212 protein-coding genes, 2 tRNA genes, 1 rRNA gene and 1 pseudogene (1 of these 216 cut by a window edge) are annotated in these 230,686 nt (G+C 49.2%); 168 read left to right on the top strand and 48 right to left on the bottom strand.

The annotated features are described in order from the left end of the window. The 4 genes from HW447_RS04030 to HW447_RS04045 form a co-directional block, all read left to right on the top strand. Positions 1 to 113 (top strand): 23S ribosomal RNA (locus tag HW447_RS04030); the annotation flags it as partial. Positions 114 to 190: 77 nt separating this feature from the next. Beyond that, positions 191 to 265, top strand: a tRNA-Pro gene (locus tag HW447_RS04035). 24 nt (positions 266 to 289) lie between these two features. Then, positions 290 to 361 (top strand) — tRNA-Gly (locus HW447_RS04040). A gap of 298 nt (positions 362 to 659) precedes the next feature. After that, entirely contained in the window at positions 660 to 3,965 is a 3,306-nt protein-coding gene (locus HW447_RS04045; protein ID WP_176254060.1) for a UvrD-helicase domain-containing protein, read from the top strand. 130 nt (positions 3,966 to 4,095) lie between these two features. On the opposite strand, the gene HW447_RS04050 is transcribed toward HW447_RS04045, so the two are convergent. The 6 genes from HW447_RS04050 to HW447_RS04075 form a co-directional block, all read right to left on the bottom strand. Further along, positions 4,096 to 4,764, bottom strand: coding sequence for a hypothetical protein (locus HW447_RS04050; RefSeq protein WP_176254061.1), 669 nt, complete (start codon positions 4,762 to 4,764; stop codon positions 4,096 to 4,098). After that, on the bottom strand, positions 4,757 to 5,440 hold the full coding sequence (locus HW447_RS04055; RefSeq protein ID WP_243176197.1) for an RNA polymerase sigma factor: 684 nt from the start codon (positions 5,438 to 5,440) through the stop codon (positions 4,757 to 4,759). Before HW447_RS04055 ends, HW447_RS04050 begins: the two co-directional genes overlap by 8 nt. Before the next feature lie 42 nt (positions 5,441 to 5,482). Further along, on the bottom strand, positions 5,483 to 6,076 hold the full coding sequence (locus tag HW447_RS04060; protein ID WP_176254062.1) for a hypothetical protein: 594 nt from the start codon (positions 6,074 to 6,076) through the stop codon (positions 5,483 to 5,485). A gap of 122 nt (positions 6,077 to 6,198) precedes the next feature. Then, entirely contained in the window at positions 6,199 to 6,843 is a 645-nt protein-coding gene (pcp, locus tag HW447_RS04065; RefSeq protein ID WP_176254063.1) for a pyroglutamyl-peptidase I, read from the bottom strand. 143 nt (positions 6,844 to 6,986) lie between these two features. Next, positions 6,987 to 7,919 (bottom strand): DUF979 domain-containing protein, encoded by a 933-nt coding sequence (locus HW447_RS04070; RefSeq protein WP_176254064.1) that lies wholly within the window; start codon positions 7,917 to 7,919, stop codon positions 6,987 to 6,989. A gap of 1 nt (position 7,920) precedes the next feature. After that, positions 7,921 to 8,616 carry a DUF969 domain-containing protein gene (locus HW447_RS04075; protein WP_176254065.1) on the bottom strand — a complete coding sequence of 232 codons (696 nt, stop codon included), beginning with the start codon at positions 8,614 to 8,616 and terminating at the stop codon, positions 7,921 to 7,923. Positions 8,617 to 8,852: 236 nt separating this feature from the next. Between HW447_RS04075 and HW447_RS04080 the strand changes: the two genes are divergently transcribed. The 16 genes from HW447_RS04080 to HW447_RS04155 all read left to right on the top strand — a co-directional run bounded on the left by HW447_RS04080 (position 8,853) and on the right by HW447_RS04155 (position 23,517). Then, positions 8,853 to 10,523 carry an ABC transporter substrate-binding protein gene (locus HW447_RS04080; protein WP_176254066.1) on the top strand — a complete coding sequence of 557 codons (1,671 nt, stop codon included), beginning with the start codon at positions 8,853 to 8,855 and terminating at the stop codon, positions 10,521 to 10,523. Between the two features lie 79 nt (positions 10,524 to 10,602). Next, positions 10,603 to 11,607 (top strand): ABC transporter ATP-binding protein, encoded by a 1,005-nt coding sequence (locus tag HW447_RS04085; protein WP_176254067.1) that lies wholly within the window; start codon positions 10,603 to 10,605, stop codon positions 11,605 to 11,607. A 1-nt stretch (position 11,608) separates the two neighbouring features. Next, on the top strand, positions 11,609 to 12,652 hold the full coding sequence (locus HW447_RS04090; RefSeq protein ID WP_176254315.1) for an ABC transporter ATP-binding protein: 1,044 nt from the start codon (positions 11,609 to 11,611) through the stop codon (positions 12,650 to 12,652). Further along, positions 12,649 to 13,596 carry an ABC transporter permease gene (locus tag HW447_RS04095; protein WP_176254068.1) on the top strand — a complete coding sequence of 316 codons (948 nt, stop codon included), beginning with the start codon at positions 12,649 to 12,651 and terminating at the stop codon, positions 13,594 to 13,596. Before HW447_RS04090 ends, HW447_RS04095 begins: the two co-directional genes overlap by 4 nt. 26 nt (positions 13,597 to 13,622) lie before the next feature. Beyond that, positions 13,623 to 14,525 carry an ABC transporter permease gene (locus HW447_RS04100; RefSeq protein ID WP_176254316.1) on the top strand — a complete coding sequence of 301 codons (903 nt, stop codon included), beginning with the start codon at positions 13,623 to 13,625 and terminating at the stop codon, positions 14,523 to 14,525. A 347-nt stretch (positions 14,526 to 14,872) separates the two neighbouring features. Further along, a complete protein-coding gene (locus HW447_RS04105; protein ID WP_176254069.1) occupies positions 14,873 to 15,136 on the top strand; it encodes an AtpZ/AtpI family protein in 264 nt (87 codons plus the stop codon). Positions 15,137 to 15,256: 120 nt separating this feature from the next. Then, a complete protein-coding gene (locus HW447_RS04110) occupies positions 15,257 to 15,679 on the top strand; it encodes an ATP synthase subunit I (RefSeq protein WP_176254070.1) in 423 nt (140 codons plus the stop codon). Positions 15,680 to 15,700: 21 nt separating this feature from the next. Continuing rightward, positions 15,701 to 16,462 (top strand): F0F1 ATP synthase subunit A, encoded by a 762-nt coding sequence (locus HW447_RS04115; RefSeq protein ID WP_176254071.1) that lies wholly within the window; start codon positions 15,701 to 15,703, stop codon positions 16,460 to 16,462. Positions 16,463 to 16,510: 48 nt separating this feature from the next. Then, on the top strand, positions 16,511 to 16,792 hold the full coding sequence (atpE, locus tag HW447_RS04120) for an ATP synthase F0 subunit C (protein ID WP_066545669.1): 282 nt from the start codon (positions 16,511 to 16,513) through the stop codon (positions 16,790 to 16,792). Positions 16,793 to 16,834: 42 nt separating this feature from the next. Then, on the top strand, positions 16,835 to 17,341 hold the full coding sequence (gene atpF, locus HW447_RS04125; RefSeq protein WP_176254072.1) for a F0F1 ATP synthase subunit B: 507 nt from the start codon (positions 16,835 to 16,837) through the stop codon (positions 17,339 to 17,341). Further along, positions 17,338 to 17,877 carry an ATP synthase F1 subunit delta gene (gene atpH, locus HW447_RS04130; protein ID WP_176254073.1) on the top strand — a complete coding sequence of 180 codons (540 nt, stop codon included), beginning with the start codon at positions 17,338 to 17,340 and terminating at the stop codon, positions 17,875 to 17,877. Before atpF ends, atpH begins: the two co-directional genes overlap by 4 nt. Before the next feature lie 14 nt (positions 17,878 to 17,891). Continuing rightward, positions 17,892 to 19,412, top strand: coding sequence for a F0F1 ATP synthase subunit alpha (gene atpA / locus HW447_RS04135; protein ID WP_176254074.1), 1,521 nt, complete (start codon positions 17,892 to 17,894; stop codon positions 19,410 to 19,412). A gap of 21 nt (positions 19,413 to 19,433) precedes the next feature. Further along, on the top strand, positions 19,434 to 20,291 hold the full coding sequence (atpG, locus tag HW447_RS04140; protein ID WP_176254075.1) for an ATP synthase F1 subunit gamma: 858 nt from the start codon (positions 19,434 to 19,436) through the stop codon (positions 20,289 to 20,291). 97 nt (positions 20,292 to 20,388) lie between these two features. Beyond that, positions 20,389 to 21,786, top strand: a complete 1,398-nt coding sequence (gene atpD, locus HW447_RS04145; RefSeq protein ID WP_176254076.1) for a F0F1 ATP synthase subunit beta — start codon at positions 20,389 to 20,391, stop codon at positions 21,784 to 21,786. Positions 21,787 to 21,804: 18 nt separating this feature from the next. Continuing rightward, positions 21,805 to 22,215 carry an ATP synthase F1 subunit epsilon gene (gene atpC, locus HW447_RS04150; RefSeq protein WP_176254077.1) on the top strand — a complete coding sequence of 137 codons (411 nt, stop codon included), beginning with the start codon at positions 21,805 to 21,807 and terminating at the stop codon, positions 22,213 to 22,215. Positions 22,216 to 22,425: 210 nt separating this feature from the next. Then, complete coding sequence (locus tag HW447_RS04155; RefSeq protein WP_176254078.1) at positions 22,426 to 23,517, top strand: L-threonylcarbamoyladenylate synthase; 1,092 nt, start codon at positions 22,426 to 22,428, stop codon at positions 23,515 to 23,517. A gap of 156 nt (positions 23,518 to 23,673) precedes the next feature. On the opposite strand, the gene HW447_RS04160 is transcribed toward HW447_RS04155, so the two are convergent. Beyond that, complete coding sequence (locus HW447_RS04160; RefSeq protein ID WP_176254079.1) at positions 23,674 to 27,600, bottom strand: glycosyl hydrolase family 28 protein; 3,927 nt, start codon at positions 27,598 to 27,600, stop codon at positions 23,674 to 23,676. A 276-nt stretch (positions 27,601 to 27,876) separates the two neighbouring features. On the opposite strand from HW447_RS04160, the gene HW447_RS04165 reads away from it, so the two are divergent. Next, the gene (locus tag HW447_RS04165) at positions 27,877 to 28,416 is read left to right on the top strand and encodes a flavodoxin family protein (protein ID WP_176254080.1); all 540 of its coding nucleotides are present in this window, start codon (positions 27,877 to 27,879) and stop codon (positions 28,414 to 28,416) included. 288 nt (positions 28,417 to 28,704) lie between these two features. Here the strand turns inward: HW447_RS04165 and add are convergent, their stop codons facing one another. Then, complete coding sequence (gene add, locus HW447_RS04170; protein WP_176254081.1) at positions 28,705 to 29,715, bottom strand: adenosine deaminase; 1,011 nt, start codon at positions 29,713 to 29,715, stop codon at positions 28,705 to 28,707. Positions 29,716 to 30,039: 324 nt separating this feature from the next. On the opposite strand from add, the gene HW447_RS04175 reads away from it, so the two are divergent. The 8 genes from HW447_RS04175 (at position 30,040) to HW447_RS04210 (ending at position 40,765) form a co-directional block, all read left to right on the top strand. After that, a complete protein-coding gene (locus HW447_RS04175; RefSeq protein WP_176254082.1) occupies positions 30,040 to 30,534 on the top strand; it encodes a deoxycytidylate deaminase in 495 nt (164 codons plus the stop codon). Positions 30,535 to 30,539: 5 nt separating this feature from the next. Then, entirely contained in the window at positions 30,540 to 32,483 is a 1,944-nt protein-coding gene (locus HW447_RS04180; protein ID WP_176254083.1) for a B12-binding domain-containing radical SAM protein, read from the top strand. Further along, positions 32,462 to 34,696, top strand: a complete 2,235-nt coding sequence (locus HW447_RS04185) for an extracellular solute-binding protein (protein WP_176254084.1) — start codon at positions 32,462 to 32,464, stop codon at positions 34,694 to 34,696. Before HW447_RS04180 ends, HW447_RS04185 begins: the two co-directional genes overlap by 22 nt. Before the next feature lie 589 nt (positions 34,697 to 35,285). Then, on the top strand, positions 35,286 to 36,116 hold the full coding sequence (locus HW447_RS04190) for a glycerophosphodiester phosphodiesterase family protein (protein WP_176254085.1): 831 nt from the start codon (positions 35,286 to 35,288) through the stop codon (positions 36,114 to 36,116). Positions 36,117 to 36,157: 41 nt separating this feature from the next. Then, positions 36,158 to 37,264 (top strand): extracellular solute-binding protein, encoded by a 1,107-nt coding sequence (locus HW447_RS04195; RefSeq protein WP_176254086.1) that lies wholly within the window; start codon positions 36,158 to 36,160, stop codon positions 37,262 to 37,264. A gap of 26 nt (positions 37,265 to 37,290) precedes the next feature. Next, positions 37,291 to 38,295: an ABC transporter ATP-binding protein gene (locus HW447_RS04200; RefSeq protein ID WP_176254087.1), complete on the top strand. Its 1,005-nt coding sequence runs from the start codon at positions 37,291 to 37,293 to the stop codon at positions 38,293 to 38,295. Between the two features lie 15 nt (positions 38,296 to 38,310). Next, a complete protein-coding gene (locus HW447_RS04205) occupies positions 38,311 to 40,068 on the top strand; it encodes an ABC transporter permease (protein ID WP_176254088.1) in 1,758 nt (585 codons plus the stop codon). A 4-nt stretch (positions 40,069 to 40,072) separates the two neighbouring features. After that, positions 40,073 to 40,765: an MgtC/SapB family protein gene (locus HW447_RS04210; protein ID WP_243176199.1), complete on the top strand. Its 693-nt coding sequence runs from the start codon at positions 40,073 to 40,075 to the stop codon at positions 40,763 to 40,765. A gap of 48 nt (positions 40,766 to 40,813) precedes the next feature. On the opposite strand, the gene HW447_RS04215 is transcribed toward HW447_RS04210, so the two are convergent. Continuing rightward, complete coding sequence (locus HW447_RS04215; RefSeq protein WP_176254089.1) at positions 40,814 to 41,653, bottom strand: aldo/keto reductase; 840 nt, start codon at positions 41,651 to 41,653, stop codon at positions 40,814 to 40,816. A 179-nt stretch (positions 41,654 to 41,832) separates the two neighbouring features. On the opposite strand from HW447_RS04215, the gene HW447_RS04220 reads away from it, so the two are divergent. The 27 genes from HW447_RS04220 to HW447_RS04350 all read left to right on the top strand — a co-directional run bounded on the left by HW447_RS04220 (position 41,833) and on the right by HW447_RS04350 (position 65,989). After that, positions 41,833 to 42,711: a LysR family transcriptional regulator gene (locus tag HW447_RS04220; RefSeq protein WP_176254090.1), complete on the top strand. Its 879-nt coding sequence runs from the start codon at positions 41,833 to 41,835 to the stop codon at positions 42,709 to 42,711. Next, the gene (locus HW447_RS04225) at positions 42,708 to 44,324 is read left to right on the top strand and encodes a response regulator transcription factor (protein WP_176254091.1); all 1,617 of its coding nucleotides are present in this window, start codon (positions 42,708 to 42,710) and stop codon (positions 44,322 to 44,324) included. Before HW447_RS04220 ends, HW447_RS04225 begins: the two co-directional genes overlap by 4 nt. Before the next feature lie 181 nt (positions 44,325 to 44,505). Beyond that, positions 44,506 to 45,390: an HAD-IIB family hydrolase gene (locus tag HW447_RS04230; RefSeq protein ID WP_176254092.1), complete on the top strand. Its 885-nt coding sequence runs from the start codon at positions 44,506 to 44,508 to the stop codon at positions 45,388 to 45,390. Positions 45,391 to 45,393: 3 nt separating this feature from the next. Next, positions 45,394 to 46,272 carry a carbohydrate ABC transporter permease gene (locus HW447_RS04235; RefSeq protein WP_243176200.1) on the top strand — a complete coding sequence of 293 codons (879 nt, stop codon included), beginning with the start codon at positions 45,394 to 45,396 and terminating at the stop codon, positions 46,270 to 46,272. Next, positions 46,269 to 47,096: a carbohydrate ABC transporter permease gene (locus HW447_RS04240; RefSeq protein ID WP_176254093.1), complete on the top strand. Its 828-nt coding sequence runs from the start codon at positions 46,269 to 46,271 to the stop codon at positions 47,094 to 47,096. Before HW447_RS04235 ends, HW447_RS04240 begins: the two co-directional genes overlap by 4 nt. 25 nt (positions 47,097 to 47,121) lie before the next feature. Next, the gene (locus tag HW447_RS04245; RefSeq protein WP_176254094.1) at positions 47,122 to 48,492 is read left to right on the top strand and encodes an extracellular solute-binding protein; all 1,371 of its coding nucleotides are present in this window, start codon (positions 47,122 to 47,124) and stop codon (positions 48,490 to 48,492) included. A 38-nt stretch (positions 48,493 to 48,530) separates the two neighbouring features. Continuing rightward, on the top strand, positions 48,531 to 49,460 hold the full coding sequence (locus tag HW447_RS04250) for a nucleoside hydrolase (RefSeq protein WP_176254095.1): 930 nt from the start codon (positions 48,531 to 48,533) through the stop codon (positions 49,458 to 49,460). Then, entirely contained in the window at positions 49,457 to 50,341 is an 885-nt protein-coding gene (locus HW447_RS04255) for a sugar phosphate isomerase/epimerase family protein (RefSeq protein WP_176254096.1), read from the top strand. The genes HW447_RS04250 and HW447_RS04255 overlap by 4 nt, the downstream gene beginning before the upstream one ends. Before the next feature lie 314 nt (positions 50,342 to 50,655). Then, positions 50,656 to 51,438 carry an endonuclease III gene (nth, locus tag HW447_RS04260; protein WP_243176201.1) on the top strand — a complete coding sequence of 261 codons (783 nt, stop codon included), beginning with the start codon at positions 50,656 to 50,658 and terminating at the stop codon, positions 51,436 to 51,438. Then, positions 51,435 to 52,148 (top strand): 3'-5' exonuclease, encoded by a 714-nt coding sequence (locus HW447_RS04265; protein ID WP_176254097.1) that lies wholly within the window; start codon positions 51,435 to 51,437, stop codon positions 52,146 to 52,148. Before nth ends, HW447_RS04265 begins: the two co-directional genes overlap by 4 nt. Before the next feature lie 228 nt (positions 52,149 to 52,376). Next, complete coding sequence (locus tag HW447_RS04270; protein ID WP_176254098.1) at positions 52,377 to 54,077, top strand: VanW family protein; 1,701 nt, start codon at positions 52,377 to 52,379, stop codon at positions 54,075 to 54,077. Then, entirely contained in the window at positions 54,074 to 54,670 is a 597-nt protein-coding gene (locus tag HW447_RS04275) for an AIR synthase-related protein (protein ID WP_176254099.1), read from the top strand. The genes HW447_RS04270 and HW447_RS04275 overlap by 4 nt, the downstream gene beginning before the upstream one ends. 38 nt (positions 54,671 to 54,708) lie before the next feature. After that, positions 54,709 to 55,191: an Lrp/AsnC family transcriptional regulator gene (locus HW447_RS04280; RefSeq protein ID WP_176254100.1), complete on the top strand. Its 483-nt coding sequence runs from the start codon at positions 54,709 to 54,711 to the stop codon at positions 55,189 to 55,191. Further along, complete coding sequence (locus tag HW447_RS04285) at positions 55,188 to 56,357, top strand: aminotransferase class I/II-fold pyridoxal phosphate-dependent enzyme (protein WP_176254101.1); 1,170 nt, start codon at positions 55,188 to 55,190, stop codon at positions 56,355 to 56,357. Before HW447_RS04280 ends, HW447_RS04285 begins: the two co-directional genes overlap by 4 nt. A 5-nt stretch (positions 56,358 to 56,362) precedes the next feature. Then, positions 56,363 to 56,872, top strand: coding sequence for a tRNA (uridine(34)/cytosine(34)/5-carboxymethylaminomethyluridine(34)-2'-O)-methyltransferase TrmL (gene trmL / locus HW447_RS04290; protein WP_176254102.1), 510 nt, complete (start codon positions 56,363 to 56,365; stop codon positions 56,870 to 56,872). A gap of 277 nt (positions 56,873 to 57,149) precedes the next feature. Then, the gene (locus HW447_RS04295) at positions 57,150 to 58,244 is read left to right on the top strand and encodes a protein kinase family protein (protein WP_176254103.1); all 1,095 of its coding nucleotides are present in this window, start codon (positions 57,150 to 57,152) and stop codon (positions 58,242 to 58,244) included. Between the two features lie 255 nt (positions 58,245 to 58,499). Then, on the top strand, positions 58,500 to 58,706 hold the full coding sequence (rpmE, locus tag HW447_RS04300; protein WP_176254104.1) for a 50S ribosomal protein L31: 207 nt from the start codon (positions 58,500 to 58,502) through the stop codon (positions 58,704 to 58,706). 146 nt (positions 58,707 to 58,852) lie between these two features. Beyond that, positions 58,853 to 59,800 (top strand): DUF1385 domain-containing protein, encoded by a 948-nt coding sequence (locus tag HW447_RS04305; RefSeq protein WP_176254105.1) that lies wholly within the window; start codon positions 58,853 to 58,855, stop codon positions 59,798 to 59,800. A gap of 20 nt (positions 59,801 to 59,820) precedes the next feature. Continuing rightward, positions 59,821 to 60,750 (top strand): peptide chain release factor N(5)-glutamine methyltransferase, encoded by a 930-nt coding sequence (prmC, locus tag HW447_RS04310; protein ID WP_176254320.1) that lies wholly within the window; start codon positions 59,821 to 59,823, stop codon positions 60,748 to 60,750. A gap of 32 nt (positions 60,751 to 60,782) precedes the next feature. Further along, on the top strand, positions 60,783 to 61,856 hold the full coding sequence (prfA, locus tag HW447_RS04315) for a peptide chain release factor 1 (RefSeq protein ID WP_176254106.1): 1,074 nt from the start codon (positions 60,783 to 60,785) through the stop codon (positions 61,854 to 61,856). Between the two features lie 223 nt (positions 61,857 to 62,079). Further along, positions 62,080 to 62,343, top strand: a complete 264-nt coding sequence (locus HW447_RS04320; RefSeq protein ID WP_176254107.1) for a Fur family transcriptional regulator — start codon at positions 62,080 to 62,082, stop codon at positions 62,341 to 62,343. 82 nt (positions 62,344 to 62,425) lie between these two features. Continuing rightward, entirely contained in the window at positions 62,426 to 62,635 is a 210-nt protein-coding gene (locus HW447_RS04325) for a FeoA family protein (RefSeq protein ID WP_176254108.1), read from the top strand. Between the two features lie 77 nt (positions 62,636 to 62,712). After that, positions 62,713 to 62,931, top strand: a complete 219-nt coding sequence (locus HW447_RS04330) for a FeoA family protein (RefSeq protein ID WP_021869367.1) — start codon at positions 62,713 to 62,715, stop codon at positions 62,929 to 62,931. Positions 62,932 to 62,970: 39 nt separating this feature from the next. Beyond that, positions 62,971 to 65,154 carry a ferrous iron transport protein B gene (feoB, locus tag HW447_RS04335; RefSeq protein ID WP_176254109.1) on the top strand — a complete coding sequence of 728 codons (2,184 nt, stop codon included), beginning with the start codon at positions 62,971 to 62,973 and terminating at the stop codon, positions 65,152 to 65,154. A 129-nt stretch (positions 65,155 to 65,283) separates the two neighbouring features. Continuing rightward, positions 65,284 to 65,472, top strand: coding sequence for a FeoB-associated Cys-rich membrane protein (locus tag HW447_RS04340; RefSeq protein WP_176254110.1), 189 nt, complete (start codon positions 65,284 to 65,286; stop codon positions 65,470 to 65,472). Then, positions 65,469 to 65,627 (top strand): hypothetical protein, encoded by a 159-nt coding sequence (locus HW447_RS04345; protein ID WP_176254111.1) that lies wholly within the window; start codon positions 65,469 to 65,471, stop codon positions 65,625 to 65,627. The genes HW447_RS04340 and HW447_RS04345 overlap by 4 nt, the downstream gene beginning before the upstream one ends. After that, on the top strand, positions 65,624 to 65,989 hold the full coding sequence (locus HW447_RS04350) for a heavy-metal-associated domain-containing protein (RefSeq protein WP_176254112.1): 366 nt from the start codon (positions 65,624 to 65,626) through the stop codon (positions 65,987 to 65,989). The genes HW447_RS04345 and HW447_RS04350 overlap by 4 nt, the downstream gene beginning before the upstream one ends. A 232-nt stretch (positions 65,990 to 66,221) precedes the next feature. Here the strand turns inward: HW447_RS04350 and HW447_RS04355 are convergent, their stop codons facing one another. After that, positions 66,222 to 66,995 (bottom strand): IclR family transcriptional regulator, encoded by a 774-nt coding sequence (locus HW447_RS04355; RefSeq protein WP_176254113.1) that lies wholly within the window; start codon positions 66,993 to 66,995, stop codon positions 66,222 to 66,224. Positions 66,996 to 67,243: 248 nt separating this feature from the next. On the opposite strand from HW447_RS04355, the gene HW447_RS04360 reads away from it, so the two are divergent. The 5 genes from HW447_RS04360 to HW447_RS04380 are packed head-to-tail and all read left to right on the top strand — an operon-like array spanning position 67,244 to position 71,592. Beyond that, on the top strand, positions 67,244 to 68,206 hold the full coding sequence (locus HW447_RS04360) for a 2-keto-3-deoxygluconate permease (RefSeq protein WP_176254114.1): 963 nt from the start codon (positions 67,244 to 67,246) through the stop codon (positions 68,204 to 68,206). 15 nt (positions 68,207 to 68,221) lie between these two features. Then, positions 68,222 to 68,515, top strand: coding sequence for a UxaA family hydrolase (locus tag HW447_RS04365; RefSeq protein ID WP_176254115.1), 294 nt, complete (start codon positions 68,222 to 68,224; stop codon positions 68,513 to 68,515). Between the two features lie 15 nt (positions 68,516 to 68,530). Next, positions 68,531 to 69,712 (top strand): UxaA family hydrolase, encoded by a 1,182-nt coding sequence (locus HW447_RS04370; RefSeq protein WP_176254116.1) that lies wholly within the window; start codon positions 68,531 to 68,533, stop codon positions 69,710 to 69,712. Positions 69,713 to 69,763: 51 nt separating this feature from the next. Further along, complete coding sequence (locus HW447_RS04375; RefSeq protein ID WP_176254117.1) at positions 69,764 to 70,654, top strand: fumarylacetoacetate hydrolase family protein; 891 nt, start codon at positions 69,764 to 69,766, stop codon at positions 70,652 to 70,654. A 23-nt stretch (positions 70,655 to 70,677) separates the two neighbouring features. Next, positions 70,678 to 71,592 (top strand): dihydrodipicolinate synthase family protein, encoded by a 915-nt coding sequence (locus HW447_RS04380; RefSeq protein ID WP_176254118.1) that lies wholly within the window; start codon positions 70,678 to 70,680, stop codon positions 71,590 to 71,592. A 109-nt stretch (positions 71,593 to 71,701) separates the two neighbouring features. On the opposite strand, the gene HW447_RS04385 is transcribed toward HW447_RS04380, so the two are convergent. Genes HW447_RS04385 through HW447_RS04395 form a run of 3 tightly spaced genes read right to left on the bottom strand, consistent with a single transcriptional unit; the run spans position 71,702 to position 74,554 of the window. Further along, positions 71,702 to 73,003 (bottom strand): TRAP transporter large permease, encoded by a 1,302-nt coding sequence (locus HW447_RS04385; RefSeq protein WP_176254119.1) that lies wholly within the window; start codon positions 73,001 to 73,003, stop codon positions 71,702 to 71,704. 4 nt (positions 73,004 to 73,007) lie between these two features. Further along, entirely contained in the window at positions 73,008 to 73,505 is a 498-nt protein-coding gene (locus HW447_RS04390) for a TRAP transporter small permease (protein ID WP_176254120.1), read from the bottom strand. 14 nt (positions 73,506 to 73,519) lie between these two features. Next, entirely contained in the window at positions 73,520 to 74,554 is a 1,035-nt protein-coding gene (locus HW447_RS04395; protein ID WP_176254121.1) for a TRAP transporter substrate-binding protein, read from the bottom strand. 270 nt (positions 74,555 to 74,824) lie between these two features. Between HW447_RS04395 and HW447_RS04400 the strand changes: the two genes are divergently transcribed. From HW447_RS04400 to glf, 20 genes are all read left to right on the top strand, one after another. Further along, on the top strand, positions 74,825 to 76,732 hold the full coding sequence (locus HW447_RS04400; protein WP_176254122.1) for a BglG family transcription antiterminator: 1,908 nt from the start codon (positions 74,825 to 74,827) through the stop codon (positions 76,730 to 76,732). A 71-nt stretch (positions 76,733 to 76,803) separates the two neighbouring features. Then, complete coding sequence (locus HW447_RS04405; RefSeq protein ID WP_243176202.1) at positions 76,804 to 77,367, top strand: RDD family protein; 564 nt, start codon at positions 76,804 to 76,806, stop codon at positions 77,365 to 77,367. Positions 77,368 to 77,472: 105 nt separating this feature from the next. Continuing rightward, positions 77,473 to 77,796: a PTS lactose/cellobiose transporter subunit IIA gene (locus tag HW447_RS04410; protein WP_176254124.1), complete on the top strand. Its 324-nt coding sequence runs from the start codon at positions 77,473 to 77,475 to the stop codon at positions 77,794 to 77,796. A 35-nt stretch (positions 77,797 to 77,831) separates the two neighbouring features. After that, positions 77,832 to 78,152: a PTS sugar transporter subunit IIB gene (locus HW447_RS04415; RefSeq protein WP_176254125.1), complete on the top strand. Its 321-nt coding sequence runs from the start codon at positions 77,832 to 77,834 to the stop codon at positions 78,150 to 78,152. Between the two features lie 15 nt (positions 78,153 to 78,167). Then, positions 78,168 to 79,535, top strand: a complete 1,368-nt coding sequence (locus HW447_RS04420; protein ID WP_176254126.1) for a PTS sugar transporter subunit IIC — start codon at positions 78,168 to 78,170, stop codon at positions 79,533 to 79,535. Between the two features lie 14 nt (positions 79,536 to 79,549). After that, positions 79,550 to 80,071, top strand: a complete 522-nt coding sequence (locus HW447_RS04425) for a GrdB-related putative oxidoreductase (RefSeq protein WP_176254127.1) — start codon at positions 79,550 to 79,552, stop codon at positions 80,069 to 80,071. A 169-nt stretch (positions 80,072 to 80,240) separates the two neighbouring features. Beyond that, positions 80,241 to 81,197, top strand: coding sequence for a N(4)-(beta-N-acetylglucosaminyl)-L-asparaginase (locus HW447_RS04430; RefSeq protein WP_176254128.1), 957 nt, complete (start codon positions 80,241 to 80,243; stop codon positions 81,195 to 81,197). Between the two features lie 14 nt (positions 81,198 to 81,211). Beyond that, positions 81,212 to 82,333, top strand: a complete 1,122-nt coding sequence (locus HW447_RS04435) for a Sapep family Mn(2+)-dependent dipeptidase (protein ID WP_207714792.1) — start codon at positions 81,212 to 81,214, stop codon at positions 82,331 to 82,333. Further along, a complete protein-coding gene (locus HW447_RS04440; protein ID WP_176254129.1) occupies positions 82,330 to 83,061 on the top strand; it encodes a copper homeostasis protein CutC in 732 nt (243 codons plus the stop codon). The genes HW447_RS04435 and HW447_RS04440 overlap by 4 nt, the downstream gene beginning before the upstream one ends. Continuing rightward, positions 83,061 to 83,924, top strand: coding sequence for a YitT family protein (locus HW447_RS04445; RefSeq protein WP_176254130.1), 864 nt, complete (start codon positions 83,061 to 83,063; stop codon positions 83,922 to 83,924). The genes HW447_RS04440 and HW447_RS04445 overlap by 1 nt, the downstream gene beginning before the upstream one ends. A 41-nt stretch (positions 83,925 to 83,965) precedes the next feature. Beyond that, positions 83,966 to 85,057 carry a DUF871 domain-containing protein gene (locus tag HW447_RS04450; RefSeq protein ID WP_176254131.1) on the top strand — a complete coding sequence of 364 codons (1,092 nt, stop codon included), beginning with the start codon at positions 83,966 to 83,968 and terminating at the stop codon, positions 85,055 to 85,057. 360 nt (positions 85,058 to 85,417) lie between these two features. Next, entirely contained in the window at positions 85,418 to 86,311 is an 894-nt protein-coding gene (rfbA, locus tag HW447_RS04455; RefSeq protein ID WP_176254132.1) for a glucose-1-phosphate thymidylyltransferase RfbA, read from the top strand. Positions 86,312 to 86,333: 22 nt separating this feature from the next. Further along, the gene (rfbB, locus tag HW447_RS04460; protein WP_176254133.1) at positions 86,334 to 87,356 is read left to right on the top strand and encodes a dTDP-glucose 4,6-dehydratase; all 1,023 of its coding nucleotides are present in this window, start codon (positions 86,334 to 86,336) and stop codon (positions 87,354 to 87,356) included. Positions 87,357 to 87,516: 160 nt separating this feature from the next. After that, complete coding sequence (rfbD, locus tag HW447_RS04465) at positions 87,517 to 88,368, top strand: dTDP-4-dehydrorhamnose reductase (protein WP_176254134.1); 852 nt, start codon at positions 87,517 to 87,519, stop codon at positions 88,366 to 88,368. 77 nt (positions 88,369 to 88,445) lie between these two features. Continuing rightward, on the top strand, positions 88,446 to 89,798 hold the full coding sequence (gene glmM, locus HW447_RS04470; protein ID WP_176254135.1) for a phosphoglucosamine mutase: 1,353 nt from the start codon (positions 88,446 to 88,448) through the stop codon (positions 89,796 to 89,798). A 102-nt stretch (positions 89,799 to 89,900) separates the two neighbouring features. Then, on the top strand, positions 89,901 to 91,898 hold the full coding sequence (locus tag HW447_RS04475) for a GGDEF domain-containing protein (protein ID WP_176254136.1): 1,998 nt from the start codon (positions 89,901 to 89,903) through the stop codon (positions 91,896 to 91,898). 138 nt (positions 91,899 to 92,036) lie between these two features. Beyond that, positions 92,037 to 93,704 (top strand): 2-isopropylmalate synthase, encoded by a 1,668-nt coding sequence (gene leuA / locus HW447_RS04480; RefSeq protein ID WP_176254137.1) that lies wholly within the window; start codon positions 92,037 to 92,039, stop codon positions 93,702 to 93,704. A gap of 319 nt (positions 93,705 to 94,023) precedes the next feature. Next, a complete protein-coding gene (locus HW447_RS04485; RefSeq protein ID WP_176254138.1) occupies positions 94,024 to 94,608 on the top strand; it encodes a biotin transporter BioY in 585 nt (194 codons plus the stop codon). Continuing rightward, complete coding sequence (locus HW447_RS04490) at positions 94,605 to 95,399, top strand: TraX family protein (RefSeq protein WP_176254139.1); 795 nt, start codon at positions 94,605 to 94,607, stop codon at positions 95,397 to 95,399. Before HW447_RS04485 ends, HW447_RS04490 begins: the two co-directional genes overlap by 4 nt. Positions 95,400 to 95,441: 42 nt before the next feature. After that, the gene (gene glf, locus HW447_RS04495; protein ID WP_176254140.1) at positions 95,442 to 96,563 is read left to right on the top strand and encodes a UDP-galactopyranose mutase; all 1,122 of its coding nucleotides are present in this window, start codon (positions 95,442 to 95,444) and stop codon (positions 96,561 to 96,563) included. 65 nt (positions 96,564 to 96,628) lie between these two features. On the opposite strand, the gene HW447_RS04500 is transcribed toward glf, so the two are convergent. Together HW447_RS04500 and HW447_RS04505 are read right to left on the bottom strand one after the other, a co-directional pair. After that, positions 96,629 to 98,458 carry an aminotransferase class I/II-fold pyridoxal phosphate-dependent enzyme gene (locus tag HW447_RS04500; RefSeq protein WP_176254141.1) on the bottom strand — a complete coding sequence of 610 codons (1,830 nt, stop codon included), beginning with the start codon at positions 98,456 to 98,458 and terminating at the stop codon, positions 96,629 to 96,631. A gap of 121 nt (positions 98,459 to 98,579) precedes the next feature. Continuing rightward, positions 98,580 to 99,536, bottom strand: coding sequence for a glycosyltransferase (locus HW447_RS04505; protein ID WP_176254142.1), 957 nt, complete (start codon positions 99,534 to 99,536; stop codon positions 98,580 to 98,582). 195 nt (positions 99,537 to 99,731) lie between these two features. Between HW447_RS04505 and HW447_RS04510 the strand changes: the two genes are divergently transcribed. Both HW447_RS04510 and HW447_RS04515 read left to right on the top strand, forming a co-directional pair. Continuing rightward, entirely contained in the window at positions 99,732 to 101,228 is a 1,497-nt protein-coding gene (locus tag HW447_RS04510) for an oligosaccharide flippase family protein (protein WP_176254143.1), read from the top strand. A gap of 44 nt (positions 101,229 to 101,272) precedes the next feature. Then, positions 101,273 to 102,229: a LicD family protein gene (locus HW447_RS04515; RefSeq protein ID WP_176254144.1), complete on the top strand. Its 957-nt coding sequence runs from the start codon at positions 101,273 to 101,275 to the stop codon at positions 102,227 to 102,229. Between the two features lie 13 nt (positions 102,230 to 102,242). Here the strand turns inward: HW447_RS04515 and HW447_RS04520 are convergent, their stop codons facing one another. Continuing rightward, positions 102,243 to 103,733: a L,D-transpeptidase gene (locus tag HW447_RS04520; RefSeq protein ID WP_176254145.1), complete on the bottom strand. Its 1,491-nt coding sequence runs from the start codon at positions 103,731 to 103,733 to the stop codon at positions 102,243 to 102,245. A 186-nt stretch (positions 103,734 to 103,919) separates the two neighbouring features. Here HW447_RS04520 and HW447_RS04525 point away from each other — a divergent pair, with 186 nt between their 5' ends. The 10 genes from HW447_RS04525 (at position 103,920) to HW447_RS04570 (ending at position 113,333) form a co-directional block, all read left to right on the top strand. Continuing rightward, on the top strand, positions 103,920 to 104,930 hold the full coding sequence (locus tag HW447_RS04525; protein WP_176254146.1) for a glycosyltransferase family 8 protein: 1,011 nt from the start codon (positions 103,920 to 103,922) through the stop codon (positions 104,928 to 104,930). Between the two features lie 7 nt (positions 104,931 to 104,937). Then, a complete protein-coding gene (locus HW447_RS04530; RefSeq protein WP_176254147.1) occupies positions 104,938 to 105,912 on the top strand; it encodes a glycosyltransferase family 2 protein in 975 nt (324 codons plus the stop codon). A gap of 5 nt (positions 105,913 to 105,917) precedes the next feature. Continuing rightward, positions 105,918 to 106,607, top strand: coding sequence for a glycosyltransferase family 2 protein (locus HW447_RS04535; RefSeq protein WP_176254148.1), 690 nt, complete (start codon positions 105,918 to 105,920; stop codon positions 106,605 to 106,607). Between the two features lie 25 nt (positions 106,608 to 106,632). Then, the gene (locus HW447_RS04540; RefSeq protein ID WP_176254149.1) at positions 106,633 to 107,928 is read left to right on the top strand and encodes a lipopolysaccharide biosynthesis protein; all 1,296 of its coding nucleotides are present in this window, start codon (positions 106,633 to 106,635) and stop codon (positions 107,926 to 107,928) included. A gap of 38 nt (positions 107,929 to 107,966) precedes the next feature. Beyond that, entirely contained in the window at positions 107,967 to 108,947 is a 981-nt protein-coding gene (locus HW447_RS04545) for a glycosyltransferase family 2 protein (protein ID WP_176254150.1), read from the top strand. Between the two features lie 26 nt (positions 108,948 to 108,973). Then, positions 108,974 to 109,423, top strand: a complete 450-nt coding sequence (locus tag HW447_RS04550) for a DUF2304 domain-containing protein (protein ID WP_176254151.1) — start codon at positions 108,974 to 108,976, stop codon at positions 109,421 to 109,423. Beyond that, positions 109,416 to 111,161: a DUF2142 domain-containing protein gene (locus tag HW447_RS04555; RefSeq protein ID WP_243176203.1), complete on the top strand. Its 1,746-nt coding sequence runs from the start codon at positions 109,416 to 109,418 to the stop codon at positions 111,159 to 111,161. The genes HW447_RS04550 and HW447_RS04555 overlap by 8 nt, the downstream gene beginning before the upstream one ends. Before the next feature lie 174 nt (positions 111,162 to 111,335). Further along, the gene (rfbC, locus tag HW447_RS04560; RefSeq protein ID WP_176254152.1) at positions 111,336 to 111,890 is read left to right on the top strand and encodes a dTDP-4-dehydrorhamnose 3,5-epimerase; all 555 of its coding nucleotides are present in this window, start codon (positions 111,336 to 111,338) and stop codon (positions 111,888 to 111,890) included. A 19-nt stretch (positions 111,891 to 111,909) separates the two neighbouring features. Continuing rightward, positions 111,910 to 112,722, top strand: coding sequence for an ABC transporter permease (locus HW447_RS04565; protein WP_176254153.1), 813 nt, complete (start codon positions 111,910 to 111,912; stop codon positions 112,720 to 112,722). Positions 112,723 to 112,733: 11 nt separating this feature from the next. After that, positions 112,734 to 113,333 carry a M48 family metallopeptidase gene (locus HW447_RS04570; protein WP_176254154.1) on the top strand — a complete coding sequence of 200 codons (600 nt, stop codon included), beginning with the start codon at positions 112,734 to 112,736 and terminating at the stop codon, positions 113,331 to 113,333. A 65-nt stretch (positions 113,334 to 113,398) separates the two neighbouring features. Here HW447_RS04570 and trxA read toward each other — a convergent pair whose 3' ends face one another. The 3 genes from trxA to HW447_RS04585 form a co-directional block, all read right to left on the bottom strand. Next, positions 113,399 to 113,716, bottom strand: a complete 318-nt coding sequence (gene trxA / locus HW447_RS04575) for a thioredoxin (protein WP_176254155.1) — start codon at positions 113,714 to 113,716, stop codon at positions 113,399 to 113,401. Between the two features lie 142 nt (positions 113,717 to 113,858). Continuing rightward, on the bottom strand, positions 113,859 to 114,443 hold the full coding sequence (locus HW447_RS04580; RefSeq protein WP_176254156.1) for a chromate transporter: 585 nt from the start codon (positions 114,441 to 114,443) through the stop codon (positions 113,859 to 113,861). Then, positions 114,440 to 115,033 (bottom strand): chromate transporter, encoded by a 594-nt coding sequence (locus tag HW447_RS04585; RefSeq protein ID WP_243176204.1) that lies wholly within the window; start codon positions 115,031 to 115,033, stop codon positions 114,440 to 114,442. The genes HW447_RS04580 and HW447_RS04585 overlap by 4 nt, the downstream gene beginning before the upstream one ends. A 292-nt stretch (positions 115,034 to 115,325) precedes the next feature. Here HW447_RS04585 and HW447_RS04590 point away from each other — a divergent pair, with 292 nt between their 5' ends. The 16 genes from HW447_RS04590 (at position 115,326) to HW447_RS04665 (ending at position 137,208) form a co-directional block, all read left to right on the top strand. Further along, complete coding sequence (locus HW447_RS04590) at positions 115,326 to 116,240, top strand: LysR family transcriptional regulator (protein WP_176254158.1); 915 nt, start codon at positions 115,326 to 115,328, stop codon at positions 116,238 to 116,240. A 264-nt stretch (positions 116,241 to 116,504) separates the two neighbouring features. Continuing rightward, positions 116,505 to 117,956 (top strand): ABC transporter ATP-binding protein, encoded by a 1,452-nt coding sequence (locus HW447_RS04595; RefSeq protein WP_176254159.1) that lies wholly within the window; start codon positions 116,505 to 116,507, stop codon positions 117,954 to 117,956. Beyond that, positions 117,949 to 121,932, top strand: a complete 3,984-nt coding sequence (locus HW447_RS04600) for a glycosyltransferase (RefSeq protein WP_176254160.1) — start codon at positions 117,949 to 117,951, stop codon at positions 121,930 to 121,932. The genes HW447_RS04595 and HW447_RS04600 overlap by 8 nt, the downstream gene beginning before the upstream one ends. A gap of 297 nt (positions 121,933 to 122,229) precedes the next feature. Further along, positions 122,230 to 122,937: a nucleotidyltransferase family protein gene (locus HW447_RS04605; protein ID WP_176254161.1), complete on the top strand. Its 708-nt coding sequence runs from the start codon at positions 122,230 to 122,232 to the stop codon at positions 122,935 to 122,937. A gap of 47 nt (positions 122,938 to 122,984) precedes the next feature. Continuing rightward, on the top strand, positions 122,985 to 124,055 hold the full coding sequence (locus tag HW447_RS04610; RefSeq protein WP_176254162.1) for a GHMP family kinase ATP-binding protein: 1,071 nt from the start codon (positions 122,985 to 122,987) through the stop codon (positions 124,053 to 124,055). A gap of 12 nt (positions 124,056 to 124,067) precedes the next feature. Then, positions 124,068 to 124,733 carry a D-glycero-alpha-D-manno-heptose-1,7-bisphosphate 7-phosphatase gene (locus tag HW447_RS04615; protein WP_176254163.1) on the top strand — a complete coding sequence of 222 codons (666 nt, stop codon included), beginning with the start codon at positions 124,068 to 124,070 and terminating at the stop codon, positions 124,731 to 124,733. A gap of 4 nt (positions 124,734 to 124,737) precedes the next feature. Then, entirely contained in the window at positions 124,738 to 125,388 is a 651-nt protein-coding gene (locus HW447_RS04620; protein ID WP_176254164.1) for a D-sedoheptulose-7-phosphate isomerase, read from the top strand. Beyond that, positions 125,378 to 126,163 (top strand): glycosyltransferase family A protein, encoded by a 786-nt coding sequence (locus HW447_RS04625; protein ID WP_176254165.1) that lies wholly within the window; start codon positions 125,378 to 125,380, stop codon positions 126,161 to 126,163. The genes HW447_RS04620 and HW447_RS04625 overlap by 11 nt, the downstream gene beginning before the upstream one ends. Before the next feature lie 16 nt (positions 126,164 to 126,179). Continuing rightward, positions 126,180 to 128,594 (top strand): hypothetical protein, encoded by a 2,415-nt coding sequence (locus tag HW447_RS04630; protein ID WP_176254166.1) that lies wholly within the window; start codon positions 126,180 to 126,182, stop codon positions 128,592 to 128,594. Between the two features lie 13 nt (positions 128,595 to 128,607). Further along, positions 128,608 to 130,470, top strand: a complete 1,863-nt coding sequence (locus HW447_RS04635) for a hypothetical protein (protein ID WP_176254167.1) — start codon at positions 128,608 to 128,610, stop codon at positions 130,468 to 130,470. Positions 130,471 to 130,505: 35 nt separating this feature from the next. Then, positions 130,506 to 131,939: a hypothetical protein gene (locus HW447_RS04640; protein ID WP_243176205.1), complete on the top strand. Its 1,434-nt coding sequence runs from the start codon at positions 130,506 to 130,508 to the stop codon at positions 131,937 to 131,939. 80 nt (positions 131,940 to 132,019) lie between these two features. Further along, the gene (rfbF, locus tag HW447_RS04645; protein WP_176254168.1) at positions 132,020 to 132,796 is read left to right on the top strand and encodes a glucose-1-phosphate cytidylyltransferase; all 777 of its coding nucleotides are present in this window, start codon (positions 132,020 to 132,022) and stop codon (positions 132,794 to 132,796) included. Between the two features lie 22 nt (positions 132,797 to 132,818). Further along, on the top strand, positions 132,819 to 133,877 hold the full coding sequence (gene rfbG, locus HW447_RS04650) for a CDP-glucose 4,6-dehydratase (protein WP_176254169.1): 1,059 nt from the start codon (positions 132,819 to 132,821) through the stop codon (positions 133,875 to 133,877). 30 nt (positions 133,878 to 133,907) lie between these two features. Further along, complete coding sequence (rfbH, locus tag HW447_RS04655; protein ID WP_176254170.1) at positions 133,908 to 135,257, top strand: lipopolysaccharide biosynthesis protein RfbH; 1,350 nt, start codon at positions 133,908 to 133,910, stop codon at positions 135,255 to 135,257. Between the two features lie 15 nt (positions 135,258 to 135,272). Beyond that, positions 135,273 to 136,118: a LicD family protein gene (locus tag HW447_RS04660; protein ID WP_176254171.1), complete on the top strand. Its 846-nt coding sequence runs from the start codon at positions 135,273 to 135,275 to the stop codon at positions 136,116 to 136,118. Between the two features lie 109 nt (positions 136,119 to 136,227). Continuing rightward, on the top strand, positions 136,228 to 137,208 hold the full coding sequence (locus tag HW447_RS04665) for a glycosyltransferase family 2 protein (RefSeq protein WP_176254324.1): 981 nt from the start codon (positions 136,228 to 136,230) through the stop codon (positions 137,206 to 137,208). A 105-nt stretch (positions 137,209 to 137,313) separates the two neighbouring features. On the opposite strand, the gene HW447_RS04670 is transcribed toward HW447_RS04665, so the two are convergent. Beyond that, positions 137,314 to 137,808 (bottom strand): hypothetical protein, encoded by a 495-nt coding sequence (locus HW447_RS04670; protein ID WP_243176206.1) that lies wholly within the window; start codon positions 137,806 to 137,808, stop codon positions 137,314 to 137,316. Positions 137,809 to 137,810: 2 nt separating this feature from the next. After that, positions 137,811 to 138,014, bottom strand: coding sequence for a helix-turn-helix transcriptional regulator (locus HW447_RS04675; RefSeq protein WP_176254172.1), 204 nt, complete (start codon positions 138,012 to 138,014; stop codon positions 137,811 to 137,813). 298 nt (positions 138,015 to 138,312) lie between these two features. On the opposite strand from HW447_RS04675, the gene HW447_RS04680 reads away from it, so the two are divergent. From HW447_RS04680 to HW447_RS04695, 4 genes are all read left to right on the top strand, one after another. Further along, complete coding sequence (locus tag HW447_RS04680; protein ID WP_176254173.1) at positions 138,313 to 138,945, top strand: TetR/AcrR family transcriptional regulator; 633 nt, start codon at positions 138,313 to 138,315, stop codon at positions 138,943 to 138,945. Positions 138,946 to 139,009: 64 nt separating this feature from the next. Then, positions 139,010 to 140,230, top strand: a complete 1,221-nt coding sequence (locus HW447_RS04685) for a TolC family protein (RefSeq protein ID WP_176254174.1) — start codon at positions 139,010 to 139,012, stop codon at positions 140,228 to 140,230. Between the two features lie 59 nt (positions 140,231 to 140,289). Further along, positions 140,290 to 141,510, top strand: a complete 1,221-nt coding sequence (locus HW447_RS04690; RefSeq protein ID WP_176254175.1) for a TolC family protein — start codon at positions 140,290 to 140,292, stop codon at positions 141,508 to 141,510. A 304-nt stretch (positions 141,511 to 141,814) separates the two neighbouring features. After that, entirely contained in the window at positions 141,815 to 142,054 is a 240-nt protein-coding gene (locus tag HW447_RS04695; protein WP_243176207.1) for an HPr family phosphocarrier protein, read from the top strand. Between the two features lie 79 nt (positions 142,055 to 142,133). On the opposite strand, the gene HW447_RS04700 is transcribed toward HW447_RS04695, so the two are convergent. Then, a complete protein-coding gene (locus HW447_RS04700) occupies positions 142,134 to 143,648 on the bottom strand; it encodes a BCCT family transporter (RefSeq protein WP_176254326.1) in 1,515 nt (504 codons plus the stop codon). A 248-nt stretch (positions 143,649 to 143,896) separates the two neighbouring features. Between HW447_RS04700 and HW447_RS04705 the strand changes: the two genes are divergently transcribed. Further along, entirely contained in the window at positions 143,897 to 144,448 is a 552-nt protein-coding gene (locus HW447_RS04705; protein WP_176254177.1) for a hypothetical protein, read from the top strand. Between the two features lie 13 nt (positions 144,449 to 144,461). Beyond that, a complete protein-coding gene (locus HW447_RS04710) occupies positions 144,462 to 145,520 on the top strand; it encodes a ComEC/Rec2 family competence protein (protein WP_176254178.1) in 1,059 nt (352 codons plus the stop codon). Between the two features lie 279 nt (positions 145,521 to 145,799). On the opposite strand, the gene HW447_RS04715 is transcribed toward HW447_RS04710, so the two are convergent. Beyond that, positions 145,800 to 147,206: an alanine/glycine:cation symporter family protein gene (locus HW447_RS04715; protein WP_176254179.1), complete on the bottom strand. Its 1,407-nt coding sequence runs from the start codon at positions 147,204 to 147,206 to the stop codon at positions 145,800 to 145,802. A 219-nt stretch (positions 147,207 to 147,425) separates the two neighbouring features. On the opposite strand from HW447_RS04715, the gene HW447_RS04720 reads away from it, so the two are divergent. The 4 genes from HW447_RS04720 (at position 147,426) to HW447_RS04735 (ending at position 151,565) form a co-directional block, all read left to right on the top strand. Then, positions 147,426 to 148,406, top strand: coding sequence for a zinc dependent phospholipase C family protein (locus HW447_RS04720; RefSeq protein ID WP_176254180.1), 981 nt, complete (start codon positions 147,426 to 147,428; stop codon positions 148,404 to 148,406). Positions 148,407 to 148,559: 153 nt separating this feature from the next. After that, positions 148,560 to 149,147: a biotin transporter BioY gene (locus HW447_RS04725; protein WP_243176208.1), complete on the top strand. Its 588-nt coding sequence runs from the start codon at positions 148,560 to 148,562 to the stop codon at positions 149,145 to 149,147. Positions 149,148 to 149,165: 18 nt separating this feature from the next. Further along, a complete protein-coding gene (locus HW447_RS04730; protein ID WP_176254181.1) occupies positions 149,166 to 150,086 on the top strand; it encodes a LysR family transcriptional regulator in 921 nt (306 codons plus the stop codon). A gap of 165 nt (positions 150,087 to 150,251) precedes the next feature. Next, positions 150,252 to 151,565, top strand: a complete 1,314-nt coding sequence (locus HW447_RS04735) for an O-acetylhomoserine aminocarboxypropyltransferase/cysteine synthase family protein (RefSeq protein WP_390469299.1) — start codon at positions 150,252 to 150,254, stop codon at positions 151,563 to 151,565. 4 nt (positions 151,566 to 151,569) lie between these two features. Here HW447_RS04735 and HW447_RS04740 read toward each other — a convergent pair whose 3' ends face one another. Genes HW447_RS04740 through HW447_RS04750 form a run of 3 tightly spaced genes read right to left on the bottom strand, consistent with a single transcriptional unit; the run spans position 151,570 to position 154,006 of the window. Next, positions 151,570 to 152,127 carry a nucleoside-triphosphatase gene (locus tag HW447_RS04740; protein ID WP_176254183.1) on the bottom strand — a complete coding sequence of 186 codons (558 nt, stop codon included), beginning with the start codon at positions 152,125 to 152,127 and terminating at the stop codon, positions 151,570 to 151,572. 24 nt (positions 152,128 to 152,151) lie between these two features. Further along, a complete protein-coding gene (locus HW447_RS04745; protein WP_176254184.1) occupies positions 152,152 to 152,961 on the bottom strand; it encodes an ABC transporter ATP-binding protein in 810 nt (269 codons plus the stop codon). Positions 152,962 to 152,968: 7 nt separating this feature from the next. Continuing rightward, positions 152,969 to 154,006, bottom strand: coding sequence for a FecCD family ABC transporter permease (locus HW447_RS04750; RefSeq protein ID WP_176254185.1), 1,038 nt, complete (start codon positions 154,004 to 154,006; stop codon positions 152,969 to 152,971). A 222-nt stretch (positions 154,007 to 154,228) separates the two neighbouring features. Between HW447_RS04750 and HW447_RS04755 the strand changes: the two genes are divergently transcribed. Then, positions 154,229 to 155,392 carry an ABC transporter substrate-binding protein gene (locus HW447_RS04755; protein WP_243176209.1) on the top strand — a complete coding sequence of 388 codons (1,164 nt, stop codon included), beginning with the start codon at positions 154,229 to 154,231 and terminating at the stop codon, positions 155,390 to 155,392. 68 nt (positions 155,393 to 155,460) lie between these two features. Here HW447_RS04755 and HW447_RS04760 read toward each other — a convergent pair whose 3' ends face one another. Beyond that, complete coding sequence (locus HW447_RS04760) at positions 155,461 to 156,411, bottom strand: AraC family transcriptional regulator (RefSeq protein WP_176254186.1); 951 nt, start codon at positions 156,409 to 156,411, stop codon at positions 155,461 to 155,463. 215 nt (positions 156,412 to 156,626) lie between these two features. On the opposite strand from HW447_RS04760, the gene HW447_RS04765 reads away from it, so the two are divergent. The 6 genes from HW447_RS04765 to HW447_RS04790 all read left to right on the top strand — a co-directional run bounded on the left by HW447_RS04765 (position 156,627) and on the right by HW447_RS04790 (position 164,583). Further along, positions 156,627 to 158,009 (top strand): MFS transporter, encoded by a 1,383-nt coding sequence (locus HW447_RS04765; RefSeq protein WP_176254187.1) that lies wholly within the window; start codon positions 156,627 to 156,629, stop codon positions 158,007 to 158,009. 32 nt (positions 158,010 to 158,041) lie between these two features. After that, on the top strand, positions 158,042 to 158,911 hold the full coding sequence (locus tag HW447_RS04770) for an amidohydrolase family protein (protein ID WP_176254188.1): 870 nt from the start codon (positions 158,042 to 158,044) through the stop codon (positions 158,909 to 158,911). An 82-nt stretch (positions 158,912 to 158,993) separates the two neighbouring features. After that, on the top strand, positions 158,994 to 159,821 hold the full coding sequence (locus HW447_RS04775; protein WP_176254329.1) for a creatininase family protein: 828 nt from the start codon (positions 158,994 to 158,996) through the stop codon (positions 159,819 to 159,821). 197 nt (positions 159,822 to 160,018) lie between these two features. Next, positions 160,019 to 161,764 (top strand): ABC transporter ATP-binding protein, encoded by a 1,746-nt coding sequence (locus HW447_RS04780; protein WP_176254189.1) that lies wholly within the window; start codon positions 160,019 to 160,021, stop codon positions 161,762 to 161,764. Next, positions 161,754 to 163,661 carry an ABC transporter ATP-binding protein gene (locus tag HW447_RS04785; RefSeq protein ID WP_176254190.1) on the top strand — a complete coding sequence of 636 codons (1,908 nt, stop codon included), beginning with the start codon at positions 161,754 to 161,756 and terminating at the stop codon, positions 163,659 to 163,661. The genes HW447_RS04780 and HW447_RS04785 overlap by 11 nt, the downstream gene beginning before the upstream one ends. Positions 163,662 to 163,740: 79 nt before the next feature. Next, positions 163,741 to 164,583 (top strand): GTP pyrophosphokinase, encoded by an 843-nt coding sequence (locus tag HW447_RS04790; protein ID WP_176254191.1) that lies wholly within the window; start codon positions 163,741 to 163,743, stop codon positions 164,581 to 164,583. A 137-nt stretch (positions 164,584 to 164,720) separates the two neighbouring features. On the opposite strand, the gene HW447_RS04795 is transcribed toward HW447_RS04790, so the two are convergent. From HW447_RS04795 to HW447_RS04860, 14 genes and pseudogenes are all read right to left on the bottom strand, one after another. Then, entirely contained in the window at positions 164,721 to 165,770 is a 1,050-nt protein-coding gene (locus HW447_RS04795; RefSeq protein ID WP_176254192.1) for a CFI-box-CTERM domain-containing protein, read from the bottom strand. A gap of 83 nt (positions 165,771 to 165,853) precedes the next feature. Then, positions 165,854 to 166,270, bottom strand: coding sequence for a YjdF family protein (locus HW447_RS04800; RefSeq protein ID WP_176254193.1), 417 nt, complete (start codon positions 166,268 to 166,270; stop codon positions 165,854 to 165,856). A 581-nt stretch (positions 166,271 to 166,851) separates the two neighbouring features. Beyond that, on the bottom strand, positions 166,852 to 167,100 hold the full coding sequence (locus HW447_RS04805; RefSeq protein ID WP_176254194.1) for a DUF3781 domain-containing protein: 249 nt from the start codon (positions 167,098 to 167,100) through the stop codon (positions 166,852 to 166,854). 596 nt (positions 167,101 to 167,696) lie between these two features. Further along, positions 167,697 to 167,945 (bottom strand): hypothetical protein, encoded by a 249-nt coding sequence (locus HW447_RS04810; RefSeq protein WP_176254195.1) that lies wholly within the window; start codon positions 167,943 to 167,945, stop codon positions 167,697 to 167,699. Further along, a complete protein-coding gene (locus HW447_RS04815) occupies positions 167,938 to 169,743 on the bottom strand; it encodes a DEAD/DEAH box helicase (protein ID WP_176254196.1) in 1,806 nt (601 codons plus the stop codon). The genes HW447_RS04810 and HW447_RS04815 overlap by 8 nt, the downstream gene beginning before the upstream one ends. A gap of 37 nt (positions 169,744 to 169,780) precedes the next feature. Next, positions 169,781 to 170,698, bottom strand: coding sequence for a BsuBI/PstI family type II restriction endonuclease (locus tag HW447_RS04820; RefSeq protein WP_176254197.1), 918 nt, complete (start codon positions 170,696 to 170,698; stop codon positions 169,781 to 169,783). Next, a complete protein-coding gene (locus HW447_RS04825) occupies positions 170,691 to 172,178 on the bottom strand; it encodes an Eco57I restriction-modification methylase domain-containing protein (RefSeq protein WP_243176210.1) in 1,488 nt (495 codons plus the stop codon). The genes HW447_RS04820 and HW447_RS04825 overlap by 8 nt, the downstream gene beginning before the upstream one ends. A 226-nt stretch (positions 172,179 to 172,404) precedes the next feature. Next, positions 172,405 to 173,718, bottom strand: a complete 1,314-nt coding sequence (locus HW447_RS04830) for a plasmid recombination protein (RefSeq protein WP_330589026.1) — start codon at positions 173,716 to 173,718, stop codon at positions 172,405 to 172,407. 149 nt (positions 173,719 to 173,867) lie between these two features. Then, on the bottom strand, positions 173,868 to 174,104 hold the full coding sequence (locus HW447_RS04835; protein ID WP_176254198.1) for a hypothetical protein: 237 nt from the start codon (positions 174,102 to 174,104) through the stop codon (positions 173,868 to 173,870). A gap of 72 nt (positions 174,105 to 174,176) precedes the next feature. After that, positions 174,177 to 174,409, bottom strand: a pseudogene (locus tag HW447_RS04840) (complexin-2). A gap of 101 nt (positions 174,410 to 174,510) precedes the next feature. Next, positions 174,511 to 175,641, bottom strand: coding sequence for an AAA family ATPase (locus tag HW447_RS04845; protein ID WP_176254199.1), 1,131 nt, complete (start codon positions 175,639 to 175,641; stop codon positions 174,511 to 174,513). Then, a complete protein-coding gene (locus HW447_RS04850) occupies positions 175,638 to 175,961 on the bottom strand; it encodes a plasmid mobilization protein (RefSeq protein ID WP_176254200.1) in 324 nt (107 codons plus the stop codon). Before HW447_RS04850 ends, HW447_RS04845 begins: the two co-directional genes overlap by 4 nt. Further along, on the bottom strand, positions 175,945 to 177,045 hold the full coding sequence (locus tag HW447_RS04855; protein ID WP_176254201.1) for a site-specific integrase: 1,101 nt from the start codon (positions 177,043 to 177,045) through the stop codon (positions 175,945 to 175,947). The genes HW447_RS04850 and HW447_RS04855 overlap by 17 nt, the downstream gene beginning before the upstream one ends. Positions 177,046 to 177,064: 19 nt before the next feature. After that, complete coding sequence (locus tag HW447_RS04860; protein WP_176254202.1) at positions 177,065 to 177,244, bottom strand: MerR family transcriptional regulator; 180 nt, start codon at positions 177,242 to 177,244, stop codon at positions 177,065 to 177,067. Positions 177,245 to 177,567: 323 nt separating this feature from the next. Here HW447_RS04860 and HW447_RS04865 point away from each other — a divergent pair, with 323 nt between their 5' ends. After that, positions 177,568 to 178,095 carry a helix-turn-helix domain-containing protein gene (locus tag HW447_RS04865; protein ID WP_176254203.1) on the top strand — a complete coding sequence of 176 codons (528 nt, stop codon included), beginning with the start codon at positions 177,568 to 177,570 and terminating at the stop codon, positions 178,093 to 178,095. A 182-nt stretch (positions 178,096 to 178,277) separates the two neighbouring features. Here the strand turns inward: HW447_RS04865 and guaA are convergent, their stop codons facing one another. Continuing rightward, a complete protein-coding gene (gene guaA / locus HW447_RS04870) occupies positions 178,278 to 179,819 on the bottom strand; it encodes a glutamine-hydrolyzing GMP synthase (RefSeq protein WP_176254204.1) in 1,542 nt (513 codons plus the stop codon). A 600-nt stretch (positions 179,820 to 180,419) separates the two neighbouring features. On the opposite strand from guaA, the gene HW447_RS04875 reads away from it, so the two are divergent. The 8 genes from HW447_RS04875 to HW447_RS04905 all read left to right on the top strand — a co-directional run bounded on the left by HW447_RS04875 (position 180,420) and on the right by HW447_RS04905 (position 186,570). Beyond that, positions 180,420 to 181,730, top strand: a complete 1,311-nt coding sequence (locus HW447_RS04875; RefSeq protein WP_176254205.1) for a putative bifunctional diguanylate cyclase/phosphodiesterase — start codon at positions 180,420 to 180,422, stop codon at positions 181,728 to 181,730. Positions 181,731 to 181,904: 174 nt separating this feature from the next. Beyond that, entirely contained in the window at positions 181,905 to 182,471 is a 567-nt protein-coding gene (locus HW447_RS04880) for an SDR family NAD(P)-dependent oxidoreductase (RefSeq protein WP_330589029.1), read from the top strand. Then, a complete protein-coding gene (locus HW447_RS18230; RefSeq protein ID WP_330589045.1) occupies positions 182,426 to 182,746 on the top strand; it encodes an SDR family oxidoreductase in 321 nt (106 codons plus the stop codon). The genes HW447_RS04880 and HW447_RS18230 overlap by 46 nt, the downstream gene beginning before the upstream one ends. A gap of 102 nt (positions 182,747 to 182,848) precedes the next feature. Next, positions 182,849 to 183,103 (top strand): hypothetical protein, encoded by a 255-nt coding sequence (locus HW447_RS17930; protein WP_243176211.1) that lies wholly within the window; start codon positions 182,849 to 182,851, stop codon positions 183,101 to 183,103. Between the two features lie 166 nt (positions 183,104 to 183,269). Next, a complete protein-coding gene (locus tag HW447_RS04890) occupies positions 183,270 to 184,034 on the top strand; it encodes a carboxymuconolactone decarboxylase family protein (RefSeq protein WP_176254206.1) in 765 nt (254 codons plus the stop codon). 4 nt (positions 184,035 to 184,038) lie between these two features. Continuing rightward, positions 184,039 to 184,563 (top strand): flavodoxin, encoded by a 525-nt coding sequence (locus HW447_RS04895; protein ID WP_176254207.1) that lies wholly within the window; start codon positions 184,039 to 184,041, stop codon positions 184,561 to 184,563. Between the two features lie 80 nt (positions 184,564 to 184,643). Continuing rightward, positions 184,644 to 185,570, top strand: a complete 927-nt coding sequence (locus HW447_RS04900) for a LysR family transcriptional regulator (protein ID WP_176254208.1) — start codon at positions 184,644 to 184,646, stop codon at positions 185,568 to 185,570. Between the two features lie 25 nt (positions 185,571 to 185,595). Continuing rightward, positions 185,596 to 186,570 carry an aldo/keto reductase gene (locus HW447_RS04905; protein ID WP_176254209.1) on the top strand — a complete coding sequence of 325 codons (975 nt, stop codon included), beginning with the start codon at positions 185,596 to 185,598 and terminating at the stop codon, positions 186,568 to 186,570. Positions 186,571 to 186,694: 124 nt separating this feature from the next. On the opposite strand, the gene HW447_RS04910 is transcribed toward HW447_RS04905, so the two are convergent. After that, on the bottom strand, positions 186,695 to 188,347 hold the full coding sequence (locus HW447_RS04910) for a recombinase family protein (RefSeq protein WP_176254210.1): 1,653 nt from the start codon (positions 188,345 to 188,347) through the stop codon (positions 186,695 to 186,697). A gap of 2 nt (positions 188,348 to 188,349) precedes the next feature. Next, positions 188,350 to 188,874, bottom strand: coding sequence for a hypothetical protein (locus tag HW447_RS17935; RefSeq protein ID WP_243176212.1), 525 nt, complete (start codon positions 188,872 to 188,874; stop codon positions 188,350 to 188,352). An 87-nt stretch (positions 188,875 to 188,961) separates the two neighbouring features. Here HW447_RS17935 and HW447_RS04920 point away from each other — a divergent pair, with 87 nt between their 5' ends. The 11 genes from HW447_RS04920 to rsmH all read left to right on the top strand — a co-directional run bounded on the left by HW447_RS04920 (position 188,962) and on the right by rsmH (position 200,086). Further along, positions 188,962 to 189,582, top strand: a complete 621-nt coding sequence (locus tag HW447_RS04920) for a TetR/AcrR family transcriptional regulator (protein ID WP_176254211.1) — start codon at positions 188,962 to 188,964, stop codon at positions 189,580 to 189,582. Further along, positions 189,579 to 190,340, top strand: a complete 762-nt coding sequence (locus HW447_RS04925; protein ID WP_176254212.1) for an EFR1 family ferrodoxin — start codon at positions 189,579 to 189,581, stop codon at positions 190,338 to 190,340. The genes HW447_RS04920 and HW447_RS04925 overlap by 4 nt, the downstream gene beginning before the upstream one ends. A 30-nt stretch (positions 190,341 to 190,370) precedes the next feature. Beyond that, complete coding sequence (locus tag HW447_RS04930) at positions 190,371 to 190,559, top strand: cysteine-rich KTR domain-containing protein (RefSeq protein ID WP_176254213.1); 189 nt, start codon at positions 190,371 to 190,373, stop codon at positions 190,557 to 190,559. A 345-nt stretch (positions 190,560 to 190,904) separates the two neighbouring features. Beyond that, positions 190,905 to 191,351, top strand: a complete 447-nt coding sequence (locus tag HW447_RS04935) for an RNA polymerase sigma factor (RefSeq protein WP_176254214.1) — start codon at positions 190,905 to 190,907, stop codon at positions 191,349 to 191,351. Next, the gene (locus tag HW447_RS04940; RefSeq protein WP_006876091.1) at positions 191,341 to 191,544 is read left to right on the top strand and encodes a helix-turn-helix domain-containing protein; all 204 of its coding nucleotides are present in this window, start codon (positions 191,341 to 191,343) and stop codon (positions 191,542 to 191,544) included. Before HW447_RS04935 ends, HW447_RS04940 begins: the two co-directional genes overlap by 11 nt. A gap of 844 nt (positions 191,545 to 192,388) precedes the next feature. Then, complete coding sequence (locus HW447_RS04945) at positions 192,389 to 193,099, top strand: LytR/AlgR family response regulator transcription factor (protein ID WP_176254215.1); 711 nt, start codon at positions 192,389 to 192,391, stop codon at positions 193,097 to 193,099. Then, on the top strand, positions 193,096 to 194,409 hold the full coding sequence (locus HW447_RS04950) for an ATP-binding protein (protein ID WP_176254216.1): 1,314 nt from the start codon (positions 193,096 to 193,098) through the stop codon (positions 194,407 to 194,409). Before HW447_RS04945 ends, HW447_RS04950 begins: the two co-directional genes overlap by 4 nt. Positions 194,410 to 194,519: 110 nt before the next feature. Then, the gene (locus tag HW447_RS04955; protein WP_176254217.1) at positions 194,520 to 195,680 is read left to right on the top strand and encodes an iron-containing alcohol dehydrogenase; all 1,161 of its coding nucleotides are present in this window, start codon (positions 194,520 to 194,522) and stop codon (positions 195,678 to 195,680) included. A gap of 288 nt (positions 195,681 to 195,968) precedes the next feature. Continuing rightward, a complete protein-coding gene (locus tag HW447_RS04960) occupies positions 195,969 to 197,042 on the top strand; it encodes a transglutaminase domain-containing protein (protein WP_176254218.1) in 1,074 nt (357 codons plus the stop codon). Further along, the gene (gene recQ / locus HW447_RS04965; RefSeq protein WP_176254219.1) at positions 197,029 to 198,897 is read left to right on the top strand and encodes a DNA helicase RecQ; all 1,869 of its coding nucleotides are present in this window, start codon (positions 197,029 to 197,031) and stop codon (positions 198,895 to 198,897) included. The genes HW447_RS04960 and recQ overlap by 14 nt, the downstream gene beginning before the upstream one ends. Before the next feature lie 79 nt (positions 198,898 to 198,976). Further along, entirely contained in the window at positions 198,977 to 200,086 is a 1,110-nt protein-coding gene (gene rsmH, locus HW447_RS04970) for a 16S rRNA (cytosine(1402)-N(4))-methyltransferase RsmH (RefSeq protein ID WP_176254220.1), read from the top strand. A 39-nt stretch (positions 200,087 to 200,125) separates the two neighbouring features. Here rsmH and HW447_RS04975 read toward each other — a convergent pair whose 3' ends face one another. The 3 genes from HW447_RS04975 to HW447_RS04985 form a co-directional block, all read right to left on the bottom strand. After that, a complete protein-coding gene (locus HW447_RS04975; RefSeq protein WP_330589033.1) occupies positions 200,126 to 200,566 on the bottom strand; it encodes a MarR family winged helix-turn-helix transcriptional regulator in 441 nt (146 codons plus the stop codon). A gap of 87 nt (positions 200,567 to 200,653) precedes the next feature. Then, positions 200,654 to 202,546: an ABC transporter ATP-binding protein gene (locus HW447_RS04980; RefSeq protein ID WP_176254221.1), complete on the bottom strand. Its 1,893-nt coding sequence runs from the start codon at positions 202,544 to 202,546 to the stop codon at positions 200,654 to 200,656. Then, positions 202,546 to 204,270, bottom strand: a complete 1,725-nt coding sequence (locus tag HW447_RS04985) for an ABC transporter ATP-binding protein (protein ID WP_176254222.1) — start codon at positions 204,268 to 204,270, stop codon at positions 202,546 to 202,548. Before HW447_RS04985 ends, HW447_RS04980 begins: the two co-directional genes overlap by 1 nt. 570 nt (positions 204,271 to 204,840) lie before the next feature. Between HW447_RS04985 and HW447_RS04990 the strand changes: the two genes are divergently transcribed. From HW447_RS04990 to thiI, 5 genes are all read left to right on the top strand, one after another. Then, positions 204,841 to 205,596 carry a sulfite exporter TauE/SafE family protein gene (locus HW447_RS04990; protein WP_176254223.1) on the top strand — a complete coding sequence of 252 codons (756 nt, stop codon included), beginning with the start codon at positions 204,841 to 204,843 and terminating at the stop codon, positions 205,594 to 205,596. A gap of 129 nt (positions 205,597 to 205,725) precedes the next feature. Next, complete coding sequence (gene prmA, locus HW447_RS04995; RefSeq protein WP_176254224.1) at positions 205,726 to 206,682, top strand: 50S ribosomal protein L11 methyltransferase; 957 nt, start codon at positions 205,726 to 205,728, stop codon at positions 206,680 to 206,682. Between the two features lie 4 nt (positions 206,683 to 206,686). Next, positions 206,687 to 207,436, top strand: a complete 750-nt coding sequence (locus HW447_RS05000; protein ID WP_176254225.1) for a 16S rRNA (uracil(1498)-N(3))-methyltransferase — start codon at positions 206,687 to 206,689, stop codon at positions 207,434 to 207,436. A gap of 13 nt (positions 207,437 to 207,449) precedes the next feature. Then, entirely contained in the window at positions 207,450 to 208,604 is a 1,155-nt protein-coding gene (locus HW447_RS05005) for a cysteine desulfurase family protein (RefSeq protein ID WP_176254226.1), read from the top strand. An 89-nt stretch (positions 208,605 to 208,693) separates the two neighbouring features. Next, the gene (gene thiI, locus HW447_RS05010; protein WP_176254227.1) at positions 208,694 to 209,875 is read left to right on the top strand and encodes a tRNA uracil 4-sulfurtransferase ThiI; all 1,182 of its coding nucleotides are present in this window, start codon (positions 208,694 to 208,696) and stop codon (positions 209,873 to 209,875) included. A gap of 52 nt (positions 209,876 to 209,927) precedes the next feature. Here thiI and HW447_RS05015 read toward each other — a convergent pair whose 3' ends face one another. Next, positions 209,928 to 210,161, bottom strand: a complete 234-nt coding sequence (locus HW447_RS05015) for an HPr family phosphocarrier protein (RefSeq protein WP_176254228.1) — start codon at positions 210,159 to 210,161, stop codon at positions 209,928 to 209,930. A 168-nt stretch (positions 210,162 to 210,329) separates the two neighbouring features. Here HW447_RS05015 and mtaB point away from each other — a divergent pair, with 168 nt between their 5' ends. The 17 genes from mtaB to ppdK all read left to right on the top strand — a co-directional run. After that, positions 210,330 to 211,691 carry a tRNA (N(6)-L-threonylcarbamoyladenosine(37)-C(2))-methylthiotransferase MtaB gene (gene mtaB / locus HW447_RS05020; RefSeq protein WP_176254229.1) on the top strand — a complete coding sequence of 454 codons (1,362 nt, stop codon included), beginning with the start codon at positions 210,330 to 210,332 and terminating at the stop codon, positions 211,689 to 211,691. A 109-nt stretch (positions 211,692 to 211,800) separates the two neighbouring features. Further along, the gene (locus HW447_RS05025; RefSeq protein ID WP_176254230.1) at positions 211,801 to 212,061 is read left to right on the top strand and encodes an IreB family regulatory phosphoprotein; all 261 of its coding nucleotides are present in this window, start codon (positions 211,801 to 211,803) and stop codon (positions 212,059 to 212,061) included. Positions 212,062 to 212,335: 274 nt separating this feature from the next. Continuing rightward, positions 212,336 to 212,806, top strand: coding sequence for a Holliday junction resolvase RuvX (gene ruvX, locus HW447_RS05030; RefSeq protein WP_176254231.1), 471 nt, complete (start codon positions 212,336 to 212,338; stop codon positions 212,804 to 212,806). Position 212,807: 1 nt separating this feature from the next. After that, positions 212,808 to 213,086: a DUF1292 domain-containing protein gene (locus HW447_RS05035; protein WP_176254232.1), complete on the top strand. Its 279-nt coding sequence runs from the start codon at positions 212,808 to 212,810 to the stop codon at positions 213,084 to 213,086. A gap of 16 nt (positions 213,087 to 213,102) precedes the next feature. Then, positions 213,103 to 215,178 (top strand): ribonuclease J, encoded by a 2,076-nt coding sequence (locus HW447_RS05040; RefSeq protein WP_243176213.1) that lies wholly within the window; start codon positions 213,103 to 213,105, stop codon positions 215,176 to 215,178. A gap of 48 nt (positions 215,179 to 215,226) precedes the next feature. Further along, positions 215,227 to 215,862: an endolytic transglycosylase MltG gene (locus tag HW447_RS05045; protein WP_176254233.1), complete on the top strand. Its 636-nt coding sequence runs from the start codon at positions 215,227 to 215,229 to the stop codon at positions 215,860 to 215,862. Positions 215,863 to 215,864: 2 nt separating this feature from the next. After that, positions 215,865 to 216,518: an O-methyltransferase gene (locus HW447_RS05050; protein WP_176254234.1), complete on the top strand. Its 654-nt coding sequence runs from the start codon at positions 215,865 to 215,867 to the stop codon at positions 216,516 to 216,518. 9 nt (positions 216,519 to 216,527) lie between these two features. Further along, on the top strand, positions 216,528 to 217,754 hold the full coding sequence (locus HW447_RS05055; protein ID WP_176254235.1) for a peptidase U32 family protein: 1,227 nt from the start codon (positions 216,528 to 216,530) through the stop codon (positions 217,752 to 217,754). 31 nt (positions 217,755 to 217,785) lie between these two features. After that, positions 217,786 to 218,640: a YdcF family protein gene (locus tag HW447_RS05060; RefSeq protein ID WP_176254236.1), complete on the top strand. Its 855-nt coding sequence runs from the start codon at positions 217,786 to 217,788 to the stop codon at positions 218,638 to 218,640. Between the two features lie 95 nt (positions 218,641 to 218,735). Then, entirely contained in the window at positions 218,736 to 221,684 is a 2,949-nt protein-coding gene (locus HW447_RS05065) for an insulinase family protein (RefSeq protein WP_243176214.1), read from the top strand. A 29-nt stretch (positions 221,685 to 221,713) separates the two neighbouring features. After that, a complete protein-coding gene (gene era, locus HW447_RS05070) occupies positions 221,714 to 222,625 on the top strand; it encodes a GTPase Era (protein WP_176254237.1) in 912 nt (303 codons plus the stop codon). 15 nt (positions 222,626 to 222,640) lie between these two features. Further along, complete coding sequence (gene recO / locus HW447_RS05075) at positions 222,641 to 223,291, top strand: DNA repair protein RecO (protein WP_176254238.1); 651 nt, start codon at positions 222,641 to 222,643, stop codon at positions 223,289 to 223,291. A 122-nt stretch (positions 223,292 to 223,413) separates the two neighbouring features. Continuing rightward, positions 223,414 to 224,070, top strand: a complete 657-nt coding sequence (locus HW447_RS05080) for a hypothetical protein (RefSeq protein WP_176254239.1) — start codon at positions 223,414 to 223,416, stop codon at positions 224,068 to 224,070. Between the two features lie 207 nt (positions 224,071 to 224,277). Further along, entirely contained in the window at positions 224,278 to 225,666 is a 1,389-nt protein-coding gene (locus HW447_RS05085; protein WP_176254240.1) for a glycine--tRNA ligase, read from the top strand. Positions 225,667 to 225,918: 252 nt separating this feature from the next. Further along, positions 225,919 to 227,424 (top strand): sensor histidine kinase, encoded by a 1,506-nt coding sequence (locus tag HW447_RS05090; RefSeq protein WP_176254241.1) that lies wholly within the window; start codon positions 225,919 to 225,921, stop codon positions 227,422 to 227,424. Next, positions 227,421 to 228,110 carry a response regulator transcription factor gene (locus HW447_RS05095; RefSeq protein WP_176254242.1) on the top strand — a complete coding sequence of 230 codons (690 nt, stop codon included), beginning with the start codon at positions 227,421 to 227,423 and terminating at the stop codon, positions 228,108 to 228,110. Before HW447_RS05090 ends, HW447_RS05095 begins: the two co-directional genes overlap by 4 nt. Positions 228,111 to 228,513: 403 nt before the next feature. Further along, positions 228,514 to 230,686, top strand: partial view of a pyruvate, phosphate dikinase gene (gene ppdK, locus HW447_RS05100; RefSeq protein ID WP_176254243.1) — the 5' portion only. Its footprint extends 455 nt past the window's final position; only the first 2,173 of its 2,628 coding nucleotides appear in the window; it begins with the start codon at positions 228,514 to 228,516; its stop codon lies off the right edge, out of view.

A 230,686-nucleotide genomic window follows, 5' to 3' on the forward strand; every position in this document is an offset into this window, starting at 1 on the left:
ATATCCCATCGCAAGAGTAAGACCCCTTGAAGACGACGAGGTAGATAGGTCAGAGGTGGAAGTGCAGCAATGTACGGAGCTGACTGATACTAATCGGTCGAGGGCTTAACCAGACGGTATAGGAGCAGGAGAGAGTTGTTGTGGCTTGGCAGTTCAATATGTGGTTTTGAAGGTATGTGTGAAATAGACTCGGGGTGTGGCTCAGCTTGGCTAGAGCGCCTGGTTTGGGACCAGGAGGTCGCAGGTTCGAATCCTGTCACCCCGATTGAATTGAATATTGATTTTATATGCGCGAGTGGCTCAGTGGTGGAGCACCACCTTGCCAAGGTGGGGGCCGCGGGTTCGAATCCCGTCTCGCGCTTTTTTATTTGCCCGGTTTTACCGGGCTTTTTTGTGTCATGTTGCTTTTTTCTCCGAAAACCACGTTTTAACCAGTTCGCGTAAATATGTTGGAAACGGTAAGATATGGTAGATTTCAGCTGTTTCAATTTGTTTTATGGCTGTAGTCGCACAGCCACCAGCAAAATAGATCGTTAGTGTATAATTATTATTGGCAGATAGAACAATTTGACAAATGAATATTTGCGAAATAGAATATAATTGTTTTTACGGAAAGACTGTACGGGAAGGTTTTATGCAGAACAGATAAGGAGAGCATTATGTATATCGCAGATCTTCACATTCATTCCAGGTATTCACGGGCTACCAGCAGGGAACTGACGCCGGAGCAGCTGGATCTGCAGGCGAGAAGAAAGGGAATCCAGCTTCTGGGAACAGGGGATTTTACCCATCCGGCCTGGAGAGAGGAGCTTTTTGAAAAGCTGATTCCAGCGGAGGAGGGACTGTATCAGCTGCGGGAGGGGTGCGTGCTTGAGCCGGAGAGCGACGCTGCACGGACTCGCTTTGTGATTTCCGGGGAGATCAGTTCCATTTATAAACAGGATGGAAAGGTGCGGAAAGTTCATAGCCTGATTCTGCTTCCAGGGTTGGAGGATGCAGTAAAGCTGTCAGCAAAATTAGAAAGTATTGGGAACATTCATTCGGATGGACGGCCTATTTTAGGATTGTCCTGCCATGACCTTTTAGAGATTATGCTGGAAGTTTGCCCAAAGGGAATGTTTATTCCGGCCCACATCTGGACGCCTCACTTCTCCATGTTCGGCGCGTTTTCTGGTTTTGACCGGGTGGAAGACTGCTTCGGGGAACTGACGCCCTACATTCATGCGGTTGAAACGGGGCTTTCCTCGGATCCGCCTATGAACTGGAGACTTTCAGCACTGGATCGTTTTCAGCTTATTTCCAATTCGGACGCCCACTCTCTGGCAAAACTGGGACGGGAGGCAAATCTGCTTAGCAGTGATCTTTCTTATGAGGGACTAAAAATGGCCGTTGAGACGGGAACTGGCCTGGAGGGAACGATCGAGTTCTTCCCGGAGGAAGGGAAATATCATTTTGATGGACACCGAAAGTGTCATATTTGTCTGAATCCCGCTGAGGCAGAGCGTTGTGGCGGAATCTGTCCGGTCTGCAAAAAGAAAATAACCATGGGTGTTTCTCATCGAATTGATCAGCTGGCGGATCGTCCAGAGGGATTTTTGCCGTGCAGCAGAAAAACATTTGAAAGTTTGGTGCCTCTGGCAGAAGTGATTGCAGCGTCCACCGGGCGTTGTGTATCATCTAAGAAGGTGCAGGCGGAGTATGAGAAAATGGTAAGGGAACTGGGGACGGAATTTACCGTTTTAAGGGAACTTCCCATAGAGGATATTAAGCGCCACTCTGGTCATCTCATTGCCGAGGGAATTAGACGGCTGCGTGAGGGCAAAGTGACCCGGCTGCCGGGCTTTGATGGGGAATATGGCGTTATTAAGCTTTTTGAATCCAATGAAATCGCCAATCCAGATGGTCAGATGAGTTTTGCTGAGCTGTTCAGTGAGAACTTAAAGAATGGGACAGAAAAACCTGCTGATACGGGAGATGGTGAGAGCAAAGCCCGCCGGAGAGAAATGATGCTGTCTGGGGAAAAGAATGGCAGTGAAGATAAAAGGGCGGGAAATCAGGCGGCCGGTATAAAAAATGAAACGATTTCAGCCGCTTTGCCAGCCGCTGTGACTGGGGATTTTTTAGACTGCTTAAATGAAGAACAGAGGCGGGCAGCAGATGTTTGGGCCCGCTGTATGGCTGTAATCGCAGGTCCTGGAACGGGAAAGACGGGGACGCTGACAGCGAGAATTCGCTGTTTGATGGAGAAGAGACGGGTGAAAGGCTCGGAAATCACGGCAGTGACCTTTTCTAACCAGGCAGCGGGAGAACTGCGGGAACGGCTTCAAAGAGAAATGCCGCATCGGAGAGCAGTCAGCCAGATCCAGGCGGGAACCTTTCATTCGATCTGCCTTGCGTTTCTTGGAGCAGCGGGGATGGAACGCAGAATAGCGGACAGACAGGAGCTTTTGGATCTGGCGGCTGATGTGATAGAGGGGCGGAAACTGGATATTCGTCCGGCAGAGTTTATAGAGTATGTGTCAAGGGAGAAGAACCGGTGCGGACTGGAACCGGCAGAGGACTGCCATACAAAGAAAACGGAGGAGTTAGAAGAGCCTCTTAAAAATGCCGTTTGCATTTATGAGGAGCGCATGAAGGAAGAAAAGCTGTTTGATTTTGATGATCTTCTGATAGAGACCCTTCGGCTGCTACTTTGGGAAAATGAGCAGGTCCGGCAGTTATGCACCCATTTTAAATATTTGCTGGTGGACGAGTTTCAGGATATCAGTCCCCTTCAATACCGTTTGATTCAGGAATGGAACCGGGATGGAAAGGAACTGTTTGTGATTGGAGACCCGGATCAGTCGATCTATGGTTTTAGAGGATCGGATCCTGGCTGCTTTGAACGGCTTCTTAAGGAGATGCCGGAGACAGAGGTGGTTCGGCTGCATAAAAATTACCGCTCTACGACCCAGATAACAAGGGCTTCCTGCGGACTGATCTCCCACAATCCAGGAAATGAGAGGGTCTTTGAGGCTGTATGCGGGAACGGCCTTCCGTTGCGTATTGTCCGAGTCGGCGGAAGACGTTCTGAGGGGCTTTTTGCAGCCAGGGAGATCAGCCGCATGATCGGCGGCATCGATATGCTGGATGCTCAGGAACGGGAGATGATGGAGCAAAGACAGGTGAGAAGCTTTGCTGATATTGCAGTTTTGTGCAGAACCAACCGGCAGACCGAAGCGATGGAGGAGTATTTAAGAACAGAGGGGATTCCTTATATTGTGAGGGGAAGAGGCTCTTTTTTACAGGAAAAAACAGTTTTGGAGGCGCTTGCATTTTTTCGGATGCTCTGCAGGGAAATTAAACAGCAGCAGGAGGAAGATGCGGATGTAAGGGAGCGGCTTGAACTGGAGAAAGGAATGGGAGCAGAGCTGCTTTATTTCCTTCAGGAGAAATACAGGACACGATGGAAGAAAAAGCCGGAGGAACTGATGAAAAGCTGGATGGCTGACCGGAAACTTATGGAGGATGAACCGCTGTCAAAGTTGTTGTCCATGGCCGTATTTTACAAAAATATAGAGGAGCTTTTAGATGCCCTTGCCAGAGGCGTGGAAAGTGATTTGAAACGGTGCGGCGGAAAGCATTATACGGCGGATGCGGTTTCACTGATGACACTTCACGCGTCTAAGGGACTGGAGTTTCCGGCAGTGATTATTATGGGAGTGAGAAAGTATTCGATTCCTTTGGAATACAGCGGGGAAAAAGGACAGGCTGCCCAAACTGCGGACTTGAGTTTTGCGCTACAGGAGGAACGCCGCCTTCTCTATGTGGGAATGACGCGTGCCAGGGAAGAACTGATTCTGGTGACTTCTGGAGAGCCGTCGGCCTTCCTTAAGGAGATACCGGCAGATGTAGCTCTTTGTAAACAGGCGCCAGGGACAGAACGTCCTGAGGTAAAGCAGCTGAGTCTTTTTGATTTTATGTAAAGCCTGAAACTGACGCAGTACAGCAATACCGTATCTTGCTGTGAGAGAAAATTGGAAAAGATTGAACGAAACCCATGGTGCGTCGGAGTGATTGTGCCATGGGTTTCGTTTTGGAAGAAAATTGGAGATATCAGTTCATATTTTCGGAAATTATTTCCATAAACATCTCTTCTGTCATCCCTTTGTGGGAAGAAAGAGAATATGAGTATCCGTCCGCCTGCCATACGGCCAGGAAATAGCGCGTTCCATCTCCTTTTAAGGTGACTGTACTGCCGTTTATATCGATCTGAAGGGTTACATCATAGAGGCTATAATCGCCGGAATTACCGCCGTTTTCCTGAGACTTGCGGAAGGTGAGAGATTCTTCGGAAGCTGCCTCATAGGTAATCTGAGCCATGCCATAGGAGTAGGCATCATAAGACACGGTTTCCGGCTCAAAGGGAAGTCCATGGAGATCGCTGACAGGAAATCCCAGTTTTTGTGAGAGCTCTGCGGCAGAGGCACATTCTGTAATACCACTGCCCACGGCTCCTAACAGTTCATCCGACGGCCCGGACTGTTTTGGAGCCATAATCTGGGGAAGGAAAATCGCGCTGAGGATAAAAAGAAGAAAACAGGCGGCCGCGGGAAGGGCTCTTCTGGTGCGGAGCAGCCAAAACTTTTCTAAACCGGGCTTTGACAAGGGGGAGTTTTTTGAGCCGGAACTGTTTTCGTTTGATTTTATTTTTCCAAGGATGCGCGTGCGCATTTCCTCTGTGACCTCCACGCGTTCCATGATCTCATGATAGGATCTACTCAAAATCGTATTCCTCCTTTAAAATAAGCTTTAGGCGTTCCCTGCCCCGGCGCAGGTCGGAACGGACGCTGCTTTCCCTGCGCCCCAGAATCTGAGCGATCTGAGCAGTGGGGTAGCCCTCCTGATAGAAAAGATGGATGGCGCTTCGATATTGAGGCGGCAGCGCTTTTACCGCTTCCCAGACAAAGGACAGATCCTCCCGTTCCTCAGCGGCCAGTGTTTCGTCCAGTTCATCCGTATGGCGGATATGGTTGTAATCCAGCCGGTTTTTGCTTAGATTGGCGGCTACTTTTAACAGCCAGGCTTTCTCATGGGCGTCAGATGCAAAGGACGGTACTGTTTCCAGAAAACGAATCAGCGTTTCCTGGAGGATATCTTCAGCATCGCTCATATTGTGAATATAGGAATAGGCAAGACGCAGGATAGAATTACCGTATGTATCCAGCAGATGTTCAGCCAGATCGGAAACTGGGGAGTTGTTTTCTGCTGCGGATTCGCGGCCACTGAAGGATTGATGGTGGGCCTGCGGGCTGGAAGATCCTGCCGCAGGAGCAAAATCCTGGGGCAGGGAAAAATACGTTAAAAGGAGACGGCAAAGACATCCTTTTATGATCCAGAGCTGACGGCCAAACCCGGACAGGACCATTTTAGGAAAATAGTGCTTGGTACAGATAAACATGAAGATACCTCGACGTTTTGTAATATGACAGCGTATTTTCTATTACTTTACAGCAGAGATCCACTGGGACATTTCGTCAGCAGAGGAATTTGCTCCGCCGATACAGTAGGTATAGCCGCCGTCGGTCCATACTGCAAGGCGGATCTGGCCATTTTCTCCCCTCATGGTGACAGAACGGTTTCCTACAGCCAGGGTTGTCTCTTCGGGATAGTGGTTATAGTCTCCGCTGATATCTTCTGTGCCAACGGCTTTGCGGATATAAAGCCGTTGGTCACCTTTCTGATAATCGGCCTGTATCAGCTGTTCATCCTTTATAACGGAAAGCTCCGGTGCATCATATCCGGTGATAGAATCAGGCAGTGTAACAGAAAAGCCCACCAACTGTTCGGCGTCTTTCATGCTTTCACAGGGGGTGAAGGGATCTGGCATACCAACCATAGGCTCGGTCTGAGATGCTGCGGCAGATGAGCTTTCAGTTTTATCTGGCTGCCCGCTCTGAACAGTGGTTTCAGCTGACGCTGTTTCATGAGCAGTGCCGGAAATGCCGCATCCGGCCATGGAGATGGCCATAAGCGTCCAGAGAGAAAGACCTGCGGCCATTTTTAACATAGAGGTTCTTTTAATGTGTTTTTTCATAGTATGAATTTTCCTTTCTGTCATGTATCTGTTTCGTGTGAGAAAGGGGATTATAATTCCCTCTCTGCTTTATATACAGACAGGAAAGGCAAAATGTTGCACGGATGGGAAAAAATTATTTCCTAATGGGTGGCGCCCTCCGCTGTGCGGATATCAGCGTCATTTTCACCGATGGCCTTAACGGCAGCCTCGATTCCTCTGGCAATATCCTCAATGCTCATGGAAGGAGCGGGAGCCGGACGATTGACCACCTGGCTGTGGATAAAGGGTACGTGCATGAAACCGCCCCGCACGCCGGGATATTTCTTTGCCAGTGTGTAGAGCACGCCATACATCAGATGGTTGCATACAAAGGTACCGGCGGTATTGGAAACGCTGGCAGGAAATCCGGCTTCGCGGATCGCCTGTACCATTGCTTTGATCGGGAGAGTGGTAAAGTAAGCCGGAGCGCCATCCTCAAAAATAGCTGTATCAATGGGCTGATTACCTTCGTTATCCTTAATGCGGGCATCATCCATATTGATAGCTACCCGCTCCGGCGTCAGACCGTAACGGCCTCCGGCCTGTCCGATACATAAAACGGCATCCGGCTGTTCCTTCTCAATGGCCCTGGCTACGGTTTCAATGGATGTTCCGAATACGGTAGGGACTTCCAGCTTGATAATGGAGACATTTTCCACACGGTCCTGTACCTTTTTAACAGCCTCAAGAGCCGGGTTTACCGGCTCGCCTCCAAAGGGATCAAATGCAGTAAGAAGAAGTTTCATAAATAAATCATTCCTTTCCTGAAAAATTATATTATCGGCGTTCCATGAAAAGCGGCATAAAAATGTATAACGCGGTCCTTTGCGCCTGGATATGCATGAGTTTTATGGGCTGCATAAGTCTCCTGCATCCGCGGACGGCAGCTTTACTTAAATGCCAGAAAATACATCAGCACGATATGCACAGCAAGCATAAACAGCGCCATGGGAAGCTGTGACAGAATAACTGTGTATTTGTTCTTTGTCTCCAGCAGCGCGGCAGGCAGGATATTAAAGTTGGCTGCCATAGGGGTCATAAGAGTTCCGCAGTAGCCGGCGGTGAGTCCCAGCGCGCCAACGACCACAGGATCCGCACCCTGGGCTACCAGGAAGGGAATACCGATGCCTACGGTGATTACAGAGAAGGCGGCAAAGCCATTTCCCATGATCATGGTAAAAAGGGCCATGGCGATACAGTAGACGGCAGTGGCTGCAAAAAGATTTCCCTGAGGGATCACTGCGTTTACTCCCGCTGCAATCACATCGCCTACGCCGGCGGCTGTAAATACAGCGCCCAGAGCAGCCAGAACCTGCGGCAGGATACCAGTTACGCCAACATTATCCGTCAGACGGGTACAATCTTTTACCGCATAGACCGGCTTTGGACGGAAGATGAAAAATGCGGCGATCAGGGCGATGATACCTGAGATGCCGATGGCATTATTGGCACCAAGGGATTTTAAGAAGGTAGCTACCAGCACAGCGCTGAGGGCCAGAAACAGAGGCGGGATAAATACAGAGTAGCCCAGCCGGTCGGCTGCGGCGCGGGTCTCCTTTGCATCAGGAATATCGCTTTTGCTGGGGGCTACACGGTTAAATGCGGTGAGAAGGGCCATAAGCACAACGCACAGGCCGGTGATCCATCTGGGAAAATAGGGGCCTGCGATAAATGTGGCAGCCAGGATAAACCAGAAGGCGGCGGTGGTGACGCGTTTGCTGCAGGTGTTATCCTTTAAAGCCTTAAAGCCTGTGCCGATAAAAATAAGACCGATGATGCAGTAAAAGATTTCAGCGATCACGGTGCTGAGCGTCCATGTCATATTAGTTTGCCTCCTTTTTCTTACGTTTATCTGCGTATCTGCGTTTTAAGATCTGGTCGAAGATCAGGGCGTAGACTACTCCCGCTACCAGGGAGATCACAGCGATGGGAACGGACTGACCGGCGATCTGCAGGGCATCTACGGGATATCCCTGTTCGCTTAAGGTGGATACGATCAGCAGGGTACCAGAGGAACCCATAAAGCAGTTCTGAGCAAAGAAGTTGCCGTAATTCTCACTTCCGGCGCACATACCCTTGATCTGATCCTCTGTTTTTTCATCCAGTTCTTCATACTGTACCACAGCCGCCGCCTGGGCCATGGGATTGATCAGCGGGCGGATAAACTGGGGGTGTCCGCCGATACGGAGTGAAAATGCAGATGCCACAGTACGGATGGCCTGCCAGATGGCGATGAGCCGGCCGGTTGTGGCATTTTTTAAGGACTTGATAAAGTCGACTGCCTTGTCTTTCAGGCCATTTCGCTCGCAGAGTCCGATGACAGGAAGCGTCAGGATAAAAAGGGTGGCAGTGCGGTTGGTGATGAAGGCAGTACCCAGAGTATTCAGGATCTCCATGGGGGTCATGCCGGCTACCAGACCAGTAGCAAGGCCTGCGGTAACGACCACAGCCAGGGTGTCCAGCTTTAAGATAAAGCCTATAACTACGATCAGGACACCGATCAGTTTGATTATTTCCATACAAATAATCCTCCTTCATGAAAGCGTAAGGCACGCTTTTTATTTTTGGGCGGGGAGGTTTCCTTCGCCCGGATTGCTAAAATTGTAGCACATTTGCTATCCGGTAACAACTGGAAAATGTGTCCGGCAGCCTGCGGTATTGACATTTTTCCTTCATAATGCTATAAATAAAGCCATACCATAACCATACTAAATTACTATGAATAGTGTGCAAACATGAGACCCAGGAGGATATTATGAAAAAATATAGGAAAACAGCAGGAAAATGTCTTGCAGCAATCCTGTCTGCCGCCATGGCCCTGTCTCTTACAGCCTGTGCAGGGGGAGTAAAAGGAGGCGAGAGCGGTTCAGCAGCCAGCAGTTTAGGAAGCAGTGAAAGCGCCCTGGAAGGAACGACGGGAGAGAAGATTGTCAATATCGGCGTTACCAGCACGGTCAATACCTTAAATCCGCTGCTGATGGACGGCGTGGAGGTAAATAAATACGCTACGGGCCTGATGTTCCTTCCTCTAATGGAATTAAATGCGGATATGGAGTTTGAGGGGATGCTGGCGGATTCCATTACCGCTGAGGATGAAAACCATTTTCTGGTACACATTGACGATAAGGCGATGTGGTCTGACGGTCAGCCGGTAACGGCGGATGATGTGGTATACACGGCCCTGCGCCTTTGCAGCCCGGCCATTGCCAATACGGCTATGATGTACTATGTATTTGAAGGCGTAGGCGATGACGGCTTTGTGGAGCCGGGAGCGGATCATATTGACGGAATTACAAAGGTAGATGACAAGACCGTCCGCTTTGCAACCAAGGAGCCTATGTCGCTGATCACCTTCCAGAATTCTTACGTCCGGTATCTGATGCCTCTTCCAAAGCATATCATCGGAGATATCCCGGAGGATCAGCTGGCTTCCAATCAGTGGTTTTCACACCCCGATGTGGTAAGCGGCCCCTACCGCATGACTTCCTATGATAAGGATCATTATGTATCCTATGAGGCAAATGAGGCATACTGGAAGGGAGCGCCGAAGATTCCGAAGCTGAATATCCGCATTGTGGGGGGCAGTCAGCTTTACGCAGGCCTTCAGTCCGACGAGATCGACATTACCCACAATACCATGAGCGCCATTCCTCTGGAGGATTATGAAAGCATACAGGCTCTGGATACGGTAGAGACGAGCTTCGGAGATCCCATCACCAATCAGTCTGTATTTATCAATACAAAAAATGTACCGGATTCCAAGCTGCGTCAGGCTCTTTTATATGCCATTGACCGGAATCAGATCTTAGAGCAGCTTTTAAAAGGCAACGGCGAGATCGTGGACGGCTTTTTATCAAGTGCAGGTCCTTACTATGACCCTTCTGTCATTCCGGTTTCTTATGACCTGGAAAAGGCAAAGGCTCTGCTTGCTGAGAGCAGCTGGGATCCTTCCAGGACACTGCGTTTTTATGTTGACTCCGGTGACAGCACCTTTGTAAACGCAGCTTCCGTGATAGCGGCTCAGTGGTCTGCTCTGGGAGTCAGGACGGAGATCCGCACCATGGATATCAATACTCTTATGAGCACCGCAGGAAGCGGCGACTTCGATATCATGGCAGTGCAGTACACCTATCCGCCGGTAGATCCCTATGTGGATATAGCCTGGCTTTTAGGCGGGGACGGCAGCTGGACCGGCTATGAAAATGATGAGGTAAATGAGGCCCTCTCAAAGATCGCCACCTTAAGTGATACGGAAGAATTAAAGAAGCAGTACGGTATTATTGACCGCCGGATGCAGGAGGATGTTCCCATGTTTTCTGCCTATGTGATCCGCACCATGGCGGCTAAGAATAAGCGTCTTACAGGAGCAGTACCCAGTGTTTACGGATTTTTGAATCATGTGCAGGACTGGGATATCACAGGCTGAAACATACATTGTTACCCGTTCCCCGGCAAATGATCTGTTTGCCGGGGAATTGCAGTTTACAGGAAAAAAGGAGATATAAATGTCATATATTTTGGAAGTGCGCGGCCTGCAGGTGGCCTTTACAGGAGAACGGGGAGAGACCGTTGGCACGGATCATGTCGATTTTCATGTGGATTCGGGAGAGACGGTCTGTCTGGTAGGCGAGTCTGGCTGCGGAAAAAGTGTTACTTCCCTGGCGGTCATGGGCCTTTTGGGCCGCGGCGGCTATGCAGCGGAGGGAGAGATCCTTTTTAAAGGAAGAGATCTTCTGAAAATGAAACGGAAGGAGCTTGACGCCATCCGGGGAAAGGAACTGGCAATGATCTTTCAGGATCCTTTAAGTTCTTTAAATCCTGTCCTTACCATTGGACTGCAGCTGATGGAGGGGATAAAGTCACATATGGACCTGGATAAAGAGAGCCGCAGGCAGAGGGCCGCAGCTCTCTTAAAAAAGGCCGGTATCCGGGATGCAGAGGCGGTGATGAAGAAATATCCCCATCAGATTTCCGGCGGAATGCGCCAAAGGGTAATGATTGCCATGGCCTTATCCTGTGAGCCGGCCCTTCTGATTGCGGATGAGCCTACTACGGCCCTGGACGTGACCATTCAGGCCCAGATCATGAGCCTGCTGAAGGAACTGAAAAAAGATCTGAATATGGCGCTGCTTTTGATTACCCATGACATGGGACTGGTGGCCCAGATGGCGGATCGGGTAATGGTGATGTACGCGGGCCAGATCATAGAGGAGGGGACGGTATTTGAAATTTTCGATCATCCCTCTCATCCTTATACAAAGGCCCTGCTGGCTGCGGTGCCTTCCCTGAAACAGGATCCGGATCGGGTTTTGCCTGCTATCGAGGGAACGGTTCCTGAGGAGTACGGCCGTATCACTGGCTGCCGTTTTGCAGATCGGTGTCCTTACAGGCAAAAACTGTGCGGTCAGGCCCAGGTTTTAAATAACATCTTGACGGCAGACGATAATAAGACTTCCCATCGGGTACGCTGCCGCCGTGCAGAGGAGGTAGAGCAGGATGGCAGAGTATAGCATGGAAAAACGCGTCAGTCCGGCAGAGGCTGGTAAGAGCGATCGTAAGCTTCCGCTGCTGCGCATTGAGAACCTGAAAAAATATTATCCTCAGAACACCCCCATTTTTGGCCGTCCCACATCCTTTGTCCGGGCGGTAGACGACGTTTCGCTGGAACTGTATCCGGGGGAGACTCTGGGCCTGGTAGGCGAGTCGGGCTGTGGGAAATCCACGCTGGGCCGCCAGATCGCGGGCCTGGAGCAGCCGGATTCCGGCCGGATCTGGTATAGGGGAGAGGAACTGACTGCAAAAAGGGGGAAAGCCTTTGCTTCCGTCCGGACAGAAATCCAGATGGTATTTCAGGACTCCTATTCCTCCTTAAATCCAAGAAAGCAGATTTTCCAGATCCTATCCGAGCCTATGCTTTATCATAACCTGGCGGATCGGGGGAATGTTCACAAAAAGGCAGATAGGCTGATGGAACTGGTGGGGCTGCCTGTGAATGCCCTGGATCGCTACCCCCATGAGTTCTCCGGCGGGCAGCGCCAGAGGATCGGCATTGCCAGAGCCCTATCCCTGGATCCAAAGCTTCTTATCTGTGACGAACCGGTCAGCGCTTTGGATGTGTCCATTCAGGCCCAGATCCTGAATCTGCTGAAACGTCTGCAAAAGGATCTGGATCTTACCTGCATTTTCATAGGACACGGTTTGGGCGCCGTGAATTATGTCAGCCAGCGTATTGCTGTGATGTATATGGGAAAACTGGTAGAGACGGCGGAGCGAAAAGAACTGTTTGAGCATCCGGTTCACCCTTATACGAGAACCCTGCTCCAGGCAGTACCTGAGCCGGATCCGAGAAAACGGGATGACTCCTGGGGGAACCTTGGGGAGGGAGAGGCCCATGAAAACACAACGGCAAACTGTGCCTGTCCCTTCTTTGACCGCTGCTTAAAGAGAGAAGAAGAGTGTGGGAAGAGGAACTATCCCCTGCTTCCCGTCCGCCCTGGAAGCACCCATCTGGCCGCCTGCGGCCCCGCTGTTTTGGAGGTGGAAAAGAACAAATGAAAAAATATATTATAAAAAGGCTTCTGATTGCCATACCGACCCTGATCGGGATTACCCTGATCGACTATGCCATCATGTGTTTTGCAGGAAATCCGCTGGAGATGCTTCAGGGCGCCCGTATTTCCCAGGAGGCCGTGGCCGCCAGAGAGGCTGCTCTTGGTCTGGATCAGCCCTTTTACATTCAGTATTTTATGTGGCTGGGACAGCTTCTGCATGGAAACCTGGGGATCTCCATCAAAACATATGAACCTGTCAGCCAGATGATTGCAAGCCGTTTAGGGCCAACGCTGCTTTTAATGGGGGTATCGCTGCTTGTTAGCCTGCTTATCAGCATCCCTGCGGGCATCTACAGCGCTGTGCGTCAGTATTCAAAAGGCGATTATGCAGTGGTGACGGCTTCTTTTGTCAGCAGCAGTATTCCGGGATTTTTCCTTTCACTGATTTTGGTGTATATCTTTAACATTCGCTTAAAGCTGCTTCCGTCCAGCGGTATGACGACCCTTGGCGGCCAGGGCGGAATCGGTGATCTGGCGGCCCATATGGTACTGCCGGTCACGGTTCTGGCTGTTTCCATGGCAGGAACCAACATCCGCTATATCCGCAGTTCCATGTTGGAGATCCTACAGCAGGACTATCTGCGCACGGCCAGGGCGAAGGGAATTGGAGAGCGCCTGGTGGTAGGCCGCCATGCCTTAAGAAACGGGCTTATTCCCATTATAACTGTAATCGGTATGCAGATCCCCCTGCTTTTTGGCGGCGCAGTGATTGTGGAACAGCTGTTTTCCTGGCCCGGCCTGGGCCTTATGACTATGAGCGCCATATTATCCAGGGATTATCCGGTGATCATGGGCGTTTGCCTGCTGGCGGCTGTGGTAGTTCTGGCTGCCAATCTGGTGACGGACATCCTGTACGCGCTGGCAGATCCCTCCATTCAGTATGACTAGCAAAGGAAAGTAAAATGACAAAGCAAATGAAAAAGGATCCTTTAGATAAGAAAGAACCCGAAAATACCCTTTTGGTCCACGAGACCTACGGCAAAGCCGTCTGGCGAAGGTTCTGCCGCCATCGCCTGGCTCTTATAAGCCTTGCGGCACTGGGAATCATCTGCGGGGCAGCGGTTTTTGCCCCTGTGATCGCTCCCTATGATCCCGAAGCCATCGCAGGGCCTTTTGGGGCGGCTCCCAGCCGGGAGTTTCTGTTAGGGACGGATCAGATTGGCCGGGATATGGCAAGCCGCCTTCTTTATGCTACCCGCACCTCGCTTATGGCGGGGGTTCTGGCTACTCTGATTGCTACGGCTATAGGCGTATTTCTGGGGCTGGCGGCCGGATATTTTGGGGGAGTGACGGACATTCTCATTATGCGTTTTACGGACATGGTCATGTCCTTCCCCTATATTCTTTTAGTGCTGGTAGCGGCGGCCATCTTTAAGCCGGGGTTGTGGAGCATTATCCTGATCCTGGGATTTTTAGACTGGCCCGGCATTGCAAGGCTGGTGCGGGGAAATGTTTTGAGCCTGAGGGAGACGAACTTTGTGAAGAGCAGTATGGCTGCGGGTATGCCTGCCCGCCATATCCTTTTCTCTGAGATCCTGCCTAATACAATGGCTCCGGTTTTAGTTTATGCTACTTCGGTTATGGCCCTTACCATGTTGGATGAGGCGGCTTTGAGCTTTCTGGGAATGGGTGTTCAGCCTCCGGCGGCCAGCCTGGGAAATATGCTCAACAGCGCCCAGTCCATTACGGTTCTCACAAAACAGCCCTGGCTGTGGATCCCGCCGGGGCTTGTGATCATTTTGGTGGTCACAGCGGTAAATTTTGTAGGAGACGCCTTAAGAGACGCCTTTGACCCTCTGTCTGTAATTAAAATGTGACAGAGGGGGGACGAGATCAGGGAAAAGTCTAAAAAAATTTGTATAAGATTCAAAACAGAAAGTGTTAAAAAATTGACAAATTAAAAAAATGTAAAGGCAAAACAGACAAAAACAGACGGGATTGTCACTGGTAAAAATAAGAAAATTCCTAAATGCCATTGATAAATATACCTGTATGGGTTATAATTCACTCATATTGTACAAATTCCGGGAGTACGAGGGCAAAAAAACTGTGTCCGATATGGAAAAAACAACCAGCAGAATTTGTGCAAAATGACAGGCGGTGTACAAATATGGAATCTGCGGCTAAAAACAGAAGCGGCAGGTCTCACAGGAGGATCACGGTTATGAAAGGATGGGCACACACATTAGGCTCCCTGTCTATGTTCACCCAGCTGGGGCTGTCTTTAGCGGCGCCTCTTCTGCTTTGCGTTCTTCTATGCAGCTGGCTTATCAGCCGTTTTGCCCTGGGGACATGGGTCTATATACCTGGCTTTTTCTTTGGCCTGGGCGGCTCAGGGGCTACGGCCTGGAGGGTTTACCAGGATATTATGAAAAAGCAGACAAAGAGGAAAAAGACCAGCGGCCGGGCGTTTAATGAGCATTTTTAAAAACTGAAATAAAAAGTCCCTGTCTGTACCTGAAAACATGGGAGAAAGGAATGCTCCCGGAGATTTTGCGCGCAGTGGTGCGGGCGCTTGCGTATACACAGGGTAAAAGGAGGAAAAATAATGGCAGAAATTCAGCCGGCTGTCAAAAAGGAGACAGTTCATGTAGCAGGGATCACTCTGGCAGGAAGCTGTGTGATGTTTTTTTGCTTCTGGCTTCTTCACCGGTTCTATCCCGGGTCGGTTCCCTTTGATATGCGCGTCATTGTCAGCGGCCTTTTAGGAAGCGCAGTGGCGGTATCTAACTTCTTTTTTATGGGACTGACCGTTCAGAAGATCGTGTCCGGCGGGAGCGAGGATCAGGCGATGAAGCATATGAAAGCCAGTTACCGGTTCCGCACGCTTACCCAGCTTCTGTGGGTGGTGCTTGCGGTAGCTCTTCCATTTCTGAATGGTGCGGCAGGGATTATACCCCTGTTTTTCCCAAGCTTTGGCATTAAACTGCTGGGGATGCTGGGAATGATAAATGCTAAACCAAATTCATAGAAAGGAGATGAAAGTGCAAGTATGAACTTTGATATTTCAGGTGCGGCCATATATGTAAGGATACCTACAGGGATTCCCATTCTCGGCGATTTTATGATCACCGAGACCATGGTTATCAGCTGGCTGGTCATGATCCTGATTACGGGTTTTTGTATCTGGCTGACCAGAGATCTGAAGGTGGAAAATATTTCCAGGCGTCAGGCGGTAGCAGAGATGCTGGTGGAGCAGGCCACCAATCTGGTTCGCAACAATACCGGCGGTAAGAAGTTCGACTACCTGATCCCCTTTGTGGCAGCTTTTTTTACCACCAGCGCAGTATCCAACCTGATCAGCCTGACGGGTCTTAGAAGCCCCACGGCGGATCTTTCTACTGAGGCGGCCTGGGCGGTGGTAGTCTTTATTATGATCACAGCCAACAAGATTAAGGCAAGCGGCCTTCTGGGATATATGAAGGGCTTTACCACGCCCATCCCGGTAATGACGCCGTTTAATATCCTGTCTGAGATCGCAACACCGATCAGCATGGCGTGCCGTCACTTTGGAAACATTCTTTCCGGCGTTGTTATCAACGGCCTGCTCTATGCGGCTCTGGCTGTGGCAAGTTCTGCCCTGCTTGGGTGGCTTCCCGGCGCGCTGGGAGAGATTCTGGGGAACATCCCTATTCTGGATGTAGGTATTCCCGCCATTCTGTCTGTATACTTTGACTGGTTTTCCGGCTTTATGCAGGCATTCATATTCAGTATGCTGACCATTATGTACATTGCAAACGCGGCAGAAGGTTAAGCAGCCCCCGATTTACAGAGAATATTTATTTTGAGGAGGAAAATTATCATGACAGATTTTCAGGTTTTAGCAAAAGGTATCGCTTTAGCAGGATGCGCCATCGGCGCCGGCTGTGCTTTGATCGCAGGTATCGGTCCTGGTATCGGTGAAGGCAACGCAGTTGCAAAGGCTCTGGAGGCCATCGGCCGTCAGCCGGAGTGCAAGTCCGACGTAACAAGCACCATGCTCCTTGGCTGTGCCATTGCAGAGACCACAGGTATCTATGGTTTCGTTACAGGTCTGCTTTTAATCTTCGTTGCTCCTGGCACATTTATGAATTTCCTGTCTTAATGGAAAAGGGAACACCGGATTCCGCAGACAGGAGGTAGGAAAATGAGAGAAGTACAGGAACTTGTAACCATTATGCCCTGGACCTTCATTGCCACGATCTGCAACTTATTTCTCCAGTGCTGGCTGATCAAAAAGTTTTTATTTAAGCCGGTTCGGGAGATTATTGAAAAGCGCAGGGCTCTGGCAGACGCCCAGATCCAGGACGCCAAGAAGGCAAAGGAAGAGGCTGAGGCCATGAAGGCAGGATATGAGGCCGAGATGGCGAAGGCGAAGGAGACAGCCAGTGCCATCCTTCAGGATGCGCAGAAGGACGCTGCCGCCCGCAGCGAGGCTATGGTGCAGGAGGCTAAGGCTCAGGCAGCCGGTATCAAGGCCAGAGCAGAAGCCGATATCCTTCAGGAGAAGAAGAAGGCGGTCAACGAGATCAAGAATGAGATCGGAGGCATTGCCATGGATATCGCAGGAAAGGTGATCGAGCGCGAGATCAGCGAGGACGATCACAGGAAGCTGATAGACGAGTTTATTGAGAATGTAGGTGAGGCGTCATGACGAAAACTGCCAGACTCTATGGAGGCAGCCTTTATGACCTTGCTTCAGAAGAAAAGCTGACAGAGGGAATACTTGAGCAGATGGAAATGGTTTGTTCCCTGTTTAGGGAAGAACCGTCCTATCTGCGGCTTCTGGCAGAGCCGTCCATCCCCAAGACAGAGCGCGTGGGACTTCTTGATGCCGCTTTTGAGGGAAAGATAGAGACCTATCTGCTGAATTTCCTGAAGCTTTTATGTGAAAATGGTATGCTCCGGGAGTTTTCGGGCTGCTGCCAGGAATTCAGGTCCAGATACAATGAGGATCACGGAATCGCCGAGGCGGCAGTCACCAGTGCAGTGCCTCTCACAGAGAAGCAGAAAGAGGCACTGAAAGCAAGACTGGAAAAGATTAGCAATAAGACCATTCAGCTGACCCTTAAGGTGGATCCCAGGGTTGTGGGAGGCATTAAGGCAGAGCTGGAGGGAAAGCAGCTTGACGGCACCCTGCAGGAGCGTCTGTCAGGACTGAGAAAGAAAGTTACGGAAATCATCGTATAAAGGATGTGAATGGAATGCAATTAAAACCGGAAGAGATATCCAAGGTCATCCGCAGCCAGATCAAATATTATCAGAATGCCATTGAGCAGAGCGAGACGGGAACCGTCCTGATGGTCGGAGACGGTATCGCCAGAGTCAGCGGGCTTACAAACTGTATGTCCGGCGAGCTTCTGGAGTTTGAGGACGGCACCTTCGGAATGGCCCAGAACCTGGAAGAGACAAACGTTTCTGTCGTGTTATTCGGATCCGACCAGGGGATCAGTGAAGGACAGACTGTAAAACGCACCGGAAAAGTCGTGTCCGTGCCAGTGGGCGAGGCCATGATCGGCCGCGTAGTAAACGCCATCGGCCAGCCGATTGACGGCGCAGGCCCCATTGAAACAAGTGAATTCAGACCTGTGGAGTCTCCGGCTCCCGGCATCTGCGACAGACAGCCCGTAAAGGAACCGCTTCAGACGGGAATCAAGGCCATTGACTCCATGATCCCCATTGGAAGAGGCCAGCGAGAGCTGATCATCGGAGACCGTCAGACCGGTAAGACTACTATTGCTACCGATACCATTTTAAATCAGAAGGGCAAGGACGTGATCTGTATTTATGTGGCGATCGGACAGAAGCGCTCCACCGTTGCCAATCTGGTGGCAGAGCTTCAGGCAGGCGGCGCTATGGATTATACCATCGTTGTTACGGCCACGGCTTCTGAGACAAGCCCCTTACAGTATATTGCTCCCTATTCAGGCTGCGCCATGGGTGAGTATTTTATGAATAAAGGAAAGCACGTTCTGATCATCTATGACGATCTGAGCAAGCACGCAGTAGCATACAGAGCGCTTTCTCTGCTGATCCGCCGTCCGCCGGGGCGCGAGGCTTATCCTGGAGACGTATTCTACCTGCACTCCAGACTGTTGGAGCGCGCGGCAAAGCTTTCCGAGGAAAAGGGCGGAGGTTCCTTAACAGCTCTTCCCATCATTGAGACGCAGGCAGGTGACGTATCTGCCTATATCCCTACCAATGTTATCTCTATTACGGACGGACAGATCTTTTTGGAGACCGAGCTGTTCCACTCCGGCATCATGCCTGCTGTAAACCCCGGCATCTCTGTTTCACGAGTAGGTGGAAACGCGCAGATCAAGGCGATGAAGAAGGTAGCGGGTACCTTGAAGCTGATTTACTCCCAGTACAGAGAGCTGCAGAGCTTTGCGCAGTTCGGTTCCGACCTGGATGCGGATACCAAGGCCCGTCTGGCGCAGGGCGCCCGTATCGTTGAGGTACTGAAGCAGGGGAGAAGTACACCGGTTCCTGTTGAGAAGCAGGTGGCGATCCTGTACGCCGTTGTAAACGGTATCCTGACAGAGGTTGAGGTGGAAGCTATCCAGATCTATGAGGAAGGTCTTTACAGTTTCCTAGACAGCGATGCAGCAGGCGTATCCGCCATGGAAACCATCCGCACTACAGGCAAGCTGGAGGGCGAGACGGAGGAGAAGTTAAAGACGGCTCTTAAGGACTATACAGACCGTTTTTTAAAGGCCAGATAATCAGATAAAAGGAGGAAAACCATGGCTGCAAACATGAAAGCCGTGAAGCTCCGTATGAAGAGCATACAGAGCACCATGCAGATCACCAAGGCAATGGAACTGGTGGCATCCTCCAAGCTTCGCAGGGCCAAGGAACGGGCAGATGCCAGCCGTCCTTATTTTCAGACCTTAAAGGATACGCTGGCAGAGATTGCGGCAGGCAACACGGATGTTTCATCGGTCTATACCAGATCCGGGAAAAATGACCGCTGGTGCTATGTGGTGATTGCCGGAGACCGCGGTCTGGCCGGAGGCTACAATGCCAATCTGTTCAAGGAAATGGAAGCTCAGATGGCCGGCAGGGACTGTGCTGTCCTTCCTATTGGAAAGAAGGCGGTGGAGTATTACAAACGCCGCAGGGTGGAGATTCTGACAGAGGAGTTTGCCGAGGTGGGCGAGCTGTCGGTATCCGACTGCTTTACCATTGCAAAACTCTTATGCCGTACCTTTAAGTCTGGAGACTTCGGCCATGTGGCGCTGGGCTATACCAACTTTATTTCCATGCTCTCTCAGAGACCGGGGGTGTCCGGTATGCTGCCGCTGGCTGACCTTTCAGAAGATGAGAAGGACGTTAAAAAAATCCGTTCTTTGATCCTGTATGAGCCGGATGCGGAGACTGTATTTGATTCCATCGTTCCGGAGTATCTGGCGGGGTTGATCTATGGAGCCATATGCGAGTCTGTGGCCAGCGAGCTGGCTGCCCGAAGGACCGCTATGGATGCCGCCACCAAGAATGCCGGCGAGATGATCGAGCAGCTGAGTCTCTACTACAATCGCGCCCGTCAGGCAAGCATTACCCAGGAGATTACAGAAATCGTGGCGGGTGCGGAAGAACCCTGATCTGCGGGACAGAGGGCCCCGGCTGTGTTGATGCGGGGATGACACGCATCACTTTGCGGTGTGAGAGCCGCAGGGTGGATAACAAGGAGATTTATATATGACTGAGAAACATATTGGCAAGGTAGTGCAGGTAACGGGTCCTGTCCTGGATATCCGTTTCAGGGAGGGAGAACTGCCTGCATTGCTTAATGCGATTGAGATTGATGTAAATGGTCATCGCCTGGTGGCAGAGGTTGCCCAGCAGGTGGGTGACGATGTAGTGCGATGCATTGCCATGAGCTCTACAGACGGACTGGTGCGCGGCGTGGACGCGGTGGATACAGGCAGCCCCATCACCGTACCAGTAGGCGATGAGTGCCTGGGCCGTGTATTTAATCTGCTGGGTGATCCGGTAGATGAGAAACCGGCTCCTGAGACAAAGGAGCGCTGGGCGATCCATCGTCCGGCTCCCTCTTATGAGGAGCAGACCCCGGCGACGGAGATCCTGGAGACGGGAATTAAGGTCGTTGACCTGATCTGCCCTTACGCAAAGGGCGGAAAGATCGGTCTGTTTGGCGGTGCCGGCGTAGGAAAGACCGTTCTTATTATGGAGCTGATCCACAATGTAGCTACAGCTCACGGCGGCCTGTCCGTGTTTACAGGCGTTGGCGAGCGTACCCGTGAGGGAAATGACCTTTACGGCGAAATGAAGGAAAGCGGCGTTATTGACAAGACTGCGTTAGTATATGGGCAGATGAACGAACCACCGGGGGCACGTATGAGAGTGGGCCTTTCCGGCCTGACCATGGCAGAGTATTTCCGTGATGTAAAGAATCAGGATGTACTTCTGTTTATTGACAATATTTTCCGTTTTACACAGGCGGGTTCCGAGGTATCGGCTCTGCTTGGACGTATGCCTTCTGCGGTAGGTTATCAGCCTACCCTTGCTACGGAGATGGGCGCGCTTCAGGAGCGTATCACTTCAACCAAGAAGGGCTCCATTACTTCTGTTCAGGCTGTTTATGTGCCTGCGGATGATCTGACAGATCCGGCTCCGGCTACCACATTCACCCATCTGGACGCTACCACTGTACTTTCCAGAGAGATTGCCAGCCAGGGTATCTATCCGGCTGTAGATCCGCTTGATTCCAGCAGCCGTATCCTCACTCCGGAGGTAGTAGGTGAGGAGCATTATCAGGTGGCAAGATCCGTACAGAGAGTGCTTCAGAGATATAAGGAACTGCAGGATATCATCGCCATCATGGGTATGGATGAACTGTCAGAGGAGGATAAGCTGACTGTATCCAGAGCCAGAAAGGTACAGCGTTTCCTGTCCCAGAGTTTCTCCGTTGCGGAGCAGTTTACCGGTATGGCAGGGCAGTATGTGCCTCTTAAGGAAACCATCCGCGGATTTAAGAAAATCCTGGATGGTGAGTGTGACGAGATCCCGGAGAGCTGTTTCCTGTTTGCGGGAACCATTGACGATGTGTTTGAGAAAGCGAAAAAAACACAGTAGAAGGGAGGGTGAGGCTTTATGGCAGCCTTCCATTTGCAGATCGTGACCATGGACGGAATGATCTTTGACGGACAGGTGCAGAGCGTATCCTGTCGGACGGTCCATGGAGACCTGGCGATCCTGGCGCGTCATATGAACTACTGTACAGCCATCGGTATGGGCACAGCCCATGTTGTGATGGACGATGGGACGCAGCGCAGCGCAGCCTGTATCGGCGGTATGCTTACCGTGATGAACGGTCAGTGCCGTCTGATCCCCACTACCTGGGAGTGGAGCGATGAGATCGACGTAGAGCGTGCCAGACAGGCGAAGGCGCGGGCGGAAGAGAAGATGAATCAGTCCGGCCTTTCCGAGATGGAACACCAGATGGCCGAGGCAAAGCTCCACAGAGCCCTGGTTCGGATCGGAGCTGTGGGGAAAAACGAATAGGTTTTTGAAATTGGAAAATGGTCGCTGCGAGCGGCCATTTTTCGCATTGTCGGGGAGGTTTTGCACCAGCTGCCGCGCCAAGGCTTAATGCTGCGGGAACCTGGCCTAAACGGATTGTCTTTCCATGCGCTCCGTGGTAGAATGGGGAGGAAATCAGCGGGAAGAAGCTGGCAGAGAAAAACGGTCAGAGAAAACAGAGGTATAGATGTGATGGAGACAAAGAGAGTTTATATAAAAGATACAGAGAATGTAAGGGATGAGGAGCTTAAAGAGGCGGCCTTGGTTATCCGGAGGGGCGGACTGGTTGCATTTCCAACAGAAACCGTATACGGCCTTGGAGGAAATGCCCTGGATGAGGATGCGGCCGGAAAGATCTATGCGGCCAAGGGGCGGCCATCTGATAATCCGCTGATTGCTCATGTGTCCTGTGCCGCAGAGGTGGAACCGCTGGTAAAATATATGCCGGAGTCAGGACGGAAGCTGATGGAGAAATTCTGGCCGGGGCCTTTGACCCTGATCTTTCCCAAGAGCAGCCGCGTTCCCTATGGAACTACAGGCGGACTGGATACCGTGGCGGTGCGGATGCCTTCAGATCCCATTGCTAACCGCCTGATTGCCCTGGCAGGAGTGCCGATCGCAGCTCCCAGCGCCAACACTTCCGGGCGTCCAAGCCCTACCACGGCGGATCATGTATGGCAGGATATGAACGGAAGGATCGACATGGTCATTGACGGAGGTGCGGTTGGAATCGGGGTGGAATCTACGATTGTGGACGTGTCGGGAGAGACACCGGCTGTTTTGCGTCCCGGCGCTGTTACCATGGAAATGCTGCGGGAGGTGCTGGGCGAGGTAACCATTGACCCGGCTATTCTGGGGCCTGTGGCAGAGGGCGTTCATCCCAAGGCACCGGGAATGAAGTATAAGCATTATGCTCCAAAGGCAGAGCTGACTCTGGTGGAGCCTGAGATGGGTGATAAGAAAGCAGGGATGACAAAGGCGCAGATAGACCGCATGGTGGATATGGTGAAAATGCTGGCAAAGGAACAGATACAGGCGGGCCAGCGGGTAGGAATCATCTGCACGGATGAGTCCAGAGACGCCTACCATGAGGGAATCATTCGCAGCATCGGAGCCAGACAGAGTCAGGAGTCCGTGGCCCACAACCTCTATGCGGTGCTCCGCGAATTTGATGATCTGGGGGCAGAGGTGATTTTTTCGGAAAGTTTTGGCGAGGATCATCTGGGCCAGGCGATCATGAACCGGCTGTCCAAGGCAGCGGGGTATAGGATTGTGCGGGTGTAGGGGAGGAAAAAGAAAGGCGAAAGGTTATGCAGGAGATTGCAGTTGGCAGAAAAATAACTGCGTTGTGATGGCTCTGTCGCAGAGGATGACAAAAAGCGTGTGCTCTCTTTAAGAGATAAGACAGCACACGCTTTTTACTGCAGGTTAATTTAGAGCCTAATGAAAATATTTCCCGTTTTCATCTACCAGAAAACCATCGGGAGTAGAAGTGGATACATACATTTTTCCCTTAGAACCGTCAGAAACCGGGCTAAAGTAGTACCAGTCGTTTTCAATCTGCTGCCATCCGGTTTTCATACCAGAATTGATATCAATATAAAACCATCCATTTTGATCAGGATCAAAGAGGAAGCCGGATTTGGCAAAGCCATCGGCGCCAAAGGCGTACCATGCACCATTAACCATTTCCCATGAAGGCTGTTCATAAGAATTACCATCAGGAGAAAGTTTCATAGTGCCTGCGGCAAAGGTTCCATCTGCATATTCAAGTTTCCACAGGGAAGGATTTTCCGCTGAGGGTATCCAATGGCTATAATGTTCACCATTTCCCGTAATGACACCAGATACGGTATTTACATATCCTTTTTTTGTGTCGTATACCATATGTTCAGATGGAGAGGGGGCAGGACTGCTGGTGTAACTGTCAGAATCATCTGAATCGGAGGGAATAACAGGTGTGCTTTTGGAAACAACCATAATGACAGATGAAGCTGTTTTATCTCCGGCGGATACTGTGATTACTGCCTGTCCTGGACGCAGACCGGTCACCAGCCCCCTTTCGTCGACAGACACAGTATGCGGCTTGGAACTGCTCCAGATCAGAGGGGTGTCATATGGTGTGATTTCAGCATTTAACTGCAGTGTGTCCCCTACTGCGATCTGCGTATTTGCGGGAGATAATGCAAGAGACACTCCATCTTTGCTCCATACTGTCTCAGGTCCGCTGCGGGTCCAGTGAAAAGGCCCGGTGCCATTAAGGGCTTTCCACCAGCTATCAGCCGCTTCAACCTTAAAGGTATGGGGGATATTCAGATCCGCTCCGCATATGGTGTAGCTGGTTTTAGCAGTGGTGCAGCAGTTGTTTACATGATTAAAGTAATCATTCTCATTTGCATAGACAGGCTTTCCATCCATATAAACTCGATAGCCATAGATTCCCGACTCATCCCAGGGTTCATCCCAGCTTAGGATAAGATTTCCGTTTTCTTCCTGAACTCTTAAGGTGCTGTTCCATTCAGGAGCTTTAAAATCATACTTATGGGAAAGAGTTACAGTTTCTGTCTCATAATCAAAGGTTTTCCCATTATCTGCAAAGGCAGTGATCACAACTTCATTTTTCTCTTCCAGCAGCCGTCCAATGGTGAGTGTGATCTTATCGTCATCAGCCTTGCTTCCAAGTTCATAGTTGTAAATAGTCTTTACCAATGCACCATCGGCATAGACATGGTAACCACGTATTCTGGAATCTGCTTTGTGGCTATTGGCGAAAGTGGCAGAGGCCCAGGTATAGCCTTCGCCGGAGTAGCTTACCTTTCGGTTTGAAGGAGGATTTAGCGGCTGGTCAGAATCGGAATCAATTTTCAAAGAAACAGATGGCCCTTCTGTTTTATTTCCGGTTTTATCAATGGCATAAACAGTAAACGTATAATCTACATTGCAGCAAAGTCCCTCAGCAGTAAACTTTGTATTCTCTACAGGTGCAGAGATATCAATCAGCTGCCCATCTGCAGCAGTCTCCACAATGTATCCTTCAATCTTGTCAAAATCGGTTGCGCCTGTCCATTCCAGTTCGGCAGCTGTCTGCGAGGATGCGTGGGAAGCATTGGAGGGGGATGCTGTCAGCACGGTATCTTCGGGCCATTCAGGCGCATCCATGGCATTTGCCGCACTATCTGACATTGTGGTGTTTCCTTCAAACTGCAGTCCTCTTGATACAGAGATTGTATTCCATGCATCTGTGTTTTCTTCCTCACCGTTAAATGATACATTATAAAAAACAGAGTTTTCTATACCCTTTAGTTCCTGTTCCATCGCGCTGTTCGTGAATGTGATATCCTGGAAATAAAGGTCATGATGCGTGTGCCAGGGCTTTTGAAGATTGCTGTAATCGATATCAGCTGTAAGGCTGAATGGATTTTTCTTCACATGGTCTACCGTAATATTGTATGCGCTGATATTGGAAAATTCAGCCGGTTTGTCAGCCGGTTCAACGGATACAGCCTGGTTAACATCGCTATAGGTGGTACTCATAACAAAAGCCTGATTGCATTCACCTACTGCACAGTCGCGGATCAGTACATCCCATACACCCCCTCCGTTAGCGGGAGCAGATTTAAAGCGGAATGGCATATCGCTGTGGTTTAAAACATTGTCTTCTACCAGCATATCACAGATCCCTGCTCCGGTATGGCTTCCGGCGGCTATGGCCCCGCCGTGTCCTTCGCGAAGGAAGTTGTTAAAGGTCCAAATGTTCTGAGAAGGTCTTTGTTCGCAGTCCTGAACCCCTTTTCCCATGCCGGTTGCAAAATTGATTGAGTCATCGCCAGTATCAAAGAAGTTATTAAATACTACAGCGTTCTGTGTATTTCCGAGTTCGATGCCATCAGCATTGTTGGAATCATACGTGGTGTATTTTACATTGTTAGATGTTACATTTTTACTGTCAAGAACGGCAACGGTGTGGAAGGCAGGATTACGGACGGTGATATCACCAATATAAACATTTTCTGTTCCACGGATTACAATTAGGTTTGGACGATTATTGTAAGCTACTTTTTCACTCATGCCATTTTCTTTTGCTTTTAAAGTTGCATCTGCAGCCAGAATGCCCAGAGAACTTTCAAGAGGAGTGTTGTAAAGCTTTGAAGAACTTCCGGATACCCATTGAGGAAGGCGATAGTTATTATCTTTGGGATCTCCGTCCTGGCGGGACTGATAGAAAATAGAGTAACCATCTCCTTCAATATTACCGCTTTTGCCATATTTCCATCCATTACCGTCAATGATTCCATCGCCGGTGATGCGGATATTTTCCAGCATACCGTTTTCATCACTGCTGTAGGCATTGATCAGAGCCCAGGAGCGTGTATCGGTGGAATACGGATAAAGTAAGTAGTTGCTGTCATAGTGATCTGCGTTTGGGGAGCCAAAGAGAACCGCACCTTTTTCAAGTTCCAGTGTCATATTGCTTTTTAAATACAGGGCTCCAGACATGAATATGCCCGATGGAATCACTACTTTTCCACCCTCAGAGCAGGCATCTATGGCTGCTTGTATGGACATGGTATTTTTCAGAATGAATTGATTTTTTTCAGCATCATAGGTATGGTAGGGTTCATCTACGGATCTGGCTCCAAAGTCTGTTACATTGAACACTTCGGGTGATGGAGCTGTGGAGGCGGAGATAGAAGCCGGAGTTCCAATGGCATTTCCATAAGCGTCAAGAGCTACAACTGAAAATTCATAGGATGTATCAGGTTCAAGCTGGTTTGCGGTATAGGAATGGATATCAACATTGACCATGTCGATATCTTTTTTTGCATAGTAATCGTAAAATGCATCCATATAGGTACTGGCCCAGTCTGCGTGCTCTGCAAAGTTTTCACGGGCAGTTCCGATCTGTGTGCCGTCTTGATACACGGCATAGTCAGCTACTTCATCGTATTTTTCCGGTTTATCCCATACCAGTGTGATAGAAGTATCATCATATGCCAGAGTGGGTACCTGAAGGTTTGTTACATCCTCGCTTCCCTCTGTTTTATCAAAACGTGGTTCAGACAATGGAGGTGTCTTACGCTTTGCTGTATTTGGAACTGCATTGGAAGATGTGGCAGCTGCGTCAGAGGGTGAGGCATTGGATGGTGTTGCAGCCGTCTCGTTTGTATCATCATGGCGATCTGCATCGGAGGAAGATGCAGTCCTTATGCCAGTATCATTTTGACTGGAGGATGGGAATACATCGGCAATCTGTGAACTTGCAAACGTTTGCAAACCGGGTTGAAAAAAGATAGCTCCAGCGGTTATGGATCCGGCAATGACTATTGATGTGCAGCGATATAAAATAGGTGATATGCGGATTTTCATAGCATCAGACATTCCTTTCAGGTTATTTTGGACGCGTTCCCAGAAATTGTATACGCGTACAGTGTATCAAAGGATTTTTGGTTTGTATACTGTGAAAACTGCCAGACTGAGAAAAGGAATTTTGTGAAAAATATAAAATAAATATCTTAAATATTGTGGAAAAACAATATAAAATTTTGTAATATATGCCAACTTGACTTAAAGTTTACTCTAAGCCTTATACTTCTCATAGCACTTGAAAATAGTTTGCCAAAGAAAAGAAAGAGAGGAATCATTATGAGCAAGAAAGTATTGATTTTATCAGGAAGTCCCCGAAGAAACGGAAATTCAGACCTTTTATGTGATGAATTTTTAAGAGGGGCCAGAGAGAGCGGCAATCAGGCAGAGAAAATCTTCCTTCGCAGTAAAAAGGTAGCACCCTGTAATGCCTGTTATTACTGCAGCAGCAACGGCGGTAAGTGTGCGATACATGACGATATGGAGGAGATTTTGGACAAGATGCAGGAGGCGGATGTGATTGTTATGGCAAGTCCTGTTTATTTTTATTCGATCGATGCCCAGATGAAGGCTGTTATCGACCGTACATTGGCTCGATGGACCAATATTCCGAATAAAGAGTTCTATTACATTATGACAGCGGCGGAAAACAGCAGCCATGTAATGGACTGTACACTGGAATGCTTCAGAGGTTTTGCAGCCTGTCTCAAAGGGGCAAGGGAGATGGGAGTTATCTATGGAAAGGGCGTGTATGAGCCCGGTGACATCAGAGAGATGCCAGCTATGAAGGAAGCATATGAGATGGGGCTCCGTGTGTAGGAAAACGCTTTGTCAGAGCGGCCTGTACATGAATTTTGCAGTTTGATATTGGAATATATGATTCCAGCAGAATCCCCCGCGATGAAATCTGGGTGCCCCCAAAGCTGGGGCCTACATCTCATCACGGGGGGCATATCCAGGAGGGAACCATTGTTTTCCCGAAATTAACGAATCTGCAGCATATATGGGAAAATCTGGGTATTTTCAGCCCTGCTCTGGACGATGCTGCGATACAGAAGATTAAGGTAAATGATAGGATTTCAGGCCGGTTACAGGAAACGCAAACGCTTATTCAATTTCATCCCTCCAGCTTCGGATCTCCTGCAGGATCTTCTCCTTCACGGAAGGTTCCGCAAAGGCAGTTTCCATGGCATATTCCATAAGTGTTCCGGCCTCTGTTTCCCTCATGCCGCAGTGCTGATAAAGAATTTCAAGTTCCTGGGTCACAGTGGTATTGGTTACGGTTCGGTTGTCTGTATTCACGGACACAAGAACACCTTTGTCAAAGAAGGTGCGGAAGGGGTATTCTTCCCAAGAGGATACGGCTTTTGTCTGGATATTACTGCTGGGGCAGAGTTCCACTCCGATCTGTCTGCGGGCCAGTTCGTCCATCAGGGCCGGATCCTCTTTCATGGCGATACCGTGGCCGATGCGGCGGGCTCCTGCCCTGGCGGCCAGAGCAATGTTTTCCCGGCGGCCGCATTCTCCCGCATGAATGGTAAGGGGAAGATTACGTTTAAGAGCCTCTTTAAAATAGGGCATAAAGCGCTCATTTGGAAAGGCTGCCTCGTCCCCGGCGATATCAAGGCCGCAGACGCCTTTTCCCAGATACCGGTCGGCCAGCTCCAGCGTGGTCAGATTCTGTTTCTCTGTAAAATGGCGCATTCCGCAGAGCAGGAGACCTCCCTCAATACCGGTCTCCTTTTTTGCATCCGCCAGTCCCGCAGCGGCAGCCTCTATAATAGCTTCTGCCGGGAAATCGTCTCTTACGGACAGAAGGGGAGCAAAACGCAGCTCCAGATACCGGATCCCTTCGGCGGCGGCATCTCTGGCCGTTTCCTTTGCCGCCTGAAAGAAAGCATCCTCTGTCACAAGGGAAGCCAGAGGAAGGTCGAAGGCTTTCAGGTATTCTGCCAGGCTTTGGCAGTCCCGCGCCGCCTGGATCTTCCGAAGAAAATCGGCCTCCTCTTTGGGTAATTCTACCCCTGCTTTTTCACAGAGCCTCTGCAGCAGCACCGGCGGCAGGGAGCCGTCCAGATGACAATGGAGCTCTGCTTTTGGCAGCGACACAAATCGCATAGTAAATTCCTTCCTTTCTGCTGTTGTGTTGCCTCATGGCAGGCGGTATTCTCCATGCCATGAAACACATTTCATTCCGATTTTTATTTGATTTTACACTATGAACATTCAGAGGGTCAAGAGTGTATTTTTAAAGGAGTCTCTCTGTTTGGGCCTTCTGTTGTTTTCAGGAGAGCAGAGGGGATCTTCGGTTCTTGCATTTTCCCTCAATCTATTATATAGTGAAAGGCAGAAAAACGAAGGAAGGGCGCGTCCGGTGCAGACAGGCTGTTTGCAGTGTGTCAGGAGAATGTGGAGGATGCCCGGAACAGGAGGACAGAGCGAATGTCAGAAAAACGTGAGGATTATATTACATGGGACGAATATTTTATGGGCGTAGCCAGCCTGTCGGGAAAGCGCTCCAAGGATCCCAGCACGCAGGTGGGAGCCTGTATTGTAAGTCAGGATAACAAAATCCTTTCCATGGGCTACAATGGCTTTCCCAAGGGCTGCTCAGATGATGAATTTCCCTGGGGAAAGGAGCATGAGACAGACGATCCCTATAATGCAAAATACTTTTATTCCACCCATAGTGAGCTTAACGCCATTTTAAACTACAGGGGCGGAAGCCTGGAGGGAAGCAAGCTCTATGTGACCCTTTTCCCCTGCAATGAGTGCGCAAAGGCGATTATCCAGGCGGGAATCCGAACTATCGTGTATGGCGAGGATAAATACGCCCATACGTCTGCGGTACGTGCCTCCAAGCGGATGCTCAACGCGGCCGGAGTGCGGTATTATCAGTATCAGCCCACCGGACGCAGGATTGTGATTGAGGTCTAGGGAAAATGAAGATACTTCTGGCGGCGGTCAACGCCAAATATATTCATTCTAATCTGGGGATCTACAGTCTGAAAGCATATGGGGAGAAGATGCTGGCTCAGTGGGGATATGGAAAGGAAAATGTCCAGATCGGCCTGGCAGAGTATACGATCAATCACCAGCTGGAGCGGATTCTTCAGGATATCTATCTAAGACAGCCGGATGTGATCGGGTTTTCCTGCTATATCTGGAATATTTCTTATATAAAAGCCCTGGTGGCGGACTTAAAAAAGGTTCTGCCACAGGTGAAAATCTGGCTTGGAGGGCCGGAGGTGTCCTACTGTGCTGAGGATATCTTACGGGAAGAGCCTGGGGCGGATCTGGTTATGAAGGGGGAAGGTGAGGAGACTTTTGCACAGTTTCTGCGTTTTCTGATGGAAAATGAGACCGAAAAACCAGCGTATGGTGGATTAGAGCAAAAACCAGAGGCAGCTGAAAAAAACAGGTGGACAAAAGGGCTGGAACATATACCTGGGCTGGTATTCCGGCGTCAGAAATCCCAAAGCATGGAGGGTGAAACGCCAGATCTGCCGCGTGTCCTGTTATCGGCTGCTGCATCAAAGGCGCTGCTCCACGACACGATCGATACCGGTGTCCGCCCGGTGATGGATATGAACTGCATCCCGTTCCCCTATGCTTTTTTGGATATGGAACAACTGGCGCACCGGATTATTTACTATGAAAGCAGCCGGGGCTGTCCTTTTTCCTGTGCGTATTGTCTGTCGTCCATTGATAAGAGCGTCCGTTTGCGCAGTCTGGAACTGGTAAAAGAGGAACTGTCCTTCTTTCTGAAGGCAAAGGTGCCGCAGGTGAAATTTGTGGACCGAACCTTTAACTGCCAAAAGTCCCACGCCATGGCTATCTGGCAGTTTATCCGGGAAAATGACAACGGCGTCACCAACTTCCATTTTGAGATTGCGGCAGATCTGTTGGATTGTGAGGAGCTGAAGCTGCTGTCAACCATGCGTCCGGGACTGATCCAGCTGGAGATTGGCGTTCAATCCACGAATCCATCCACTCTTGCGGCAATCCGCCGAAAGACGGATATAGAGAAAATCAGAGCTGTTACTCAGGAGATTAACAGCTGGAATAACATTCATCAGCATTTGGATTTGATTGCGGGGCTGCCAAAGGAAGATCTGGAATCCTTTAAAAACTCTTTTAATGAAGTATATTCCATGAAACCGGAACAGCTTCAGCTGGGCTTCTTGAAGGTTCTTTCCGGTTCCTATATGGAAGAAATGGTTCCTTCCTGCGGCTTGCTCTATGCATCCGCCCCGCCCTATGAGGTTTTTTCTACCCGCTGGCTCTCTTACCGGGATATTCTGGAATTGAAGGAAATCGAGGAAATGGTAGAAATCTACTATAACAGCCGTCAGTTTACCACCGTTTTGGCGATGCTGGAGCGAGAGTTTTCATCCTCCTATGAAATGTTTCTGGCTCTGGCCGCGTTTTACCGGAAAAAGGGGTATTTTGGGATGAACCATAGCCGTCTGGCCCGGTATGAGATTCTGTGGGAGATGGCGGCGGAGGAACTTTTTTTGGAAACGGATTCCTCAGCAGCAGAGTACAGGAGGGATCGGTTTAGGGATTGTCTGATGACAGATCTGTATCTTCGCGAAAATATTAAGAGCCGCCCCTCATTTGCCAGAGACTTAAATCGATACAGGGATGAAATCAGAAGCTTTTTTAAGGGGGAGGAAACCACGGGGCGGTATCTGCCCGATCATCAAGGCTACGATTCCCGCCAGCTGGCGAAAATGGCCCATTTAGAACCTATGGGAGATGGAACCTTTCTTCTGTTTGACTATAAGAACCGCGATCCGCTGACCTATAATGCAAGGGCAGTGGAGATCGGAGATATTTGCAAGGAGCATCGGTATAAAAAATGCCAACGATCAAAGATATAGCAGTCCGTGCCGGGGTATCCCATGGCACAGTTTCCAATGTATTAAATAAAAGAGGAAATGTCAGCGCAGAAAAAATCCAGCTGGTAGAGCAGGCGGCCAGAGAACTTGGGTATAAGATTAACGCCCAGGCACAGCAGCTAAGAGCCGGGGCCACAAGGAAGGTGTGCGTGATCCTTCCTGGAATTGGAATCTGCCGCTACAGCGATTTTTATACAGGACTGGAGGAGACGCTGCGTTCCCATGGCTTTGAACTTGAACTGACCTGTACAGACCATTTGGTTCACAATGAAAAGTATGCGGTAAAAAAAGCCCTTTCCCGAAATCCCGCAGCGCTGGTTATCATCAGTTCCATGGTGAGAAACAAGGGCTTTTATACAGAGGGAAACCATCTGGTCTTTGTGGAGCAAAAACCAAAGAATCTTCCGAAGGATGCTGTGGTTGCGGCCTTTGATTATGAGAAGGCAGGACGGGATATGGCTGCCCGGTGTGTTAGGCAAGGATATAAAAATATTGCCATTTTATGTGGGAACAGCAATGATTCCAACCGTAAAACCTTTGTGAATGGGGCAGTATCTGTGCTGGATGATTCTGACTGCGAGTACCGCTGCTTTGCCTGTGATGATGAAATGTCTTTGCTGGAATCATTTTGCATTTTAAATGAAAAGGCTGGCTTTGATGGAGTGATTGCTGCAGGAGAGGAAGATGTGCGGTTTTTAAAAAAAGCCTTCGATTACTGCCCTGGCCGTTCCATGCCTGACGTATACGCTCTGTGCAGCAAAAATATGGCTCCGGCAGAGGGGATTATCCGCTACAGCTTAAATTACCGTCAGCTTGGCAGGCGCACCGCAGAATACATTATGAGAGATTATCAGGGACGGGAGGAAGAGAAGGCAGCCGGCAGTCTGGAACTGGACGGCAGCCAAATACAGCCGGCCATGATCCGGATGGAAAATGAAGGATTTTTAGCAGAGCCCCTTCCGTCCATGGCTGTGTCGGCGTCCCATGCGGATACGATCCATTTTCTTACGATCCAAAACAGCACCAGCCAGGCAATTCGTTTTCTTCTGCCAAAATTCAGTCAGGAGACAGGAATCCGTGTAAACATGATTTCCGTGGCTTATGATGAACTTCACACCATGGCAGAGGCCTGCTGTCAGAACAGTTCTTATGATTTGATCAGGATTGATATGGCATGGCTGTCAGAACTGGGAAAACGGCTTTATCAGCCGTTGGATGAAAATGCAGAGGCGGTAAAGCGGCTGAAAACACGGATTCTTCCAAATCTGTTTAAGAATTATTCCAGAATCGGGGAAGGCTTTTATGCGTTTCCTCTTGATGCCTGTGTGCAGATGTTTTTTTACAGGAAGGATCTGTTTGAAAATGAACTGATTAAGCGGGAGTATTTTGAGACCTATAAGAAAAAGCTTCAGATACCGAAGGATTTCGCGGCTTATAATGAGATAGCCCGTTTTTTCAGCCGGAAATACAATCCAGATTCTCCTACACGATTTGGGACAGCTGTGACTTTTGGAAGAACTTTTCTGGCAGGCTGTGATTTTCTGCCCAGATACAGGGCCGGTGGAAAAAGTATTTTTGATCCAAACGGACGTGTGAATATTTTGACAGGAGAAATGCGGGAGGCATTTGAAAGCTATCTGGAAACCTGCTCTTGTTCAAACGGGGAAATGTATCAGTGGTGGCAGGAATCCACTCGACAGTTCTCGGAAGGCGACACGGCTATGCATATTGTATTTTCAAACTATGCCTCATCCATGATCCGTGATTTGGGCTCCCGCATCATGGGAAAAGTGGGGTATGCCAATGTTCCCGGCGGACAGCCGCTGCTGGGGGGAGGTGCGGTAGGGCTCAGCGTCAGCAGCAGCCGGCGTGAGCAGAGCCTGCGCTTTTTAGAATGGCTGTACCGGAGAGATATTGCGGAAATGATCTGCTATATGGGCGGATATATTGGCAGCCGGGAGATTGCGGATAATCTGGAAATTCAGAAACGATATCCATGGATGGAGCATATGGAACAGGCGTTTTCCAGCGGATGGCGCCATTACCATACAGACGGCAATCCGAACTTCCGCGAATTTGCTTTCGAGGATATTCTTGGGAAAGCGGTTCGGAGCGCAGCATCCGGTACCCAGGATGCAGAGACTGCCCTGCGCAGGGCCCAGCAGGAATGTGATCGGCTGTTTGTACGGGAATGAATGGGCTGTGCTGTATGAGCAGAAAGGTTCTGGGCATTTTGAAACGTATTTTACATATACACGGCTGCATATGTAGTAACAGATATTTTAACCACTAGGCGTATATGGGTGCTGAAATTTTGAAACCACAGGATTGTGCGTGATTGATTTTGGCACTTAGCCGATTGGTTTTGCTTTTTTTGCTCTAATAAGTACCGCGTTCAAATTAAAACATCTATAATACTGACGTCTACTCATAATATTTCATTGAAGTTCTTACCATATTCCGTTTTATTCCCCTGTTTGCTGTCCTGGCATTTTTTATTTAGATAACCACTTTTATCGACTTTCTGAGGAAACCTCAAATGGTATCCTCCTCTTATCCTGCTCCAGACGGAGAGGATAGGAAAGGGTAAATTTTCATATTTAAAATATGAACGTTTCAAAATAAAAAACCAAATTATTACGAGAAAATAAGAGTAAAATGCACAATAAAATGTAAAAAAATTGTATAAAATAGATAAAAATGACGTCAAATAAAATAAATGATATTGACACGTTCCAAAAAATGAGCTATAAAGAAGGTAGTTCAATAAGGAGGGACGCAAATATGTATACAAAGAATGATCCAATCCGAAAGCTGATAGAAAAGAATGGAGTGCTCATTGCAGCTCATCGGGGAACCTGTGGGGGAAACGTGGTGCAGAACACCAGTCTTTCTTATAAAAATGCTCTGCTTCATGGGGCCGATATGATCGAGGTGGATGCGGCCATGACTACGGATGGAGTGTTCTATGCTTTCCACAACGGGGAAGAGAAAATTGAGTACGGCATCCAAAAGGATATCCGCACCATGTCCTCACAGGAGGTCGATTCCCTGTATGCCTTAAACAGTCTGGGACAGAGGACGAAGCAGAAGGCAGAACGCCTTGAGGAGGTACTGGAGCGGTTCAGAGGACAATGCCTTATCAATATCGACCGTTCCTGGTTTTACTGGAAGGAGATCATTGCCTTCTTAAACAGTAAGGGGATGCAGGATCAGATCCTGTTAAAATCCGGCGTGGAGGAAAGCCTGTTAGAGGAGGTGGAGTCCATGGGAGACGGGATCATGTATATGCCAATTATGAAGAAGATGGAGGATTGGCAGCTTGTAAAGTCATATAATATCAATGTAGCCGCAGCTGAACTTATTTTTACAGACCTGTCCAGTCCTTTCATCCAGCCCGGATTTATGAAGGAACTTCACGAACTGAAAATTGCGCCCTGGGTCAACGCGATTACTCTGGATGACGATATTATCCTGTCCGGCGGTCTGGATGATAACCATGCCATACGGGATGGTTTTGAGGAGAACTGGGGACGGCTTATGGATATGGGCTTTGAAATCCTGCAGACGGATTGGCCGGCTCTTTTAAAGGGATTTGTTACAAAACGTTTCTAAATACATCAGAATGAGAAGAAAAACAAAAGGAGAAGAAGATTATGAGAATGTGTAAGAAATGGATGGCACTTGGTTTGGCGGCAATGATGGCCCTTTCACTCACAGCCTGCAAAGGTTCTGGTTCACAGGGATCAAAGGCGTCTGATGAGAGCGCGGCTGCGAAGGCAGAGGGCGGAGAGATGGCGGCTGCCGGTGGGACAGATAAGAGCGAAAAACTGGTGATTTACACCAACTCTGGTTCAAACGGAAGGGACGCCTGGTTAAAGGATTATGCGAAGCAGGCCGGCTATAATGTAGAGGTAGTACAGATTCAGGGCGGTGATCTGGCAAACAGAATTATTTCGGAGAAAAACAATCCTCAGGCAGATCTCGTATTTGGCTTAAACGCAATGGAGTATGAGAAACTAAAGGCAGAATCGGTTCTGGATCCCTGGGAGCCAAGCTGGAAGGGAGATGTGGATATGACCCTGGGGGATGCGGACGGCTATTATTATCCCATCGTGATCCAGCCTCTCGTGAACATTATGAATGCAGATCTGAAAAATCCGCCAAAGGATGTTACAGATCTTTTAAGCGATGAATGGACTGGAAAATACACCATTCTTAATTTTGGCGGCGGCACAGGAAAGACGCTTCTGGCATCTCTCTTAGTCCGTTATCAGGATGAAAACGGCGAAGCCGGCATCTCTGAGGAAGGCTGGGAGACGGCAAAGAGGTGGATCCAGAACGGCCATATGGAGCAGCAGGGCGAGGACTATGTGGGGAATGTAATTTCCGGAGAGATCCCGATCTGCGAGATGTGGGGCAGCGGTGTTCTTCAGAATCAGACCGAGCGCGATTACAAGTTCCAGATCATGGTTCCTGAAACAGGAGTTCCGTATGTAACAGAACAGATTGCCATGATCACAGGCTCTAAAAGGAGGGATCTGGCTGTAGATTTTGCTAACTGGTTCGGTTCCGCACAGGTACAGGCTGAGTGGATGAAGCAGTTTGGAACCATTCCATGTCAGCCGGATGCTTTAAACGAGGCTTCTGATGATATTAAAGAGTTTGTCAATTCCGTACATCCCCAGACTATGGACTGGGAATTTGTGGCATACCATATTGACCAGTGGGTAGAGAAATGTGAGCTGGAATTCATGCAGTAGAGACGTGATCCTGTCAGGAGAAGAAAATGATAGAATTTAAAAATATTGAAATTAAATACGGAGATTTTACCGCAATCCGTAACTTAAATCTTACCATAGAGGATGGGGAATTCTTTACCTTCTTAGGGCCGTCTGGCTGCGGAAAGACAACGACGCTACGTTCGCTTGTGGGCTTTTTACAGCCTGCAGGCGGGCAGATCCTGGTAGACGGTCAGGACATCACACATATGCCGGTAGAGAAACGCAACATTGGAATGGTATTTCAGAGTTATGCCCTGTTCCCTACTATGACTGTGTATGAAAATCTGGCTTTTGGGCTTAAGGTAAAGAAACTCCCGGCTGCGAAGATCGATAGAAAGGTTCGTGAGGTGGCAAAGATCATTGAGATCAGGGATGAGCAGCTGGTGAGAAATGTTTCTGAATTGTCCGGCGGTCAGCAGCAGAGGGTAGCCCTGGCAAGAGCCATTGTACTGGAGCCAAAGATTCTCTGTCTGGATGAACCTTTATCTAATCTGGATGCCAAGCTGAGAGTAGGGCTTAGAAGCGAACTGAAACGTCTCCAGAAGAATCTGGGAATTACAACACTTTATGTGACGCACGACCAGGAAGAGGCTCTGACCCTTTCTGACAGGATCGCCGTATTCAATAACGGTTTTGTAGAACAGGTGGATAAACCGTTTAACATCTACAATCATTCCAAATCAGAATTTGTCTGTGACTTTATCGGTGAGATCAATCATTTATCAGGAAATATGGCGGCAGAGATGAATCGCCAGCTTTCATGCAGCCTGGATGAGAACAAAAAGAGCTATATACGACTGGAACGCATTGGATTTTCCCCTGTGCCTGGTGCGGCTGAATTTGCAGGTGTGATCAGAGATTATGATTACAACGGCGTTCTTACCAGGTATCGGATTGACGCCGGGGGCTGTGAGGTGCGGGCAGTCCATGTCAATGATGGCCAGCCCTTTATGGCGGAAGGGGATTCGGTGAAGCTTTACATTCATCCGTCGGATGTTATGCAGTTTTAAGCCAGGAGGGATAGCATGAAAGGAAAACAATCAAAAAAACCCCTGAATATCCAGAGCCTGATCCTGAAACTGGCGGTAGCCTGGGCCCTTATTGCCTTTGTGGTATATCCGAATGTGAACCTGCTGCTTGGAATCTTTTTTCAGGACGGCACCTTTTCCTCTGATGCAGTGGAAAAGGTGTTTAAGTCTGCCAGAGCAATAAAGAGCCTAAAAAACAGCTTTGTTCTGGCGGTGACGCTGGCAGTTACGGTGAATGTTGTGGGGACGTTAAGCGTGCTCTTTACGGAATACTGGGAGATCAAAGGGGCAAAAATATTAAAGCTTGCCTATATGAGTTCCCTGATTTACGGAGGCGTTGTGCTGGTGTCAGGCTACAAGTATGTTTATGGTGCCAATGGACTGATCACGAAACTGCTTCTGCAGATATTTCCAGATATGAATCCCGGCTGGTTTACGGGATATGGAGCAGTTGTCTTTGTGATGACATTTTCCTGTACCCAGAATCATATGATGTTCCTGAAAAATGCCCTCCACGGCATTGATTATTATACCGTAGAGGCAGCAAAGAATATGGGGGCTTCGGGGAAGGACATTTTCTTTAAGATCGTATTTCCCGTGTTAAAGCCTACCTTTTTTGCTATTACGATCCTGACATTCCTGACCGGTCTTGGGGCTATGTCGGCTCCGCTGATTGTAGGCGGGGAAAATTTTCAGACCATCAATCCCATGATTATCACTTTTTCACGTTCGTCTTCATCCAGGGATGTAGCAGCGCTGTTAGCCATTCTCTTAGGACTGGCCACCATCCTGCTTTTGGCTATATTCAGCCGGATTGAGAAGAACGGAAATTATGTGTCTGTGTCCAAAACTAAGGCAAAATTGAAGAAACAGAAGATCAGCCAGCCGGTGCTTAATCTTCTGGCTCATGTAACTGCCTGGGCGATGTTTGCTGTCTATGTGATCCCCATGGTTCTGGTGGTGGTGTACTCCTTCTGCGATTCTCTCACCATAAAGACCGGCGATCTGAGCCTTCAGTCCTTTACGCTGGAGAACTACCGAAAACTCTTTACCAGCCTGGAAGCTATTAAGCCTTATCTGGTAAGTATCGTGTACTCTATGCTGGCTTCTGTGACCGCAGTGGCTATGGCTGTGATTTGTGCCAGATTTGTGAGAAAGGCAGCTCATAAGTTTGATAAGGCCTTTGAATGGGGGATGCTGATTCCGTGGCTGCTGCCGTCTACCCTCATCGCTCTCGGCTTAAGCACTACATATGGTGAGCGCCATCTGATCCTGTTTAATCAGGTTTTGGTGGGAACCATTGTGCTGATGCTGGCAGGCTATATTGTAGTAAAGCTTCCGTTTTCCTATCGTATGGTAAAGGCGGCCTTTTTCAGTATTGACGATGATCTGGAAGAAGCGGCAAAATGTATGGGAGCGGGCACATTTTATACAATGATAAAAGTAGTTCTTCCGGTGATGATGCCGGCGCTGATGTCCGTTGTGATTTTAAGCTTTAACGGTATGCTCTCAGATTATGACCTGTCTGTATTCCTGTACCATCCGTTGTATCAGCCTCTGGGGATTGTGATTAAGGCAGCTTCAGATGAATCGGCCTCCATTGATGCCAGAGCGATGAGCTTTGTATACACCGTGGTACTGATGGCGCTGTCTTCCATCACGCTTTATTTCGGACAGGGAAATGGAATGGAAAAAATAAAGCGTTGGAAGCAGAAACGTCTGGAAAAGAAGGTGATCCGCCAGCTGCAGGGCTGATTGTATGGAAATGCTTGAGATGGGGATTGGGTATCTGAAAGAACTGAACGGGCTCTCTATTACCCTGCGGGTACTGTTAGCAGTTGTCTGCGGAGGTGTTATTGGCCTGGAACGCGGCCGGGCACATCAGCCGGCAGGTATGAGGACATATATGCTGGTATGCATGGGCGCGGCGGTGGTAATGGCGACAGGCCACTATATGTATGATGTATTTCAGACCGGTGATCCAGCCAGACTGGGTGCTCAGGTCATCAGCGGTATCGGCTTTCTGGGGGCAGGCAGCATCATCACCTCCGGACAGACAAAAGTCAGGGGGCTGACTACGGCGGCCGGTCTGTGGACGGCGGCCTGTATCGGCCTGGCGATAGGAATTGGATTTTACAGTGCAGGGATTCTGGCTACTCTGGCGGTGTATCTGATTATGGCCAGATTTAAGAAACTGGAATACAAATTTCTGCTGGAGGATGTGTACTGCGGCGTTTATGTAGAATTTGACGGCACAGTGACCATCTCCGATATCGCCCAGCATATGGCAGGTTTTGGTCTGGAGATCGAAGAGGTTCAGATGGGAAAGCAGGGAAAAGAGTTCCGTAAAGCCATGATTACACTGAAAAATAAAAAGGAAGAGAGCAGGGATACAGTAATCCGCCAAATGGAGCAGATCCATGGAGTGCGGTACGCGAAATACATTTTTTAGAGAAAAGGGCGCTGTCTGGTTTTAAATGGAACCGGCAGCGCCTTTTTGTTACACAATACTCATAAACCACTCTACGGTGTCAGGATCATGATGGGAGAAGAACAGACTCTTTCCTCCATCCAGTTCCTCGATCCGTTTCAATTCCTCATCGGTAAGAGTAAAATCAAACACCTGGAAGTTTTCTTCCATCCGTTCCCTGTGGACAGATTTTGGAATAACGATTACATCCTTTTGCAGAAGGAACCGCAGGGCGGTCTGGGCTGCGGTCTTTTTGTGGGCCGCGCCGATCTCATTTAAGACGGGATTTTTTAAAAAGTCGTTTTTTCCCTCTGCAAAAGGTCCCCAGGACATGAGCTGTGTCCCATGTTTCTGCATATATGTGCGGGCGTTTTTCTGCTGGAAAAATACATGGGTTTCCATCTGGTTCACAGCGGGTGTTACCTGAGAAAAATGAACAAGGTCAAGATAACGGTCGGGATAAAAATTGGAAACGCCGATGGCTCGCGCGGTTTTTGCCTTATAGGCCTCCTCCATGGCCCGATAGGTGCCATAGTAATCGCCAAAGGGCTGATGGATCAGCAGCAGATCCACATAATCCGTCCGCAGCTTTTTAAGAGACGTTTCGATAGAAGCTTTTGCCTTCTCAAAGCCGGCGTTTGAAATCCAGATTTTTGTGGTGATAAACAGTTCCTCCCGCGGCAGGCCGCATTCTGCCAGCGCATTTCCAACGCCTTCCTCGTTGCCGTATGCCTGGGCGGTGTCGATGCTGCGGTATCCGGTTTCGATTGCCTCAAGTACACAGCGTCTGGTATCCTCAGGGGGAGTCTGGAAAACTCCATAGCCAAGCTTGGGCATTTTAACCCCATTGTTGAGTGTTACATATTCCATATCGCATACCTCCTGATATTCATTGGTGTTTCCTGGCCGCCGCCATGCTTGCGGTAGCGGCCAGAAAGCACCTGGATTTGATTTTCTATGATTCACAGTTTACAAGTCTTTTTGAAAAAAGTACAATAGAAATACAGGAAGATACATTTCACAGGATGAATAGTAAAGGGAGGCAGACCATGCTGGATTTACTGGAACTGGAGCAGCTGGCAGCCTTTGCAGAGTATGGGACACTCTCGAAGGCGGCGCAGGAGCTGCATATCTCGCAGCCTACGCTTACCCGCACCATGAAGCGGCTGGAGGAAGAGTTTGGAGTGCCGCTGTTTGTGCGGGGGAAAAATAAAATCGAACTGAATGAGACCGGGGCAGAGGCGGCAGCCTGCGCAAAGCGTATGCTTGCACTGGCGGAGCATACGCTGCAGCAGGTTCGAGCGTATCATGCGAGGCTTCACACCATTGCAGTAGAGTCATGTGCGCCTGCGCCCCTTTGGGCGTTTCTGCCGCTTTTGTCCGCCGGCTTTCCGGGGCAGACCGTCTCGTCCTGTCTGGCAGATGAGAAAATAATCCTAGAAGACGTAAAGGCAGGCGCCTGTGATATCGGGATACTGCCTGCAATGGTAAAAGATAAGGGACTGGAGTGTATTCCCATCCAGAGGGAGAAGCTGTCCGTCTGTGTGCCGCCGGATCATGAACTGGCGGGCCGAAAAAGTGTGGTTTTCGCGGACCTGGACGGCTATAACTGCCTGCTCCGATCCCAAATCGGTTTTTGGACGGAAATGTGCCGCCGGAAGATGCCGGCCTCCCGGTTTCTGATTCAGACTGACGACTTTGCCTTAAGGGAACTGATACGCACATCTACGCTTTTATGCTTTACTACCAATCTCGCAGGCGACATGGCGGATATTCTTACGAAACGTGTCATCATACCTGTCGCGGATGCAGAAGCGGATGTGACCTATTATATGGTATGCCAGAAGCAGAAGAAGGCGTACGAAAAAGCCGCGAGGGAACTGGAAAAACGGTTTGTGAAAAAGAAAGGGAACGGAGAGGCACAATGAAGATACTGCTGATTGATTCAGAAGCAGAAGAGATAAGAAAATTAAAGAATCAAATTGACTGGGAGTCATACGGTATTGAAAGCGCGGCGACTGCTTACAGTGAAAAAACAGCGAAGGAAACCGCAAAAAACCAGCAGCCGGAACTGGTATTTTGCAGTACACAGATCGCAGAGGATGGGGGATTTTCCCTGCTTGCGAAAATCAAATCTCTCGTGCCGGGGGTGGGAATCGTTCTTATGGGACGCGGCTTTTCCGAGGAAATCTTTCGCAGGCTTTTATATCTTGAGGCGGTGGACTATCTGAAAAAACCGGTTTCGGAGGAGGAATTTTCTCAGGCGGTAGAACGTTTTAAAAAACGCCGTTTAAAGCAGCAGGAGGAAAGGGAAGAAAAACGCTATGGGCGCTACTGGAAGAATAACCAGCGTATGATCCAGGAGATGTTCTGGAAAAAACTCTGTTTAAACCGGATTCCAGGCGGGCCGGAGGAGATTGAGGCGGCGGCAGAGGAAGTGGACGCGAACCTGGACAAGGACTGCAGATACCGGATGGTGCTGATTACCTTTGCCAATGAGGATGAAATGCGCAGCGCCTGGGGGGAGGATCTGTGTCAGGCGGCAGTACAGAACCTGGCGCGGGCCTTTGTCAAAAAAACAGGCGACAGCAGTAAGGTGATTGTTATCTATACGCGGGTAGTGATTCTTCTGGATGAGGAGGAGTTTGATACGGCTCAGGAACGGTGCCGCATCCTGGCAGACCGGTGCCGCAGTGAGTTTAAGGCAGAGCTTTTGTGCTATCTTAGCGAACCGGTCTTCTGTGAACAGATCGCAGATACTTACAGCTGCCTTCTCACCTACAGCAAGGATGATGTGCTGCAGCAGAACCGCATTATCTGTGTGGGCAAACAGAGCGGGGGAGAAAAACGGGAGATTGTGCTTCCGGAGACCTGGGGAGAGCTGCTTTATACGAAGGAACCTCAGCGCCTGGTGCGGGAGGTGGAAAAATTTCTTGTCCCTCTGGCAAGACAGGGACATCTGAGCGAACAGAATTTCCGTATTTTCCAGCAGGATATGCTGCAGCTGTTCTTTACGTATATGGAAAAGAAGGAGATGCGGGCTCATGAGCTCTATGATAATCATGAGATATACCGTCTCTACAAAATAGCGATCCTGTCCATTGACGGAATGTGCCGCTGGGTGTCCAAATGTACGGAATACATCACAGGCCAGAACCGTCCCAGAGAGGCGGCCCAGGGCGCGGAGGTGGTTCGCAAGGTAAAAGAATATATCCGTTCCAATCTTAAAAATGACATAACCATGGAACAGATTGCGGGAGTGACACACTTAAACCCGGACTATACCACCAGAATCTTCCGCAGCAAAACCGGCATGACCGTCCGGGGATATCTGATCAAAAAGCGGATGGAACGGGCCAAGACCCTTTTGCAGACTACGGGGCTTTCTGTCAGTGAGATCGCCATGGAATCGGGATATGACAATTTCTCTTATTTTATCCGCGTATTCCGCCAGTATTTCGGCGTGACGCCCAGACAGTTCCGCAAGGGGGCAGAACAGAGGCGTATAACAGAAACGGAAAAAGATAATTCGGAAAAATGATATTATTCATAGGAAAAGTGCTGTTTTTTACTTTGAGAAAGAAAAAACAGCACTTTTTTTACGGGAGATTTACAGATGGGGTCGTAAAAGTGATAAAATGTGTCGCAAGAATGAAAGCCAGAAACACAGGCCCTTATATATAATACCAGATGGAAATAAAAATTTATTTTGGAGATGGGAAATGAAAGTCAGTCTGATCGTAAGCGATATTGATGGAACTATATTACCGGCAGGCTGCGGGCAGGATGGAAAACGCAGCGATGGCCCTGGGGTTTCCGATGGCATCGAGCGTCTTGGCAGGCTGATCCGGGAATGGGGGCTGCCGTTTACGCTGGCAAGCGGACGGCCGTTGGATATGATGGATACGCTGGGGGACCTGCTGGGGGTAACGCTTCCCATGGTAGCCTGCAACGGGGCTGCGGCGGGAAAACGAAACCGTCTGCTTTGGAATGAACGTCTGCTGACTGCTCAGGTGAGGGCCGCCATTGAATATGCGGATCATCTGGGAATGGCGGTGATCGCCACAGACGGCTCTGATGAGATTGTGTACCGGCAGAATGAGTATACCAAAAGTCACAGTGAAAACGGATCCTGGGTCAAAACATGGCGTCCTGCTACAGAGGAGGACTGGGGAGGATGGAACATACAGAAGCTTCTGATTATTGATCCCGATTCTCCTGGAAGGGTGGATGAGATCATTGAGAAGCTGGAGCGGGGGCAGGAATACGGAGCTGCCATGTCCATTCTGCGTTATGACGACCGGGGGATTGAGGTCATGCCGGGAGGCTGCACCAAGGGGATGGGAGTTAAAAGGCTGGCGGATAACCTTGGTATTCCCATGGATGAAGTTATGGTGCTGGGAGACAATAAAAATGATATAGATATGTTCCGGGAAGCCGGGCTTTGCGCGGCTGTTTTTAACGCGGTCCCGGTTTTAAAGGAAGAGGCGGATTACATCAGCTGTTCCCAGTGGGTCTACGGTGTAATTGAAGCGCTGGAAACCCTGGTCATACCGCAGCTGTATTCCGAACATCTGGCACAGCGGCAAACAAACAGAAAGAGGTAAGGGATGATGAAACAAAAGCGAAAGTCACTGAAAAAGACATTGGAACCCTACTGCTGGCTGCTGCCGGCATTTCTGCTGTTTATCCCCTTTACATTTATGCCGTTTCTCCAGACGATTTACAAGAGCTTTTTTATTGTAGATTCCATGGGAACGCTGAAACGTTTTGTGGGATTTGAAAATTATCTTTATATTTTAAAGGATGAAACTTTTGTTAAGGCGGTGGTCAATACGCTGGTCTATGTGGTGCTGACGGTTCCGGTCTCCAAGATACTGGGAATGCTTCTTGCTCTTTTGGCAAACAGGCGCAGAAAGACCTCTTTTATCTATGAAACCTCCTTTGCACTGCCTATGGCTATGGCAGTATCGGTGACTGCCATGATTTTTCAGCTGCTTTATGTGCCGTCTCTGGGATTCATCAACGGAATCACAGGGTTAAAAATCAACTGGCTGACGGATCCAAAGTACGCCATGATCGCCATTGCGGTCATTCAGATCTGGCTTTCCACCGGATATGCGTTTATTTTTATGCTGGCGGCCGTTCGGAGTGTGCCCAGAGATATCATTGAAAGTGCGTCCATTGACGGCGCGGGACCAGTGCGGCAGCTGCTTCAGATCTATCTGCCGCTGACAACTCCCACCATGTTTTATCTTATTATCACAGATCTCTCCTACAGTATGATGATGATGAGTCTGGTGAGTGTGCTCACGGACGGAGGGCCAAAGAATTCTACTATTACAATCATGTATTATATCTTTAAGCAGATTGCCGCAGCGGGCAATTATACTAATGCCAATCCGGCTGCGATTATTGCCTTTATTATGACCTTAACGGCTACGCTGCTTGGATTTTTATGGGAAAAGAAAGGGGTGCATTATTCATGACGGCAAAACGTGACAAATGGGGAGTCCTCATGCAGCTTTTGTGCCTTTTGCTGGCCTTTTTCATGCTGTTCCCCATCCTGTATGCCTGTTCTGTTTCGCTTATGGAGCAGAAAGCGGTGCTGGCTTCTCCGCCTCATTTCCTGCCTCCTGAGGTGACATTTGAAAACTATGTGACTGCATTTACAAGAACCACTCTGCCAAGATACATGGTAAATTCCTTTGTGGTTGCCGTTATATGCAGCGTCAGCCGTGTACTGGTGGCGTGTATGTCAGCCTTTGCATTTTCCTTTATGGAATTTAAGGGAAAAAAGATTCTGTTCTTTTTAACCCTCAGCACGATGATGATTCCGCCGGATGTACTGATCGTGGCTAATTTTACCACTATCAGCCAGATGAAACTGGTAAATACCTACATGGGTATTTGTTCGGTTTATCTTGTATCTGCGGCCAATATTTTTATGCTGCGGCAGCATTTTCTGGGATTTTCCAAAAGCCTGAAGGAGGCGGCGGCTATTGACGGGTGCGGAAACCTGCGGTTTTTCTTTCGTATCCTGATGCCTACCAGCCGCCCGGTGGTTACTACTGTGTTCCTCTCGTCCTTTGTTAATGTCTGGAATCAGTATGTGTGGCCCATGCTTGTTACCAACAAAAACGAACTAAGAACCATACAGGTGGGAATTACCATGCTCAAAGACCGGGAATCTGCTGTATTCGGGCCAGTTATGGCCGGTGTTGTGGTAGCTCTTATTCCTACGGTGCTGCTCTTTGTCGTATTTCAGAAACAGATCGTGGCGGGCATGATGTCCGGTGCGGTGAAAGAATAATTAAAAAGGGAAAGGAAATGAAAAAATGAAGAAGAACGTTTTGATGCCTTTTGCGGCAGCAGCTGTGGTTATGATGGGCCTTACGGCCTGCCAGAATGGTTCTCATGGGGAGAACGCGCCGGCCTCTCAGGAAAAGGGGAGCAATTCAGGGATGACCGAGATTACATTTTGGCATTCCATGGACAGTGTGTTTGGAGAGATCACTCAGAAGCAGGTGGATCAGTTTAATGACACTATCGGAAAAGAGAAGAATATTCATGTGACGCCGGTCTTTCAGAACTGGCCCGGTACAGACGCCCTCTCTGCCGCCATGCCTACAGACGATATTAAAAATATGCCGGACGTGATCCAGCTTTACAGCGAAAGTGTTAATCTGCTGCGCGACTATAAGCGTACCGTCTGGGCTGAGGACAGGTTCACAGAGGATGGAAGCCTTAAAAAAGAGGATCTGATGCCGGGAGCGGCCAAAGAGTATTCCATTAACGGTAAGATGATCGGTGTGCCGTGGACGGCATCAGCCCTTTTGCTGTATTACAATCAGGATTATCTGGATCAGGCCGGTGTTTCCGTTCCAAAGACTATTGGGGAAATGGCAGAGGCACTTCCTGTTCTGGCGGAAAAGACAGACGCAGAGTACGGATTAAATGTGCGTGTGAATCAGTATGAACTGGAAAACTGGATCGAGACCCAGGGGGCGTCAGGCAGTGAATTTGGAAACAATGACAATGGTCATGACGGCTATGTCACAGAGCTTGCCTGTGCATCAAACGGCACATTGGATCGGTTTCTGACGGAATGGGAAAAGGTGGTAAAGAGCGGTGCCTACAAGCCGTCAAAGGATTCTGTAAATGAAGAATTTGCTGCTGGTATGCACGCTATGGTTATCATGACCAGCTCCCGGATTCCTACGGTCAGTGAATTGGTAGGAGACAGCTTTAACTGGGGCGTTGCGGCAATTCCTACGGTATCTGCAGATGATATCGGAGGAGCCTATCCAAGCGGTTCCGGGCTGTTTATGCTGGATCGAGACGACGAGGCAAAGAAGGCGGCAGCCTGGGAATTTGTGCAGTATATGGCTTCTGATAAGGCACAGGCAATGTGGGTTGAGGGAACCGGATATACGCCGGTGAACGTAAAGGCACAGGAAGTGGATACCTACAAGCAGGCAGTGGAGGCAGAGCCGAAGCTTCAGGTTCCCTACGATGTGCTGATGCAGTCAGGAACCTCTGTGATTCCCGCCTTTATTCCCAACAACAGCACCATTGATACGGTAATCAAGGATGCAATGCTGTCCTTTGGTGACGGAACCGCTGACAGAGAGGAAACCTTTGAAGCGATAAAGGATGGCGTTTCCAAGGCTCTGGAGGATTATTACAGGGCGAATCCCATCGAATAAGGGAAAAAGAGTAAGAGAAACAGGAAAGGAATTTGTGTGTGAAACGAGTAATCATTGACTGTGATCCCAGTGCGGACGATGCGCTGGCTCTGATGCTTGCGGCGGCTTCGCCGGAACTTTCTCTGGAGGCGGTAACAGCGGTTTGCGGTGTCTGTGACGTGCGCCAGAGCGCGAATAACGCACTGAAGATTCTGGAACTGTGCGGCTGCTCCGAGATTCCGGTGGCTGCGGGGGCCTCGCAGCCTTTAAAGAGAAAACTGGAATTTGACGGAAAATACTGCGGCTGCGATGGGCTTTCGGAGACGGAGCTTAAGCCCGCCTCCTCCTGCCTGTCAGAGCTGCCGGCATCAGAGCTGCTCCATCAGCGCCTGGAAGCCCATCCGGGGGAAATCTATATCATATCTATTGCACCCATGACAAATCTGGCGGAACTTCTGATGAAATATCCTCAGAGCAGGTCGCAGATTGCAGGGATCTACACCATAAACGGCTCCTATGGCGTAGCTTCGGATAAGAGCTGCTGGAATCCGCGCCCCAGCTGGAATGTGCGTACGGACCCGGAGGCGGCAAAGCTGGTGATCGAATCAGGGATCCCAATCACAGCCGCCGGACTGGATGTGACCATGCAGCTTAAAAACCATATGACAGAACGTATTCTCACAGAGGGGAATAAGGAAAGCTGGGCTTACCGTTTTCTGGAAAAATCTATAGATTTTAATCGGAGACGGGGGCTTGAGCCATACAGTCTTCTTGTGGACGCCATGGCTGCTGCGGCGGCAGTCAGGCCTGAAATCGCCCGGTATATCCAGGGGAAGGCGGCAGTATCCGATCAGGACGGCCTTATGTGCGGCCAGACTCTGTTTGGTGTGAAAGGATACGCAGATGCCTGGAATTCGGATGTGAGGGCCGCCTGCAGCTTTGACTTTGATACATACATTGATCTGTTCCTAGAAAGGGTTTTTTCATGAAATTATCCACTTCCAGCAATATTGTATTTGACCGGCCGGACGGCTCCGCTGTGTCAATGGAACGCATGATGCGCTATGCAAAGGAGGCGGGCTTTGACACGCTGGATATCAGCTTTTACGACTGGTCTCTCCCAGGATCTCCGTTTCTTGAGGATGGATGGAGAGCCTGGATTGATCAGGTAGCGGAGGAAAAGGAACGTCTTGGAATGAAATTTGGCCAGTGCCATGCCTATACGTATAATTTCCTTGATCCCTCCCTGACAGCAGAGGAGCGCGGCCGCCATGAAGAGCTGGTGCTGCGTTCTATTGAATGCTGTTATATCGTTGGTTCCAGGCTCTGTGTGACCCACCCGGACACGGATTATAATGCCTCCCGCCTGATGGCGGTTTCAGAGGAGAAAAATGCAGCTTATTTCCGACAGCTGCTGGAAAAGACGGCCTCTTTTGAAATGTCTCTTGCCGTTGAAAATATGTGCGATATCACGATTGCCCCCAGAAGGAAATATGGCGCGTATCCTGAGGAGCTGGTAAGCCTTGCGGAGAAAATCAACGACAGCCGGTTTGGGATCTGCTGGGATTTTGAACACGCAGATATCATGCAGCAGAATCAGAGAGAGTCTCTTCGTCTAATTGGAAAATACCTGTACGCCACCCATGTGTCAGACACCCACAGCGCCACTGACCCCGATCTTATGCACGTCCTTCCTCTCACCGGAACCATTCGCTGGGAAGAAGTTATGAAAGCTTTAAAGGAGATTGGCTATCAGGGGTATTTCAGCTTTGAAGTCAATAATTACGGCAGATATTTTCCGGAGTGCCTTCTTCCGGAAGCCCTCAGGCTGATGTACCATGTAGGGGAATATCTGATGAAGCTGGCATAAAATAAATATCGTTCAGCCACAGCTGCCCTATCTGCGGACAGCAGAACTGTTAAAAGGGGGCCGGTGCTTTTGCGTTTTCAAACCGTAAAAGCGTCGGCCCTCTTTTGCTGTCCTTTCATAAAGCGGAAATACCCAGATACATTCCGTCTGGAAATGACGGTCTGCTCAGCAAAAGGCGTTTTTCCGGGAAATGGAACTTGAAACACAGATTTTTATGGATTATACTGGGACATATCCGGGCAGCGTCAAAATTGTCCGGCCGTACAGCTGTTTTTGCTGGATACAGAACAATTACAAACGAGGAGCGTTTTCAAATGCCCAGAATGAAAAAAGAGACAAAAGCCGCCCGGTCAAGGCGGGTGGAGCAGATTTTGGAGGCTTTGGATCGGGAATACGGAACAGAGCTTGTCTGCTATTTAAACCACGAGACACCCTGGCAGCTGCTGATTGCCGTGATTTTAAGCGCGCAGTGCACAGACGCCAGAGTGAATATCGTGACAGCAGATCTGTTTCAGAAATATCCGACCCTTGAGGACTTTGCGGCGGCGGATGTAAAGGAAATGGAGCAGGACATCCGATCCATCGGATTTTTCCACAATAAGGCTAAAAATATTATTCTCTGCGCGAAGGCTCTGGTGGAGCGGTTCGCGGGCCAGGTGCCCAGTTCCTTAGAGGATCTCACATCTCTGGCCGGAGTGGGAAGAAAAACGGCTAATGTGATCCGGGGAAACATTTACCATGAGCCAAGTATTGTGGTAGATACCCATGTAAAACGAATCTCCAGAAAGCTGGGGCTGACAGCAGAAGAGGATCCTGAAAAGGTGGAATATGACCTGATGAAGGTTCTGCCCAAGGAGCGCTGGATTTTGTGGAATATCCATATCATCACATTGGGACGCACCATCTGTACAGCCAGGAACCCCAGATGCGGGGATTGCTTTTTAAAGGAATACTGTCCAGCCTGTGAGGAGCCGGCGCTGTTTGCCGGAAAACGTACCGTTTCCGCTGAAAATAAGATAAACGGGAAGCAGATGCTTTCCCGGAATAAGAAATGTGACGGTCAGGATGGGCTGAAGAATGGAGGAAAAGAGCGATGACATCTTCCTATATTGCCCTTGATTTAGAAACTACCGGGCTGGAATCACGGACAGAAAAGATTACGGAGGCGGCGGCTTTAAAGGTCATAGACGGAGAGATACATGGGCGTTTTGTAACGCTTATTAATCCCGGACGGGCCATTACAAAGAAGATTACAGAACTGACAGGGATCACTGATGAGATGGTAAAGGATGCCCCGGCCATGGAGGAGGTGATCGGGGAACTTTTGAAGTTTTCTGAGGGCCTGCCTCTCCTGGGCCATAATATCTCCTTTGATTACCGTTTTTTAAAGCAGGCGGCGGTAAACAGCCATTTGGAATGTGAGAGGGACGCTGTGGATACGCTGCTGCTGTGCCGCAGCCTGATGCCTGCGGATGAAAAGAAGAATTTAAGCGCTGCCTGCGCCTTCTACCATATCCCGCAGTCCACAGCCCACCGGGCAGAGGCGGATGCAGAATCGGCCCATCTTCTGTACCGGAAGCTTTGTTCGCTTTACGGGAAGGAACGAGAGGAACTCTTTCGTCCCCATCCCCTGATCCACAAGGCAAAACGGGAGCAGCCGGCTACAAAAAGGCAAAAAGAATACTTGCAGGAATTGATAAAATGTCATAGAATAGACATAACTCTGCAGATGGATTGTTTAAGCCGCAGCGAAGCGTCGCGGCTCATTGACACGATCATTCTGCAGCGGGGAAGGCTGAGAGAGTAGACAGCCTGATTTCCCGCAGGAGTAATGGTTTCATTTATTAAAGAGGTGAAAGAAATGATGAATATGAGAGACCCTAAGATGAAAAAGATCATTTCAACGGTCATCGTTGTGATCCTGGTGCTGGCTATGATCGTGCCTATGGCACTGAGCGCGCTGATGTATTAACAGGAATTGAAATCCGGTCGGCAGAGGGGAACCGGAGCCAGATTAGGAAAAGGAAATGTGAGAATGAAAAATAAAATGTGGAGAAATGCCCTGACTGTCATGGCGGCAGCCGGGGCGCTGTGGGCCTTCCCTGGGACGGCTAAGGCGGCTCCCGTGCTTCCGGAGGGGATCCGTGTGCAGGGACAGGACCTGGCCGGGAAAACCTGTGGGGAGGCCCGTGATGCAATAGAGGCTTATGTCAATGAACTTGGCGGCCGGAAGGTGGTGCTGACCGTTGATGGAGAGGACGAAGAGACCACGGCCGGAGCGCTGGGACTGTACTGGAGCAATGAAAACAGCATACAGGAGGAATTGGAAAAGTATGCAGGCGGCAGTCTGATCCGTCAGTATATGGTGGAAAAGGATCTGAAGGAGACTCCGTTGGAGCTTTCGCTTGAGACATCCGTGGATGAGGAGAAGGTAAACGCCTTTGTGGAGGAGCAGAGCAGGGATGTGCTGACTCCGCCTCAGAACGCCTCCATTCGCCGGGAAAACGGCGCCTTTGTGATAACAGAGGCGGTGGAGGGACGGACGGTGGATACGGCAGCCACAGCTGCAGCGCTAAATGCCTCCCTGGCAGACGGGCAGGAGGGCGCTGTGGTGACGGAGGCGGTGATCACCAAAAAGCAGCCGGACATCACCTCTGAGGATCTGGCTTCCATCCAGGATGTGCTGGGAACCTGCACCACAGATTTTTCCAGCAGCGGGGCGTCCCGCTCTACCAATGTTTCGGTAGGTGCGGCCAAGATAAACGGCCGTGTGCTGATGCCGGGAGAGGTACTCTCCGGTTATCAGTGCCTTCAGCCTTTTACCACGGCAAACGGCTACAAGACGGCGGCTGCCTATGAGAACGGCAAGGTTGTGGACAGTATCGGCGGAGGCGTGTGCCAGATCGCCACGACTCTTTACGGCGCTTCTCTCCAGGCGGAGGTGGAGATTGTGCAGCGGCAGAATCATTCCATGATCGTTACCTACGTCAAGCCGTCCATGGATGCGGCAATCGCAGGAACCTATAAGGACATCAAGATAAAAAATAATTACAGCACTCCCATTTATGTAGAAGGATATACATCAGGAAAACAACTGACATTTACAATATATGGAAAAGAGACACGTCCCTCAGGCCGGAAGGTGGAGTATGTATCAGAGACCCTGGGAACTACGAACCCCGGAGAGCCTCAGATAATTGTAGACAACACCCTGGCTCCGGGAGCAAAGGTGCGTGTTCAGTCCTCCCACACGGGTCTCAGATCCAGGCTCTGGAAGGTAGTGACCGTAGACGGCGTTGAGCAGGAGCGGACCCTGTTGAATCAGGACACCTACAATGCATCCAAGGCCATATACCGGGTAGGACCATCGGCTCCGGTGAGTGCACCGGCCGAGACGGCTCCTTCAGGAGGGACGAACACACCTCCAGCTGCGGAGACAGAAGGCGGGCAGACGGCTGAAAACCCGGGAACAGATGAAGGAACCTCCGGCGGCGGGGCAGATACAGGCGGTTCTCCGTCTGCCGGCCCTGGTGAGACTGTATCCGGCGGGCCGGGAGCGGCAGAAAACAAAACCTCATCCAGCGGAGCTGGTACAGCAGAGGGAGGAGCGTCCTCCGGCGGACCGGGAGCGGCAGAAAGCGCCAATGGGCCGGGCGGATCAGGGGCGGCAGATCCTGCCGCCTTAAGCGGCCCCGGTGCGGCGGTTTCTTCTGGATCCGGGGAGGTGGCCCAGTGAGGACGGCAGGACAGAAAACAGGCGGTTTTGAGAAGCGGGATGGTCAGATGAAACCAGGGCAGGAACTGGTTTTAGCCGGATCGGTGGGACTGGCGGGAGCCAGGATCATCGGACAGCATAAAAAAGGAATACTGGAGCAGTATTTTTCACCGTCATTTCTGAGGGAACTGTACCAGAAGGACACATATTCCGTAAAGGACTGGATGGAGAACGCATCGGCAAATAAAACGGCTGCGGCAACTGCCTGGGAATACGCGGGAGAGGGCGGCATCCTTGCAGCACTCTGGGAGCTTTCCGGCGTCTACTGCACCGGGATCGACATTGACCTGCGTATGCTCCCCATTCATCAGGTTACAGTAGAGGTATGCGAGCGGTTTGAGTTAAACCCATACAGGCTGTTTTGTGCAAACTGTGTGATCCTTGCGGCGGATCAGGGAGGACAGCTGGTGAGACAGCTGCGCCAGGCCCATATTCCCGCTGCAGTGATCGGAAGCGTTGAGACAGGCATCACCAGACGGATTCGTCACGGAGAGGAGACAGCCGGCTATCTGGAACGCCCCCAGCCTGATGAGCTTAGAAGGCTCGGACTGTAAGGAGACGGGCAATATAGAATGGAGGAAGGTAAAAGGTTATGAGAGAAAAAATTCTGGCAGTGATTGAGAAAAACAGCAGGATCGATATAAAGGATTTGGCGGTCTTACTGGGAGAGAGCGAGATCGCAGTGGCAAATGAGATTGCAGAGATGGAAAAAGAGCATATCATCTGCGGCTACCATACTCTGATTAACTGGGACAATACCAGCGAAGAAAAGGTAGTGGCTCTGATTGAGGTAAAGGTAACGCCTCAGCGGGGCATGGGATTTGATAAGATTGCGGAGCGTATTTATCAGTACAGTGAGGTAAATGCCGTATATCTGATGAGCGGATCCTTTGACTTTACTGTATTTATTGAAGGCAAGACCATGCGTCAGGTGGCCCAGTTCGTATCTGATAAGCTGGCTCCCATGGAGGCGGTTTTAAGCACAGCAACTCATTTTGTACTGAAAAAATATAAGGATCACGGCACCATTATCAGCGAGCCGGTCCAGGATGAAAGGATGCTGATCACACCATGAGAAACCCCTTGTCAGATAAAATCGTAAGTATCCCCCCTTCCGGGATCAGGAAGTTTTTCGATATTGTAAATGAAATGGAAGACGCTATTTCCCTGGGTGTAGGCGAGCCGGATTTTGACACGCCATGGCATATCAGAGAGGAAGGAATCTATTCTCTGGAAAAGGGGCGTACCTTCTATACCTCCAACGCAGGCCTTAAGGATCTGAAGGATGAGATCTCCCGCTATTTAAGCCGCCGTTTCGATGTGAATTATGATCCGGATCAGGAGGTTATGGTTACAGTAGGCGGAAGCGAGGCGATCGACGCGGCCATGCGCGCCATGTTAAACCCAGGAGACGAGGTGCTGATCCCCCAGCCAAGCTACGTCTCCTATGTTCCCTGCGCCGTGCTGGCGGACGGGGTTCCGGTGGTCATTGAGCTGGAGGAAAAGGATCATTTTAAACTGACTCCTGAAAAGCTGTTAGAGAAGATCACGGATAAGACAAAGATTCTGGTGCTTCCATTTCCAAATAATCCCACCGGTGCTATCATGGAGCGCCATGAACTGGAAGAAATCGCCAGGATCGCAGTGGAAAAGGATATTTTTGTTATTTCCGATGAAATCTATTCTGAACTGACCTATACGGACAACCATGTTACCATTGCTTCACTTCCGGGCATGAAGGAGCGCACTGTGCTGATCAATGGCTTTTCCAAGTCCTATGCCATGACAGGCTGGCGTCTGGGATATGCAGCGGCTCCTGAGGTGATCCTGAAACAGATGTTAAAGATCCACCAGTACGCCATCATGTGCGCGCCTACTACCAGCCAGTATGCAGCCGTAGCGGCTCTGCGGGACGGAGATAAGGATGTGGAAATGATGCGGGAATCCTACAATCAGCGCCGCCGCTATCTGTTAAACGCCTTTAGGGAGATGGGGATCGACTGCTTTGAGCCTCTGGGGGCATTTTACACCTTCCCCAATATCAGCCGTTTTGGTATGTCTTCAGAGGAGTTTGCCACAACGCTTTTGAAGGAAGAAAAGGTGGCAGTTGTGCCGGGAACCGCCTTTGGAGACTGTGGCGAGGGCTTTGTGCGTATTTCTTACGCCTATTCTTTGAAGAATCTGAAAGAGGCACTGAGCCGGATCGGGCGTTTTGTAAAGCGCCATGACGGAAAGGCGTGATACATATGATGAACATTGTGCTTTTAGAGCCGGAGATGCCTTCCAATACAGGCAATATCGGCCGTACCTGTGCGGCTACGAATACAAGACTCCATCTGATCGAACCCCTGGGCTTTAAGCTGAATGAAAAGGCTCTGAAACGGGCGGGGCTGGACTACTGGGATAAGCTGGATGTGCAGGTGTACAGCGATTATCAGGATTTTCTGGATAAAAATCCTGATGCTGCCGGCAATATGTATTTTGCAACCACCAAGGCCCACAAAGTCTATTCTGAGGTAAAGTATTCCTCAGACTGTTATCTGATGTTCGGAAAGGAAAGCGCCGGTATTCCAGAAGAGATCCTGGTGCAACATGAGGATCACTGTGTCAGGATCCCCATGTGGGGAGATATACGCTCCTTAAACCTTTCCAACTCTGCAGCCATTGTGCTCTATGAGGCATTGCGGCAGAATGGGTTTGAGAAAATGGAACGGAATGGGCGGCTGCATCATTTGCAGTGGAAAGACGAAGCGTAATAAACGGAACTGTATTGAAAGAATGTCATATCCTTCTATATTTTGACATACCTTAGAGTGTGCCTGAGACGTAAAACTCTCTCGGACAGAGAATTTTACGTTCCAGACGCACTCTTTTTTGCAGTGCCGGGCAGAACGGTACAGGCTGAACAGACAAAAATACACATAAATCTCAGTATGTACTAAATATCATTCGGCTCAGGCAGAGCAGGCTGTTCGCGTGACGGTGGACGCTTAGGTATGAAATGGTCTGACGGAAAAATAATGGAGGGGTAAGATGAATGACAGGTATTTGGAAGCGCTGGAGCAGTATGAGATGGAAGTGACAACCGTTCGTAAGGGCCGTGGAGCCTGGATCTGTGAAACGGACCGGGGAATGAGACTTCTTAAGGAATATCGGGGAACGGTGCGCAGGCTGGAATTTGAGGATCAGGTTCTGGGGATGCTGGATACCCGTACAAGCCTGCGGACAGACCAATATGAGCGCAATAAAGAGGGCGAACTTTTAACCATGGCCGGGGACGGAACCAGATACATATTAAAGGAATGGTACGGGGACAGAGAGTGCAATATCCGGGATGGCTGCGAGGTTCGCCAGGCCATCGCCCGTCTTGCCATGCTCCATGGGCAGCTGCGCCGCATCCCGTTTAAAGAGGAGTGGAATATGGGATCTATCTGCAAAGAGTCCCCGGATCGTGAGATGGACCGCCACATCCGCGAGATGCAGAAAGCCAGAAACTTTATACGGGGAAAACGTGGAAAGACAGAATTTGAACTTTCTATCATGGGGAGCTATGATTATTTTTATGAGCAGGCCAGGGCGGCCAGAGATGAGATGAAACATCTTCTGGAAACACAGGAAAATGAGACCGGGTCATATACCCAAACCGTTTCCATAGGGGGAGGAGAGCGGCTGATGGCTGCGGAACTTTTCGATCAGAGGGCGGCTGCAGACAGTCCGGCTGTCCCGTCAGGCTTTGGGCTTTGTCACGGTGATTTGGATCAGCACCATGTACTTATGGGCCGCGGTTACACGGCAATTGTAGAATATAATCGTATGCATCTGGGGCTTCAGGTCTGCGATTTGTACCGCCTGATGAGAAAGGCCCTGGAAAAGCATGGCTGGGATACGGAACTTGGCCTTTCCATGGTAGATTCCTACCAGCGGGTGCGGCCCATGGACAAACGGGAGAGAAAGAGTCTGACCTGTATGTTCCTTTTTCCGGAAAAATACTGGAAGCAGCTGAACTTTTATTACAATACAAATAAAGCATGGATTCCTGCCAAAAGTACGGATAAGGTAAGGAACCTGGAATCACAGGAGGCGGCCCGCAGACAATTTATCCGCTGTCTGACGGAGGAATGCGGCTAAAAAACCTTCGTTCCCTCTTGCAATCCCAAAACTTCTATGCTATACTGATTAAGCTGTCCAGAGCATGAACTCTGGATCGGCAGTTTTAGCGTCTGCGCGAGTCAGGAACTTGCGGGAAGGGCGTGTATAACTTAGAAGATGCTGATATCTGTGCGTTCTGGTGACGGTATGTACCGGCTGCCTGCAGTGTACAGAGGCAGATTGGCATACAAAGGCCGCGGTCGGAAACCGCAAATAATCAGAGAGGTGAATGAAATGAGAGAAGGAATCCATCCAAATTACTACCAGGCAAAGGTAGTTTGCAACTGTGGCAACGAGTTCGTAACAGGCTCCACCAAGCAGGACATCCACGTTGAGGTTTGCTCCAAGTGCCATTCTTTCTATACTGGCCAGCAGAAGGCTGCTGCTGCCCGTGGACGTATTGATAAGTTCAATCGCAAGTATGGCATCAATGCTCAGTAATAAGTGAGAAAGAATCAAGGGGTTGGGCCTGAGAGATCAGGCTCAGCCCTTTTGTGTTCTGTGACAGTAAGTCCGTTTGATGGGGACGCTTACTGTGCAGGTGAAATAGGGCCGCCGACAGACGGCCAAAGAGAGGTAATCATATAATGAAATATTCTGGAATAGGCGGCCAGGCAGTGATCGAAGGCATTATGATGCAGAATGGCGACGATTATGCCATTGCCGTCCGTAAGCCTGACGGGGAGATCGAGATAAAAAAGGATCGCTATGTCAGCCTGACGGAGCGATACCCCGTGTTAGGACTTCCCTTTATCCGGGGCGTATTCAAATTTGCAGACTCTATGGTGGTCGGCATGAAGGCCCTTACCTGGTCCTGCAGCTTTTTTGAGGATGACGAAGATGCGGAGCCTGGAAAATTTGAAGCGTGGCTGGACAGGGTATTTGGAGAGAAACTGGAGAGTATTCTTATGACTGTGGTTATGATATTTTCCTTTATCATGGCTATTGGCATTTTTATGCTCCTGCCCCTGCTGATTGCAAGGCTGTGCCGTCCCTTTATCCCCTCCGAAACACTGATGGCTGTTTTAGAAGGCTTTATCCGCATTGCAATCTTTATTATCTATATAAAAATGGTATCCCGTATGGAGGATATACGCAGAACCTTTATGTACCATGGTTCCGAGCATAAGTGCATCAACTGCATTGAGCATGGGCTGGCTTTAAATGTTGCCAATGTTCGGGCCAGCTCCAAAGAACACAAACGCTGCGGCACCAGCTTTATCATGATTGTTATGATAATCAGTATTTTATTTTTCATGGTCATCCGCACAGATACGGTGTGGCTGCGGTTTTTAAGCCGGATTGTGCTGATCCCGGTGATCGCAGGCGTGTCCTACGAGTTCCTGCGGTTTGCGGGAAGAAATGACAGCAGGCTGGTGAATTTCTTAAGCCGTCCCGGTATGTGGATGCAGGGGCTGACCACTACAGAGCCGGACGACTCCATGATCGAGGTGGCCATTGCGGCGGTGGAAGAGGTGTTTGACTGGAGAGCCTATCTGAATGAGAACTTTCCGGGCTGGAAGGAAGAGCCATGAGGAGCGTTTTGCATGAGGAAATGACCCTTGGAAGGCTGTTAGATGAGGGACGGAAAAAACTGGAGGACAGTCAGGTGGCGGACGGGGCGCTGGATGCCAGACTGCTTCTTCTGGAAATATTTGATCTGGGCTTTGCTGCTTTTCTTACAAAGAGGGAGCTGCCCTTTTCCGGCTGGACAAAAGAAAGAGAGGGAAAGACGCCGGAGGAGCTTTTACGCGCCGTATCCCGGTATAAAGAGGCCATAGAGTCCAGGGCCGCACGGATCCCCCTGCAGCACCTTACAGGAAGGCAGGGCTTTATGGGGCTGGAATTTAAGGTGAATGAACACGTTCTGATTCCAAGACAGGATACGGAAACTCTGGTGGAACGGGTGCTGAAGGAGCAGAAGGACAGGGACATTTCTCTCCTGGATATATGCACCGGTTCCGGCTGTATCGCCGTCAGCCTGGCAGCGCTTGGGGGGTATCAGTCCGTTACGGCGGTTGATATTTCAAAAGAGGCCCTTAAGGTGGCAGAGGAAAACAGAGACCGGATTCTGGGGGAGGAAAAAGGGCGTCTGCGGCTCATTGAGAGCGATATGTTTGCAGCTCTGAACCAGGACGAGCCCTTTGATGTGATCGTTTCCAATCCGCCCTATATCCCTGCTCAGGTAATCGATGGCCTGGAGCCGGAGGTAAGAGACCATGAACCCAGACTGGCCTTGGACGGAGATCAGGATGGTCTTAAATTTTACCGGATCCTGGCAGCAGAATGTATGGCCCGCTTAAAACCCGGAGGAGCCGTCTATATGGAGATCGGCTATGACCAGGGGGAAGAGGTGACAAAGCTATTTGACAAAGCAGGTTTTAAGGACCTGGAAGTGATAAGGGATATGGCCGGCCTGGACCGTGTGGTGCGGGCGATCCGGCCGCCGCAGCAGGAAAATGGGGCCGAAAACGGCAGGCGATAACGAGTTTCAGAGAGAAAACAGGAGAGAAGATTATGTTTGATAAATTGGATGATATGCTGATCCATTATGAAGAACTGATGCTGATGCTGGGGGATCCGGATGTAACTCAGGATACAAGGCGTTTTACAAAACTGATGAAGGAGCAGGCGGATCTGGCTCCCATCGTAGAGGCGTATAAGCAGTATAAGCAGGCGAAACAGGATGTGGAGGACAGCCTGGCCATGCTGGAGGAGGAGAGCGACGAGGAACTGCGGGAGATGGCCAAGGAGGAGCTTTCCGACGGCAAGAAGCGGATCGAGGAGCTGGAGCACGAATTAAAGATCCTTCTTCTGCCAAAGGATCCCAATGATGACAAGAACATTATCCTGGAGATCCGCGCCGGAGCCGGCGGAGACGAGGCCGCTCTGTTTGCTGCAGAGCTGTACCGGATGTATTCCAACTACGCTGACAGCCAGCGCTGGAAGGTAGAGATCATCAGTTTAAATGAGAATGGAATCGGCGGCTTTAAGGAAGTGGTAGCCATGGTTACAGGAAAGGGCGCATACTCCAGGCTAAAATATGAGAGCGGCGTGCACCGTGTACAGCGTGTGCCTGAGACAGAGTCCGGCGGCCGGATCCATACCTCTACCGCTACGGTGGCTGTGATGCCGGAGGCAGAAGAGGTAGACGTACAGATTGACATGAATGACTGCCGCATTGACGTAATGCGTGCTTCCGGAAACGGCGGTCAGTGCGTCAACACCACAGACTCCGCCGTTCGTCTGACCCATATGCCTACCGGCATTGTGATCTACAGCCAGACGGAGAAGTCTCAGCTGCAGAACAAGGAAAAGGCCTTCCGTCTTCTTCGTTCCAAGCTGTATGACATCGAGATGGAGAAGAAGCAGAATGCTGAGGCGGCCGAGCGCCGCAGCCAGATCGGAACCGGAGACCGGTCAGAGAAGATCCGCACCTACAACTTCCCGCAGGGCCGTGTGACGGATCACCGGATCAACCTGACCCTGTATAAGCTGGATAAGATATTAAACGGCGATATCCAGGAGATTCTGGACGCCTGCATTGCAGCTGATCAGGCGGCCAAGCTGGCAAAGATGAATGAAGGCTGATAAATCGTAATTAAGACTCTGTAAAGGGCCGAAGCAAAATGAATGTTTCGTACATTTTTCATTTTGCTTCGGCCCTTCTCTATTTTGTATTCCATGTATTTTTGAAAATAATGGAGAAAAAGTTGAGAAAAATAATTGACAAATGGGTTAGTGAGTGCTAATGTATAGACTATTCAAAGAGTTAGTAGCATCTAACAATAGATACAGAAAGGAAGGAACAGCCATGACAGACCAGAAAGAGCAGATCATCGGTGAATTTCAGAAAAACGGAAAGCGTATCACAGGCCAGAGAAAGATCCTGTTAGACGTGATCCTGGAAGGAAAATGGTCCAGCTGTAAGGAGATCTATTACATGGCAGCCAAGCGGGATCCTTCCATAGGACTGGCTACCGTCTACCGTATGGTAGCAGCCTTGGAAGAGCTTGGCTTTTTGAGCCGCGGCTATCATTACTCTGGTCTTTCAGAGGGAAACAAGCAGAATTTCTAATTTGTTATTGACAACTAACTATCATTAGCGTATACTAACGTCGATAGGAAAGACTAACTACATAAAGATCGAGGTGAATCATATGCCGCTGACAATGGCTGCGATCGGCGAGGAAAATATCATCCGCAGAGTAGGCGGAAACGAGGAGACAAGGCGTTTTCTTGAAAACCTGGGATTTGTTGCAGGAGCAGGGATCACCGTAATCTCTGCCATCGGAGGAAATGTAATTGTAAATGTCAAAGACTCCAGGGTGGCGATCAATCAGGATATGGCAAGGCACATAATGGTTTAAGAAACCAATGGCAAGACCCTGTTGTACCATACACATAAAACGGTCGGAACATGGACCATGGAAAGGAGACCTGTATAATGACATTAGGTGATGCTGCGGTAGGAAGCACGGTAGTCGTTACAAAGATTACAGGAGACGGCGCTTACAAACGCCGCATTATGGATATGGGGATCACAAAAGGTAGCGAACTCTATATCAGAAAGGTAGCCCCCCTGGGAGATCCGGTTGAGATCACGGTAAGAGGCTACGAGCTCTCTGTAAGAAAGAATGACGCCCAGTGCGTGGAGGTAAAGTAATACATTTCCACTGAGCTAAAGCGAATGGAGGAAAAGAAAATGGCAATTAAACTTGCACTTGCGGGCAATCCGAACTGTGGTAAGACGACCATGTTCAATGCCCTGACCGGAGCAAATCAGTATGTTGGCAACTGGCCCGGAGTAACCGTTGAGAAAAAAGAAGGCAGATTAAAGAAAAAGGGAAGCAAGGAGGATATTATCGTCACCGACCTTCCGGGTATCTATTCCCTTTCCCCTTATACACTGGAGGAAGTAGTCAGCCGTGATTACCTTTTAAAGGATGATCCGGATGTGATCGTGAACCTGGTTGACGCTACAAACATTGAGCGAAACCTGTATCTGACCACGCAGCTGATGGAAACCGGCATCCCTGTGGTGATCGCCTTAAATATGTCCGACCTTCTGAAAAAGAGGGGCATTCAGATCGACATCGAGCGTCTGTCCATGGTTCTTAACTGCCCTATCGTAGAGACCTCTGCATTAAAGCAGACGGGCCTTGACCACCTGATCGACAAGGCAGTAAGCGTTGCAAAGAAGAAGGAGACAGACCTTCCAAAGGAAATTTTTTCTAAGGAAATGGAAAACGCGGTTGCCGAGGTGGAAAGTGTGCTTCCTGCCGATATTTCTGAGAACCAGAGAAGATGGTACGCAGTTAAGCTTCTGGAAAATGACAGCAAGGTGGCAGAGAGCCTGTCGTTATCTGTTTCCGGCAAAGCTGTGGTGGAAAAAGAGCGCAGAACGCTGGAAGAGCTGCATGACGACGATATGGAAAGTATTGTTACCGATGAGCGTTACAAATTTATTCAGAAGATTGTTTCCACTTCTGTGAAAAAGACAGGAGCAAAGCTGACGACCTCAGATAAGATCGACCAGATCGTTACCAACCGTATTCTGGGTATTCCGATCTTTATGGCGATCATGTGGGTGGTATATTACATATCCGTAACCACCATCGGAACACTGGTCACCGACTGGACTAACGATACCTTTGTAGTGGCAATTCAGGATGCAGTAGGAAACTTCCTTTCCAATGCGGGCGCAAGCGACTTTATCTTAAGCCTTGTAGTAGACGGTATTATCGGAGGCCTGGGGGCTGTGCTGGGCTTCGTTCCTCAGATGGCGATTCTGTTCTTATTCCTGTCCATCCTTGAGGACTGCGGCTACATGGTACGTATTGCATTCGTAATGGATCGTGTATTCCGTCATTTCGGATTGTCCGGAAAAAGCTTTATTCCGCTTTTGATCTCCTCCGGCTGCGGTATCCCCGGCATCATGGCGTCTAAGACCATTGAGCAGGACAATGACCGCCGTCTGACCATTATGACTGCTACCTTTGTTCCCTGCGGCGCAAAGCTTCCTGTAATCGCTCTGATGGGCGGCGTGATGGCAGGCTATGTTACCGGCTGGGACATTGCAGGCATGATGGCTCCGATCATGTATTTTGTAGGTATCGTGGCAGTGCTGGTAGCGGCAATCATATTAAAAAAGACAAAGCCGTTTTCAGGCAAACCTGCTCCTTTTGTAATGGAGCTTCCTCAGTATCATATTCCTTCCGCAAGAACCGTTCTGCTTCATGTGTGGGAGCGCCTTAAGGGCTTCATCGTAAAAGCTGGTACTATTTTGTTCTTAGCCTGCGTGGTAATGTGGCTTTTGGCTACATTTGGCATCGCAGACGGCCATTTCGGTATGGTAGAGGATTCTGCAGACAGCCTGATGGCAATCCTTGGCGGAGCCATTGCCCCTGTATTTGCTCCTCTTGGCTGGGGCGAGTGGCAGCCTGTAGCTGCAGCTATTTCCGGTTTCAGCGCAAAAGAGGGTATTGTAAGCACCATGGGCGTACTTGCAAATGTTGCCGGCGATACCGAGGATGCAGCCAATGTAGCGACAGGCGTGGGTATGTGGTTCCCTACAGCACTTTCAGGATTCAGCTTCCTGATGTTTAATCTGCTGGATTCCCCGTGCCTGGCAGCAATTTCCACTATGGCACAGCAGCTTCAGAGCAGAAAGTGGTTCTGGTTTGCGATTCTGTTCCAGAATATCTTTGCATACATGGTAACACTGTGCGTATACCAGATCGGCTCCCTGATCCTTTACGGAACCTTTGGCGCAGCAACAGTTGTGGCCTTTATTGTACTGGCCTTTCTGCTGTTTATGCTCTTCCGTCCGGATCCTTATAAAGATAAGAAAATGTACACAAGAAGTTCCGTGCAGGCGGCATCATAAAGATACGATATAAGACGAGACAAGATCTGCTCTGCGGGTTTTGTCTCGTTGAACTATAAGACTCGCTGCAGGCGGCATGGGCCCTGGCAGGGTCAGCCTGCACCTGATACTGGAAAGGAGAATGTTCATATGGCAGATTACATTGTTTTGTTTCTGATATTTAGTTACTGCGGCCTGGTGCTTTACTGGAAGCATAAAGGCGCCCTGGGAGGATGCAGCGGCTGTAAAAGCAGCAAAGGCTGTTCCGGCAGCTGCAGCAGCTGTTCCGGACATTGTTCTGCCTGCGCTTCGGCAAAGAGAAAGGAGCCGGTAAAATGAGCCATTCAACTGATTCCATGTTATATATGATCCTGGTTCTTTCGGTGATCTATATAGCAGGCATGAGCCTGTATACAGGCATCCAGAAATTTAAAAAATGGCGGGATGAGAGAAAAGCCGGCCATTGGAAACCGCAGGGGAGGAAGAACAAATGATCAATTCCATTATACTGGCAGCGGTAGTCCTGATCCTCATCGCAGCTGTAAAGGGTTCTATCAGACATATGAAGGGAGAAGGCGGCTGCTGCGGAGGCGGAAACGGTGAACTGCCGGAAAGGGAGAAAAAACTGGAAGGTGCTGTAGTAGAAAAGAAGATTCTTCACATTGAAGGAATGACCTGCGCCCACTGTGTAAACCGCGTGATGGCCGCTGTTAATAAAATCGACGGTGCTTCTGCCAAGGTAAACTTAAGAAAAAAACTGGCAGTGGTAAGCTGCGACCGCAAGGTGGATGAAAACGCCCTTAAACAGGCGGTGGAAAAGGCGGGGTATCAGGTGAAATCGGTGGAAACGCAGTGAATGAGAATGGTGAAGGGGAAACAGCCCCATCTGTGAACTGTGAATTGAAATGACAGTAAAATTCACCGGGTGCTCCCATTATAGAGATAGAGCGTCAGAGTTTATCTGGTGTCGGAGGTAAATTTAGATTATACCATGGACTTGCTTATAGCTCGCCCTAAGCTGATTTACAGTTGGCTTAGGGCTTTTTTGTGTTTAAAAATTCGGTTGCAGTTGTGAGGTTTTGCCTTTTTTAACTCACCAGATCAGCGTCATTATTATTAAAATATGCTTCAATCCTGCATTTGGCATCCATGAGCATATGGACAATTTCTTCAAGCTTTGTATCGGAAAATCGAAAGGTAGGAACAGATACACTTAGGGCCGCACTGCTGATGCCTTTATTTTTAAGCGATACACCTACACAATTCACCATGGGTGCGGTTTCTTCTTTTTCAAGTGCATATCTGCGTATCCGTGTACGTTCTAATTCTTCAAATAACATACTCCAGTCAGTGATGGTATGTTCTGTAAAAGAAATCAATCCATTGGGGTAGAGCTGCCGCACTTCCTCATCTGTTTTTTCTGCCAGAATAGCCCGTCCAAGAGCAGAGCAGTACAGTGGAAGCTGTTTGCCTACATAGGAAATGAGTCGTAAAGGTTCTGTAGAATCTTCCTTAGCAATATAAAGAATCTGGTTGCGGTTTTGTATACCTAATTGGCAGGTTTCATTGATTGTTGAGGTTATCATTTTCATCTCGGATTGTATAAACTGCAGGGCGTTCTGATGACTTGCATAGGAGGCACCTACAGAATAGGCAACAACTCCGATAAAGTACTTGGATGATTCCTTTTGCATATAGATAAATTTTCTTGCAGTCATAGTATGCACCAGAGGCATGATACTGCTTTTGGGTGCATCCAGAGCTCTGGAAAGCTCGCTTAAAGTCATACCATTTGCGTTGGTAGATAAGAGTTCCAATATATCAAGTACCCGTTCCGTGGGACGATGTTCATTTGACGGCATAATATCTGATCCCCCTGTTAAAAGCGTGATAATAAAATTATAGCAGAGTGGGGAGGAATTTGCATTACAGTTTCTATTTAAAATCTGTAAAAAGTGTAAAATAAAATTATGAAAAATATACAAAAAATATCATTTTATCATTTATATATTGACAATAACATACAGTAGTGCTATTTTATGGTCAAGAAGGTACGTTATAACATACTAAGTACGTAATTACGTACACAAAAAGAAGGAGGTATTTCAAAATGATAATGAGTTTCTTAAAGAGGGTGCCAGCTGGAATGATGATCGTTCCACTGCTGCTTGGAGCTGTGTTAAACACATTTTGGCCCCACATTCTGCAGATTGGATCCCTGACCACAGCAACATTTTCAAATGCAGGCGCAGCCACGGCTATGGGGATTCAGTTGGTATGTCTGGGAACGACCCTCCAGTTTTCAGACATTGGAAAGGTACTAAAGAGAGGTGGAATTCTCTTGGCAGCTAAGTTTGCTGTCGGCGCAGCAATTGGAATTATTGTTGGAAAAGTATTTGGCCATGCGGGAGTCCTGGGGTTGTCAGCGTTAGCTATTATCTGTGCGGTAACAAACAGCAATGGTTCTGTATATCTGGCATTAATGCAGAGTTATGGAGATGAGGTGGACGCAGGAGCAATGGCGTTACTTTCATTAAATGACGGCCCGTTTTTTACCATGGTAGCTATGGGGGCGTCTGGCCTGGCCAATATTCCGTTGCTTGCGATTTTAGCAGCGATTACACCGATTCTGGTTGGCATGATTCTGGGAAATCTGGATAAGAAGTTTTCTGAATTTCTGGCACCTGCCGGTCCAATTATGATTCCGTTTGTCGGTCTGACCCTTGGTGCAGGAATTGATCTGACTGCTGTTTTAAAGGGTGGCGCCTCCGGTATTTTTCTGGGCTTCATTACCCTATTTGTAGGAGGTTCTTTTATCGTATTCTGTGATCGTGTATTTGGAAAACGGCCGGGATATGCGGGGTGGGCGGTTGCGACCACAGCAGGAAATGCGGTTGCGGTTCCGGCAGTGGTTGCTTTGGCAGATCCTACACTTGCGGCGTATGTTCCGGCTGCCACAGCTCAGGTAGCAGCATCCGTTGTTATTACTGCAATTTTAGCACCTATTATGACGAACTGGTGGGCAAATAAGTACGGCTGCCCTCAGATTCCGCTGCAGAAGGCAAATTTATAAAAGGAGAGAAGAAAAATGAATACAGAAACAATTAACGCAATGATCATTGATCCCAAAGATACCGTAGCCGTGGTGATTGAACCGGTAAAGGCAGGTGAGAATATCACATGGCGAAAAAAGGATGGGGGGTTTGAGACTATTATAGCCAGGACCGATGTGCCAATTTATCATAAGGTAGCTATTGCAGATATGGAAAATGGTAGCGAGGTGGTAAAGTATGGTGAACATATTGGGTTGGCAGGCAAAGATATTTTGCAGGGAGAGCACGTCCACGTACATAATGTAGAAAACCACAGAGAAAAACTCTGACAGGAGGAAATGAAGATGGGAAATCAGAAAAAATACACTTTTTCAGGATATAGAAGACCCGATGGACGGGTGGGGATTCGCAATAAAATTTTAATTTTACCGGCAAGCGTGTGCGCATCTGATACAACAAGGATTATCGCTTCTCAGGTAGAATCTGCTGTGACGTTTAATAACCAGAATGGATGTTCACAGGTTCCTTCCGATCAGCAGCTCACGATGGATGTAATGGCTGGCTTTGCTGCCAATCCCAATGTATATGGGACGATTGTTATTTCTCTGGGATGTGAAAATTGCCAGATGGATCTTGTGCTGGAAGCCATTCAGGAGAGAACTAACAAACCGCTGGAACATTTTGTGATTCAGGAAAACGGAGGAACCATCAGTACCATAGAAAAGGCAGTACGCGCAGCCCAAAAGATGGCTCAGGCCGCATCTTTGGCTGTAAAGGAAGAATTTGATTTTTCTGAATTGATTATTGGAACCGAATGTGGTGGCTCCGATCCCACCTCAGGGCTGGCTGCCAATGTGCTGATTGGTGAAATGAGTGACCGTATTACCGCATTAAACGGAACCTCTATTCTTTCGGAAACCACAGAGTTTATCGGTGCGGAACACATTCTTGCCAGACGAGGAAGAGATAAGGAAATCAGCGATCGTATCTATCAGATTGTACACGATTATGAAAAGGCTATTAAACGTGTGGGGCATGATGTGCGGGAAGGAAACCCATCTCCAGGTAATATGGAGGGTGGTTTGACTACTTTGGAGGAAAAATCTCTTGGATGTATTCATAAAGGTGGACATGGGCAGGTCAATGAGGTGTATGACTATGCAAAGCAGGTAGAAGCTCACAAGGGATTGGTAATTATGGATACTCCAGGCAACGATCCTTCTTCTGTTGCCGCAATGGCGGCAGGAGGCTGCCAGCTGGTGGTATTTTCCACCGGAAGAGGAACTCCTACGAGCAATCCCATTGTTCCTGTTATCAAAATTACCGGAAATAAAGAAACCTTTGCAAATATGTCAGATAACATCGATATAGACGCAAGTCCCTATATCTATGGAACAAAGACGCTGGAGGAGTTGGGAGATGATCTTATGGATGAGATCTGGCAGGTTTCAAAGGGCAAATTGACAAAGGCTGAGGCATTGGGATATATGGAGATGGCAATTGCAAGAGTCTGCAATTATATGTAGCATTTATTTTATAGAAGAAACGGCAGCTGCGCCAGAGGGGAGCGGTATCCAATGAAATACATCAGATGCCAATTGGAAAATGGGGAAATACACCTAGGAGCAATGGTTTCCAGAAATACAGTAGTTTTTCTGGATCGGATATTTCCAGAATTAAAAGGAATGGATTTTGTGGATTTTCTGTACATGGTAGACGGAGATCCTATCAAAGCGCAGGAAGCGATAAGAGCATATGGAGGTTCGTTTTATGATATAAGCAAAGCCCGAATTCTTGCGCCTATACAGCGGCCAGTGCATGATATCATCTGCGTAGGCGTTAATTATGCGGATCATTTAAAGGAAACCAGGGAGCACCTGGCAGGAGGAATAGGTGAAACAGCTTTAGAAACCGTATATTTTTCGAAAAGAGCCAGCTGTATTTTGGGCCCCAATGAGCGGGTAGTAGCGCGGTTTGATCTGGATGACAGTGTAGACTATGAGGTGGAATTGGCAGTTATAATCGGCAAAGGAGGAAAAGGAATACCAGCAGAAGAGGCAGAAGAGCATATTTTTGGATATTCCATTTTCAATGATTTTTCCTCTCGCAGGCTTCAGACACTCCATGGTCAGTGGATGTTTGGAAAAAGTCTGGATACATATGCGGCCATGGGGCCCTTAATAGCAGACCGTCAGGAATCGCCACTGCCAAACCATGCAGATATTCAATCTTATGTGAATGGGGAATTAAGACAGAGTTCCAACACAGCCCTTTTAATTAAAGATGTATTTCAACTGATTCATGAATTGTCTTCCGGTATTACACTGGAAACGGGAGATATTATTGCCACGGGGACACCGGCTGGTGTGGGAATGGGGTATATGCCTCCGAGGTTTTTGAAACGTGGAGATAGGGTTGCCTGTGAAATAGAAGGAATCGGCAGCCTGATAAATGAAATTGATGGATGATAATGAGCAAAAGGAGAAAAGATATGTGCAGGATTGTTACGCCGGTAGTAACGGCATTTGATAAGAATGAAAAACCAGATTATGAGGCTAACAAAAAAATTATTGATTTTTTAATAGAAGGCGGCGTAGACGGCATCCTTGTATTGGGATCTTCCGGTGAGTTTACGGGGATGAGCAAGGAGGAAAAATATAATTTTTTCCGTTTTTATGCGGATTACACAGCAGGACGGACGAAACTCTACGCGGGAACGGGAAGTATGAACTTTGGTGAGACAAAGGAGCTTTCCAATGCTGCTATAGAAATGGGATATGCAGGAGCAATGGTAATTGGGCCGTATTATTATGGACTGGATCAGGAAAAGATTTTTTCATATTATGACACATTGGCAAAGGCTGTAAAAGGGGATCTTTTTATTTATAACTTTCCGGCCAGAAGTGGTCATTCTATTGAACCAGCTACAGTGAAAAAACTGCTGGAGAACAATGAAAATATCAGGGGATTGAAGGATTCCGTTTCGGAACCAGGTCACACAAACCGTATCTGTCAGGCGGCAAAAGGATATAAATTTGAAGTATACTCCGGCTTTGATGATCAGTATTTATCAAATCTGTCATCTGGAGGGGTTGGATGTATCGGAGCTTTGTCCAATCTGGCTCCTGAACTTTGGAGCGAACTGGTGCGGGCTACCAGAGAAAGGAATTTTGAAAAAACTGCGGAGCTGTCAAAACTGATCCATGATCTGATGCCTCTTTATGACGTAGATTCCAATTTCGCTTATCTGTTTAAAAGATTAATGAAACACAGAGGACTGGAGATACCGGACCGCGCTATTTTCCCATTTGATCAGATGGAAAAGGAAGCATACAAAAAAGCAGAAGCTCTGTTTGACCAGGTGATGGACGAATATAAGGCTATGTCCGCGGTAACTATGAGATAAAGTAAGACTATTTGTAATGTTGTAAAAAGAGAACATCCCCATAAGAAATATAATTTTTGTATTGATTGGTTTCTATGGGGATGTTCTTTCGCAGCTAATAGACTTGCCGTCAGATCAACCCAGCCGCCCCCGGAAGCCCCAGGCTTACCGCCGGGATATACGTTACCAGAAGAAGTCCTATGAGAATGGCCACATAGTACCACAGCATATAGGGCATGACTTTGGAAAGAGAGCTTCGCCCCACCTTAATTGCTACAAACAGAGTGTTACCCACGGGCGGGGTGATATTTCCGATGCAGAGGTTATATACCAGGATCAGTCCGAACTGAACCGGATTCATTCCAAAGGTTTTCACAACCGGGAGAAACAGAGGGGTAAAGATCAGAATCGCCGGTGTAACATCCATAAAGGTTCCTGCAATCAACAGGATCACATTCATGATCAGCAGAATGATAATGGGGTTGCTTGTAAGGCCAAGCAGGGCGTCGGAAATGGCCTGAGGAATCTGGGTAAAAGCCATAACCCAGCCAAGAATGTTGGAAACTCCGATCAGGAATACTACCATACCGCTCATCTTGGCGCTTTCCACCGTTATTCGCCAGAAGGATTTTAACGTGATATTTTTATAAATGATCCCCAGTACAAGGGCGTATACAACGGCAATCGCAGATCCCTCCGTAGCCGTAAACACACCGCCGATGATGCCGCCGATCACTACGATAATCAGCGAAAGCGCCGGAAGGGCGCGCAGTGTGCAGATTCCTAAGTTTTTCCAGTCATATTTTCCTGGAATACCCTTATATCCCTTCTTTTTTGCAATGATAACAGCTACAATCATACAGGCAACCGCCCAGATGATGCCTGGAATATAGCCTGCCATAAACAGGGCTGCCACAGAGGTGCCGCCCGCTGCCAGTGAGTAGGTAATAAGCGCGTTAGAGGGGGGGATCAGAAGGCCGGAGGGAGCGGAAGCACCGTTGGTAGCCGCACAGAGCGCCTTATCATAGCCCTGCTCTTCCTCGCCTTTTTCTACCATGCTTCCCACCGCTGCGGCTGCTGCGGAGGCAGAACCGGAGATGGCCCCAAAAAGCGCGTTTGCCCCTACGTTTGTAACAAGAAGAGCGCCTGGAAGCTTGCCAAGGATCGCCATAACAAAGTCCACCAGCCGTTTTGCGATGCCTCCCTGATTCATCAGGTTTCCAGCCAGAATGAAAAAGGGGATGGCGGTCAGGCTGAACTTGCTCATACCCACAAAGATACGCTGCGCTCCGGTTACCACAGATACCTCCAGAGGCACGGTCTGTAAAATGGCAATCAGGGCGGAAATGCCGATGGAATAGGAAATAGGTACGCCGACGATCAGAAGGACAGCCAGCACAATGAGAATAATAAGCAGAGATTGGATTGCCATAAGTCTAGTCCTCCTTTTCTTCTGATGCCGTAAGAACACCGTTCTTTGAAATATCCGAAATGTTAAGAACCGTATAGATCATATTTAAAATACCGCACAGAGGCATGACTACATAGAATACGCCTACTGCTGTTCCAAGGGCTGAGGTCATCTGTCCCATGGCCAGGCTGGTGATCTTTACGCCCCCGTAGACCAGGATAATCAGGGAGAAGGCAAAGGCGGTCAGCTCACTGAAAATGGCAAGGAGTTTCTGGATGCCGGGGCTGAAGCGTTCTGCCACAATGGGGATGTTCATATGGCCCCGTTCGCCGGTGATGATGGAAGCTCCCAGGAGACTGGCCCATGCAAAGAGATAGGCTACCAGCTCCTCCGACCAGGGGGACGGGTTCTGAAGGACATAGCGGGTGAACACCTGCCAGCAGGTAAGGGCAACCATGGCAATCAGGCTGACGCCTGCCAGCACGTTTAAAAGGGCTGTAAGTACATTTCTCAGCTGCTTCATAGACTGATACCTCCTTAGGATTCCGCTGACGGATACTGCTGATTGTAAGCCTGGATCGCGTCATAGATGGGCTGAAAATCAGGATGCTGCCGGAGCATGGCCTCATGCATGGGGGATACCGCGTCCTTAAACGGCTTTGTATCCGGGTAGAGGAAATTCACCTTCTGAACCTCCAGAGCCCGTTTTTTGGCGGCGTCTACGGCAATGGTCCATTGTTCGCGCTGAACCTTATTTATAAGGTCAAAGCCCTCGTCAAAGACGGCTCTCTCCTCAGGACTCAGGCTGTCCAGAAAAGCAATATTTCCGATGAGGATATCCGGTATCATCTGATGCATATCGTAGGAATAATATTTGCACACATCTCCATGTCCGTTGTCCGTCAGGGCCAGTTCGTTATTTTCCGCGCCGTCAATGATCCTGGATTGAAGGGCCGTATATACGTCGCCGAACCCCATAGGAGTCGCCGAACCGCCTAAAAGGCTCATCATCTGTACATTGGTGGGGGACTGCTGCACACGGATCTTAAGGCCCTTCAGATCGGACGGAGCGCTGACCGGCCTGTCCACGGTGTAGAAATTTCGTGTGCCCGCGTCCAGCCAGGTGACAGCCTCAAAGCCGGCCTGTGCGGTAGATTTAAAAATAGGGCCGGTGATGGCCTCATCGTCCATGGAAGCGTGGTATGCTTCGCCGGAGGCAAAAAGGTAGGGAAGATTAAATAGAGTATAATTTTGACTGAAGGTTTCCAGAAGAGAGTTAGACGCCACGCAGAAATTGATAGCGCCAGTCTGGGTCAGCTGTACCATTTCATTCTGAGAACCTAAAAGTTCACTGGGAAACACTTCCACATCATACTTGTCTCCTAGCCTGCTCTCGATAAATTCCTCAAAAGCCGCCAGAGCGATGTGGGTCGGGTGGTTGGTTGACTGATTGTGTCCGATCCGGATGATCATCTTTTCGCCGCTTTCTGAGGCGCTGCCGCAGCCTGCAAGGATACCGGCTGGAAGGGCAGCTGCCAGAGCCAGCGCTGCCGCGCGAAATCTCTTCCTCATAAAAATCTTCCTTTCTGTTGTGTATTTGGGAATCTTCTCCCTGACCTCATTATATCAATTATAGACAAAAGTTTCCAGAAACATACAGGTAAAAACAGGGTAAATATAACAATAATGTGTGGATTTGTAAAATTTCCTAACACTTAGGAAAAAACCAATTCCACACCGCTCTCAAAAGATGGTACAATAAATCAAAAATCATCAATGCAGCAGGTAGCGCCGTTCAAATATGGAAGGCGCAGACCAAAGGGAAAGAAAGGATGTTTGCCTATGCTTACAAAACGCCAGAACCACATCATCGACATCTTAAACAGTGAACGCCGCCCGGTGACGGGAAAGGAGCTGGGAAAGCTTTTAGGAGTGTCGGACCGGACCATTCGTACGGATGTGGAAGGGATCAACAGCGAATACGGCTGCAGGCTGATCCTGGCCAACCGCAGGAGCGGCTACCATGTGGACTATGAGCTGATGAAGAAGCATAACATCCGGCGCAAGGCGGCTATCCCCCAAACAGCCCTCCAGCGCAGGGCATACCTGATCAAGGAACTTTTGTTTCATAAGCGGGAGATCAACCTTCTGGAGCTTCAGGAGCGGATTTTTGTCAGTGAATATTCCATTGACAATGATATAAAGAAGCTTCGGGAGCTGATTGCCAAGTATCCCGGCCTTAAGCTGGAGCGTTCTAAGAATCATCTGCGCCTTTCAGGCGATGAGGGGGATAAACGCCGCCTGTACAAGGAACTGCTGATGGAAGAGCTGAAGGACAATTTCGCGAATCTAAGTGCTATCGCCGGTATATGGAAGGACTTCGACCTTCTGGAGCTGGGAGAGGAATTTATGCGCATCTGCAAAAAGCACAGCTACCGGATCTCCGAGCTGGAGTATCCCTTTATCATGCTCCATGCCGGCGTATCCATGGAGAGGATGCTGAATCAGGACTATATCAACACCGCCTCAGAGGAAGAGGAGGTGGAGGCGGGGGAGCGGGAATATGCCATTGCGGACGAACTTTTTTCCCACATTTCCTGCATTTGCCATGTAAAGAGGACAGAGGAGGAGGTGCGCCGCTTTGCCGGCTTCTTAAAGGGCTGCGGCACACGGGAAAATGAAACCGGCTCCCAGGAAGCGCAGGATCAGGCGCTGATGGAACAGATCTACGAGGTGCTTCAGAGCGAATTTGACCTGGATCTGTCCCAGGATGAGGAATTTCGCCAGGGCTTTCTCTCTCATATCCGCCGCTTATCCAGAAGGCAGGAAAGCTCAGAGGAGATCGAGGATTGGTATCTGCAGGAACTGAGGGGAAAATACCCTCTGTTTTTTGAAATGGCCATCCGGGTGTCTGAACGGGTTCGGGAGGTCTGCGGCCTGGAACTGGAGGAGGCGCAGCTTTCCTTCCTGGCTCTTTATCTGGGGTCCGCCTGCCAGCGCCTTAACATGACGGTCAAATACCAGGTGGCTGTGATTATTCCCAACAGTCATCTGATCTCAAAGTCCTGTGTAGATAAGCTGCTTTTGCGCTTTGGGGAACGGATTACAGTAGCCGGGGTATTCAGCTTCTTTGAGGAGCGACAGATCCGCGCCCTGGCCCCGGATGTGATTCTGTCCACTATGCCGTTAAAGCATCAGTTAGACATCCCAACCCTTCAGATTTCTCTGTTTCTGAACAGTGAGGATGAAAGCCGCGTATTCCAGCTGCTCAACCGGCTGGACAAGATCAAATATCATCGGAATTTTGTTGCCATGATGGAGCGTCTGATGCGAAAAGAACTTTTTCACATCAGTGATTCTCTAAAGACAAGAGAGGAGATCATTGATTATCTCTGCCGGGATCTGTATGAAAAGGGCTTAAGCGAGGAAAACTTCCGGGAGAATGTTCTGCGCAGAGAAGCCACTTCATCTACCTCCTTTGTCCATGGGTTTGCGGTGCCCCATGCCACGGAGGTTTCAGAAGGCCAGTCCTGTATTTCCATCCTCCTTTTAAGGGAGCCGGTAAAATGGGGGAACTTCAATGTGAGGCTGGTGGTGCTTCTGGCTGTCCGGGAGACGGACAATCAGCTTTTAAGAGTGTTCTTTGACTGGCTGTGCAACCTGGTAACGGACAGCGGCACCTTTGAAAAACTGGTACAGGCAAAGAATTATGAGGAATTTAAAAAGCTTTGCGCCATACAGCAGATTTAGGGCGTGAAAAAGACGGCTTCGGGCCTGCGGCCTGGCAGTCAGCCATAAAACAGGAAAGGAAAATGGTGAAAATGAATACACAAAAGAGTCAGAATCTCACAAATCAAAGGCCGGCTTCATTGGGCCGCCGGTTCGGAGCCTATCTCATAGACTGGTATCTGGGAGGGCTTGCAACGGCGCTTCCGATTTCAATGGTTTCCATGAAGCTGTTCCAGACGGTACAGAATCAGAATATTTTGTCCTTTCCTGCTTCCTACGGGATTGCAGCGGGGACGGCAGGTCTGGCAGCGGCCCTTTTCTACTATGTTTTTATTCCTGCATTTATATGGAAAGGGCAGACACCGGGAAAACGGCTGGTGAAGATCAGGATCGTTTCTGCGGATGGGAATGAGGTGACTCTGCCAAAGCTTATGATCCGCCAGATTCTGGGAATCATGGTTGTAGAAGGCGGGCTTGTGACAGCCAGCGCCCTGTGGCATCAGCTGGCAACCATACTGACCGGAATCGATTTTGTAAAGCCCTTGATGTACATTGGGATGGGGATCAGTATTCTCTCATCCATTATCACACTTTTAGGGGATCACCGGGCCATCCACGACCGGATAGGAAGGACTCAGGTGGTATCAGATAAGTGATTTCCTAATGGTTAGGAAGGACCATATACAAAATACCGGAAAACCGCATGATATAATCTGAAATATAGAAAGTATTAACAAACAACAAGCAAAGGTGGTAGAAAAATGGAAGGATTAGAACAGATCTGTTTTCGCATTATTTCCGCAGTGGGAATGGCGAAATCCAGCTATGTAGAAGCCATGCGTGCAGCAGCCGGAGGCGACTATGAACTCAGCGGGCAGAAGATGAAGGAGGGCGATGAGTTTTATGCTCAGGGCCACGATGTCCATATGGATCTTCTTTCCAAAGAAGCCGGCGGCGAGAAGATCGAGGTAGGAATCATTCTCATGCACTCTGAGGATCAGATGATGGCGGCCGAGACAGTACGTCTTATGGCAGAGGAAAATATCAAGATGAGCAAACGGATCCATGAACTGGAAAACAAATAGATATCCTGGATCTGAAATATAAGGAGGGTCACACCATGAAAAAGATTTATCTGTTCTGCAGCGCAGGAATGTCCACCAGTATGCTGGCAAGCAAAATGCAGTCCGTAGCCGACCAGCATAATATTCCTGTAAAGGTTGCAGCATTTCCCCACAATAAGATCGGCGACATTATCGCCAGCGACCGCCCCGACTGTATTCTCCTGGGCCCCCAGGTGAAATATATGTACGAGGAGACCGTTTCCAAGTATGGCCACGAGAATATCCCCATCGAGGTGATTGACGCAGGCGCCTATGGAATGATGGACGGAGAAAAAGTGTTAAAGACAGCAATTAAGCTGATCAAAGCCAACAAATAAGGGGGAAAACAAACCATGTTAAACAAACTGGAAAAATGGCTGATGCCTTTAGCTGAGGCCATTGGCAGAAATAAATATCTGATGTCCGTCCGTGACGGTTTTCTGATTTCAACACCGCTTCTGATTGCAGGATCTATTTTCCTGGTAATCGCGAATTTCCCCATTCCTGCGTGGATGGACTGGTTAAGCAGTGTGATAGTCAACAAAGAGACAGGGGAGACGCTGGCCGCCTTCCTGGCAAAGCCTTCTGACGCAACCTTTACCATCATGGCGATCTTCGCTGTTATGGGAATTGGGTATTCATTTGCGAAAAACATGAATACGAATCCGCTGTTCGGAGCCGCGGTGGCCCTTATGTCCTGGTTTCTTCTGATGCCTTACGTTGTTTCCGGCAGCGTAGAAGTGGGAGGGACTGCTCAGGCTGTTTCTCTTACAGGCCTTTCACTTGGATGGCTGGGAGCAAAAGGTATTTTCGTAGGCATCATATGTGCCTTCACCTCGGTACACATTTATGCCTGGGTAGAGCGTAAGGGCTGGGTAATCAAGATGCCGGCGGGTGTTCCTCCTACGGTTGTGGAGTCCTTCTCCGCTTTGATTCCTGCCACTGTAGTAATGACAGTGTTCTTTATTGTGAATCTGATTTTCGGAGCCATGGGAAGCAACGCGTTCCAGATTATTTTTGAGTTCCTTCAGACTCCTCTGTTAAACCTGGGCGATACTCTGGGAGCAATGGTAATCGCATACATTTTCCTGCACTTCTTCTGGTTCTTCGGCGTAAACGGCGGTTCCGTAGTAGGTGCGGTATTTAACCCCATTCTCCAGACACTGTCTCTGGAAAACATGGAATTTTTCAGAACCGGCGCAGGCCAGGGCCATATCATCTGCCAGCAGTTCCAGGATCTGTTCGCTACCTTCGGCGGTGCAGGCTCCACACTGTCTTTAGCGATTGCCATGATCTTATTCTGTAAGTCAAAGCGTATTACAGAGCTTGGAAAGCTCTCCCTGATCCCCGGCATCTTCAACATTAACGAACCGATCATCTTCGGCCTTCCCATCGTGCTGAACCCGACCATGCTCATTCCGTTTATGCTGGTGCCTACACTGAACATTATTATTTCTTACTTTGCAATGTCTCTGGGCTTTGTGCCGATCTGCTCCGGCGTCAATATCCCATGGACCTGTCCTCTGGGCATTTCCGGTTTCTTTGCCACCAACTGGGTGGGCGGCGTGCTGCAGATCCTGCTTCTGATCATGGGTATTATTATCTATATGCCTTTTATTAAGATCATGGATAAGCAGTATCTGAATGATGAGGCAGAGGCTGCAAAAAAGGAAGAAGAAGACGATATTTCTCTCGATGACCTTTCCTTTGACGATCTGTAAGGAGGAGATATACTATGAAGATCATCATGATCTACGATCAGATTCAGTCCGGCGCAGGCATTAAGGATGACCATATGCTGCCTTTGGGCGCTACCAAGGACACCGTAGGCCCTGCTGTGATGATGGAACCTTATTTAAAGAAAACAGACGGGCGGATCATCGCCAGCCTGTACTGCGGGGATGGTTTCTTTGAGGCGGATCCCGACGAGGTGAGCCGCAAGCTCTGCGCCATGGTAAACAAGTTAAAGCCCGACGTAGTGATGTGTGGTCCGGCCTTAAATTACCTGGGCTACGGGAAAATGGCTGCCCGCGTAGCGGATGATGTGATAAAAACAACAGGCATCCCGGCCCTGGCCGCCATGTCTAAGGAAAATGAAGAGACCATTGCCGCCTACAAGGATAAGATTCATATTGTGGTAACGCCGAAAAAAGGCGGAACCGGTTTAAATGAGGCCTTGGAGGGAATGTGTGTCCTGGCAAAGGCCATGGTAGAAAAAAGCGGTGAAGCAGAAGCGGCAGCCCGGTATTGTTTCTAACCGGCACAGCGCCGGCGTGCGTAAGAAACAGCGCCCTGCCTGTCAATGTATGCAGGGCGGATAACAGAGGGGTGCGGCGCAAAAGCCGCGCCCCTTCATACAATCTGTGTACTGCCATGGGAGCCGATGGCTCCTTTGGGAAAAAGGTGAAAGAAAGGAGAACTGCCAGATGTGGGGTATTATTGCAACCTGGAGAATGGCGTTAGAGGGAATTGAGAAAGCGGAAGGAATGTTAAAGGAGGGCGGCGATGCCGGAGACGCCATTGAGGCAGCGGTTCGTGAAGTAGAGGATTTCCCATTTTACAAATCCGTCGGTTACGGCGGCCTTCCCAATGAGGAGATGGAAGTGGAGTTAGACGCGGCCTATATGGACGGAGATACGTTAGACATTGGAGCAGTAGCCGCCATTAAGGACTTCGCAAATCCTGTTTCCATTGCCAGACGTCTTTCAAAGGAGCAGGCGAACAACCTGTTAGTGGGAGAGGGCGCAGAGAAATTTGCTCACAAGGAGGGGTTTGAGCGCAAAAATATGCTCACGGACCGGGCCAGGATCCACTATCGCAACCGTAAAAAAGAGATGGTGCAGAGCGAGCTTAAGCCATACTCCGGCCACGATACCGTAGGTATGGTATGCCTGGATTCCAAGGGGAAGATGACCTGCGCAACCTCCACCAGCGGACTTTTCATGAAGAAAAAGGGCCGTGTGGGGGATTCGCCTATTTCCGGCTCCGGCTTCTATGTGGACAGCAAGGTAGGCGGTGCCAGTGCTACCGGACTGGGAGAAGATGTGATGAAGGGCTGCGTTTCTTATGAGATCGTCCGCCTGATGGCAGAGGGACTTCATCCTCAGGAAGCCTGCGAGAAGGCGGTGGCTCATTTTGACAGAGAGTTAAAGGAACGCCGCGGAAAGGCCGGCGATATGTCTCTGATCGCCATGAATAATAAGGGCGAATGGGGCGTGGCTACCAATATTGAGGGATTTTCCTTCGCCGTGGCCGTGGAGGGCCAGAAACCGGCTGTATACCTGACAAAGCAGGAAAATGGCAAATGTGTCCATGAGCTGGCTACAAAAGAGTGGATGGAAAACTATATGAAGACTCGTACCGCGCCGTTAAAGGAGCTATAAAAGGAGCAGACGCAATGACAGAGGAACAGATCTTACAGAAAGTGGAAGAAGTTTCCGCAGCTATGATCGAAAGTATCAGACAAATGGTTCAGATCGACAGTACAGAGGCCCCGGCAGAGCCGGGAGCGCCCTTTGGCCCCGGTGTGAGAAAGGCTCTGGACGCAGCGCTTGCATTGTCGGATAAGCTGGGATTTGAAACCGTGGATGTGGATCACTATATGGGGTATGCGGCGTATGGTCGGGGAGATGACTATATAGCGGCCGTAGGCCACCTGGATGTGGTTCCGGCAGGAACGGGCTGGAAGCAGCCGCCGTTTAGCGGCTATGAGAAGGACGGCGTAATCTACAGCCGTGGGGTTCTGGACAATAAGGGGCCGGTCTTTTCCTGCCTTTATGCCCTTTATGCATTAAAGGAACTGGGCTTTGAACCGGAGCATCCCATCCGTATCCTCTTTGGCTGTGACGAGGAGACTGGCTTTAAGGATCTGGAGTATTATCTGACAAAGGAAAAGCCTCCCATCATGGGCTTTACCCCGGACTGCAAGTATCCGGTGGTCTATGCCGAGAGAGGACGGGCGCTGGTGGAGATCCGCCCGGCGTCCATGGAGCAGTTCCTGACATTGATGAATGACTACGTGCTGAATGCAAGGAACACAGGAGAGCGATTCCACATTGATTATAAGGATGAGGAGTTCGGACAGCTGGAGATAAGAAACTACAAGGTGCTAAAAGGGGAGATACCGGCGCTGCAGTTTGCAGTCAGTTATCCAGCGGGGATAAATGCTTCACAACTGGCGGAAACTATTCAAAAGGAGCTTCCCGATATGGAGGTACGTCTGGCGGACAATATGGATCCGGTGCGGTTTGAAAAGGACTGCTTTTTGGTAGATACCTTAAAATACGCTTACGAACGTGTTACGGGAATGGATGGAACGCCGGTCACCACCACCGGCGGCACCTACGCGAAACGGATGCCCAATATCGTTCCTTTCGGCCCCTCCTTTCCGGGCCAGAAGGGGATCGGCCATCAGCCGGATGAGTGGATGAAGGTTGAGGACATTATTACAAACGCCAAAATATACGCTTTAAGTTTGTATCGGCTGGCGGGAGAGAAGAAAGAAGGAGGAGAGGCATGATCGAGATATGCTGCGGAAGCTATGAAGATGCTTTGGCTGCCTGGAACGGCGGGGCAGGGCGGATCGAATTAAACAGCGCCCTGTATCTTGGAGGACTTACCCCTTCCATCGGCAGTCTGCGCCTGATTAAGGCCAATACTGGCCTGAAGGTGATCTCTATGGTACGGCCCAGGGGAGCGGGCTTTTGCTATACAGAGGCGGAGACGGAGCAGATGTTTGCAGATGCCCGTATCTTGATGGAAAACGGCAGCGACGGCCTGGCCTTTGGATTTCTCACTTTGGATGGAAAGCTTGACAGCGAAAAGACAGGCAGAATGATCGAACTGATCCATGAATTTCATGGGGAAGCGGTGATTCACCGGGCCTTTGACTGTGTAGAAGATCCTTACGAGGCCATAGAAGAGCTGATCCGCCTGGGAGCCGACCGGATCCTTACCAGCGGTCTGAAAGAGAAGGCTCATCAGGGAGCGCCTCTTTTAAAGGAGCTTCAGAAAAAATATGGAAACCAGATCCAGCTGTTGGCCGGAAGCGGCGTAAACGGGGATAATGCCAGGACGCTGATGGAGGAAACCGGGCTGACCCAGGTTCACTCCTCCTGCAGAGACTGGAAGGGGGATGCAACGACCTCTGGCCGATGGGTTAATTACTGTTTTGCCCCGGCGCCCCATGAAAATGACTACGATGCCGTGAGCGAAGCGCTGGTAAGAAAACTGGTCGGGAGTGTGTGATGAAAAAGAACAGTAAAGCAGTACGGTATGCGGTGACTGCCATAGCCGTAACGGTTTCCGCGCTTTTGCAGGCCTTTGCCATGGATGCCTTTTTAACGCCGGCCCAGATCCTCCCCAGCGGGTTCACGGGGGTGGCCCGCCTGGTGGAAAAGATTACCGGCCTTTTTGGGATCCATTTTTCCACCTCTCTTGGAATGATCGCTCTGAATCTTCCCGTGGCGGTCTTCTGCTACCGCCAGATCGGAAAGAAATTCGTGATCTTTTCCATGATTCAGGTATTTCTGGCCAGTTTCTTTTTGCGGCTGTCCCTGTTTCACCCGCTGTTTGAGGATGATCTTTTAAACATCTGTTTCGGCGGATTTATCTATGGTCTTGCCATTGTGGTGGCATTAAAGGGAAATGCCTCCACGGCAGGGACGGACTTCATCGCCCTTTATGTTTCAAACCGGCTGGGGAAGGCCATCTGGCAGTATGTATTTGCCTTTAATGCAGGAATGCTCTGTATATTCGGCTACCTGTTCGGCTGGGAATATGCTGGATATTCCATTATGTTCCAGTTTATTTCCACGAAAACCATCGACAGCTTTTACCATCGCTACAAACGGGTGACGCTCCAGGTAACTACGGAGGACCCTGACGAGGTAGTAAAGGCGTATGTAAGCCAGTACCGCCACGGGATCTCCGTTCTGGACGGACACGGAGGCTACAGCGGCAAGAAGATGAGCCTGCTGCATACGGTAGTCTCCTCCTATGAGGTTCAGGACATTGTTCATCTGATGCGTCATGTCGATCCCCATGTGATCGTGAACGTGCTGCCTACGGAGACCTTTTTTGGCGGTTTTTACCAAAAACCCATTGAATAATCAGTTTGCGGACAAATATAATAGCAGGGAGGTATTTTATTATGCATAAACTTGGAATTTCTGTTTACCCGGAGCATTCTACACCAGAGAAGGATCTTGCTTATATGAAAATGGCTGCAAAGTACGGTTTTTCCCGTATCTTTACCTGTCTGTTATCAGCCAGCCATGATCCTGAAGTCATTAAAAAGGAATTTGGCGCCTTCGTAAAAAATGCCCATGAGCTGGGCTTTGAGGTAGCCGCCGACACAAATCCTCAGGTTTTTGAGGCTCTGGGGGCCGGACCGGAGGATCTGGCTATTTTTCATGAGCTGGGACTTGATATTATCCGTCTGGATGGCCATTTTGATGAGCGTCAGGATGTGCTTATCACCCGCAATCCCTATGGCATCCGCATCGAGTTTAACGGAAGCTCTGACGCAGACTTAGAGCGTCTGGTGCGCCACGGGGCAGACAGACGCAACATGATCATCTGCCACAATTTCTACCCGGAGCGATACTCCGGCTTAAGCCAGGCTGTATTTGACCGTTTTAATGAAAAATGGAGCAGTCTCGGTATGACAACCGCGGCTTTTGTATCCAGCCAGCAGAAGGAAACCTTCGGCCCCTGGCAGGTATTTCAGGGTCTTCCTACTCTGGAGGCAGACCGCACCCTCCCCATTGACGCCCAGGTACGCCATATGGTAGCCTGCGAGGTAATCGACGATATCCTGATTGGAAACGCCTATGCTTCTGAGGAGGAGCTTAAGGCTATGGCCTCTGTAAAGCTTACCAATACCACCATTAAGATGGAGCCGGAAGAAGGGATTGGAGAAAGTGAGAAAAAGGCGGTTTACGGGTATTCGCACACCGGCCGCACCGATGCCAGCGAATACTATATCCGTTCCAGTTTCCCAAGGATGGACTACAGACAGACCTCCATTCCTGCCAGAGCCTGTGATAAACCGGTGTTTACCAGAGGCGATGTGCTGGTGGTAAATGACAATCTGGCCCACTATCGGGGAGAGGTAGAGATCGTGCTGACACAGATTGAGAATGACGGACAGAGAAATCTGGCCGGCCATATTGCAGAAACGGACCTGCGGATCCTGGATGAGATGGAAAAGCGGCCGGATCATGTGTTTGAGATTATTTAATTCCATCAGGAGTATTTTTACCGGTATGCCGCTATCATTATGGCTGCCGGCTGGCCCCGGCGGGATCGTACGGGAAAATCAGGTGAAAGAGACTGGTTTTTCTCATACAATCCCGTCGGGGCCTTTTCATATTCCAGTGCTGCCGCAGAAGAGATAAAAATTCAATTTGTTTAAAGAAGAAGCTTTATCAGGGGGAGGAAGACAGCGTTGATTTTGGAGCAAATGATTGTATGGCTCCATTTATGAAACGACAAATGGAAAAACGCTTAATATATTTGAAAAATCGGGGATATTATGGTATAGTGGGGAAAGAAATAAAGGTCAGACCCATTCTTTTTGGGATCTGCAAGGAGGAACTATATGAAAGGGATCATACTTGCCGGAGGAAGCGGCACCAGACTTTACCCGCTGACAAAGGTTACATCCAAGCAGCTTTTGCCCATATACGATAAACCCATGATCTACTATCCCCTGTCGGTTCTTATGAATGCGGGGATCCGCGATATACTGATCATTTCCACACCGGAGGACACGCCCCGGTTTGAGGCGCTTTTAGGGGATGGACATCCCTTCGGCATCAACTTAAGCTACGCCGTTCAGCCAAGTCCCGACGGCCTGGCTCAGGCGTTTATTATTGGAGAGGAATTTATCGGCGGCGATTCCGTCGCCATGGTTCTGGGCGACAATATTTTCCACGGACAGGGCCTTACCAGGCGGTTAAAGGCCGCGGCTGCCAGAGAAACGGGAGCTACCGTGTTCGGCTACTATGTGGATGACCCGGAGCGTTTCGGCATCGTGGAGTTTGATGATAAGGGAAAAGCCATTTCCATCGAGGAAAAGCCGGAGAAACCAAAGTCCAACTACTGTGTTACCGGACTGTATTTTTACGATAACCGGGTGGTGGAGTACGCAAAGAGCTTAAAGCCTTCCGCCAGAGGGGAGCTTGAGATTACGGACTTAAACCGCATCTATCTGGAAAAGGGCGAGCTGGATGTGATCCTTTTAGGCCAGGGCTTTACCTGGCTGGATACGGGAACCCATGAGTCCCTGGTTGAGGCGACCAACTTTGTAAAGACCGTGGAAACCCATCAGCACAGAAAGATTGCCTGCCTGGAGGAGATCGCCTATTTAAACGGCTGGATCACCAGGGAGCAGGTGCTTGAAACCTACGAAGTGCTTAAGAAAAACCAGTACGGAAAGTATTTAAAGGATGTTCTGGACGGCAGATACGTAGATAAACTGAGGGAAGAATAGCGTTTGGAGGAATAAAAAAAACATGAAGATCATCGTTACCGGCGGAGCCGGATTTATCGGAAGCAATTTTGTACACCATATGGTAAATAAGTACCCGGATTATGAGATCATCAATCTGGATCTGCTTACCTATGCGGGCAATCTGGAGAACTTAAAGCCCGTTGAGAACAGGCCAAATTACAGATTTGTAAAGGGCGATATCGCAGATCGGACGTTCATTTTCGACCTGTTTGAGAAGGAAAAACCGGATATGGTGGTAAACTTTGCGGCTGAGAGCCACGTAGACCGTTCGATTACGGATCCTGAGGCCTTTGTGCGCACCAATGTAATGGGAACCACCACGCTGCTTGACGCCTGCCGTACCTACGGCATCAAGCGGTATCATCAGGTATCCACCGATGAGGTGTACGGCGATCTGCCTTTAGACCGCCCAGATCTCTTTTTTACGGAGACCACCCCTCTTCATACTTCCAGCCCCTATTCTTCTTCCAAGGCAGGCGCAGATCTTTTCGTTCTGGCTTACCACAGAACCTACGGGCTGCCTGTGACCGTATCCCGCTGCTCCAACAACTACGGCCCCTACCATTTTCCAGAGAAGCTGATCCCTCTGATCATCAGCCGCGCCCTGGCAGATGAGGAGCTTCCCGTATACGGAACCGGTGAAAATGTCCGCGACTGGCTCCATGTATCCGACCACTGTGAGGCCATTGATCTGGTGATCCACAAGGGCCGCGAGGGAGAGGTATACAATATCGGCGGACACAACGAGCGCACCAACCTGGAAGTGGTAAAGACCATTTTAAAGGCTCTGGACAAGCCGGAGAGCCTGATCCGCTTTGTTACAGACCGTCCCGGCCACGATATGCGCTATGCCATCGATCCTACAAAGATCGAGACAGAACTTGGCTGGAAACCGAAGTATAACTTTGACACAGGCATCCGGCAGACCATCCAGTGGTATCTGGACAACCAGGACTGGTGGAAGAATATTTTAAGCGGCGAGTACAGCGGCTATTTTGACAAGATGTACGGAAACCGCCTGTAAACGCAACACAGGAAACGGATATGGCTGACGGCGGCAAAAAAGCTTAAAGGAGTGTATTTGCCGCTGCCAGCCTTTGTGCGTAAAGGCAGTTCGGCGAGCAGAGCCAGACAGGAACCTTGCTCTCGGCTGCGATGATTGGAAGAATGAGGTGTTTGAGATTATGAGAATTCTGGTAACGGGCGTAAAAGGACAGCTGGGCCATGATGTGATGGATGAGCTGGCGGCAAAGGGAATCGAAGGAATTGGTGTGGACGTGGAGGAAATGGATATCACCGACGCAGAGGCCTGCGGGCGCGTGATCAAAGAGGCAAAGCCTGACGCAGTGATCCACTGTGCCGCATATACTGCAGTAGATGCTGCGGAGGATAACGTGGAGCTGTGCCGCAGAGTCAATGCCGAAGGCACGAGGAATATCGCAAAGGTCTGCAAAGCGCTGGATATCAAGATGATGTATATCAGCACAGATTATGTGTTCAACGGTCAGGGTGAGCGCCCATGGGAGCCGGATGATCACAGAGAACCCTTAAATGTCTATGGCCTGACAAAGTATGAGGGCGAGATTGCGGTGGAGCAGAATACAGCCAAGTTCTTTATTGTCCGGATTGCCTGGGTATTTGGCATAAACGGAAAGAACTTTATAAAGACCATGCTTCGTCTGGGGAAAGAGCGCGGGGCAGTCAGCGTAGTGGACGATCAGATCGGCTCTCCTACCTATACCTATGATCTGGCAAAGCTGCTGGTGGAAATGATTCAGACCGACCGCTACGGCCGCTACCATGCCACCAACGAGGGCCTTTGCAGCTGGTATGAATTTGCCTGCGAGATCTTCCGTCAGGCGGGGATGGATGTGAAGGTGACTCCTGTGGATTCCTCAAGCTTTCCGGCCAAGGCAAAACGTCCCTTTAACAGCCGTATGAGCAAGGAAAAGCTTACAGAGAACGGCTTTAGCCGCCTTCCCTCCTGGCAGGATGCTCTGGGACGGTATCTGAAGGAACTGAAAAACGCACAGTAGGAACGGAGAAGGGTACGCTGGGGAGCGCGTATGCGTATGGTGCAGGGAAAATCTGAGACAGAGAGGACATGAAAGCAATGGGAAAATATTTTGGAACAGACGGCTTCCGCGGAGAGGCCAACGTGGATCTGACAGTGGAGCACGCATATAAGGTAGGCCGCTTTTTAGGCTGGTATTACGGACAGAAAACGCCGGGAGAGCGCTGCCGGGTGGTAATCGGAAAGGACACTCGAAGAAGCAGCTATATGTTTGAATATTCTCTGGTATCCGGCCTTACAGCCTCAGGGGCGGATGTATTTCTCCTTCATGTGACCACGACGCCCAGCGTTTCCTATGTGGTCCGCACCGAGGGCTTTCACTGCGGCATCATGATTTCCGCCAGCCATAACCCATATTATGACAATGGCATCAAGGTTATCAATGAACGGGGCGAGAAGCTGGAAGAATCGGTGATCACAAAGATCGAGCAATACCTGGACGGAGAGATGGAAGAGATTCCCCTGGCAAAGCGGGACGCCATCGGCCGCACCGTGGACTTTGCCGCGGGCAGAAACCGCTATATCGGCTATCTGATCTCCATTGCTACCCGCTCATTTAAAAATATGAAGGTGGCCCTGGACTGCGCCAACGGAAGTGCCTCAGCCATTGCAAAGAATGTATTTGACGCTCTGGGCGCTCAGACCTTTGTGATGAACAATGAGCCCAATGGCCTGAATATCAATACAGACTGCGGTTCTACCCATATTGAGTATTTACAGAAATTTGTAGTGGAACAGGGCTGCGACGCAGGTTTTGCCTATGACGGAGACGCGGATCGCTGCATTGCCGTAGACAGCGAGGGAAATGTGGTAGACGGCGACCGCATCCTGTATATCTGCGGAAAATATATGAAGGAGCAGGGCAGCCTGTTCAGCAATACCGTTGTCACTACCATTATGTCTAACTTCGGTCTTTACAAGGCTTTTGACCGGGAGGGCATTTCCTATGAAAAGACGGCGGTAGGAGATAAATATGTCTATGAAAATATGGCTGCCACCGGAAACTGCCTGGGCGGCGAGCAGTCCGGCCATATTATTTTCAGCAAGCACGCCACAACAGGAGACGGTATCCTGACTTCCTTAAAGGTGATGGAGGTTGTTCTGGAAAAGAAACAGTCCCTGGCAAAGCTGGCCTCCGAGGTGGAGATTTATCCTCAGGTGCTTAAAAATGTAAGTGTAAAGGATAAGAACGCGGCCCAGGAGGACGAAAAAGTCCAGGAAGAAGTAAGAAGGGTGACAGAGGCGTTGGGAACAGACGGACGCATACTGCTGCGTTCCTCAGGCACAGAGCCTGTGGTTCGGGTGATGGTGGAAGCGGCGGATATGGAAACCTGTGAGAAATACGTGGATCAGGTCATTGCTGTGATGAAGGATCAGGGATTTTGCCTTTAATACAAAACGTCTGATTGTGATGTACATGAAAAACTGCTGCCGGGGAGCGATCTGCTTCCCGGTTATTTCGGTTATACAGGAACCAGGGAAAGGAGAGATGGATTGAGAAATGGAGTATTCGCGGGCTGGCTGAATCAGAAAAGAGCTGCTGCCGCAGGGGTGATTCTGCTTTTGGGGCTGACAGCTGTCTTAGCGGTGGGAAATACCATGAGAGAGACGCAGCCTGATGGGATCAGCTGCCTTGAAACGGCTCTGAACACAGGAGAGTTAAACTGGGAAATGCGCAGCTATCTGGAAAGCCGCGCCGGTTCCCAGGGAGAGGAGGGATATTTTGTAAAGGGGGTTCTGGCCTGGCTGGACGGGAATGTGGACGGAACGGTAGAGCTGCTTTCGCAGATTGGGGAGGCAGAAACAGAAAACGCAGAGATGATCCGTATTTACACGCCGATCCTTTTAAACGAAGCAGCGGCCGAGCTGGGAGATACAGAGGGACTTGTTGAGAACAGCCGCCGTGCTCTGGAGGCCATCGGAGCATCAAAGAAATACCGCAACAATATAAAGCTGTGCTGGCGCGCAGTGGAACCAGTGGTGCAGAGCGAAGGAAAGATCCAGGAGGCGGCAAAGCTGCTGATCTGGTATCTGGAAAATGTCCGCGGGCTGAATGATGAAACCAGGATAGCGTTAAAAGGAAACATCGGCCAGATATTCAGCCTGACAGAAAACTATATGGATGCCATGTTTTACTATATGGATGCCCTTCACAATATAGAGAAGGCAAGGGGGGTGGAACACCAGAATTATTACAAAATGAAGCTTCTGGCCTGTGTAGGGGACGTTTACTATGGGCTTCAGGAATATAATCGTGCGCTGGAGTTTTATGAACAGGTCATAGGGGAAGAGGGCAAAGACAGCAAAGAGAGAACCGTCCAGGCTATGGCTGTGATCAATGGAACGGATGCTTATGTTATGCAGGAAGAATATGACCAGGCAGAGGAAATGCTGGAGCATCTGGAGGCCATGATTCCGGGACTGGACCCGGATATGGCGGATGATATGGAAATATTGAGGGCCAGTGAGCGGGCGCAGATCGCAATGGGGAGGGGACAGCTTGACGAGGCATTGAGACAGCTTGAGCTGGCCGGACAATGGCTGAAGGAGGACAAGAAAGAGGTCGCCTATTATAAAAGTATTTATGTAAGGTATACATATGCACTGTACTGCCAGTATTCCGGCCAGGAAGAAGAGGCTCTTAAGCAGTTTGCCGAGGTGGCGGAGGAATCATCCGTTTTTGGGCTGTCTTTGGAGGAAACGGTCTACTATCACATGGCTCAGATTTATAAGGACAGAGGAGACCTTGAAAATTTCAGCCAGTATCGGGAGCGCTACAGCGGTCAGATCCAGAAGAAGGCCGCTTTGTTGAGATCCGGCTATGTGGCAAGAGCAGAGCAGCTTTACCGTTATGGACTGTTACAGCAGAAACAGCAGAAAAATGAGCTGGCTCTCATTGCCAGCGCCTTCGGCATTGCCGGCCTTCTGGCGATGATCGTATGGGCCTTCCGCCATATCGGCATCTGGAGAAAAAGAAGCTGGACGGATCCTCTTACAGGGCTTTATAACCGTCACTATCTGGAATACTATCTTAAAAAGAATGGCAAAAAGCTTCAGGGACAGCAGATATCCCTTGTTATGATCGATGTGGATCATTTTAAATCCTATAATGACAACTACGGTCATATTGAGGGCGACCGGGCCTTAAAAGAAGTGGCGGCTGTGTTAAAATACAATATAAGGGCTGCGGATATGGCAGTCCGATTCGGCGGGGAAGAGATGCTGCTTTTCATTCCCGGCATCCGCCTGGAACAGACGGTTCAGATCATGGAGCGGATCTGCAGGGATCTTAAGGAGCGGAGCATTGAGCATAAATACTCTCTGGTATCCCCGGTTCTGACCATCAGCGCAGGGATCTTCAGCACCGTCTACAGGGGGCAGGACATTGCGGATTTGAGCCGTCAGGCAGATCAGGTGCTGTACAGCGCAAAGGAAGCGGGGCGGGATCGGTATGAGGCCAGAGAGGATCCGAAAGAACCAGCCGGCTTATAATAAAGCGAAGGAATAGGATCTATAACTAATACGAATGGTAAAAAGACGTACCTTGCTTGTGCGTTATATCATCCTATGGTATAATAGAGTAACATTTTACAGCGCTAAAGGAAACTGCGGGAAGGAGGAAATGGAAGTATGCTGAATTACAAGAGATATAAGAGAGTGCCGGTGGTAGATTTTCCGGAGCGCACCTGGCCTGAGAAGGAGATTAAGAAAGCGCCGGTATGGTGCAGCGTAGATCTGCGGGACGGCAATCAGGCTTTAGTAGAACCCATGGTAGTAGAAGAAAAGGTGGAAATGTTCAACCTGCTGGTAAAGCTGGGCTTTAAGGAGATCGAGGTTGGCTTTCCGGCTGCTTCCCAGATTGAATATGATTTCCTCCGTACTCTGGTAGAGCGCAGGCTGATCCCGGATGACGTAGAGGTACAGGTTCTGGTACAGTGCAGAGAGCATTTGATCCGCCGTACCTTTGAGGCGCTCCAGGGGGTAAAGAAGGCTATTGTCCATATTTACAACTCCACCTCCACCTTACAGAGGGATGTAGTATTCCACAAGGAGATGGATGAGATAAAGGATATTGCCATTGTGGGCACCAAGATGGTACAGCGCTATGCCGCCCAAAGCGATACCAAGATCCGTCTGGAGTATTCACCTGAGAGCTTTACGGGCACAGAGCTTCCCTTTGCCCTTGATATCTGCACTGCGGTTCAGGAGATCTGGGGAGCCACAAAGGAAAACCCCATCATCATCAACCTGCCGTCCACGGTGGAGATGACGACGCCTAACGTATATGCTGATCAGATTGAGTGGATGAATACGCATTTTAAAGACAGAGAGAGCATCATTTTAAGCGTTCATCCTCACAATGACCGGGGAGAGGGCGTGGCTTCTACGGAACTGGCCCTGCTTGCAGGGGCGGATCGTGTCGAGGGAACGCTGTTTGGAAACGGCGAGCGCACCGGAAACGTGGATATACTGACGGTTGCCTACAATATGTTCTCTCAGGGGATCAATCCCGAATTAGATATTGAAAATGTCCGTGAGATCGCAGAAGTTTATGAGCGGTGCACAAAGATGGATATCCCTCCCAGACACCCCTACGCCGGGAAGCTTGTATTTACCGCCTTTTCCGGCTCTCATCAGGATGCTATCAACAAGGGGATGCAGGCCCTGCATGAGAGGAAAAGCCGGTACTGGGAGGTTCCCTATCTCCCCATCGATCCTTCCGATATAGGAAGAGAATACGAGCCTATTGTCCGCATCAACAGCCAGTCCGGGAAAGGCGGCGTAGCATTTGTAATGGATACCTTCTACGGATTCAAGCTGCCAAAGGGTATGCACAAGGAGTTTGCGGATGTGATCCAGAAGATCTCGGAGAGGCAGGGTGAAGTGGCTCCTGAGCAGATCATGGATGAGTTTAAGAAGGAGTATCTGGAGCGCAAGGAGCCTCTCCATTTCCGCAAGTGCCGGATCACGGATACGGAAACGGCAGACGGCGAGTTTGCCACCCTTGTTAAGGTCACCTATACGGATCACAGCATGGAAAAACAGTTCGAGGGCATTGGAAACGGCCCCATCGACGCTGTGCAGAGAGGGCTTGAGGATGCTCTTGGCATCCAGATTAAGGTGCTGGATTACACTGAGCACGCAATGGCCTCTGGCTCCGGGGCGGAGGCAGCCTCCTATATCCATCTGGTAGACCAGGCCACGGGGAAGGCTACTTACGGTGTAGGCGTCAGCTCCAATATCACCAGAGCCTCCATCCGCGGCATCTTCAGCGCGGTGAACCGGCTGTTTTATTAAAATGACATAACGGCTGCCAAAGGCCTGTTTTCGTTTGGGCTGCTGCAAAATGGAAAAAACTTACAGAACTCGGATCCTGTAGGGAAATCCTTTTTGCAGCGGTCTTTTTTACGCCTGCTTTTTTGCTCTCGGGGCGGGGAATGGGATTTTCTGAAAAATCCTCTTTTCACAATAGAGTATTATTGTTAGAATAGGAGAGGAGCCGTTAAAAAAAGATGGCCGGGACGCGCCCCGGGTGACAGGGCGGCTTCTGATACGGAAAAGAAAAAGCGACGGACAGGCCCAGGGGCCTGACCTGTCTGAGAATTGGAGGAATGATATGCAGGAAGCAAAGCTTATAAGAGGACAGAGAACAACGGCTCATGAGATTGCCTTTACCGGCCTGTTTGCAGCCCTTATCGCTGTGGGAGCTTTTATAAAGATCAATATACCGGTGCAGCCTTTTCCCATGCACTTTACGCTGCAGTTCTTTTTTGTGCTTTTAGCTGGATATGTGATGGGAGCCAGACGGGGAGCAGCCTGTGTGTGCGTGTACCTGGCAGTGGGACTGGCTGGGATACCCGTATTTGCGGCAGGAGGAGGGCCGGCTTATCTGATCCGGCCGACCTTCGGTTTTCTGATCGGTTTTGTGGCAGCGGCCTGGATCACAGGGAAACTTACAGCCCTGCGTCCGGGAGCGGGAATGGCCTGGAGGCTGTTTGCCGCGTTTTGGGGTATGATGGCGTATTATGTGTGCGGCATGGTCTACTTTTATGGAATCAGTAACTTTGTGATACATATGCCGATTAGTTGGAAACTGGTGGTGATCAACTGCTTCCTGATCACAGTGGCGGAGGACTTTGTTCTCTGCGTTCTGGCGGCGGCAGTGGCAAAGAGGCTGATGCCCTTTGGGGAATGCCTGTGAACGGATCAGCGCTCCAGCAGGAAAAGGGCCTGGACGGGGCCGCATTAAAATGGATTGCCATATGCTCAATGCTCATTGACCACATCGGGGCGGTGGTGCTGGAGTATGGGCTGTATTATGAAGGAGGGGCAAAAGGGCTTCGCCGGCTGGCGGAAGGCCCCTGGGGAAATGAAATTGAGATCGGGGCCTGGTTTCTGCGCGTTCTGGGCCGGCCGGCCTTTATGATCTACTGTTTCCTTCTGGTGGAGGGGTTTATACATACCCGTAACCGGATGAAGTATGGAAAAAATCTTCTGATTTTCAGCCTGATATCAGAGATCCCCTTTGATCTGGCAGTAGGAAACGGCCTGTTTGTACCGGAATATCAGAACGTGTTTTTTGAACTTTTTATCGGCTTTGGGGTGCTTTCGGCTCTGGAACGGGTAAAGCTTAGGGAGTGCGGGAGCGGAATTGCCCAAACGCCCCGGAGATGTCTGTATATCGGGATCGGCTGTGCTGTGGCAGAACTTTTGCGGGCAGACTATGGGGCTTCAGGAATCCTGATCATAGCGGCATTTTATCTGCTTTCCCAAAACCGGAAAAAGCAGACCGCTGCTGCAGCTGTCCTGGGATTTTTAGAGTCCTTTGGGATAACCCTTGGGGCCGGAGGTCTGGCGGCGATTCCCATTGGAGTGTATAATGGAAAGAGGGGAAAACAGAGGTACAAGTACCTGTTTTACTGGTTCTATCCGGTGCATCTGCTGCTTTTGTACGCAGTGAGATGGTATTTTCTGGGAATCAGACCCGCATAGGGGAGTTTGGGAAATGATGATGAAAAAAGGAGCATAAACGATATGAAGAAATACGATTATATACTGGTTGGAAGCGGCCTGTATGCAGGGGTGTTTGCATGGTATGCCAGACAGAAGGGGAAATCCTGTCTGGTTCTGGAAAAACGGGATCATATCGGTGGAAATATCTGCTGTGAGGATGTGGAAGGTATTCATGTGCATCGGTATGGGGCGCATATTTTCCATACCAGCAATAAAAAGGTATGGGAGTTTGTGAATTCTTTGGCAGAGTTTAACCGCTACACGAACAGTCCGGTAGCAAACTACAAGGGCGAGATGTACAATATGCCTTTCAATATGAACACCTTTAGTAAGATGTGGAACATTTCTTCCCCTAAAGAGGCGAAAGCCATCATCGAGGAGCAGAAAAAAGAGATCCAGGGCGAGCCGAAAAATCTGGAGGAGCAGGCGATCCGCCTGGTCGGCCGTGAAATTTATGAAAAGCTGGTAAAAGGGTATACGGAGAAGCAGTGGGGAAGAGACTGTAAGGAGCTTCCGGCCTTTATCATCCGCCGTCTGCCGGTGCGCTATACCTATGACAACAATTATTTCAACGATTTGTATCAGGGAATCCCCATAGGCGGTTATAACGTGATTATCCAAAGGCTGTTTGAGGGCTGCGATATAAAGATGGGGGAGGATTATCTGGAGAATAAGGAATATTATGACAGTCTTGGGGAAACGGTAGTCTATACGGGAACCATTGACGCTTACTACAATTACTGCTTTGGCAGACTTGAATACCGCAGCCTGCGGTTTGAATCCGAGATACGGGGGGAAGAAAATTACCAGGGCGTGGCTGTGGTAAATTATACAGACCGGGAGACACCGTTTACAAGGATTATCGAGCATAAGCATTTTGAGTTCGGCACACAGTCCAAAACAGTGATTACCAGGGAATACCCTGTGACCTGGCAGGAGGGTATGGAGCCGTATTATCCGGTTAATGATGAGAAAAATCAGGGATTATATCAGAAATACGCCGATCTTGCCGCAAAGGAGGAGCGTGTGATCTTCGGCGGCCGTCTGGGAGAATACAAGTATTACGATATGGATAAGGTAATTGAATCTGCCATGAAAAAGGCAGAGGAAGTATTTGGAATAAACAGCTCCTCTGCCTGCTGATGTTTTAATACTGCCCATGCTGTGCGGGGCCGATAAAAACGGTTCCGTCTGGCATGGGCAGTTTTTTAGCTGTGTATGGGCGCACTCAAAAGCTCTTTTAATGCCTCTGCCAGGATATCGTCGTCCTCCTGGCTGCGCACAGCGATCCGCAGAAACTGCCGGTTTTTAAGCTTTACCTTGGAGGACAGATCCTTTACAAGGCAGTTATACCGCAGCAGCAGCTGCTGAGTCACTGCGCCGGCCGTATGTCCTCCGGTCAGCTCGATCATCAGATAGTCCGCCTGGGAGGGAATTACCCGTATACCGTCAACAGCGGAGAGCAGGGCTGAAAACCGGTTTCGCTCCGCCTTTACTTTTACCAGGGCGTCGGTGTAATCTTTCCTGTATTTTTCCTCAATCTGCATATAGAATTCGCCCAGAGAGTTGATATTCCAGATGGAGACGCTCTTTTTTAATTCCTGAATCCGGGCTGTATCTGCGCTGGCTGCAATGCCCAGCCGCAGTCCCGGTATGCCGTAAGACTTGGAAATGCTCTTTACCACCGTCAGATGGGGATTTTCATCCAGAAGCTCCTCATCCAGAAGAGAGGCGTTTTCCTCGTCTGCAAAGTCCACAAAGGATTCATCGGCAATGAAATGGATCCCTCTTTCCCCGGTCCACTGTACCAGCCGCAGCATATCCGCCTTTGGGATATAATTGCCGGAAGGATTGTCCGGGTTTACCAGCGCCAGACAACGGATGTCCTTATCTTCAAAGAAGGCGGTAAGCTCATCTGCGGTATAGGAAAAGTTATCATTGTCCGGATAATAAGCCTCGGTTTTGTCCGGGTCATACCGGTTGGAATATTCCTCAAAGGTAGGCCGAACTACACCCAGCCGTCCTTGGGTCTGCTCGATCAGGGCTTTGATCAGCTCTGCGGCCCCGTTGCCCACCAGAATCTGATCCTGGCGGAGAGCGAAATTCCTGGCCGCCAGAAGGGAATTTACATACATTCCTGAGGGATACTGGCGCACCAGCGCGTCAAAATTGGAACGAATCTCATCCATCATCTTTTTTGGCGGATAGTAGCTGTTGACCAGATAGCAGAAATCCAGCATTCCCGGATATCTCCAGTAACCGCCGTACCGCCTCTGGATCAGGGCCGTCCGCTCATTTTCCGGGGCGAACATGGATTCAGCGATATCCAGATCCTGAATATCATCGATTTCGTACCACTTCTGATCCGGACTTAAGCGCTTCGCCTTGATGCCGGGATCATCCAGAGCCACCAGAACCTTTAAAACCTGCTCGTAATATTCGTTGTTTCCCAGGGCTTTTGTGTAAGCCTCCAGAAAAGGAACGTAGTGGGTGCGGGAAAATTCCCGGCTGAACTTGTAAAGGTTTACCGTCTTGTAGTAATCCTCAATTTCCGAAAAACGGAACTGCTTTTTTGAGATCATGTCAATGATATCATCCTGCTCGGACAGGCGAACGCAGGTGCCGTCCATCCAGGCTTCATATTTTGCCACAAGCGCCAGGCTGTCCCTGGGATCCTCCATCAGGCAGTCAAGAACCGAATCCTGGAAAATAACATCGGATTCCAGAAGAAGGGTATCCTCCTTGAGAAGATAATCCTTTGCAAGGAAAAGGGAATAGATGTTGTTTGTCTTGTTGTAAATGGGATTTTCTACAAATACCACAGGGGTTTTTACATCCAGGGTACGGATGTGGCCGGTCAGCTTCTCTCCCTCGTAGCCCACCACGATTACGATCCGGGACAGGGATAAACGATCCAGCTGAGACAGGGTGCGGTTGATCATGGGAATGCCGTTTACCTTTACCATACATTTTGTGTTGTTCTGCGTCAGCTGCTTTAAGCGTTTCCCCATACCGGCAGCAAGAATGATTGCCTGCATAAAATATTCTCCTTAAAATGTAATTATAAGAGCGGTTTCAGGCAGATGGAAGGCATCTGCCAAAAGCCGCAGGTTCAGTCAAACAGATAAAAGCCGCATATCCGGCTTAAAAAGGTCTGCATTAACGGGAAGGCTGTCCGGGGCCGCTTCCGGGCAGATAACGGAAAGAAGGCCCGTCCGGGGCCTTATGGCGTCCCCTGAGTACATCTCTGTAGACCTGGATGCGGTAGCCGCGCAGCTCCCTCTGATTTCCTGCAAGAGACAAAAGAGTGTCGACGGCGATATGGGCCCAGTGATTGGCGGTGATATAGGCCATATACAGAGGCGGACATTTGGAATAGGTGCGGCCAATGTCGATGGCATTGCGGAATCCGTAGTAATTCTTCCAGCCAATAAGCGGAGCCTGGCCTGGTACGGCTGTCTTGTGGTTTAAGACGGCCGTATTGACATTTAAGATCCGGGAGCGCCGGTGAAAGCGCATACAGTATTCCGTGTCGTCAAACCAGATAAAATATTCCGTTTTCGGAAGGCCGATTTCCCGAACCAGAGAAGTCTTTACCAAAAGGCCGCAGAAGGTGCTGATATCGTATTCAAAAAAGGGTGTCCCGTAGGCCGTCTCCGGGACAGGTTCATAAAACATCAGATAAGGGTTCTTAAGAAAACGCCGATGGCTGGTGTCGATGGCTCCGGCTGTGGTCACTGTGCCGGAATAGGCAAGATAATCCGTGTGAAGAACCGCCTTCTGCAGCTCCGCTATATAGTCTGGTGCGATCATGGCGTCATCATCTATGATCAGGAGCCAGTCGCAGTCTGTGTTGGCCAGCCGATTCATTCCATAGGCAAACCCGCCGGCTCCGCCCAGGTTCTGCTCCAGGCGGCAGATGTCAAGAGCCGGGCTGTCCGGCCTGTTCTCTGCCGCGTCCGTAAGCCCCTCCAGATACGCGCCGGTGCCGTCGCTGCTGTGATTGTCCACAATACACACCCTGGAAAACGGCACCGTCTGGCCGAGGACGCAGTTTATACATTCCTTAAGCAGTTCCAGCCGGTTGTAGGTTACGATAATGACTCCAAATTTCAAAGGGGCCTCCTTCCATGATCCGAGGATCCTGTTATGGTTCTGATTATAAGTCATTTGGGAAGGGATGTCAAACTTTGTAAGGCCGCATTGCGCCCGGGCCGGGAATATGCTACAATCATCAGAAAGCATTGGCGGCAGCGGCCCGAAGCACCGGTGACGGCAGCCATTTTTTACAGAAAACGGAGCAGATTCAATATGAGTAAAAATAAGGAGGGCAGAAGCAAAAGTATGCCCAGTATCCGCAAAAACTATACCTACAACCTGATCTACCAGATCATGACGCTTCTCACGCCCTTTATCACTACGCCCTATCTGTCCAGGGTGCTGGGGCCGGATGGTACTGGCATCCAAAGCTACACCAATTCTGTGGTCCAGTATTTCGCCATTGCGGCGGCTCTTGGAACCGCTTCCTACGGACAGAGGGAGATTGCCCGCAGCCGGGATGACAAAGAGGCCCTTGGATGCCTGTTCTGGGAGATAGAGCTGCTTTGCGCAGGCACTACGGCCCTGTGCCTGATCTGCTGGATGGGCGTGATCGGCTTTTCAAAGGAGTACGCCCCCTATTACGGAGCGCTGTCCATGACCCTGATTGCCGTGGCTTTTGATATCTCTTGGTTTTTCGGGGGCCTGGAGCAGTACGGCCTGATTGTTGTGAGAAATATGGCGGTAAAATGCGTCGGTATTGCCATGCTCTTTCTCTTTATCCGCACAAAAAACGACCTCCTTTTATATGTATCCCTTACGGCTGTCACCGGACTATTGGGAAATATTTCCATGTGGGGATATCTAAGGCAGTTTGTGGGGAAACCGGACATCAGCCAGCTCCGCCCTTTCAGGCATCTGAAGGAGACGTTTGTGTATTTCATCCCTACCATTGCCACATCCGTCTATACGATTCTTGACAAGACCATGCTTGGATGGTTTACAGGACAGGATAAGTCCCAGAACGGCTACTATGAGTATGCCACCGGTTTTGTCAATATGTCAAAGATTCTGATTATGTCTTTTAACGCCGTTATGTCTGCCCGTATGTCCTATCTGTTCGGGGCCGGGAGGATAGCAGAGATACAAGAGAGGATCCAGGGTTCCATGGATTTTGTGCTTTTTCTGGCGGTTCCCATCACCCTGGGCCTGGCAGGAATCGCAGGGGACTTTGTGCCATGGTTTTTAGGAGCCGAGTATCGGCCTGTGATCTCTCTTATGTACGTCTGCGCGCCCCTGGTATTCGTTGTGGGCCTGAGTGACTGCGTGGGAAGCCAGATCCTTACTCCCGGCGGTATGCGGGCCCAGAGCAGCAGGGTCATTGTAGCAGGTGCGGGAGTTAATTTTCTTTTGAATTTAGTTCTGATCCCACGATTTTTGGCCTCTGGAGCAGCAGCGGCTTCTGTTATTGCTGAATGCTTCATTACCATTTTCTATCTATGGCTTGGACGGGGCTTTGTAAAACCTTCCATGATATGGAAATATGGCTGGAGACGCCTGCTTGCGGGCCTGGCCATGCTGGGTGCTGTCCTGGGGCTGGGAAATGCTCTTGAAACGGCAGCAGGAACCGGTCCGGCAGTGACCTTTGCACAGATTATCGGCGGGGCGGTGGTCTATGGGCTGAGTCTTCTCCTTCTTAAAGACCCGTTTATATGGAAATGGGCGCAAATGATCCTGTGCCGTCTTTCGGGACGGCAGCGGGGGGAGTAAGACCTCTTTCGAGCCGTATTCGGATGATAGGGTGATACGTTTGTATGAAAATCAGTGAAAACAGGAGCGACCGATTCATGGAAGAAGAGATATTTTATAAAGAAGAAATGCGCTGCGGCTGGAAGGTAGATCAAAAGACAAAGAGAGTCTGGGCCGTGCAGCTGGAAATGCTGGATGAGGTAGAACGCATCTGTAAAAAACATGGCTTAAAATACTTTGCCGACAGCGGCACCCTGATCGGTGCAGTCCGCCATCAGGGCTATATCCCCTGGGATGATGACATTGACCTGGTGATGCTGCGGGAAGATTACGAGGCATTTATCCGCATTGCCCCAGGGGAGCTGCGAAAGCCGCTGGCGCTGCAGACCCCCTATGCAGAGAAGAATTATCTGCGCGCCCATGCGCAGATTCGCAACAGCCAGACCACCGGATGCAGCAAGGAGGACCGAAAGGCCGGATATAACTGCGGTATCTTTATTGATATTTTCCCGCTGGACGCCATGCCTGAGGGAAAACTTGCCTCCCGACTTTGGGCGTATTCCGTCCAGACCCTGTGGACGATCCTGTATACCTGGTATCGTTTTGATTACTATGACAATGCGACTGTATTTGGAAGGCTGCTGCACCAGCTGGGAAATCTGCTTCACATCCCCATGGAGCGTTCTTTTGCAGTGTATGAAAGGCTTTGCCGCTGTTTTAACGGGAAAAATACCAGCCGCGTCTGCGATACGGTCTTTATCCGCCAGCTGGAAAAAAATACATGGAACCGCCAGTGGTTTGAGAAAATGGTCTATCTTCCATTTGAAAACCGCATGATTCCTGCTCCCGCCGGCTATGACGGACGGCTGAGACAGGAGTACGGCGATTATATGAAACCGGCCCAGGCTCCCACCATGCACGGAACGCTTCTCCTGGACCCGGATATCCCCTATGAGGAATACCGCAGAAGGGGATGGAAGAAAAAAGAGCAGGGCTGCCGGGAAAGCAGCTCTGCCCTTTGAGCAGGATTTATGTTTATTGTCCGTTTTCCGGCACATTTACATCTGTAGGATCGTAGGTCTGTGTCTCCGGTATCATCTTCTGGATAGCGGGACGGTCGAAGGGGCCTGGAACATCGGAGTTGTATACGTTGACAGTGGTTCCAAGGGCGCAGTGGTCAAAAATCCATTTTGCATCCTCGGTGGTGTAGCGGATACAGCCGTGGGACGGGGTAGCTCCCAGGTAATTGTAGGTTGACGGTTTCAGGGTGTAGGGATTCGGCTTCTCGTAGATAACAGAGTGGAGCAGAATCGGGATTCCCTTATCAAGACGGGTGCAGTACTGGCAGTATTCATCCGTGTTCATCAGCCGCCAGCGGTATTTCTCAGGGGTTTTGTGATCTCCCAGAGGCGTGTCGTCGCCGGTGGAGCAGAGGAAGGTCTTGTAGGGGATGATAAAGCCGTTTGCACCGTCCTGGATATAAACGGTGGTGCAGTTCATCTGCTTGTTGATCCTGATCAGGAAGGGACCCTGGGAATTTAAGTAAGGCTCTAAGTCCTGCACCAGCTTTCCGTTCCCTTCAAAGTAATACTTATAGCCGTCTATGTACTGCCAGCCTGTGACGATGGCGTTGTCCACCACATAGTAGCGGTCTCTGTCATTCCATACCCAGCCAGTAAAAAGATCTCCGGTTCCGTTGCTGAATACGGGTGTGCCGTTTACAAACTGGATGCCGTCGGGCGCGGCGGATACAAGAGGCGCGTCCATTTTGTATACGGCGCCTTCGGTGCCTTTTCCCCAGAGAGAGAACCGCAGCCCCGTGATATAGCGTCCGCGGGCCATGGCGCCATTGGTGCCGCCGTTTTTAGACCAGTCGCAGGCTGTTCCGTCGGAGAGGGTAGCACAGTAGTATACGTCAAAGCTGTTTCCGAATACGCCGTTTAAACGGATCTGCACAGCCTCGATGGGACAGTCGGCCGCCCAGGTGGTGTGACCGCCGTTCATGGCCCAGTTGCTCCAGCCGCGGTTAGCGCTGTAGGTGCGGTAGAGCACGTCTCCCGGCAGGTTATTGGCGTAGATGGACATACTGATAAAGCCGCCCTCTCCGGGAAGGATAGTGGTGTCATCCCGGATGGGATCGGTCCAGGTCATATCCGGCCGGAGAAGCTGTACCTGCAAAAAGGCCTGATTGGCAGAAACCTGAGAGGACTCCTGTGTCTGGCTCTCCTGGGCCTGCCCGTTGGTCTCGCTGCCTGTCTGTGTCTGGCCGGACTGATCATCGCCGGAAGCCTGGGACTCTCCCTGTCCGTCCCCCTGGCTGTCTGCTCCTGTATCCGGCGTTACGATCACACCGGGACCGGCATTGGTGGTATCGCCGGACACTCCGGGAGCTTCCTGGGAAACCTCCGCAGGCTTTGTGACGCCGGGGCCGCCGGATTCCTGGTCTGCCAGAGCCGCCAAGGAGCTGCCGGCAATCAGGGAAGCCGTCAGGATTCCAAAAGCCATATATCGAAAGGATCGCTGCATGATAAAAACCTCCTGAATAGGTAATAGAGCGCTTTCACAGCGCAGTGCAGCGGATAAACGCGAGGCTGCACTCCAAAATAATTTAACATATTTAAAGGAAAAATTCCATATATGATTTACTTTTTTAAGCTCTTATTGTAAAATCGTAAATAAAATGACCGGAGAATGTAAGAAACAGGTGATAATATGTCAGGGAAAGAACGCGGGATCAACATCATATATGCCTCTAACGACGGATATGCAGGCCATCTGGCCGCTTCCCTCTGTTCCCTTTTAGACAACAACCGCCAGGCAGAGTCCATTGATATCTACCTTCTGTCTGTGGGAATGTGCGGGGAATATCAGGAGCGTTTAAAGGATCTGGCCGCCTCCTTCGGCCGCCGCCTGTTTTCGGTGGAACTGGGAGATCTGAAGGCTCGTTTTCCCTACAAGATAGACACAAGGGGATTTGACATCAGCGCCATGGGACGCCTGTTTGCACCGCAGGTCCTTCCGGTTTCAGTGGAACGGGCGCTGTATCTGGACTGCGACACCATCGTCTGCGGATCTATTTTGCCGCTGTATGAGACAAAGCTTAAGGGCTGTCTTGCGGGAATGGTGATGGAGCCTACGGTGTACCGGGAGATGAAGGAGACTATCGGCATGAGGCCGGAGGAGCCTTACTTTAATTCCGGTATGATCCTTATGGATCTTAAGGGCTGGCGCAGGGAAGGCGTGGTTGAGAAGCTGCTTGACTTTTACGGCGCACACGCCGGAAACCTTTTTGCCTGTGACCAGGACACTATAAACGGCGCATTAAAGGGGAGGATCCTCTCTGTTTCGCCCAGGTATAATTTCTTTACCAATTACCGCTATTTTAGCTATGAAACACTGGAACGCCTATGCCTGGCCTATAAGATGGTGGGGAGGGAGGAGTTTCAGGCGGCAAAGCGTTCTCCGGCGGTGATCCATTATCTGGGGGATGAGAGACCCTGGATCAGGGGAAACCACAATCATTACAAACCATTATATAAGTATTATCTGTCAAAGACGCCCTGGAGGGATTTACCCCCTGCAGAGGGGAAATTCCTCTATATGCAGCTTTGGTGGTGCTTTAACCAGATGACAAGAGTCTGCCCCGGGCTGCGCCTTGCCATCAGCAGAAAGCTGGGGATGCGGGTGATCGACGCCAGAAAGACAAGAAAGGAAAGAAAGTAAGTTTACAATGGAAAGTGACACGGACAGGGATAAGATCTGCTGTATTATTTTAAACTATAATGATGCCAAAACCGCCATGGGGCTGGCAGAGGAACTCAAAGGCAGCCGCCTGATTGACGATATTCTCCTGGTGGATAACTGCTCCACCGATGATTCCTGGGAGCGGTTTAAGGCGCTGGAGCTTGACTGGAAAAAAGAGGAAAAACAGGATGCGCTGGTTCCCAGCCTGTGGCTGATCCGAACCTCTGAAAACGGGGGATATGGAAGCGGCAATCAGGCTGGAATCGATTACGCCATGGAGTATCTGGAGCCTGATTATATCATCATCGCAAACCCGGATATCCATGTGACTGACCGCTGCATCAAGCGGCTGCATCAGGTGCTGGAGACGGAAGAGGACGGAGCGGTGGCCTCGGCCATTGTGACGGATACAGAGGGCAATGAGCTGTTTTCCTATTGGGATCTTCTGCCTATGTGGAAGGATCTTTTTGATACGGCTCCGGTATTGAGACGGGTGTTCGCGCCTGTTTTAAAGACCCCGTTAAAGGAGCTGCCGGCAGGCACAGATAAGGATGCCAGGATCGTAGGCGCGCTGCCTGGGTCTTTTTTTATGATAAAGACCGGATGCTTTACGCCGGGGGATTTGGAGGAACTCTTTGACCGAAACATTTTCCTGTATTATGAAGAAAAGGTACTGGGGCAGAAATTAAAGGCCCTGGGACTGAAGGCATACCTGGCTACGGATGCCAGATACGTCCACGCCCACTCTGTATCCATTGACAGGAGCTATAAAAAGGCGGCGGACAGACAGAGGCTGCTTCATGAAAGTAAGCTGTATTATTATAAAAATTATCTCGGCCAGAGCTCTGCTGCGCTGACGGCTGCCAGGCTTTTTCTGGACGCGGTTCTTTTTGAGGTACGGTTCCTTACGGGAGTGCTGGGACTGAAGCCGAATAATAAGCATTTCAGAAAACGAGGTTGACACAGATGGATAAGGTGCTGCTTGTAATACCGGCATATAATGAGGAACAGAATATCGAACGGGTGGTGGACCAGCTGACCGATCAGTTTCCGGAATTTGACTATATCGTAGTCAATGACGGGTCAAAGGATCAGACGGCGGCTATCTGCAGGCGGAGGGGCTACCGCCTTTTGGATCTTCCGGTGAATCTGGGACTGGCGGGCTGTTTTCAGGCAGGGATGAAATACGCATGGGAAAAGGGCTACCGCTATGCCATCCAGTTTGACGGCGATGGGCAGCACCGGCCTGAATTTATCAAGGCTATGCGGGAGAAGATGGATCAGGGCTATGACATTGTGATCGGCTCCCGGTTCGTGACCGTGCCAAAGGGCTGGTCGCCCCGTATGATCGGAAGCCGGATTATCGGCGGCGCCATCCGCCTGACTACTGGGGCGAGGATTTGCGATCCCACCTCAGGGATGCGCCTTTTTAACCGGAAAATGATTGGTGAATTTGCCCTGAATCTGAACTATGGGCCGGAGCCGGATACCATTTCCTTTCTGATCCATCAGGGAGCCAGGGTAGCAGAGGTTCAGGTGACCATTGACGACCGGACGGCGGGTGAGAGCTATCTGAAGCCCGTTACGGCAATAAAATACATGGCGCGGATGCTGCTTTCTATCCTGGTTGTGCAGAATTTCAGAAAACGGCAGTAGACGGCACAGGAAGGGATAAAGGGAAATGACGGGAATGACAAAAGCCCTTCTTTACAAGGGAGATAATTTAAACCGGGCCAATATGGCGTGGAATATAGCGGGCAGCTTTGTATACGCCTTTGCCAGCATGGTTCTGTCCTTTCTGGTGATCCGGCTGGCAGGTGAAGAGCAGGGAGGAATCTTTTCCTTCGGCTTTTCCACTCTGGGGCAGCAGCTGTTTCTGGTGGCCTACTTTGGCATTCGCCCCTACCAGATCACGGATGGAAACGGGGAATATACCTTCGGGGACTACCGCAGGCACCGGAATGTGACCTGCCTTATGGCCCTGGCGGCCGGAGCCGTGTTCCTTCTGCTGCGTCATGGGGCCTATATGGGGGGGATCGGAGACTATGATGAAAAAAAATGCGCCATCCTGTTTCTTCTGGTGATCTATAAGGTGGTGGACGGGTATGCGGATGTGTATGAATCAGAATTTCAGCGTCAGGGCAGTCTGTATCTTACAGGAAAATCCAATTTTTTCCGAACAATTTTTTCTGTGGCTGTTTTTACTGTAACGCTGGCAGTCTTTGATCAGCTGATTTTTGCCTGTACGGCGGCGGTGGCAGCCCAGATAGGGGGAGTGGCCCTGTTTGATCTGGACGTGATCCGCGCCCTTCCAGGCATGAAATGGGAAACCCAAAAAGGACGGTGCGTGAAGCTGTTTCGCAGCACCGGTTTTCTGTTTGTATCCGTTTTCCTTGATTTTTATATTTTCTCCTCGGCCAAGTATGCCATTGACGCCAGGATGAATAATGCGGCGTCCGGTTATTTTAACTTGATTTTTATGCCTACCTCTGTTATCTATATGGTAGCGAATTTCGTGATCCGCCCTTATCTGACCACTCTGACCGGGCTGTGGGTAAAGGGAGAAAAGAAATCTTTTAAGGAGACGCTTTTAAGGATCGGCATGGTGATCGGAGCGCTGACCGTTTTGGCGGTGGGAGGGACTCTGATTCTTGGAAAATGGGTTCTTTCAGTGATGGAGGGGATCATGGGCGGAGAACCCGGAGTTCTGACCGCCTATTTTTGGGCGTTTGCGGGTATTGTACTGGGAGGCGGTTTTTATGCCCTGGCTAATCTCATGTACTATGCCCTGGTAATCATGCGCAGGCAGAAGGCGGTATTTTTTGTATATGCGGCAGGGGCCGCGGCTGCGGCCGTACTGTCAGGCGCTTTTGTGGGCGCCTTTGGCATCAACGGAGCGGCTCTTTGCTATGTAGTGCTGATGGGGGGATTATGCTTGGGCTTTGGTCTGTGCACGGCTAAGGGCCTGAGCCGATGACGGCTGTGAAAGCGGAGAGGTAAAAGGAGAGAGCGCCGATGGAAGAATGGTTTAGGAAAAATGAGACGGGCCGCCGCTTAAAGGTGGATGTGGTGATCCCCGCCTACAAGCCGGGAAAGAAATTTTCCAGGCTTTTGAAAATGCTGGAGCGTCAGACCTGGCCAGTGGGAAAGGTCATTGTGATGAATACGGAAAAGTCCTTCTGGAATGACCATGGCTTTGAGGGAATTGGGAATCTGGAGGTCCACCATCTGACCAAGGAGGAGTTTGATCATGGAGATACCAGAAACCGGGGAATGAAGCTCAGCCGGGCAGATATCGTGGTGTTTATGACGGACGACGCAGTTCCGGCGGATGAGCATCTCATCGAAGAGCTGGTAAAGGCATTTGCTCAGAGAGGGCCGGAGGGCGAGGCGGTGATTATGGCATATGCAAGGCAGCTGCCGGATAAGGACTGCGCCCTTGCGGAGCGGTATACCCGTTCGTTTAACTACCCGGAGGAGAGCTGTGTTAAGACAAAGGCAGATTTAAAACGTCTGGGAATCAAGACCTTTTTTGCGTCCAATGTGTGCTGCGCCTATGACAGGGAGAAATTCTGGTTCCAGGGAGGATTTATACGCAGAACCATTTTCAATGAGGATATGATCTTTGCAGGCAGGGCGGTGCTCCAGGATGATTATGCGGTGGCTTATGCGGCAGAGGCCAGGGTGATCCATTCTCACAACTACAACTGCAGACAGCAGTTTAAGCGAAATTTTGATCTTGCGGTGTCTCAGGCGGATCACCCAGAAATATTTAACGGTATCCGGTCAGAGAGCGAAGGTATCCGGCTGGTGAAATCCACGGCCCGTTTTCTAATACGTCAGAAGAAGCCCTGGCTGGTGCCGGGACTGGTGGTAAAAAGCGGGTTTAAGTATCTGGGATACCGCGCTGGAAAATGTTACCGTCTGCTGCCGGGGTGGATGATCCTTAAGTGTACCATGAACCGGGAATACTGGAAAAAACAGCCGGTGCGCTAGGCAGGCTTAGAAAGCGGGGTTTTACTATGATGACAGGTATGCTGCGGGTAATGCTGATCCTGGTATCCGTATTTACCATGGCATTTATGATGCGAAAGATACGGCAGGCAAAGATGGAGATCGAGGCGGCACTGTTCTGGACCGCCATGGCTTTAATGCTGGTAGTATTTGCCGTTTTTCCGTCAGTGGCGGATCTGTGCGCAAGGCTTCTGGGGATTTATTCTACCGCAAACTTTCTTTTCCTTTTTATGATTTTCCTGCTGATTGTGAAGCTGTTCGGCATAACGGTGCAGCTTTCCCAGCTCGAAACCCGCCAGAGGGAGCTGGTGCAGAAGCTTGCCCTTGAGAAACGCATGGAGGAGGAAATGCGTCGGGAGTGCATGGAGGCGTCAGAGAAAGCGCCGAAACAGGAGGAACCTGTGAGGGCGCTGACAGAGGCAAATGACCCGGCGGAGCAGGTACGGCGGCATGAATAAAATGGAAAAAAAAGGAAAAAATATGAGCCTGCAAGACGTCGGCACAGCGCAGGCAGATGTGGCTGGCGGGAAAGAGAAAAACAGCCTGTATGCCCGCTGGGGCTGGCTTGCCGGGCCGCTGGTCATAGCCGCACTGTGTTTGTGGCATGGACTGGATGTGGAAAATTCGGTGACGGAAACGGGAGAGCGCTGGCTGTACGGGTGGTACGCAGGGCTGGCGGTGCTGGCGCTGGCAGTGACGGCAGGTCTGGGGATAGAGCTTTTCATCCGCAGGAAAATGAAGCTGGAAACGCTGTTTGTGGTTTCTGTGGCCGCACTGGGACTGATCTATACGCTGGTGCTTCCGCCACTTTCGGCTCCTGATGAGGTAAGCCACTATATCAGTGCCTATGAGCTGTCCAGCCGGCTGATGGGCCGTGAGGCGGTGAATGAAAACGGGCTGATTCGGATTCGGGCAGAGGATGCCTGGCTGGAGGATGTAAACGATGTGCTGGCCGACGATGGGACGCAAACCGGGAACGGAAATGATGCCGTGATCCTGGGGCAGGAGCTGACAGAGGGGACGTATCAAAGGCTTCACGAGGAGATAACAGGAGCAGATGGATATAAGGAGCCGGAGACGTATCAGGCGGGAGCAGCAAAGCCTGCAGACATGGCCAACGATACGGCCGTTTCCTACCAGCCATCCGTCCGCACCACCCCCCTTGCTTATCTGCCTCAGGCGCTGGGGTTTACTCTTGCAAGAGTGCTTGGCCTGGGAAGCCTGGGCCTTTTGTATATGGGGCGGCTTTTTAATCTGGCATTTTTCGCCGCAGCAGGCCGTCAGACCTTAAAGCGTCTCCCCTTTGGAAAGACGGTGGTTTTCGGCGTATATCTGCTGCCGATGAACCTGCACCTGGTATCCTCACTGTCATATGATGTGCTGATCACGGCCCTCTGCGGTTATTTTACGGCTCTGTCTCTGGATCTGGCTTATCGGGCCAGGCGTGTGCGGCTTAAAGATGTGGCTTTGCTGGCTCTGACCCTGGCGGTCATGGGGCCCTGCAAAATGGTCTATGGTGTGATCGCAGGTCTTTGCCTTCTGATCCCTGTAAGGAAATTTGGCGGCTGGGGCCGGTGGCTGGGATCTGCCGCCGCGGTACTGGGAGCGTTTCTGTGCGCCATGGCTGCAGTTAATCTGGGAACTGTGTCTATGTATACAAAAGCAGAGGACAGTTATATTGCCTGGGCGGGAGAGACAGGGTATACCTTTGCGGAACTGCTTCACCGCCCCGTCCATGTACTCAAGCTGTGCTACGATACCTTTGTATGGAAGGGAACCCAGCTGTTTGAGGGGATGATCGGCGGTTCGCTGGGGAATCAGGATCCGGTTTTAAATACCCCTGCGGCTGTTATCCTGGCGCTTACAGCTATTTTAGTGATCCTGGCCTTAAAAAAGCCAGAAGAGACTGTACAGATGAAGGCAGGAGACCGGATCTGGATCGGTTGTCTGGCTGTTTTAGTGCTGGGCGCGCTGATGTTTTCCATGCTTCTTGCCTGGACACCCAGAAGCGCTTCCATGATCGAAGGCGTTCAGGGGCGATATCTCCTTCCCGTACTTCCGGCGTTGCTTCTTACCATAAAAAATAACCGGGTGGTCCGAACAGGAAACGATGACCGGGGACTGCTTTATGGAATCATGGCAATGGACGTATATGTGGCGGTGCGCATTTTTGCAGTGGTGTGTCTGCGGCTGTAGAGGCGCATCTGCGCCTGGGGATAAGAGAATGCAGGGTATAAACAGTTGCAACCATGTGGATAACGTGGTAGAATTTCCTGATAGATGTGGAAAACACATTTACACGGCCAAAATGCGGCTTGAGAGTGTCTCCCTGTCCGCTGACGGCAAAACAATAAAAGGAGAAAACGAAATATGGGAAAGATTAAAGTAACAGCCTGCGATATCGAGGGCCTTTATGTGATTGAGCCTGCTGTATTTAAGGATGAAAGAGGATATTTTATGGAAACCTATAACCAGAACGACTTTAAGGAGGCAGGGCTGGACATGACCTTTGTTCAGGACAACCAGTCCATGTCTGTAAAGGGCGTTTTGAGAGGCCTCCATTTTCAGAAGCAGTACCCCCAGGGCAAGCTGGTGCGTGCTGTTCGCGGAACAGTGTTTGATGTTGCGGTGGATTTGCGCTCTGATTCCAAAACCTATGGAAAATGGTTCGGCGTTACCTTATCCGCTGAGAACAAGAAGCAGTTTTACATTCCTGAGGGCTTTGCACATGGGTTCTTAGTCCTGTCCGATGAGGCAGAGTTTGCCTACAAGTGCACAGACTTCTATCATCCCGGCGATGAAGGCGGTCTGCTCTGGAGCGATCCCCAGATCGGCGTTGAGTGGCCCATTGAGCCGGATATGGAACTGATCATTTCCGAAAAGGACAAGAAGTGGAGCGGCCTTAAGGATACCTTTAAATTCTAATGGCAAAGGATGCAGACGTATGAATTATGTAATTTCTCTGCTGAAAGAGATCGTCAGAAAACGGAAACTTATATGGGATCTTGGTAAGGCGGATTTCAGAAAACGGTTCGTAGGCTCGTACTTCGGCATTGTGTGGATGTTTATCCAGCCGGTAGTGACAGTAGTGATCTACGCTGTAATCTTCGGCATCGGTTTTAAATCGCCGCCTCCCGTACCCGGGGTAAGCTATGTGGTATGGCTGGTGCCCGGTATTGTGCCCTGGTTTTTCTTCAGCGAGGCACTGAATACGGAAACGGGCTGTCTGCAGGAATACAGCTATCTGGTAAAAAAGGTAGTCTTTCAGGTAGAGATCCTGCCGATTATCAAGCTGATTTCCAGTCTGTTAGTCCATGGATTTTTCGTGCTGATCATGGCCGGGATGTATCTGATCGCAGGTATGCCGGTGCGGATCACCTGGATCCAGGTTCTCTACTACACCTTTTCGGCCTCTGTGCTGGCTTTGGGACTGGGATATTTTACTGCCTCCGTGAACGTATTTTTTAAGGATATGGCTCAGATTGTAGGGATCTTTCTTCAGTTTGGCATCTGGCTCAGCCCTATCATGTACCATGAGTCCATGTTTACAGACCGGATTCCCTGGATCGAAACCCTGTTTAAGATCAATCCCTTCTACTATATCGTCACTGGCTACAAAGACAGCATGATTACCGGAAACTGGTTTTGGGAGCGACCTAAGCTGACGCTGTATTACTGGGCCTTCACTCTGATCGTACTGTTGGGCGGCCTGAAAATGTTTAAAAAGCTGCGGCCGCATTTCTCAGATGTGCTGTAACAGGGCGCGATATGATACAGAAAATAGAGGTGGGATGGCGGCAGGGCGATAAGGAAGGCGTGATTTCTGCGCAGGTGATCTATTCCCGCCGCCGGACGCTGGGGCTTGAGATAAAAGCTGACGGCCAGGCTGTGATACGGGTTCCTGAGGGGATTGGGGATTCGGTCGTTATGGACTTTGTCCGGGATCGTCAGGAATGGATTGTGGAAAAATGGTTTCTCACCCAGCAGAAACGAAGCCGCTTGGCAGGCGCGTCTCCTCATGATTATGAGGGTCATCCTGAGATTGAGGCGTTCTACCGCCGTCAGGCCCGCAAGCGGATCACAGAGCGGACGGCCTATTTTGCAAGACGGATGGGGGTTACCTACGGACGTATTTCCATCCGTGCTGCAAAGACCCGCTGGGGCAGCTGCAGCGGGGAAGGAAATTTGAATTTTCACTGGAAGCTGATCCTGATGCCGCCGGAGATTTTAGACTATGTGGTCGTCCATGAGCTGGCCCACCGAAGGGAAATGAACCATTCAAGCCGTTTCTGGGCGCAGGTGGCAGAGATTCTCCCGGACTATAAGGCAAGAAGGCAGTGGCTGAAGGAGAATGGGAATTACGTATAGCGGAAAGCAGACAGTCAAAGAGCGGTAGCCTAAAACGCTGCCGCTCTTTTCTATGTGGCTTATAATTATTTTGCTTTTTCCAGTGCAGCCTCCAGTTCGGCCGGAGAGATAAGGCCTACGGTCTTGTTTACTTCCTGACCGTTTTTAAAGTAGATCAGGGTAGGAACGCTCATGACCTGGAAACGGGATGCCAGATCCATTTCCTCATCGATATCTACCTTGTAGAAATGAGCTTCAGGGTGAAGTTCTGCCATGCGCTCTACTGCGGGAGCCAGCATTTTGCAGGGGCCGCACCAGGTAGCGAAGAAATCCACCACTACTACGTCATCGCCTGCGTTTACTGCCTGGTCAAAGGTTGCGGATGTGAGATGTGTCAGTGCCATATATATACCTCCTGTTGATGAGTACCTCCAAAGGTACATCGCTGTTTTCATTGTTATAGATAGGATACCACAGATATACCTGTTTTTATGTGATAAAAGTCACGAAACATAAAAATATTTTCCTGTGTCAGTCAGATGGCAGCTATAACATTTTCATCATAAGCTGTATTGCAACCTCCGCTGCGCCGGAGAGCAGCATCACATGGATGGGATTCATTTTACATTTGATAAGCAGAGCCAGGGAAACCAGGAAGATCCCCGCTGCACGCAGATTGGTATTTGCGGCAAGCGTTTTTATATCTGTGCCCGAAACCGCGCCGCCCCAGAAGGCAGTGACCAGGATACTGACTCCGGCGGCGGCGATCATTGCAATGACAGCGGGCCGAAGGGATTTTAAAATACCCTGGAGCAGGCTCAGGTTACGGTAACGCAGATAAATTTTTGCCAGTACCGTGACCAGGATACAGGAAGGAAGCACACAGCCAAAGGTAGCGACCAGTGCTCCCGGCATACCTGCGATCCGGGTGCCTACAAAGGTGGCGGAATTGACTGCGATGGGGCCTGGGGTCATCTGGGAAATGGTAATCAGATCGGTAAATTCCGACTGGGTCAGCCAGGGATGAAGCTGGACCACCTGATTCTGAATCAAAGGCATGGCTGCATAGCCTCCGCCGAAGCTGAAGGCTCCGATTTGAAGGAAACTTAAAAAAAGCTGTAAATAGATCATAAAGAGCCTCCTTTCTGCTGTTTTTCACGGCGCAGTGTGACCGCAACGCCAAGAGCGATGCAAAACAGGATGATGATAACAGCGCTGACGCCGAAAATGTAATTTGCAATAAAGGCTGCCGCCATGATAATAAGAGGGCCGGCCTGTTTTTCCTTTACGATACCTGATGACATTTCCCAGACCACCTCCATGATCACAGCGCCTACGCCGGACTGCATACCATTTAGCATCCATCCTACATATTGATTGGAACGGAAGGCAGTGTAGCAGAAGGAGATCAGAGACAGTATGGTAAAGGGAGGAATCACAGTAGCAAGTACAGAGGTGAGAACGCCAGGTATTCCCGCCAGCTTGTAGCCCACCACAATCGCCCCGTTGACAGCAATCGCTCCGGGGCAGGACTGGGCAATAGCCACCAGATCCAGCATTTCTTCCTCGTCGATCCAATGGTACTGATCCACAAAGGTTTTTTTCATGAGGGTAACAATCACATAGCCGCCGCCAAAGGTAAAGGCGCTTAAGTAAAACGTGGAAATGAACAGTTTCCGAAGAATAACGGAACGCGTTTCATGGTGTACAGTTGATTCCATAGCAGACTCCTTTTTCATTGAAAATAATATTTGTCTGCCTGTTAATTTAACGCAGCTATTCCGTTATACGGCAATTTATGCGGAAATATGGCTGCAATCTAACAGGCATTTTTACTATAAGGCTTGCAAACACATATGTAAAATACTATAATATTATAATCTATATAATGAAAATATTATAAAAACTCAGACGGCCCGGCAGCACAGGAAAGAAAACAGCCCAAGGAACCGGGAAATAGGATACATTTACTGAGAAATAGTCTTTGGAGGGAAGAAAGGAAGAGGAAACAGGATGACCCTGCGCCATTTAAGAATCTATGTTACAGTCTGTGAAACAGGCAGCATGACTGCAGCTGCAAAAAAGCTTTATATTGCCCAGCCTTCCATCAGTCTCGCTGTTTCAGAAATGGAGCGTTATTACGGCGTACGGCTGTTTGACCGGATTTCCCGACGCCTTTACATGACCGACAGCGGGCGCCAGACCCTGGAATACGCCAGACACATTATCGCGCTGTTTGATGAGATGGAGCAGGGGATCCGCGGCGGCCGGTCGGCGGGAAGTCTGCGGGTCGGAGCCAGCATTACCATTGGTTCCTACCTGCTTCCGGGATATATTAAGGCGCTGAAGGAAGAATTTCCGACGCTGAAGGTTCAGGCAGCGGTGGGAAATTCCGGAACGATAGAGCAGAAGCTCCTGGAAAATGAGATCGATATAGGCATCATCGAGGGAACCATTCACAGCCCTTATATCCAGTGTGAAACATTTCCGGGGGATAAACTGATATTTATCTGTCCTCCAGATCATCCGTTTGCCAAAAAGACATTGGGATCTGCGGAATGCCTGGTGGGACAGGAGATGATTCTGCGGGAGAAAGGCAGCGCCAGCCGGGAGATTTTTGAGGGGATCCTGGCGGCCAGGGAAATTTCTGTTCAGCCCTTGTGGGAGAGCGTCAGCAATCAGGTTCTCCTTGAAGGCGTAAAGGCGGGGCTGGGGCTGTCCCTTTTGCCCAACTATCTGGTGCGGGCTGGCTTAGAGGCTGGAGAGATCAGTAAATTTTCCATCAGGGGGCTGGAACTAGCCAGAAAGTTTTCCATTATATACCATAAAAATAAATTTCTTACAAGAGAGGCTCAGACGCTGATTGGTATGGTGATTTCTGGAAACGGCAGGAGAGGGAACGATGGAAACAAGGAGAAATCTCTCTGATCTTAAGGAAACCGCCTGTGGATCATGAGCTTACCTTAAGCTATGTGCATTGCGGAAAATCAGCCGGAGACGTACCATAGCCGGAAACACTGGCAAAGCTTTTGTAAAGGGAGCCGGGAGGCTCCCAATATGATCTGTCTGTTTCCTCCATCCGCCCCAACCAAAACTTATTCTTTTTACCAGTATAAAAACTTGACATTTTATGGTATACTTATGCCTAAAGTGGAAAACTATGCAGTCATGTGACTAGATATGGAGATAGATATGGAAGTTAGAGAACAGGAAAATGCCATCAGCGTCCGGGACGTGACCAAGGTGTACCGGCTGTATGATAAGCCCGTTGACCGGTTAAAGGAGTCAGTAAGTTTTTCTCATAAGAATTACCACAGGGATTTTTATGCGTTAAGCGGCCTTTCCTTTGAGGTAAAGAAAGGCGAGACAGTGGGGATCATCGGAACGAATGGCTCCGGCAAATCTACGATCCTAAAGATCATTACCGGCGTACTGACTCCCACCACGGGACAGGTGGATGTAAACGGAAAGATTTCCGCTCTTTTGGAACTTGGAGCCGGTTTTAATATGGACTATACCGGAATTGAAAATATATATATGAACGGTACCATGATGGGCTACACCAGAAAAGAGATGGATGCCAAGCTTCAGGATATCCTGGAGTTTGCGGAGATCGGGGACTTTGTGCATCAGCCGGTAAAGACCTATTCCAGCGGTATGTTCGTCCGTCTGGCATTTGCGCTTGCCATCAATGTGGATCCTGAGATCCTGATCGTGGATGAGGCTTTGTCTGTGGGCGATGTGTTTTTCCAGTCCAAATGCTACCGCCGTATGGAGGAAATCCGCAAAAAGGGTACTACCATACTGATGGTAACTCATGATATGGGGAGTATTATCAAGTACTGCGATCGGGTGGTTCTGCTTCACAAGGGCGAGTTTATTGCTCAGGGGCCGGCTGGCAGGGTAGTGGATATGTATAAGAAGATTCTGGCCGGAAAACTGGAGGATCTGAAGGCAGAGCTGGAAGCACAGAGGACGGCTGCTGTTTCTGAGGCGGCCCCTTCCGGGGAAAATGCAGACGCAGGCCGGAGCGGAGGCTTGCTTTCTGACTTTTTTGGCGGCATGGATGTGGACAGCCTTGTGGCGGACCAGGTTGCAAAGAAGGAATTTCTTTCCGGGGACGGCGCGGGTTCTGCCCCGGCGGCTTACAAAGGTCTCATGCGCGATCAGCTGACCATCAATGCCGACCGTACGGAATACGGCGATGGCCGGGCAGAGATTTATGATCTGGGCCTGATTGATGCCAGAGGAAACATTACGAACCTTCTCCTTAAGGGAGAGGAATTTACCATCCGTGAGCGCATTCGTTTCCACGCGGATATTCCGGCCCCTATTTTTACCTATACGATCAAGGACAAAAAGGGAACGGAGCTTACGGGAACCAATACCATGTTTGAGGGCGCGGACATCAAGCCTGTAAAGAACGGGGACGAATATGTAGTGGAATTTACCCAGAAAATGACTCTTCAGGGAGGAGAGTACCTTCTGAGTATGAGCTGCACCGGCTTTGAGGCGGGAGAGCACGTGGTATATCACCGCCTTTATGATGTGACGAACCTTACGGTGATCTCCAATAAAAATACCGTTGGCATCTACGACATGGAGTCCCAGGTAAAAGCGGAAAAGAGGAACACAGATGAATGATATAAGCTATGAGATCCTGGATCTCTTTAAAAAATACGGCTCTGACGAGACGGCGATTCAGGCCATTCTTGAAAATGACAACCGGCCGGAGGTTCTCTATGCTCTTTCTGACATCCGCCAGAACCTGATTGACTGGATGGATCTTAAGGGCTGCAAAGAGGTGCTTCAGCTTAGCTCAGGATATGGAGCCCTTACGGGCCTTCTGGCAAAGCGCTGCGGCCATGTGACCGTGACAGACAGACTGGATGAAAATCTGGCGGTTAATGAACAGAGAAACAGCGCAGAAACGAATATTTCCTATATAAAGCAGGCACAGTGGGAAAAGGAAAAAAGCGGGAAACAGGCCGCCTTTGATCTGGTGATTGCAGAGGCGTCCCGGCCGGATATGGATCTGGTTTCATTCGTAAAGGAGGCGGCTGGATACTTAAATGATACGGGACGCCTGCTGTTTTCCTGTGAAAATGCACTGGGGCTCTGCTTTTTATCCGGCGCGGTCCATGATGAGGAGGAGAGTGCTTTTACCAGGGGAGAACTGGAGGCGGCTTTTCGGGAGGCAGACCTTGCAAAGGTTGATTTTTATTATCCGATGCCGGAGTATAAGCGGGCGCAGACCGTTTACTCGGACCGATATCTGCCTGGAAAAGGCGATATTCCCCATGTGACGGCTGTTTATGACCGTCAGCGCTGGGCCTGTATCCATGAGGATGAGATTTCCGATAAGCTGGTTCAGGAAAACGCCTTTGGCCTTTTTGCCAATGCCTATCTGGCGGTGGCTTCTAAGGCTTCGGTGTCCTTTCAGACGGTTTTTGCAAAATATAACCGCACCAGAAAGCCGCAGTTTCAGATCCGCACCAGAATACTGGAAGAAAATGGAAAACCATACGTAGAAAAGGCGGCTCTGACCCAGGAGTCCTCATCCCACATCACCTCTATGGAGGAAAAATATAAAAAACTGTCGGCTGTAAACCAGGAAATCCGCGTGCTGGAGCCTTATTTTACAGAGGATAAAAAGGCGGTGCGCTTTGCTTTCCTGACGGGGAAAACCCTGGCAGAGGAGCTGGGAGAGCAGATCCGTGGAAAAAGGGCACCGGTTAGAGCCATTGAGGCTGCGATGGAGACGGTGTTTGGAATGGCAAAGGTGCGCAAAGAGCCCTTTGAGGTGACGCCGGAGTTTCTTGAGGTGTTTGGAAGAGAACAGGAGGGGGAAGGCCAGGAAACCTCTCTGGCAGAGAAACTGTCAAGATTTTCTGATGCCTCCTATGAAGTCAGCAATATTGACGGCCTGTTTGAAAATCTGATGACCAGTGAAGGGAAGCTTTACTGCCTGGACTACGAGTGGGTCTTTGATTTTCCAGTGCCGGCAGGTTTTGTGCGATACCGCAGCCTGGTTTATTTCTACTATAAGTATGAAGGGCTGATGTCCTATGAAAATGCGGCAGAGTTCTTACGGGAGTTCCGCATTGACGGGGATACGGCCGCTTTGTATGCCGCCATGGAAGAGTCCTTCCAGTCCTGGGTACACGGCGACGGCACACAGGGCTATATGGGCAATTACAGGCAGCGCCTGGTAACGCTGGAAGAGTTAAAGGCTCAGGAGAAGGAACTGGCCCAGGCCAGGGATCGGATCAATCAGCTTCAGGAAGAGGTGGAGGAGCGCAACATCCAGATCAAGAAGGATCAGGAGATCCTGCGCCTTACCAATAATCATGTTAAGAATCTTGAAATCATGATCCGGGATCTGCGCCATGAGATCGATGAGCTGGGCAAGCTGGCAACCTATCTCAACGGCCACGAAGCGTTCATATACAAGCTCCGCCGTAAGCTGGGCGTTCAGGTAAACCGGGCCTTCCCCAGGGGAACGAGAAAACGGAAAGTTTTAAACTACTGTTTTCATACCGTGCGCCATCCGGCACAATATATAAAGATGTATGCAACGAAAGAGGGACGCAACCGGATCGAGGGGGATTTCAAGATCGGCGAAGGCTATTTAACAGGCGGCCGTCTCTCCTTCCCGCAGTATCCCGGCGAAGGAAAAGAGGGGCCGGACGGCTGGGAAGGGCCTCTGGTGTCCATTGTGATCCCCTGCTACAACCAGATCCATTATACCTATGCCTGCCTTCAGTCCATTCTGGAGTGTACAAAGGATGTGACCTATGAGGTTATTATTGCAGATGACGTTTCCACCGATGCTACCGCTGAGATCGGCAAATTTGCGGACGGTCTGGTGATCTGCCGCAACAAGACGAATCAGGGCTTTTTAAGGAACTGCAATCAGGCGGCAAAGGCGGCCAGAGGCAAATACATCATGTTTTTAAATAATGATACCAAGGTGACGGAAGGGTGGCTTTCTTCTCTGGTAACGCTGATCGAGTCAGATCCTTCCATCGGTATGGTGGGCTCCAAGCTTGTGTATCCCGACGGACGGCTTCAGGAGGCGGGCGGTATTCTCTGGAGCGATGGATCTGGCTGGAACTACGGCCGCCTGGACGACCCGAATAAGGCGGAATATAATTATGTTAAGGATGTGGATTATATATCCGGCGCTGCCATTCTGCTGTCTGTTAGGCTGTGGAAGCAGATTGGAGGCTTTGATGAGCGGTTTGCGCCTGCGTACTGTGAAGATTCCGATCTTGCCTTTGAGGTGAGAAAAGCCGGTCTGCGGGTAGTGTATCAGCCGCTGTCTAAGGTGATTCATTTTGAAGGCGTGTCCAATGGCACGGATGTAAACGGCACAGGCCTGAAACGGTATCAGGTGGAAAACAGCAGAAAACTCCGGGAAAAATGGGCGGATGAGTTTAAGAAACAGAGCGTCAATGACGGCAGTCCCAATCCTTTCAGAGCCAGAGAGCGCAGTCAGGGCAAGAAGGTAATCCTGGTAGTAGACCATTATGTGCCTACCTTTGATAAGGACGCAGGTTCCAAAACCACCTATCAGTATCTGAAAATGTTCTTAAAAAAGGGATATGTGGTTAAATTCCTGGGAGATAATTTCCTCCATGAAGAGCCGTATTCCACGATGCTGCAGCAGATGGGAATTGAAATTCTTTACGGAGATGAGTGGGCTTGCGGTATCTGGGACTGGTTAAAGAAGAATGGGGATGAGATTGATTTCGCTTACTTAAACCGTCCTCACATTGCCACCAAATATGTGGACTTTATTAAGGAAAATACAAATATCAAGGTGATCTACTACGGCCATGACCTTCATTTCCTGCGTCTGGGCCGGGAGTATGAACTGACTGGAGATATAAGCATCAAGCGGGAGGCGGATTACTGGAGAGCCATCGAGCTTTCCATGATGCGCAAGGCGGAGGTTTCCTACTACCCGTCTTATGTGGAGATCGACGCTATCCATCAGATCGATCCTGAGATTCCGGCAAAGGCCATTACTGCCTATGTATACGATGAATTTCTGACTGATATCAGGGAGGACTTTGAAAAGAGGGAGGGACTGCTGTTTGTAGGCGGTTTCGCCCATCCGCCGAATGCGGACGCGGTCCTGTGGTTTGCAAGGGAAATTTTCCCAGAGATCCGTAAAAAGCTGCCGGATGTGAATTTCTATGTAGTCGGTTCCAAGGTAATGGATGAGATAAAAGCGCTGGAGCAGCCGGGAAACGGCATCATTATCAAGGGCTTTGTCAGTGAGGAAGAGCTGGCCAGACTTTACTCTGTCTGCAGGGTGGTGGTAGTGCCTCTGCGGTACGGTGCCGGTGTAAAGGGCAAAGTGGTAGAAGCCCTCTACAATGGAGCGCCCATTGTCACAACCAGTACAGGAGCAGAAGGAATTCCGGAGGTGGAAACTGTTCTGGAGACGGAAAACGATCCCCAGGCATTTGCCGAGAAGACAGCCGCCCTCTACAGCGACCCCGCCCGCTGCCGTCAGATGTGTCTTGCGGCCCAGGACTATATAAAGAAACACTTCAGCCTGGAAAGCGCCTGGAAAGTCATAGAAAAAGACTTTTCGCGACAGCGATAAGCAGTGCAGCCATACAGGCTTACGCTGCCAAAAGCAAGCTCGCTTGCTTTTGGCGGTGAAAGCCTGTATGGCTATAGGGCGCAAGCCCGCGACCGAGGAAACGCACTGCGTTTTCGAGGTTGGCGCTGCGAACTGGCGTCAGAGAAGCAGGCTCGCTTGCTTTTGGCGGTGAAAGCCTGTATGGCTATAGGGCGCAAGCCCGTGACCGAGGAAACGCACTGCGTTTTCGAGGTTGGCACCGCGAACTGGCGTCAGTTCCCACAAAAAACCAACTCAAACAAACAGGAGGATCCCACAATGCAGGCAATACTTCTGGCCGGAGGCCTTGGAACCCGGCTCCGCAGCGTAGTAAGCGACCGGCCAAAGCCAATGGCTCTCATACAGGAAAAGCCCTTCATGGAATACGTCACCAGGGAACTGGTGCGAAATGGTGTCACAGACATCATTTTTGCCGTAGGCTACAAAGGTTCCATGGTGGAAGAACATTTTAAAGATGGAAATGCTTTCGGTTTCCGCGCCTCCTACGCTTATGAAGAGACGCTCTTAGGCACAGCCGGAGCCATCAAAAACGCAGGAAGATACATTACTGAGGATTGTTTTTTCGTCCTCAATGCAGACACATTTTACCAGATTGATTATACAAGGCTGGTAAGGCAGCAGAACGAACAGAAACTGGACATGGCTCTGGTTCTGCGCAGAGTTCCTGACGTATCCCGCTATGGTCAGGCGGTCTTAGATGAAAACGGAATCCTTACAGGCTTCAACGAAAAAACGGAAGCAGCAAGACCCGGCACCATCAACGGCGGCATTTACCTGATGAAGAGAAGCCTTCTTGATGAGATTCCGGAGGGAAAGGTATCTCTGGAAAACGACCGGATTCCCTGCTGGCTTTTGGAAGGAAAGCGTCTGGGCGGCTTTGTAAATGACGGCTATTTTATTGATATCGGTATCCCGGAGGCCTATTTCCAGTTCCAGAAGGATGTGGAGACAGGAGTTGTCCGGTAGAACACCGGAAAAAGCCGGATATCAGGCAGACAAGAGAGGAGTAAGCTATGGTAATCAGAGGCAGAGCGCCCCTGCGTGTCAGTTTCGGCGGAGGAGGCACCGATGTGGCCCCCTTCTGTGAGGAGCAGGGCGGTGCTATTATCGGCAGCACCATCAACAAATACGCCTATTGTTCCATCGTTCCCAGAGAGGACGATCAGATCATCGTTCATTCCCTGGATTTTGATATGACAGTAAAATACAATACAAAGGAAAACTACGTCTATGACGGCCGCCTGGATCTTGTAACAGCGGCCTTAAAAGCAATGGAGATCAGCCAGGGCTGCGAGGTCTATCTGCAGTGCGACGCGCCTCCAGGCTCCGGCCTCGGAACCTCCTCTACGGTGATGGTTGCCATGCTGACGGCTATGGCCCGATGGAAGGGCATAATGATGGATGCCTATGCCATGGCAGATCTGGCGTATCAGGTAGAGCGGCTGGATCTGAAGATCGACGGCGGCTATCAGGACCAGTATGCTGCGGCTTTCGGCGGCTTTAATTTCATCGAATTTCACGGCCGCAACGATGTGGTAGTAAATCCCCTGCGTATTAAGAAGGATATTATCCACGAACTGCAGTACAACCTTCTTCTCTGCTACACGGGAAAGATCCATGTTTCTGCCAATATCATCAAGGACCAGGTTCAGAATTATGAGAAAAAGGATGCCTTTGACGCCATGTGTGAGGTAAAGGCACTGGCCTATGCCATGAAGGACGAACTTTTAAAAGGAAATCTCCACAGCTTCGGAAAGCTTCTCGATTACGGCTGGAGAAGCAAAAAGCGCATGAGCAGCAAGATCACAAGCCCCCAGATCGATATGCTTTATGAGGAGGCCATCAGGGCCGGAGCGCTGGGAGGAAAGCTTTTAGGAGCCGGCGGCGGAGGCTATCTGCTTATGTACTGCCCCTACAATGTACGTCATAAGGTGGCGGCCCGCATGGAGCAGGCAGGCGGCCAGCTGGCAGACTGGAACTTTGAACTGCGGGGCGCTCAGAGCTGGGTAGCGGATGAGGGCCGATGGAAGTACGAGCAGGTAAAGGTACAGATGCCGAACGGAACCTATACATTTGAGCTGTAGTTGGGAAATAAAATGGAAAAAATTGTATTTTTAGACAGAGACGGAACCCTCAATGAGGAGGTAAATTACCTTCACCGTCCGGAAGATATGCGCCTTTTGCCGGGAGTGCCCCAGGCCCTGGCACGGCTTAAGGAGGCAGGCTTTAAGCTGGTGGTAATCACCAATCAGGCCGGAGTGGCCAGAGGCTACTACAGGGAGGAGGACGTAAAAGCTCTTCATCAGTATATGAACGGACTTCTGGCTGATTTTGGAGCAGAAATCGACGGCTTTTACTACTGTCCCCACCATCCGGTTCACGGCATTGGAGACTACAAAAAGAACTGCTTATGCAGGAAACCGGGGATTGGGATGTTTTTACAGGCAGAGGAGCAGTTTGCAGTGGACAAAGCCCATTCTTATATGATAGGAGATAAGCTTCTGGATACCAGGGCCGGCCAAAATTACGGCGTTTTCTCTGTTCTGGTAGGAACCGGATATGGAAAAGAACTCCATGAAAAATGTCTGGCAGAGGAAACGAAGGTACCGCCTTATGACTATTATGCGGATACTCTGGATCAGGCGGCAGACTGGATCCTGAAGCAGGATCAGGAAACAGCTGTCAGGGAACGGGGCGGCGCATACCAGGAGGCAGTATATACACCGGGAACTGAGGATTCCCGAAGCAGAAAAGAGAGGTAAAGGGATGGACAGCAGAGATGAGAAACAGATTCTTAAAGATCTGATCCGGCGTTATCAGGCAGTAGAGGCCATTGAAAATGATATTTTTAAGGCGTATGAGATTTTGCGCAGCTGTTTTGAGCAGGGCGGAAAGCTTCTCATCGCCGGAAATGGCGGAAGTTGTGCGGACAGCGAACATATCGTGGGAGAACTGATGAAGGGATTTGTCAAAAAAAGACCGGTATCGCCGGAATATGCAAAGCGGCTTGAGGCGGCGGACCCGGAGCTTGGGCCGAAGCTGGCAGCCTGCTTACAGGGCGGCCTTCCGGCTATTGCCCTGACGGGCCACCCGGCGCTGACAACGGCATTTTCTAATGATGTAGACGGCAGTATGGGATACGCCCAGCAGGTATGCGTCTATGGGAAGGAAGGCGATGTGTTCTTAGGCATCACCACCTCCGGCAATTCAGAAAATATCCTGTATGCAGCGGCAGCGGCAAGAGCTTCCGGCTTAAAGATCATCGGTCTTACGGGCCGGGACGGCGGAAAACTGAAACGGATGAGCGATGTTTCGGTAGTAGTGCCGGAGCAGGAAACATATAAGATCCAGGAGCTGCATCTGCCAGTTTACCATGCGCTGTGCCTGATGCTAGAGGAACATTTCTATGAAGTATAGCCATGTCTTTGCTATTGCGGCCTATGGGGAATCTCCTTGGCTGGAATCGTGCATCCGTTCGCTGAAGGCCCAGACATCGCTGTCTCCCATTATCCTGTGTACGTCCACGCCAAGTCGTTTTTTAGAGGAGACGGCAGAGAAATACCGCCTTCCGCTGTATGTGAGGGACGGGATAAGCAGCATCCGGGATGACTGGAACTATGCTTATAAGATGGCAGATGCGGACTTTGTGACCATTGCCCATCAGGATGATATGTATCACAGGGAATACGGGGCAGAGCTTTTAAGGGCGGCAGAGCGATGGCCGGATATGACTGTGTTTACCACGGATTACGCAATTGTAAAGGGTGCAAAGCTGATCCAGAGTGATTCCCTTTTGTGGGTAAAGCGCCTTTTGCGTCTGCCTCTGCGGGGATCTGTGCTCAATCACCACACTTTTATAAAGAAACTGCCCCTGATTTTTGGAAATCCCATCTGCTGTCCTGCTACCTCTTACAGTAAGAAACGTCTGGGAGAGCCCCTTATACAGTCGGAGTACAGCTTTGCACTTGACTGGGATAACATGGTCAGGCTGGCAGAAACGCCAGGGCGGTTTATCTGCCGGGAAAAGCCGCTTTTATACTACCGGGTTCATGATGGGGCCACGACAAAGGCCTGTATTAAGGATCAGAGAAGATCCAGGGAGGAAGAGGCGATGTTTGCCCGGTTCTGGCCCAAACCTGTGGTACGGCTTCTGATGCGGGGATATTCCACCGCCTATAAGGAATACGAGTAAAGGAAATAGTTCAAGGATGTGCGGCAGTAAAAAGAGAAGGACAATCCTGAGCCTGGCCCTTTTTTGGGCCCTGGGTCTTTTGATTCTGGGAACAGGATTTGAGGAAACCGTGATGAAGGGCCCTCTGAGAGAGGTACTGAAGAAAGAAGAAACAAAGACTATGCTGGTTCAGGTGCTGGCTGTCTTTTTATGGAACCTTGGCTGGCTTTCTCTGGTGAGACGGAGAAAGGCCCAGATAGCGGGAACCGCCGTGGGTGTGCTGGGGTTTGCCTGGTGTCATCAGATGCTGGTTCCGGCAGCGGTATCCGGCGCCTGGCTTCTGACGTTAATTGGAGCAGGAGACAGGATCAACCATCTGATGCTTGGAAATAGAACCGGCAAAAATTACACATCCATCGGGAGAAGCATATTATTTTACCCGGAGCGGATCGCCCTGGGACTTGTGACGGGCAGTGCCTTTTGGATGGCCGTCGTCTGCGGCGTGTCCCTTACCGGCCATGGGGGCATCGGACTGTGGCGGATTCTGGCCCTGGCGCTGGGGTTCCTTACGGCAGCAGTCTGGCTTATGAAAGGCCGCTTTTTGGCTGCGGGTGAAAACGCGGCCGGGGCAGGAGCGTCTGTGCAGGGGGTACCCCGGCGCGACAACACTGTCCCCGGATCTGTCAGAGGGCGTTTTGCGGAAACTTTTTTGCCTGACAATTTTTTACAGGCCCTTCTTACGGCCTTTATTCTCACCATGATCTTAATCCAGGCAGGACGGCTCAATATTGAGCTGGATTATGACTCCCTTCACTATGGGCTCCGTTCCCCCTTTGTGCTTGATAATGGAAAGGGGATCTATGAGAACCTGGGGATGATCAACCTGGTATACAGCTACAGTAAGGGAGCGGAGGTTTTAAATCTGCCCCTTTCAGGTACGGCAACGTACGGCTTTGTGCTGACATTTTCCTTCTGGACTACGGTGGGAACGGTTTTACTGGCCGGTCACATGGGAAAACGTTCCGGGGGAAAGAACACGGCGCTGTGGACCGCTGCGGTCTGTGCGGCCATTCCCGGGATCATGAATATGGCTGTCTCTGCAAAGAGCGACAGCATCACTCTTTTATATCAGGTGATTATCTATGATTTCCTATGCCTGGCGGCGGAAACTTCAGAAGAAAAAGGGGAAAAAGAAACGCCATGGCTTTTGATGGCCGTAGCGGCCTACCTTGTTACGCTGGTTTTCAAGCCTACGGCTCTTGTATTTTCCACCGGTCTTGGGGCGGCAGGGCTATTGTCCCTTCTTCTTTGGAAAAAACTCAGAATTGGAAATAAAAGGGGATTTCTCCTCTGGATCTTTCCGTTGATGGCAACGGCAGGACTGTGGTACAGGACATGGAGAATCGTGGGAGTTCCTGTTACCTCTATTTTTGCCGGTATGTGTGAGAAAATCGGCTTTGAGGTGAAATACCCGTTTTCATTTGCAAATGTGATCGGCAATCCCTGGGCATTGTCTGCGGGGGAGAAGCTTGCAAGGCTGGCAGAACGCTTAAAAGGGATATTGCTGGCGCCGGTTGGAGAAGATATGGAGCACGTAATCATTGCCTGGGGAACCGGCCTGGTGACGGCGCTGCTTCTGCTGTGGTGCGTAAGTCTGTGCCTCCGGGTTAAGGGGAAGGGCACTTCGGGGACGGCCCGGGATCTGTTTGACGGGCTCCTGATGGCGATTCTTCTGGCAGGTTCTGTGTTAAGCATTTACACCCTGACACAGGTAGACGGAAACTATTTTATGCTGGTCTATGCGGTTCTTGCCATCAGCGCAGTGCGTATGGCGGGGGACTGGCTGGACATAGGCCGGGGAATAAAAACGCCCGGACGTATCTTCAGAGCGGGGCTATGCCTGCTGGCAGTTCCCTTTTTCCTTTTTAGCGCAATGATTACCTGCACTACCAGCTGGGCGGGAACTCCCGGCTTTACTCCGGTAAAATGGACGGGAAAAGGCTATTATGACCATCGGGCAGAGCGCAGCCAGCGCCGGATCCGCCGAGGCTATGAAAACCTGGCCTGCGGTGTGAAGTCCACGGATCGGGTACTGGCCTTTGGTTTTCATCCGGAAATCCTGGATCTGGACTGCAGCGTTCAGAGCTATTATGATGTTACCGGCAGCGGAGGAAATGTATATCTGGTGAAGAAACTGGCTTACTTTGAGGAGTTTCTGGAATACGCAGGGATTGACTATTTCTTCGTTCAGGCCGGATATCTGGCAGAACAGCCAAGAGCATTGGAGATAATTGAGGATATGATTGAAGAAGGGACTCTGACCGACCTTACCTTTGAGTGGGGCAATATGAGGGCCAGGGTGGCTCTGGACCAGAAAACGGAGGAACTTCAGACCGCCCAGGCGGAGATTTTCCGCAAGAATTACTGTATGAGTGAAAATGGATTCCGGTAAGGAGGCAGAAACATTGGATGCAAAAGAGAGAATCAAATTCAGGATCGGATTTTCCCGAATGGAGAAGAAATATGAGTGGAAGGATCATCTGATCTTTATGGGGCTGCTCCTTGGGCTGGCTGTGTGGGTCAACCGGGGGATCGAGATCAGAGGCCTTTATATGGATGACCTGTATTTCTGGTCCTGCTACGGGGAGCAGAGCTTTCTGCAGTATGTTTTTCCCATGGGAAGTACCCGGTTCCGTTTTCTTTACTATCTGGCAGCCTGGCTGGAAATGGCGGTGGTGGGAAACCGCGTGGCCTGGTTTGTACCCATCAATATCCTGCTTAACGCAGCATTAGCCTGGTATCTGTATTTTATTGCTCACAGGCTTTCAGGTGCAAAGGCCATTGGCTTTCTTGCAGGCTCTATGTTTTTATCCAGTCGTATGGCCTATTATCAGATCGGCCAGGTTCTGGGCCTGATGGAGACCATGGCGCTGTGGATGGCAGTGGCAGTGCTGTGGTGCCTTTACCGCTACATCAATGGGGAAGGAAGGCAGTCTCTCTTTATAAGAGCGTGTATTCTGTACTTTGGAGTCTGCTTTGTCCACGAGAGGTATATGGCGCTGCTGCCGCTTTTATTTCTGGCTCTTTTGCTGCGCCGCTGCAAAAATCCGGCTCTCTGGGGCGCTGGGGTCGGCTCATTTGTTCTGGTTCAGGCGATCCGCGCCCTGACCATCGGTTCCGTTCTTCCCGCAGGCACCGGAGGAACCCAGGTGGCGGATACCCTGAATATTCCACAGGCTCTTAAATTTGCATTTAGCCAGGCGGCGTATGTATTTGGCATTAACGCAGGGCCGGAGCATCTGAACGGCTGCCCCTGGGGGCAGAGCCCGCTGTGGGTGAAGCTTTGTGTGATCCTGGCGGATATGGCTGTGCTTTTTATGGTATGCGGCCTGTTATCCCGCCTGTTCGGGCCTAAGGGAAAGGGCAGAAGATGGGCGCTCTGGGCAAACGTTCTTCTCTTTGTGGGCTTTATTGCCTGCAACATTGCCTCATCCAGTGTTACGATCCGGGTGGAGCTGCGTTGGGTGTATGTGTCGCTGGCCGGAGCGCTGCTGTTCCTTTCATGGATTTACGGGGAACTGACAAGAGGGATGAAAAAGGAACTGTATCTGAAACGGCTCTGGCCCTGGGGGGCCCTCTTTGGGGTTTATGTGCTCCTTATGCTGCCGGCAGAGTTATTTTACAGAAGCTGTTATCCGAAGCTTTATCTCTGGCCGGATCAGCTGCGGTATAATTCGCTGGCAGAGGAAACCTATGAAAAGTATGGGGATCGTATATTTGGAAAGACCATTTATATCATGGGGAACAGCTATGAAATGAGCGATTTTACCGCCAGGACCTTCTTTAAGGTATTCGATAAGGATCGGTTGGCTGAGGGGACGAAGGTAGAGTTTATCGACAGTATCCGGGATATCGGGCTGGTGGATGAGGATATGCTGGTGCTGCGGGAGGATCCGGAGCATAACGGCTTCCAGGATATTACAGATTTTGTAAGGGAACTGAAGCTTAAGGTGGACTACGGCTACTATCAGGACGGGTGGATGGATGAACACGCCTCCCTGACGGTGATGGCCGGGAAAGACGGAACGATCCATCTGGAAGTCATGTATCCCGGTATTATGAACGGTGGGGAAATGATTACGATCACAAAGGATGAGGATGAGCCGCTGCAGCTGCCCGTCCAGTCCAGTGTGGTAGACGCCACTCTTACAGCAGACCCCTGGCAGATGGTTCATCTGACCTTTGATTATAATTTTTATATGCAGAATGCACAGGAACAAAGAGGAAAAGACCGGCTGGCAGCTATTGTCCATATTTTGGCAGACTGATGAAACGGGGAAGCAATTCAGGAGGTAAGACGGCCATGATGGCAGAACTTAAGAATAAAGAGCACTACAGGAAGATCCTTTGCCTGCTGATCCCCCTGGGAGGCGTGGCATTCCTTCTGTGGTATATAAAAAATTCCACCTGCGACGTGGTATACTCAGACTACATCCGTCTGGTCAACAGTTATCTGCCGGATGTATACGATCCCAGACGTTTCTTTGTGCCTGACGTGCTCACAAGGATCCCCATTAACTACCTGGAGCGGATCATCAATGTGGAGCTGTTCGGCTTTTCCATTACCTTTGACCGTGTTTTGGGAGCTGTAAGCCTGGGACTGGCTGCCTGGGCATTTGGGGTATATTTCATACGCAGACGCCTGGGGACTGTCTGGTTTTTGCTGACCATGGCGGTGATGTTCAGCCTGAATAAATGGGAGATGATTACAAACGGAAGCGGCTGGTCTCATTTCTTTGCCTTTGCCTGCTTTTATTACCATGAGCTTGTATTTGACCGCGTATGGGCGGGAGAGGAAAAACGGGGAGATACGCTTCAGCTGATCCTGCTGCCTTTTCTTATCATCCTTGGAACGGCAGGCCCCTACTGCGCCATCTACGCAGTGGTGATGATACTGTCTGCGGCAGCCGGAATCCTGAGAGCGCGGATAAGAAAGGAAGGTTCATCCTCCCGCCGTTACCTGGTGTTTTTATTTGCCTCCCTGATCCCCCTGCTCCTTTACATCCTCAGCAATTCCTTTGCCGTAGAGGAACACGCCGGAGCTACGGGCCGTTCTCTGGGAGCGCTGTTAGCGGATGCACCGTCCTTTCCAGTGAGATTTATCCTCAAATCTCTGGCGGGAATGGTGATTGGGGGAGAAGAACTGATCCAGTGGATAGAAAAGGGACAGATGACAGACAATATCTGTTATCTGTTAGGTCTGTTTGTAGCAGCAGGCTATCTCTGGGCGCTGTGGCTGTATCTTCGGCACCGTCTGTATGAAAGAACCCTGTTCCCCCTGATGCTTCTGACAGGCGGAGCATTAAACCATGTGCTGATCTTCCTTTCCAGATACATTTTTGAAAAGGAAAATTACGCGTTAAGTTCCCGGTATGCCCTGCAGTTTCAGGTCGGGATTCTGGGAATCATCCTGACCTTTGCCCTGGTAAGCAAGGCAAAAGAGAAGGTCTATCCCGCGGGACGGGCCTTTATGGCTTTGTTCTGTATTGCAATCCTCCTGGGAAATGGTTATACTACATATCGTGAGATAAAAAAAGCACCGTATCGGGAAGAGCGGTTTGAACAGATGGAGCAGCTGGCGCCCCTGATGCCTTTCTTAAGCGATGAGGAGATGATGGAAATGGAGCCTGCGGCCCCGGATCTTTATGAATACCGCAAAGGGACGGATCAGATACGAAACGCCTTTAGGATCCTTGAAGAAAACGGCCTGAATGTATTTAGAAAACCTGCATCGTAAAGGAGATACGCCAAAGGCTCCATGCTTTCGCAAAGCATATGAAATGAGAGTATACAAGATGAAAATGGAGGAGAAATTTCATGAAAGTTGTAATATTAGCAGGGGGCTTCGGCACCCGGATCAGCGAGGAGAGCCATTTAAAGCCAAAGCCTATGATCGAGATCGGTGAAAAGCCCATCCTGTGGCACATTATGAAGTATTATTCCGAATACGGCTATCATGATTTTGTGATCTGCCTGGGCTATAAGCAGTACGTGGTAAAGGAATTTTTCGCCGACTATTTTCTTCATACCTCAGATGTGACCTTTGATCTGGCAAATAACCGGATGGAGGTTCACAACAACTACTCCGAGCCATGGAAAGTGACCCTGGTGGATACAGGCCTCAACACCATGACCGGAGGCCGGGTAAAGAGGATCCAGCCATATATTGGAAATGAACCCTTTATGCTTACATACGGGGACGGAGTTTCCAATGTAGACTTAAAGGCACTGGTGGATTTCCACAGATCCCATAAAAAGACGGCCACCATTACAACCGTAAATCTGGGCCAGTCCAAGGGAGTTTTAAACATTGATGATAATAACAGCGTCCTTTCCTTCCGGGAAAAGGATGATAATGACGGCGCTCTTATAAACGGCGGCTTTATGGTGCTTAATCCCGAGGTCTTTGACTACTTAAAGGATGATGCTACAGTGTTTGAGAGAGAACCCATGGAGCGGCTGGCGGCAGAGGGACAGATGAAATCCTACTACCACAAGGGCTTCTGGCAGTGCATGGACACCCAGCGGGAGATGAAGAAGCTGGAAGAACTGTGGCAGTCGAAAAATGCGCCGTGGAAGATCTGGAAGGACTGAAAAAGACAAAGGAGATCGGAACATGACCATAGAAACATTAAGAGCCTTTTACGAAAATAAACGGGTGCTGATCACCGGCCATACCGGCTTTAAGGGGGCGTGGCTGACCCGGATTCTGACGCTTGCAGGAGCAAAGGTGACCGGCTATTCTCTGACTTTGCCTACGGATCCCAGCCTGTTTGAGATTGCGGGGCTGGAGGAAACCATGGACAGCATCATTGGCGATATCCGGGATCTGGGGCATCTGCGCCGGGTTTTTGAGGAGGCAAAGCCAGAGATAGTATTTCATCTGGCAGCCCAGCCCATTGTACGGGAATCCTATAAGGAACCGGTATACACCTATGAGACGAATGTAATGGGCACTGTAAATATTTTAGAATGTGTCCGCCATACCCCCGGCGTACGATCCTTCTTAAACGTCACCACGGATAAGGTTTATGAAAATAAAGAGTGGGAATACGGCTACCGGGAATGTGACAATCTGGACGGCTATGACCCCTATTCCAACAGTAAATCCTGCTCCGAACTTGTGACCCACAGCTATAAAAAGTCCTTTTTTGAGGACGGACGCTGCGCCATTTCCACCGCCCGCGCAGGAAATGTCATCGGCGGCGGCGATTTTGCAGCAGATCGGATTATCCCCGACTGTGTAAGGGCGGCTGCTGCGGGCAAAACCATTATCGTAAGAAATCCACATTCCATCCGCCCCTTCCAGCACGTGATGGAGCCCCTTGCCATTTACTTAACCATTGCCATGAAGCAGTACGAGGACAGGGCATATGAGGGCTATTACAACGTAGGCCCCGATGACAGGGACTGTGTTGCAACCGGAACGCTGGCAGATTTGTTCTGCACCGCCTGGGGAAACGGACAGACCTGGGAAAATCAGTGGATGGGAGGCCCTCATGAGGCTAATTTCCTGAAACTGGACTGTTCCAGGATTAAGCACGTATTCGGCTGGACGCCCAGGTATAGTGTAAAAGAAGCAGTGGAAAAGACGGTGGAGTGGTCCAGGGAGTACCTGGAGGGCGCAGACATGATGGAGGTCATGGATCGTCAGATCCGGGAATTTTTCGTGTGACCCAACAATTTAAAGAGGAGATAACTGACTATGTTTGAACATATGAGCGAAGCAGAAGCAAGAGCGCAGATCTTAGAGCAGGTAGCCGGATACTGCGACACCTTTCACAAAAAAGCCCCTTACAAAGAAGGCGACCGGATCCCTTATGCATCCCGCGTCTACGATCATGATGAGATGGTAAACCTGGTAGACAGTGCTCTGGAGTTCTGGCTGACCTCCGGCCGATATACCGATGAATTTGAGAAAAAGCTGGCAGGCTATCTGGGAGTCAAACACTGTGCGCTGGTAAATTCCGGGTCCTCTGCCAACCTGCTGGCATTTATGACATTGACCTCTCCGCTTTTAGGCGAGCGCAGGATAAAAAAAGGCGATGAGATCATCACCGTGGCCTGCGGCTTTCCGACCACTGTGGCCCCGGCTATCCAGTACGGCGCAGTGCCTGTATTTGTAGATGTGACCATTCCTCAGTACAATATAGATGTAACCATGCTGGAGGCAGCGCGTTCGGACAGGACAAAGGCTGTGATGATCGCCCATACGCTGGGAAATCCCTTTGATCTGCGGGCTGTAAAGGCATTTTGCGACAAGTACGGCCTGTGGCTGGTGGAGGACAACTGCGATGCCCTGGGAACCCGGTATACGATGGAAGAGGACGGCGGTGAGGTAACGCGGTTTACCGGAACCATCGGCGATATCGGTACATCCAGCTTCTATCCGCCGCATCATATGACCATGGGCGAGGGAGGGGCTGTGTATACAGACAACGGCCTTTTAAACCGCATCATGCGATCCCTTCGTGACTGGGGCCGCGACTGCGTCTGCCCTTCCGGCCGCGATAATATGTGCGGCCACCGTTTTGACCGCCAGTACGGAGAGCTGCCATTAGGATACGACCACAAATACGTTTATTCCCATCTGGGTTATAACTTAAAGGCAACGGATATGCAGGCTGCCATTGGGTGTGCGCAGCTAGACAAGTTCCCCTCCTTTGTGGAGCGCCGCCGTCATAATTTTGACCGCTTAAAGGCTGCTTTGGCTGGAACGGAAGAGAAGCTTATTCTCCCCGAAGCCTGCCCTCATTCCCGTCCAAGCTGGTTTGGCTTTCTGATTACCTGCAAGGAGGGAACGGACCGCAATGAGGTAGTCCGGTACGTGGAACAGAAAGGTGTTCAGACCCGGATGCTGTTTGCCGGAAACCTGACAAAGCACCCCTGCTTTGACGAGATGCGAAAGAGCGGCGAAGGCTATCACGTGGCGGGAAATCTTGAAAATACGGACCGCATTCTCAGGGACACCTTCTGGGTAGGCGTTTATCCGGGTATGACGGACGAGATGATCGACTATATGGCTAAAACGATCCGGGAAGCCATCGGCAGATAGGAGCGGGAGGCAGCTATGGCGGAATCATATGATATGACAAAGGTTCATGGGGCCAATTTAAAGATATTAAAAGAGATCGACCGCATCTGCCGGAAATATAAGATCCGCTACGCATTAGACGCCGGAACCCTGATCGGAGCTGTGCGCCACAAAGGGTTTATCCCCTGGGATGATGATGCGGACGTGGTTCTTGTAAGAAGCCAGTATGAGGCGTTAAAAAAGGTCCTGCAGAGAGAACTGCCCGACACTATGGAGTTTCTGGAGCCGGACAGCTACCGGGGCGGACGGGCGTTCTTTGACTTTACCCCAAGGATTATTTATAAAAACAGTCAGGTTCACCCGGAAAGCGACCGGATGGACTACTACGAGGGAAAGCTGAACCATCTCTGGGTAGACCTGTTTATCCTGGATAAACTGCCGGAAGGAAAAGCGGCGGCCAGTCTGACCCGTTTCATACACAAGGCTATCTACGGACTGGCCATGGGTCACCGCCATGATCTGGATTACAGCAGGTACAGCCTGCTCCATAAGATCTTTGTGGGGGGACTGGCAGCGGCCGGGAAAGGGATTCCCTTAAAATGGATCATGGCCATGCAGAAAAAGGCGGCTCTTAAAGACAGAAAAAGCCGGGGGACACGGTGGTATTACAGCAATTACCAGCCGGATTACCTCTATGTGACACTGGAGGATGACTGGTGCACCCAGGTAGAGGACGCCCCCTTTGAGGATACGATGCTGATGATTCCAAGGGGCTGGGATCCGGTGCTTAGGGAGGTTTACGGCGACTATATGCAGCTGCCGCCGGAGGATAAGAGGGTTCCTACCCATTCCAGCCAGCAGATTCAGGTATTTGACAGCTGATCTGGAAACTACAGGGGAGCTGAAAATTCCCGTCTGATTCTGCCCTCCGGGAGCCGGAGGGCATTGTTATAGAAAATAGAAGGAGAAGCATCCTTTGAGCGAACAGAAAATGAATCTGACAAAAAAGACCCTTTCTGTGGTGGTGTCTGTGTACAATGAGGAAAAAGGCCTGAGGGAATGTTACCGGGAGATGAAAGGGGTACTGGATACTCTGTCCTGGGATTATGAGCTGATCTTTGTAAATGACGGCAGTGCCGATGAAAGCTTTTCCATTATAAAAGAGCTGGCAGAGGCCGACAGAAAGGTTAAGGCAGTCAGCTTTTCAAGGAATTTCGGCCATGAGGCGGCTATGATTGCGGGGCTGGATTACAGCAGCGGGGATGCAGTCGTCTGCATGGATGCAGATCTCCAGCATCCGCCGGAATGTCTGCCAAAGATCGTGGAAACGCTGGAAAAAGGATACGAAGTCATCAGCATGGTAAGAACCAGAAACGCAAGTGCCGGTGTGCTTAAAAACGTAACCAGCGCGGCTTTTTACTGGCTGATCAACTGCATTTCTGATGTGCATTTTGAGCCAAATGCCTCTGACTTTTTCGCCGTCACCCGTCCGGTGGCTGAGGTGTTAAAGAAGAGCTACCGGGAAAAAGTCCGTTTTCTGAGGGGATATGTTCAGAATGTGGGATTTAAAAAGACGACCCTTGAGTACGAGGCTGGAACGCGGGTGGCCGGGGAAAGCAAGTACAGTATAAAAAAACTGTTTATTTTCTCTGTCAATACCATTCTTTGCTTTTCCAATATGCCCTTGAAACTGGGGATCTACGCCGGTGTGCTTTCCGGGGCAGCCGGACTGATAGTGCTGATCTACACCCTTTTCACCCGCCAGGGAGCGCCCAGCGGGTATGCAACCATCGTGGTGCTCATCTGCTTTATGTTTGCCATGATGTTTCTGCTGATCGGCATCATCGGGGAGTATATCGCCATCCTTTTTACGGAACTGAAGGACAGGCCGGTGTATATTGTGAGGGAGACGAGGAATATTAAACCGCCGGAAACGGATGATTCAGAAGCAGTGCCGGAAGAAACAGAATGAAAAATATAAAGGGGGAGCGCCGCAAAACAGGTCATGATCCATGACGTTTATCTGCGGCGCTCTGTTTTTTGGCGGGCAGCAGCGCCTGCCGTATGCATCTCAAACTCACATCTTTTGTCCCAGGATTACTCTCCATATCCCAAGCAGGGCTGCAAATGCTGCCATCACGCACAACAGAAGCCGAACTGCCGTTATGCTTACAAAGCCGGATACCAGGATTCCAGCATAGAGAAGCAGGAACAGGGAATATCCCGCGTAGGCCCAGGAGCGTGTGCCGATGGTGCGCACCCGTTCATCCATTTCCCGGATTTTTCGTTTCTTCATCCGCTCCGGATTCTTTAAAAAGCTTCTGTTTCGCACAATCTGCAGGATTCCGGCCAGAATCAGCCCGATTCCGGTTCCCTGGTAAAAGCAAAACAGAAAGCTGCGGGCTTGCGGCTCAGGGCAGAGAAGAGGAAAGGCTTCATAAATGCCGGCCATGGCGGTGCCTGAGGCGGCTGCTCCCAAAAGAACGGCTAAGATCCCTGCGCCGATTCGCAGACGGCAGCGCCTTATAAAGGGATCGCAGCTTCGGTTCGCGCTGTTGTTGTTCATTTCCATACTTATTCCTCCTCATCTTCAAAGATAAAAATTTCTTCGATACTCTGTCCGAAATATCGGGCGATCCGGTGAGCCAGTCCCAGTGAGGCATTGTATCTGCCGTTTTCCAGTGAAATGATGGTCTGTCTTGTAACGCCGACGGCCTCCGCCAGATCCTCCTGACGGATACGTCTGCCCCTGCGCAGCTCCTGGATTCGATTTTCCATATGGTACGGTCACATCCTTTTTGTTATATGAAGCAAGTAAAGTTTGTTTTACATACTGAGTATAGTAAGCTTTACATTAAAAGTCAAGTATATTTGGACAAAAACTCGATAAAAATACGAACCGGCGGTCAGTGAAGGCTTATGGGTCTGGGGACATGGGGGAAAATTATTTCCAGAAATTTAATAATTCTTTTATTGATTTTTCTTCGTCAGGTGTATATACTTTTGAAAGTGACACGTTGTCACAAATATACAGAAGAGTAATATATTCTCATCATCCAAGGAGGCTTTGCGTTTCATGCCAACCCAGCGATTCTTCAAATTAAAGGAGGAAAAGAGGCAGCTTATTCTGAAAGCGGCAGCCCATGAATTTTCACGGGTTCCCTATTCTGCCGCATCCATTAACCAGATCATAAAAGAGGCGGACATTTCCAGAGGCAGTTTTTATACATATTTTGAGGATAAAGACGATCTGCTGCGTTATATGCTGCGGGGCGTCAGAGAGCAGTTCAGAGAAAGGGCGATGGCCCTGCTGGACGAGATGGGCAGCCCCTTTGCAGTATGTATCCAGATGCTGCGGGAGTGGATGGAGAAGGGCACGGATCAGATCATTTATAAGATCCATCAGAACCTTCTGGCCGATATCAGCGTGGCCAATCAGAATCAGATCTTTGGCCTGCGGGGATTTATGATGAAAGAAGAGCCCTATCGGGCGTTTATAAAAGAGATGTATGACCGGATGGACAGGGAGCGCTATCCCATGAGTTTTGAGACGCTGATGTGCGGTATGGACGTAGCTGCCATGGTATGCGTCAAGTCCATGAGCCTTTACTGCCGCAAACCCCAGGAGATGAACAGAATCCTGGCAGCTACGGAGATGGAGATGAGGATTTTGGAAAAGGGCGTCTGCGGTATGCAGGCGGCAAAATGAATGTCCCATGACGGTCTATGTGTACAAGAGTATACTCAGTTTCAGAAAAAGAGGAGAGAACACCATGAAAAACAGGAACAGAATGATAGCCGGCCGCCGTATGGCAGCCATGACAGCGGCTCTTTTAGCTGTGTCTTTTCCAATGAATGCGCTGGCTGCAGCTAACAGCCCGGATGATAATACCTATCAGGCGCCGGAAGCGCCCGCCCCGGATTATAATAAGGATCTCAGCCCGGAATTTGCCTATACGGCGGATAAATGGGCTTCTCTCAGAGATAATGTGATGGAGTACGGCGAGCTGGCAGACCTGATCCATGAATATAACCCTACGGTCCGCAGCAACCGCTCTGCCTATAAGGATCAGAAGGGGAAGGATCTAAATGATGTATATGACCAGTATATGAGCGATATTGATGATATCTGGGATCAGGCGGATGCCGCCGATGATGATGTGACCTGGGCGTCTCTGCGTTTCTCTGCCGGCCTGCTCACCAAGTCGGCGGATAATAATTATCAGGATGCGGATATGGAAAAGATCCAGTATGATCAGCAGGAGGCTAAGCTGGCTTACCAGGCCCAGCAGATGATGATCTCGTTAGAGCAGGCCCGGTACAACATTACGGATCTGGAAAATTCCAGAAACCTTCTTCAGACTCAGTATGAATTTACCCAGGCCCAGGCAGCTGCCGGAATGGCTACCCAGATGGATGTGCTTACGGCTAAAAAGAGCCTGCAGGATCAGGATACAGCCATTTTATCGGCGAAAAAGAGCCAGGAAAACGTACACAGAAACCTGTGTCTTATGCTTGGCTGGAGTGCGGATGCCCAGCCGGAGATCCGTTCCGTTCCGGAGCCGGATCTGTCCCGGATTGACAGCCTGGATCCTGATGCAGACGCCCAGACGGCTGTTTCCAATAACTATGATGTGAAATATTATGAGAAAAAGGCAGGGAACCTCACCAGTCAGGACCTGATTGAGTCTAACCAGGCTGCCATCCAGAATGCGAAGGATACGGCAGTGCGTTCCTTAAAGACCCAGTACAATACCGTCCTTACGGCAAGAGACGCTTTAAATGCCGCTCAGTCCCAGCTGGCAGTAGCTCAGTCTGATTTAAGCAAGGCGGCTGCGAGTCTGGCAGCGGGACAGAGCACCAGCCTTCAGTATCAGACGGCCTCCAATGCCTGCACGGCAGCGGAAAATGACGTAAACACCAAGAAACTCCAGCTTCTTCTGGCGCTGGAGGGATATGACTGGAACGTAAAGGGACTGACCACCTCCAACTGACCACGCGGCATAGGTTTGAGTGTTGAGGAGAACCCTATTCATAAAAGGAGAAATGTAAGATGAAAACAGCGTTTATCAGGCGGAGTGCCGCCGCATCTTTGAGCCTTTTGCTGGCTGCCGCAGGGCCGTTCAACGTTCTGGCGGATACAAATCAGCCGGATCAGGCCTATACCCAGGAGGAACAGCGGCTTCAGGATGGACAGTTGGATTATGATGAGATCGAGGGCCGTGTAAAGAATTATTACGCACCCATAAAAAGCGCCTATGATATGGCAAAGGGGATGGTAAACGATCAGGCGGATATTGCAGTCAATGAGCGGGTTATGGCCGATGATCTCATCTCCCAGGCGGATGCGGCCGAGGATATGGCCAAGGAGCAGACAGGAATGGATCAGATGGTTTCCCAGGCTACCGCCAAGGCGCTGCGCAAGACAGCCAGACAGATGAGAAACGCAGCATCCATGATGGGACAGACCTTAAAGAAAACCTCCACTACAGAGCGTCAGGTAGACCGTCAGGCCAATGCGCTGATTATGAATGTCCAGTCCATGATGAATCAGTATGAGCAGCTGCAGTCCAAACGGGCCATGGCGGCCAAGGGCGTAGAACTGGCTCAGACAGCAAAAAGCCTTCAGGATACCATGCAGGCTCAGGGCATGGCTGTAGACGGAGACGTCCTCTCGGCCGCTGCCTCCCTTTCTTCATCCCAGTCCCAGCTAAGCAGCCTGGATGCGGGAATAGAGCAGATCAGAAAACTCCTGTGCAGCTTTACCGGTTATGATCCTGCACTCGAAGTCGCCTTTGGCACCGTCCCTGCAGCCGACCCATCGGTCATTGATTCCATTGACGTAAATGCAGACAAGGAGAGGGCTGTAAACAACAACTATAGCCTGATCAGCCTGCGAAGCTCCACCGGCGGCGGAATGACGGATTTTCAGTCCCGGACGACAAAGACCACGACCCAGACGGAGAATCGGCTGAGAAATGTGGAATATTCAGAAAATACAGTTCGCTCGGATATTCAGGCCCTGTATGACCAGATACTGGAAAAGCAGTCTGCCTACGAGTCGGCCAAAACGGCCTATGAAAACGGGAAAATGGCCTGGAGCGCGGCTCAGATCCAGAAACAGAACGGAAGCCTGAGCCAGATCCAGTATCTCCAGCAGGAACTGGCATGGCTGACCGCAGAGTCGGGTTACCGGTGCGCGGATCTGGATCTGCAGCAGGCGATTCAGAACTATAACTGGGCCGTTGCCGGCGTGGCGGTATCGGTTGAGTGATCTCAAATATCAGAATCTGTAATTTAGACAAAAACAGATCCCGGAAACGTACAGCCTGTTTCCGGGATCTTTAAAAATGCACAAAAATAGTGATTTATACATTGAATTTATTGTGACAGGGTGATATTATGATGTTAAGGTCAAAGGGTATTTTGCTTCGCGGGTAAGCCTGCGCCGGGGGATTTATCCTTTGAGGCCGGTATCATATATAACCGGAAAGGGGAATATATCATAGTTTAAAGGAGGAATATAACCTGCGTTTTTGTTTTTGGTGAATCGAGGTGAGCCTATGGTAACACGGCGTATGGACATAAGAAAGGGAGGGTGCAACCCCATTCCGATTTCTTACCTGATTCAGACGGCGAATCAGTTTGATTGTGACATCTTTGTGACCAATGATAATACGACAGCAAATTTAAAGCGCTATGATGAGATGAAGAGGCTGAATATGTGGGGATTTCTGACGTTCTGCTTTAAGGGGAGCGATGAGAATGCAGCAGAAAGCCGTATACATACGATCCTCTGGAAGGATACCAACGGATAAGGAAGTGTAACGTTTCATGCACAGTACAGAATAACAGGAGGCCGGATGACCGGGCCTCCTGTTTGCAGTTGTACGGATCCTATTTATGTTCGTTCAGGTAAGCGCCTGCGTCTTTAAAGAAGCTCCATACGATGAGAATGATGATAAATCCAATGGGAAAGGCCGCAATGATGGACACGGTCTGAAGATTGTTCATGGACTTTTCTGAAAAGATCAGCGCAATGGGGAGCAGCATTAAGGTAATAGCCCAGAACAGCTTAATAAAGCGTCCGGGTTCCTTCTGTTCCTGTGAGGAACGGCAGGAGTAGGACGCAGCCACCATGGTCAGTGCGTCAAAGGTCGTAGCGTAAAAGGCAATCATGGTGAGCGCCAGAAGGAGAAGGCCGGCCTTAGCGGCAGGCATGGTATCAAAAATCGCCATAATGGCAGTATAAAGATCCTGGGACTGCCTGTAAATGGCCATCAGGTCTGCCTTCCCGTGCATCTGCAGGGAAAGGCCGTAATTTCCAAGGATGATAAAGGAGGTAAAGGTGCCGGACAGTCCGAAGAAATAGCCTCCCAGAACTGTCTGGCGGATGGTACGGCCTTTGCTGATGGAACCGATGAAAAATGGAGTAGCCACACACCATACCATCCAGTATGCCCAGTAGAAGATCGTCCAGTTTTGGGGAAATGAGGAGGTGCGCAGGGCATCTGTCCAGGTAGCCATGGAGATAAAGTTCTGGGTCAGGTTTCCGATGGCACTGATGCCGGTTTCGATGATGTACTGGGACTCGCCGCCCCCCAGCAGAAAGTAAGCCAGAAGAAGGAAGAAAAGAGCCACGCAGGAGGAGGCCAGCCGCGCTACGCCCTTCATCCCAAAGTATACGGCCAGGGTGTATACAGCACAGATTACCACCAGGATAGCGATGGTAAGAGCCGGTGTCTCAGGCAGGTGGAATACACGGCTTAAAGCCATGGACAGCAGGGGAGTAGCCAGGGAGAAGGTCGTGGCCGTACCTGCTAAAAGGGCAAATACCGCAGTCAGGTCAATGAGCCGTCCCAGGGGTCCGTCTACCTTTTTTCCAAGAAGGGGACGGCAGGCTTCCGAGTATTTCTGGCGGCTGCGCCGACGTACATGGAGCATGAAGCCGAAGGCCACAGCCAGGATGATATAAAAGCTCCAGGGGATAGGGCCCCAGTGGAAGAGAGGATATACAGAAGCCCAGTCCTGAACCGTTCCCATATCGGAAATATGGGGCTCATCGGCATAAAGCATCCATTCACAGAGGGAGTAAAAGAGAATATCCGCAGCCAGCCCGGCGGTAAACATCATAGATCCCCACTGCAGGTTCGTGTACTGAGGCTTTTCAAGGTCTCCCAGGCGGATAGAGCCAAAACGGGAAAATGCGGCGTAGAGGGAACAGATCAGAGCGCCCAGGCCCATTAACAGATAGAAACTTCCGAACCGGTCTCCCAGAAAGAACCGGATGGAATTTAAGAAGGCAGAGGAGCCTTCCGGAAAAAGGACAAACAGGACGCAAAGCAGCGCGATACAAATAAAGGGGACAAGAGTGGATGTCCAGTCCAGTTCTTTGAAAAGCTCGTTTTTCATCGAGCGGATTTTATGGTTGGTATTCAAAATGACAGCCTCCTTTTTTTGTTCAAAAATAATTAAAATATAAATATGTTGAACATGATACCATTGAAACATGAAAATTGCAAGAGGGATTTTTCAAAAGATATGGGACGGCATACAGAAGATATATTCGTGGGTGTAACAATTTTGTAAGAAAAAAAGTCTGTTAAAAATTCCGTTTGTCCGTTATAATAGTAACGTTATAATCAAAGGAGGTTTTTGAAATGTTTAACTGGAAAAAGATGTCTCTGGTCCTTCTGGCTGCCGTATCCCTTTTAAGCGGATGCACCAAGAGCAATATTGTATCACCGGAGGGCGGTACAAGAGCGGAGGATGGACAGCCGGATACAGAGATCAATGAAGATATCAAGATCGACTGGACTGAGGTAAGAGAGGATTTACGGGATCAGTACCTGGAGCCGTATGGCCCTTTTGCTGACTATGTAATGGATTTGGATGTACGCTATGATGACAGTACCGGAGTGCTGACCGTCCTTCTGCCGGTGTCTCATCAGACGACAGCGGATGTAGCTGTAGCTTATGCCCAGGATGTGCTGGCTACCATCGGAACCTCTGTGTCTACCCAGAATTTTTACTATACGGCTCCGGAGGAGAACAGTGACGGCTATACCACAAGCTACGGAAGCTTTTTTGATGAGCATGACGCCCTGGTACAGGTATTCCCATATGATCAGGAGGGAGATACGTCCGCTTATATTATCAATGACACGTTAAAAGCAGGAGACCGCAGAGCGCTTGAACCTGTAAAACAGTAAGGAGGCATAAGCCATGACAAGGATCGACCGATATTGGAAACGCTGTGCTGCCGGCATGATGGCTGCCCTGCTGCTGATGACAGCCGGAGAGGGGAGTTTCACCAGCTTTGGCGCGCAGTCATTAAATTCACCTTCAAAGATCGTAATCAGCAGCTCCCAGACAGAAGGCGGTTCGGATCAGGCCGTACAAAGCAGCCCTGCGGTGACGGCAGCCTTTGGTTCGGTTTCCACCCCTGTGACGGATTCGTCCTCCTATTTTGGAGCAGGGCGGCTGACCATGCTGGCAAACCATGACACCAAAGCTCAGCAGCTGGCAGTGATCATTGAAAACGGAGCCGGCGGGCTCATTGTAGTGGACGGCGGCTGGAAGGAAAACAGTGCCTATGTTCTGGATCAGATCAAACAGAAGGGCGGCCATGTGGCGGCCTGGCTGATCACTCATCCCGATTCCGACCATGTGGGCGCTCTGGCGGATATTCTTCACAACCACAGCACGGAGATCACCATTGACGGCATTTACTATTCCTTCCTGGAGGACAGCTGGTATCAGGAAAAGGATGCCCAGGTGGCAGCGATGGTATCCTATTTAAAAGAGGGATTTGCAAAGGTATCCCCTTCAGTCCTTCACGGCGATATTACGGCGGGTCAGGTAATTGATGCGGGGCCTGCAAAGATTCAGGTTCTGAATCAGGCCTTTAAGGCAAGTAATGACTTTGTAAACAACAGCAGCGTGGCATATCTGGTATCCTTAAACGGAACTAATGTGGTGTTTCTGGGCGACATGGCCAGTGCCGGAGGTGAAAACCTGATGGCAAACGTGGATCTGGGGGCATTAAAGTGCACCATGGTTCAGATGGCCCACCATGGCCAGAACGGTGTGGACTACGAGGTCTACAAGGCGCTGCGTCCTTCGGTCTGCCTCTGGCCTACTCCACAGTGGCTGTGGGATAATGATAATGGCGGCGGTGCAGGCAGCGGCTCCTGGAAAACCCAGGAGACCCGAAACTGGATGGTACGGCTTGGAGTAAAGACCTACTTCTGCACAAAGGACGGGGATCAGGTGATTGAGTAGAGTCTGTTTGCTCATTCATATTCTGTTCATAAATCATTCAAAAAGCTTTTACACAATGAACATCTTTTCTTCATCTTTGGCGGGTATACTTTAACCATAGATGAGAGACAAGAAGTCATCTATCCCCAATATGCTTACAAGATTTTTTTCATAATACTCGAGCTGATAAGTAATTATCAGCTCTCCTCCCTTTTAATAATACTTTTTTCCGGGAAGAACGTATCATCGCCAGGTGATGCGTTTTTTCTGTTATTGGATGCGTTTTGGAGGCTCTTTTGTTTAATCGCCGGATGCAGGATGGCGCCATCCTGCGGGAAGGGAGATTTCACCGGATAAAAACAGCAGGGCAGTGAGGTTGGGAAAGGCCATGAGGCCGTTCCACAGGTCGGAGAAGAGCCAGACTGATTCGGAGCGGATCAGGCTTCCGGCGGCTACGGCGGTTAAAAAGAGGATGGGATAGAGCCAGTCTGCAAACAGGCTGGGAAGGCAACGGCGGGAACTGAGATAAGCCGCAGCCTGTTTTCCAAGGTAAAACCAGGCGATAACGGTGGCAAAGGCAAAGACGGCGATGGAGGCGCTGATCAGATACTCTCCCCCAGGTCCCAGACGGCTTTTGAAGGCCCAGGCGGCCAGGGCAGAACCCTGATAGGGGATTGCCTCCAGCCCCAAACCTCCGGTTTCCGTTATGCAGAGGATCACAAGGGCTGTAAGAGTGCAGAGGATCACCGTGTCAAAGAACACTTCAAACATGGCCCACATACCCTGTTCATGAGGCGTTGTGTGTTCGGCAGGGCCGTGGAGGATGGCCAGAGTTCCAAGACCGGCTTCGTTGGAAAACACACCTCTTGCGATGCCATAGCGCAGGCTGCGGCTGACAGCAAAACCCGCTGTCCCTCCGGCCGCAGCTTTAAACTCAAAAGCAGACGAAAGAATGTGCTTTATGACCTGAGGAAGGACAGGAAGGCAGGAGAGAATCACAATAAGGGAAAAAATAATATAGATCCCTGCCGCTGCAGGAACCATGCGCTCCGCCACATGACCGATTCGTCCGATTCCCCCGCGGATCACGGCTGCGGTGAGAATGGCAAATATAAGGCCCGCAAGCCACAGCGGAAGCTTCCAGGTAAAGGAGACGGCAGAGACGGCGGAATTGGCCTGAACCATGCTTCCCATGCCGAGGGAACACATCAGGCAGAGAAAGCTGTAAAGGATTCCTAAAAAAGGTACATTCAGCCCTCTCTCCATATATAAAAAGGGGCCGCAGACGAAGCGTCCGGCAGCGTCCCGGCAGCGGTAGCGGATCCCTAAGCTGGTTTCTGCATAGGCAGTGATCATCCCGATAAAAGCGGATACCCACATCCAGAACAGAGCGCCTGGCCCGCCGGCGGTAAGGGCGGTGGCTACCCCGGCGATGTTTCCCGTGCCTACCGTGGCCGCCAGAGCAGTGCACACCGACTGAAACTGGCTGATGGTTTCCCGGCTGTGCGGGGGATTTTTCTGCGTTTTTTTACAGGGGTCATTATCCTGGCTTTTAAACAGGCTTCCCACGGTGGAACGCCACCAGAAGAAAAAACCTCTGAACTGGAAAAAACGGCATTTTACCGTAAGAAAAAGACCTGTACCCAGAAAAATACCCAGGGTCCATGGCCCCCAGACCATCCGGTGAGCCTGCTCTAACCATTTCATAAACATCCTCCTGACCTGAAAAGCAAACGCCTGCTTTCTGCAGGCTGCTCTATATTGTCTATTCTGGTGAACCGAAAAGTATGCTAAGGAAGTATGGAGCATCATTTAAGGGATGGAGCTGCCCTGCCATTTTGCGAATTGCTCCTCGCATTTCCGTGTAAAATATGATAAAATGAGCAAAAACAATCACTGCCTGGGGCAGGAGAAAAGAGGTGTCCTATGCCGGGCTTTACTACCCATTATATATTAGGAATGAAAGCATATAACGACCTTCCGCAGAGCTATCTGAAATTTGTTATTACAAAATATCGATGGCTTTATCAGCTGGGCCTCCAGGGGCCGGATATGTTTTTTTATAATTTTCCCATTCTGCGCTACAGAGATCATCGAAATGTAGGCTCGTATATGCATGAGCATCATGTAAATGATTTTTTTCGCTGCGCTTTTGACCGTCTTTCACGAATCCAGTCTAAGCAGCAGAAGGAAGAGGGGATGGCGTTTCTCTGCGGTTTTATCTGCCACTACGTCGGGGATTCCATCTGCCATCCCTACGTCTACGGGCGGATCGGCTACGATATCCAGAACCCCGGAGGCTACTACCATGGGCTTCATGCCAAGCTGGAGAATGACATTGACGCGCTGCTTTTAAAGAAATATAAAAAGAAAAAGCCGTCCCAGTTTAATCAGGCAGCCACCATCTGCTTAAACGGTATGGAGACACAGTTTATTTCATCCTTCCTCTCGGCCTGCATCAATGATGCCTTTTATCCCTTAAGCAGCAAGAACCATTACCAGGTCACTGCCGGGATGGTGCACCGTTCAATCCTGGCCCTCCGTTTTGGCTGCCGTACCCTGGCAGATCCCAACAGCCGCAAAAAGGAGCGGATCGAGTTTTTGGAGTCCCTGTTTCTTAAAAATCCCGTGGCTTCCAGCAAGATGGTAACAGACGTGGTGGAGGATCCGGTCTGGAGCCTGAACCTGCGCCATGAGATCTGGTGCAATCCATGGAATAAAAGCCTTGCTTCCAATGCTTCAGTGCCTGACCTGTTGCGCCGGTGCCTTGCCAAGCTCAGCACGGTTTTTTATATGATAAATGATATCATAGAAGGGTCTAAGGTACTGCGTCCTGCGGCGTTTGAGCGGCTTTTGTCAGAGCTGGGGAATTATTCTTACCACAGCGGCCTGCCATGTAATGACTGAAGAGAATTGTCAATCTTAAAATAAAATAAGTTGACAATTTCTGCGCCCTGTGATATACCATTCTTTGTAAATCAACAGATTGGTAACGATTCCTGTTCCGGCGCCCTGTGACGGAGCATCAGGAGAGGACTAAGTGCAAAGGAGTGTATGATTATGAACCCAGTTTCTTCCAATCCGGCGAAAAAGGCCGGGGCAGCCTCATTATTTACCACCAGGGAAATGGTTCTGGCGGGAATGTTCGCAGCGGTCATGGCTGTTATTTCCCAGCTTTCCATCCCAATGCCCACAGGAGTCCCTGTGACGATCCAGGTCTTTGGCGTAGCTTTAGTGGGAGCTGTGCTTGGCTGGCGGCTGGGCCTTTGCTCCATGCTTGTATATATCCTGATCGGAGCCGTGGGCCTTCCGGTATTTGCCAATTTTGGCGGCGGCATAAAGTCTTTGGTGGGGCTGACGGGAGGGTATATCTGGGCCTGGCCGATTATGGCGGCCCTCTGCGGCATACAGCCGGGACTTAAAAGCAAGAAGGCAGATCTGGGAGCAAGGATTCTTCTGGCTCTTGTGGGCCTTGCGGCAGTGGAGATCATCGGCGGTCTGCAGTGGGCGGCGCTGTCAGGGGATATGACACTGGGCGCTGTATTTGCATATTCCCTGGTTGCTTTTATTCCCAAGGATATTGTGATTACGGTGATCGCGGTGGTGATCAGCGGCCCCTTCCGGAAAATGATTGCAAGGGGAATCTAAAAAGGGAGAATCATTTCCATGACACTGACACAGATGAAATATGCTATTGCGGTAGCAGACACTGGTTCTATGAATGAAGCGGCCCGCAGCCTGTTTATCGCCCAGCCCAGCCTGTCGGCAGCCATCCGGGAACTGGAGCAGGAGATTGGGATCGAGCTGTTTAAACGAACCAGCCGTGGCGTTTTGGCGACGCCGGAGGGCGAGGAGTTTTTGGGCTACGCAAGGCAGGTCACAGAGCAGTACCGGCTGCTGGAATCCAGATACATTGAAAAAAAGAATATCCGACGGAAATTCAGCGTGTCCATGCAGCACTATTCCTTTGCGGTTCATGCGTTCGTAGAGATGGTTCGTCAGTTCGGTATGGAGGAATATGAATTTGAGGTTCATGAAACCAGAACATGGGAAGTAATGGAGAATGTAAAGGACGGCAGGAGCGAGATCGGGATTCTGTATCTCAATGACTTTAACCGCAAGGTGCTGACAAAGCTGTTTAAAGAGAATGGCCTGGAATTTCACCCTTTGTTTGACTGTGGGATCTATGTATATATCTGGAAGGGGCATCCGCTGGCAGAATGTCCGTCGATCGGGCTGAAGGAGCTGGAGGACTATCCCTGTCTGGCTTTTGACCAGGGGAAATACAACTCCTTTTACTTTGCAGAGGAAGTCTTAAGCACATATGAATATAAGCAGCTGATCCGCGCCAATGATCGGGCCACAATGCTGAATCTTATGAGGGGACTCAACGGTTATACGCTTTGCTCAGGGATCATCTGCGAGGAATTAAACGGATCTGACTACTGCGCCGTTCCGCTGAAAAGAGGGGAGGCATCCCCGGAGGAAACAATGACCATCGGCTATATCTGCCGCAGGGGAAGCGCCGTCAGCGTGCCGGGGCAGAGGTATCTGGAGGAGATCGGCAAATACCGCACAGTACAGTAATGAAAGAGCTGGTTATAGGAAAAAACTATAACTGGCTCATTTTTTTGTATATTAGACGAAAGCAGAATACCATGATATGATTTTCCTATCATTTGACAGCAGCAAGAGCAAACCGTCAGGCCCCACGCAGGAACGGTTTCCAGAAGCAGGAGATATGAGGAGGACATGAAAATGGCAGAGAAGAACCCTAAGAAGAGAGACTTTCGATTTGAGACATTACAGCTTCATGTAGGACAGGAGCAGCCGGATCCGGCCACAGATGCAAGGGCGGTGCCTATTTATCAGACGTCTTCCTATGTGTTTAAAAACTGCGATCACGCGGCGGCACGGTTTGGCTTAAGGGATGCGGGAAACATTTATGGGCGTCTTACCAATCCCACAGAGGATGTGTTTGAAAAGCGTATCGCGGCCTTGGAGGGCGGAGCGGCCGCTCTGGCAGTGGCATCCGGAGCAGCCGCAATTGCCTATACATTCCAGAACCTGGCACACGCCGGGGACCATATTGTGGCAGCAAAGAATATTTACGGAGGTACCTATAACCTGTTTGCCCATACGCTGCCGGAATACGGGATCACCACCTCTTTTGTGGATCCCTTTGACTATGAGGCAGTAGAGGCGGCCATTAAAGAGAATACCAAGGCCATTCATGTGGAGACTCTGGGAAATCCCAATTCCGATGTGGTGGATATTGAACGGCTGGCAGAGATTGCACATACCCATAAGATCCCCCTTGTGGTAGACAACACCTTTGCGACCCCATATCTGGTGCGGCCCATTGAGCATGGAGCGGATATTGTAGTGCATTCTGCTACAAAATTTATCGGCGGTCACGGTACCACCATCGGCGGAGTGATTGTGGACGGCGGGAAGTTTGACTGGGAGGAAAGCGGGAAATTCCCATCTCTTACAGAACCTAATCCAAGCTATCACGGCATCAGCTTTACCAAAGCAGCCGGCCCCGCGGCCTTTGTAACCAAGATTCGGGCGATTCTTCTGCGGGATACAGGCGCAACGCTGTCGCCCTTCCACGCCTTTTTATTCCTTCAGGGTCTGGAAACACTGTCTCTGCGGGTAGAGCGCCATGTGGACAATGCCCTTAAGGTGGCGGAATATCTAAGCCGCCATCCCCAGGTAGAGCGGGTTCACCATCCGTCCGTATCCCAGGATCCAAAGCAGCAGAGTCTGTATAAAAAGTATTTTCCAAATGGAGGCGGATCCATTTTTACCTTTGAGATCAAGGGAGATGACAGGAAAGCAAAGGACTTTATTGATCATCTGCAGCTGTTTTCTCTGCTGGCAAATGTGGCAGATGTGAAATCGCTGGTGATCCATCCGGCTTCTACCACACACGCCCAGCTGACAGAGGAAGAACTGGCAGAGCAGGGAATTAAGCCAAACACCATCCGGCTGTCTATAGGAACGGAGCATATTGACGATATTATCGAGGATTTGGAGGAGGCGTTTGCGGCGGTAAGATAGTCTGTCACAATCGCCGCGGCAAAAAGGAGCAGATTTTTCCTAAAAGCTCAGGATCGTCCCTGTTTTCTTCTGTAACCTGCAGTACGAGTACCTCAGGATGGGAAGCGATTTCTTCTAAAAAATCCGAGTCAGCAGCCTGAAGTACGCCAAAAACAGGAACGGTTCCGTTCAGAGTATCAAGGACTGCCTGGCGAAAAAGAGAGGCACTGCCCTCATGAGGCCCCAGTTCATCCATAACGATCAGATCCTTTGAAGAAGCAGCAGAAAGAACATTGCAGCCCAGGCGGTCAAACCGTCTGGGCGTTTCGTCGTTTCTGGATGGATCAGAGGACGAAGAGGCACATTGTCCCTGGGGCCTGCATAGAAATAGAAGATTCGTATCGTCCGGTTCAGCGCCGGCCTCTGCAGAAAGCAGATGGACGGAGTAGGCTGTTTTTAAGAATGAATCGGTCCGAAGGGTGAAAAAACCGCCCACTTCCCCATGAAACTGTTTCAGAACCTTCTTTAACAGCGTGGATTTTCCCACCTGTTTTTGGCCGGTCAAAAATATGTGGCGCGCCATGATAAAAATCTCCTTATGTCTGTTTTATAAGCCGTTGGATTCCCTGCCGGACGGAGGCCTGACCGGCAGGCAGATGGTACGGGAGCAGCCATAGCGGTCGCGGATGGCAACCACATCCATCTCAATGCCGTAAACCCGCTCCAGATTTTCAGGTGTGATCACACTGGCGGGCGGGCCAAAGGCAGCTACGGAGCCATCCTTCATCATCAGCACACGGCTTCCGATGGAGGCGGGATGCTCCGGGCTGTGGGTGGACATGACAATGCAGTAGCCTTTTTTTGCCAGATCGGTTACGACCTCCATGAGAAGCTGCTGATTTGCGTAGTCCAGGTTTGCCGCCGGTTCGTCCATTACAAAGATCTTTGCGGATTGGCAGATAGCGCGGGCGATGAGTATCAGCTGGCGCTGGCCGCCGCTGAGGGCGGTATAGGACTGATTTACAAGCTCCAGGGCATTTACCGTTTCAAGCGCCTGAAAGGCGGCTTCACGGTCTACAGCCTTTGGGGCGTCAAAAGCGGAGAAATGGGAGGCCCGGCCCATAAGCACCACATCCAGAGCCGTGTAGGCAAAGATTGGCGTGTGGTATTGGGGAATGTAGGCGATCCGGCCAGCAAGCTGTCTGGGAGAAAGCTCTGAAAGCTCCTGTCCATCGATGAAAATATGACCGCCGGACAGAGGGAGGGAGCCTAAGATCAGGCGGAACAGAGTGGTTTTTCCGCAGCCATTGGGGCCGGCCAGACAGAGGATCTCGCCCTCATGGGCATGACAGCTTACATTTTTTACCACATCTTTATTTCCATAACCGCCGGAAACATTCTGCAGCTGTAAAAGCATATCCGTACTACTCCTTTCTCTGGATGATAAGAGATACAAAAAAGGGCGCTCCCATAATGGAGGTAACCACCCCTAAGGGAAGCTCCATCGACAGAAGAGAGCGGGCCAGATCGTCCATCAGAACCAGGTATCCGGCTCCCAGCATGGCGCTGGCGGGAATCAGCCGTCCATAGTCCGCCCCTGCCAGTCTGCGGGCCATGTGGGGGATCATCAGTCCCACCCAGCCGATGAGGCCCCCCAGACAGACGGAGGCTGCGCTTAATAGGGTGGAGGCTGCGATAAAGATAAGCCGGTAAGCACGTATATTGATGCCAAGGCTTTTGGCTTCCTCTTCATCCAGCGTAAGAAGGTTGATGCGCCAGCGAAGAAGAAAGATGGCCGCCAGTCCGGCCGCCATGGGAAAGAAACTCCATAGAAAGGCTCTGGTATCTGTTTTTGTTAGGCTTCCCATGAGCCAGAAGGTGATCTGCTGGAGGACGTCGTTGGGGTCTGCCACATATTTGATCATAGTCACGCCCGCATTGCACAGCGCCATAATCATAGAGCCGGTGAGCACAAGGCTCAGAGTGTGGGAATGGGCAGATCTGCGGCTGATAAGATAAGAGGCCGCCACTGCCGCGATGCCGCCTGTGAAAGCCGCCAGCTGGATCAGCCAGCCGGAAACGCCGCAGAGGATAGCAAAGGCTGCCCCCAGGCTTGCGCCGGAGGATACGCCCAGGATATCGGGGGAAACTAAGGGATTGCGGAACATTCCCTGATAAGTTGACCCGGCGACCGCCAGAGAGGCTCCGATAAAGACAGCAGAGAGGATACGGGGCAAACGAATATTCCAGAAAATAGTGATCGCCTGAGGCAGAATCTCCCCTTTATAGCCGAAACGGGAAAGAAAGGCCTTCACAACCTGAGAGGGGGACAGAGGATAGTAACCTACCCAAAAGGAGAGAAGGACGGCAGCAAGGAGAAGAAACAGCATACCGGCCATGACAAACCGATAGCGCCGCCGTAAAAATGCTTCCCGCCGAAGTTCATGTTCCCCTGAATACATAAATAGTTCCGCCTTTCTGCCCGGTTGGCTGTCTGGATTTTTTGTGATCTCTTAGGGGGGGCGCCCCTTGACAAAAGAATTTTCCCATGCTACGATCTGATTATCGTTATATTTTACAAAAAATTACGATATCTAAAAATATAACGCATAAAAATCTGATTGTCAATTCTTCATGAAAAATGGAGGGTTCCATGAAAGAAAGATAAAAGGGAGGAGAAGAAGATGAGACTGGCAAAACGTGTATTGCCGATTATCATGGCGGCAGTCATGGCGGCGGGAGGGATATCGGGCTGTTCACAGCGGGCTGGAAACTCTGAGACAGCGGCAGCAGGCAGCCAGACAGAAACGGCCATTTCACAGGCAGGCGCTTCCAGTGAGGACACAGGGGAAGAAAAGGGAGCGGAGGCCTCCGCAGAACGGGAGATCACAGATATGGCGGGGCGCAAAGTAACCGTGCCGTCTGAGATTGATACTGTGTTTTCTGCAGGCTCCGTATCAGCCATTTACCTATATACCCTGGCCCCGGACAAGCTTCTTAACTGGAATTATGACCTTAATGCAGTGGAAAAGAGCATTATTCTGGAAAAATACCAGTCCCTTCCCAACCTGGGGATGGGAGATGCCATCAACTATGAGGCGGTCATTGCGGCAGGCCCGTCCATTGCGCTCAATGTGGGGAAGATCAATGACAAGTTCATCTCAGACTGTGACAAGCTTTCCGACAGTCTGGGGATCCCGGTAGTGGCAGCAGATGCAGATCTGACCGCTTCTCCAGAGGTGTACCGTTTCCTGGGAGAACTGCTTGGAATGGAGGATGAGGCAGAAGAACTGGCCATCTATGCGGAAAAGACCTTCCGTGATATTGATCAAATGAATGTTCCGGAGGATAAAAGGGTACGTGTTTACTTTGGAAACGGGGAAGATTCCCTGGAGACGGCTCCGGCCGGTTCTGCCCATGGCCAGGCGCTGGATATGGTAAAGGCGGTCAATGTGGCTCAGGTAGAGACAGCAGACGGCTCACGGGTGCAGATTTCCCCAGAGCAGCTTCTGGCGTGGAACCCGGATGTGATTCTTGTAAATGGCGAGCCGAAAGCGGACTTAAGCGGAGCCTCTGCCGCCGAGACTCTGTTAAATAACCCGGATTACGCCTCCTTAAAGGCTGTGCAGGAAAAGAAGGTATATGGTACGCCCAATGCTCCTTTCAGCTGGGTAGACCGTCCCCAGGGCCCCAATCGTATTGTGGGACTCCGCTGGCTGTCGGGTCTGCTTTATCCGGAGTATCTGAACATGGATGTAGATCAGGAAGTGAAGGAGTTCTTCCGTCTGTTCTACCATGTAGAGCTGACAGACGAACAGCTGCAGAAGGTTTATAACGGAACCATATAGAAGATAAAACGACAAACAGGCCGACACAGGCTTCAGATCAGAGATGGTCTGGGCTGTGCCGGCCTGTTTCAGCCAAAGCGTCTGGCCTGCAGTTTCTCAAACTGCCGGGGAGAGATGGAAAAAGCCTGCTTAAAGGCGCGGTAAAAGGTAGAGTAGTCGGCAAAGCCCACCTGGACGCCGATGGACTCCAGAGGCTCTCCGCTCAGGATAAGGGATTTGGCGGCGATCAGGCGGCGCTGGGTCACATAGCGGTAAAAGCTTACGTCCATTTTGTCGCTGAACAGCCGGGAAATGGTTCGTGTACTTACAAAAAAATGGGCGGCCGCCGACTGCAGGGTTATTTTTTCTGCTAAATGATCTTCGATGTAGGAAATGACTTCGTCCATCAGCTCACGTTTTTCCGTCAGCGGTTCCGTAGGCCTGCTGTGCGTGCAGGCACGGGTCAGATGAATCAGAAGCTGTACGGCAATGGAAGAGATACAGGCATGAAAATCCTCCTGCCGGGCATCGGATTCCCAGCAGGCAGAGCGGAAATACTGTTCCAGATAGCCCCAGCCGCTGTCCTGGGTGCGGAGAAATGCCGGCTCTGACAGAGGAGTAAATGTCAGCGCCTCCTTCATGCATCGGATAAAATCGGGATGAATCCACATAACATAGCGGGAATAGGGCTCGGTCAGGCGGTCCAGATACAGGGGACGGTGGCTGATGCCGGGAGGGATAAAGACAATATCTCCCCGCCGCAGCCGGTATCGGTCGGCTCCCAGCAGATACTGTACATTCCCGCTGCGGCAGTATAAAAGCTCATAGAATGTATGGCTGTGGAGCTGTACCGTGTCCCGGATGTAATTTGTATCATCATGGCAGTCCACCATGGAGGAATCCATCTCGATCTCCTGATAGAGATTGGACAGGATTCTGCCGTCGGCGATCATGACCTTTTGAACTTCCTCGTTGCTGATCTCTGAACGAAGGTGGGCGGACAGCAGCTCCTGATATCGTTCTACTTCTGATAATTTCAATGTGATTCCCTCCCGGATATAAATGCAGATTCCCTGCCCGGTGATTATGAGGCAGGATCAGATATGAAATAACTATACTTCATTCTGTCTGTATTTGCAATGTTATATGCTGTAATTGTAATAGTAATTGCAAAAACGGTATGATATCCTTAATGTATCAATCACATAACATCAGACAGAAGCGGAGCTTTTACAGGCCGCGGCAAGGAGGAAGTATGAACGATCAATCAACGCGTCCCTTTGGGGTAAAGGACCAGGTGGGGTATGTCTTTGGAGATATGGCAGGAAGCTTTGTGAACCTGTTTGTGGACGCCTATTTTCTGACATTCTGTACATATGTGCTGGGGATTTCTCCGGGATGGATGGCGGGGATGTTTTTGGCGACGCGTCTGTGGGACGCGGTTGATGATCCCATCATGGGATCGTTTCCCGACCGCTGGATGCTGGGAAAAAGCGGAGATAAGTTTAAGCCATGGGTGAAAATGTTTATGATCCCTCTGGCCCTCTCCGGTATTCTCTGCTTTTCCAATGTGCCTTTTGAGGGAGTGGCTCTCCATGCATGGGTAGCCATTGTGTATGTACTTTACAGCATATTTTATACAGGAACCAGTATGCCCTTCGGAGCCATGGCAAGTGTGATTTCTTCAGATCCCATTGACCGCTCCAAACTTTCCAGGGCAAGAAGCATCGGAGGTACGATCGTGGGAATAGGTGCCCTGTCCATTGTGCCTGTAGTCTGTTTTGACAAGGATTCCAATATCCTGCCCGAACGATTCACCATGATCGCTGTAATATTCGGCGTTCTGTGCATAATTTCCTATCTCCTTTTGTGCAGTCTGACCGTGGAGCGTGTGCGTCAGCAGAAGCAGGAGGGAGAAACCTTTCATTATGGAAGAGTATTAAAAGCGGCGGTGAAAAACCGTCCGCTGATCGGCGTGATGGTGGCAACCATAGGAAGCATGATCTATATTACAGGAAGCGGACAGCTCAGAAGCTACATTTACAAGGAATATTATCAGAATACAAGCTTTATGTCCCTTGCCAGTCTGGGAACGCTGCCGGTAATGCTGATCTGCTTTGTCCTGGTTCCAAAGATCGTGGATAAATTTGGAAAGAGAAATGTCATTCTGGTCATGAGCGTCTATAACCTGATCCTTTCCAGTTTTATTCTGTTATTCCCGATCCAGAGCGCTTTTCTTTATACTGTTTTGAATCTGCTGGCAACCATCGGACAGACCGCGTTTACCATTTTGATCTGGGCGCTGGTTACAGACTGTCTGGACTACAGCGAGTGGAAGATGAATTTCCGGGCAGACGGAAGTATGTACAGTCTTTACACATTCAGCCGTAAGGTTGGCTCTACCATCGCCTCCACGGGCGCAGCTTCCGCTCTGGCAGCAATCGGCTATGTTTCCGGTGTAGGCGCAGTACAGAGTGCGGCAACTGTAAACCACATTTACTACCTAGTAAATGCAGTGCCGGTAGTGACCTGCATCCTGGAACTCATCGGTATCGGACTGATCTTTAATCTGGATAACAGGAAAACACAGGAAATGTACGAGGCTCTGGGAAAACGCCGCGGGAAAGAAACGGCATAATATAAACGCTACAGAAAAAGAGGGATTGCCATATGGGAAAAACAGACCTGCATCTGCATCTTAGCTTTGCTCCGGTATCAAAGAGTGATGCCATGTCAGTAAGCAGCTATCAGGAAATGCTGCCGCATTTAAAAGAACTGGGAATCGACAGGGGTGTGCTTATGTCCTGCGGAGAGACAAAAGGATTGCTGCCCTGCGGAACCAACGAAGAGAACCGCCGGATCGCAGAAGCTGACCCGGAGCATTATGCCTGGATGTGCTGTCTTGATGATGACCGACAGACAGAAACTGTGTATGACCGTCTGGCGGCCTGTAAACAACAGGGAGCAGTGGGGATCGGGGAACTGACCATCAACCGCCGTCTGGATGATCCCTTTCTGGACGCCATATTTGAAAGCGCCGGCCAGCTGGGAATGCCTGTAACCTTCCATATGAGCCCGGAGGAGGGATACAGCTACGGCGTAGTGGACGAACCGGGGCTGCCTCTTCTGGAGGCCTGTCTGAAAAAGCACCCGGATACGCTGTTTCTGGGACACAGCCAGACTTTTTGGATCGAGATCAGCAAAGATGCGCCCAAAGACAGAGAAGGGCGGAATCAGTGGGGAAAGGGGCCGGTTGTGCCCGGCGGAAGAGTGCCGGAGCTTTTTTTGCGGTATCCCAATCTCTGCGGAGACTTAAGCGCCAACAGCGCAGGCTGTGCCCTGATGCGGGATCCGCAGTTCGGGCTTGATTTTCTGGAGCAGTTTGCGGACCGTCTGTTTTTTGCCACAGATATGGTGAATGCGGAAATGGTATTTCCGCTGGGAGCATGGCTGGATGAACAGCGGGACGCAGGCCGTCTAAGCAGAATGACGTATGATAAGATATGCCGTGAGAACGCTAAGCGCGTCTTTGGAGTATAAAAATAACCAGCGGCCTCTTAAAGGGCCGTCCAGTGAAAGGAAGGAATGTAAAATGGAACTTCGCACCCGTATCCTGCCCCGTATGCTCAACAGCGAGGTAGAAACATATTTAAAGGAAAATGATCTCATCATCGTTCCCGTAGGAACGGTAGAGATGCACGGAGGTATGCCGCTTGACAGCGAGACCGTGATCAGTGAGGCATATGCCCTTAAGATGGCAGAGGCCTGCAACGGACTGGTGCTTACCGGCCTGCCTTATTTTTATGCGGGAGCCACAGCCACCGGACGCGGAACCGTACAGGTATCCATCCGTCAGGGCATTGACTATCTGAGTGCCATCGCCCACAGCCTTTTGCGCCAGGGCTTTAAGCGCCAGATCTACATCAGCTTCCATGGTCCTGCCCATATGACCTGCAGCCCCATGGTTAGGGATTTTTTCGATGAGACAGGCGTCCCGATCCTGTACATGGATCTGACTATGCAGATGTTAAAAAATGCAGCTGATCTGTTTCAGTCCATAGACAGCTTCCACGCTATTACCGTAGGCGCGTATCAGATCATGAACCGTCTGGAAGATGTGCCGCTTACAACCGAATTTTTCCATCAGAAGCCGCAGACCTGCAAGCCCTTTGATGACATCTTCGGTCTGGCCTACCAGAGCGCAGCTGTGGGCTACTGCTTCGGAGCGCCGGAGGATCACATGAGCACCACCGCCATTCCGGATGAAGCCGCGAGAAAACGTTTGGCTGACGAAGGACAGGCGCTGATCGAGTCTCTGGTGAAGCGTATGGATTTGCCTCACATTGCAGAGCAGATGCGCGCACTGGAAACATATAATCACGAAAACGAGGAGAAATACCCCTGGATGCCCAGCGCTTACCGGAAAAAAGAGGCAGCAGGCAGACAGTAAAACACATTTTCACAAAGAATCGCCGGGCAAATCTGCAAATTTCTGCTTGCCAAATGATTTGCGGATGCGGTATCATAGAGACAGGCAAACGGATTTACAGATACGCGCCTGGGGAGTCAGGACGTTCGCAGGGCGGACGTCCTGGTTTTTGTGCATACGCCTGTTAAAGATCTACAAAGGAAGGAGCAGCCTCTGATATGCTGAGAGAATTATCAAAATGTATCCGGGAGTACAGGCGGCAGTCCATTATGGCTCCGCTGCTTGTTTCCATGGAAGTGGTGATGGAATGTATTATTCCCTTTATCATTGCCAAACTGGTCAACCAGCTTAAGGCCGGTGCGGATTTTTCTGAGATCGCCGTATTTGGCCTGGTACTGATCGTCATGGCGACTCTGTCTTTGCTGTTTGGAATCGGAGCGGGAAATTCCTGCGCCACCGCCGCCTGCGGCTTTGCCAAAAATGTACGCAAAGATATGTTCTACAAGATCCAGGACTTCTCATTTGAAAACATTGACCGCTTTTCTTCATCATCCCTGGTGACCCGTCTCACCACGGATGTAACAAACGTCCAGATGGCCTATATGATGATCGTGCGCACTGCCATCCGGTGTCCGCTGATGCTGGTATTTTCCTTTTCCATGGCCTTTATCATGGGCGGAAAAATGGCAGTGATCTTCGTTCTGGTGATTCCGGTGCTGGGAATTGGCCTGTTTGCTGTAGCGCGCAGTGTTATGCCGCTGTTTCGGGCTGTATTTAAGAAATACGATGCCCTAAATGAGTCCATTCAGGAGAATGTCAAGGGCATACGTGTGGTAAAATCTTATGTCCGAGAGGAGTTTGAAAAGGAAAAATTTGACCGGGCGGCAGAGAATGTGTGCAGAGACTTTACAAAGGCGGAAAAGATCCTGGCCTTCAACAACCCTCTGATGCAGTTCTGCCTTTATATGGTAACGGTTTTCGTCATGTCCGCAGGTTCCTATACCATCATCACCTCACGGGGCGCGGATCTGGATGTAGGCCAGTTTTCCGCTCTTTTGACCTACAGCTTTCAGATTTTAAGCAGTCTTATGATGCTGTCCATGGTCTTTGTAATGATCACCATGGCAAATGAGTCTGCCCAGCGTATCGTACAGGTGCTGAAGGAGGAGAGCACACTGGAAAATCCCGCAGATCCCATCCATACGGTTCGGGACGGCTCCATTGACTTTGAAAACGTAAGCTTTAAATACTCCAGGACAGCAGAAAGAAATGCGTTGGAGAACATAAATCTCCATATCCGTTCAGGGGAGACCATCGGCATCATCGGAGGCACGGGTTCCTCTAAATCCACCCTGATCCAGCTGATTTCCCGCCTCTACGATACCACTGAGGGTGTGGTAAAGGTAGGCGGAGAGGACGTACGCAGGTACGATATCAAAAGTCTGAGAAATCAGGTGGCTGTGGTACTTCAGAAAAATATCCTGTTTTCCGGCACCATCGAGGAAAACCTGCGATGGGGAGATAAATTTGCCACGGACCAGGAGATTGCGCACGCCTGCCGTCTGGCTCAGGCTGACGAATTCGTCCTGCGTTTCCCTGATAAATATAAGTCTTATATTGAACAGGGCGGCGCAAATGTATCCGGCGGGCAGAAACAGCGTCTCTGTATTGCAAGGGCATTATTAAAAAAGCCAAGGATACTCATTTTAGACGATTCCACCAGCGCTGTGGATACGCGGACGGATGCTATGATCCGAAACGGCTTTAAGGAGTTTATTCCAGAGACCACAAAGATCATCATCGCCCAGCGCATCTCCTCTGTGCAGGAGGCGGACCGCATTATCGTCATGGACGGCGGAAAGATCCAGGCAGTGGGGACTCACGAGGAGCTTTTAAGGTGCAGCCCCATTTATCAGGAAGTTTACGAATCACAGAATAAAGGAGGCGGACAGGATGAAGAATAATAAGAAAATGACAGCATCGGGGAAAAAGACGCTTCTTAGGCTCTTGGGGACTATCTGCGAATTTTACCCCGCCCTTCTTCCAGCTGTGGTAATCTGCATTCTGTTTAATGCGGTCATAAACTCCCTTCCCGCCATCTTCAACCAGAAGGTCATTGCCGTGGTAGAGCAGAGCTGGCAGTCCGGTGACTGGAGCAGTGCAGGCGGCCCGATCATCCGGTATACGGCTGCGCTGGCCACTCTCTATGGCCTGTCTCTGGCGGCCTCTGTGTTCTTTAACCGGAAAATGGCGGTAATCACTCAGGGAACCCTAAAGCGGCTGAGAGTGAAGATGTTCAACCGTATGCAGGATCTCCCTGTGAAATACTTCGACACGCACAATCACGGCGATATCATGAGCTATTATACCAATGATATCGATACGCTGCGGCAGCTGATCTCCCAGAGTATTCCCCAGTTTCTCATGTCTGCGGTCATGGTTTCCACGGTGTTCGGAATCATGCTGTACTACAGTGTATGGATGGCCCTGGTGGTGGCAGCGGGTGTGGCAGTCATGCTTCGGGTCATTAAACACGTGGGCGGCAGCTCTGCACGATACTTCATAAGCCAGCAGAAGGCGATAGGAAAAACAGAGGGCTTTGTGGAGGAGATGATGAACGGCCAGAAGGTGATCAAGGTATTCTGCCATGAAGAGGAGAGCGAAAAGGCCTTTGACGCGGTAAATGAGGAGCTCTTTGAAGTGTCCCGCCAGGCACACCGGTATGCCAACACGCTTGCCCCAATTTTAAATAATGTAGGAAACCTGCTGTATGTAGCCGTAGCCCTGGCAGGCAGTATCCTTTTAATCGTAAAAGCGCCCAATCTGAGCTTTTCCGGCCTGCCTCTCAGTATCAGCATCGTGGTTCCGTTTCTAAACATGACCAGGCAGTTTGCGGGGAACATCAACCAGGTATCCCAGCAGATCAACGCCGTAGTCATGGGCCTGGCCGGGGCAGAGCGCATTTTTGGCCTGCTGGATGAAACACCGGAGGAAGATGAGGGGTATGTAACCCTTGTAAACGCCGTCCAGGATGAAAACGGCAATCTCACAGAGAGCGATAAGCGCACCGGAATCTGGGCCTGGAGGCATCCGCACCGGGCCGACGGAACCGTTACCTATACAAAGCTTACAGGAGACGTTCGGTTTGAGCACGTGGATTTTGGCTACGATCGGGATAAAATCGTTCTCCACGATATCAGCCTCTATGCAAAGCCTGGCCAGAAGGTGGCCTTCGTAGGGGCTACCGGAGCCGGAAAAACCACCATCACCAACCTGATCAACCGTTTCTACGACATTTCAGACGGAACCATCCGTTATGACGGCATTAATATCCGCAAGATCAAAAAGGCGGATCTTCGCCGCTCACTGGGAATCGTGCTTCAGGATACCAACCTGTTTACCGGCACAGTGATGGAAAATATCCGCTACAGCAACCCGGATGCTTCTGACGAGGAGTGTATAGGTGCCGCAAGGCTGGCAGGAGCCCATGACTTTATTACCCGTCTGCCGGAGGGATACCAGACCCAGATCCATGGAAACGGGGAAAACCTTTCACAGGGCCAGCGCCAGCTGATTTCCATTGCCAGAGCCGCAGCGGCCGATCCGCCGGTTATGATCCTGGATGAGGCAACCTCCTCCATCGATACCCGGACAGAGGCTATCGTTCAGCGGGGTATGGATGCCCTGATGCAGGGACGTACCGTGTTTGTCATTGCCCACCGCCTGTCCACGGTCCGCAACTCCGACGTGATCATGGTTTTAGAACAGGGACATATCATTGAGCGCGGCAGCCATGACCGACTGATAGGGGAAAAAGGTAAATATTACCAACTGTATACAGGCGCATTTGAACTGGAGTAGACAAACAGAAAGCAGGCTTATGTAAAATCCGCAGCGGTTCGGAGGATGGTTCGACCGCTGCCTGGAAGGAAGTGGAAACGTGTTTGAACGCGACGTATTTTTAAGAGCATACAACATTGACGAGACTGATTTTGAGGCAGCAGCGATTCCCTGGGAGGAGCTGGCGGCCATTTATGATGATTACCTGTCCATAGAAGGGAAGCTGCGAGGGATAGGAAAGGAATTTGTGAATGATTACCTGTACGATATCGAGCGTGCGGGCATTCATTCCTACCGATACCGAACCAAAAATCCGGGGCATCTGCTGGAAAAGATCATCCGCAAGCGGGCAGAACAGCCAGAGCGCTTTGCAATGATCGACCGAACCAATTATCATAAGTATATCACAGATCTGATTGGAATCCGTGTATTCTTCCTGTACCGGGAGGACTGGATCTATTTCCATAATTATATCACTACAGTCTTTGAAAATAACCCTGCAGGCTATGTAGAGGATCGAATCAGAGATTTTGATGAGGATCCGGGACATTTTTACATCGCCGAGCGGCCCAAGGTCTACCGCAGGAACGGCGATACAAGAATCTATGACGAAAGTCTCATTGATATCAAGTCAGACGGCATTTACCGCTCTCTGCATTATATCATCAAGTACAGAGGGTATTATGTGGAGATTCAGGGAAGGACGCTGTTTGAAGAGGGCTGGAGTGAGATCGACCATGATATCGTGTATCCTTATTTTAAGGATGACGAGATGCTGAAAGATTTTTCCACCCTGTTAAACCGGCTGTCCGGTATGGCGGACGAGATGAGTTCTTACTTCCGCCGTATGAAGAGCGTGAGAGAAGAACCTGGCAAGAACCGGAAGGAAAGACGGGCGCTGACAGGGGGAGGGAACATCTGGAGCGAGCAGGAGGAGCGATGAGTAAAAAGTCAGGCATTATAACGCGGCTTAGGATACAGGGTTAGCCTGAAAACAGAATACCATCAGCAGCCAAGATGTGTGTTGCCCTGGCTGCTGATGGTAAGAGTATCATATGAGGTGTCTGTCGCTTATGCGCTTTAAGGTAAATTCATATCCCTGGGATCCTCATAAGGCTCAGAGCTAATCCCTGTATTTTGCAGGCATCGGATGAGAAGATCAAGACAACTCCGGCATAATCGCTCAACAGGCTCTGATTTTCCCAAACCGCGGATCAGGGCAGGGCTTACGGCATAGTATATTTTTATCAAAATACGTCCGCTCGGACTCTTTTTAAGCCATTCATCCCGGAATCTGCGCAGCGTCCATACCTGTGGGCAGTCATAGGAGCCGTATATACAGGTAGCGATATAACATCCTTCCTTTTTTGGGGTCGGCCAAAGTTCTGTACTGGAAGGAGCGGGGATCTGCGGACGTTCGCCTGCCGCTGCAGCCTCCTGCGTAAATTCGTTCTCCTTCGGAATGGATTCTGCCGTCGATTTCTCTTCATGAAGCCGTGTAAAGTGATGAACCCGTCTGGATGGAAGAGAGGAGAGGGTTTCCATGATTTTCCGTTTTATGTAGGTTTCATTTACGCCGTAGGAGGTCCAGAATTTAATCAGAGGGATGCCGGCCTCTTCGCAGATATTGTTTACCTTGCGGTCTCGCTCCCGTCTATCCGGCGCCAGATGAGTCTGATCATTGATCTCGATTACAAAAAGGGGTCTGTATGCCAGATCCGTAACGATAAAATCCACGTTTCTAAACAGTTCGTTCTGATATTTTGCGCCATCTGTCCTTGAGATAAAGGAAGCCAGGTTCGCCTGAGGCTGGATCCGGCAGTTTTCCGGCAGGATAGAACGGATGTAGTTTAAATAAGCCATTTCTGTTTTGGTGACAAGAGAAGGTTTGACCTCGTACAGAAAGGCTTCGTCGGGTTCAGAGCCATTTGCTGTATCCCGGTTGGAACCGGTTTGGGAATTAGGCCCGCCTTCTTCCGTGCAGGACTCATCCGCCAGACAGGACGCATTGGCATAATGCCAGCTGCGGCATTTTGGACACTTTATGATCTCTCCGGATACACGCTTTGTGTGGCATTTTGAGCACAAAGGGTACGGGCCGCTTTCCGCCCCGCAGATTTTACACTTCATAGAGATTTCCTCCTTTGCAGGTTTGGCGGATATCAGCCGTCCACAGGAGTGGAGGCCGGGTCAGAAAAGCAGGGAAGAGGTATTTACCTGCCCCGGTGTTTGTTTTTCTTTTTCTGCTGTTTCAGTTCAAAGGCCCGTTCCTTTTCCTGCCGCTGTTTTCTGCGGCTGAAGTTTATTCGTTCCTCCTTTGCCTGCTCCTGCTGTAATTTCAGCGCCTGCTGGGATTTCGTGCCAACACCGGTATCCCGTACACGCTTTCGCACCTCCCTCAGCCTTCGTTTGGGATTCAGGCTTTCCTTTTTTACAGCAGCTGTCACAGCCGGACTATACCGCAGCCTTGCGTAGTTCTTTAAAATAAAGGTCTGTATTTCACAGTCCCTTGGCTCTGAGCCGAAGGTAACTTTGCATACAGTCAGTTCCCCGTCTGATATCCGCTCAAATACTCCCATCCAGAAAGGTTCCTGAAAAAATACGGTCAATCTGCCTGATACTTTGTCCATGACAATTCCTCCTTAAAAATTGTGATGCACAAAGAACGGACGACCCAAGGAGGGAGGGCTACTTACGCCTGCACGGCGCGGCCGGACTACCTACCGGCTCTGTAAAAAGGCAAGATAAATGCCCTTTTACGTTGTGTTTTTATCTTTGTAAAAGGATTGTATCACAAACGGAGGGGATTTTACAGGATTTTCAGTAAAATAATTTATTTTTTGTTATATGCTTAATATATGCCAAAGCCCGGTTTAATCAGGAACTGTTAAAGTGCTTCTGCGCACAGAAAAACCATTTTTATTATTTTAAAAACATAACAGATCAGCACATTAGGAGATCATATTCACTTTTTAATTGCAGTTTGCGCAAACTCAAGCAAATTATCACATCCCATTTTTAATGAACGCAATGCAAGTCCACACCTTACAATTTCTAATTCACGTTTCATAAAATACCTCCCGGTTTCAAATATAACCCGAATAAATCTGCCCCAAATTTGTTACTATCAATTTCACCTGCCAGCAACATTTTTTTGTGCCCTCATAGGGCACTCCATAAGAAATTATCAGCATATAGGAAATGGTTCATTTTATTTTAATATGTGTGCTGTAATAATTGTGTAACTGTAAGAGTTAATCGTTATTTTAATATTATCAATTTCGCAATACCAGTTCTTTCCTTGTTTGCAGATACTGCACGCTTTATCTAACACTTTATTTTTACAGTAATCAACCACATCATCGATATCTAATTTGAGATTTTTCCTTATTCTATCAATACCCATTTCCGTAGTATGGATTTTATCAATATTATCTAGCAGTACTTGTTTCTCTTTCATTGTGTTTTCCTCCATAATTTTCGCTGCCTTTCCCATAGAGTCATATTATCAGAAACTGCTTCTGCGTTCCATATATTTCTAAATAAAATTGCAAATTCCTGTCGGTCTACCCAAGAGTAAACTACAGTTGCGCTGCCCCTGGCAAACAGGCAGGGATTTGTTTCATAACAGCTAAAAGGGTTTTAAATCAGCCTTTTGCCTGTAAGCTATTTCTCGTGTGGTGTATCGTCTTTCCTGCGTGTTCATCCGTTTTCTCACTACTTTCTTGTGAATAACCAGCGTTGCCGATTACACCAGCAATCAGCATACAGCAATTTATCACAGAGCAGTTGAATAAAAAAATGCAATCAAAATGCAATTCTAAAAGGAAAGAGCCTCAAAATCCTTGAAAATAAAGGCTTTGAAGCTCTGCTCCAACTATTCAAACTCGGCGTGTTCTTTGCTGTTATTAACCATTTTTGTTTAGGTTTCATGCAAATTCACACCGTTTTTTACTTCAATTACATCAATTATTCTGGCTTACTGATTTTCTGTTGCCAAAATGTTGCCACGCATCCTAATAGCAAGTTTCAATCACTCGTCCTGTCTTCCTTTTATCATTCTTCTTTTTCTGTAAGGCTTAAATTCTTATTTAGATTTTCTTGCATTTCTTTAAGAGTTTCAATATCTCTACCTATTGTTTCCAAAGCACAAGCAATGCAAAAATATTCCACTTTCCTTCCAGTCTTCAATTTAACCCGAACATTTCCTGCACAAATTCTATGTTTAGAATTATGCTGGCAATTATGGGAATGTTTTGCCACATCCATTTCTATAGACCTAAGAAAAGACTTTGGCTTAGCCATTAAACCACTTCCTTTCAATTTCATTTCGTATTTCGGGCAATTTATCGTAAGCCAAATTAATTTGTTCCTGGGTCATTTCATTCCGTTTTCCTGTACTCACACCTGTCAAAGTAGAAATTTGTTTATCAATAGCAGATTTTACCAAAACAAAATTTGTTTTCATATAAGACTTATCAAGTTCTTTTCCCTCTGGATTAATATTATGAGAATACAAAATTTCTCCTGCCAAATTTTTTACCAACTCATCTAAGGCTTTTCTATCCGCTTGCCGTTGTTTTGCTTTAGGAATTTTTATTGGATACAATTTCTCATAAATCTCCTTATACTGTTCTGGGGACATTCCACGTTGCATTAAAATATTACAAGCACGTTTTACTTCCTCATCTTCCAATAAGGGAATCTCTTGTAACAGTACATTATCTTGTTTCGTTATCTTGACATAATTAATATGAGGATTTTTTCCACTTTCCGGCTCAATTTCTAATTCAGACGCATCGCTAAAATCCAACCCTTCTAATGGTAATAACTGGTCGAAATATTCTTGGTCTGCTTGGCTATATTGTTGAAAATCTTCCCATCTTTTAGCAACATTAGCTCCTGCATGGAACACAACTGTACCTTTATTATTCAAACTATCTGGACTATTTTGATCTACCACACGCATGATTCGCCCCACAAACTGAATAAAAGGAGATAAATTATTGAATATGCTAAAAACAGCTGCTACACTTAAATAGGGGTGATCAAATCCTTCCCCTAACTTTTTAACTTGTACTATTACATCTAATTCATCATTTTCTAATTTTTCTAACACTTTATCATTATGCTTACCATCTTCTTTTGAATGTATATAATCTGCCCTCAACCCACGTGCAGCATATGCTTCCTTAATTTGAATACAATGCTTAAAGTTTAATGCAGACGCTATAATTTTATGCTTATTATTTCCGGATTTCTCCCTAATCTTTTGTAATTCTCTAATTGAAGCATCTACTATTGTATTAGCAGTTTCCTTAGATGTAATAATACTTCTCCTAAAATCTGCATCCTCTTCACCCAATCGGCGTACTTCATCTAATGGCACTTCTACTTCCGTTCCTTGATCTTCTCTAACGTATCTTAATGACGCAGGATTTAATACAACCGCTTTTAACTTTTTTACATAACCATTTTTTATAGCATCACATACAGGATAAGAATATATTATATTACCTGCCATAATCTGTCCATCTGCACGCATTGGAGTTGCACTTAAATTTATAATTTTTGCGTTTGAAAATTTATTTCTCAATTCAATCCAACTATTTGCAACATTGTGATGTGCTTCATCAAATATAATCAAATCAAAAAAATCAGTATCTAATGCTGACAGCCAACGATTTTGATTTCCCTGCAACTGTTGTATATTAGTGATTACAACATCCGCATTTTCTAAATCTGACATATTAACAGAAGTTCCACGAATTTCTACAGATTCAGGAAATTCATCTGTTTCACTTAGTGCCCCACATTTTAAATAAAATACTTTAGGACTCGACATATCAAAATCATCAGCTAATTGTCCTGATATTTTTACATTTGGTGCAACAACCAATGCTCTTTTTGATTTCACTGCAAATGGAGCCAATGTAATTAATCCAGATTTTCCACAACCTACTGGAAGAATTATCCCCACTTCCCGGTCTTTCTGAGAATTATCGTAATACTCTCTTATTTTTCCATACGCCTCATACTGAGGAACTCTTAATTTTTGTTGATTTATAGTAATCTTTTGTGTTCCAAAAACAAATTCATTCATACTATCCCTCCAATATTTTCGTAAAACTAGGACATTTTTATCTCGGTCCCAAAAACTTATCTCCATTCAAGTGTATCATGTGCTCCGGCATCTCTGCAATCCAAACTTCCGTTTCCCATGCCAATACCTCAGAAAATTTCTTATATGTCTTAAAATCCAGAAAAGCGGTAACAAAAATCTTTCCAGCTGTAACATTTTCTGTCATCTCTGTGATTTCAATGATTCGTTTGGGATCCATCGGTCCTACAGAAGTTACAGATTCTATAAAATAAATCCAATTTTTATCTTCTCTGTACAAAACAACATCTGGCATTTTGTCATGTAAAGTAATTTCAAATCCCAGTTCTGTCAATTTCTCAACATTCTTAACCAAATCTTTTTCTGTAGTATCGCCTACATATAAACACTCTGCATTAGGTGCGAATCTCGGAGCAAATTCTTCAATAATTGCCTTCTGTAATTCATTATGTTTTCCAGCAGAAAATTTTAAGTCTGCTCCATTGATTTTTACTGGCATCATTGTCATTTTCTTTTTTGAAGCGTAAATATCAATCAACTTATCATGGTATGTCAGAAAACGATTTAAGGATTTTTGCCATTCCACAGACTGAAATGTTTTCAGCATCTTTAAAGTTTCCTCAGTAAGCCTATATCTGTAATTAGGACTGTTGGTTGCCTTTCCATTGTCTTCGACTAATGCTGCAGTTCTAAATCTATGCAACGCCTGTTTACGAAATGTTTCCCGACTATTTTCTGCATAAGTAGTTCCATAGAAAGTGTTAGAAAACTGAATAATATCATGAATACGAATCCATTCATTCTTCGCTTCGTCCCATCGCATATCCGGTTTAATATCTGCCATTGCAAGCAGAACATAACAGCATATATCTGCTTGTTGTGCTTTCGGCATACCCACTAATTCCAAAAATTTTCTTGCTTCTTCAATTTTATCCACAATACCCCTCCAAAATCAAATCACAGCTGCTTTCCGATAAATCCTTTGTCTTCATCAATTTTCTGCCCATCTCTTGTATGATTTCTATATCCGGCACCGGCATCGAATTTACTTCCGTAGAATTTACCTGCGTAGAACCATTTAAAATCCTGTAGTATTCATCATACAAAGTAGAATTAAAAAGTACATACAACCCATATACCAAACATTCTGACATCTCCCCCAACAATCCATCAATAAAATTGATTTTATTTTGTGTACTTATTTTCTCATATTGCGGGTAATTTTTTGCCAAATAAATTCCACATTGTAATCTGCGTGGTTCCTCTTTTGCTGTAAATCTCTTTACAAACAAATAATTTTTATTATCCTGCATAAGTCCACGTTGATCTGTTACCACATATTCATGCTCTTTCTGAATCGGAAATTCCACAGTTCCTCGTTTAATATGCTGTGAATAAAACAGCGGAATCGCACCATCTTCTTCATCATCACGAAGTATATCACGATTTCTAAAATCTACAGTCAATCCCGTTTTCATTTTAACGCCTATGTCCGGTAATGTGCAGTTAAACCTGTGCAAGCGTTCTAATACATCAACTTCTTCATTATTTGTTACCAAATATACATAGTAATCTTCTCCCGAAACTACCACAGAATATGGTACTGTCAAAGAAGTTATTTCATCAAAATCTTTATTTGATTTAGAAGAAGTAATCTTCACTTTTTCTGGGTTTTTATTTGTTTTTCTAACTTTTATGATGATTGTTTCCTGTAAAATATCTTCTTTATCAAACACTTTACTTCGACTAACAAACAAATGAATGTGTTCCAATTTCCCCTGTGTCAAAAAATATTGGCGAAATCTCTTAAAATATGCTCCCGATGTCCATGAACGTGGAATAATATAGACCATTTCGCCATTATCTTTTAAATTAAAGAGTCCCATAGCTGCAAATATAAAATACATATTCGGTGCTCCATAACATACTTCCGGCATAGCTGTTGCTTCTGGTGCATTTTTGGATATTTTCATATATGGCGGATTTCCAATCACATAATCAAATTTAGGCGGGGTAGTATTTCCTCCTATCATTGAATTAAAATCTAAATATTGACTTGTTATATAATTTTCTGTCTTAATATCATATTTGATCCTTTTTGTGGACTTTTCCTTGCAATACTCCAAATTTTCTTTTAAAATTTCTAAGACATTTTCATCATTTTCATAACAAACCAAGTCGATTTCCGATATATAATCAAACTGTTCAATCCATTCAATAAAAGCACATGACAATATGCCAGAACCTGCACCAGCGTCCAAAACCTTTATACATGATTTCCCTGCCGGACATTCATATAAACTTGCCATAAATCTTGCAGTTTCCATACTTGTAAAAAACTGCCCATATTTTTTCCGTTCCTTTTTAGGCATATTTTCTATATACAAATTTGTGAGTTCAATAATTTTCTCTAACACTTCATCTCACCTCATGCTTATCTACATAATTCAATTATACTCTATCATTCTACTAATTTCAACATAATTTTAGAACAAATGTTCTTTTTGTAATCTTTGAATTTATTCCTATACTATATCTTATTTTTTGCTAAAAATCTATTCGAACATCCGTCCCCCTTATCAAATAATCGGTAAAACCACTGTATTTCTGCTGCTAAGAGGGCTTTAAGCAACCCTCCACTTGTCAGCGTGCTTCCCTATTGTGTTTTCTCCTTACAGTCCGCTTCTGTTCCGCTTCTATCTGTTCCTGTTGCTTTGCCCGGTCAATAACCGCATTCACCTGTTCAGCCCCCATAACTTTCTTTACACGACCAAAATCCGTTGTAATCGTCCGTAACTCCCGATTTTCCTCTAAGGATTCTTCCAGCCGGTTCTTTAACCTCTCATTTCTGTCTTGCTCTCTACTATATGCATCTTGCAATTTTTCAAATCGGTTAGAAATATTCAAATATTCCCGATACACAGATCGCAGAACCATTATGATTTTTTCAATCAATGGCTTTGTTTTTTTCTCTCTATAAGTCTTTCCGCTTTCCAATGTTCCCGCTTCTGGCAGCACTTCTTCTGGATCATACGAATACTTAACTGCAAATCTCTCCATATCCTTTACCATAGGAGCAATCTCCGCCAGTTTTTTCTCATATCGTGCTGCTTCTTTCTTAGCCACTTCTGCTCGTTTATCTGCTTCCTCACGATTTTCCTGTGCGGAGTGAATCTCCTGTTCAAGATTTTCCAATTCTCCCAACCACTTTTCACTGGTTTCCAGTATGGCAGCATTATGTTCTTCCAGACTTTCTTTTTTCGCTTCCAACTCCGCAACTTCCTTTGCCCGTTCCTGCTTCTCAAAATCAAGTACCGACAAGTGTTTATTATGCGTTCCAAGCTGCTTCCATTCGATTCCATACTTCCCCATAATCTGGGCAATTTCCTGTTTTTCTGATTCTATCCACTGATTCCATTCCGTTGCTCCCCTCGTGCCGCCCTTAAAGCCCTGTTCTCCCAATGCTCCCTTTAAGGAAACTCTGGTATCAAGACCACGCTTGCTGTTACAAATAACCGGAACAAAATCTACATGGACATGAGGCGTTTCCTCATCCATATGCAGATGAGCAGAAAATACATGAAGATATGGATTCCGTTTCTGAAAATCTTTCATAAATTCAATCAGAATTTCCTTTGCAAGTTGCCCTTCTTCACTTTTGGCATTCATATCGTCCTTGTTTCCAATTTGAAAAACTGCTTCATGGAATAGCTTTTCCTGCTTGCCCTGCCGGATTTTTTCATAGTAATTATCAATCTTTCTGTCATTTCGTTTCTGCTTCGCATTATACCGTTCCAGAGCTTCAACAAATAATTCATGATAGACTTCTTCAATCTCTGCATGGCAAAACTCCACATTATAAATACTGCGTTCTGTATCCACATTTTTTGCACTAAATGCCCTTGTATTATGATTGATAGAACCCTTTCCCATCATACCGCTAATCGTTCTCTCCAAGCTTTATCCCTTCTCCCTGTTAGAGGTAATCAGTGCCGGATACGGCACATAGCTTTGTTACTTTCGTCGAAAGTAACGCAAAAGCACTTTTGACAGCCGTTCCGTCCATCAAAAGCTGCCATTGCGTCCTGCCGGAGGCTTTTTCCGTCCTACGGACGGGCGGCTTTCAGCCGCTTTGCTTCTGCCCCTATAGCTTTTCGGATAGCCGATAGCACATTTTCTATCGTATATTCATCCCATCCAGCAAGCCATATCAATGTCCTTTCTTCATCAGCGGTCAGTTCTACCTCTCCGAAGATTTCATTGAGGTCAGTAATCCTCCGAGCTTCACTTTCATAAAAATATTTATTTACATTCCGAGTTCCCCACTCCGGCTGAATTATCATACAATCACACCTTTCTTTTTATCTACTACTACAGGAGCGTGACACGCCCCTGTCCATTATCGTCAAGGAAAACTACCAGCGGAAACTGTCCGGCACTCCACGCCTGTTCAGATATTCCTGTCGGGCTTTTTCCCGTTCCTCCTGCGTGGAGCAGTCTTATATTTTCCATACAATTCATGCTGTACCAAAGAATCCAGTTTTTTCTCCAATCCCTGCCGGATTTTCTCCAAACAGGTATCATCCTCCACCAGATGATAACGGAGCAGCAGCATAAACAATTCATAAGGAATCTGCACACTCTTCATCTTCTCACCCCTTTCTGCGTCGGTTTGCGTCGATAGCGTCGATATTTTCTACACCAGCCCGCTATCAAAAATACCGTCGCAACCGACGCATATCGTCGCTTTTATTCCTTTGTTTTAAGACGTTTCAGAATGATTTTTCTTTCATGACCCCGCTTATTATCATAGAAAATCCCATAGTCATTGAGCAGCTGGCTGTTGACAATATTCAGCCTTCTGGAAAGCACATTCGCCTGTAACTGCATATCCGGCAGTTGCTTTACAAGTTCTGTCGCTGTTCCCTCCCACTCCTGTCTGTCTTCTGTCAGAAACGCATTGATTGCTTCTAAAAGAGGGTTCGGCGGCTGTTTCCACAACTCTGTTTCTGCTTTCTTGAATTTCCATACGCAACGCTCCCTGTCAAATTCTATAGTCAGTTCCTGATCCGGCTGGTCACGTCCCACAATGTCCATCACAGCTTCATTGTCTGTCCGTTTCTTTTTGTGCATGATAAACGCTCCATCTGCCGCACCCAACAGTCCATTTGTGCCGGAAATCATATCAAAGCTGTCCTCAGATTCCAGCTTGCGTGTATGATGAACTACCAACAGGCAGATACCATATTTGTCACTGAACGATTTCAGTTTTGTCACAATCTCATAATCACTGGAATAGCTGTACCTGTCCCCACCGACTTCACGCACTTTCTGGAGCGTATCAATGATAATCAGCCTTGCGTCCTTATGCTCTTTCAAAAATTCCTCCAACTGCTTGTCCAGCCCCTCATTCAAGGTCTTTGCCTGTGTTGCAAAATACAGATTATCCGCACATTCCACACCAAACATACCGGACAGCCGCCGTTGAAGTCTTGCATAATCATCTTCCAATGCCAGATACAGCACTGTCCCTTTCCGTACCGGATAATCCCACAAAGGAATCCCCATTGCTACATGATAGGCAAGCTGCGCCATGAAGAACGATTTTCCCACCTTTGGCGCACCTACAAAGAGATATGTGCCGCCATAGAGAAAGCCGTCTACAATCGGTATTCTCGGCACAAAAACGGTGTTGTACAATTCCGGCATGGACATAGTTTGCAGTCCGCCACTCCCGGATTTCTCCGGGTTTTTGGTGGCTTGCTGATTGATTTGTTTCTGCGGATTTGCTATAATTTTATTGTGATTTTTAATAATCGGCTGCGCCCCATCTGCGCCAACAGATGATACGGGAGCAGTCGTTTTCATTTTTTCCATCATTCATCTTCTCCTTTCAGTCCCTCTAACGTAATTGCGATTACCTGTATCGTATAGAGCAGTTCACCATTATCTGGGCTTACTGTTTCCAGCCGCTTCAATTCCTCATAGATAGTCGCCATTTGATTTTTCAGTGCCTTATAAACTCTCGGATTGCCCTGCACAACCACATCCCGGCATGTCAGCCGCCTTATGATATATTCCTGCTTTGTCAAGCCCGACAACGCCACTAAGTCATCGAGCAGCTTTGCTTCTTTATCCGATACCCGAAACGCTACGGTATGATTTCTCCAACGCCCTTTATAATCAAGACTTCTTTCCATTGCTGTCCTCCTTTTCCATTCGCTCCATTTCCAGCTTTTCTGCCATTTCTATCTGAACAGTCGGAAACAAATGAGCATATCTGTAAGTGATTTTTTCTGCTTCATGTCCTACCCGTTCCCCAATCGCCAACACTGAAAATCCCATATTGATCAACAGTGATACATGGCTGTGGCGAATATCATGCACACGAATCTTTTTCACTCCTGCCTGTTTTGCCCCTCGCTCCATCTCGTGATTGAGATAAGACTTCGTAACGGTAAACAGCCGCTCGTCCGGTTTGATGTCATAGAGCATTTTGATATACTCCTGCATTTCTTCACAGAGAAACGGGGGCATTTTTACGGTGCGGTTGCTTTTCGCTGTTTTGGGGCTTGTAATAATATCACGCCCTTTGGAACGGTGATACGTTTTGCTGATCGTGACCGTCTGTTTCTCGAAATCAAAATCAGCAGGAGTAAGAGCTAGCAGCTCGCCGGACCGGATTCCACACCAGTAAAGCATTTCAAAAGCATAGTAGGAACGTGGCTTATCCATCATGGCTTCTGAAAATTTCAGATATTCCTCTTTTGTCCAGAAGTCCATTTCCTTTGGAATTTCATTTCCCATTGTGCCAGCCCGTCTTGCCGGATTGTAAGGCAGGTTATAAAAGTTTACCGCATGGTTAAAAATTGCTGTAAGCTGTGCGTGTATGGTTTTCAGATAATCTGCTGAATAGGACTTCCCTTTCTCGTCCCGATACGCCATGAGTTCATTCTGCCATGCGATAATGTCCTTTGCTTCAATCGCCGCTATCTTCCGATTCCCAAAATACGGCAAAATCTTTGTGCGGATTACATGGCTCTTAGATTCCCATGTGCTTTCCTTGACACGCTGCTTTTTATCTGCTTCATAAAGTTCAAAAAAGCTGGCAAAAGTCATATCCAGTTTGGAGTTCTTTTTCAACATGGCCTCATGTTCCCATGCCTGTGCTTCTCTTTTTGTTGCAAATCCACGTTTCTGTGTCTGTTTCCGTTCCCCTTTCCAGTTCGTGAAACGGTAAATCACTCGCCACGTTCCCGTAGCATTGTCTTTATATACAGCCATTTTTATCATCTCCTTCCGTTTAATCGCTGTAACAGACTTTCTTATGAAAGAAAGTAGCATTTACACGCCCCGCCACAGTCAGATACCCTTGCTTCTGCAATTCTGCGTTCAGTTCCCGCACAATCTGATAGGCTTTTGACTTTGATACCCGTAATTCTGTTGCCACTTCTTCCACCGTCATAAATGATTTTTCTGCCATCTTTAACCTCTCCTTTCACTAAAATTTCCGCCGTTCTATCCTCCCCGTTCTGACAGGCAACCCTTTTCGGCGCTGTGCCAGTCCCTCTATATAAGGGACGCTCGTTTCCTTCTGGAAAGTCATGGCGTTTATTCGGCTCGTACGGTCATTCAGTTTTTAACTCTTTTTGTTTAATCTGTAACTGTATGATACTAAATAAATTCCGTTAAGTCAAGTGGTTTGCAGAAAAATCTTAACTTTTTTTATTTAAGTTTCACTTGCTATTCCTATTTCATCATGTTATACTAACTTCAACAGAAATGTTTAGTATCGGAGGTTTTATTATGGCAATCGGCAAAAGAATCCGCTTTTTTCGCAATCGGAAAGGCATGACACAGAAACAGTTAGGCGAACTCCTCGGTTTTCTGGGAAAGACCTCTGATGTCCGTATGGCACAGTACGAATCAGAATCCAGAACACCGAAGCAAGACCTTGTAAAAGAAATGGCACATCTCCTTGATGTAAGCCCTCGTGCAATCACTGTGCCGGAAATAGACAGTTACATCGGGCTTATGCACACGCTTTTTGCGTTGGAAGATATGTATGGCTTGAAAATCGGAGAGATTGACGGGGAAGTGTGTCTGCGGTTAGATAAATTCGCCGGAACAACCTACACCACTATGTTTGATATGTTCCATGCATGGCAGAAACAGGCTGCCCGTATGGAGCAAGGAGAGATAACCAAAGAAGAATACGACCAGTGGCGGTACAAATATCCCGAATTAGATACCTCAAAACAATGGAGAAAGGTAGTTCCCTCACAAGGACTAAGCGACCTTATCTTACAGGATTTGAAACCCGAATCCGACTAATTTTTAATGCAAAAAACCTTACCGACTTTCAGCTTAAAATGCTTGAAAATCAGTAAGGTTTTCTTATGATATTGAAGTATTTTATTCGATGAATAATGCAATAATGTTGCCAAATTGTTGCCAGATATTAAACAATTTTGCTTGGAACCCGCATAAATAAAGGCTTTCTAAAGGTCATTTCATCACTCAAACTCAATCGTAGCCGGCGGCTTCCCCGTGCAGTCATACAACACCCGGTTAACCCCCTTCACCTCATTCACAATCCTGCTGGTTACCTTCCCCAGCACCTCCCACGGAATCTGGGCGGACTCTGCGGTCATGAAATCGGAGGTGAGCACAGCACGGAGGGCAATGGCGTAATCGTAGGTTCTTTCATCGCCCATGCAGCCTACAGAACGCATATTGGTCAGGGCGGCAAAGTACTGTCCGAGGTTTTTGTCCACACCGGCTTTTGCAATTTCTTCGCGGTAGATCGCATCAGCATCCTGTACGATCCGCACCTTGTCAGCTGTTACTTCGCCGATGATGCGCACACCCAGGCCAGGGCCGGGGAATGGCTGACGGAATACCAGATATTCGGGGATGCCAAGTTCCAGACCAGCTTTGCGCACCTCGTCCTTAAAGAGCAGTCTTAAAGGCTCTACCAGTTCCTTGAAATCTACGTGCTCCGGGAGGCCGCCTACATTGTGGTGGGACTTGATCACTGCGGATTTTCCAAGGCCGGATTCGATGACATCGGGGTAAATGGTTCCCTGAACCAGATAGTCTACGGCGCCGATTTTTTTCGCTTCTTCCTCAAATACGCGGATAAATTCTTCGCCGATAATCTTGCGCTTTTTCTCAGGATCTTCTACACCCTTTAATTTCTCATAGAAACGCTCCTGAGCGTTTACGCGGATGAAGTTCAAGTCGTAGTGGCCTTCCGGGCCGAATACGGCCTCTACCTCGTCGCCCTCATTTTTACGAAGCAGACCATGGTCTACAAATACGCAGGTCAGCTGCTTGCCAATGGCCTTGGAAAGCATAACGGCAGCAACAGAAGAGTCGACGCCGCCGGACAGAGCACAGAGCACCTTGCCGGAACCGATTTTTTCACGCAGGGCCTTGATGGTTGTATCTACAAAGGAATCCATTTTCCAGTCACCGGAGCAGCCGCAGACATTGTATACAAAGTTGGACAGCATCCTGGTTCCTTCCTTGGTGTGCACTACCTCAGGATGGAACTGAACAGCATAGAAATTCTTCTCGGCACATTCCATACCGGCTACGGGGCAGGACTCTGTGCGGGCGGTGATGGAAAAACCGGCGGGAACCTCTGCAATATATACGCCGTGGCTCATCCAGCAAACTGTCTTTGGAGACACGCCGTCAAACAGCTTGGAGGAGGTATCTACGTCCACCTCAGTGTGGCCGTATTCGCTTACGACCGCCTTCTTTACAACACCGTCTAACAGATAGCTCATCAGCTGAGCGCCATAGCAGATTCCCAGAACCGGAATGCCCAGTTCAAAGATCTCTTTGGAACAGCGCGGAGCGCCGTCCTCAAATACCACATCAGGACCGCCGGTGAAAATGATGCCCTTGGGGTTCATCTGGCGGATCTTGTCCAAACTCATGTTGTAGGGGTGTACTTCGCAGTATACATTGCATTCACGGACACGGCGGGCAATCAGCTGGTTATACTGGCCACCAAAGTCCAAAACAATAATCATCTCTCTATCCATGAGATATTCTCCTCCATTTTCATTTCCTTATAAATTGAAAGAGATTGTACAGCGAAAGTACAATCTCCTTTTATCTTTGGTACGAATCCATTATAAAGGATGAAAAGCCAAATATCAAGATATTTCGACAAGTTTTTGGCGTTTTTTAATGCTGTGGATTCCCCCCTTATTGACATCCCACGCCGTGCTTGTTAAAATGTAGATACAAATCAAGTTTACCGCTGACTGATATACAAAGTGGTTGGGCCGGACCGTTAGTCCTTTGCCGCATGGCGAGGGACTTTTTTCATGAGCAGGGCACTCAGATGAAGCGTGGCTGCCTTAAACGCTCCGGGATATTCCATATAACTTTTGGTTCCTTAATTTAATGTGTCTTCAGGAATCCCGGTTATTATCAGTTAAAAATAAAAATTATACATAACGATTCAGGAGACAAATATGGAGTTTCAAAAACGACAAAAAATGTGGTGGGGAGTTTTTTACTCTTTTTGTAGCTTTTGTCTGTGCTTATTATGCGCATACTTTTATCTGGTCAGCCGATCCCATAGACTGGATCCGCTGGAAACAGCCATACCGCTGTTCTTTTTTGTGCTGGCATTTATGGGAGGATTTGGAACATTAAAATATAAGGTACTGGAGCTTTCAAACTGCTATATCGATCCGGTGACGGGCGGATCAAATGAGTTTCTGTTTCAGCAGGAATTTCAAAAACGAACGGCCCAGAAAGGGGAGTTTTTTGCTTTTCTGTATATAAACATTAAAAAATTCAGCCTGATCAATTCAGAATATGGCTGGGCTGCAGGCGATCACATTTTAAAGAGTGTCTATACGGCTTTTAAGGAAAAGCTGCTGCCGGGAGAGTCTATTGCCAGAGTGAATACAGATACGTATTATCTGCTTTTAAGGATAAAGGATGAGGAAGCGCTTAAGGCCCGGATCTATGAACTGGATGACGCCGTATATTTTCTGGAGCATCTGAAGATTGACCGGAAATTATTTCTCTCTATTGGGGCTTACATTTTAAAAGATGCTTCTGAGATCTATGCAGATGCGGTGGACCGGGCGAATTTCTGTCGGACTCACAGCGCCGATGCCTCTGACCGGAATTCTCATTTTGAGGTGTACAACCATACGATTCATGATAAGAGAGAGTATCACAAAAAACTTTTGGAGATGGCGCAGCCTGCGCTGGAAAAGAAGCATTTTAAAATGTTTCTCCAGCCCAAATATGAGCTTGAGCACGAGACGCTGGCCGGTGCTGAGGCACTGGTCCGCTGGCAGGATCCAGAGGAAGGGATGATGCCAGTGTATGAGTTTGTTCCTCTTTTTGAAAAGAACGGATTTATGCGGCAGATTGATTACTTTATTTTTGAGTCGGCGTTGGAGCTGATCGAAAAATGGATGGACGAGGGGATCGAGCCGTTGAAGATCTCTGTAAATCTTTCAAAATCCCATTTTTCTGCAAATAACTTTTTTGAGGAGCGAGTGCTCCCTATCTTTGAACGGCACCGGGTTCCCCGCCAATACATAGAATTTGAAATTTCTGAAAGTATTATGCTGGACAATTCAGGCAGTCTGATCAAGTTTGTCCGCAGCCTGAGAGAACAGGGCTTTGAATGTTCCATGGATGATTTCGGCAGCGGTTATTCTTCTTTAAATATGCTGAAAAGCCTTCCCGTATCCACCATAAAGCTGGATCAGAAGCTGTTCAGTGAGGAGGAAAAGGAACGCGGAAAGATTGTCAGCCGCGGAATCATCCAGATCGCCCGGCAGCTGGATATGAAGGTAGTGGCCGAGGGTGTAGAAACCAGAGAATACGTGGATTTCCTGAAGGAGCAGAAGTGCGATATGATTCAGGGATATTATTTTGGACGTCCTATGCCGGTGGATGAGTTTTGTAAACGGATGTAGGCTTTTCCCTCGCTGTCAGGCGGGGGATTTTTTTCGTGATTCAAAATTAAGTTTAAGATCATACATAAGTAATACTTATCCAATACCACTGAAATCCGAATGGTTCTTTTGAGAGAGATTCACTATGATATAGGTATCACAAAAGGAACAAAGCCGGAAAGAGAGGAATGGAACATGAGAGATCAAACCAAGGAAGTTGTACTGTGGGCTGGTGCAGGGCAGATCGGTATGGCGATCGCCCGCAGGATTGGACACGGAAAGAAGCTTGTGGTTGGAGATAAGAAGCTGGAAAATGCCCGCAATATTGCCCGGATTATGAATGAGGCGGGGTTTGATGTGACGCCGGTAGAAATGGATTTATCCTCCAGAGCCTCCATCTTAAACCTGATTGCAGAGGGAAAAAAGCATGGGGAAATTAAGATGCTGATCAACAGTGCGGGCGTCTCACCAAGTCAGGCCCCGGTTGAAGCGATACTGAAGGTTGATCTTTATGGGACTGCGGTTTTACTGGAGGAAGTAGGAAGGGTAATTGGCGTGGGAGGAACAGGGGTTACGATTTCCAGTCAGTCGGCACACCGGATGCCTGCGTTAAGCCCCAAAGAGGACGAATTACTTGCGGCGACGCCTGCAGAGGAATTATTATCCCTTCCGCTGCTGCAGAAGGAAAACATAAAAGTACGCTTCATGCGTATCAGCTGGCAAAGCGCTGCAATGAAAAACGGGTTATGGCGGAAGCTTTGAAATGGGGAGAAAGGGGAGCGCGGATCAACTCTATTTCTCCGGGAATCGTGGTAACTCCATTAGCACTAGATGAACTGAATGGGCCGAGAGGGGATTTTTATAAAAATATGTTTGCGAAATGCCCAGCAGGCCGTCCCGGAACGGCAGATGAGATTGCCAATGTGGCAGAACTTTTGATGAGTGAAAAAGGTGCGTTTATTACAGGAACGGATTTCCTGATAGATGGCGGAGCTACGGCTTCTTATTTTTACGGCCCGTTACAACCGGAAACATAAGAGGAAATTTACAGCGGTATAAAGGATAAACGGATAAAATGGAGGAGAACGGGGCATGGGAACAGTAAGAAATGTTATGGAAGTGCGAAGATTGCAGACCTGATGCCGGAATATGAGGCTTGTCATGGTTTTCTGAATATGCTGGATGCCTCAATGGGGCTGGCTCCTGGAGATCCGGTGCGGATGGCGTATATTACCAGTTATACCTCCAGAGCGTCCAGAAAAACCGTATTAGACTTTTTGGAGCCCTCCTATGGTATCATAATGCCGGAAAAACACATAAAAAGCGGAATTTCATGGAGAAATGCCTGCAGGATTTCAGGCCAGGGAGCAAAAAACGGCGGATTTCCAGAATGAATGGAAAAGCGTTTCTGCTGGCGGGGATTGCGCCGGCGTTTATGGAGGAGAGGTTTTTATTCTGCAGAGAATATTCAGCTATATGTTTCTCCAAACGTTCTTTGTATTTTTGATTTCGGAAAACCGCATAAAAATAGAAAAACTAATATAAAGGAGTGAACAAAATATGGCAATTACAGAGTTTGCTAAAAAGTATCATGAAAAAATGTTTCCGGGGTATGTATCCGAATTTCTAAGGACGGATCCGGAGTTTACGGAGCGCTTTGACAACTTTGCCTTTGACGAGGTGATCAACAGCTGCAGTCTGGATGACCGTACCCGTATGACGGCCATTCTTGCCGTGCTGTTGGGCTGTCAGGGCATAGACGAGTTTAAGGTTATGCTGCCGGCGGCTCTGAATTTAGGAGTTACGCCGGTGGAAGCAAAGGAGATTGTTTACCAGGCGGCGGCATATCTGGGAATTGGGAGAGTGTTCCCCTTTCTTAAGGGGACCAATGAGGTATTTGCTGCGAGAGGAATTACGCTGCCTTTAGAGGGGCAGGAAACGACAACCATGGAGAACAGGCTGGAAAAAGGGATTCAGGCCCAGGTGGACATTTTTGGAGAGCATATGAGGGAGTTTTATAAATCAGGTCCGGAGGAGAGCAGACATATTAACCGCTGGCTGGCAGATAACTGCTTTGGAGACTGGTATACCAGAACCGGCCTGGACTACAGGCAGAGGGAGATGATTACCTTTTGTTTTTTGGCAGCCCAGGGGGGATGCGAGCCTCAGCTTATCAGTCACGCGGCAGCGAATATGAAAATGGGAAATGATAAGGAATTTTTGATTCAGATTATTTCCCAGTGCCTGCCCTTTATCGGCTATCCCCGCAGCCTGAATGCGCTTTCCTGCGTAAATAAAGCGGCAGATAAAACAAGAAGGGGATGAGAAAATGGCAAATATCTTAACGGTATATTACTCCAGAAAGGGACAAAATTACTGGGGCGGAAGCATCAAAAATCTGGAAAAAGGAAATACGGAAATTTTAGCGGAGGCAATTCAGGCAGCTGTGGGTGGCGATATTTTTGAAGTGGACACAGTGAAGCCCTATGCAGAGGACTATCATACCTGCACAGAGGAAGCGGCTACTGAATTGAAGGCAAATGCCAGACCCAGGCTGAAAGCCTATATGGAGAGCCTGGATTCCTATGATACGATTTTTGTAGGATTTCCCAACTGGTGGGGAACCATGCCCATGCCTGTGTTTTCCTTCCTGGAGAGGTATGATCTCAACGGAAAGAGGATTATTCCATTCTGCACCAATGAAGGAAGCGGAATGGGAAGAAGCGAGAGGGATTTAAAGTCCATCTGTACGGGAGCAAGGGTCGAAAAGGGACTTGCAGTCCGTGGAACGGAATGCCCGTCTTTTGGAAGAAAAGCAGCCGATTGGGCGCGTAGGATGACAGACAAAAACTGACAGGCTGTGTGGTAACTGGGTTGCAGATGCAGCTTTCCGTGATAAAATGGTTGTAAAGAAAGAGGAAAGGCGGTGGCATTATGCTGCTCAGGCAGATGCAGTATTTCGTATCCGTCGTAAACACCAACAGTTTTACGGAAGCGGCAGAGCAGATGTACATTTCACAGTCAGCGATCTCTCAGCAGATGCGGGCGTTGGAAGATGAATTGGGAGTGGAACTGATCCATCGGGAAAAACGAAGGTTCTCCCTGACACCAGCAGGGGAGTATTTTTACAGGAACAGTCTCAGGGTTTTAGATGAGGTGGAACGGCTGAAACGGGAAACCATTCAAATTGGAACGTATGATGACACCCGGCTTCGTGTCGGTTATCTGCGCTGTTATGGCGGGAAGGAACTTCATCAGGTCATTGCTGCGTTTTCAGAAAAATACCCGGAGGTATCTCTGGAAATTGTTCATGGCAATCATGAAGATCTGTATGATCTGCTGCGTTTCGGCAGTGTGGATATGGTATTAAACGACCAGCGCAGGGCGTTTTCCGATGCCTATGTCAATTTTGAACTGGTAAAAAGCCAGTGTTTTATTGAAATATCGGGGAAAAGCGCCTTGAGTCGGCTGGAATATGTAACTCTTGAAGAGCTTCGCAATATTCCTTGTATTCTGGTGGCTTCTAAGGAACAGCAGGAAAATGAAAGCGAATATTATCACAATACACTGGGATTTGGCGGCAGTTTCCTGTTTGCCGAGAGTCTGGAGGAAGGCAGACTGATGGTTGCAGGAAACAGGGGCTTTATGCCTGTGGAGGGAATCCGCCAGGATCCGAATCTGGGAGTGACCTTTCAGCGCCTTCCTCTTTTTCAGAACGGAGAGCCGGTTGTTCGGAATTACTGTGCCTTCTGGAAAAAGGAGAGAGGCGGCTATTATGTGGAAGAGTTTGCAGATATGCTGCGTCAGGAATTTGCTGCAAAGCAAAAGCGTCTGCGGAGGCCAGGCGATTCCCGTTTTTAAATGGTTAAGACAGAAGGAGGTTTATATGAAATACACAGAATTAGGAAAAACAGGTATAAAGGTGTCAAGGATTTGTGTGGGTGGAATGTCTTTTGGAAAAGCGGCGGAGGATTTTCACCTATGGACACTGGATCAGGAGAAAACCACAGCAATGCTTGCCCATGCGCTGGATCTTGGCGTAAATTTTATTGATACAGCAAACTGTTATTCCCATGGAACCAGCGAACTGTATATCGGCCATGCTCTGAAGGAACTGCAGGTGGCAAGAGATCAGGTGGTTCTTGCATCCAAGGTATATTTCAATGAGGGAAAGCTGAAAAAGGAGGCTGTTTTACGGGAAATAGACAAAACCCTGCAGCGTTTGGGAACAGATTATCTGGATTTATATCAGATCCATCGGTTCGATTATGATACGCCGGTGGAGGAAACCATGGAGGCTCTGGATTCCCTGGTAAAATCAGGAAAAGTTCGCGCTCTTGGAGCCTCTGCCATGTATGGATACCAGTTTCACAATATGCAGATCGCGGCGGAAAAGAATGGGTGGACGCAGTTTTCTGCCATGCAGAACCATTACAATCTGATGTACCGTGAAGATGAAAGGGAAATGATACCTATCTGCAGGCAGTATGGGGTATCTCTGATCCCCTACAGTCCACTGGCAGGAGGTCATCTGACCCATCGCGGCTGGACAACCGAATCTAAGCGGAGTCAGACAGACCAAACCCTTAGAAAGAAGTATGACCAGGCCATGGAAAATGACCTTCTTATTATCGACAGGGTAGATGAAATCGCGAAGAAATATAATATTTCCATGTCTCAGGTTGCATTGGCCTGGCTTTGGGAAAAGGGTGTTGCAGCGCCGATTGTGGGTGCAACCTCAGTTCCCCATTTTGATGATGCAGTAAAGGCAGTAGATGTGTCTTTAAGCAGGGAAGATATAGTTTATCTGGAAGAAATATATGAGCGCCATAAAATAGTAGGAGCGCTGCCGGAGGAGTAATCTGTACAATAAGATCGGCAAAAGGCTTGAAAAGTCCTCAGGGTATAAGTATTATACTCATAGAAGGCTTTTCGGTTACAAGGAAGTATATTTTTCAATTAGGCGGTATAGCCCCGTTCAAGGGCTATGCCGTCTTTTCCTGTTTATCGGTTTCTTTCTGTTCCGTCTGCGGGTCAGTCGGCAAATGGATTTCTCCCACGAAGTTAAAGATAATATCCACTTTCTGAAAACGCTTGCCGTCTATCTTCTCCGGCGCATGGACAACGATTTTCTTTATAAACTCATTGACGATAGTGGGAGTTAATTCGGTTATTCCCACATACTTGCGGATGATGGCGGCGAAGCTGTCAAAATCGCTTTTATTCTGTTCGTAGGTATCGACTTCCTGTTGTTCTGCCTTTACCTTTTCCGTCAGCTCTTTTTGTTCTGCTTCATACTCTGCGGACAGCTTCAAAAATCGCTCATGGCTGATTGTGCCGTTGATGTCGTCCTCATAAATCCGCTTGAAAATCCGGTCAAGTTCTGCAATCCGTTTTCTTGCCTGCCTTACTTCACACTGCTTGCGTTTCATATCCTTTTCCGCTTCATCAAACCGCTGTTTCTGTATCAGTTCCATAAAGGTGGTAATGTCCTCATAGAACATGGCAGTTACGGCAAATATCCGATTGAGAACGATTTTCCGCAGGACTTCTTCTCTGATGAAGTGTGCCGTACAATCTCCCGTATTGCTTTTATATCTTGCACAGCGGTAGTTGTCTTGTGAACCGTCAAAGCTCTTGCAGGTGGCAAAGTGCAGTTTACTTCCACAATCCGCACAGAATACCAAGCCGGAAAACATTCCCTGCCGCTCTGCCTTTGTGGGGCGGCGTTTATTTGCCCTTAATTCCTGTACCCGTTCAAAGACAGTCTCCTCAACGATTGCTTCATGTGTATTGCGGAAAATAGCCTGCTGTTCCTTTGTGGTGGGAATACGCTTTTTCAGCTTGTGGGATTTGGAATAGCTTTTGAAGTTTACCGTATGTCCGCAGTAGTCCATACGCTCCAAAACTGCTACAATCGTACTTTCATTCCAACTGTACGGATTATCGGGAAGGGATTTTCCTTTCTGCTTTGCATAATGAGCGCGTGTTGTCAGCACTTTGTCAGCTTTCAAAATTTTCGCTATTTGCATAGGTCCTTTTCCTGCAACGCATAAATCAAAAATTCGCTTTACCACAGCGGCAGCTTCTTCATCTACAATCCATTTCTTTCTGTCGTTGGGGTCTACCTTATAGCCATAGGGCGGCTTAGTCAGATGTTCTCCTGCCATGCCCTGCGCTTTCTTGATTGCCCGTACTTTTTTACTGGTATCTTTGGCGTAAAAATCGTTAAACAGGTTTCGGAAAGGGGTAAAATCATTGTCGCCTTTTGCACTGTCTACACCGTCATTGATTGCGATATAGCGAACATCTCTTTCAACGAAAAAGATTTCCGTATAGTAACCGACTTTCAGATAATCACGCCCCAAGCGGGACATATCCTTGACAATGACTGTCGCCACATTTCCGGCTTCAATCTCTGCAATCATGCGGTTAAAATTCGGGCGGTCAAAGGTTACACCGGAAATGCCGTCATCAATAAAGAATACCGGATTTGTAAAGCCGTTATCCGAAGCGTATTTTGTTAAAACTGCTTTCTGATTAACAATGCTGTTGCTGTCCCCGTCTAATGCGTCCTCTTGACTTAAACGGGCATATAATGCGGTTATCTGTTCGGGCTTATATGTATTTGCTGTCATATTCATTCCTCCTGTAATGAACGCCCGACAGACAGGTTGCTATCTTCATTATAGCGGACTTCTTTTCCTTTGTCAGTAGGCGCTTTGAGATTTTCTGATTTTATGAGCCGCTTCATCTTTTCAAAAAGCGGTTCAGAGCCGCCGCAAGAGGTAGACACTTCATAGAATGTGCCGCCGATTTTATAAATCACTGTTTCATCTGCCGGATTTCCCTGTTTCTGCCTATCATCTGTTGTATCTTGTTCTTGTTTCCGTTCCATTCCTTTCCCGTCCTTTCTTTGATTTGTAATGTGATAAGTTTCGTAGCAAGCATAGAAAAAGAGTACTCTTTTCCGAAAATGCCCTGCATTTTGCTTGTTGGGAAGTATCCCAAACCCTCTGATTTTCCTCTCACTACCTACAACACCGAGCAGAGCGATTTTGCCGAAGTTTTGAGAGAAAATTTTCAAAAAGTTTTTCTTATCTCTTATTACGGAAAAGTTTCTGAAATGCCAAATAAATAACCGTTTAGGAAAAAATAATTTCAAGTATCACAACTTAAAATCCTCCTCAAACTTGACACTGTAAAGTTTAGGTTTTATAATATAGACAGTGTAAAGATTGGAGGACTTAGCATGGCACAGAAACGACAGACTTATCATCATAAAGACTTGCGAAACGCTTTAATCGAAGCAGGTATTCAGCTTGTAAGTACAGAGGGAGTAAATGCTTTTTCTTTGAGAAAGGTAGCTGCGGCGTGTGGGGTTAGCCATGCTGCCCCTTACAGCCATTTTCAAAATAAAGAAGAACTGCTTGAAGCAATGCAATTATTTATCACAGATAGATTTTCTAAACAATTAGAAAGTACCGTTCAAAAGAATAATAATGTCGCAGAAATATTGAAAGATATGGGGATAGCCTATGTATCTTTCTTTGTAGAGAACCCTGCTTATTTTCAATTTTTATATTCTCAATCCAATATAAAAATTGACTTATCGTTATCAATACCAGACGACCAAAACTATAAACCTTATATTATCTATAAAAATATTGTAAGTAAATTATTAGGGCAGACGCACTATTCGGAAGAAAAGCAAAATGATATTATCATAACCATTTGGGCTTTTATACATGGCGTTACTTCATTAGCCACCATGAATAATGTAAATTATGATAATGATTGGAGAGAGAAGGTCATTGATTTTATGGACGTTTTTCAACTTTCCTTTTTAGATAATACGGGAGAAAAAATATGATAGGGATTTATTTTAGCGGAACAGGAAATACAAAATATTGTTTAGAAAACTTTGTTGCTCTATATGATAGGAACATTGAAATAACCCCTTTAGAAGATACAGGTACAATGGAAAAAGTTACATATCATAAAGACATTATTTTTGCTTATCCAATCTATTACAGTAATTTGCCTAAAATTGTACGGGATTTTATCTGCGAAAATTCTGATATATGGAAAGGAAAACGTGTTTTCATTATTGCAACAATGGGACTGTTTAGCGGCGATGGTGCGGGCGTATCTGCAAGATTGTTCGAGAGATACGGCGCACAGGTATGGGGTGGACTTCATCTGAAAATGCCGGATTGTATTTGTGATGTAAAAGCCTTAAAGCGTACTCCGGCTCAAAATAAGCAAATTGTTATACAAGCAGAAGAACGCATAAAATCAGCGGTGTGCAATTTGAAAAATGGTACTCCAACTAAAGACGGTTTGGGATTTTTATGCCATATTGCAGGGCTTTTGGGACAGCGGCTTTGGTTTTACCATAAAACACAAGAATATTCAAACAAAATACAGATAGATACCGACGCTTGTATAAAGTGCGGGAAATGTGCATTGGTGTGTCCTATGAATAATTTGTCATTATCCAAATGTAAGATTGTAGCAAACGGACGGTGTACCTTATGTTATCGGTGCGTAAATCAATGTAGCGAGAAAGCAATTACTATTTTGGGGAAACAAGTGATTTTCCAATACTCTGTTTATGATTTCCATTGAAAGTAGTCTGATTAGAAATGAGGTGGTGCATTGCAAAAAGAAAAATGGATTTTATGTCCTATATGCAATAATAAAACTCGATTAAGAATACGGGAAGATACAGAAATAAAGAATTTCCCACTATACTGTCCGAAGTGTAAGCAGGAAAATCTTATCAATGTAAAAAATCTGAATATTTCAGTTATCACAGAGCCAGACGCATTGACGCAGAGCCGATAATCACAAGAAATAAATCTTATGATTATTGGCTCTTTCTGTTTTGTGATAGGAAAACAAACCGCCATTTCCTGTATATAAAATGGAATAGCGGTAAATACACAATTATTTTTATGGACATGGCGGTGTCGGGAGATATTGCCATGTTTCTTTTTCATATTTTTAATTCTATTCCATTGTTAAAAAAAGCCTATTCCATGCAACGGGATTTTGCGGTTATGAAGATGAATACACAAATCATCATAATTACTTAAATAACTCATATTACCAAACGCCTATGCGGTTTTATGCCTGCATGGGCGTTTGTTGTAATAGCCCCCTACTGGGAAGAAAGGGGGTGATGAGAAAATGAGGTATTCCGAACAATTTATGGAGCATATCGAATATGCCTTTGCCGCGTTCTGTAAAATCGTTCTCCGCAATGCGGCAATCAGCGCGTACCGCGATTTGGGACGGAAACAGAAGCATGAAGTATCACTTGACTATCTGATGTCGGAAACGTCTTTTGAACCGTTTGCAACCGACAACTATTTTGAGCAGTATGTTTATGAAAAGCCGACTGTTTTTGTTGTGCAAGGGAAAGAAGTTGTCGTTACAAGTAGACGGTTAGCCGACGCATTAGCTAATCTGTCAGAACAAAGGCGTACAGCTCTGCTGATGAATTTCTTCCTCGGTTACAGCGAAAGAAAAATCGGGAATGAGTACGGAAGAAGCAGAAGTACAGTCAACTACTGGAAACTGGCGGCATTGAAGCAGTTAAGAAAAGAACTGGAGGAAACAAAACATGAGGAATAAGAAACTGATACCTTTTGAAACCATTGAAAAAGCTGTTGCAGGCGAGCCGGAAGCCATAGACGCAGTACTGCGGCATTACACAGCGAGGATTAAATATCTGTCTACCTATCGCGGGCATATTAACGACGATATTCAAGACCGTTTGAAAGCACAGCTTATCAAAGCTATCCTGCAATTCCGTTTTGACAGGTAGTAGCAAAGCCAGAAAAAGCCGTCAAGGATAAATTGCACGTTTGCGCGTCCTTGACGGCTTTCCTTGTTTTTGCTGTCGGGTAACCAAGAGAGCGCAATCGGATAAACCGCTTACGCTCTCTATCCAGTATGGAATGTTACACGATAGAGTGTGCTTCTTGCTTGATTTAAGCGGTATTACAGAGAAGATAAGGGCAGGGGTAAGGGTTTTATACTACAACCCTTAAAAATGAGGTTCTACTGCGTAACATAATAAACGATATTTTTATATTGCCTTTTCCGTTCCGTTCTTTTCCATTCCGGCGGCTCTGCCGCTTTGCTTTGCCCCCAAGGAGAGGGATTAGGGAAAGGATAGGAAGGGAATGGGTATTTGATTAAATTCGTATTTGGTATTTCTTTAGTTATTTATATCTTTATTTAATTGCGTTGGATTTTCCAACGTAGGCTTTTCCAACACAGGAAAATCCAAGATAGGCGGTCTATGCTCCCTCGGACAATTACTACAAGTTTGTTACGCAGTAGAGGGGGAAAAACGCTTGATTTATGCGGCTTTCGGAATGTGTAAAACGCTTAGATGATATTTTATACTTCTACCCTCAAAAATGACGTTCTATTGCGTAACAAAGTGAAGATAGAAAAACAGAGAGCCGACCACTATTGAAAGTGATTAACTCTCTGTTTGCACCCTGTCTGTCAGCGTTAGTTATAAGTTGTTGTTAATACTTCCTTATCAGCGTAAAACTAAGGCTTTTCAGGCCTTTTTATATCTGTACAGTTTACTGTCAGCAGTTAAGGGACCCCGAGGAATTCTGCTGACAAAGCATCAGGGAAAGGGGGATGGCGGCATGATTCGTATCGGACTGGTGGATGATGACCGGGATCATATACAGCATATGAAATCATTTCTGCTGCGGTATGAAAAAGAAGAGAAAATACAGTTTGAAATAAAGGAGTATACGGACGGTCTGAATTTTGCAGAGGACTACGACGGTTCGCTGGATGTGGTCTTTCTGGATATTGAGATGCCTCATATGGACGGCATGACGGCAGCAAGACGGATCAGGGAATCGGATCAGCGGCTGGGCATCGTATTTGTTACGAACATGGCCCAGTATGCCATCTGCGGGTATGAGGTAAATGCCATCGATTTTCTGGTAAAGCCGGTCAGCTATTATGTGTTTGCGGATAAGCTTAGGAAGGCCATCCGCTTTGTCAATCGGAATACAGAAAAAGAAATTGTGCTGCATACGGAAGTTTCCGTTATACGTCTGCTTAGTTCCCAGATTCTGTATGTGGAAAAGGATAAAAATTATCTGGTTTATCATACGCAGGAGGGAGAGTTTCGCGCCAGAGGAACCTTGCTGGTTCTGGAGCAGGAGCTTCAGAAGGAAGGATTTTCTAAATGTATCAGCGGCTGTCTGGTTAATTTAAAATATGTGACGAAGTTTGTGAAAGATACCGTATGGATTGCGGACACGCCGCTGCCTGTAAGCAGACAGCGGAAAAAAGAATTTAAAGACGACTTTTTAAAATACCTGGGAGGGATGTGTCAATGACAGAAACGCAGATGGTTTCATGCATCCGGTTTTCTATGCAGCTTTTAATTTCGCAGAGTATTTTTACCATAGGATGGAAAAAACGAAAGAATTTTCCAGTTTGGCTGGCAGCCGGATTTGCAGGATATTGGCTGGCAGCGCTGCTGACGTTTTGGGGACTGAAGCAGATTCCAGCAGAGAATCCACTGGTTCTTATTTTTTATTATTTCTGCCTGTTCTCATACAGTATTTTTCTGATGAAATGCTGTTTTGCAGTAGGGTTTGAAGAATTGCTGTTTGCCGGAGTCTGCGGATATGCCACCCAGCATATTGCCTTTGCGGCGGCGACGGTATTCTGGACGTTAACCGGGATTACACTGACTGGGGTTTCCGATTTTTTGCTGGTTCGGTTTCTGCCTTATGCAGCGGTAACAGCTCTGGTTTATTTTTCCATCGCAAAGAAAAATGCAGGGAGAGGAGAGCTTCGCAGACGGGATATACGCATGGTCTGGCTGGCGTTTTCTATTTTATCAATCGCGATCATTATCAGCTCCCTGGTGGACTATAAAGGGATCCGCGGAAACAGTCTTTTGCTGCAAAACGTATTCTGCAAGATTTACGCCATCCTGTGCAGCTTTTTTGCAATTTTTATTGCATTTTACCTGTCCAGAGAGAATCTAATGCTGCGGGAAAAAGAAACCATGGAAAGTATGCTCCGGGCGATGAGCGAAAAACAGAGGTTATCTCAGGAAACGGTAAATATTATCAATATTAAATGCCATGACTTAAAGTACCGGATTTCTAAAATTTCCCGAATCGAGGATGTAAAAGACCAGGAAGAGTACATTGAGAGCGTCAAAAATGCGCTGTCAATTTATGATAATATTTTTCACACGGGAAATGACGCCCTGGATCTGGTGCTGACAGAGAAGAGTCTGCTGTGCAGCGGGTATGATATAAAAATGAGCGCGATGGCAGACGGCGGGATCCTGAATTTTATTGCTGCCGCAGACGTTTACGCGCTGTTTGGAAATCTTCTTGATAATGCAATAGAGAGTGTGCAGAAGGAAGAGGATAAGGAAAAGCGCATCATCAGCGTGCTGGTCAGCAGACGTAACGGGGGCGTTTATATCCATGTGGAAAATTACTGCGCAGAGCCGGTAGAATTTGAGGACGGTCTGCCGCTGACGACCAAGGAAGAGAAAGCCTGCCATGGCTTTGGGGTCCGAAGTATCCGGTATATTGCAAAGAAGTACCAGGGGAGCCTGCTGATGCGCCTGGAAGAGGAACGCTTTCTGACCGATATTTTATTTTATCCGGAGACACAATAGCGCTGATACGACCAGTTATACCTTTAAAGCAGCCAGAAAAACCATCAAACGTTTTCCGGCTGTTTTTGTGTTATCCTGAGACTGACGAAAACGCAAGAGGAGGAAACATGATGAATCCATTTATATATGAATACCCGGTTAAAACATTTTTTGGAGTGGGAAGCGTAGGAAAGCATCTGGGCACTCTTTTGAGGGGGTATGGGGAGAACATACTGCTGGCTTACGGAGGCGGTTCCATAAAAAAGAATGGAATCTATGAGGAACTGACTGCAATTTTAAGGGAATCAGGAAAAAGAGTAACAGAATTTTCCGATATTATGCCAAATCCTGCTTACAGGAAAGTTCAGGAAGGAGCAGAGCTGGTCCGCAGACATCAGATTGATTTTATTCTGGCGGCAGGCGGAGGTTCTGTCATTGACTGCTGTAAGATTGTGGCGGCCCAGGCGAAGCTGGAGCAGGATATCTGGGAAATGGAATTTACGAAACATCAGTATCCGGACATCTGGGTTCCCATGGGGGCGGTGGTAACTGCTTCCGGGACGGGGGCCGAGATGAACAACGGTGCGGTCATTACCAATGAAGAAAAGAAAATAAAAGCAGGGGTGCTTGGTGCTTGTGCGGACTTTGCTGTGCTTGATCCGGCGTACACGCTTTCTCTGCCTATGGAACAGGTGATTTCCGGTGCATTTGACACCCTGAGCCATTGTATGGAAACGTATTTTGGAAAGCCGGAGGAGATTTGTCTGTCAGATGAAATTGGGGAGTCTGTAATGAGAAATACAATCCGAAATATCAGGATTTTAAGGAACGATCCTCAGAGCATGACGGCCAGAAGCGAATTGATGTGGGCTTCTGCCATGGGGGAAAATGGGATCTTAAAAATCGGCAAGATAACAGACTTTCAGGCCCATCAGCTGGAACATCAGCTGGGCGCATATACAGACTGTAACCATGGAAAGGGGCTTGCTGTGATCCATCCCGTATTGTACCGCCATATTTACAGGAACCATGCGGCTCGTTTTGCCAGATTTGCGAAAGAGGTATGGAATATTCCTGAAGAAGGAAAGACGGAGGAAACACTGGCACTGGAGGGTATCCAGGCGCTGGCTGATTTCATCCGGGAAATTGGGCTTCCCACCAGCTTTACAGAAATGGGAATCACTGAGGAATCGGTTTTAAGGGCGGTGGCCGACAGCAGCAATATTTCGGCTGGCTGCTGCAAGAAACTTAGCAGGGAGGAAATGTTTGAGATTTTGAAAGAATGTCTGTAAAAAATGGAATGTCAGGCTATGGGATATACGGTTAACAGAAATGGAACTGGGGCATTGATGAAAGTCGATGCCTCATTTATTGTTAAATATAAGATACAGGTTCCTTCAGGAGACAAAATGCAGCTTACCTCCATAATCTGCACAGAATATCCAACCGAAAAATTTCCTGTCGCTCTTAATAACCGGAACTCTCTACCAAATAAGGACACTTTATGATATGATGAACGGGAGGCGGAGAAAACACAGGTGTTTTTCTGCGCCAAGGAAATTCAAAGAAGGAAGAGATAGATGGAACCCTACTACTACTCAAAACTGACAAAACAGCAGCAGACGGTCTGCCATGCCATGCTCCAGGGCATTACTGAGCTTGCGGACTCCTTTCTGGTGCCAAAGACAGAGGGAAAGGAACTGGCAGATCTGTTTTTTCGCCTGCGTCTGGATCATCCGGAGATTTTCTGGGCCAGCGGCTTTCATTATAAATATTATCAGGATTCCCCGAATCTGATCTTTGAGCCGGAATATATGTTTGAAAAAAGCAAGATAAAGGAGCAGCAGAAGGCTATGGCCGCACGGCTGGAAAAACTGGCGCGGCCGGCGATGAAGCTTTCTGAGTGGGAGAAAGAGAAGTATATCCACGATTTTATCTGTGAAAACGTGCGTTATGATAAGCTGAAAAAATCCTATTCCCATGAGATCATCGGCCCTCTGGGACAGGGCGTGGGCGTCTGTGAGGGGATCGCTAAGGCAGTGAAGGCGCTGTGTGACAGACTGGGAATCTGGTGTATTATTGCGATCTGCGGAAATAATCCCCAAAAGGGCATAAAATACCGCCATACGTGGAATATCGTAAAAATCGGCGGAACCTATTACCATCTGGACGCTACCTTTGACAATACCCTTGGAAAGCATGGGCTTTTAGAAGGCGGGATACGCTACGATTATTTTAATCTGGATGACAGAGCGGTATTCAGGGATCATGAACCGCTGATCGCACCGGCGCCCTCCTGTACAGATGGGGAGCATTTTTACTATAAGGAAAAGAAACTGTCATTTACAAAGATGGAGGAAGTGTACAAACGGGCCTCCCAGGCCGCAAAGAAGGGAAAACCGCTGACCTTTCACTGGAGAGGCGGGTATCTTACCAGAGAAGTGCTTGAGGAACTGGTTGAAACAATGAAGCAGGCCGGTGCACAACGGGAAAAGACGGCGCGGATTGCGCTTAACTGGCCTCAGGCTGTGATCCGCCTGACTTATGTGGATGGAAACACAAAGAGCAGCGTTACGGTGGATGAGGCAAATGAAGGAGAGTTGGAGCAGGAAAACGAAGGTAAAGAAGGTACATACTGGAATGACGCAATATGAAATTTTAAAACACTATTTCGGCTATGACAGCTTCCGCGAGGGCCAGGAGCGTCTGATCGGAGCCATCCTGGAGGGCCGGGACGTACTGGGGATCATGCCTACAGGGGCTGGAAAATCCCTGTGCTATCAGATTCCGGCGCTTATGATGGAAGGGATTACGCTGGTGATCTCCCCCCTTATTTCCCTGATGAAGGATCAGGTGAGCAACTTAAATCAGGCGGGAATTCTGGCCGCTTACCTGAACAGTTCCCTTACTCCGGGACAGTATAAAAAGGCGCTGGAATTTGCGAGGGCGGGCCAGTATCCGATCATCTATGTTGCTCCGGAGCGGCTGATGACAGAGGAATTTCTGCGTTTTGCCCTGGATCCGGAGGTGAAAATATCCATGGTGGCTGTGGATGAGGCCCATTGCGTGTCTCAGTGGGGACAGGACTTCAGGCCCAGCTATTTAAAAATCGTGGATTTTATCCATCGGCTGCCGGTGCGGCCGGTGGTCAGCGCCTTTACGGCCACGGCTACCGCAGAGGTTCGGGATGACATCATTGATATTCTTATGCTGCGTCAGCCGGAGGTGCTGACAACGGGCTTTGACCGCTCCAATCTATACTTTGGGGTCATTTCGCCCAGGGATAAGTATGGAACTCTGGTCAATTATCTGGAACGTCATAAAGGGGAAAGCGGGATTGTGTACTGCATTACCCGAAAGGTGGTGGAGGAGGTCTGCGCAAACCTGATCAGGGAGGGATTTTCCGTGACCCGGTACCATGCAGGTTTAAGCGATGAGGAGCGAAAGCACAATCAGGATGATTTTATTTACGATAATGCCCCCATTATGGTGGCGACAAATGCGTTTGGAATGGGGATCGACAAGTCAAACGTGCGGTTCGTGATTCATTATAATATGCCGAAAAATATGGAATCTTACTATCAGGAAGCCGGACGGGCCGGGCGGGACGGGGAGGCGGCAGAGTGTATCCTTCTCTACGGCGGACAGGATGTGGTTACCAATCAGTTTTTTATCGACCACAATCAGGAAAATGACGCTCTGGACCCCATAACCCGCCAGATCGTTATGGAGCGCGACCGGGACCGTCTTCGTAAAATGACATTTTACTGTTTTACAAATGAATGTTTAAGAGACTACATTCTGCGGTATTTTGGTGAATACGGCAGCAATTACTGCGGAAACTGTTCCAACTGTCTCAGCCAGTTTGAGACGGTGGACGTGACGGAAATTGCCTGTGCGCTGATTCGCTGTGTCCAGTCCAGCCGTCAGCGCTATGGCTGCAATGTGATCATTGATACGGTTCACGGGGCTAATACGGCTAAGATCCGCAACTACCATATGGATGAAAATCCCTGCTATGGCCAGCTGGCCAGGGTTCCGGCCTATAAGCTGCGCCAGGTGATGAATCACCTTCAGCTGTATGGGTTTCTCACGGTGACAAATGATGAATATGCGGTGGTACATCTGACGGAACGTTCAGGAAAGCTTCTGGATGGGGAAGAAACTGTGTACATGAAGATGGCCAGGGAACAGGAGTATACAAAGGCTGGTGCAGGAAACGCAAGGAAGAAGGGCGTCAGGGGAATGGCTGCCGCAGCGGGCATGACGGAGGGGGACCAGCCCCTGTTTGACAGACTCCGTGAGCTGCGAACTCAGATCGCAAAGGAAGAAAAGGTTCCGCCCTACATTGTATTTTCGGATAAGACTCTTACCCATATGTGCGTGATCAAGCCTCAGGATCGGGACGGTATGCTGTCTGTGTCCGGCGTAGGCGAGTTTAAGTATGAAAAGTATGGGGAGCGTTTTCTTGAATGTGTGAGGCAGTGGCAGGAGAGAAACGGTGCATAATGTGGGAAGGGGTTATTTATTGGGCGCAGGCCATGAGCATAAATGTAATTTGTTAAGAAAGAGGAGGAAATCTTAAAATATGGATCAAAATAAAATAAGACAGCCGGTAAATGATCCGGCTGTGCAGAAATCGGCTGATTCAGAGGGATCGGCCATTCCGCACAAACGCCGTGTTCGCTACAAAGGCACCCATCCCAGAAGCTACAAAGAGAAGTATAAGGAACTTCAGCCGGAAAAATATCAGGATACGGTCGCAAAGGTGATCAGCAAAGGCAGTACCCCCGCAGGGATGCATATTTCCATTATGGTAAATGAGATCCTGGAGGTGCTGAAGATCCAGCCGGGGCAGATGGGCCTGGACGCTACCTTGGGCTACGGCGGTCATACCAGCCATATGCTGGAGCGCCTTAAGGGCCAGGGCCATATGTGGGCCCTGGACGTAGATACCATTGAGATGGAAAAGACGCAAAAACGTCTGGCGGACAAAGGCTTTGGCCCGGACATCCTGACGATCAGGCACTTGAATTTTGCAAATATTGATCAGGTAGCAGAGGAGGCGGGAGGCTTTGACTTTGTGCTGGCCGATCTGGGGGTTTCTTCCATGCAGATTGACAACCCGGACCGGGGCTTCTCCTATAAGACGGACGGCCCTCTGGATCTGCGCCTGGATCCCTCCCGCGGTATGACGGCGGCTGAGCGGTTAAAGGAACTGGATGAGGAAGAATTGATTGGAATGCTGGTGGAAAATTCGGATGAGCCCTATGCACAGGAGATCGCCCGCAGAGTGATGAGGGAGCTGCGCCTGGGAAATGAGATTGCAACAACGACCCGTCTGCGGGAGCTGATCGAGGAGGCGCTTGTATTTCTGCCCCAGGCAGAGCGCAAGGAGGCGGTGAAAAAATCCTGTCAGCGCAGCTTTCAGGCGCTGCGCATTGATATAAACAGCGAATTTGAGGTTCTCTATTCCTTCCTGGACAAGCTTCCGGGAGCCTTAAAGCCTGGGGGAAGAGCAGCTGTCCTGACCTTCCACTCCGGGGAGGACCGTCTGGTGAAGAAGGCCTTTAAAGAGGGAAAAAAAGCAGGGGTCTACAGTGAGATATCTGGTGACGTGATCCGTCCCACCCCGGAGGAATGTGTTAAAAATGGCCGCGCCCGTTCCACAAAGCTGCGCTGGGCGATCCGGGCGTAGTGCAGGCTGCAAAAGAAAAGCAAAAGGAGTGTCAGGGCCTTAAAGCCCCGGACACTCCTTTAAATTCTTAAGGATCCGTTCCAGATCCAACTTAAGCCGCTGCAGCTCTTCCGGCGCAATCCCCTCACAGATCACATCATTTAACCGGTCAAAGCCCTGGCGCACCAGCCCGGCTTCTTTTCTCCCGGCCTGAGTAAGGAAGATGAGAAAGGATCTGCGGCAGTCGGGATCCCGTTCCCGAACCAGATATCCAGCCTCCTCCAGCCGGTCTAAGCTCCGTGACATCGTAGTAACATCCATGCGGCAGATATCTGCCAGTTCCTTCTGGGTGATGCCGTCCTTCGTCAGCAGCCGATCCAGGATCCTGGCGTGGCCCTGTCCGAACGCCAGTCCCAGGCTTTGAAGATAGGGCTGCATCAGTCCTCTCCTGGCTTTCTCAATCTGTACCATAAGATCTCTTACATCTGTATTTCCCATCATAAAACTCCATATCCTTTCCAAAACATCCAATCTGTGAATATGCAGGGTTCAGCAGATTATACTCCAGCCTCCCCAACCACCTGCCGGTCAGTCCAGTTCAAACTGCCCGGTATACAGTTTATAATAACGTCCCTCCTGATCCAACAGTTCCTCATGGCTTCCCCGCTCTATGATCTCACCCCGTTCCAGCACCATGATAGCCTTAGAGCGGCGTACCGTGGACAATCGATGGGCGATGACAAACACTGTCCGTCCGTCCATTAAAGCGTCCATGCCCTGCTCGATGAGCTTTTCCGTGCGCGTATCGATGGAACTGGTTGCCTCATCCAGAATCAATACAGGAGGCCGTGAGATCGCAGCCCTGGCAATGGACAAAAGCTGTCTCTGCCCCTGGGAAAGGTTAGCGCCGTCGCTGTGGAGCACAGTATCGTAGCCCTGGGGCAGACGCCGGATAAAGGAGTGTGCATTGGCTACCTGAGCCGCTTTCCGGACATCCTCATCGCTGGCGCCCAGCCGCCCGTAACGGATATTGTCGGCAATGGTTCCTGTAAATAAATGGGTATCCTGAATCACCACCGACAGGGACCGCCGCAGATCGTCTTTTCGGATTTCGCGCACATCAATGCCGTCATAGGTAATAGAACCTTCGCTGATCTCATAGAAACGGTTAATCAGGTTGATAATCGTAGTCTTTCCCGCTCCTGTAGATCCCACAAAAGCGATTTTCTGTCCCGGCTTTGCATAGAGGCTTATCCCGTTTAAAATGGTCTTTCCCGGCACATAGCCGAACACGACGTTGTGGAAACGGACATCGCCCTGTAAAGGCACCAGTGCAAAGCCAAGGGAGGCGTCAGCGTTCAGCCCGATCCGTCTGGCAGTGTCAGAAGGCACCTTCCATGCAAATTTCTTGGTAAATTCCGCACATTCCTGTAACTGGCCGTCTTCACCCCGGGTCACATTGCAGAGGGTCACATTTCCCTCGTCTGTCTCAGGGGCTTCATCCATCATATCAAAGATTCGTTCCGCACCGGAAAGGGCAGACAGCAGGAAATTGATCTGTTGGGTAAACTGGTTCATAGGCATGGCGCTCTGACGCACATAGACCAGATAGGAGGCCAGCGTTCCCAGATCTGTCAGCCCGGCCAGGGCAAAGAGGCCGCCCACGCAGGCTGAGACAGCATAATTAAAATAAGAAAGAGACACGACCGTAGGCACTGTCATGCCGGAATAGGCCAAAGCCTTGGTGGCCGCATTTTTGTAGGCCTCATTTCTTCGGCAGAACTCCTCAAAATCCTGCGGCTCGTGGTTAAAGACCTTCTCTACCTTCTGACCTGCAACCATTTCCTCTACAAAGCCGTTGATGCTGCCAAGACACTGCTGCTGCTGGATAAAATACTTCCGGTTGCGGCGGCTGTTGCAGCGGATGAACAGAGTCATGCAGGCCAGGAAAAAGATGACAATGAGAGAGAGCCGCCAGCTTAAGATCAGCAGCATGGCAATGGTGCCGGTGATGGTGATAAAGCTCTGGATCATCATGGCAAAGCTGCTGTTTAAGGCCTCGGTCAGAGTATCCACATCATTTGTAAAACGGCTCATAAGCTCGCCGTGGGTATGGGCGTCAAAGTAGGCCAGAGGCAGTTTCTGAGTGTGTGCAAACAGGTCAGAACGGATCTCGCTGACCACCTGCTGGGACATATGGACCATCATCTGGTTGTAAGCCAGACAGGAGACCGCTCCGGTAAGGTACATCAGGCCCATAAGCGCGATCATGCGGATCAGCCCCGGTATATCGCCGGGCAGGATATAATCATTGATCACAGGCTTTAAAAGGTAGGTTCCCACAATGTTTGCCATGGCGCTGACCGCTACCAAAAGAGCGATGGCTAACATATACCACCTGTGGCGTCCAAGATATCCGAACAGCTGACCCAGAGCCCGACGGGTATTCTTTGGCCGGCTGAAATTTGCTGTTTTTGCCATTACAGATTCGCTCCTTCCTGCTGAGAATAATAGATTTCCTGATAGATGGAATTATCTTTCAGAAGTTCTTCATGGGTGCCGCAGCCAACCAGCCGCCCGTCCTCCAGAATAAAGATCTGATCTGCATGGAGAACCGAGGAAATACGCTGGGCGATGATGATTTTGGTGGTTTTTGGAAGGCTGCCGGCCAGCCCCTCGCGGATTCTGGCTTCGGTAGCCGTATCCACCGCGCTGGTGGAGTCGTCCAGGATCAGTACCTTCGGCGCTTTTAAAATGGCTCTGGCAATGCAGAGGCGCTGTTTCTGGCCCCCGGATACATTGACACCACCCTGGCCCAGTTCCGTATCATAGCCATTTGCCAGACGGCCGATAAATTCATCAGCGCAGGCGATCCGGCAGGCTTCGTCGATCTGTGCATCGGTAGCGTCCTCCTTGCCCCAGCGCAGGTTATCCCTTACCGTGCCGGAAAACAGCGTGTTTTTCTGGAGCACCACGGCAATGGAATCCCGCAGCTCCCGCAGGGGATATTCCCATACGGGGTGGCCGTCTACATAGACCGTTCCCTGGGTGACGTCGTAAAGCCGGGGGATCAGCTGTACCAGAGTGCTTTTTGCGGCTCCTGTCTGTCCGATGATTCCCACCGTCTGTCCTGCCTTTATGTGCAGGGAAATATCGGAAAGCACATCCTCAGAACTTTGTCTGTTATACTTAAAGGACACATGGTCGAAGCGAATATCACCTTCTTCCACACGGATATCCCTGGCACGGTCCTCTTTGATATCGATTTCCTCGTGCATGACTTCCATGATCCTGCGCCAGGATGCCATGGCTCTTGTAACCATTAAAAATACATTGGAAAACATCATCAGGGAGTTTAACACCTGAAGCACATAGCTTAAGAATCCCGTAAGTTCCCCGACGCCGATGCCGCCGATGGTAAGGATATTTCCGCCGAACCACAGGATCGCCAGGATGGTGCCGTACATCACAAACTGCATGGCGGGCATATTTAAGGCAGCCAGCCGGAATGCCTGCTCGGAGGCGGTGCGCAGCTGTGTATTTACACGGTCGAATTTTTCCGTTTCATAATCGCCCCGCACATAGGATTTTACTACCCGGATGGCAGTGAGGTTTTCCTGGATGATCCGGTTTACCTGATCGATGGCTCCCTGCATCCGGCTGTAAAGGGGACGCACATGACTGATGATAAAGAACAGCATCACAGCCAGAATGGGCGCGGCCACTAAAAACACAAGGGCCAGCTGGGGATTGATGAGAAAAGAGGCCGTCATGGCTGTGATCATCATAATAGGAGAGCGAAGCCCTGGACGCATACCCGTAGCCACCGCGTTCTGGATGGTCGTCACATCACCGGTGAGACGGGTCACCAGGGAAGAAGCGCTGAAATGGTCGGTGTTGGCAAAGGAAAATTCCTGCAGCCGTGCAAATTCCGCCTGACGCAGCTGGGCGCCCAGTCCCTGGCCGAAGCGGGCCGTAAAAATGGCCGAGCCCTGGCCAAGCACAAGGGCGATCAGGGCGAAGAAGATCATCTGCGCCCCCTTGGCCAGAATGTAATGCCGGTCCCCGTTTGCAACTCCCACATCTACAATAGAAGCCATTACAAGGGGAATGACCAGCTCAAAGACGGTCTCTGCGACGATGCAGAAGGCGGCAATGATTCCGTCCCGCCGGTAGGGACGAAGGTAAGAGAGAAATTCTTTCATATAAAATAAGCCTCCCGGTTAAGTAAGATAACAACCGATCTGCCCAGGGGATAAAACCTGCGGGGACAGACTGCAGTCTGCCTGCGATGACACAGAACGCGGCATATCTGTACGATCATAGGCAATTGCAATAGTTGCATATGCAATTATTGTACATTCATCAATTAAAAAAGTCAAGGACCAGAGAAACGTATTTGCCTCTCTGGCCCCTGACGATTGGAAATATCTTTTGTAGCCTGTCCCATACAGCTTACAGCTGGTATACCGGGTTTTCTTCTTTCTGTTTTTCTTTCTATCCGCGCCGCGCCCGTTCCCGCCGGAGCGGGTATGTGTGATGGAGTGTAATGCAGTCGGAATTTCATAATCGGTTTCGTATGAATGTTTCCGGGACAGCGGGTTCAAATTTTTCTTTTGTCTCATCCGTTCATAAAGTTAATGCACAGCGGCCCTGTTTTATTGCAAAAAAAATTTGCCTCTTATTGCCAGTGCCTATTTTCTGTGATAATATATAGGTTGCTTTAGGACGGAAAGGCTGAAAATGCCGGACCGAGAGAAACGAGGACGTAAACATTGATACAGTATCTGATTGTCTGCCCGCTGGTATTTTTGGCCGGTCTGGTAGACTCCATTGCCGGCGGAGGCGGCCTGATTTCCCTGCCGGGTTATCTGATTGCAGGGGTTCCGGCCTATATGGCGCTTGGAACCAACAAGATGAGTTCTACCATTGGTACGCTGGTGTCCACGGCCCGCCTGCTGAAACATGGATATTTAAAAGGAAAAATGGTCATTGCCGGGATTTCGGCCGTTTTTGCCATGACCGGTTCCGTGCTGGGAGCCCATATTGCCCTTCGCGTACCGGATTCTGTGATCAAGCACATGATGATTGTGATTTTGCCCATTGTCGCCTACTATGTGCTCCGCAATAAAAATATGGGTGAAAATGAAAAAAACGGAACTGTCTCAAAGAGGCAGGTCGGTCTGATTTCCATAGCCGCTTCTTTTATAATCGGCGCTTATGACGGTTTTTACGGCCCTGGCACCGGTACGTTTCTTATCCTGGTGTTTACGGGAGCGGCCCGTCTGGATATGCGTACCGCCGCAGCTCAGACAAAGGTCATCAATCTGTCCTCCAACGTATCCGCTTTTGTTACCTTTATTCTTACAGGAAACGTGTGCTACACTCTGGGAGCCGCCGCCGCTGTCTGCTCCGTGGCGGGCCATTATCTGGGAGCCGGTCTGGTTGTCCATGATGGACACAGGATCGTCCGCCCCATGGTTCTTCTCGTACTGGCGATCCTGTTTATAAGGATACTCAGCGGAAACTGAGTGTGTGCAGGAGGCGTGTGCAGATTCCGGCCATTGGTAACTGTTGCTGCAGAAACTTCAAAGAAGGAGCGGCTTTCCTGCGGGAAGACAGCTGGAAGCAGCGCTCTGTTTGAACAGGAGAATATTCTTATGAAATGGAAAAAATTTACACTAACAACCACCACCGAGGCCGTAGATCTGGTCAGCAGTATGTTTGACGATATTGGCATTGAGGGCATTGAGATTGAGGATAATATCCCTCTGACGGAAAAAGAGACAAAGGGAATGTTCATCGACATCCTTCCGGAGCTTCCGCCGGACGAGGGCGTGGCAAAGGTAAGCTTTTACTTGGACGATGATGCAGATGTAGAGGAAATGCTGAGAAAGGTCAACGAGGGACTGGATGAACTGGAACTGTTTACAGACCTGGGTGCCCGTTCCATCGCTGCCTCCGAGACCGAGGATAAGGACTGGATCAATAACTGGAAGCAGTATTTTAAGCCATTTACCGTAGATAATATTCTGATTAAGCCTACCTGGGAGACCATTCCTGAGGAGCATAAGGATAAGCTGCTGGTTCAGATCGATCCCGGAACCGCTTTCGGCACCGGTATGCACGAGACGACCCAGCTGTGCATCCGTCAGCTGGAAAAGCACGTTCACAGCGAGGCCAAAATCCTGGACGTAGGTACAGGAAGCGGCATCCTGGGCATCACTGCCTTAAAGCTGGGGGCAAAGGAGGTTTGGGGAACGGATCTGGATGAGAATGCCATTACCGCCGTAGGAGAGAATCTGGAGGCTAACGGCATTTCAAATGAATGTTTCCATGTACTTCAGGGAAATATTATTGACGATCCCGCAGTCAAGGACTGGGCCGGATATGGAAAATACGACATCGCAGTGGCGAATATCCTTGCAGATGTGATTATCCTTCTCGTAAATGAGATCCCGGCCCATCTGAAAAAGGGAGGCTATTTTATTACCTCCGGCATTATCAATATGAAGGAAGAGGCAGTTAAGGCCGCTTTCGCAGCCAATGATGAGCTGGAGGTCATCGAGATTACATATCAGGGCGACTGGGTATCCGTCACAGCCAGAAAGAAGTAAGACCATGCATCATTTTTTTGCCGATCCGTCCCAGGTGGCAGAGGACACAGTCACTATCACCGGGCCGGATGTAAACCATATGAAGAATGTGCTCCGCATGAAGCCGGGAGAGGCCCTTTTGGTCAGCGATGGCACAGGAAACGATTACCAGTGTGAGATAGAACGGCTGGAAGCAGACCGGGCTGTGGTAAGGATCTGCCAGGCGTTTTGCAGTCAGATGGAACTGCCGTCCCGCATCTGGCTTTTTCAAGGTCTTCCAAAGGCCGATAAGCTGGAGTTCATCATCCAGAAGGCAGTGGAACTGGGAGCGGAGGCCGTTGTGCCGGTAGCCACGAAAAATGCGGTGGTTCGCCTGGATGAGAAAAAAGCCCAGTCAAAGCGCAAACGCTGGCAGTCCATTGCCGAAAGCGCGGCCAAGCAGTCTAAGCGCAGCCGGATTCCCAGTGTGGAGACGGTGATGTCTCTCAAAGAAGCTTTTGGATTCATAAAAGAGCAGGGCTTTGATCTGTGCCTGATCCCTTATGAACAGGCGCAGGGCATGGAAACCATGAAAGAGGCTCTGGCTCAGGTATCTTCTGGCCAGTCCATTGCTGTCTTTATCGGCCCGGAAGGCGGGTTTGATGAAAGCGAGATAAAGCTGGCCCTGGAGCATGGCGTCCGTCCTGTAAGCCTTGGAAAACGGATCCTGCGGACAGAGACAGCGGGACTTGCCATCCTTTCAGCGCTTATGATGAAGTTAGAAGGGGCATTTTAAAAGAGGAGCAGTAATGGAGATATATTTTGATAATTCAGCCACTACCAGAGCCCTGGATGGGGTAAAGGATCTGGTCGTAAAGCTTATGACAGAGGATTACGCAAATCCATCCTCCCGTCACAGAAAGGGAATGGAGGCCGAGCAGTATGTGAAGGAAGCTGCCATGCGGATCGCAAAAACCCTTAAGGTAAAGGAGAAAGAGATCATCTTTACCTCCGGGGGTACGGAGTCCAACAATATGGCTCTCATCGGTGCGGCTCTTGCAGGTCAGAGAGCTGGAAAACACATTATCAGCACTCGGATTGAACACGCCTCGGTGTATCAGCCGCTGGCTTTTTTAGAGACACTGGGCTTTGAGGTGACATACCTTCATACAGACCGCCAGGGACATATTTCTCTGGAAGAATTGGAGCAGTCCATCCGGCCGGATACCATTCTGGTATCGGTGATGTATGTCAATAATGAGATGGGAGCCATTGAACCGGTGGAGGAGATTGCCTCTCTGGTTCACCAAAAGGGAAAAAACATTATTTTCCATGTGGATGCCATTCAGGCCTATGGTAAAATGGAGATCCGGCCCAAGAAGCAGGGGATCGACCTTTTGAGTGTCAGCGGCCATAAAATCCATGGGCCAAAGGGCGTGGGCTTTCTCTATATTGATGAGAAAGTAAGGATAAAGCCGCTTCTTTATGGAGGGGGACAGCAAAGGGATCTGCGCTCCGGCACGGAAAATGTTCCCGGCATTGCGGGGCTGGGACTGGCGGCAGAGGAGATGTACCGGGATCACAAGGGGAAAGTAGCCCGGATCACGGAGCTAAAGGACTATTTTATTGACCGGGTTCAGGAGCTGGAGGGCGTAACAGTCAACAGCCTCAAGAAAAGCGCAGGTGCCCCCCAGATTGCAAGCGTAAGCTTTAAGGGCGTGCGCAGCGAGGTGCTTCTTCACGCTCTGGAGGATAAGGGGATCTATGTGTCCTCCGGCTCTGCCTGCTCCTCCAACCATCCGGCCATCAGCGGCACCTTAAGGGCCATCGGCGTGGAAAAGGACCTGCTGGATTCTACTCTCCGGTTCAGTTTCGGACTTTTTAACACAAAAGAGGAAGTAGATATCTGTATCAGCGCCTTAGAGGAGCTTCTTCCCGTGCTGCGAAAGTATTACAGAGCCTGAGAACGGGCCGTTTTGCATCCCTTTTAGGCCGCTTATTTCAGGGGTCTGGAAGGGCGGAGCGTTCAGTATTTTTTAGAAAGAGGTAAATCATGCAGTTTCAGTCATTTTTGATTAAATATGCGGAGATCGGCACCAAGGGCAAAAACCGGTATATGTTTGAGGACGCCCTGATGAAGCAGATCCGCTTTGCCCTTGGAAACGTAGACGGAAACTTTGAGGTTACAAAGGAATCCGGCCGTATCTATGTGACCGCTGACGGCGATTACGATTATGATGATGCCGTTGAGGCTTTAAAGAGGGTCTTTGGCATTGCTGATATCTGTCCTATGGTGCAGATCGATGATAAGGATTATGAGAACCTGAAAAAACAGGTAGTAGAGTATATGGACAGGATCTACCCGGATAAGAATATTACCTTTAAGGTAGTGGCAAGAAGAGGAGATAAGCAGTATCCCGTTTCTTCTGATCAGATCAACCGTGATATGGGTGAAGCCATCTTAGAGGCCTTTCCGCAGATGCGGGTGGATGTCCATGAGCCGGATGTGCTTTTGCGGGTGGAGATACGCCAGAAGGTCAACATCTTTTCCCTGATGATTCCCGGACCCGGCGGTATGCCGGTAGGAACCAACGGAAAGGCCATGCTTCTTCTCTCTGGCGGCATCGACAGCCCGGTGGCCGGCTATATGATTGCAAAGAGAGGCGTAAAGATTGACGCCGTTTATTTCCACGCTCCGCCCTATACCAGCGACCGCGCCAAGCAGAAGGTGGTGGATCTGGCAAAGCTGGTGGCAAGATACGCAGGCCCTATGGATCTCCATGTGGTGAATTTTACGGATATTCAGTTATATATCTATGAAAAATGCCCACATGAGGAGCTTACGATCATTATGCGCCGCTATATGATGCGGATCGCTCAGGCGATTGCGGAAAAGAACGGAGCCATTGGCCTGATCACCGGAGAGAGCATCGGCCAGGTGGCTTCCCAGACACTGCAGTCCCTGGCAGCCACAAACGAGGTATGCACCATGCCGGTATACCGTCCTGTGATCGGCTTTGACAAGCAGGAGATCGTGGATGTTTCTGAGAAGATCGGAACCTATGAGACTTCTATCCAGCCCTTTGAGGACTGCTGTACGATTTTTGTGGCAAAGCACCCGGTTACAAAGCCGAATCTCAATGTGATCCGCAATTCCGAGCGTCATCTGGAGGAGAAGATTGATGATATGGTTCAGACGGCCCTGGAAACGGCAGAGATTATCCGCTGCCAGTAGAAACTGGTAAAAAAATAACGCCGCCTGATTTAACAGGCGGCGCTTATTCCGATCAGTCGATGATGTAGGGAGAAAGCGTGGATAAGATAGCCTCCACATCGCTCTCTGCGTGGATATTTAAGTCGATGGGCTTGGAAAGATCCAGGCTGAAGATACCCATAATGGACTTTGCGTCGATGACGTATCTTCCGGACACCAGATCGAAGTCCACATCGAATTTTGCAAGATCATTTACAAAAGATTTTACCTTGTCAATGGAATTTAAGGAAATACGAACTGTTTTCATATTGAAGAACCCTCCTTATGGTATGTATGATCGTTCGGTTTGATTTTATACTAAAGGAGAGACTGATAAAAGTCAATAGTTAGTTTGTATGAAAAAAGAAAGAAGAAACAGACAAACTTTGAAATAGAAAAAAGAAGGCGAAAAAAGCCTGAGAAAGGAGCGGATTTTATGCCGAAAGCAGCCCTTCACAACCTGGGGTGCAAAGTAAATGCCTATGAGACAGAGGCCATGCAGCAGCAGCTTGTGGAACGGGGATATGAGATCGTTCCCTTTGATGAAAAGGCGGACGTTTATATCATCAACACCTGCTCTGTTACCAATATAGCAGACCGCAAATCGCGTCAGATGCTCCATCGGGCCAAGAAGCTGAACCCGAAGGCGGTGGTAGTAGCCGCAGGCTGTTACGTGCAGGTGGCTTCTGAGGAACTTAAAAAGGACGCCAGTGTGGATCTGATCATCGGAAACAACAGAAAGGCGGAACTGGCGGATATCTTAGATGAACGTCTGGCTCACTTAAAGGAAGAGGATGAGAAGGTCTACGTGCTGGATATCGCCCATGCCCGCGAGTATGAGCGCCTTCATCTGGAACAGCTGGGCGGCCACACCAGGGCTTTTATCAAGGTTCAGGATGGCTGCAATCAGTTCTGCAGCTACTGCATCATTCCCTATGCCAGGGGAAGAGTGCGCAGCCGCAGCAGAGAGGATGTGGCTGCAGAGGTAAAGGGCCTGGTAGCAAAGGGGTATAAGGAGGTTGTGCTTACGGGCATCCACTTAAGCTCCTACGGCATTGAGCATATGGAAGAGAACCCAGTCAGTCATGGAAACTGGAACCACAGGGAACTGCTGGCCCTGATCCGTGAGGTACACGCCATAGAGGGCCTTGAGCGGATCCGCCTGGGCTCTTTGGAACCAAGGATCATTACGGAGGAGTTTGCCGGGGCGCTGGCGGCGCTGCCGAAATTCTGCCCTCATTTTCACCTTTCTCTCCAGAGCGGCTGTGATGAGACGCTGCAGCGGATGAACCGCCACTATACCACAGAGGACTATGAAAAACGGTGCAGGATTCTGCGCAGGGCATTTGAGCATCCGGCCATTACCACGGACGTTATCGTGGGATTTCCGGGGGAGACGAAAGAGGAATTTGAGATCACGAAAAAGTATCTTGAACGGATCCGCTTCTACGAAATGCACGTGTTTAAGTACTCCAGGCGGGAAGGGACAAAGGCGGCTGTGATGAAGGATCAGGTGCCGGAACCGGTAAAGGCCCAGCGGAGCGACGCCCTGCTTTCGCTGGAGCAGGCGATGTCCAGGCAGTACAGGGAGCACTTTAAAAATGCCAGGGTAAAGGTGCTTTTTGAGGAAATCACCGTAATTGGAGAAAAGGAATACCTTACCGGCTATACGCCCCAGTATGTGCGTGCGGCTCTGCCGGCAGAGAATAAAGAGGACTGCGCCCGCCTGGCTGGAACCATCTGCGAGGTACAGACAGATGGATTTGTAACAGATGAGGTTTTGCGGGTGCATTTATAAAAGAATCCTGTACAATTTCAATAAAAAATAGTTTCCCTTAAAAATACTCTATTGCCGAATGGGAAAATATAGAGTAAAATAGAAAAGAATACTTAAAGGACGTGATGATATGGGCAATATAAGAGAAACACAATATTTTCAGGCTGTTCAGGACAAAAAGATGGAAGTGAGCGATGTGCTGGAGCAGGTGTATATTGCCCTCACTGAGAAGGGCTACAACCCCATCAACCAGATTGTGGGTTATATTATGTCCGGTGATCCAACCTACATTACCAGCCACAAGGGTGCCAGAAGCCTGATTATGAAGGTGGAGCGGGATGAGATCCTGGAAGAGCTGATGGCTGTGTATATTGATGCCCGTCTGAAATAGACGGATGAGAAGGGGATGAGGATCCTCATTCAGACAGTATGATACAGGAAGATGGGACAGCCATGTTCCTGCCGCAACGTCCATTGAGGCTTTCCGGTATGGGAAGCCTTGTGGACGTTGTATTGTATATGATGATACTGCGGGAGAAAGGACGGCAGAGAGACAGGGCCTCTTTTGGGCTGAAGCCAGACTCTGCTTCTTTTTAAACTGCTTAAAAAAGCCTGTTTCCGGCTTTGGTTTGGGAGCGGGCGTCATAGATTTGGAGGAATTGAATATGAGAATCATGGGGCTTGATTACGGCTCCAGAACCGTAGGAGTGGCAGTCTGCGATCCCCTGGGCATCACGGCTCAGACCGTGGAGACCATCACGCGCAGGGATGAGAACAAGCTGCGGCAGACCCTTGCCAGGATCGAAACGCTGGCGGCAGAGTACGGGGTAGAACGGATCGTTCTTGGGTATCCTAAGAATATGAACAATACCCTGGGAGACCGCGCGAAAAAGTCGGAAGAATTAAAGGCGGCCTTAGAGCGCAGAACGGGCCTTCCCGTGGTGCTCTGGGACGAGCGTCTTACTACAGTGGCCGCAGAGCGGGTGCTGATGGAAAGCGGCGTGCGCCGGGAACACAGAAAAGAATCCGTAGACCAGATTGCGGCGGCTATGATCCTCCAGGGGTATCTGGACCGCATGGCAATGGAGAAGAAGGACGAAAAAGAGGCTGCCGATGCAGCGGAGAGTGGAGTATAGGATGGAAGAGAGAACAGACTGCATCACCATGGTCACTGAGGATGGTGAAAATGTGGAATTTTCCGTACTGGAAGAAACCAGAATCCATGGAAAGAACTATCTTTTGGTTACAGACGCGCCAGAGGATGAGGACGGAGAGTGCTATATTTTAAAGGACGTATCCGGGGATCAGGAACCGGAGGCTTTGTATGAGTTTGTAGAGGACGACCGGGAATTAGACAGCGTTATGGGGGTTTTTGAGGCTCTGTTATCAGACGCGGACATTGAAATTGAAAAATAAGATTGGAGGAATCGAATTGAGCTTAGAAGAGAAAGAAAACGGAATGGAACAGGAAAATACAGCTTCTTTTGAGGACAGGCCCGTACAGGGGCAGGAAAATAAAACAGAAAACGGTGAGGCGCCGGCTCCTGTAAAGAAAAGGGCGCAAAACCGCCGTCCCTCCCAGCGAAGAACATCCAGACCGAAAAAGGCGGCAGAGGGAAAGGAAGAGGCTGCGCAGGCAGGGAATAAAGAAACGGCTGAGGCAAGCCTGACAGGAGAAAACGAGGGAGAGCAGACTGTAAAGAAGGAACAGCCAAAGCGTGCTCCCAGACGCCGTCCGGCAGCTTCCCGACAGGGACAGACCGGGGGAAGGAAGCAGCTTCCCGCTGCCAAATCCGCAGATGAAGGTGCTGCGGCTGCTCCAGTGCGCCGCAGTTCCCGTACAGCCAAAAAGGACGGAAAAGGCAAGCTGAAAGTGATTCCGTTAGGCGGACTGGAACAGATCGGCATGAATATTACCGCCTTTGAGTATGAGGATTCCATTATCGTGGTAGACTGCGGCCTTGCTTTCCCGGGAGACGATATGCTGGGAATCGACCTGGTGATTCCGGATGTGTCTTATCTGAAGCAGAATATTGACAAGGTAAAGGGCTTTGTGATCACCCACGGCCATGAGGATCATATCGGCGCGCTTCCCTATATTTTGCAGCAGGTCAACGTGCCTGTTTACGGAACGAAACTGACTGTGGCTCTCATTGAGCATAAGTTAAAGGAGCACAACCTCTTAAAGACAACCAAGCGCCGTGTGGTGAAGCACGGTCAGTCTGTAAACCTGGGCTGTTTCAGAGTAGAGTTTATCAAGACAAACCACAGCATCCAGGACGCTTCTGCTCTTGCAATTTTCTCGCCGGTAGGCATTGTGCTTCACACAGGCGACTTTAAGATCGACTATACCCCGGTATTCGGTGATCCCATCGATTTGCAGCGCTTTGCGGAACTGGGCAAAAAGGGCGTTCTTGCCATGATGGCAGACAGTACCAACGCTACCCGATCCGGTTTTACCATGTCTGAGCGCAGCGTGGGAAAGACCTTTGACGCCATCTTTGCCGAGCATACCAGCCGTCGGATTATCGTAGCTACCTTTGCTTCCAATGTAGACCGTGTGCAGCAGGTGGTAAATACGGCTTATAAATACGGCCGCAAGGTAGTGGTAGAGGGCCGCAGCATGGTGACCATCATTGATATTGCCAGCGAACTGGGCTATATCAATATTCCTGAGGGAACCCTTATTGATATTGACCAGCTTAAGAACTATCCGCCGGAATCTACAGTGCTGATTACCACCGGAAGCCAGGGCGAATCCATGGCAGCTCTGTCGCGTATGGCCGCAAGCATCCATAAGAAGGTTTCCATTATGCCGGGAGATGTGGTAGTATTAAGTTCTACCCCGATTCCTGGAAATGAAAAAGCCGTGGCAAATGTCATCAACGAACTTTCCTCCAAGGGGGCCAAGGTAATCTGCCAGGATACCCATGTATCCGGCCATGCCTGCCAGGAGGATCTGAAGCTGATCTACTCTCTGGTGCATCCCAAGTTTGCCATCCCGGTACACGGAGAGTTCCGCCACAGAGTAGCGCAGAAGGAGCTGGCAGAGTATATGGGCGTTGCCAAGGACAATGCCATCCTGGTAAATTCCGGCGATGTAGTGGCTCTGGATGAGGACAGCTGCCAGGTTATTGACCATGTGACCGCGGGAGGAATCCTGGTAGACGGACTGGGCGTTGGCGATGTGGGAAACATTGTTCTGCGGGATCGCCAGAACCTGGCGCAGAACGGCATTATCGTGGTAGTGCTGACACTGGAGAAACACTCCAACCAGCTGCTTTCAGGCCCAGATATCGTATCCAGAGGCTTTGTATATGTAAGAGAGTCCGAGGATCTCTTAGAGGAGGCCCACAATATAGTTGCAAACGCGGTGGAGGATTGTCTGGACCGCCGGGTGAGCGACTGGGGCAAAATCAAGAATATTATCAAGGACAGCTTAAGTGAATTTTTGTGGAAGCGCATGAAGCGCAGTCCCATGATCCTGCCGATTATCATGGAAGTATAGGACAGATAAGGGCAGCGGCCAGAAAGAAGCAGTATAAGGAGGTGCGCCATGAGCAGACGGACCAGGGAGATCAACAGGATAACCACAGCCATTATCACCATTTCCATCAAGCTGATGGTGCTGGCCCTGCTTGTCCTGCTCTTATATGAAGCGGTGGTCAGAGGCTTTGCCTTTGGCCATGAGATCTTTTATGCCGAAGCCGCTGAGGCGGCTCCCGGACGGAATATTACCTTTGTGGTAAAGGACAAAGAAACAGTGGAAAAGGTGGCTGGAGAGCTTAAGAAAAAAGGCCTGATCAAGAATGAATTTGCCTTCCAGTTTCAGAGCCGTTTTTATGATTATGGGAACATTTATCCCGGAACCTATGAGTTAAACACCTCCATGACATCTAAGGAGATCCTTCAGGAACTGAACACAGAACCGGAGGACAGGGAAGGCAACGAGGAGACATCTGTGCAGACGGGAAAGGCTTCACAGGCAAAGGACGACAGCAGTTCTGCCGCAGCCGGCACAGAAAGCAGCCAGAATCAGAAGGCCGGGGCCAATAACCAGTCTAAGCGCGCTGGCTCCGGGGAAACGGAATCTTTTGCTTCTGAGAAGAAGGGGGACAAGACAGACTCTTCGTCAGAGGCATATCAGGAGGATGAGGAGTACGGCGGCTGGATCGAGGATGCAGAGGAATAGACATGATCGTAAATGACAGAATCACAGATTACATCCAGTCCCTGGAGGTAAGCCAGGGACCGGTTTTGGAAACCATAGAACAAGAGGCCCTGGATGGATTTGTACCCATTATAAGGCGGGAGACGGCCGCTTTTTTAAGGACAATGACCGCAGCGCTGCGTCCAAAGGCCATTTTGGAGATCGGTACGGCGGTAGGCTATTCGGCCCTGCAGATGTGCCGGGTTATGCCAAAGGACTGCCGGATCACAACCATTGAAAAATACGAAAAGCGGCTGCCCATAGCCAGAGAAAACTTCAGGCGGGCGGGACAGGAGGAAAGGATCACCCTTTTAGAGGGAGATGCGGATCTTCATTTAAAGGAACTGGCGGATCAGGGCCGCCTGTTTGACCTGGTATTCATGGACGCTGCCAAGGGACAGTATCTTAACTGGCTTCCTCTGGTATTAAAGCTGATGCCAGAGGGTGGTGTGCTCATTTCTGACAATGTGCTTCAAGATGGTGATATCGTTGAATCACGGTTCGCCGTACAGCGCAGAAACCGCACCATCCACAGCCGGATGCGGGAATACCTGTATCAGCTGAAGCATACGCAGCAGCTTGAGACAGCGGTAATCCCCATTGGAGACGGCGTTACCGTCAGTACAAAGGTAAGATAGGAGAACGATATGAGAGAAACAGAACTGCTGATACCGGCAGGCAGTCTGGATGTGTTAAAGACTGCTGTAATCTATGGAGCAGATGCCGTATACATCGGCGGAGAAGTATTTGGCCTCCGGGCCAAAGCGCATAATTTTTCCAAAGAAGAAATGAAAGAAGGAATTGCCTTTGCCCATGAACGGGGGGTTAAAGTCTATGTGACTGCCAATATTCTGGCGCACAATGAGGACCTGCCGGGGGTAGAGGCTTATTTTGAAGAATTAAAAGAGGTTAAGCCGGATGCCCTGATTATCTCGGATCCCGGCATCTTCGCCATCGCGAGACGAATCCTGCCTGATATGGAGCTTCATGTAAGCACCCAGGCCAACAATACAAATTACGGCACCTATCTGTTCTGGCACCAGCTGGGAGCTAAACGGGTGGTTTCTGCAAGAGAGCTCTCTCTGGAGGAGATTCGGGAAATCCGCGCCCATATTCCAGAGGATATGGAGATTGAAAGCTTTATCCACGGAGCCATGTGCATTTCCTACTCAGGAAGATGCCTGTTAAGCAATTTCTTTACGGGCCGCGACGCCAACCAGGGCGCCTGCACGCATCCCTGCCGGTGGAAGTATTCTATTGTGGAGGAGACAAGACCAGGAGAATATATGCCTGTCTATGAAAACGAGCGTGGAACCTACATTTTCAATTCCAAGGATCTGTGCATGATAGAGCATATCCCGGAACTGATTCTTGCGGGAATCGACAGCCTTAAGATCGAAGGACGCATGAAAACGGCTCTTTATGTGGCAACCGTGGCAAGAACCTACAGGAAAGCCATCGATGACTATAAGAAGGATCCCTCCCTCTATGAGAAGAACATGGAGTGGTACAAGGAAGAAATTGGAAAATGCACATACCGTGAGTTCACCACAGGCTTTTACTATGGAAAGCCGGGAACCGATGCCCAGATCTATGACAGCAACACCTATGTAAAGAATTACACCTACCTTGGTACGGTAGAGGAGGCAGTGGGCTGCCGGATCCGAATCGAGCAGAAAAACAAATTCTTTGTAGGTGATACAATTGAAATCATGAAACCGGACGGCAGAAATGTGGAGGCTCTGGTAAAGGGCATCTGTGATACAGAGGGCAACGCTCAGGAGAGCGCACCCCATCCCAAGCAGATCCTCTGGGCAGAGCTGGATCAGCCGGCTGAGGTTTATGACATCCTGAGAAAGAAGGCGGAGCCATAAAGGCTCCCTGTAAAGACTGGAGGCAGCGGATATGGTAGATGGGATCCTGCTTGCCCTTGCGGCGGCGTGTACGGTTTATTTTGTGATCATTGTGGTTTATGCCGGCATAGGAACCTCCTTTGCTTTTATATGGCTGTTTTTTGCGGCCCTTCTCGTATTTCTTGTCTATGGAAAATGGTATTACAGCCGGAATATGATCCGTATTCCGGGATGGGTGCCGGTAAGCATCGTCACCACCTGCGTGGCCGGAGTTATTACGATGGCCCTTCTCTGCTTTCTTGTGTTCCTGGGCGCGGCGTCTCCTCAGGAGCCGGGACTGGATTATGTCATCGTCCTGGGGGCCAGAGTAAAGGAGCATACCATCAGCGATTCCCTGAAAAAGAGGCTGGATCGTGCCATTGACTATGCTCAGAAGAATCCTGACACCTATCTGGTTCTCTCCGGCGGGAAGGGAAAAGATGAGCCAGTCAGTGAGGCCCAGGCCATGTATCAGTACCTGGTCTACAACGGCGTCCGGCCGGAGCAGCTTCTGCTGGAGGACCGATCGGCCAGCACGGTGGAAAATATTGCATACAGCAAGGTGGTTATTGAGCGCCACCGGGACAAGCTGCGCCTGGAACGGGAGGAGCGGGAAAAGAGGCAACAGGGGCCGGAGGCACTGTTTAAAAGGAATGGGGGAAATTACCTGGTGGTCGATGACAAGCCCATGGAGATCGGCGTTCTCACCAGCAGTTTCCATGTGTTCCGGGCGAGGATGATTGCAAAAAAATGGGGTTTTTCCCATGTATACGGCATCAGCGCCCAGTCGGATCCTGTGCTTTTTGTTCATCTTTGCGTCAGAGAATGCGCGTCTATCATAAAAGACAGGCTGATGGGAAATATGTAAGAGAGGAATGGGATGCAGAGGCAGGAGGTTTACATGATGCCTGCCCTGCAAAAATATGAGAAAGCCCTCACAGGGCAAAGGTAAGGAGGACTCAAATGACTGACAATGAAATGATAAGCAGGGTAAAGGCGCTCCCTCAGTACCGTCTGACAGATGAACGCCTGGTAGAGGAAATGGATTGCGCAGGAATAGTGCTGGAGCATAAAAAAAGCGGTGCTCGGATTTTTTTAATGAGCTGCGAGGATGATAATAAGGTATTTTCCATCGGCTTTAGAACTCCGCCGGCAGACAGCACAGGTCTGCCTCATATCTTGGAGCACAGTGTGCTGGAAGGCTCCGACAAGTTTCCGGTCAAGGATCCCTTCGTAGAACTGGTCAAGGGCTCTTTAAATACCTTTTTAAATGCGATGACCTACCCGGACAAAACGGTATATCCCGTAGCCAGCTGCAATGACCGGGACTTTCAGAATCTCATGGACGTGTATCTGGACGGAGTACTCCACCCTTCCATCTACCGAGAGCCGAAGATTTTTCTCCAGGAGGGCTGGCACTATGAAATGGCTTCCCTGCAGGATCCCCTTACCATCAACGGGGTGGTGTATAATGAGATGAAGGGCGCCTTTTCCTCGCCGGAAAGCGTGCTGGACCGGTATACAAGAGCCGTCCTTTTCCCGGACACCCCTTACCGCAATGAGTCCGGCGGTGATCCGGCCCGGATTCCGGAGCTGACCTATGAGCAGTTTATTGAGTTTCACAAAAATTACTACCATCCGGCCAACAGCTATATTTACCTTTACGGAAACATGGATATGGCGGAGAAACTGGCATGGCTGGATGAGGCATACCTGTCAAAATACGACAGAGCCGATTTTACCCTGGATTCCCGGATTCCCATGCAGGAGGCTTTTAAGGAACCCATAGAGCGGGAGATTACCTATTCTGTCACGGCGGAGGAGGGCGTCAATGGGCGAACCTATCTGTCTTTGAATACCGTGGTGGGAACGGATCTGGATCCAGAGCTTTATGTGGCGTTTCAGATTCTGGAATATACACTGATCGATGCTCCGGGCGCGCCCTTAAAACAGGCGTTGATTGATGCCCATATTGGCCAGGATATCCTGGGAGGATATGACAACGGGATTCTTCAGCCCTGTTTTTCCGTGATTGCAAAGAATGCAGAGCGGGATCAGAAGGGGGAATTTCTTTCTGTGATCAAGGGAACCCTTCGCCGTCTGGCAGATCAGGGCATTGATAAAAAGAGCCTGCTGGCAGGTTTGAATTACTACGAATTCCGTTACCGGGAGGCGGACTATGGGTCTGCGCCCAAGGGGCTGATGTATGGTCTCTGGTCGATGGACAGCTGGCTTTATGATGGAGATCCCATGCTTCATCTCCAGTATCAGAAAACTTTTGATTTCTTAAAGAAGGCAGCCGGGGAAGGATATTTTGAGGATCTGATCCGCAGATACCTGCTGGATAATCCCCATGAGGCCTGCATTATCGTAAGCCCCAGCGTAGATCAGACTGCCAGGGAGGATCAGGCTCTGGCAGAGAAACTGGAAATCCTTCGGGCTTCTCTGACAGAGGAGGAGCGAGAGCGGATTGTGCGCAGCACAAAGGAGCTGAAAGCCTATCAGGAAGAGCCGTCCTCCCAGGAGGATCTGGAAAAAATACCCATGCTCCAGAGAGAGGATATTGAGCGGAAAGCAGAGCCGTTTTCCTATGAAATAAAAGAGGAAAGCGGCGTCAATGTGGTTCACAGTCCTCTCTTTACCTCCGGGATCGGCTATTTAAAGGTGCTGTTTGATATCTCCGTGCTTCCTGTTGAGGATATTCCCTACGCAGGTCTTTTAAAGTCCGTGCTGGGGTATGTGGATACAAAGAAGTACAGCTACAGTGATCTGACCAGCGAGATTTATCTAAACAGCGGAGGTCTTGATTTCTCCGTAGGCGCAAGCCAGAAGGCCGGAGAGCCTGGAAACTTTAAGGGAACCTTTAACGCCAGCGTGAAGGTGCTTTATGAAAAGCTGGATTTTGCCTTTGAGATATTAGAGGAGATCCTTCTGCGGTCAAAACTGGAGGATGAGAAGCGGCTGGGTGAGATCTTGGATGAGACGCTTTCCAGAGCCAGGATGCGTCTGGAAAACGGCTCTCACAGCTCGGCGGCCATGAGGGCAGCCTCATATTATTCTCCCCTGTCATCCTTCTATGACCGCACCGGCGGAATTGGATTTTACCAATTTCTGGAAGACGTGGTAAAACGCTGCAGTCAGGAAGAAGGATATCGTAAAGAACTGATCAGAAAGCTCAGGGCTGTGGCCTCACGGCTGTTCACCGCAGGAAATATGATCGTCAGCTACACTGCAGATGAGCAGGGATATAAGCGGCTTCCGGGAGCACTGGCAGCCTTTAAGGCGTCCCTTCCGGCCGGAGACGGAGTACGTTATCCGTATGAATTTCAGCCGCAGCTTATGAACGAGGGCTTTAAGACAGCCTCTCAGGTCAACTATATGGCGCGGTGCGGCACCTTTGCCGGACTTCCCTACACCGGGGCGTTTAAGGTATTAAAGGTGATCTTAAACTATGAATATCTGTGGCTGAATCTCAGAGTAAAGGGCGGAGCCTACGGCTGCATGAGCAGCTTTGGGAGAAACGGGGATGCTACGCTGGTATCCTACCGTGATCCGAATCTGGGGGCAACCAATGCAGTCTACGAGGGAATCCCGGAGTATCTGAAAACATTTTCTATTGATGACCGGGATATGACAAAATATGTGATTGGAGCCTTCAGCGAACTGGATGCGCCTTTGAACCCTTCCGCAAAGGGGGCAAGAAATCTGGGGGCATGGCTGTCCGGCATCACAGATGAGATGGTTCAGAAGGAGAGAGATCAGATCCTGGATGTGACCCAGGAGGATATCCGGGCGCTGGCAGAGCAGTTAGAAGCCGCGCTGCAGACAGGGGCTCTGTGCGCCATTGGAAACGAGCAGCAGATTATGAATGAAAAGGAACTCTTCGGGGAAGTGAAGAACCTTTATCACTAACACAGAAACGAGAGCAGGAGCAGACAGATATGGAAGAAAATGTACAGAAGAAATCAGGCTTTGTGACCCTGGTCGGCCGTCCGAATGTGGGAAAATCCACTCTGATGAACCACCTGATCGGACAAAAGATTGCCATTACCTCCGACAAGCCTCAGACGACCCGCAACCGGATCCAGACCGTATATACAGATGAAAGAGGTCAGATCATTTTTCTGGATACCCCCGGTATCCACAAGGCAAAGAACAAGCTTGGCGAATATATGGTGGATGTGGCGGAGCACACCTTAAAGGAGGTGGATGTGATCCTCTGGCTGGTGGAACCAACCACCTTCATCGGGGCCGGTGAGCGCCACATTGCAGAGCAGCTGTCAAAGGTAAAGACCCCAGTGATCCTGGTGATCAACAAGATTGACACATTAAAGAAGCAGGAGGAGATTCTTACCTTCATAGACGCCTATAAGGATGTCTGCGATTTTGCGGAGATCGTACCTCTTTCCGCGCTGAAGGAGAAAAATACGGATCTATTGCTGGATCTTCTTTTCAAGTATCTGCCTTACGGCCCCATGTTCTATGATGAGGATACCGTGACGGATCAGCCTATGCGCCAGATCGCGTCAGAACTGATTCGGGAGAAGGCGCTGCGCCTTTTAAATGATGAGATCCCTCACGGCATTGCCGTGACCATTGAGAAGATGCGGGAGAGAGGAAACAAAATCATGGATATTGAGGCCAGCATTGTCTGCGAGCGGGATTCTCACAAGGGCATCATCATTGGAAAGGGCGGATCCATGTTAAAGAGAATCGGAACCGACGCCAGAAAAGAAATCGAAGCCATGCTGGAAATGAAGGTGAATCTGCAGCTTTGGGTGAAGGTCCGCAAGGAGTGGAGAGACAGCGAGCTGTATATGAAGAATTACGGCTATGACAAAAAGGACGTATAAGGGGAGAGCATAACGGTGAGAGAAGCGGTTAGCGTGACGGGGATGGTTCTGCTTTCAGCAGCCTTTGGGGAGGCGGACCGGAGAGTCGTGCTTTTAACCAGGGAGCGGGGAAAAATCACAGCCTTTGCTCATGGAGCCAGAAGGCCGGGAAACCCTCTGATGGCTGTGACAAGGCCCTTTGTTTTCGGAACATTTACTGTCTTTGAGGGCCGTTCCGCCTATACCCTTCAGAGCGCCAGGCCGGCCAGTTACTTTGACGAGCTCTCTGCTGATATGGAGGGAGCCTGCTATGGCGCCTATTTTCTGGAAATGGCTTCCTATCTGGCCCAGGAAAACATGGACGGCACGGAGCTTCTCACACTGGTATACCAGACCTTAAAGGCCCTTTTAAAGCCTGCCATCCCCAACCGGCTGATCCGGCGCATTTTTGAACTGAAGGCCATGGTGATCAACGGAGAATATACGGAAAAGCCGGAGGGAAGGGTGTCAGAGTCCTGTGCCTATGCATGGGAGTTTGTAGTGTATTCTCCCCTGGGGAGTCTGTACACGTTTGTGCTCAAGCCGGAGGCAGAGGCTGAATTTGAGCGGGAGGTGGAAAATGCCAGACGATATTTCATCCGCCATGTGTTCCGCTCCCTGGAGATCCTGGAGATGATGACCCGGTAGAGGCGGTCTCTGTCTGGGCACAAATACTTGCAATGGGGCTTGAAATTATATCCGGCAGAAGATATAATAAGCGGTATATCGCTCCCGCGGACGCCGGAGACGCCTGAAGGAAAGGAAGATATATGAATAAGAGCATGAGAGGAATCCTGTTCCTTGCGGCCTGCGCCGCTCTTTTTACCGGCTGTGCCAGATCCGGTGGAGACAGGGGCTCCTTTACGGAAAATACCCTTTATGTGGCAAAGGATGGAACAGTTTTCTGGACTTCCACAGAGGAGTACGGGGAAGGCAGCTATAAGGAAGAAGAACTCAGGGACTTTGCAGGTGCAAAGATCAGCCAGTTCAATCAGTCATTGGGAAAAGAGGCGGCTTATGAAAACAGGGATGGTTCAGAGGCGCTGCCGGTTGCCCTGGACGAGGTCAGCATGAAGGACGGGCGGGCGGTTCTGGTGACGGAATATGATTCGCCTTCCCGCCTGGTGGAATTTTCCGGGGAGATAGGAGATACATCCATGCCGTTTACTTCCATTGAGACGGGGACGGCGGCTGATCTGGCGGATGTGAAACAGACGGCTTATATGGATGCAAAGGGAAAGACAGCCGATCCGCAGGCTCTATCAGAGGGGATTTTAAAGGAAAGCGGTCTGGCGGTCAAGGTTTCCGGTCAGGGGCTCATTTCCACGGAAAACAGGATCCTGTATGTGAGCGAGGGCTGTGAGCTTATGAATGACAAGACGGTAAAAACAGCGGCCGGTGGCGTAAGCTATATTATTTTGGAATAATGCCGGCGACGGGATTTTTATTGTTTTACAGCAGCAATTTGGGATAGGGCAGCTTCTTGAATGCCCTTTGTCATTCAGGAAGCATCAGAGGTTCCTTTGATGTGAAAACAGGCGCAAAATCATGCGTATATGCGAACTTAACGCCGGTTTTCCCGCTTTCCTGAACCGCTGGGTTTTATAAATATAAAAAAGAGAGGATATGGATCTATGGAAAAGACAATGGAAAAAATCGTAGCTCTTGCCAAGAACAGAGGTTTTGTATACCCTGGCTCCGAGATCTACGGCGGTCTTGCGAACACCTGGGACTACGGCAATCTGGGCGTTGAGCTTAAAAATAACGTAAAGAAGGCCTGGTGGCAGAAATTTGTTCAGGAAAGTCCCTACAACGTAGGTGTGGACTGTGCGATCTTAATGAATTCCCAGACCTGGGTAGCCAGCGGTCACCTGGGCGGTTTCTCTGATCCTCTGATGGACTGTAAGCAGTGTAAAGAGCGTTTCCGTGCAGATAAGCTCATCGAGGACTACAATGAAGAGCATGGCATTGAGACAGAGGGCTCGGTAGACGGCTGGTCTCAGGAAGAAATGATGAAATACATTGAGGAAAAGCATATCTGCTGTCCAAGCTGCGGCGCTCATGACTTCACTGATATCCGCCAGTTCAACCTGATGTTTAAGACCTTCCAGGGCGTGACCGAGGATGCAAAGAATACGGTATACTTAAGACCTGAGACTGCTCAGGGTATCTTTGTAAACTTCAAAAACGTTCAGAGAACCTCCAGAAAGAAGGTTCCCTTTGGAATCGGACAAATCGGAAAGTCCTTCAGAAATGAGATTACTCCCGGAAACTTCACCTTCCGTACCAGAGAGTTCGAGCAGATGGAATTGGAGTTCTTCTGCAAGCCGGGCACAGATCTGGAGTGGTTTGCCTACTGGAAGCAGTTCTGCATCGACTGGCTTCAGACACTGGGAATTAAGCCCGATGAGATGCGGGCAAGAGACCATTCCGCAGAGGAGCTTTGTTTCTACAGCAAGGCTACGACCGATCTGGAGTTTAAGTTCCCCTTTGGCTGGGGCGAACTCTGGGGGATTGCGGACCGTACGGATTACGATCTGACCCAGCATCAGAATGTGTCCGGTCAGGATATGACCTACTTTGATGATGAGAGCAAGGAAAAATATATCCCATACGTGATTGAGCCTTCTCTTGGCGCAGACCGCGTGACGCTGGCCTTTTTGTGCGCGGCTTATGATGAGGAAGAGATTGGCGAGGGGGACGTAAGAACCGTTCTTCACTTCCATCCCGCACTGGCTCCTGTTAAGATCGGCGTCCTGCCTCTGTCCAAGAAGCTGAACGAAGGAGCGGAGAAGATCTACGCTCAGCTGTCAAAGTATTACAACTGCGAATTTGATGACAGAGGGAATATCGGAAAACGTTACAGAAGGCAGGATGAGATCGGTACTCCGTTCTGCGTAACCTATGACTTTGATTCTGAGAATGACCAGGCAGTGACCGTGCGCGACCGCGACACTATGGAGCAGGTGCGTGTGCCGATTACGGAATTAAAGGCTTATTTTGAAGATAAGTTCCGTTTCTAAGAATATAAAATACCCGGAGAATCGCTTAAAATGGCTTTTCTCCGGGTATTTTTCGCTGTCTTGCACAAATTCCGGGAACCAACGGCCCAAACCGGCGTGAATACGGGCGGATGGGGATCGTTCAGAAGGGGGAGAAAAGTTTAGAATCATTTTATAAACGGCCCGCGGGAAGTATGGTATACTTACTATGTTATACGTCGGCTGTCCGCAGGCGTTTGTCTGGGGGCGGCGTCATGGAAGGAGGATAAGAAGGTGAAGATAAAGACACGTCTTGCAGTGGCATTTATTATCATAACCGTTTTTCCGCTGATCATGATCTATTTTTCTGTGCTGGCCCTCAGTGACTATCAGGAAAAATCCTTTAAAAAAGCATATGGCCTTACGGAGCAGGTAGACCTTTTAAACGGCAACTCCCTCCAGGTCTTTAATCGCCTGACGAAGCAGTCTCAGAAGGAGATTCGCAGGACTCTGGATGAGAATCCGGACAATTATGAGGATAAAGCATATCTTGATAAGGTAAATGCCAAGCTGAACGAGCAATATTCCTATCTGATCGTCCGCCGGGATGATGCCATTATTTACTACGGAGCCAACAGCGCCAGTGAAGAATCTCAGGAGAATACCCTATGTTCCCAGCTGCCGGATTTCGACGTGATGAAGGGCGGGATGGAAGGCGGTATTTACCTGGACGGCGAAAGCCAGCATCTTATCAAGCAGATGGATTTCCGGTTTTCCGACGGAGCCGAGGGCAGCGCCTTTATCGTTTCCAATGTAGATGATCTTTTGCCGGAGGTCAGATCCATGGTTAAGGAAATGATGTTCTTAGGCGTGATGATTCTGGTAGTGGCCGGAGTTACCCTTACAGTATGGGTCTACCGTTCCATTTTAAGCCCCTTAAATAAGCTTCAGGAGGCAACCAAGCAGATTCGGGACGGCAACCTGGAATTTACCCTGGATGTGGACGCGGATGATGAGATTGGCCATCTCTGCCAGGATTTTGAGGAGATGCGCATCCGCTTAAAGGAGAATGCAGAGGAAAAGATACAGTATGATAAGGAAAGTAAGGAACTGATCAGCAATATTTCCCACGACTTAAAGACGCCCATTACAGCCATCAAGGGCTATGTGGAGGGGATTTTAGACGGCGTGGCTTCCTCGCCGGAACGGCTTGATAAATACATCCGCACCATTTACAATAAGGCAAATGATATGGACCGCCTTATTGACGAGCTGACCTTTTACTCAAAAATCGATACCAACAAGATACCATATACATTCTCCAAGATCAACGTGTCCCAGTATTTTAAGGACTGCGTGGATGAAGTGGGACTGGATATGGAGGCGCGGGGCATTGAACTGGGGTATTTCAACTATGTGGATGAGGACGTGACAGTCATTGCTGACGCAGAGCAGATGAAGCGCGTCATCAACAATATTATCAGCAATTCGGTCAAATATCTGGACAAGAAAAAGGGAATCATCAATATCCGCATCAAGGATGTGGGAGACTTCATCCAGATCGAGATTGAGGATAATGGAAAAGGCATTGCCGCTAAGGACCTGCCTAATATATTTGACCGGTTCTACCGCACAGATTCCTCCCGCAATTCCTCTCAGGGCGGCAGCGGCATCGGCCTGTCGATTGTGCGCAAGATTGTAGAGGATCATGGAGGACGGATCTGGGCCACCAGCAAAGAAGGCATCGGAACGGAGATTCATTTTGTTTTAAGAAAATATCAGGAGGTTATACAGGAATGAGCAAGATACTGATCGTAGAGGATGAGGAAAGCATTGCAGAGCTTGAGAAAGACTATCTGGAACTGTCAGGATTTGAGGTTGAGATCGAAAATAACGGCACAGATGGTTTGGATCGTGCCCTGAAGGAAGATTATGACCTCCTGATTTTGGATCTGATGCTGCCGGGAACCGATGGTTTTGAGATATGCAGGCGGGTGAGGGAGATAAAAAATACCCCTATTATCATGGTTTCTGCAAAAAAAGAGGATATTGACAAGATCCGGGGGCTGGGCCTTGGCGCCGATGATTACATTACAAAGCCCTTCAGCCCCAGCGAGATGGTGGCAAGAGTAAAGGCACATATGGCCCGCTATGAGCGCCTGATCGGCAGCGGTCAGCCAGTGAACGAGATTATCGAAATACGCGGACTCAAGATTGACAAGACCGCCCGCCGCGTATGGGTAAGCGGGGAAGAAAAGACCTTTACTACCAAGGAATTTGATCTTTTGACCTTCCTTGCCCAGAATCCCAATCATGTATTCACCAAAGAGGAGCTTTTCAGCAAGATCTGGGATATGGAATCCATCGGCGATATCGCAACGGTCACAGTCCACATTAAGAAAATCCGGGAAAAGATCGAGTTCAACACCGCCAAGCCGCAGTATATTGAGACGATTTGGGGAGTGGGGTACCGGTTTAAAGTTTAATATATGCTTTTGACAATGAGATTTCCTTGTATTTACAGGGAAATCTTATTTTATATAGACACCCGCCTATAAGTATATATCTCAGTGTGGCCAGGAATAATAAATTTAGTAATAGTTACTACAAAATTGGCAGTTCGTAAATGCGAACAAGAAATGAATATACGAAAATGACAGAAAATGAAAGGGCTTACAAGCGATTTTACTGTAAAATAACCAATTTTTTCAAAAAAATGGTTATAAAAGCCTTTACTCCCCAAAAGTTTGTGATATAATAAACGAGATGGACGGATAAAGGAGAATCATTGGTTCCGTCTGATGGGCGGGCAGAGGAGACATCCGGTATGCCCGGTCAGAGAGCGGCAGAAACTGTGATCAGATCTGCCAGAATGAGGAGGAAAAACTTATGGCAACAAAGTGGGTTTATTTATTCAGCGAAGGCAACGCGACCATGAGAAACCTGTTAGGCGGTAAGGGCGCGAACCTTGCGGAAATGACAAATCTGGGGTTACCTGTTCCACAGGGATTTACAATTACAACGGAGGCCTGCACTCAGTATTACGAAGATGGCAGAAAGATCAATGATGAGATCATGGGTCAGATCATGGAGCATATCGGCAAGATGGAGGAGATCACCGGCAAGAAGTTCGGCGACAAAGAAAATCCTCTGTTAGTTTCCGTACGTTCCGGTGCAAGAGCTTCCATGCCGGGTATGATGGACACCATCTTAAACCTGGGCTTGAATGAGGAAGTAGTTGAGGTTTTGGCTGCAAAGTCCGGCAATCCGCGCTGGGCATGGGACTGCTACAGAAGATTTATCCAGATGTTCTCCGACGTTGTTATGGAAGTCGGCAAGAAATATTTTGAAGAGCTCATTGACAGGATGAAGGCTGAAAAGGGCGTAACTCAGGATGTAGAGCTGACCGCTGAGGATCTCCACAGGCTGGCAGAGCAGTTTAAGGCTGAATATAAAGAGAAGATCGGAAAGGATTTCCCCACCGATCCCAAGGAGCAGCTGATGGAGGCCATCAAGGCTGTATTCCGTTCCTGGGACAATCCAAGGGCAAACGTATACCGCCGCGACAATGATATCCCCTACTCCTGGGGTACGGCTGTAAACGTACAGATGATGGCATTCGGAAATATGGGCGAGACCTCCGGTACCGGTGTTGCATTTACCCGTGACCCCGCAACCGGTGAAAAGCACCTGATGGGCGAGTTTTTAATGAACGCACAGGGCGAGGACGTAGTGGCCGGTGTGCGCACCCCTCAGAAGATTGACCAGTTAAAGGAAGTTATGCCGGAGGTTTATGAGCAGTTCGTTGGCATCTGCCATACCCTGGAGGACCACTACAGAGATATGCAGGATATGGAGTTTACCATTGAGGATAAGAAACTCTATATGCTGCAGACCAGAAACGGCAAGAGAACTGCAAAGGCTGCATTAAAGATTGCCTGTGATCTGGTAGACGAGGGTATGATCGATGAGAAGAAGGCCGTTCAGATGATCGATCCCCGCAATCTGGACACTCTGCTTCACCCGCAGTTTGACGCAGAGGCATTAAAGAAGGCCGAGCCTGTTGCAAAGGCTCTGGCGGCATCACCGGGTGCTGCCTGCGGTAAGATCGTATTCACCGCGGAGGATGCAAAAGAGTGGAAGGAAAGAGGCGAAAAGGTCGTATTAGTACGTCTGGAAACTTCCCCGGAAGATATCGAGGGAATGAAGGCTTCCCAGGGCATCCTGACCGTCCGCGGCGGTATGACCAGCCACGCTGCCGTAGTTGCCCGCGGCATGGGCACCTGCTGCGTATCCGGCTGTTCCGAGATTATTATGGATGAAGCAAATAAGAAGTTTGTTCTGGCCGGAAAAGAGTACCATGAGGGTGACTGGCTGTCCATCGACGGCTCCACCGGCAAGATCTATGACGGCGTTATCCCTACCGTAGACGCTACCATCGCAGGCGAGTTTGGCCGTATTATGGCATGGGCTGACAAATACAGAAGACTGAAAGTGCGTACAAATGCAGATACTCCAAGAGACGCTGCAAAGGCAAGAGAGCTGGGCGCAGAGGGAATCGGACTTTGCCGTACAGAGCATATGTTCTTTGAGGGCAACCGCATCGACGCATTCCGCGAAATGATCTGCTCTGAGACAGTAGAAGAGAGAGAAGCCGCTCTTGAGAAGATCCTTCCTGAGCAGCAGGGAGATTTCGAGAAGCTGTACGAGGCGCTGGAAGGCAATCCTGTTACCATCCGTTTCCTGGATCCGCCTCTGCATGAGTTTGTCCCCACTGAGGAAGAGGATATCAAAAAGCTGGCTGACGCACAGGGCAAGAGCGTTTCCGCAATTAAGGCCATCTGCGACGCGCTTCATGAGTTTAATCCCATGATGGGTCACCGCGGCTGTCGTCTGGCCGTTACCTATCCTGAGATTGCAAGGATGCAGACAAGGGCAGTGATCCGTGCGGCGATCAACGTAAAGAAGGCTCACGGAGACTGGAATGTTTGCCCTGAGATTATGATTCCTCTGATCTGTGATATCAAGGAGCTAAAGTTTGTTAAGAAGGTAGTGGTAGAAA

The sequence above is a fragment of the Enterocloster alcoholdehydrogenati genome (genome assembly GCF_013282095.1).
GTDB lineage: Bacteria > Bacillota > Clostridia > Lachnospirales > Lachnospiraceae > Enterocloster > Enterocloster alcoholdehydrogenati.

Coding starts and splice junctions, on each gene's coding strand:
- HW447_RS04450 (WP_176254131.1), top strand. CDS start 83,966: ATGCATAAACTTGGAATTTCTGTTTACCCGGAGCATTCTACACCAGAG.
- HW447_RS04765 (WP_176254187.1), top strand. CDS start 156,627: ATGAACGATCAATCAACGCGTCCCTTTGGGGTAAAGGACCAGGTGGGG.
- HW447_RS04795 (WP_176254192.1), bottom strand. CDS start 165,770: ATGAAGTGTAAAATCTGCGGGGCGGAAAGCGGCCCGTACCCTTTGTGC.
- add (WP_176254081.1), bottom strand. CDS start 29,715: ATGCGATTTGTGTCGCTGCCAAAAGCAGAGCTCCATTGTCATCTGGAC.
- HW447_RS04610 (WP_176254162.1), top strand. CDS start 122,985: ATGGTAATCAGAGGCAGAGCGCCCCTGCGTGTCAGTTTCGGCGGAGGA.
- HW447_RS04255 (WP_176254096.1), top strand. CDS start 49,457: ATGAAATTATCCACTTCCAGCAATATTGTATTTGACCGGCCGGACGGC.
- HW447_RS04675 (WP_176254172.1), bottom strand. CDS start 138,014: ATGGAAAATCGAATCCAGGAGCTGCGCAGGGGCAGACGTATCCGTCAG.
- HW447_RS04565 (WP_176254153.1), top strand. CDS start 111,910: ATGAATTATGTAATTTCTCTGCTGAAAGAGATCGTCAGAAAACGGAAA.
- HW447_RS04390 (WP_176254120.1), bottom strand. CDS start 73,505: ATGAAGCAGCTGAGAAATGTACTTACAGCCCTTTTAAACGTGCTGGCA.
- HW447_RS04900 (WP_176254208.1), top strand. CDS start 184,644: ATGCTGCTCAGGCAGATGCAGTATTTCGTATCCGTCGTAAACACCAAC.
- HW447_RS04600 (WP_176254160.1), top strand. CDS start 117,949: ATGAATGATATAAGCTATGAGATCCTGGATCTCTTTAAAAAATACGGC.
- HW447_RS04445 (WP_176254130.1), top strand. CDS start 83,061: ATGAAAAAGAACAGTAAAGCAGTACGGTATGCGGTGACTGCCATAGCC.
- HW447_RS04305 (WP_176254105.1), top strand. CDS start 58,853: ATGAAATATTCTGGAATAGGCGGCCAGGCAGTGATCGAAGGCATTATG.
- HW447_RS04090 (WP_176254315.1), top strand. CDS start 11,609: ATGGAAAAACGCGTCAGTCCGGCAGAGGCTGGTAAGAGCGATCGTAAG.
- rfbA (WP_176254132.1), top strand. CDS start 85,418: ATGAAAGGGATCATACTTGCCGGAGGAAGCGGCACCAGACTTTACCCG.
- HW447_RS04715 (WP_176254179.1), bottom strand. CDS start 147,206: ATGAAATGGTTAGAGCAGGCTCACCGGATGGTCTGGGGGCCATGGACC.
- HW447_RS04735 (WP_390469299.1), top strand. CDS start 150,252: ATGAAAATGGCAGAGAAGAACCCTAAGAAGAGAGACTTTCGATTTGAG.
- HW447_RS04415 (WP_176254125.1), top strand. CDS start 77,832: ATGAAAAAGATTTATCTGTTCTGCAGCGCAGGAATGTCCACCAGTATG.
- HW447_RS04800 (WP_176254193.1), bottom strand. CDS start 166,270: ATGGACAAAGTATCAGGCAGATTGACCGTATTTTTTCAGGAACCTTTC.
- HW447_RS04085 (WP_176254067.1), top strand. CDS start 10,603: ATGTCATATATTTTGGAAGTGCGCGGCCTGCAGGTGGCCTTTACAGGA.
- prmA (WP_176254224.1), top strand. CDS start 205,726: ATGAAATGGAAAAAATTTACACTAACAACCACCACCGAGGCCGTAGAT.
- HW447_RS04745 (WP_176254184.1), bottom strand. CDS start 152,961: ATGCTTTTACAGCTGCAGAATGTTTCCGGCGGTTATGGAAATAAAGAT.
- HW447_RS04580 (WP_176254156.1), bottom strand. CDS start 114,443: ATGATCTATTTACAGCTTTTTTTAAGTTTCCTTCAAATCGGAGCCTTC.
- HW447_RS04285 (WP_176254101.1), top strand. CDS start 55,188: ATGAGAAACCCCTTGTCAGATAAAATCGTAAGTATCCCCCCTTCCGGG.
- atpA (WP_176254074.1), top strand. CDS start 17,892: ATGCAATTAAAACCGGAAGAGATATCCAAGGTCATCCGCAGCCAGATC.
- HW447_RS04485 (WP_176254138.1), top strand. CDS start 94,024: ATGCAGGAAGCAAAGCTTATAAGAGGACAGAGAACAACGGCTCATGAG.
- HW447_RS04440 (WP_176254129.1), top strand. CDS start 82,330: ATGATCGAGATATGCTGCGGAAGCTATGAAGATGCTTTGGCTGCCTGG.
- HW447_RS04880 (WP_330589029.1), top strand. CDS start 181,905: ATGAGAGATCAAACCAAGGAAGTTGTACTGTGGGCTGGTGCAGGGCAG.
- HW447_RS04380 (WP_176254118.1), top strand. CDS start 70,678: ATGTGCAGGATTGTTACGCCGGTAGTAACGGCATTTGATAAGAATGAA.
- HW447_RS04780 (WP_176254189.1), top strand. CDS start 160,019: ATGCTGAGAGAATTATCAAAATGTATCCGGGAGTACAGGCGGCAGTCC.
- atpD (WP_176254076.1), top strand. CDS start 20,389: ATGACTGAGAAACATATTGGCAAGGTAGTGCAGGTAACGGGTCCTGTC.
- HW447_RS04410 (WP_176254124.1), top strand. CDS start 77,473: ATGGAAGGATTAGAACAGATCTGTTTTCGCATTATTTCCGCAGTGGGA.
- HW447_RS04185 (WP_176254084.1), top strand. CDS start 32,462: ATGCCAACGATCAAAGATATAGCAGTCCGTGCCGGGGTATCCCATGGC.
- HW447_RS04295 (WP_176254103.1), top strand. CDS start 57,150: ATGAATGACAGGTATTTGGAAGCGCTGGAGCAGTATGAGATGGAAGTG.
- HW447_RS04905 (WP_176254209.1), top strand. CDS start 185,596: ATGAAATACACAGAATTAGGAAAAACAGGTATAAAGGTGTCAAGGATT.
- HW447_RS04515 (WP_176254144.1), top strand. CDS start 101,273: ATGAAAATCAGTGAAAACAGGAGCGACCGATTCATGGAAGAAGAGATA.
- feoB (WP_176254109.1), top strand. CDS start 62,971: ATGGCAATTAAACTTGCACTTGCGGGCAATCCGAACTGTGGTAAGACG.
- HW447_RS04960 (WP_176254218.1), top strand. CDS start 195,969: ATGGAACCCTACTACTACTCAAAACTGACAAAACAGCAGCAGACGGTC.
- HW447_RS04395 (WP_176254121.1), bottom strand. CDS start 74,554: ATGAGGAAGAGATTTCGCGCGGCAGCGCTGGCTCTGGCAGCTGCCCTT.
- HW447_RS04210 (WP_243176199.1), top strand. CDS start 40,073: ATGGAAATGCTTGAGATGGGGATTGGGTATCTGAAAGAACTGAACGGG.
- HW447_RS04180 (WP_176254083.1), top strand. CDS start 30,540: ATGAAGATACTTCTGGCGGCGGTCAACGCCAAATATATTCATTCTAAT.
- HW447_RS04110 (WP_176254070.1), top strand. CDS start 15,257: ATGGCAGAAATTCAGCCGGCTGTCAAAAAGGAGACAGTTCATGTAGCA.
- rfbH (WP_176254170.1), top strand. CDS start 133,908: ATGTTTGAACATATGAGCGAAGCAGAAGCAAGAGCGCAGATCTTAGAG.
- HW447_RS04640 (WP_243176205.1), top strand. CDS start 130,506: ATGATGGCAGAACTTAAGAATAAAGAGCACTACAGGAAGATCCTTTGC.
- HW447_RS04910 (WP_176254210.1), bottom strand. CDS start 188,347: ATGACAGCAAATACATATAAGCCCGAACAGATAACCGCATTATATGCC.
- HW447_RS04850 (WP_176254200.1), bottom strand. CDS start 175,961: ATGGAAAGAAGTCTTGATTATAAAGGGCGTTGGAGAAATCATACCGTA.
- HW447_RS04520 (WP_176254145.1), bottom strand. CDS start 103,733: ATGCAGCGATCCTTTCGATATATGGCTTTTGGAATCCTGACGGCTTCC.
- HW447_RS04080 (WP_176254066.1), top strand. CDS start 8,853: ATGAAAAAATATAGGAAAACAGCAGGAAAATGTCTTGCAGCAATCCTG.
- prmC (WP_176254320.1), top strand. CDS start 59,821: ATGACCCTTGGAAGGCTGTTAGATGAGGGACGGAAAAAACTGGAGGAC.
- HW447_RS04400 (WP_176254122.1), top strand. CDS start 74,825: ATGCTTACAAAACGCCAGAACCACATCATCGACATCTTAAACAGTGAA.
- HW447_RS04705 (WP_176254177.1), top strand. CDS start 143,897: ATGTTTAACTGGAAAAAGATGTCTCTGGTCCTTCTGGCTGCCGTATCC.
- HW447_RS04430 (WP_176254128.1), top strand. CDS start 80,241: ATGTGGGGTATTATTGCAACCTGGAGAATGGCGTTAGAGGGAATTGAG.
- HW447_RS05080 (WP_176254239.1), top strand. CDS start 223,414: ATGAATAAGAGCATGAGAGGAATCCTGTTCCTTGCGGCCTGCGCCGCT.
- HW447_RS05060 (WP_176254236.1), top strand. CDS start 217,786: ATGGTAGATGGGATCCTGCTTGCCCTTGCGGCGGCGTGTACGGTTTAT.
- HW447_RS04710 (WP_176254178.1), top strand. CDS start 144,462: ATGACAAGGATCGACCGATATTGGAAACGCTGTGCTGCCGGCATGATG.
- HW447_RS04680 (WP_176254173.1), top strand. CDS start 138,313: ATGCCAACCCAGCGATTCTTCAAATTAAAGGAGGAAAAGAGGCAGCTT.
- era (WP_176254237.1), top strand. CDS start 221,714: ATGGAAGAAAATGTACAGAAGAAATCAGGCTTTGTGACCCTGGTCGGC.
- HW447_RS04925 (WP_176254212.1), top strand. CDS start 189,579: ATGATAGGGATTTATTTTAGCGGAACAGGAAATACAAAATATTGTTTA.
- HW447_RS04630 (WP_176254166.1), top strand. CDS start 126,180: ATGTGCGGCAGTAAAAAGAGAAGGACAATCCTGAGCCTGGCCCTTTTT.
- HW447_RS04420 (WP_176254126.1), top strand. CDS start 78,168: ATGTTAAACAAACTGGAAAAATGGCTGATGCCTTTAGCTGAGGCCATT.
- HW447_RS04985 (WP_176254222.1), bottom strand. CDS start 204,270: ATGAAAGAATTTCTCTCTTACCTTCGTCCCTACCGGCGGGACGGAATC.
- atpF (WP_176254072.1), top strand. CDS start 16,835: ATGAGAGAAGTACAGGAACTTGTAACCATTATGCCCTGGACCTTCATT.
- HW447_RS04510 (WP_176254143.1), top strand. CDS start 99,732: ATGAGTAAAAATAAGGAGGGCAGAAGCAAAAGTATGCCCAGTATCCGC.
- HW447_RS04195 (WP_176254086.1), top strand. CDS start 36,158: ATGAGAATGTGTAAGAAATGGATGGCACTTGGTTTGGCGGCAATGATG.
- HW447_RS04620 (WP_176254164.1), top strand. CDS start 124,738: ATGGACAGCAGAGATGAGAAACAGATTCTTAAAGATCTGATCCGGCGT.
- HW447_RS04115 (WP_176254071.1), top strand. CDS start 15,701: ATGAACTTTGATATTTCAGGTGCGGCCATATATGTAAGGATACCTACA.
- HW447_RS04570 (WP_176254154.1), top strand. CDS start 112,734: ATGATACAGAAAATAGAGGTGGGATGGCGGCAGGGCGATAAGGAAGGC.
- HW447_RS04895 (WP_176254207.1), top strand. CDS start 184,039: ATGGCAAATATCTTAACGGTATATTACTCCAGAAAGGGACAAAATTAC.
- HW447_RS04755 (WP_243176209.1), top strand. CDS start 154,229: ATGAGACTGGCAAAACGTGTATTGCCGATTATCATGGCGGCAGTCATG.
- HW447_RS04435 (WP_207714792.1), top strand. CDS start 81,212: ATGACAGAGGAACAGATCTTACAGAAAGTGGAAGAAGTTTCCGCAGCT.
- HW447_RS04540 (WP_176254149.1), top strand. CDS start 106,633: ATGACGGGAATGACAAAAGCCCTTCTTTACAAGGGAGATAATTTAAAC.
- HW447_RS05050 (WP_176254234.1), top strand. CDS start 215,865: ATGATCGTAAATGACAGAATCACAGATTACATCCAGTCCCTGGAGGTA.
- HW447_RS04875 (WP_176254205.1), top strand. CDS start 180,420: ATGGGAGGATTTGGAACATTAAAATATAAGGTACTGGAGCTTTCAAAC.
- HW447_RS04750 (WP_176254185.1), bottom strand. CDS start 154,006: ATGTATTCAGGGGAACATGAACTTCGGCGGGAAGCATTTTTACGGCGG.
- HW447_RS04660 (WP_176254171.1), top strand. CDS start 135,273: ATGGCGGAATCATATGATATGACAAAGGTTCATGGGGCCAATTTAAAG.
- HW447_RS04625 (WP_176254165.1), top strand. CDS start 125,378: ATGAAGTATAGCCATGTCTTTGCTATTGCGGCCTATGGGGAATCTCCT.
- HW447_RS04975 (WP_330589033.1), bottom strand. CDS start 200,566: ATGATGGGAAATACAGATGTAAGAGATCTTATGGTACAGATTGAGAAA.
- trmL (WP_176254102.1), top strand. CDS start 56,363: ATGATGAACATTGTGCTTTTAGAGCCGGAGATGCCTTCCAATACAGGC.
- HW447_RS04055 (WP_243176197.1), bottom strand. CDS start 5,440: ATGTTTATCTGTACCAAGCACTATTTTCCTAAAATGGTCCTGTCCGGG.
- HW447_RS04220 (WP_176254090.1), top strand. CDS start 41,833: ATGCTGGATTTACTGGAACTGGAGCAGCTGGCAGCCTTTGCAGAGTAT.
- ruvX (WP_176254231.1), top strand. CDS start 212,336: ATGAGAATCATGGGGCTTGATTACGGCTCCAGAACCGTAGGAGTGGCA.
- HW447_RS05055 (WP_176254235.1), top strand. CDS start 216,528: ATGAGAGAAACAGAACTGCTGATACCGGCAGGCAGTCTGGATGTGTTA.
- HW447_RS04190 (WP_176254085.1), top strand. CDS start 35,286: ATGTATACAAAGAATGATCCAATCCGAAAGCTGATAGAAAAGAATGGA.
- HW447_RS04950 (WP_176254216.1), top strand. CDS start 193,096: ATGACAGAAACGCAGATGGTTTCATGCATCCGGTTTTCTATGCAGCTT.
- HW447_RS04370 (WP_176254116.1), top strand. CDS start 68,531: ATGGGAAATCAGAAAAAATACACTTTTTCAGGATATAGAAGACCCGAT.
- HW447_RS04535 (WP_176254148.1), top strand. CDS start 105,918: ATGGATAAGGTGCTGCTTGTAATACCGGCATATAATGAGGAACAGAAT.
- HW447_RS04700 (WP_176254326.1), bottom strand. CDS start 143,648: ATGAAAAACGAGCTTTTCAAAGAACTGGACTGGACATCCACTCTTGTC.
- HW447_RS04865 (WP_176254203.1), top strand. CDS start 177,568: ATGGCAATCGGCAAAAGAATCCGCTTTTTTCGCAATCGGAAAGGCATG.
- HW447_RS04775 (WP_176254329.1), top strand. CDS start 158,994: ATGCTCAACAGCGAGGTAGAAACATATTTAAAGGAAAATGATCTCATC.
- HW447_RS04530 (WP_176254147.1), top strand. CDS start 104,938: ATGGAAAGTGACACGGACAGGGATAAGATCTGCTGTATTATTTTAAAC.
- rfbF (WP_176254168.1), top strand. CDS start 132,020: ATGAAAGTTGTAATATTAGCAGGGGGCTTCGGCACCCGGATCAGCGAG.
- HW447_RS04345 (WP_176254111.1), top strand. CDS start 65,469: ATGAGCCATTCAACTGATTCCATGTTATATATGATCCTGGTTCTTTCG.
- atpC (WP_176254077.1), top strand. CDS start 21,805: ATGGCAGCCTTCCATTTGCAGATCGTGACCATGGACGGAATGATCTTT.
- HW447_RS04235 (WP_243176200.1), top strand. CDS start 45,394: ATGATGAAACAAAAGCGAAAGTCACTGAAAAAGACATTGGAACCCTAC.
- HW447_RS04340 (WP_176254110.1), top strand. CDS start 65,284: ATGGCAGATTACATTGTTTTGTTTCTGATATTTAGTTACTGCGGCCTG.
- HW447_RS04075 (WP_176254065.1), bottom strand. CDS start 8,616: ATGGAAATAATCAAACTGATCGGTGTCCTGATCGTAGTTATAGGCTTT.
- HW447_RS04165 (WP_176254080.1), top strand. CDS start 27,877: ATGAGCAAGAAAGTATTGATTTTATCAGGAAGTCCCCGAAGAAACGGA.
- HW447_RS05000 (WP_176254225.1), top strand. CDS start 206,687: ATGCATCATTTTTTTGCCGATCCGTCCCAGGTGGCAGAGGACACAGTC.
- HW447_RS04595 (WP_176254159.1), top strand. CDS start 116,505: ATGGAAGTTAGAGAACAGGAAAATGCCATCAGCGTCCGGGACGTGACC.
- trxA (WP_176254155.1), bottom strand. CDS start 113,716: ATGGCACTGACACATCTCACATCCGCAACCTTTGACCAGGCAGTAAAC.
- thiI (WP_176254227.1), top strand. CDS start 208,694: ATGCAGTTTCAGTCATTTTTGATTAAATATGCGGAGATCGGCACCAAG.
- HW447_RS04200 (WP_176254087.1), top strand. CDS start 37,291: ATGATAGAATTTAAAAATATTGAAATTAAATACGGAGATTTTACCGCA.
- HW447_RS04245 (WP_176254094.1), top strand. CDS start 47,122: ATGAAGAAGAACGTTTTGATGCCTTTTGCGGCAGCAGCTGTGGTTATG.
- HW447_RS04615 (WP_176254163.1), top strand. CDS start 124,068: ATGGAAAAAATTGTATTTTTAGACAGAGACGGAACCCTCAATGAGGAG.
- HW447_RS04215 (WP_176254089.1), bottom strand. CDS start 41,653: ATGGAATATGTAACACTCAACAATGGGGTTAAAATGCCCAAGCTTGGC.
- HW447_RS04770 (WP_176254188.1), top strand. CDS start 158,042: ATGGGAAAAACAGACCTGCATCTGCATCTTAGCTTTGCTCCGGTATCA.
- rfbB (WP_176254133.1), top strand. CDS start 86,334: ATGAAGATCATCGTTACCGGCGGAGCCGGATTTATCGGAAGCAATTTT.
- HW447_RS04940 (WP_006876091.1), top strand. CDS start 191,341: ATGAGGAATAAGAAACTGATACCTTTTGAAACCATTGAAAAAGCTGTT.
- HW447_RS04060 (WP_176254062.1), bottom strand. CDS start 6,076: ATGAAAAAACACATTAAAAGAACCTCTATGTTAAAAATGGCCGCAGGT.
- HW447_RS04670 (WP_243176206.1), bottom strand. CDS start 137,808: ATGGAAATGAACAACAACAGCGCGAACCGAAGCTGCGATCCCTTTATA.
- HW447_RS04605 (WP_176254161.1), top strand. CDS start 122,230: ATGCAGGCAATACTTCTGGCCGGAGGCCTTGGAACCCGGCTCCGCAGC.
- HW447_RS04860 (WP_176254202.1), bottom strand. CDS start 177,244: ATGGCAGAAAAATCATTTATGACGGTGGAAGAAGTGGCAACAGAATTA.
- HW447_RS05065 (WP_243176214.1), top strand. CDS start 218,736: ATGACTGACAATGAAATGATAAGCAGGGTAAAGGCGCTCCCTCAGTAC.
- HW447_RS05005 (WP_176254226.1), top strand. CDS start 207,450: ATGGAGATATATTTTGATAATTCAGCCACTACCAGAGCCCTGGATGGG.
- HW447_RS04920 (WP_176254211.1), top strand. CDS start 188,962: ATGGCACAGAAACGACAGACTTATCATCATAAAGACTTGCGAAACGCT.
- HW447_RS04980 (WP_176254221.1), bottom strand. CDS start 202,546: ATGGCAAAAACAGCAAATTTCAGCCGGCCAAAGAATACCCGTCGGGCT.
- leuA (WP_176254137.1), top strand. CDS start 92,037: ATGCTGAATTACAAGAGATATAAGAGAGTGCCGGTGGTAGATTTTCCG.
- HW447_RS04810 (WP_176254195.1), bottom strand. CDS start 167,945: ATGGCTAAGCCAAAGTCTTTTCTTAGGTCTATAGAAATGGATGTGGCA.
- HW447_RS04720 (WP_176254180.1), top strand. CDS start 147,426: ATGCCGGGCTTTACTACCCATTATATATTAGGAATGAAAGCATATAAC.
- HW447_RS04375 (WP_176254117.1), top strand. CDS start 69,764: ATGAAATACATCAGATGCCAATTGGAAAATGGGGAAATACACCTAGGA.
- HW447_RS04160 (WP_176254079.1), bottom strand. CDS start 27,600: ATGAAAATCCGCATATCACCTATTTTATATCGCTGCACATCAATAGTC.
- HW447_RS04725 (WP_243176208.1), top strand. CDS start 148,560: ATGAACCCAGTTTCTTCCAATCCGGCGAAAAAGGCCGGGGCAGCCTCA.
- HW447_RS04955 (WP_176254217.1), top strand. CDS start 194,520: ATGAATCCATTTATATATGAATACCCGGTTAAAACATTTTTTGGAGTG.
- HW447_RS04805 (WP_176254194.1), bottom strand. CDS start 167,100: ATGAAAGAGAAACAAGTACTGCTAGATAATATTGATAAAATCCATACT.
- HW447_RS04855 (WP_176254201.1), bottom strand. CDS start 177,045: ATGGCTGTATATAAAGACAATGCTACGGGAACGTGGCGAGTGATTTAC.
- HW447_RS04280 (WP_176254100.1), top strand. CDS start 54,709: ATGAGAGAAAAAATTCTGGCAGTGATTGAGAAAAACAGCAGGATCGAT.
- HW447_RS04425 (WP_176254127.1), top strand. CDS start 79,550: ATGAAGATCATCATGATCTACGATCAGATTCAGTCCGGCGCAGGCATT.
- prfA (WP_176254106.1), top strand. CDS start 60,783: ATGTTTGATAAATTGGATGATATGCTGATCCATTATGAAGAACTGATG.
- HW447_RS04095 (WP_176254068.1), top strand. CDS start 12,649: ATGAAAAAATATATTATAAAAAGGCTTCTGATTGCCATACCGACCCTG.
- HW447_RS05025 (WP_176254230.1), top strand. CDS start 211,801: ATGGGCAATATAAGAGAAACACAATATTTTCAGGCTGTTCAGGACAAA.
- atpE (WP_066545669.1), top strand. CDS start 16,511: ATGACAGATTTTCAGGTTTTAGCAAAAGGTATCGCTTTAGCAGGATGC.
- HW447_RS17930 (WP_243176211.1), top strand. CDS start 182,849: ATGCCGGAATATGAGGCTTGTCATGGTTTTCTGAATATGCTGGATGCC.
- HW447_RS04695 (WP_243176207.1), top strand. CDS start 141,815: ATGGACATAAGAAAGGGAGGGTGCAACCCCATTCCGATTTCTTACCTG.
- HW447_RS04845 (WP_176254199.1), bottom strand. CDS start 175,641: ATGATGGAAAAAATGAAAACGACTGCTCCCGTATCATCTGTTGGCGCA.
- HW447_RS04355 (WP_176254113.1), bottom strand. CDS start 66,995: ATGCCGTCAAATGAACATCGTCCCACGGAACGGGTACTTGATATATTG.
- rfbG (WP_176254169.1), top strand. CDS start 132,819: ATGACCATAGAAACATTAAGAGCCTTTTACGAAAATAAACGGGTGCTG.
- HW447_RS04270 (WP_176254098.1), top strand. CDS start 52,377: ATGAAAAATAAAATGTGGAGAAATGCCCTGACTGTCATGGCGGCAGCC.
- HW447_RS05085 (WP_176254240.1), top strand. CDS start 224,278: ATGGAAAAGACAATGGAAAAAATCGTAGCTCTTGCCAAGAACAGAGGT.
- HW447_RS04945 (WP_176254215.1), top strand. CDS start 192,389: ATGATTCGTATCGGACTGGTGGATGATGACCGGGATCATATACAGCAT.
- glmM (WP_176254135.1), top strand. CDS start 88,446: ATGGGAAAATATTTTGGAACAGACGGCTTCCGCGGAGAGGCCAACGTG.
- HW447_RS05035 (WP_176254232.1), top strand. CDS start 212,808: ATGGAAGAGAGAACAGACTGCATCACCATGGTCACTGAGGATGGTGAA.
- HW447_RS04175 (WP_176254082.1), top strand. CDS start 30,040: ATGTCAGAAAAACGTGAGGATTATATTACATGGGACGAATATTTTATG.
- HW447_RS04740 (WP_176254183.1), bottom strand. CDS start 152,127: ATGGCGCGCCACATATTTTTGACCGGCCAAAAACAGGTGGGAAAATCC.
- HW447_RS04230 (WP_176254092.1), top strand. CDS start 44,506: ATGAAAGTCAGTCTGATCGTAAGCGATATTGATGGAACTATATTACCG.
- HW447_RS04045 (WP_176254060.1), top strand. CDS start 660: ATGTATATCGCAGATCTTCACATTCATTCCAGGTATTCACGGGCTACC.
- guaA (WP_176254204.1), bottom strand. CDS start 179,819: ATGGATAGAGAGATGATTATTGTTTTGGACTTTGGTGGCCAGTATAAC.
- HW447_RS04320 (WP_176254107.1), top strand. CDS start 62,080: ATGACAGACCAGAAAGAGCAGATCATCGGTGAATTTCAGAAAAACGGA.
- HW447_RS04330 (WP_021869367.1), top strand. CDS start 62,713: ATGACATTAGGTGATGCTGCGGTAGGAAGCACGGTAGTCGTTACAAAG.
- HW447_RS04890 (WP_176254206.1), top strand. CDS start 183,270: ATGGCAATTACAGAGTTTGCTAAAAAGTATCATGAAAAAATGTTTCCG.
- HW447_RS04785 (WP_176254190.1), top strand. CDS start 161,754: ATGAAGAATAATAAGAAAATGACAGCATCGGGGAAAAAGACGCTTCTT.
- HW447_RS04385 (WP_176254119.1), bottom strand. CDS start 73,003: ATGGCAATCCAATCTCTGCTTATTATTCTCATTGTGCTGGCTGTCCTT.
- nth (WP_243176201.1), top strand. CDS start 50,656: ATGCCCAGAATGAAAAAAGAGACAAAAGCCGCCCGGTCAAGGCGGGTG.
- mtaB (WP_176254229.1), top strand. CDS start 210,330: ATGCCGAAAGCAGCCCTTCACAACCTGGGGTGCAAAGTAAATGCCTAT.
- HW447_RS04685 (WP_176254174.1), top strand. CDS start 139,010: ATGAAAAACAGGAACAGAATGATAGCCGGCCGCCGTATGGCAGCCATG.
- HW447_RS05015 (WP_176254228.1), bottom strand. CDS start 210,161: ATGAAAACAGTTCGTATTTCCTTAAATTCCATTGACAAGGTAAAATCT.
- HW447_RS04105 (WP_176254069.1), top strand. CDS start 14,873: ATGAAAGGATGGGCACACACATTAGGCTCCCTGTCTATGTTCACCCAG.
- HW447_RS04325 (WP_176254108.1), top strand. CDS start 62,426: ATGCCGCTGACAATGGCTGCGATCGGCGAGGAAAATATCATCCGCAGA.
- HW447_RS04590 (WP_176254158.1), top strand. CDS start 115,326: ATGACCCTGCGCCATTTAAGAATCTATGTTACAGTCTGTGAAACAGGC.
- rfbC (WP_176254152.1), top strand. CDS start 111,336: ATGGGAAAGATTAAAGTAACAGCCTGCGATATCGAGGGCCTTTATGTG.
- HW447_RS04555 (WP_243176203.1), top strand. CDS start 109,416: ATGAATAAAATGGAAAAAAAAGGAAAAAATATGAGCCTGCAAGACGTC.
- HW447_RS04500 (WP_176254141.1), bottom strand. CDS start 98,458: ATGCAGGCAATCATTCTTGCTGCCGGTATGGGGAAACGCTTAAAGCAG.
- HW447_RS04690 (WP_176254175.1), top strand. CDS start 140,290: ATGAAAACAGCGTTTATCAGGCGGAGTGCCGCCGCATCTTTGAGCCTT.
- HW447_RS04935 (WP_176254214.1), top strand. CDS start 190,905: ATGAGGTATTCCGAACAATTTATGGAGCATATCGAATATGCCTTTGCC.
- HW447_RS04225 (WP_176254091.1), top strand. CDS start 42,708: ATGAAGATACTGCTGATTGATTCAGAAGCAGAAGAGATAAGAAAATTA.
- HW447_RS04585 (WP_243176204.1), bottom strand. CDS start 115,033: ATGGAATCAACTGTACACCATGAAACGCGTTCCGTTATTCTTCGGAAA.
- glf (WP_176254140.1), top strand. CDS start 95,442: ATGAAGAAATACGATTATATACTGGTTGGAAGCGGCCTGTATGCAGGG.
- HW447_RS04835 (WP_176254198.1), bottom strand. CDS start 174,104: ATGATAATTCAGCCGGAGTGGGGAACTCGGAATGTAAATAAATATTTT.
- HW447_RS05045 (WP_176254233.1), top strand. CDS start 215,227: ATGAGCAGACGGACCAGGGAGATCAACAGGATAACCACAGCCATTATC.
- HW447_RS04100 (WP_176254316.1), top strand. CDS start 13,623: ATGAAAAAGGATCCTTTAGATAAGAAAGAACCCGAAAATACCCTTTTG.
- HW447_RS04205 (WP_176254088.1), top strand. CDS start 38,311: ATGAAAGGAAAACAATCAAAAAAACCCCTGAATATCCAGAGCCTGATC.
- HW447_RS04550 (WP_176254151.1), top strand. CDS start 108,974: ATGATGACAGGTATGCTGCGGGTAATGCTGATCCTGGTATCCGTATTT.
- HW447_RS04405 (WP_243176202.1), top strand. CDS start 76,804: ATGAATACACAAAAGAGTCAGAATCTCACAAATCAAAGGCCGGCTTCA.
- HW447_RS04070 (WP_176254064.1), bottom strand. CDS start 7,919: ATGACATGGACGCTCAGCACCGTGATCGCTGAAATCTTTTACTGCATC.
- atpH (WP_176254073.1), top strand. CDS start 17,338: ATGACGAAAACTGCCAGACTCTATGGAGGCAGCCTTTATGACCTTGCT.
- HW447_RS04350 (WP_176254112.1), top strand. CDS start 65,624: ATGATCAATTCCATTATACTGGCAGCGGTAGTCCTGATCCTCATCGCA.
- HW447_RS04265 (WP_176254097.1), top strand. CDS start 51,435: ATGACATCTTCCTATATTGCCCTTGATTTAGAAACTACCGGGCTGGAA.
- pcp (WP_176254063.1), bottom strand. CDS start 6,843: ATGAAACTTCTTCTTACTGCATTTGATCCCTTTGGAGGCGAGCCGGTA.
- HW447_RS04525 (WP_176254146.1), top strand. CDS start 103,920: ATGTCAGGGAAAGAACGCGGGATCAACATCATATATGCCTCTAACGAC.
- HW447_RS04730 (WP_176254181.1), top strand. CDS start 149,166: ATGACACTGACACAGATGAAATATGCTATTGCGGTAGCAGACACTGGT.
- HW447_RS04365 (WP_176254115.1), top strand. CDS start 68,222: ATGAATACAGAAACAATTAACGCAATGATCATTGATCCCAAAGATACC.
- HW447_RS04240 (WP_176254093.1), top strand. CDS start 46,269: ATGACGGCAAAACGTGACAAATGGGGAGTCCTCATGCAGCTTTTGTGC.
- HW447_RS04545 (WP_176254150.1), top strand. CDS start 107,967: ATGGAAGAATGGTTTAGGAAAAATGAGACGGGCCGCCGCTTAAAGGTG.
- atpG (WP_176254075.1), top strand. CDS start 19,434: ATGGCTGCAAACATGAAAGCCGTGAAGCTCCGTATGAAGAGCATACAG.
- HW447_RS04360 (WP_176254114.1), top strand. CDS start 67,244: ATGATAATGAGTTTCTTAAAGAGGGTGCCAGCTGGAATGATGATCGTT.
- rpmE (WP_176254104.1), top strand. CDS start 58,500: ATGAGAGAAGGAATCCATCCAAATTACTACCAGGCAAAGGTAGTTTGC.
- rfbD (WP_176254134.1), top strand. CDS start 87,517: ATGAGAATTCTGGTAACGGGCGTAAAAGGACAGCTGGGCCATGATGTG.
- HW447_RS04155 (WP_176254078.1), top strand. CDS start 22,426: ATGGAGACAAAGAGAGTTTATATAAAAGATACAGAGAATGTAAGGGAT.
- HW447_RS05095 (WP_176254242.1), top strand. CDS start 227,421: ATGAGCAAGATACTGATCGTAGAGGATGAGGAAAGCATTGCAGAGCTT.
- HW447_RS04665 (WP_176254324.1), top strand. CDS start 136,228: ATGAATCTGACAAAAAAGACCCTTTCTGTGGTGGTGTCTGTGTACAAT.
- rsmH (WP_176254220.1), top strand. CDS start 198,977: ATGGATCAAAATAAAATAAGACAGCCGGTAAATGATCCGGCTGTGCAG.
- recQ (WP_176254219.1), top strand. CDS start 197,029: ATGACGCAATATGAAATTTTAAAACACTATTTCGGCTATGACAGCTTC.
- HW447_RS04815 (WP_176254196.1), bottom strand. CDS start 169,743: ATGAATGAATTTGTTTTTGGAACACAAAAGATTACTATAAATCAACAA.